This is a genomic window from Chloracidobacterium sp. (assembly GCA_016720705.1).
Taxonomy (GTDB): domain Bacteria; phylum Acidobacteriota; class Blastocatellia; order Pyrinomonadales; family Pyrinomonadaceae; genus OLB17.
The window spans coordinates 1,095,255-1,325,940 of record JADKKB010000007.1; the positions used below are offsets into that span (position 1 = coordinate 1,095,255).

General features: G+C 52.0%; 200 protein-coding genes, 3 tRNA genes and 1 riboswitch (2 of these 204 only partly in view). Of the genes, 79 read left to right on the plus strand and 124 right to left on the minus strand.

All coding sequences use genetic code 11. The annotated features are described in order from the left end of the window. On the plus strand, nt 1–71 hold the end of the coding sequence (locus IPQ00_12160; protein ID MBL0241312.1) for a hypothetical protein. It extends 2,023 nt beyond the left edge of the window; only the last 71 of its 2,094 coding nucleotides appear in the window; its start codon lies beyond the left edge, outside the window; the stop codon is at nt 69–71. Nucleotides 72–142: 71 nt separating this feature from the next. On the opposite strand, the gene IPQ00_12165 is transcribed toward IPQ00_12160, so the two are convergent. Continuing rightward, nucleotides 143–655, minus strand: coding sequence for a nuclear transport factor 2 family protein (locus IPQ00_12165; protein MBL0241313.1), 513 nt, complete (start codon nt 653–655; stop codon nt 143–145). A 93-nt stretch (nt 656–748) separates the two neighbouring features. Between IPQ00_12165 and IPQ00_12170 the strand changes: the two genes are divergently transcribed. Both IPQ00_12170 and IPQ00_12175 read left to right on the plus strand, forming a co-directional pair. Continuing rightward, nucleotides 749–2,029 carry a hypothetical protein gene (locus IPQ00_12170; GenBank protein ID MBL0241314.1) on the plus strand — a complete coding sequence of 427 codons (1,281 nt, stop codon included), beginning with the start codon at nt 749–751 and terminating at the stop codon, nt 2,027–2,029. 211 nt (nt 2,030–2,240) lie between these two features. Next, entirely contained in the window at nt 2,241–4,196 is a 1,956-nt protein-coding gene (locus tag IPQ00_12175) for a hypothetical protein (GenBank protein MBL0241315.1), read from the plus strand. A 61-nt stretch (nt 4,197–4,257) separates the two neighbouring features. Here the strand turns inward: IPQ00_12175 and IPQ00_12180 are convergent, their stop codons facing one another. After that, nucleotides 4,258–5,565, minus strand: a complete 1,308-nt coding sequence (locus IPQ00_12180; GenBank protein MBL0241316.1) for an insulinase family protein — start codon at nt 5,563–5,565, stop codon at nt 4,258–4,260. Nucleotides 5,566–5,588: 23 nt separating this feature from the next. Next, a complete protein-coding gene (locus IPQ00_12185; GenBank protein MBL0241317.1) occupies nt 5,589–7,085 on the minus strand; it encodes an insulinase family protein in 1,497 nt (498 codons plus the stop codon). A 77-nt stretch (nt 7,086–7,162) separates the two neighbouring features. Here IPQ00_12185 and IPQ00_12190 point away from each other — a divergent pair, with 77 nt between their 5' ends. Next, on the plus strand, nt 7,163–7,381 hold the full coding sequence (locus IPQ00_12190; protein MBL0241318.1) for a hypothetical protein: 219 nt from the start codon (nt 7,163–7,165) through the stop codon (nt 7,379–7,381). Between the two features lie 25 nt (nt 7,382–7,406). On the opposite strand, the gene IPQ00_12195 is transcribed toward IPQ00_12190, so the two are convergent. The 4 genes from IPQ00_12195 to IPQ00_12210 form a co-directional block, all read right to left on the minus strand. Next, the gene (locus IPQ00_12195; GenBank protein ID MBL0241319.1) at nt 7,407–7,712 is read right to left on the minus strand and encodes a type II toxin-antitoxin system RelE/ParE family toxin; all 306 of its coding nucleotides are present in this window, start codon (nt 7,710–7,712) and stop codon (nt 7,407–7,409) included. Beyond that, entirely contained in the window at nt 7,709–7,975 is a 267-nt protein-coding gene (locus IPQ00_12200; GenBank protein MBL0241320.1) for a type II toxin-antitoxin system ParD family antitoxin, read from the minus strand. The genes IPQ00_12195 and IPQ00_12200 overlap by 4 nt, the downstream gene beginning before the upstream one ends. A 235-nt stretch (nt 7,976–8,210) precedes the next feature. Beyond that, nucleotides 8,211–9,887 carry a peptide MFS transporter gene (locus tag IPQ00_12205; protein MBL0241321.1) on the minus strand — a complete coding sequence of 559 codons (1,677 nt, stop codon included), beginning with the start codon at nt 9,885–9,887 and terminating at the stop codon, nt 8,211–8,213. Nucleotides 9,888–10,130: 243 nt separating this feature from the next. Continuing rightward, nucleotides 10,131–11,705 (minus strand): peptide MFS transporter, encoded by a 1,575-nt coding sequence (locus IPQ00_12210; protein ID MBL0241322.1) that lies wholly within the window; start codon nt 11,703–11,705, stop codon nt 10,131–10,133. Between the two features lie 206 nt (nt 11,706–11,911). Between IPQ00_12210 and IPQ00_12215 the strand changes: the two genes are divergently transcribed. Together IPQ00_12215 and IPQ00_12220 are read left to right on the plus strand one after the other, a co-directional pair. Then, nucleotides 11,912–12,262: a hypothetical protein gene (locus tag IPQ00_12215; GenBank protein ID MBL0241323.1), complete on the plus strand. Its 351-nt coding sequence runs from the start codon at nt 11,912–11,914 to the stop codon at nt 12,260–12,262. A 157-nt stretch (nt 12,263–12,419) separates the two neighbouring features. Continuing rightward, nucleotides 12,420–12,492, plus strand: a tRNA-Ile gene (locus IPQ00_12220). Between the two features lie 165 nt (nt 12,493–12,657). On the opposite strand, the gene IPQ00_12225 is transcribed toward IPQ00_12220, so the two are convergent. From IPQ00_12225 to IPQ00_12240, 4 genes are all read right to left on the minus strand, one after another. Further along, nucleotides 12,658–13,158, minus strand: a complete 501-nt coding sequence (locus IPQ00_12225; protein MBL0241324.1) for a hypothetical protein — start codon at nt 13,156–13,158, stop codon at nt 12,658–12,660. Nucleotides 13,159–13,324: 166 nt separating this feature from the next. Continuing rightward, on the minus strand, nt 13,325–14,008 hold the full coding sequence (locus IPQ00_12230; protein ID MBL0241325.1) for a DsbA family protein: 684 nt from the start codon (nt 14,006–14,008) through the stop codon (nt 13,325–13,327). Between the two features lie 4 nt (nt 14,009–14,012). Further along, nucleotides 14,013–14,462: a disulfide bond formation protein B gene (locus tag IPQ00_12235; protein MBL0241326.1), complete on the minus strand. Its 450-nt coding sequence runs from the start codon at nt 14,460–14,462 to the stop codon at nt 14,013–14,015. Nucleotides 14,463–14,584: 122 nt separating this feature from the next. Beyond that, a complete protein-coding gene (locus tag IPQ00_12240) occupies nt 14,585–14,902 on the minus strand; it encodes a hypothetical protein (protein ID MBL0241327.1) in 318 nt (105 codons plus the stop codon). Between the two features lie 367 nt (nt 14,903–15,269). On the opposite strand from IPQ00_12240, the gene IPQ00_12245 reads away from it, so the two are divergent. Next, a complete protein-coding gene (locus tag IPQ00_12245; protein MBL0241328.1) occupies nt 15,270–15,959 on the plus strand; it encodes a hypothetical protein in 690 nt (229 codons plus the stop codon). 11 nt (nt 15,960–15,970) lie between these two features. Next, nucleotides 15,971–16,387: a hypothetical protein gene (locus IPQ00_12250; protein ID MBL0241329.1), complete on the plus strand. Its 417-nt coding sequence runs from the start codon at nt 15,971–15,973 to the stop codon at nt 16,385–16,387. 33 nt (nt 16,388–16,420) lie between these two features. Here IPQ00_12250 and ychF read toward each other — a convergent pair whose 3' ends face one another. Together ychF and IPQ00_12260 are read right to left on the minus strand one after the other, a co-directional pair. Beyond that, a complete protein-coding gene (gene ychF, locus IPQ00_12255) occupies nt 16,421–17,524 on the minus strand; it encodes a redox-regulated ATPase YchF (GenBank protein ID MBL0241330.1) in 1,104 nt (367 codons plus the stop codon). 237 nt (nt 17,525–17,761) lie between these two features. Next, the gene (locus tag IPQ00_12260) at nt 17,762–20,209 is read right to left on the minus strand and encodes a DUF1906 domain-containing protein (GenBank protein MBL0241331.1); all 2,448 of its coding nucleotides are present in this window, start codon (nt 20,207–20,209) and stop codon (nt 17,762–17,764) included. 182 nt (nt 20,210–20,391) lie between these two features. Between IPQ00_12260 and IPQ00_12265 the strand changes: the two genes are divergently transcribed. The 3 genes from IPQ00_12265 to rfbD are packed head-to-tail and all read left to right on the plus strand — an operon-like array spanning nt 20,392 to nt 22,899. Continuing rightward, nucleotides 20,392–20,964 (plus strand): PH domain-containing protein, encoded by a 573-nt coding sequence (locus IPQ00_12265; protein MBL0241332.1) that lies wholly within the window; start codon nt 20,392–20,394, stop codon nt 20,962–20,964. Between the two features lie 30 nt (nt 20,965–20,994). After that, entirely contained in the window at nt 20,995–22,008 is a 1,014-nt protein-coding gene (rfbB, locus tag IPQ00_12270; GenBank protein ID MBL0241333.1) for a dTDP-glucose 4,6-dehydratase, read from the plus strand. A gap of 36 nt (nt 22,009–22,044) precedes the next feature. Continuing rightward, entirely contained in the window at nt 22,045–22,899 is an 855-nt protein-coding gene (rfbD, locus tag IPQ00_12275; GenBank protein MBL0241334.1) for a dTDP-4-dehydrorhamnose reductase, read from the plus strand. Nucleotides 22,900–22,918: 19 nt separating this feature from the next. Here the strand turns inward: rfbD and IPQ00_12280 are convergent, their stop codons facing one another. Beyond that, complete coding sequence (locus IPQ00_12280) at nt 22,919–25,435, minus strand: polysaccharide biosynthesis tyrosine autokinase (GenBank protein ID MBL0241335.1); 2,517 nt, start codon at nt 25,433–25,435, stop codon at nt 22,919–22,921. Between the two features lie 205 nt (nt 25,436–25,640). Between IPQ00_12280 and IPQ00_12285 the strand changes: the two genes are divergently transcribed. After that, entirely contained in the window at nt 25,641–29,363 is a 3,723-nt protein-coding gene (locus tag IPQ00_12285; protein MBL0241336.1) for an FAD-dependent oxidoreductase, read from the plus strand. 10 nt (nt 29,364–29,373) lie between these two features. Here the strand turns inward: IPQ00_12285 and IPQ00_12290 are convergent, their stop codons facing one another. The 9 genes from IPQ00_12290 to IPQ00_12330 form a co-directional block, all read right to left on the minus strand. Then, on the minus strand, nt 29,374–30,057 hold the full coding sequence (locus IPQ00_12290; GenBank protein MBL0241337.1) for a class I SAM-dependent methyltransferase: 684 nt from the start codon (nt 30,055–30,057) through the stop codon (nt 29,374–29,376). Between the two features lie 32 nt (nt 30,058–30,089). Next, nucleotides 30,090–31,292, minus strand: a complete 1,203-nt coding sequence (locus IPQ00_12295; protein ID MBL0241338.1) for a hypothetical protein — start codon at nt 31,290–31,292, stop codon at nt 30,090–30,092. A 275-nt stretch (nt 31,293–31,567) separates the two neighbouring features. Beyond that, nucleotides 31,568–32,770, minus strand: a complete 1,203-nt coding sequence (locus IPQ00_12300; GenBank protein MBL0241339.1) for a hypothetical protein — start codon at nt 32,768–32,770, stop codon at nt 31,568–31,570. A 174-nt stretch (nt 32,771–32,944) separates the two neighbouring features. After that, nucleotides 32,945–33,964 (minus strand): asparaginase, encoded by a 1,020-nt coding sequence (locus IPQ00_12305; protein MBL0241340.1) that lies wholly within the window; start codon nt 33,962–33,964, stop codon nt 32,945–32,947. Nucleotides 33,965–33,972: 8 nt separating this feature from the next. After that, nucleotides 33,973–35,664 (minus strand): DNA repair protein RecN, encoded by a 1,692-nt coding sequence (gene recN / locus IPQ00_12310; GenBank protein MBL0241341.1) that lies wholly within the window; start codon nt 35,662–35,664, stop codon nt 33,973–33,975. Between the two features lie 8 nt (nt 35,665–35,672). After that, complete coding sequence (locus IPQ00_12315) at nt 35,673–36,917, minus strand: peptidase M14 (GenBank protein MBL0241342.1); 1,245 nt, start codon at nt 36,915–36,917, stop codon at nt 35,673–35,675. 134 nt (nt 36,918–37,051) lie between these two features. Beyond that, entirely contained in the window at nt 37,052–39,013 is a 1,962-nt protein-coding gene (locus IPQ00_12320; GenBank protein MBL0241343.1) for a glycogen debranching enzyme family protein, read from the minus strand. A 35-nt stretch (nt 39,014–39,048) separates the two neighbouring features. Continuing rightward, a complete protein-coding gene (locus tag IPQ00_12325) occupies nt 39,049–40,161 on the minus strand; it encodes a glycosyltransferase family 4 protein (GenBank protein MBL0241344.1) in 1,113 nt (370 codons plus the stop codon). 80 nt (nt 40,162–40,241) lie between these two features. Further along, the gene (locus IPQ00_12330) at nt 40,242–43,499 is read right to left on the minus strand and encodes a TonB-dependent receptor (GenBank protein MBL0241345.1); all 3,258 of its coding nucleotides are present in this window, start codon (nt 43,497–43,499) and stop codon (nt 40,242–40,244) included. Between the two features lie 661 nt (nt 43,500–44,160). Between IPQ00_12330 and IPQ00_12335 the strand changes: the two genes are divergently transcribed. Then, on the plus strand, nt 44,161–44,562 hold the full coding sequence (locus IPQ00_12335) for a hypothetical protein (GenBank protein MBL0241346.1): 402 nt from the start codon (nt 44,161–44,163) through the stop codon (nt 44,560–44,562). A 137-nt stretch (nt 44,563–44,699) separates the two neighbouring features. Continuing rightward, nucleotides 44,700–45,761, plus strand: coding sequence for a hypothetical protein (locus tag IPQ00_12340; protein MBL0241347.1), 1,062 nt, complete (start codon nt 44,700–44,702; stop codon nt 45,759–45,761). A gap of 16 nt (nt 45,762–45,777) precedes the next feature. On the opposite strand, the gene IPQ00_12345 is transcribed toward IPQ00_12340, so the two are convergent. Beyond that, complete coding sequence (locus IPQ00_12345; protein MBL0241348.1) at nt 45,778–45,921, minus strand: hypothetical protein; 144 nt, start codon at nt 45,919–45,921, stop codon at nt 45,778–45,780. A gap of 60 nt (nt 45,922–45,981) precedes the next feature. Between IPQ00_12345 and IPQ00_12350 the strand changes: the two genes are divergently transcribed. Next, a complete protein-coding gene (locus tag IPQ00_12350) occupies nt 45,982–46,659 on the plus strand; it encodes a M15 family metallopeptidase (GenBank protein ID MBL0241349.1) in 678 nt (225 codons plus the stop codon). 153 nt (nt 46,660–46,812) lie between these two features. Here the strand turns inward: IPQ00_12350 and IPQ00_12355 are convergent, their stop codons facing one another. The 4 genes from IPQ00_12355 to IPQ00_12370 form a co-directional block, all read right to left on the minus strand. After that, a complete protein-coding gene (locus IPQ00_12355; GenBank protein MBL0241350.1) occupies nt 46,813–47,010 on the minus strand; it encodes a hypothetical protein in 198 nt (65 codons plus the stop codon). A gap of 253 nt (nt 47,011–47,263) precedes the next feature. Further along, complete coding sequence (locus tag IPQ00_12360; GenBank protein ID MBL0241351.1) at nt 47,264–47,941, minus strand: YceI family protein; 678 nt, start codon at nt 47,939–47,941, stop codon at nt 47,264–47,266. Nucleotides 47,942–47,975: 34 nt separating this feature from the next. Continuing rightward, on the minus strand, nt 47,976–48,368 hold the full coding sequence (locus tag IPQ00_12365; GenBank protein MBL0241352.1) for a hypothetical protein: 393 nt from the start codon (nt 48,366–48,368) through the stop codon (nt 47,976–47,978). A gap of 70 nt (nt 48,369–48,438) precedes the next feature. Next, nucleotides 48,439–48,828, minus strand: coding sequence for a hypothetical protein (locus tag IPQ00_12370; protein ID MBL0241353.1), 390 nt, complete (start codon nt 48,826–48,828; stop codon nt 48,439–48,441). 49 nt (nt 48,829–48,877) lie between these two features. Here IPQ00_12370 and IPQ00_12375 point away from each other — a divergent pair, with 49 nt between their 5' ends. Both IPQ00_12375 and IPQ00_12380 read left to right on the plus strand, forming a co-directional pair. Next, on the plus strand, nt 48,878–49,390 hold the full coding sequence (locus tag IPQ00_12375; protein MBL0241354.1) for a DinB family protein: 513 nt from the start codon (nt 48,878–48,880) through the stop codon (nt 49,388–49,390). Next, the gene (locus tag IPQ00_12380) at nt 49,391–50,548 is read left to right on the plus strand and encodes an NAD(P)/FAD-dependent oxidoreductase (protein MBL0241355.1); all 1,158 of its coding nucleotides are present in this window, start codon (nt 49,391–49,393) and stop codon (nt 50,546–50,548) included. It begins immediately after the preceding gene. On the opposite strand, the gene IPQ00_12385 is transcribed toward IPQ00_12380, so the two are convergent. The 3 genes from IPQ00_12385 to IPQ00_12395 all read right to left on the minus strand — a co-directional run bounded on the left by IPQ00_12385 (nt 50,545) and on the right by IPQ00_12395 (nt 52,811). After that, a complete protein-coding gene (locus IPQ00_12385) occupies nt 50,545–51,366 on the minus strand; it encodes a hypothetical protein (GenBank protein ID MBL0241356.1) in 822 nt (273 codons plus the stop codon). The genes IPQ00_12380 and IPQ00_12385 overlap by 4 nt on opposite strands. Nucleotides 51,367–51,473: 107 nt before the next feature. After that, complete coding sequence (locus IPQ00_12390) at nt 51,474–52,208, minus strand: hypothetical protein (GenBank protein ID MBL0241357.1); 735 nt, start codon at nt 52,206–52,208, stop codon at nt 51,474–51,476. 81 nt (nt 52,209–52,289) lie between these two features. Beyond that, nucleotides 52,290–52,811: a hypothetical protein gene (locus IPQ00_12395; protein MBL0241358.1), complete on the minus strand. Its 522-nt coding sequence runs from the start codon at nt 52,809–52,811 to the stop codon at nt 52,290–52,292. 107 nt (nt 52,812–52,918) lie between these two features. Here IPQ00_12395 and IPQ00_12400 point away from each other — a divergent pair, with 107 nt between their 5' ends. Next, entirely contained in the window at nt 52,919–55,741 is a 2,823-nt protein-coding gene (locus tag IPQ00_12400) for a hypothetical protein (GenBank protein MBL0241359.1), read from the plus strand. Here IPQ00_12400 and IPQ00_12405 read toward each other — a convergent pair. The 20 genes from IPQ00_12405 to IPQ00_12500 form a co-directional block, all read right to left on the minus strand. Beyond that, entirely contained in the window at nt 55,728–57,128 is a 1,401-nt protein-coding gene (locus IPQ00_12405) for an O-antigen ligase family protein (protein ID MBL0241360.1), read from the minus strand. The two genes, IPQ00_12400 and IPQ00_12405, sit on opposite strands and share 14 nt — an antisense overlap. 4 nt (nt 57,129–57,132) lie before the next feature. Beyond that, nucleotides 57,133–58,392 (minus strand): hypothetical protein, encoded by a 1,260-nt coding sequence (locus tag IPQ00_12410; protein ID MBL0241361.1) that lies wholly within the window; start codon nt 58,390–58,392, stop codon nt 57,133–57,135. An 18-nt stretch (nt 58,393–58,410) separates the two neighbouring features. After that, a complete protein-coding gene (locus IPQ00_12415) occupies nt 58,411–60,213 on the minus strand; it encodes a glycosyl transferase (GenBank protein MBL0241362.1) in 1,803 nt (600 codons plus the stop codon). Nucleotides 60,214–60,249: 36 nt separating this feature from the next. Next, on the minus strand, nt 60,250–61,482 hold the full coding sequence (locus IPQ00_12420; GenBank protein ID MBL0241363.1) for a glycosyltransferase: 1,233 nt from the start codon (nt 61,480–61,482) through the stop codon (nt 60,250–60,252). Between the two features lie 136 nt (nt 61,483–61,618). After that, a complete protein-coding gene (locus IPQ00_12425; GenBank protein MBL0241364.1) occupies nt 61,619–62,119 on the minus strand; it encodes a dTDP-4-dehydrorhamnose 3,5-epimerase family protein in 501 nt (166 codons plus the stop codon). An 87-nt stretch (nt 62,120–62,206) separates the two neighbouring features. Then, the gene (locus IPQ00_12430; protein ID MBL0241365.1) at nt 62,207–62,584 is read right to left on the minus strand and encodes a GxxExxY protein; all 378 of its coding nucleotides are present in this window, start codon (nt 62,582–62,584) and stop codon (nt 62,207–62,209) included. Nucleotides 62,585–62,659: 75 nt separating this feature from the next. Continuing rightward, complete coding sequence (locus IPQ00_12435; protein ID MBL0241366.1) at nt 62,660–63,388, minus strand: NTP transferase domain-containing protein; 729 nt, start codon at nt 63,386–63,388, stop codon at nt 62,660–62,662. A 400-nt stretch (nt 63,389–63,788) separates the two neighbouring features. Continuing rightward, the gene (locus tag IPQ00_12440; protein MBL0241367.1) at nt 63,789–63,986 is read right to left on the minus strand and encodes a hypothetical protein; all 198 of its coding nucleotides are present in this window, start codon (nt 63,984–63,986) and stop codon (nt 63,789–63,791) included. Next, a complete protein-coding gene (gene asnB, locus IPQ00_12445) occupies nt 63,983–65,875 on the minus strand; it encodes an asparagine synthase (glutamine-hydrolyzing) (protein ID MBL0241368.1) in 1,893 nt (630 codons plus the stop codon). The genes IPQ00_12440 and asnB (IPQ00_12445) overlap by 4 nt, the downstream gene beginning before the upstream one ends. 6 nt (nt 65,876–65,881) lie before the next feature. After that, complete coding sequence (locus IPQ00_12450) at nt 65,882–66,895, minus strand: glycosyltransferase family 39 protein (protein ID MBL0241369.1); 1,014 nt, start codon at nt 66,893–66,895, stop codon at nt 65,882–65,884. 379 nt (nt 66,896–67,274) lie between these two features. Next, nucleotides 67,275–67,886 (minus strand): hypothetical protein, encoded by a 612-nt coding sequence (locus tag IPQ00_12455; GenBank protein MBL0241370.1) that lies wholly within the window; start codon nt 67,884–67,886, stop codon nt 67,275–67,277. A gap of 79 nt (nt 67,887–67,965) precedes the next feature. Next, nucleotides 67,966–69,078, minus strand: a complete 1,113-nt coding sequence (locus IPQ00_12460) for a glycosyltransferase family 4 protein (GenBank protein ID MBL0241371.1) — start codon at nt 69,076–69,078, stop codon at nt 67,966–67,968. A 96-nt stretch (nt 69,079–69,174) separates the two neighbouring features. Further along, complete coding sequence (locus tag IPQ00_12465; protein ID MBL0241372.1) at nt 69,175–70,296, minus strand: glycosyltransferase family 4 protein; 1,122 nt, start codon at nt 70,294–70,296, stop codon at nt 69,175–69,177. Then, nucleotides 70,293–71,009 carry a class I SAM-dependent methyltransferase gene (locus IPQ00_12470; protein ID MBL0241373.1) on the minus strand — a complete coding sequence of 239 codons (717 nt, stop codon included), beginning with the start codon at nt 71,007–71,009 and terminating at the stop codon, nt 70,293–70,295. The genes IPQ00_12465 and IPQ00_12470 overlap by 4 nt, the downstream gene beginning before the upstream one ends. 16 nt (nt 71,010–71,025) lie before the next feature. Further along, complete coding sequence (locus tag IPQ00_12475; GenBank protein ID MBL0241374.1) at nt 71,026–72,045, minus strand: glycosyltransferase family 2 protein; 1,020 nt, start codon at nt 72,043–72,045, stop codon at nt 71,026–71,028. Nucleotides 72,046–72,047: 2 nt separating this feature from the next. Next, nucleotides 72,048–72,845, minus strand: coding sequence for a hypothetical protein (locus IPQ00_12480; GenBank protein ID MBL0241375.1), 798 nt, complete (start codon nt 72,843–72,845; stop codon nt 72,048–72,050). Next, nucleotides 72,845–73,114: a glycosyltransferase gene (locus tag IPQ00_12485; protein ID MBL0241376.1), complete on the minus strand. Its 270-nt coding sequence runs from the start codon at nt 73,112–73,114 to the stop codon at nt 72,845–72,847. The genes IPQ00_12480 and IPQ00_12485 overlap by 1 nt, the downstream gene beginning before the upstream one ends. A gap of 70 nt (nt 73,115–73,184) precedes the next feature. Then, nucleotides 73,185–74,129: a class I SAM-dependent methyltransferase gene (locus tag IPQ00_12490; protein MBL0241377.1), complete on the minus strand. Its 945-nt coding sequence runs from the start codon at nt 74,127–74,129 to the stop codon at nt 73,185–73,187. A gap of 120 nt (nt 74,130–74,249) precedes the next feature. Next, nucleotides 74,250–74,921, minus strand: coding sequence for a CatB-related O-acetyltransferase (locus IPQ00_12495; GenBank protein MBL0241378.1), 672 nt, complete (start codon nt 74,919–74,921; stop codon nt 74,250–74,252). Between the two features lie 229 nt (nt 74,922–75,150). Further along, nucleotides 75,151–76,536 (minus strand): oligosaccharide flippase family protein, encoded by a 1,386-nt coding sequence (locus IPQ00_12500; GenBank protein MBL0241379.1) that lies wholly within the window; start codon nt 76,534–76,536, stop codon nt 75,151–75,153. A 938-nt stretch (nt 76,537–77,474) separates the two neighbouring features. Here IPQ00_12500 and IPQ00_12505 point away from each other — a divergent pair. Beyond that, a complete protein-coding gene (locus tag IPQ00_12505; GenBank protein MBL0241380.1) occupies nt 77,475–78,092 on the plus strand; it encodes a hypothetical protein in 618 nt (205 codons plus the stop codon). Nucleotides 78,093–78,298: 206 nt separating this feature from the next. Here the strand turns inward: IPQ00_12505 and IPQ00_12510 are convergent, their stop codons facing one another. From IPQ00_12510 to IPQ00_12565, 12 genes are all read right to left on the minus strand, one after another. Next, the gene (locus tag IPQ00_12510) at nt 78,299–79,453 is read right to left on the minus strand and encodes a hypothetical protein (protein MBL0241381.1); all 1,155 of its coding nucleotides are present in this window, start codon (nt 79,451–79,453) and stop codon (nt 78,299–78,301) included. Between the two features lie 3 nt (nt 79,454–79,456). Then, nucleotides 79,457–80,026, minus strand: coding sequence for a c-type cytochrome (locus tag IPQ00_12515; GenBank protein ID MBL0241382.1), 570 nt, complete (start codon nt 80,024–80,026; stop codon nt 79,457–79,459). After that, a complete protein-coding gene (locus IPQ00_12520; GenBank protein ID MBL0241383.1) occupies nt 80,023–80,559 on the minus strand; it encodes a DUF3341 domain-containing protein in 537 nt (178 codons plus the stop codon). Before IPQ00_12520 ends, IPQ00_12515 begins: the two co-directional genes overlap by 4 nt. After that, nucleotides 80,546–81,970 carry a polysulfide reductase NrfD gene (gene nrfD / locus IPQ00_12525; GenBank protein MBL0241384.1) on the minus strand — a complete coding sequence of 475 codons (1,425 nt, stop codon included), beginning with the start codon at nt 81,968–81,970 and terminating at the stop codon, nt 80,546–80,548. Before nrfD ends, IPQ00_12520 begins: the two co-directional genes overlap by 14 nt. Before the next feature lie 7 nt (nt 81,971–81,977). Then, nucleotides 81,978–84,914: a 4Fe-4S dicluster domain-containing protein gene (locus IPQ00_12530; GenBank protein ID MBL0241385.1), complete on the minus strand. Its 2,937-nt coding sequence runs from the start codon at nt 84,912–84,914 to the stop codon at nt 81,978–81,980. A gap of 68 nt (nt 84,915–84,982) precedes the next feature. Further along, on the minus strand, nt 84,983–85,570 hold the full coding sequence (locus IPQ00_12535) for a cytochrome c3 family protein (GenBank protein MBL0241386.1): 588 nt from the start codon (nt 85,568–85,570) through the stop codon (nt 84,983–84,985). 36 nt (nt 85,571–85,606) lie between these two features. Next, complete coding sequence (narI, locus tag IPQ00_12540; GenBank protein MBL0241387.1) at nt 85,607–86,332, minus strand: respiratory nitrate reductase subunit gamma; 726 nt, start codon at nt 86,330–86,332, stop codon at nt 85,607–85,609. Then, the gene (locus IPQ00_12545) at nt 86,325–86,975 is read right to left on the minus strand and encodes a hypothetical protein (GenBank protein ID MBL0241388.1); all 651 of its coding nucleotides are present in this window, start codon (nt 86,973–86,975) and stop codon (nt 86,325–86,327) included. Before IPQ00_12545 ends, narI begins: the two co-directional genes overlap by 8 nt. 16 nt (nt 86,976–86,991) lie before the next feature. Next, the gene (gene narH, locus IPQ00_12550) at nt 86,992–88,485 is read right to left on the minus strand and encodes a nitrate reductase subunit beta (protein MBL0241389.1); all 1,494 of its coding nucleotides are present in this window, start codon (nt 88,483–88,485) and stop codon (nt 86,992–86,994) included. 18 nt (nt 88,486–88,503) lie between these two features. After that, nucleotides 88,504–92,139, minus strand: a complete 3,636-nt coding sequence (locus IPQ00_12555; GenBank protein MBL0241390.1) for a nitrate reductase subunit alpha — start codon at nt 92,137–92,139, stop codon at nt 88,504–88,506. After that, a complete protein-coding gene (locus IPQ00_12560) occupies nt 92,136–93,020 on the minus strand; it encodes a c-type cytochrome (protein ID MBL0241391.1) in 885 nt (294 codons plus the stop codon). Before IPQ00_12560 ends, IPQ00_12555 begins: the two co-directional genes overlap by 4 nt. Before the next feature lie 86 nt (nt 93,021–93,106). Next, complete coding sequence (locus IPQ00_12565) at nt 93,107–93,505, minus strand: Rrf2 family transcriptional regulator (protein ID MBL0241392.1); 399 nt, start codon at nt 93,503–93,505, stop codon at nt 93,107–93,109. Nucleotides 93,506–93,616: 111 nt separating this feature from the next. Between IPQ00_12565 and IPQ00_12570 the strand changes: the two genes are divergently transcribed. Next, nucleotides 93,617–94,279, plus strand: coding sequence for a PAS domain-containing protein (locus IPQ00_12570; GenBank protein MBL0241393.1), 663 nt, complete (start codon nt 93,617–93,619; stop codon nt 94,277–94,279). Nucleotides 94,280–94,351: 72 nt separating this feature from the next. On the opposite strand, the gene IPQ00_12575 is transcribed toward IPQ00_12570, so the two are convergent. Continuing rightward, nucleotides 94,352–94,948, minus strand: coding sequence for a hemerythrin domain-containing protein (locus IPQ00_12575; GenBank protein ID MBL0241394.1), 597 nt, complete (start codon nt 94,946–94,948; stop codon nt 94,352–94,354). Nucleotides 94,949–95,224: 276 nt separating this feature from the next. On the opposite strand from IPQ00_12575, the gene IPQ00_12580 reads away from it, so the two are divergent. The 7 genes from IPQ00_12580 (at nt 95,225) to IPQ00_12610 (ending at nt 102,456) form a co-directional block, all read left to right on the plus strand. Then, nucleotides 95,225–95,692 (plus strand): hypothetical protein, encoded by a 468-nt coding sequence (locus IPQ00_12580; GenBank protein ID MBL0241395.1) that lies wholly within the window; start codon nt 95,225–95,227, stop codon nt 95,690–95,692. Nucleotides 95,693–95,716: 24 nt separating this feature from the next. Continuing rightward, the gene (locus IPQ00_12585) at nt 95,717–96,157 is read left to right on the plus strand and encodes a hypothetical protein (GenBank protein ID MBL0241396.1); all 441 of its coding nucleotides are present in this window, start codon (nt 95,717–95,719) and stop codon (nt 96,155–96,157) included. Nucleotides 96,158–96,191: 34 nt separating this feature from the next. Continuing rightward, entirely contained in the window at nt 96,192–96,593 is a 402-nt protein-coding gene (locus IPQ00_12590) for a DUF302 domain-containing protein (GenBank protein MBL0241397.1), read from the plus strand. Nucleotides 96,594–96,823: 230 nt separating this feature from the next. Further along, nucleotides 96,824–98,122, plus strand: coding sequence for an efflux RND transporter periplasmic adaptor subunit (locus tag IPQ00_12595; protein MBL0241398.1), 1,299 nt, complete (start codon nt 96,824–96,826; stop codon nt 98,120–98,122). Next, nucleotides 98,112–100,079 carry an ABC transporter ATP-binding protein gene (locus IPQ00_12600; protein ID MBL0241399.1) on the plus strand — a complete coding sequence of 656 codons (1,968 nt, stop codon included), beginning with the start codon at nt 98,112–98,114 and terminating at the stop codon, nt 100,077–100,079. Before IPQ00_12595 ends, IPQ00_12600 begins: the two co-directional genes overlap by 11 nt. Before the next feature lie 38 nt (nt 100,080–100,117). Further along, entirely contained in the window at nt 100,118–101,224 is a 1,107-nt protein-coding gene (locus tag IPQ00_12605; protein MBL0241400.1) for an ABC transporter permease, read from the plus strand. Between the two features lie 5 nt (nt 101,225–101,229). Further along, nucleotides 101,230–102,456, plus strand: a complete 1,227-nt coding sequence (locus IPQ00_12610) for an ABC transporter permease (GenBank protein ID MBL0241401.1) — start codon at nt 101,230–101,232, stop codon at nt 102,454–102,456. Nucleotides 102,457–102,512: 56 nt separating this feature from the next. Here IPQ00_12610 and IPQ00_12615 read toward each other — a convergent pair whose 3' ends face one another. Both IPQ00_12615 and IPQ00_12620 read right to left on the minus strand, forming a co-directional pair. Then, nucleotides 102,513–103,244 (minus strand): DUF542 domain-containing protein, encoded by a 732-nt coding sequence (locus tag IPQ00_12615; GenBank protein ID MBL0241402.1) that lies wholly within the window; start codon nt 103,242–103,244, stop codon nt 102,513–102,515. 48 nt (nt 103,245–103,292) lie between these two features. Beyond that, the gene (locus IPQ00_12620; GenBank protein MBL0241403.1) at nt 103,293–103,502 is read right to left on the minus strand and encodes a DUF3565 domain-containing protein; all 210 of its coding nucleotides are present in this window, start codon (nt 103,500–103,502) and stop codon (nt 103,293–103,295) included. A 700-nt stretch (nt 103,503–104,202) separates the two neighbouring features. Here IPQ00_12620 and IPQ00_12625 point away from each other — a divergent pair. The 3 genes from IPQ00_12625 to IPQ00_12635 all read left to right on the plus strand — a co-directional run bounded on the left by IPQ00_12625 (nt 104,203) and on the right by IPQ00_12635 (nt 108,243). Continuing rightward, nucleotides 104,203–105,690, plus strand: a complete 1,488-nt coding sequence (locus IPQ00_12625; GenBank protein MBL0241404.1) for a NarK/NasA family nitrate transporter — start codon at nt 104,203–104,205, stop codon at nt 105,688–105,690. A gap of 101 nt (nt 105,691–105,791) precedes the next feature. Then, nucleotides 105,792–107,135, plus strand: a complete 1,344-nt coding sequence (locus IPQ00_12630) for a NarK/NasA family nitrate transporter (GenBank protein MBL0241405.1) — start codon at nt 105,792–105,794, stop codon at nt 107,133–107,135. A gap of 409 nt (nt 107,136–107,544) precedes the next feature. Continuing rightward, nucleotides 107,545–108,243 carry a Crp/Fnr family transcriptional regulator gene (locus IPQ00_12635; GenBank protein ID MBL0241406.1) on the plus strand — a complete coding sequence of 233 codons (699 nt, stop codon included), beginning with the start codon at nt 107,545–107,547 and terminating at the stop codon, nt 108,241–108,243. 286 nt (nt 108,244–108,529) lie between these two features. On the opposite strand, the gene ric is transcribed toward IPQ00_12635, so the two are convergent. Beyond that, nucleotides 108,530–109,267, minus strand: coding sequence for an iron-sulfur cluster repair di-iron protein (gene ric, locus IPQ00_12640; GenBank protein MBL0241407.1), 738 nt, complete (start codon nt 109,265–109,267; stop codon nt 108,530–108,532). 438 nt (nt 109,268–109,705) lie between these two features. Further along, complete coding sequence (thiC, locus tag IPQ00_12645) at nt 109,706–111,667, minus strand: phosphomethylpyrimidine synthase ThiC (GenBank protein ID MBL0241408.1); 1,962 nt, start codon at nt 111,665–111,667, stop codon at nt 109,706–109,708. Beyond that, a riboswitch (TPP riboswitch) is annotated at nt 111,659–111,769 on the minus strand. Its footprint overlaps the gene before it by 9 nt. Nucleotides 111,770–112,022: 253 nt before the next feature. Here thiC and IPQ00_12650 point away from each other — a divergent pair. Next, a complete protein-coding gene (locus IPQ00_12650) occupies nt 112,023–113,219 on the plus strand; it encodes a GGDEF domain-containing protein (GenBank protein MBL0241409.1) in 1,197 nt (398 codons plus the stop codon). A gap of 62 nt (nt 113,220–113,281) precedes the next feature. Here IPQ00_12650 and IPQ00_12655 read toward each other — a convergent pair. After that, nucleotides 113,282–113,358 (minus strand) — tRNA-Met (locus IPQ00_12655). A 144-nt stretch (nt 113,359–113,502) separates the two neighbouring features. Between IPQ00_12655 and IPQ00_12660 the strand changes: the two genes are divergently transcribed. The 7 genes from IPQ00_12660 to IPQ00_12690 all read left to right on the plus strand — a co-directional run bounded on the left by IPQ00_12660 (nt 113,503) and on the right by IPQ00_12690 (nt 123,893). Further along, entirely contained in the window at nt 113,503–114,750 is a 1,248-nt protein-coding gene (locus IPQ00_12660) for a cation:proton antiporter (protein MBL0241410.1), read from the plus strand. A gap of 42 nt (nt 114,751–114,792) precedes the next feature. Next, nucleotides 114,793–115,746, plus strand: coding sequence for a tetratricopeptide repeat protein (locus IPQ00_12665; protein MBL0241411.1), 954 nt, complete (start codon nt 114,793–114,795; stop codon nt 115,744–115,746). Nucleotides 115,747–115,961: 215 nt separating this feature from the next. Continuing rightward, nucleotides 115,962–117,800, plus strand: coding sequence for a type IV-A pilus assembly ATPase PilB (gene pilB / locus IPQ00_12670; GenBank protein MBL0241412.1), 1,839 nt, complete (start codon nt 115,962–115,964; stop codon nt 117,798–117,800). A 17-nt stretch (nt 117,801–117,817) separates the two neighbouring features. After that, on the plus strand, nt 117,818–118,609 hold the full coding sequence (locus IPQ00_12675) for a hypothetical protein (protein MBL0241413.1): 792 nt from the start codon (nt 117,818–117,820) through the stop codon (nt 118,607–118,609). A 6-nt stretch (nt 118,610–118,615) separates the two neighbouring features. Further along, complete coding sequence (locus tag IPQ00_12680; protein ID MBL0241414.1) at nt 118,616–119,818, plus strand: type IV pilus twitching motility protein PilT; 1,203 nt, start codon at nt 118,616–118,618, stop codon at nt 119,816–119,818. Between the two features lie 33 nt (nt 119,819–119,851). Then, nucleotides 119,852–121,084 (plus strand): type II secretion system F family protein, encoded by a 1,233-nt coding sequence (locus IPQ00_12685; protein MBL0241415.1) that lies wholly within the window; start codon nt 119,852–119,854, stop codon nt 121,082–121,084. Between the two features lie 298 nt (nt 121,085–121,382). After that, the gene (locus IPQ00_12690) at nt 121,383–123,893 is read left to right on the plus strand and encodes a VCBS repeat-containing protein (GenBank protein ID MBL0241416.1); all 2,511 of its coding nucleotides are present in this window, start codon (nt 121,383–121,385) and stop codon (nt 123,891–123,893) included. Between the two features lie 139 nt (nt 123,894–124,032). Here the strand turns inward: IPQ00_12690 and IPQ00_12695 are convergent, their stop codons facing one another. Beyond that, on the minus strand, nt 124,033–124,890 hold the full coding sequence (locus tag IPQ00_12695) for a lytic transglycosylase domain-containing protein (protein MBL0241417.1): 858 nt from the start codon (nt 124,888–124,890) through the stop codon (nt 124,033–124,035). A gap of 222 nt (nt 124,891–125,112) precedes the next feature. Here IPQ00_12695 and IPQ00_12700 point away from each other — a divergent pair, with 222 nt between their 5' ends. The 7 genes from IPQ00_12700 to hemW all read left to right on the plus strand — a co-directional run bounded on the left by IPQ00_12700 (nt 125,113) and on the right by hemW (nt 135,326). Then, nucleotides 125,113–126,360, plus strand: coding sequence for a magnesium transporter (locus tag IPQ00_12700; protein MBL0241418.1), 1,248 nt, complete (start codon nt 125,113–125,115; stop codon nt 126,358–126,360). 29 nt (nt 126,361–126,389) lie between these two features. Continuing rightward, complete coding sequence (locus IPQ00_12705) at nt 126,390–129,779, plus strand: glycosyl hydrolase (protein ID MBL0241419.1); 3,390 nt, start codon at nt 126,390–126,392, stop codon at nt 129,777–129,779. A 185-nt stretch (nt 129,780–129,964) separates the two neighbouring features. Then, nucleotides 129,965–130,543, plus strand: coding sequence for a redoxin domain-containing protein (locus IPQ00_12710; protein ID MBL0241420.1), 579 nt, complete (start codon nt 129,965–129,967; stop codon nt 130,541–130,543). Between the two features lie 5 nt (nt 130,544–130,548). Further along, on the plus strand, nt 130,549–131,085 hold the full coding sequence (locus IPQ00_12715; protein MBL0241421.1) for a TlpA family protein disulfide reductase: 537 nt from the start codon (nt 130,549–130,551) through the stop codon (nt 131,083–131,085). 196 nt (nt 131,086–131,281) lie between these two features. Next, nucleotides 131,282–131,782, plus strand: a complete 501-nt coding sequence (locus tag IPQ00_12720) for a DinB family protein (protein ID MBL0241422.1) — start codon at nt 131,282–131,284, stop codon at nt 131,780–131,782. A 131-nt stretch (nt 131,783–131,913) separates the two neighbouring features. Further along, entirely contained in the window at nt 131,914–134,172 is a 2,259-nt protein-coding gene (gene purL / locus IPQ00_12725) for a phosphoribosylformylglycinamidine synthase subunit PurL (GenBank protein ID MBL0241423.1), read from the plus strand. Between the two features lie 32 nt (nt 134,173–134,204). Beyond that, entirely contained in the window at nt 134,205–135,326 is a 1,122-nt protein-coding gene (hemW, locus tag IPQ00_12730) for a radical SAM family heme chaperone HemW (protein MBL0241424.1), read from the plus strand. A gap of 158 nt (nt 135,327–135,484) precedes the next feature. Here the strand turns inward: hemW and IPQ00_12735 are convergent, their stop codons facing one another. After that, a complete protein-coding gene (locus IPQ00_12735; GenBank protein MBL0241425.1) occupies nt 135,485–136,993 on the minus strand; it encodes a 5'-nucleotidase C-terminal domain-containing protein in 1,509 nt (502 codons plus the stop codon). Nucleotides 136,994–136,999: 6 nt separating this feature from the next. Beyond that, the gene (locus IPQ00_12740; GenBank protein MBL0241426.1) at nt 137,000–137,794 is read right to left on the minus strand and encodes a tryptophan 2,3-dioxygenase; all 795 of its coding nucleotides are present in this window, start codon (nt 137,792–137,794) and stop codon (nt 137,000–137,002) included. Nucleotides 137,795–138,138: 344 nt separating this feature from the next. Between IPQ00_12740 and IPQ00_12745 the strand changes: the two genes are divergently transcribed. Beyond that, nucleotides 138,139–138,348, plus strand: a complete 210-nt coding sequence (locus IPQ00_12745; GenBank protein MBL0241427.1) for a cold-shock protein — start codon at nt 138,139–138,141, stop codon at nt 138,346–138,348. A 72-nt stretch (nt 138,349–138,420) separates the two neighbouring features. Here the strand turns inward: IPQ00_12745 and IPQ00_12750 are convergent, their stop codons facing one another. Further along, complete coding sequence (locus tag IPQ00_12750; GenBank protein MBL0241428.1) at nt 138,421–138,735, minus strand: hypothetical protein; 315 nt, start codon at nt 138,733–138,735, stop codon at nt 138,421–138,423. 111 nt (nt 138,736–138,846) lie between these two features. Between IPQ00_12750 and IPQ00_12755 the strand changes: the two genes are divergently transcribed. Then, a complete protein-coding gene (locus tag IPQ00_12755; protein MBL0241429.1) occupies nt 138,847–140,229 on the plus strand; it encodes an L-seryl-tRNA(Sec) selenium transferase in 1,383 nt (460 codons plus the stop codon). Here IPQ00_12755 and serC read toward each other — a convergent pair. Beyond that, nucleotides 140,226–141,314, minus strand: coding sequence for a 3-phosphoserine/phosphohydroxythreonine transaminase (gene serC, locus IPQ00_12760; GenBank protein ID MBL0241430.1), 1,089 nt, complete (start codon nt 141,312–141,314; stop codon nt 140,226–140,228). The genes IPQ00_12755 and serC overlap by 4 nt on opposite strands. Nucleotides 141,315–141,546: 232 nt before the next feature. Here serC and IPQ00_12765 point away from each other — a divergent pair, with 232 nt between their 5' ends. The 3 genes from IPQ00_12765 to IPQ00_12775 all read left to right on the plus strand — a co-directional run bounded on the left by IPQ00_12765 (nt 141,547) and on the right by IPQ00_12775 (nt 144,351). Next, nucleotides 141,547–142,863 (plus strand): hypothetical protein, encoded by a 1,317-nt coding sequence (locus IPQ00_12765; protein ID MBL0241431.1) that lies wholly within the window; start codon nt 141,547–141,549, stop codon nt 142,861–142,863. Nucleotides 142,864–143,205: 342 nt separating this feature from the next. Beyond that, nucleotides 143,206–143,679: a hypothetical protein gene (locus IPQ00_12770; GenBank protein ID MBL0241432.1), complete on the plus strand. Its 474-nt coding sequence runs from the start codon at nt 143,206–143,208 to the stop codon at nt 143,677–143,679. A gap of 192 nt (nt 143,680–143,871) precedes the next feature. Further along, nucleotides 143,872–144,351: a hemerythrin domain-containing protein gene (locus IPQ00_12775; protein MBL0241433.1), complete on the plus strand. Its 480-nt coding sequence runs from the start codon at nt 143,872–143,874 to the stop codon at nt 144,349–144,351. Here IPQ00_12775 and IPQ00_12780 read toward each other — a convergent pair whose 3' ends face one another. Next, on the minus strand, nt 144,352–144,732 hold the full coding sequence (locus tag IPQ00_12780) for a hypothetical protein (GenBank protein ID MBL0241434.1): 381 nt from the start codon (nt 144,730–144,732) through the stop codon (nt 144,352–144,354). Nucleotides 144,733–144,926: 194 nt separating this feature from the next. Then, complete coding sequence (locus tag IPQ00_12785) at nt 144,927–145,580, minus strand: YceH family protein (GenBank protein ID MBL0241435.1); 654 nt, start codon at nt 145,578–145,580, stop codon at nt 144,927–144,929. Nucleotides 145,581–145,642: 62 nt separating this feature from the next. Here IPQ00_12785 and IPQ00_12790 point away from each other — a divergent pair, with 62 nt between their 5' ends. After that, nucleotides 145,643–146,221, plus strand: coding sequence for a hypothetical protein (locus IPQ00_12790; protein MBL0241436.1), 579 nt, complete (start codon nt 145,643–145,645; stop codon nt 146,219–146,221). A gap of 27 nt (nt 146,222–146,248) precedes the next feature. Here IPQ00_12790 and IPQ00_12795 read toward each other — a convergent pair whose 3' ends face one another. The 10 genes from IPQ00_12795 to IPQ00_12840 form a co-directional block, all read right to left on the minus strand. Further along, the gene (locus tag IPQ00_12795; protein MBL0241437.1) at nt 146,249–146,716 is read right to left on the minus strand and encodes a PaaI family thioesterase; all 468 of its coding nucleotides are present in this window, start codon (nt 146,714–146,716) and stop codon (nt 146,249–146,251) included. 157 nt (nt 146,717–146,873) lie between these two features. Next, the gene (locus IPQ00_12800) at nt 146,874–147,335 is read right to left on the minus strand and encodes a hypothetical protein (GenBank protein MBL0241438.1); all 462 of its coding nucleotides are present in this window, start codon (nt 147,333–147,335) and stop codon (nt 146,874–146,876) included. Between the two features lie 9 nt (nt 147,336–147,344). Next, nucleotides 147,345–147,974 (minus strand): hypothetical protein, encoded by a 630-nt coding sequence (locus IPQ00_12805; GenBank protein MBL0241439.1) that lies wholly within the window; start codon nt 147,972–147,974, stop codon nt 147,345–147,347. A gap of 32 nt (nt 147,975–148,006) precedes the next feature. Further along, on the minus strand, nt 148,007–149,821 hold the full coding sequence (gene aspS, locus IPQ00_12810; protein ID MBL0241440.1) for an aspartate--tRNA ligase: 1,815 nt from the start codon (nt 149,819–149,821) through the stop codon (nt 148,007–148,009). A gap of 205 nt (nt 149,822–150,026) precedes the next feature. Continuing rightward, nucleotides 150,027–150,866 (minus strand): phosphatidate cytidylyltransferase, encoded by an 840-nt coding sequence (locus IPQ00_12815; protein ID MBL0241441.1) that lies wholly within the window; start codon nt 150,864–150,866, stop codon nt 150,027–150,029. 19 nt (nt 150,867–150,885) lie between these two features. Further along, nucleotides 150,886–151,659, minus strand: a complete 774-nt coding sequence (locus tag IPQ00_12820; protein MBL0241442.1) for an isoprenyl transferase — start codon at nt 151,657–151,659, stop codon at nt 150,886–150,888. Between the two features lie 63 nt (nt 151,660–151,722). Further along, complete coding sequence (locus IPQ00_12825) at nt 151,723–152,019, minus strand: DUF952 domain-containing protein (GenBank protein MBL0241443.1); 297 nt, start codon at nt 152,017–152,019, stop codon at nt 151,723–151,725. Beyond that, a complete protein-coding gene (gene truA, locus IPQ00_12830) occupies nt 152,020–152,772 on the minus strand; it encodes a tRNA pseudouridine(38-40) synthase TruA (protein MBL0241444.1) in 753 nt (250 codons plus the stop codon). It lies immediately after the preceding gene. A gap of 138 nt (nt 152,773–152,910) precedes the next feature. Continuing rightward, nucleotides 152,911–153,765: a hypothetical protein gene (locus IPQ00_12835; protein ID MBL0241445.1), complete on the minus strand. Its 855-nt coding sequence runs from the start codon at nt 153,763–153,765 to the stop codon at nt 152,911–152,913. Beyond that, on the minus strand, nt 153,762–154,337 hold the full coding sequence (locus IPQ00_12840; GenBank protein ID MBL0241446.1) for an orotate phosphoribosyltransferase: 576 nt from the start codon (nt 154,335–154,337) through the stop codon (nt 153,762–153,764). Before IPQ00_12840 ends, IPQ00_12835 begins: the two co-directional genes overlap by 4 nt. Before the next feature lie 47 nt (nt 154,338–154,384). On the opposite strand from IPQ00_12840, the gene IPQ00_12845 reads away from it, so the two are divergent. Continuing rightward, nucleotides 154,385–155,215, plus strand: a complete 831-nt coding sequence (locus IPQ00_12845; protein MBL0241447.1) for a hypothetical protein — start codon at nt 154,385–154,387, stop codon at nt 155,213–155,215. A 55-nt stretch (nt 155,216–155,270) separates the two neighbouring features. Then, nucleotides 155,271–155,621: an NADPH-dependent 7-cyano-7-deazaguanine reductase QueF gene (gene queF, locus IPQ00_12850; protein ID MBL0241448.1), complete on the plus strand. Its 351-nt coding sequence runs from the start codon at nt 155,271–155,273 to the stop codon at nt 155,619–155,621. Here queF and IPQ00_12855 read toward each other — a convergent pair. From IPQ00_12855 to IPQ00_12875, 5 genes are all read right to left on the minus strand, one after another. Then, the gene (locus IPQ00_12855) at nt 155,618–156,145 is read right to left on the minus strand and encodes a hypothetical protein (GenBank protein ID MBL0241449.1); all 528 of its coding nucleotides are present in this window, start codon (nt 156,143–156,145) and stop codon (nt 155,618–155,620) included. The genes queF and IPQ00_12855 overlap by 4 nt on opposite strands. Before the next feature lie 152 nt (nt 156,146–156,297). After that, on the minus strand, nt 156,298–157,359 hold the full coding sequence (locus IPQ00_12860; protein ID MBL0241450.1) for a PAS domain-containing protein: 1,062 nt from the start codon (nt 157,357–157,359) through the stop codon (nt 156,298–156,300). Further along, complete coding sequence (locus tag IPQ00_12865) at nt 157,356–158,039, minus strand: response regulator transcription factor (protein MBL0241451.1); 684 nt, start codon at nt 158,037–158,039, stop codon at nt 157,356–157,358. The genes IPQ00_12860 and IPQ00_12865 overlap by 4 nt, the downstream gene beginning before the upstream one ends. A 98-nt stretch (nt 158,040–158,137) precedes the next feature. Next, nucleotides 158,138–158,632, minus strand: coding sequence for a histidine phosphatase family protein (locus tag IPQ00_12870; GenBank protein MBL0241452.1), 495 nt, complete (start codon nt 158,630–158,632; stop codon nt 158,138–158,140). A 394-nt stretch (nt 158,633–159,026) separates the two neighbouring features. Beyond that, entirely contained in the window at nt 159,027–161,558 is a 2,532-nt protein-coding gene (locus IPQ00_12875; protein ID MBL0241453.1) for a S8 family serine peptidase, read from the minus strand. 340 nt (nt 161,559–161,898) lie between these two features. Between IPQ00_12875 and IPQ00_12880 the strand changes: the two genes are divergently transcribed. From IPQ00_12880 to IPQ00_12895, 4 genes are all read left to right on the plus strand, one after another. Further along, a complete protein-coding gene (locus IPQ00_12880; GenBank protein ID MBL0241454.1) occupies nt 161,899–163,785 on the plus strand; it encodes a histidine kinase in 1,887 nt (628 codons plus the stop codon). A gap of 98 nt (nt 163,786–163,883) precedes the next feature. Continuing rightward, nucleotides 163,884–164,663, plus strand: coding sequence for a response regulator transcription factor (locus IPQ00_12885; GenBank protein ID MBL0241455.1), 780 nt, complete (start codon nt 163,884–163,886; stop codon nt 164,661–164,663). A 105-nt stretch (nt 164,664–164,768) separates the two neighbouring features. Continuing rightward, nucleotides 164,769–166,946 (plus strand): TonB-dependent receptor, encoded by a 2,178-nt coding sequence (locus IPQ00_12890; GenBank protein ID MBL0241456.1) that lies wholly within the window; start codon nt 164,769–164,771, stop codon nt 166,944–166,946. 178 nt (nt 166,947–167,124) lie between these two features. Beyond that, nucleotides 167,125–167,790 (plus strand): dienelactone hydrolase family protein, encoded by a 666-nt coding sequence (locus IPQ00_12895; GenBank protein ID MBL0241457.1) that lies wholly within the window; start codon nt 167,125–167,127, stop codon nt 167,788–167,790. 82 nt (nt 167,791–167,872) lie between these two features. On the opposite strand, the gene IPQ00_12900 is transcribed toward IPQ00_12895, so the two are convergent. Together IPQ00_12900 and IPQ00_12905 are read right to left on the minus strand one after the other, a co-directional pair. After that, complete coding sequence (locus IPQ00_12900; protein ID MBL0241458.1) at nt 167,873–169,078, minus strand: GGDEF domain-containing protein; 1,206 nt, start codon at nt 169,076–169,078, stop codon at nt 167,873–167,875. Nucleotides 169,079–169,194: 116 nt separating this feature from the next. Then, nucleotides 169,195–170,136 (minus strand): ribokinase, encoded by a 942-nt coding sequence (locus IPQ00_12905; GenBank protein MBL0241459.1) that lies wholly within the window; start codon nt 170,134–170,136, stop codon nt 169,195–169,197. A 165-nt stretch (nt 170,137–170,301) separates the two neighbouring features. On the opposite strand from IPQ00_12905, the gene IPQ00_12910 reads away from it, so the two are divergent. Both IPQ00_12910 and IPQ00_12915 read left to right on the plus strand, forming a co-directional pair. Then, nucleotides 170,302–170,514 (plus strand): hypothetical protein, encoded by a 213-nt coding sequence (locus IPQ00_12910; GenBank protein MBL0241460.1) that lies wholly within the window; start codon nt 170,302–170,304, stop codon nt 170,512–170,514. A gap of 332 nt (nt 170,515–170,846) precedes the next feature. Continuing rightward, entirely contained in the window at nt 170,847–173,333 is a 2,487-nt protein-coding gene (locus tag IPQ00_12915; GenBank protein ID MBL0241461.1) for a diguanylate cyclase, read from the plus strand. 7 nt (nt 173,334–173,340) lie between these two features. Here IPQ00_12915 and IPQ00_12920 read toward each other — a convergent pair whose 3' ends face one another. The 3 genes from IPQ00_12920 to ribB are packed head-to-tail and all read right to left on the minus strand — an operon-like array spanning nt 173,341 to nt 182,953. Further along, complete coding sequence (locus IPQ00_12920; protein ID MBL0241462.1) at nt 173,341–176,661, minus strand: BamA/TamA family outer membrane protein; 3,321 nt, start codon at nt 176,659–176,661, stop codon at nt 173,341–173,343. 17 nt (nt 176,662–176,678) lie between these two features. Then, entirely contained in the window at nt 176,679–181,799 is a 5,121-nt protein-coding gene (locus tag IPQ00_12925; GenBank protein ID MBL0241463.1) for a translocation/assembly module TamB domain-containing protein, read from the minus strand. A 26-nt stretch (nt 181,800–181,825) separates the two neighbouring features. Beyond that, nucleotides 181,826–182,953 carry a 3,4-dihydroxy-2-butanone-4-phosphate synthase gene (gene ribB, locus IPQ00_12930; protein MBL0241464.1) on the minus strand — a complete coding sequence of 376 codons (1,128 nt, stop codon included), beginning with the start codon at nt 182,951–182,953 and terminating at the stop codon, nt 181,826–181,828. Between the two features lie 188 nt (nt 182,954–183,141). Here ribB and IPQ00_12935 point away from each other — a divergent pair, with 188 nt between their 5' ends. Beyond that, nucleotides 183,142–184,317: an MFS transporter gene (locus IPQ00_12935; protein ID MBL0241465.1), complete on the plus strand. Its 1,176-nt coding sequence runs from the start codon at nt 183,142–183,144 to the stop codon at nt 184,315–184,317. Here the strand turns inward: IPQ00_12935 and galU are convergent. Continuing rightward, a complete protein-coding gene (gene galU, locus IPQ00_12940) occupies nt 184,314–185,189 on the minus strand; it encodes a UTP--glucose-1-phosphate uridylyltransferase GalU (protein MBL0241466.1) in 876 nt (291 codons plus the stop codon). The two genes, IPQ00_12935 and galU, sit on opposite strands and share 4 nt — an antisense overlap. A gap of 147 nt (nt 185,190–185,336) precedes the next feature. Between galU and serS the strand changes: the two genes are divergently transcribed. The 3 genes from serS (at nt 185,337) to IPQ00_12955 (ending at nt 187,334) form a co-directional block, all read left to right on the plus strand. Then, nucleotides 185,337–186,626 (plus strand): serine--tRNA ligase, encoded by a 1,290-nt coding sequence (gene serS / locus IPQ00_12945; protein MBL0241467.1) that lies wholly within the window; start codon nt 185,337–185,339, stop codon nt 186,624–186,626. A 145-nt stretch (nt 186,627–186,771) separates the two neighbouring features. Beyond that, nucleotides 186,772–187,020, plus strand: a complete 249-nt coding sequence (locus tag IPQ00_12950; GenBank protein MBL0241468.1) for an AbrB/MazE/SpoVT family DNA-binding domain-containing protein — start codon at nt 186,772–186,774, stop codon at nt 187,018–187,020. Beyond that, nucleotides 187,014–187,334, plus strand: coding sequence for a type II toxin-antitoxin system PemK/MazF family toxin (locus IPQ00_12955; protein ID MBL0241469.1), 321 nt, complete (start codon nt 187,014–187,016; stop codon nt 187,332–187,334). Before IPQ00_12950 ends, IPQ00_12955 begins: the two co-directional genes overlap by 7 nt. 1 nt (nt 187,335) lies before the next feature. Here the strand turns inward: IPQ00_12955 and mazG are convergent, their stop codons facing one another. After that, on the minus strand, nt 187,336–188,139 hold the full coding sequence (mazG, locus tag IPQ00_12960) for a nucleoside triphosphate pyrophosphohydrolase (GenBank protein MBL0241470.1): 804 nt from the start codon (nt 188,137–188,139) through the stop codon (nt 187,336–187,338). 108 nt (nt 188,140–188,247) lie between these two features. On the opposite strand from mazG, the gene IPQ00_12965 reads away from it, so the two are divergent. The 5 genes from IPQ00_12965 (at nt 188,248) to IPQ00_12985 (ending at nt 193,932) form a co-directional block, all read left to right on the plus strand. After that, complete coding sequence (locus IPQ00_12965) at nt 188,248–188,802, plus strand: DUF1844 domain-containing protein (protein ID MBL0241471.1); 555 nt, start codon at nt 188,248–188,250, stop codon at nt 188,800–188,802. Nucleotides 188,803–188,920: 118 nt separating this feature from the next. Continuing rightward, entirely contained in the window at nt 188,921–189,688 is a 768-nt protein-coding gene (locus IPQ00_12970) for an MBL fold metallo-hydrolase (GenBank protein MBL0241472.1), read from the plus strand. A 471-nt stretch (nt 189,689–190,159) separates the two neighbouring features. Beyond that, a complete protein-coding gene (locus tag IPQ00_12975) occupies nt 190,160–192,502 on the plus strand; it encodes a ribonucleoside-diphosphate reductase subunit alpha (GenBank protein MBL0241473.1) in 2,343 nt (780 codons plus the stop codon). A gap of 31 nt (nt 192,503–192,533) precedes the next feature. After that, a complete protein-coding gene (locus IPQ00_12980; protein MBL0241474.1) occupies nt 192,534–192,887 on the plus strand; it encodes a four helix bundle protein in 354 nt (117 codons plus the stop codon). A 46-nt stretch (nt 192,888–192,933) separates the two neighbouring features. Then, nucleotides 192,934–193,932, plus strand: a complete 999-nt coding sequence (locus IPQ00_12985; protein ID MBL0241475.1) for a ribonucleotide-diphosphate reductase subunit beta — start codon at nt 192,934–192,936, stop codon at nt 193,930–193,932. Nucleotides 193,933–193,958: 26 nt separating this feature from the next. Here IPQ00_12985 and IPQ00_12990 read toward each other — a convergent pair whose 3' ends face one another. Continuing rightward, nucleotides 193,959–194,972, minus strand: a complete 1,014-nt coding sequence (locus IPQ00_12990) for a tellurite resistance/C4-dicarboxylate transporter family protein (GenBank protein MBL0241476.1) — start codon at nt 194,970–194,972, stop codon at nt 193,959–193,961. 435 nt (nt 194,973–195,407) lie between these two features. Here IPQ00_12990 and IPQ00_12995 point away from each other — a divergent pair, with 435 nt between their 5' ends. From IPQ00_12995 to IPQ00_13015, 5 genes are all read left to right on the plus strand, one after another. After that, nucleotides 195,408–196,913, plus strand: coding sequence for an NAD(P)/FAD-dependent oxidoreductase (locus IPQ00_12995; GenBank protein MBL0241477.1), 1,506 nt, complete (start codon nt 195,408–195,410; stop codon nt 196,911–196,913). 47 nt (nt 196,914–196,960) lie between these two features. Beyond that, nucleotides 196,961–197,920 (plus strand): bifunctional riboflavin kinase/FAD synthetase, encoded by a 960-nt coding sequence (locus tag IPQ00_13000; GenBank protein MBL0241478.1) that lies wholly within the window; start codon nt 196,961–196,963, stop codon nt 197,918–197,920. 139 nt (nt 197,921–198,059) lie between these two features. Beyond that, nucleotides 198,060–199,796: an AarF/ABC1/UbiB kinase family protein gene (locus IPQ00_13005; GenBank protein ID MBL0241479.1), complete on the plus strand. Its 1,737-nt coding sequence runs from the start codon at nt 198,060–198,062 to the stop codon at nt 199,794–199,796. Further along, nucleotides 199,796–200,959, plus strand: coding sequence for a DUF2156 domain-containing protein (locus IPQ00_13010; protein ID MBL0241480.1), 1,164 nt, complete (start codon nt 199,796–199,798; stop codon nt 200,957–200,959). The genes IPQ00_13005 and IPQ00_13010 overlap by 1 nt, the downstream gene beginning before the upstream one ends. Next, nucleotides 200,919–201,560 carry a carbohydrate-binding family 9-like protein gene (locus IPQ00_13015; protein ID MBL0241481.1) on the plus strand — a complete coding sequence of 214 codons (642 nt, stop codon included), beginning with the start codon at nt 200,919–200,921 and terminating at the stop codon, nt 201,558–201,560. The genes IPQ00_13010 and IPQ00_13015 overlap by 41 nt, the downstream gene beginning before the upstream one ends. A gap of 6 nt (nt 201,561–201,566) precedes the next feature. Here the strand turns inward: IPQ00_13015 and IPQ00_13020 are convergent, their stop codons facing one another. After that, nucleotides 201,567–202,271, minus strand: a complete 705-nt coding sequence (locus tag IPQ00_13020; protein MBL0241482.1) for an urease accessory protein UreH — start codon at nt 202,269–202,271, stop codon at nt 201,567–201,569. Between the two features lie 6 nt (nt 202,272–202,277). After that, nucleotides 202,278–203,051, minus strand: a complete 774-nt coding sequence (locus IPQ00_13025) for a glucose 1-dehydrogenase (protein ID MBL0241483.1) — start codon at nt 203,049–203,051, stop codon at nt 202,278–202,280. Between the two features lie 101 nt (nt 203,052–203,152). Here IPQ00_13025 and IPQ00_13030 point away from each other — a divergent pair, with 101 nt between their 5' ends. Continuing rightward, entirely contained in the window at nt 203,153–203,947 is a 795-nt protein-coding gene (locus IPQ00_13030; protein ID MBL0241484.1) for a class I SAM-dependent methyltransferase, read from the plus strand. Nucleotides 203,948–204,012: 65 nt separating this feature from the next. On the opposite strand, the gene IPQ00_13035 is transcribed toward IPQ00_13030, so the two are convergent. From IPQ00_13035 to IPQ00_13080, 10 genes are all read right to left on the minus strand, one after another. After that, complete coding sequence (locus tag IPQ00_13035; GenBank protein MBL0241485.1) at nt 204,013–204,270, minus strand: twin-arginine translocase TatA/TatE family subunit; 258 nt, start codon at nt 204,268–204,270, stop codon at nt 204,013–204,015. Between the two features lie 102 nt (nt 204,271–204,372). Beyond that, a complete protein-coding gene (pip, locus tag IPQ00_13040) occupies nt 204,373–205,323 on the minus strand; it encodes a prolyl aminopeptidase (GenBank protein ID MBL0241486.1) in 951 nt (316 codons plus the stop codon). A 51-nt stretch (nt 205,324–205,374) separates the two neighbouring features. Next, on the minus strand, nt 205,375–207,333 hold the full coding sequence (asnB, locus tag IPQ00_13045; GenBank protein MBL0241487.1) for an asparagine synthase (glutamine-hydrolyzing): 1,959 nt from the start codon (nt 207,331–207,333) through the stop codon (nt 205,375–205,377). 81 nt (nt 207,334–207,414) lie between these two features. Further along, on the minus strand, nt 207,415–208,398 hold the full coding sequence (locus IPQ00_13050) for a glycosyltransferase family 2 protein (protein ID MBL0241488.1): 984 nt from the start codon (nt 208,396–208,398) through the stop codon (nt 207,415–207,417). A gap of 22 nt (nt 208,399–208,420) precedes the next feature. Next, nucleotides 208,421–209,200 (minus strand): copper homeostasis protein CutC, encoded by a 780-nt coding sequence (locus IPQ00_13055; GenBank protein MBL0241489.1) that lies wholly within the window; start codon nt 209,198–209,200, stop codon nt 208,421–208,423. Next, nucleotides 209,197–209,961, minus strand: coding sequence for a class I SAM-dependent methyltransferase (locus IPQ00_13060; GenBank protein MBL0241490.1), 765 nt, complete (start codon nt 209,959–209,961; stop codon nt 209,197–209,199). The genes IPQ00_13055 and IPQ00_13060 overlap by 4 nt, the downstream gene beginning before the upstream one ends. Before the next feature lie 90 nt (nt 209,962–210,051). Next, nucleotides 210,052–210,690, minus strand: coding sequence for a hypothetical protein (locus IPQ00_13065; GenBank protein ID MBL0241491.1), 639 nt, complete (start codon nt 210,688–210,690; stop codon nt 210,052–210,054). A 46-nt stretch (nt 210,691–210,736) separates the two neighbouring features. After that, nucleotides 210,737–211,117 carry a four helix bundle protein gene (locus IPQ00_13070; GenBank protein ID MBL0241492.1) on the minus strand — a complete coding sequence of 127 codons (381 nt, stop codon included), beginning with the start codon at nt 211,115–211,117 and terminating at the stop codon, nt 210,737–210,739. A gap of 16 nt (nt 211,118–211,133) precedes the next feature. Continuing rightward, on the minus strand, nt 211,134–212,138 hold the full coding sequence (locus IPQ00_13075) for a methyltransferase domain-containing protein (protein ID MBL0241493.1): 1,005 nt from the start codon (nt 212,136–212,138) through the stop codon (nt 211,134–211,136). A gap of 69 nt (nt 212,139–212,207) precedes the next feature. After that, nucleotides 212,208–212,678 (minus strand): hypothetical protein, encoded by a 471-nt coding sequence (locus IPQ00_13080; protein ID MBL0241494.1) that lies wholly within the window; start codon nt 212,676–212,678, stop codon nt 212,208–212,210. 140 nt (nt 212,679–212,818) lie between these two features. Here IPQ00_13080 and thyA point away from each other — a divergent pair, with 140 nt between their 5' ends. Next, entirely contained in the window at nt 212,819–213,664 is an 846-nt protein-coding gene (thyA, locus tag IPQ00_13085; protein MBL0241495.1) for a thymidylate synthase, read from the plus strand. On the opposite strand, the gene IPQ00_13090 is transcribed toward thyA, so the two are convergent. From IPQ00_13090 to IPQ00_13100, 3 genes are all read right to left on the minus strand, one after another. Then, nucleotides 213,665–214,906, minus strand: a complete 1,242-nt coding sequence (locus IPQ00_13090) for an OmpA family protein (protein ID MBL0241496.1) — start codon at nt 214,904–214,906, stop codon at nt 213,665–213,667. 78 nt (nt 214,907–214,984) lie between these two features. Continuing rightward, nucleotides 214,985–215,890, minus strand: coding sequence for a VWA domain-containing protein (locus tag IPQ00_13095; protein MBL0241497.1), 906 nt, complete (start codon nt 215,888–215,890; stop codon nt 214,985–214,987). Then, nucleotides 215,887–216,201 carry a hypothetical protein gene (locus tag IPQ00_13100; protein MBL0241498.1) on the minus strand — a complete coding sequence of 105 codons (315 nt, stop codon included), beginning with the start codon at nt 216,199–216,201 and terminating at the stop codon, nt 215,887–215,889. Before IPQ00_13100 ends, IPQ00_13095 begins: the two co-directional genes overlap by 4 nt. A gap of 181 nt (nt 216,202–216,382) precedes the next feature. On the opposite strand from IPQ00_13100, the gene IPQ00_13105 reads away from it, so the two are divergent. After that, nucleotides 216,383–216,904: a lipocalin family protein gene (locus tag IPQ00_13105; protein ID MBL0241499.1), complete on the plus strand. Its 522-nt coding sequence runs from the start codon at nt 216,383–216,385 to the stop codon at nt 216,902–216,904. Nucleotides 216,905–216,915: 11 nt separating this feature from the next. Here the strand turns inward: IPQ00_13105 and trxB are convergent, their stop codons facing one another. After that, a complete protein-coding gene (gene trxB, locus IPQ00_13110; GenBank protein MBL0241500.1) occupies nt 216,916–217,896 on the minus strand; it encodes a thioredoxin-disulfide reductase in 981 nt (326 codons plus the stop codon). 217 nt (nt 217,897–218,113) lie between these two features. Here trxB and IPQ00_13115 point away from each other — a divergent pair, with 217 nt between their 5' ends. The 3 genes from IPQ00_13115 (at nt 218,114) to IPQ00_13125 (ending at nt 219,455) form a co-directional block, all read left to right on the plus strand. Beyond that, complete coding sequence (locus IPQ00_13115; GenBank protein MBL0241501.1) at nt 218,114–218,479, plus strand: PilZ domain-containing protein; 366 nt, start codon at nt 218,114–218,116, stop codon at nt 218,477–218,479. A 40-nt stretch (nt 218,480–218,519) separates the two neighbouring features. Further along, nucleotides 218,520–219,302, plus strand: a complete 783-nt coding sequence (locus tag IPQ00_13120) for an enoyl-CoA hydratase/isomerase family protein (GenBank protein MBL0241502.1) — start codon at nt 218,520–218,522, stop codon at nt 219,300–219,302. A 77-nt stretch (nt 219,303–219,379) separates the two neighbouring features. Continuing rightward, nucleotides 219,380–219,455 (plus strand) — tRNA-Ala (locus tag IPQ00_13125). 107 nt (nt 219,456–219,562) lie between these two features. On the opposite strand, the gene IPQ00_13130 is transcribed toward IPQ00_13125, so the two are convergent. The 9 genes from IPQ00_13130 to IPQ00_13170 all read right to left on the minus strand — a co-directional run. After that, nucleotides 219,563–219,973 (minus strand): DUF3293 domain-containing protein, encoded by a 411-nt coding sequence (locus IPQ00_13130; GenBank protein MBL0241503.1) that lies wholly within the window; start codon nt 219,971–219,973, stop codon nt 219,563–219,565. 103 nt (nt 219,974–220,076) lie between these two features. Next, on the minus strand, nt 220,077–220,310 hold the full coding sequence (locus IPQ00_13135; protein MBL0241504.1) for a hypothetical protein: 234 nt from the start codon (nt 220,308–220,310) through the stop codon (nt 220,077–220,079). Between the two features lie 122 nt (nt 220,311–220,432). After that, entirely contained in the window at nt 220,433–221,980 is a 1,548-nt protein-coding gene (gene malQ, locus IPQ00_13140; GenBank protein MBL0241505.1) for a 4-alpha-glucanotransferase, read from the minus strand. Between the two features lie 9 nt (nt 221,981–221,989). After that, nucleotides 221,990–222,808, minus strand: a complete 819-nt coding sequence (locus IPQ00_13145) for a phytanoyl-CoA dioxygenase family protein (protein MBL0241506.1) — start codon at nt 222,806–222,808, stop codon at nt 221,990–221,992. Between the two features lie 142 nt (nt 222,809–222,950). Then, the gene (locus IPQ00_13150) at nt 222,951–224,261 is read right to left on the minus strand and encodes a cellulase family glycosylhydrolase (GenBank protein ID MBL0241507.1); all 1,311 of its coding nucleotides are present in this window, start codon (nt 224,259–224,261) and stop codon (nt 222,951–222,953) included. After that, entirely contained in the window at nt 224,248–226,158 is a 1,911-nt protein-coding gene (locus IPQ00_13155) for a VCBS repeat-containing protein (GenBank protein MBL0241508.1), read from the minus strand. Before IPQ00_13155 ends, IPQ00_13150 begins: the two co-directional genes overlap by 14 nt. 677 nt (nt 226,159–226,835) lie before the next feature. Then, entirely contained in the window at nt 226,836–227,969 is a 1,134-nt protein-coding gene (gene menC / locus IPQ00_13160) for an o-succinylbenzoate synthase (protein ID MBL0241509.1), read from the minus strand. Nucleotides 227,970–228,294: 325 nt separating this feature from the next. Beyond that, nucleotides 228,295–230,268 carry a beta-lactamase family protein gene (locus tag IPQ00_13165; GenBank protein ID MBL0241510.1) on the minus strand — a complete coding sequence of 658 codons (1,974 nt, stop codon included), beginning with the start codon at nt 230,266–230,268 and terminating at the stop codon, nt 228,295–228,297. A 54-nt stretch (nt 230,269–230,322) separates the two neighbouring features. Continuing rightward, on the minus strand, nt 230,323–230,686 hold the end of the coding sequence (locus IPQ00_13170; GenBank protein MBL0241511.1) for a serine hydrolase. The gene runs 1,022 nt beyond the window's last position; the window shows 364 of its 1,386 coding nt (coding positions 1,023–1,386); the start codon falls outside the window, past its right edge; its stop codon occupies nt 230,323–230,325.

A 230,686-nucleotide genomic window follows, 5' to 3' on the forward strand; every position in this document is an offset into this window, starting at 1 on the left:
AATTGGTAAGTTCGCTAGCCGAGGGTGATATTGGGCGGCTCGGCGGCAGTTATCCGGGAGCTACAGTCTAACCACTACAAAAGGAAACAGAAAAAGCCGCGTGTTGAAAGATACACGCGGCTTTTTTGTTTGTTTCCGGCGACTATTGTTCAGTTCTTTCGGATGGAAATACCGGCCGCGTCGGGCCCGGATTATCCGGCGAAGTGTGGCGGTGCACGATCTTCCAATCCTTGCCGATCAACTTGTAAACAAGCGTCATTCGCCCGGATGCACTTTCAAGCTTTCCGTCGTTCTCCTGTGTTTGCTTCCACTTACACGAGACATAAGCTGCCGTCTTGCTGAGCATTTCGACTCGAACGCCGGTCACGTCGATAGTCACATTTGAGACTTTGGCGTACGAAGACTCGACGTTTGATTTGATGTTTTCCCAACCACCGGTAGCCGAGCCGTTATTATTAAAGACGAGCAGCCGATCGCTTTTCTCGTAGGAAGCCGACACTTTTTCGGCATCGACCTGCTTTATACCATCGATCAAACGATCAAATGCCTGACGTACGCCCTTAGTCGGGTCGGTAGTTGCCGCCGGTTTCTTCTGGGCCGCCACATTGATAGCTAACGCCGCAAGAATTACAATTACATATGCAAATTTATTCATAGTTGACCGTCCTTGACCGTATATACAGATCTGGTGTGAGTTTATAATTGTGCAACTCTTGCTTGCAACATCAGGCGATCAATCATCAAAGCTATGACCGAAAAATTTGATTGTGCATCGTGCGCAGCCCCGCTCGATTTCGAAGGCACACCGGTTCAAAAGTGCAAATTCTGCGGCAGTACCGTGATAGTACCTCAGGAATTGATCCGCGGGAATGATTTCCACCCAAACAATCCGGCGGGTATGGAACTCGATCTGGCAGAGGTCCTAAAGCTTATTGCCAATGGAAATAAGATCGCCGCCATCAAGCTTTTTCGGGAAACATTTGATGTGGGCCTGAAAGAGGCAAAGGTCGCCGTTGAATCGATCGAGGGCGGCCGCGGTGCGATTCTTTCCTCAACACGTACCGCAGATATAAAGGGTGCTTGGTCGACCAATGATTCGATTGCCAAGAGGCAATTGACGTCTCGCGTCGTAAAACCGATATTGGGCAGCATCTTACTGATCTTTCTGCTGACCGCCGGCTTTGTTGCCACGATCCTGTATGTCACATATCGGTCGGTCGACCGGGCTTTCAACAATGCGGTCAATCCGATCACTAAGCGGGGCACAACCCAATCGTTGCCGGCCAACGAATTGCTGAAGTTTGGCGGCAAAGGCAGCGGGCCCGGCCAATTTAGCGATAATCGATACATCGGTGTGGACAGTAGCGGCGGGATCTATTCTGCCGAATATCAGGGCGGCCGCGTCCAGACATTCGATCGCACAGGTATTTTCATTTCGCAGTGGTCGGCCGGAGCCACCATTATCGCAGATATGGCGGTTGGTCGTGACGGAGTGGTCTATGTACTAGATGCCCGAGGTATCGCTGCCTATGACGGGTCGAGCGGCAAGCTTCAGCGGCGGATCGAGCGTCCAAATCTTGCCGGCATCGCGGTAACGGCAGATGGCCGAGTGGTCGCCGCCGGACGTAAAGGGATCGCCATCCTCAGTGACTCACTCGCCACTATAAGCGACCGGAAAGACGCTTTGACACGGGCAAATGCCTTGAAGGGCTTTACGCACGTCGCCGTCGATGGCCTTGATAATGTCTACGCTGTCGACGCAAGCAACCGCGAGATCTGTAAATTTGCGGCGGACGGTCAATTTCTAAAGCGCATCAGCACCGATGTATCCTCACCAAACTCGATCGCCATTGACCCCAAGGGTCGACTTTTTATTTCGGACACGAGCAAGATGATCGCTATTGACGAGAATGGTTTGCCGCTCGGGTCATTCCCGGTTGATCAGGCATTCGGTTCCGCATTTAATGACGACGGTGAATTGCTGATCGCTTCGCGGCCGTTCGTCGTCAAATATTCCTTAGGCTTTTAAGCTGTATAAAATACACCATTTCGTCGCTGCGGCATTACAAATTGCACCGTTTCGGACTCTGAATTTTGGCCGGAACTGACCGTTAGTCGCATTTTACAGCGGCGCCCGGATTTTTACTGTGAGGTACGATAATTGCATCTACTTTGGATAGGTGAGGATGATTCACAGCAACATCCGTCTTTGAAAAAATTTTAATCTGGAGGGAAAGCATATGCGATCCATTAAATTTGCGACACTAGCCTTGGCCTTGGGTCTCGCTTCGGTGTCGATCGCCGGAGCAAATTCTCCGTTGACCGTTAATTTGCCGGACGGCAATACCGCAGTTCAGCAGGATGACACCGCTCCCGATGTTACCGCGAGGGTGGCTCGTATCAGCTATCTCAGTGGTGATATTCGGATCCGCCGACTCCAATCGGAGGAATGGGAAAAGGCCACACTAAATCTGCCGATCGTCGAAGGCGATGAGATCACCTCCGCCGGCGACTCACGTTTTGAGGTACAGTTTGATCGATCGACGCATTTGCGGGTCTCCGACAATTCGTACATCAAGATCAGCCGCCTTAATTACGATGGTGTAGCCCTCAGCTTACCTCAGGGATTAGCCAGCCTGCGAGTGAGGGATTTTGACAAGGACAAGTCTTACTTTGAGATCGACGCTCCGGGCACGACCGTCGCCGTGCAACGCGAAGGAATGTACCGCATCGACGCCGGCCAACCCGGCGACAACCAGATCAAACTGGCGGTAACAAAGGGCGGCGAGGCGAGGATCTATTCAGAAACATCAGGCTTTTTGTTAAAGAACGGCCGGAGCGCAAAAGTCTATATTGCCGGCGATACCGTCGGCGAATGGGAAACCGGTGATGCCTCCAGATACGCCGACGACTTTGACACTTGGGCAATGGATCGCGATTCCATTATTACAAGGTCACTCGCAAATGCCCATTACGACACGTACTACGATCAGGACATTTACGGCGCCGAGGACCTGGACGGCTACGGAGAGTGGATCCACACAAACAAATACGGTTACGTCTGGCGGCCGTATCGATCCTCGACAAGCAGTTATTCCAACTGGTCGCCGTACCGTTATGGCCAATGGCGTTGGATAGCACCGTATGGATGGACGTGGGTCAATGATGAGCCCTGGGGATGGGCGACCTACCATCACGGACGCTGGATATACGACAGTGGCGGTTGGGTCTGGACACCGTATGGAATGTACCGCTCGATGCGAAGCTGGTGGTCGCCGGGAATGGTCGTATTTTCGTCCTATGGTGGCAGCTACTATTGGTATCCGTTGCCGTATTCGTACGCCTATTACAATTACAACTACTATTACTACAATGGCGGCGGCTGGGGTGGCCACGGCGGAGGGCCGCATCCTACGCCGACTCCGCGGTCAACACCGAATCCGGTAGTCACCCCGACACCTGTATTGGCCGGGCCTCCTCCTAAGGGACCGAAACTGCCGCCGCTCGGCAGTGTACCACCCACGGGTGTTGTAACGGTCAAGGCGGACGAGTTCGGACGGATGCGTAAGGGTAATATGACGCCGCCGCTATCGGTAGCGACAACGATCCTTTCGACCGTGCCGGACGATGGCCGCACCGGCCCTAAACTGCCTTCGATCAAGGAGATCAAGGGCCCGCTTAGTAACGATATACGTTCAGAAAAGCCGCGGATCATTACCGGTAACGCTCCTGTGCAAACCGGCGCAACGGTCAGAACGACCGACAAGCCGCTCGACAATGAGCTGAGGACAACACGTGTATTTGGCGGACGGCCGCCCCTTAGCACACAAAAGGACACGCCGAAGGTCAACAACGATACCCCGATCGTCCGTACTCCGCGTGACACGGGCGCGGTCGATCGACAGCCTACGGTAAAGCCGAGTCCGCCGACGGTCTCGCAACCGACTGAGAGGGTAAAGCCGCCGCCGGTGTATAACCCGCCGACCAGGACGGAAACGCCGAAGCCTGTGCCGCCGACGTCGCGACCCGAAACACCGCGATACACGCCGGCACCGCGGCAAGATACGCCGCGTAATGCTCCGCCGCCGCGACAGGACACGCCCAAGCCGGCACCGCCGCCGGCAAAATCAGAGCCTAAATCTGAAAAGCCGGCACCGATCGAGAATAAAGGCAGCCGAAAGCCAGATAGCCAATAGCGGGCAAAAAAGAGCCGCCTCAAAACGAGGCGGCTCTTTTTTATATCTCGTCTGAGGTATTTTAGTTTCCTGTAAACAATTGCCTGTCTATCGCCTTTGGGTCGCCGACGACGACAAATCTGAGGTTTCTCATATACTTATTTGCGACGGCCTTGATCTGATCTCCCTTAACCCCGCGAATGCCGTCAAGAAATTTCGAAGCGTTTCGCCACCCTCCGCCGATCAACTCATAACGAGCGAGTTCCGCGGCCTGTGAGGCGTTAGTTTCCTGGTCAACATAGTATGTAGTCAAAAAGTATCCCGGAACGCCTGTAACGTCTTCTTCGGTCACTTTCTCTGTCTTTAGCCTTTCGATCTCAGCCAGCATTAACCGGACCGATTGATTCGCGTCTACCGCGGTGACATATATCTCAGCGGTGTTTGCCCCGAGATTTCCCATTTCGGCATTGGGAGCGTATGAGAGATTACGCTTTACGCGGACTTCCTGATACACCCTGCTCTGGAGCAGGGCGACGGCAACGCGCATTGCGTAATAATCAGGATCGCCTACCGAAGGCGCCTCAAACACGCCCTTAATATAATTGGTGCTAAGTGCTCGCGGCGTGACGTCAAGTGTCGATTTAGCAAATGTGAGCCGCGGCATTGGGGTGGACTTGTAGTCACCCTTTGGCAGGTCGGCGAATGATGCAGTCACAAGCTTTTTCATCTCGGCCAGATCGACATCTCCGACGACGACCAGAAGCATTCTCGACGTTTGCAGCAACCCTTTGTAGTAATTGCGCAGATCATCAGGTGTAAATTTTGTGACGTTTTCGATGGTGCCGAGCGGGCGATTTGCGTACGGGTGGCCCGCGTAAACCACGCTTTCTTCAACCAAGCCAAGTGAACTGTCGGGGCTGGCCGACTCGTTCCTTAGTCCCGCCAAAATGACGGACCGTATGCGGTCGACATCGGCGGCGGCAAAAGACGGATCTTTTACAAGGTCTGTAAATACGCCCCAAGAACGCGAAAAATTTTCGGCGGTCGAGGTCAGCGACATCACGCTGAAGTCAAAGGCCGATCCAGACCCGATCACCGAACCCGTTCGGGAGAGTTCCTTTCGAAGAACTTCACGTGGAAAACGCTTGCTCGATTCGGCCGCGACGGAGAGTGCCAGATTTTCGATACCGGCATTGCCGGGGCTCTGATTACGAACGCCGCCCCTTACAAAGAGTCCGACCGACACCGTCGGCGAACTCGTCCGACGCTTGAAAATGACCTTTAGGCCGTTAACATCAAATTCCGAAACCGTTGCTCCGGTAGCGGCAGTCTGTGCGTACGACGGGATGGCAAAAAATGAGATGATCAGTAAGAATTTAATTAACTTCATACAGTTATAGTGACCGCGACCGCTTATTTCCCTATCAGATCCGCTTCGGTGAGTTTTGACTCGTCCTTAGAGGCGGCCGACAACATCGCGACGCCGACGTGCGGCTTACCTAAAATATAGGTCGCTATGTACTTGCTGATGTCGGGCCGTTTGATCGCCCGAAGATTTTCGTAGTAGCCGCGATAATAATCCGTACCGGTCGACGACCACCAAAATCCGAGTGTATGGGAATATTCGCTGAGCTTTTCGCGCGAATAAAGGTCGCGAGACTCGACCAGTGTCTTAGCATTCGCAAGTTCTTCGTCGGTGAAATAACCGGGCGCATTGAATTTGGCGATCTCAGAGTAGATCTTGGCAACCGCCGCCTTTGCCTTATCGGGCGTTGTCACGAGCGTGATCCGGATGGGCCCGACGTTTCGCTGTGTGTAGTAATGCACATCGGCCGAAACCGCTAACCCGGAATCGATCATTTCACGCTGAAATCGCGAATCCGGCTGGCCGACGATGAAGGAAAATACGTCAGCCGCATAGGTCGAGGCATTGTCCTTGCCGATCGACGGCCCTTGCCAACCGATCTGGACGATCACATTCTCGACATCCTGCGTAACAAAAATGCCTTCGCTTTTGAGCAGTGGCGGATGCTCGACCAACGGAAACTTAATAAATGGATCATCGCCGCGTTTCCAATCGCCAAAGAGCTGTTCGGCGAGAGCGAAAATGCGGTTAGGCTCAACGTCGCCCGTCACCAGCAAGGCAGCGTTGTTCGGCACATAATACCGCGATTGTATCAAACGCATTTTTTCCGTCGTCGCACTTGCTACGGTCTCGCGCGTGCCGCCGGGGCTTTTTCGCGACGGATATTTATAAAAGAGCTTGTCCATTAAAGTCCGGTCAAGGTAATAACCGGGCTCGGACTGCTGCCGATCGAGTTCGCCGAGCACAACCTGGATCTCTTGTGAAAATTCGCGTTCGTCGAATGATGGAAACAACATCGCGTCGCGCATCGCTCGCATAAGTGTTTCGAGATTTGGGCTGGTCGCCGTGAAATAGTAGTTTACATACTCCTCCTGCGTCGTGCCGTTTCGGACATAGCCGCTCTGATCAAGTAGGTTGATATATGATGTATCGCCGATCTGCGACTTTAACTTGAGCTGCTCGCCGCAATTGGCACCGAGGAAATAATCCATCCGTCCAAGGCTCTTGGCATAATCGCAACGAAAAATACCCACCGCCTTATTCGTCTTAAAGAACATATGTTCGTAAAGATGCGAAAGGCCGTTGAGTTCGGGCGGTTCGGTAAATGAACCGTTGCGGACAGCCATCTCGACCGTAACGAGCGGGACGCCGGAGTCGGGATAGACGATCACCTCGAGACCGTTCGCCAGCACCTTGCTGACGTACGGGATCTTGGTAGTTGATCCGGCCACTGTCTGTGGTGTCGGCGCCGTAGCAACGGCCTGGCCGAACGAAATGCCCGCGGTGATAACCGACAAGCCAAGTATGATTAGAAACTTTTTCACTTATTTACCCCAAAAACGATGCCGACTTGTTGCGGCAAATATTATCTAATAATCTAACATAAGGAGTTAGATAATCTATGGAACGCGATAATTTGATGCACGGCGCCCGTTCAGCGTTGAATCACGATATGGATATTCGTACTTGGGCTGAAAATTTTCTTAAAGAAAAAGCCCGTGGCGAGAATACGTCAATGACTGACGAAGAGTTTGAAAAATACTGGAAATACCACAAACCCGAGATCATGCACGCCGGTGCAACCGAGGCGATGGCGGCTTATAAGCAGAAAGTTAAGTAAAGTAGGCGTCTAATTGACCAGTGGTTCAATCGTCCTTCAAGAACCGCTTATAGTCACGAGCGGAGTGGATAATGCGGAGAATCACGATCTCTTCGGTATTCTCCGTATAAAAGATCAAACTTTTTTTGAAGTCTCGAACAAACCACATTCGGATATCGATATGGTTCTTAAATTTTCTCACGATGCCGATCTTTGGTGATCTCCGCAGGTCTTCAAGAGTTAACTCAAACGCATCGAAAAAACGATCCGCCACCGAAATATCTTCCTCGGCTAGATAATCGGCCGTCTCGACCAAGTCAATGAAAGCCTGCGGAAGTTTAACGATCTTCATTTCGCAAGCTTTCTGGCTTCAATGCGTTCTTTAACGATCCTTCGGCCTTCGTTGATATCGTCTTTGGTCAAAAGAGTCGTTTCACCGCTGGCATATGCCTCGGCGATGAGAGTTTCGAAGCGCGAATTTTCGACGCGCTGGTCAGCCCGGATCAATTCGCGCACATACTCGCTGATAGTTCCGTACCCGTCAGTTTTTATCTTTTTCTCGACGAATTGCCGCATCGATTCAGGAAGGGAAATATTTAGTGTGGACGTCGACATAAGTACCAATATACCTCCAGATGATAGTAGCACAATGTCAATAAATGTTAATTATTAATATTTATTGACATTTTCACTCATTTTCTAGAGGACAACTGCCTGGCCGCACGAAATGCCCGCGGTGCAACCGAGTCGATGGCGGCATTTCGACAAAGCACGAAGTAACAAAATAAAAGGCAAGGCGAAGCACAGTTACTTCGCCTTGCCCTTTTACTTCGGCATTTTACTTTAGCGTTTACACGCCCGGCATCGCTTTCTTGAGAGGTTTCAAGATCGCAAATAGTACGATGGCCATAAATAGAGCCATGCAGGCGAGAACAAGGAAGAACGTCGACTGGAGCCAAATGTCCCAGTAGATGCCTATCATTGTCAGCTTGTTGCCGATCGCGGTGGCGACGAACCAGCCACCCATCATCAGGCCGCGAATGCTGATCGGAGCGACCTTAGATACCAGCGAGAGACCCATCGGCGAGAGCATAAGCTCGCCCAGTGTCACTACAAAATAAGCAAAGATCAACCAGAATGGCGAGACGCGGAATAGGTGCGCGTTTTGCAAAATGGCGTCGTGGTGGACATTGCCAGCTCCGGGCGACGCTGCGTTTATGGCAGCGATCAACTGATCCTGTCCCGAGGTTACGGCGGCGGTCGCCTCGTCCTTTTTGGGCGAGAATTTGACCCCAAAAATCGTTTTCTTGCCATCCGGACCTTCCGTTTTCTGGATCTTGTCGAGAGCGTCCTTCGATAAGCCGGCGGCGGCGAGATTGGTTAAAACACGTTCGTTGATGCGGAATTCGCCCGAGCTTAATTGTGCCGGGGATTTTACTGCCTTTTCGCCCATACTCGCGCCAAACCATAGAACGACGAATGAGAGACCGGTCAACGTCATTCCAAAAGCCATCTTAGTCGGCGTCGAAGGCTCTTTGCCTCGCCGGTCGAGGAAGCCCCAGAACCACACCAGCGGGAAGGTGAGCGTAATGATCCAGAATGCATTGATCGCGTTCGAGATCGTACCCGAAACCGTCCAATCCGTATTGTCGTCGGCGAAATACGTTAGGGTCGAACCGTTTTGATGAAAGACCATCCAAAACACGATGACGATGATAAATATCACGATCAGCGCCAACACCCGTTTCGAGTTGGGGATCGTATCCATCAGACGGCTTCGCGATGAGTCGCCCGATGCACCCTTGTGATCGTCTGTTCCCTGATCTGCATTAGCCGAAGTGTTGAAATCCTCGATAACGTGATCGTCCACTACGATGACGCCCTTAGCAAATTTCTTATCCGCATGAACCACAAGACTCTTGAAATACCAGAGGATCGCGACTGAGATGACCATTCCGAACGCGGCGACGGCAAAAGCCGCGTGGACGCCGACGTTCTGCTTTACGATCTCCATCACGATCGGAGCCAGGAAAGCTCCGACGTTGATACCGAGATAAAAGATGTTGTACGCCCGATCCTTAAGGTGACTGCCCTCGGGATAAAGGTTGCCGACCATCGTCGACACATTGGGCTTAAAGAATCCGTTACCGATGACAAGACAGGTCAGAGCCGCGTAGACGGCCCACATCGTCGGGATCGACAGCAGGCCGTGACCGGCCATAAAGAAGAAGCCGCCGATCATTACCGCTTTGCGATAGCCAAGAAACCTGTCGGCCAAGAAGCCGCCGACCAGCGGACTAAGGTAAACGAACATTAGATAGTTCGCGTAGAGCCCTGTCGCTTCGGCTGCGGTCCAGCCAAACCCATTAACCGGATCGCGGAGATACAAAACAAACAGGGACAGCATCGAATAAAAGCTGAAGCGTTCCCACATCTCCGTTCCAAATAGCACGTAAAGTCCCTTGGGGTGCTTGCCTGATTCGGCACTAATATTTCCGTTAGCGATCGTTGCTGCGTTTGCACTCATCGAATTTTTTCCTTTATTGTTTTAATTTTTGGAAGGGTTGAAAAAATATAGCAAATTTTACCGATTATCGGAAAGTAAAAACCGTGGTCGCCCGACATTGGCATGCATTTCTGACATATAATGTCGCCGGTAAGGCCTGAACGGCCGACGACACGGCGATAGTTAGCCAAAAAAACGGCGCGGGTGATCCCAACGGCGGCTTCTGCTCCTATTTTCCGTGAGCAAGGACGAGAAATTAAGTAGTCAGGCCCCCGCCGGTTCGACGTTTTCTTCATGAACGACGTCTTCGGTGTTTCGCATCATCTTGGAGATCGGGAAAGCGAGCAATCCCAAAATGACCGCCGAGACGATAAGTGCGATCGTCGTCCAGGTGAATAGCTGGGGCGTTTGCTCGAGTTTTTCGGGGTCAACGCTACCGCCGACGAGCCCGGCGATGAGGTTGCCGACAGACGCAGCAAGGAACCATATGCCCATCATCTGACCGACGAACCGGCGAGGTGAGAGCTTGGTCATCGATGAGAGTCCGACCGGGCTGAGGAGCAGCTCGCCAAACGTCTGGAAAAGATAGCTGGCAGCCAGCCACCAAGCCGCGACTTTGACCGCTCCGCCGCTCGCAACCAGCATATTGGCAGGGAATATCATTATGAAAAAGCCTATGCCGGCCAGAGCGAGACCGAGAGCAAACTTTGCCGGAGCAGAAATGGTGATATTCCGGGCACCAAAGTAAGTCCATATACCAGCGAATACCGGAGCAAAGATGATGATCAGGAACGAGTTGATCGACTGAAACCAAAGTGCCGGCACTTCAAAAGAACCGATATTACGCTCCGTAAAATCCTTGGCAAACAGATTTAGTGAAGTTGGAGCCTGTTCGAATGCCGCCCAAAAGATCGACGCGAAGATGAACAAGACACCGATAACGACCACGCGCTTCTTCTCGTCACTGTTCAGCTTGCCGGCAATGAACATATACAAAAAGAACAGGACTGCGACGCTAACCAATGCATAAAGCATATAGCCGCCGACGACTTGCGGATCTAAAACGATGACGCCGGTGGCGGTCAGTACCACCATTAAGGCAATAATTGCGAGACCGACGGCGACCACTATCTTTACTCGCGTTTCGTATCCGGCCTGAATCGTCGGATCGGGATCGCGGCTCCGCTCGATGCCGATATTCCCGAGGGTTGAGCGGGAACGCACGGCGAACCAGATCAAGCCAGCCAGCATACCGACGCCGGCAGCACCAAATCCCCAGTGGAAGCCGTATTTTTCTCCGAGCAATCCGGTCACGATCTGTCCGAACGTAGCACCGACGTTGATTCCCATGTAAAAGATCGAAAATCCGGCGTCACGCCGCTCGCCGCCCTCAGGATAAAGGTCTCCGACGATAGCCGAAATATTCGGCTTGAGCAAACCGGTGCCGAGAACAATGAGGATCAGGCCGACAAAGAACAGGACTTTTCCGCCAAACAATCCCGACAGGCCGATCGAGAGATGGCCGCTCGTGATCAACACTGCACCGTACATAATCGCCCGACGCAGCCCGAGAAGGCGGTCGGCGATCCAGCCGCCTGGTAGCGACGAAAGATATACACTAGCTGAATAGATGCCGACGATCGCCGCCGCTTGGGGCCGGTCAAACCCAAATCCGCCTGCCATCATCGTGGCGGTCATAAATAAGATCAGCAGCGGCCGGATGCCGTAGAACGAAAAGCGTTCCCACATCTCAGTCATGAACAGGGTCGGAAGTCCTTTTGGATGGCCAAAGAATTCGCGGCCGGTTCTTGGGTTTAGATCGTCGATCGATGAGCTCATCAATATTCCCCTTTTTAATGTTTAAATTCCCGGAAGAGTTAGGCAAAATATATCAGATAAACTATTTATCAAAAAGAGGACACATGCGTAAACAGTCAATTATGGTGATTTTCGCCCTAGCGTTTTTGATGATGGCATCATCGACCGCAGTTGCACAGAGCGAACGGATGAGCGTTTCGGCGGCTGAGGTGACGGGTACGTTTCGGATGAATTTTCAGGGAAAATTCAAACAGCAGACGAACGATCTCAAGATCATCGCTCTCGGCCGGGGCAAAATTCGCGTAGCATTTGACCTGGTGTATCCATATACACTCCAAAACGGCGAGATCTCGGTGAATATGGGCTCGCTGGACGGTGAGGCGGCGATCGAGGGCGATCGTGCAATTTATATGTCCGATGAGTTCGGCCCGTGCAAGATCACGATCAAATTCGTGAAACCTGGCACCGTAAAGGTCACACAGGACGGCTCAGATAGCGACTGCGGCTTTGGCCACAATGTGTGGGCAAGCGGCACATATCGAAAGATCAGCGGAAAAAAACCAACATTTGAAAACTAGATAATACTCGACGGCCGCCTTGATTAAATATTTTGGCCGCAAGGCGGGCACAAGTTCCCTCGAATCCGGTTTTTAGACCACTTTTGAGCCGAACTAAGTGTCACCGTACTAACAGGTTTGCGGGAAAAATCAGAATAATTTAGACTTATTGAGGTTTGCCCTTGTAGCTCAATGGTTAGAGCAGCGGACTCATAATCCGTTGGTTGTAGGTTCGAATCCTACCGAGGGCATACTTCTTTTTTCTGATCCTGTCCGTTTCACTTTGACGAAGGTGTACCCGCGGGGTCATCTAATGTGCGGCAATAAAACCCCCATTTAGGCACTGAAACTTTCGAACACATAGTAAAAGGCCCCAAACATAAGAGTTTGGAGCCTTTTTTTAATTTACCGTCCCGTTAGACCGCAGGTGTAGTTTTACTCTCCATTCCCTTGGTGCAGCACGGACAACCGTCTTTTCCGCCTGACGCCTTGGCGGCATCGCCGTGCATCGAATGGCCTTTCATCGCTCCGTCTTTCATCATCGGACAGGATTCCTTGCCTTCCATTAAAGGGTGGTCAGCAGACATTCCATCGGTCTTCATCGAATGGTCTTTCATCGCACCGTCTTTCATCATCGGGCACGATTCCTTACCGTCCATCTTCATTGCGTGATCCGCCATCGCACCGTCCTTCATCATCGGGCACGCCGCATCACCGTCTTTATGATCACAGTTTGAATGCATCGATGCCGGATCTGTCGATGCCGAATGCTTACCCTTCATCGGACAGGATTCGCCTTTGCCACAGCACGATTGGGTCGCCGTCTGCTCGATAACGGACGTATTTAGAGCATACACAGCGATCGCGAGGCCGAAAACCAAAATTGCGGATGCAAACAGAAGTATTTTCTTTTTCATAACATTGATCGATCCGGATAGATTCAGTGGAATTATAGACCCAATTCCAACTCAATTCAACAATATTTCTCGACGAGGCGACACAGTGCTCGTAAAGAGTGATCATATCGCAGCCAATGCTGTACGGAAGTGACCGGGATCACAAACCATCGACAGAGCCGATCATCTATCGGCTCAATTCGTCGTCGATCAATGCACGCAATTCGCCCTCGCCAAATCGCGCGAGCATCCTGCCATTTACAAAAAACTGTGGCGTTTTGCGCACGCCAAGTCCCTGTCCGTCCTTTTTGTCCAGTTCGATCTTGGCGGCGTAACGATTTTCTTTGATCGCCGCATTCATTTTATTTACGTCGATACCGAGTTCCATCGCGTAATTTTCGAACAGAGTACTGATGTCGGGCCTTGCGGCGGTCGCCGGAGCACCGTGTTTTTCGCCCCATTCGGGCTGTTTCTGAAACAGCAGTTCGCGGGCCTGCCAGAATTTACCTTGTTCGCCCGCGGCCTCCGTAAGGTTGGCGGCATTTAACGAATTAGGATGCAGCGGCATATATCGGGCGGCAAACCGGATCTTGCCGTCATAGTCTTTCAAAATTTTCTTGATGATCGGGCTAAAGGCCGCGCACGATTCGCATTCCGGATCATAAAATTCGACCAGCGTAACCTTGGCGTCCGCCGGACCGAGTATTGGTGTATCCGGCCGAAGAAGTTGCCCCGAGGGAGCACTCGGACCAGTGGTGTTGGTCGGCTTTCTTACCTCTTGGACCGATGAGCGATAGTAACTCGAGCCAATGTATGCCGCGGCGATCACCGCGAGTATTATCCCGCCTAAAATAACAAATTCCTTTCTCATAAATTTAATCTTCCTTGGACCTATAGGCCAATAAACACAGTGTCAAACTGATAAAGCCAACCAGACCCATCAGTGGTATCGTAATAAATCCGAGCCATTCCAGTTGGACCGCGTTACACGGCACGCCGACCGTACACGGCGTGATGCTCTCGGGGATAAATCCGTAATAGAGCAGATTGTGATAGATCGAGATCGCGAGGCCGACAAGGCTCAACGAGAGCGCGTATATCTTCCAACTCGGGTCGCGGCGAATAATGCCGATGCCGATGATCAGGATCATCGGATACATAGCGATCCTCTGATACCAACACAATACGCACGGCGGCAATTCCATCACCTCACTGAAAAAGAGGCTGCCCACCATTCCGGTCAGAACTATCGTCCAGGCGGCGTACGGCAGTACCGCATTGATGCCACTACCTTGCGTTGCGGAACCTACTTCACTGCTTTCCATAACTTCATAACGGCCGAATATTCCATCGGCTTGGAAAAAATATCTCTTATAGACTTTGTCTTAGTTAAAAAGGTGGTTCGCTGACCGCAGACGTGCGTCCGCCGAAACGTACCGGAATGGCGTTAGGCCTTTGGCGGCAACCAGATCCGTATGGGGTCGGCCGAATTGTATGGGCGGCGGTGATCAACTATATGGTTAGAGATGGCCGGATCGATGCCCCCATTTCCATCAAATGCGAATGGATAAACGGCTAACGTATCGTCGCAGCATACAAATGTGCAGCACGTCGGGCATTCTTCAGAATATACGTCGTCACCCGCGACCTGAATGGCGGCGGATCGGTCGCCATTTTGGTCGGAAACGAGCAGAGATGCCGCACGGCAAGGATGTGCCGAAAGCAACGAAAGGTAGACGATAAAACTTAAGATCAGTATCTTCAAATTATCAGGCCTTGGTCTATTTTCACTTGGTTGATGACTATCTGCAAGTAACCGTGGATGCTGCGATTGTTTCGCGACGACTTAACCGCTCTCGCGGTCGAAAAGAATCAGAGATCCGCGAATTTACACGCTCTATGTGTAAATTTTCGCCTTTCGGAGATTGCTAGCGCTACCCCCAGGACTATAACCCTTGCAAATGCGGGGATATATACGCCCGTGATCTGGCATAAATATTGCGCTTATACATTGTAAACAGTTCACGGCTTTTGACCGTTTCGTCCTGTATTTCGAGTAAGGGGTTCCTGATCCGCGATGCTCGATCGATCGGATATGGTTTTTGGCAGATCAAGCCGGTAGGAGAAAGATTATGAAAGCGAGATCGATAGTTATGTTATTGGTTGCGTGGTTGATGATGAGTTCTCCGGCTTTCGGGCAACAGCTTAAAAGCTGGTGGTTCTTTGCACCGCGGGAGATGGCCGAGCGAAAGATGATACCGATGTCCGAACTCTCGGCCTGTCTGCTTGGCGAAGATTCACCTCCGGGCATACGAGGCAAATTTAAGCGTATAGTGGACGGCGGCGTACAGACTCAACCCGGGCTGATCAGGCGAAAGCTATGTGATGTAGGCCTGATCTTAAACCTATTGCCCGAAGAGGATAAGAATCTCGCAAATGATTACCCGGGATATGCGATCTACAAGATCGCCGGCAATAACCTGGAACTCCATATCTTTCCAGCGGACATCAAGTATGTGGCAGTTGCAAATTTGAAATTCGCGGCATCCCAAACATTACTTAAAAAGGACCTGAAGGCCTGCGGCACAACGGCGCTCCAACGACTTTTCGCACCGACCAATTCTATCTGGAAGGAAAATTGGTCGACGTGGCAGGCACCTATCAAGGACCTAAAGGCCGAAAACAATCCCATTAATTTTGATGCTTATGATATTTGGATAATGAGCGTCGATGATCACAAGGTATTTGTAAAACGTGTCGGCATAAAACATCCTGTTTTCGATATTTTGCCCGATAGAGACGAACTCATACGAAGAAAGTAGGGAGGTTAGATATGTTTACCGAAAGATCCACAAAGAACTTACCGTTATTCGGATTTACGATCCTGGTTTTTCTCGTAATGATCCTTGGTTGCGGCGGCTCCGGAAAAACTTGTGTCGGAACATTGACCGTTGACGGCAAAACCTACGAGGGAAGAGATCGGGTCGAGGCCCAGGCCCGGGAAAACGCGTGCAGTATGTACTGTATCGAGGGCGACAGTGGATATGACCGGATGTATCAGGCTTTTATCAAAACTCCCGAGGCTAAGAAAGTAAATATTGACTTCAATGCAGAAAACGTCTCATTGAAGAGTAAGAAATGGGCAGCCTTGGAGAACGAAAGAATGAACAGGTACGTTGACCAGTGTCGAGAGGGTTGCCTACGACAACATAGCAACGGCACACGGATCATTGAGGTCAAATGCCAATGACGGACGGCGTCATTCCTCGGCACTTCGGAAATATCAGACGTTAAATCGAAAATCGACAACGTCGCCGTCCTGCATTATGTATTCTTTGCCTTCGACGCGGGCGAGGCCTTTCTCGAGCGCGACTTTGCGGCTACCGCACGCGACGAGGTCATCGTATGACACGATCTCAGCGCGGATGAAGCCGCGTTCGATGTCCGTGTGGATCTCGCCGGCGGCCTGCGGTGCTCTTGTGCCGATCGGGATCGTCCAGGCCCTGACCTCTTTTTCGCCGGCGGTCAAAAAGCTCATCAGGCCGAGCATATGATAGGCGGCCTTGATCAGTTTGTCGACGCCGCTAGAACTTAAGCCGAGATCTTTCAGATACTCATCACGCTCGGCGGGGTCGAGGGCGACGAGTTCGGCTTCGAGCTTGGCGCAGATGAAAACCACGTCCGCTTGTTCGCTCGCGGCGTGCTTGATCACAGCCTGAACGTGCGGATTGCTTTCGGGGTCGGCGAGCGTTGCTTCATCCACATTTGCAGCGTAGATCGTCGGTTTGGTGGATAAAAAGAACCAAGTTTTAATGGCCTCGCGTTCGTGGTCCAAGAGGTTCGCTGAGCGCGCCGGGCGACCTTCCTCAAGCACCGGTTGGATCTTGTCGAGTATCTCTAGTTCGAACTTTGCTACCTTATCACCCGACGCTTTGACGGCTCTAGCGGCTTTTTCGCGACGCTTGGCGGCGGAGGCGAGATCGGCGAGGGCGAGCTCGATCTGGATCGTCTCGATGTCGCGGATGGGATCGACCGACCCCTCAACGTGGATAATATTATCGTCGTCAAAACACCGAACAACCTGAATAACCGCGTGCGTTTCGCGGATGTTGGCAAGAAATTGATTGCCCAATCCTTCGCCCTTTGACGCTCCGCGGACGAGTCCGGCGATATCAAGAAACTCGACCATCGCGGGCACCGTTTTCTGGGCTTTATTAAGTTTTTCGAGGACCGCGAGACGTTCGTCGGGCACGGCGACCATACCGACGTTCGGCTCGATCGTCGCGAACGGATAGTTCGCCGCGAGAGCTGATTCCTGAGCGGTCAGTGCATTAAAAAGTGTCGATTTTCCAACGTTGGGCAGTCCAACTATTCCGGCTTGTAACATAAGGGCGTCTTCCAGTGACTATTCAAAAACTGTTATTTTACAATCGAAAGCCGTATTTGCGAAATCGCAGCACCATTTGCCAATTGTGGCGGATCAGGCAAAACCGGAATTTGCCAAAATGCCCTTTTGTAGGAAGCCCTTAAATTCGGACACAAATTGCGATCCCCAAGGACAATTTGTATCGTCCTCAAGAAATCATCGGTCATATTTTAGCTCATCGAGCCGCATCACAATGGCCTATTGAGGCAGATAAGCATTCTCGACCGGCCGGTCGCCGTTCAAACCGAACTGAACTGCGGTAAAGCCGGCTTGGCTCTGCATCAGATACCAAACTCCGTTTGACGGGCGGAAAACGGCTGCATCTGATTTGCCATCGCCGTCAAAATCTCCGGGAGCCGCAACATCTCCTGTCGTGCCGAACGGAAATGCGTAATATGTCAGATCATCGCTCCGGAGCACGAACCACTCCCCGGTAGATGGCCGCCAAAATGCCACATCGGCCTTTCCGTCACCGGTAAAATCTACCGGAACAGCTTGATCGGTGGACACGCCGAACTGCGTGGCAAAGACGCCGCCGCTGCTCTTTTGCACCCACCATTCCGTCCCTGTCGCACCCGCGGGCCGGAAAACGGCGATGTCCGTCTTGCCGTCACCGTCATAGTCAGCAGGTGCGGGTTTATCGCCCGCCTGGCCAAATTGAACGTATGTGTAAGTTCCCTGACTGTCGCTGTTGGCTATATACCACGTGCTGTTCGACGGGCGAAATACGGCCAGATCGGTCTTACCGTCATTGTTGTAGTCGGCCGCCACAGGTATGTCGCCCGGGCTGCCAAATGCTCTTGAGGTGTAGATGCCGGCCTTGGTAAGTAAGTGCCAGACGCCGTCGGTCGGGCGAAACACCGCCGTATCGGTCTTGCCGTCGCCGTCAAAATCTCCGGGTACCGGAATATCACCCGGCGAACCGAACGCTACACCGCCGGGAGAGCCATTTGAACTATTGAGGTAATACCAAAGCCCTGCATCCGGGCGAAAGATACTTACGTCTGACTTACCGTCACCGTCGAAATCGGCGTTTTTGTTCTTGGCGATCGTCAGTCCAGCCACCGGGCCATCGGCGATGTCGCCATCGATATTAAAGGTCACGCCGCCCCAGGTCTCGTTGTGAGGGTTTTGCCATTGCTTGATCCGCTGATGGTTATTCCATACATTCGTCGGCACAGGCGGGGTCGGCGAATTATACGTCCACACATTCATCACAAGGTCCCACCTTGCAAACCAAACGGCCTCCATTCGGCTAGGTTCGGGTATCGAGATCCAGTCATTTACCGCATTGGTCGGTGACCCGTAAACGCCCGATTTATAGTTGAGCTCCTTGATACGATCGGTCCAACCTTTTAGGAAAGCGGCCGTGGCTACACGACAACCCGGCGAACTGCCGGTTTCGGTGTAGCTCTCCATATCGTAGTAGAGTACCGAACCGGCGGTCAGACCCAGATTGACGGCGGCAGCGACGGCAATGTCGGCTTCGCCCCGGCCCTGCTGTTCGGCGATCGCGGTGTCGTAGCTGAATTTCGCTGTCGTCGCCGATGCTGTGCAGGGCGACTGGTAGCCGACGACCGTCGGGATCAGTCCCCAACCCATCGCGGTAACCTGATCGACCCAGGCGGCCGAGAGATTTGGCTGGGCTGCGCACGCTCGATTACGGCCGCTCATATAGATATTCATATCGAAGTAGGGCGAAGTGTTCCACCAGATCTGCATTTGGGAAACACTAGGCGAATCGCACTTATCAAACCCACGATTGAGGCTGATCCGAGTGTTGCCGCCCGGCGACAGTGCGAATGCAGGCGTTTGTTCCACGGCACGCTGTGCCTTTGCACGTTCACCTGCGGCCAACTCGCTTATCGGATCCGGCGTTATATCTGTACCGTCCGCGGTTCTTACGCGGGTTTCCTGTACACATCCTGCCTTTTGGCCGAAACAAAAACCGCTTTGCGTGAGCAGCCAGGGCGAATTTTCGCCCGCTGCCATCACCACTGTCTCATCAGCCGAAATGCCAGCGGACTTTCCTAAGCGTTCGAACCTCGCCGCCTGCCCATCAGCACCGCTGGAGTTTAGGTCAGAGCTCGACGCAACAAACGTCCACGGGCCGCCGTTATCTGATGAAATATAAGTCGATCCACTGATAAAATTGGAGCTGCTCGTGAGCCTGACCCGAAGGCTGATGATCTCGCCGGCCATTGTTAATTCAACCTTTGAATAATCTGCCTCGACGAGATCCGCATCTCTCATTTCGATTGGCAAATAAGACCAAGTATCAGCGTCCCGCGGTGAACTAGCGAGCCTGAAACCGCCAACCATTCGATTGGCGATCACCACGTGGATCGCTCCATCAGCGGCCATTACGGCACCGGCGATACCGTCGCTTAATCCGAGGTTCAGGTTGATCCTTCGCCACGCCTTGCCGTCGTTTTCACCAACAAAGAGTTCCCTTTCGGTAAAGATCAGTCCAACGCCGCCCGAGCGCACAATTCCTTTGATCACTGCCGACGTCCCGGCGTCCTCGCTATTCACCGCGACCCGACGAGCACTCGGTTCAACGAGGATGGACGGTGACGCCGCAAAGGTATAAGCCGCGAACAGCACAAATGTAATAGTTAGGATCGACACGTTATTAAATTTCATAATAGCCTCGGACCTATGAGCAATCGTTATGGATTTCGCGTAAAGTATAATCGAAAATGCGGTCGGGCAACAAGACCATTTTTGCAAGTTCTCCGCCACGCTCACATTGGCTGTGTGGGTTGAGAGTTAACGGTAAGTGGCTATAATATCTGTGACAGCGAACAAAGCCGGAGGTCAACTATATGTTTTGCATCAAATGCGGTACTGAAAACTCGGACGCGGCACAGTTCTGCCGAAAATGCGGCGAAAAATTCGAAGGTGAAACCGAAACGCAGGTTGCCGTACGGCCGAGTGAAATTACGGACAATAACGAGGGATCTGTCATATTTTCGATCGGCCCAACGCTCAAGTTCGTTAAGATCGGCTATGTCCTAGCAGCGGTCGGGGCATTGTTGTTGGTTGCCGTATTGAGCGTGTTTGGAGTCACGGTGCTGATCGCGATACCTGTCGGACTGATGATGTTTCTGATCCCGGCCTTTTACCACTTAAAGACAAAGCTCGTACGATACTCGCTGCTAGACACGCAGATAGAGGTGGACGAGGGCCTCATCTCGCGAACGACCCGCAATATCCCGCTGAGGCGGATCCAGGACGTCACGGTAACGACGACGGCAATGCAGCGACTGCTCGGCTTTGGAGATCTAATGATCGATAATGCGAGTGAGGACGGCGGTAAGGTGTCTCTCAAGAATATTGATTCACCCAAAGAATATGCGGACATTCTACTCAAGCATATTCGCCGCCTGGACAGTTAGACCGGACCATAAACGCTGACGAGATTTTTTATGAAGACCTTTTTTATTACGGGCGGCGCCGGATTTATCGGTTCAGCCTTTATTCGGCTCCTGATCGAGAGTTCCGACGATGTACGGATCGTTAACTACGACGCCCTCACCTACGCCGGCAACCTTGAGAATCTGGCCGGGATCGACGACGATCGGCACGTCTTTGTCCAAGGCGACATCTGCGACCGCGAGAATGTACTTGCGGCCTTGCCGGCGAATACGGATGCGATATTTAATTTTGCGGCTGAGTCACACGTCGACCGGAGCATTACGTCGGCAGATGAGTTTTTGCGAACGAACATCATCGGCACGCAGGTTTTGCTCGATGCGGCACGCGCCAAGGATGTACGAAGGTTTGTACAGATCTCGACCGACGAGGTGATGGGGAGTTTGCCGGACGAAAGTGACGATTATTTTACCGAAGGATCGCCGCTCCAGCCCAACTCGCCGTACGCCGCGTCAAAAGCGTCCGCTGAATTTGTAGTGCGGGCAGCTATCGAAACCTTTGGCGTTGATGCCGTTATAACACGTTGCGGCAATAACTACGGGCCGCGTCAGTTTCCGGAAAAGCTGATCCCGCTGATGATCGCAAATGCGATGAACGACGAACCCTTGCCCGTTTATGGTGACGGAAAGAACGTGCGCGACTGGATCCACGTCGACGATCATTGTCGGGCGATACTTTTGGCATTTGAAAAGGGGCGAAGCGGCGAGGCGTATAATATCGGCGCCCGGAATGAACGCTATAACATCGATGTCGTTAACGCGATCCTCGGTGCGCTTGGCAAACCGTCAGATCTGATCAGGTACGTAACCGACCGACTCGGACACGACCGCCGTTATGCCATCGACCCGACAAAAGCCGAAACCGAACTCGGTTGGAAGCCCTTGACCTCGTGGAAAACCGGGCTAACGGACACGATCGATTGGTATCAAAACAATCAGCAATGGGTCGATCACGTCCGGAGCGGCGAATACCGCGAATACTATCAACGGACGTACGGAGCTGTCTAGCACCACGTTGGCCGGCGGTTGGATTTATTAATAGATATGAGAATTCTGGTAACCGGTGCAAACGGGATGGTCGCCCGAGCGACCGATAAATATTGCCGTCAGATCGGCGATACGGTGACCGCACTTGGCCGCGACCGTCTCGATATCTCAGATCGGGATCAGGTCTTGGAGGTCGTATCGAGCGGCAGCTTTGATGCGATATTAAACTGCGCAGCGTATACAGACGTCGACGGAGCCGAAACAAATCGTGACAAATGTTATGGAGCAAATGCCGTCGGTGTTGAGAATCTCGCCCTTGCTGCTAAGGAGAGCGGCGCGGTTTTTGTCACAATTTCGACGGATTTCGTTTTTGACGGAACAAATTCCGGATTTTACACACAACGGGATACGCCAAATCCGCAGTCGGTATACGGACGCTCAAAACTGGATGGCGAAGATCGAGCGCGGACTGTTAATGCGGCCACGATCATCGTCAGATCGGGCTGGATATACGGTTCGGGCGGAACAAATTTTTTGAGTGTGATGCATCGACTGCTCGCGGATCGAAAGCCGATCAAGGCGATCGGAGATTCATTTGGCACGCCGACATTTGCGGACGATCTCGCCCGACGGCTTCGCGAACTGGCCGAACTAAACTTGCCCGGCGTATTTCACGTTGCCAACAGCGGTCCCGGAATGAGCTATCTTGAGTTTGCAGAAGCAGTAGTAAAGATCGGCGGATACGAGCCGTCGTTAGTGGTACCGGTTTCGAGAGAGAGTCTAAGCCGCCCCGCACCTCGTCCGATCAGTTCCAAGCTCGCCTGCCTGTACAGTGAGCGACTCGGCCTGAGCGAGATGCCGGATTGGCACGATTCACTTTCTGAGTTTCTAAGGCTCGAGGCCGCCGCCTAACCGCGTGATCGCTGATAGATCAATCGTCAGCGTTCTGCTTTGCGGTGTCTTCCATCAAGGGCGTTTCGTCGGTTTCGCTACGGCGATAATAGTCGTAGTAACCGTTGCCGTAATAATCGTATTCCATCGAGCCGGACTTGATGCCGTTAAGCACAACCCCATAGATCCTCGCTCCAATGTTACCGAGACGCTGCTTGAACTGACGCATCAGATGGATCGAACTTCGTCCCGCCATCGCAACCAAAACCACACCGTCTACCAGCGTCGAAAGGATCGCGGCATCGGTGAATGAGATCGCCGGCGGCGAATCGATAACAACGTGCTTGAATCTGCCCTTGAGAAACTGGATCAGATTCTTCATCTCATTAGAACTCAGCAATTCGGCCGGATTTGGCGGTATCGGACCGCTCGTAATTATTTTAAGCCTGGGCAAACCGGGAGCTGATTTGATCAGGTTTTCGGTTGATTTCTCACCGGAGAGATAGTTAGTCAGTCCCTGATTGTTATCCAGGCCGAAATGGCTGTGCAATCGCGGCCGACGGAGATCGCAGTCAATGATAATCACATCGACATCCGATTGTGCCAGCGTGATCGCGGTGTTGATCGCTGTTGTGGTCTTACCCTCAGACGGTTGCGAAGACGTCACAAGGATCGTCTGCGGCGGTTTGCCGGCCGATGAAAACAGTAACGATGTTCGCAAATGCCGATATGCTTCGGCAGTCGGCGAATTGCGCTCTTCGAGCGTAATGAGCGCGGCCTGAGGCGAAATTGATTCGTCATTGCGCGCTCCCAATCCAGGCAGTGGGATCCTTCGCTTTTCGCCCTGCGAGTGATGCGGGATCAACGCCAATGTCGGCAATCCAAGGCTTCGGCTGACGTCATCAGATGTTTTGACCGAATCGTCGAGGTAGTCGAGCAAGAATGCCAGTCCAATGCCCGCGGCAAGTGAGACAAGCAACGCAACCAGAATGTTTCTGGTACGATTGGGCCCGACCAGGCCGCCCGGCGAAACAGCACGGTTTGATATCTTGATATTGTTCGGCTTGCCGCCGGCAATCGCCAGTTCTTGTTCTTTCTGCCTCTGAGTATAGGTATCGAGTAAGCTTCGGTTTGTTTCGATCTCGCGCTTTTTCGTTATAAGTCGTGTCTCGGCCTGGCCCTCGAAATTAGCATCTTCGGCGGCCTTCATATAGGCTCCGCGTGCCCGATCCTCGCGTTGGCGTGCCGCGTCAAACTGAGCCTTGAGCGTTGCCAGCACCTCACGCTCGGCATCTTTGACCAGTTTCGTTCCCTCGTTCTTGATCTTATCGGTTACTTCCTTTTGAACTCGTTCTCGCTGCAGTTTCAACTCTCCGATCTCAGCGTCGACCGCCTTGACCGAGCTAAATTCTTCAGTATATTTGGCAAGCAATTCCTTACGTCGCTGCGCTTTTTCGTCGATCTTCTTGTCGATATCTTCGATCCGCTTTTCGAGATCAGCCTGTCGCTTCAGATTTTGGCTTCGGGCATCTTGGAGAGCCTTGTTATCGCCAACGACCGATAAAATATCTCCCTTTTGGCCAGCCGTTACGGCAGCCGAATACAATGCCTGGATCTTGCCGGTCTCGGATAGAGCATCATTGTACTGAGCCTGAAGGGTTTGAAGATTCCCGGCACGAAGCTCGCCGCCCTTTTCCTGTAGCGGGAGGTCGCTCGAGCGCATTTCGTCAATATACTCACTTTCTTGCCGGGCGATCGTGTTTTTTAGATCTTCGATGGACTTAGTCAGCTCATCATAGGCAGTTTGAGCACCTTCGAGTTCGCGCTTTGCGTCTTCCTCAATAAAGATCTCGGCCAGCTTATCAGCGACCTTTGCAACAAGTACGGGGTTTTCATTCTGTACCGAGACGGTCACCAGATTGGTATCCGTCAATCGGTCGACCTTTAGTCGAGCACCTGTAAGATTAGCGACATAACGGGCCGCAAGGGCGTCCTCTTCAGGCGTTAGTATGATCTTGCCGGATGCCGGCTGAGTGGTCGAATCAGAAATTATCGGTAATGCAGCTTCAGCATCCGCCTTTTTAGGATCGCCGGAAAATATTGACCGAATGCCGGCCAAGAATCCGCGATTTTCGTCGCCAAGTAATTTGGCATCACGCTGCAGCCCTAGCGCGATTACCACCTTCTTCATCAGGTCCGGATTTTGGAGTAATTGAAGCTGGGTGTTGTAGTAATTTGAATCGTTGCCAAAATTGATATTGATGGCTTCTTTCTGTGTCACCTGAGGCTTTCGCGGCTCGATGATCATCTCAGTATTTGCCTGATAGATCGATGGCTGGCGAAATGAGTAGAACGACACCGCCGCCGTCACGATAATGGCTATCGCCACGATTATGGGCAGACGTTTTTTGACAATATTGAAGTATTGCCGGATCGATCGCTTATTCGCAAAAGATTCATCGTCATAATATGACGAGTAACTTGGCGGATAATCTTGATTACCTGCCTGCATCTCGACCGATTTTGGTAAAGGCGTCAGCCTTTGATCTTGCTCCATACAGCCGTCAAAACTAGTTCGCCTAACGGGACCGACCTGATCACTTAGCGAACTAGTTTTATACCATATTTACCGTTAATTATCATTAATATCAGCCGATCTTTGGTCTTGCCGCCGTCGGCAGTAGTGGAAGCGGTCAAGGCCAAGTGGTATATTATTCATTTAGCTTTACCTGCTCGATGCGAGCTGTGTGGACATAACTATGATGGAACTTAAATCGATCGAGTCGCGTGACTTCGTACTTGGCATTCCCGGTTTTAACTACTCAGATCTTTTTGACGCGGCGAGATTAAAGGACCTGGCGGATGCGTTCTACGCAGAGGTCGCTGACAAGGAACCGATACTTCACGACGCACTTTCGAAATATATCGCCACACACGGCCGAGGGATCGAGCGGCGCGTCGAATCAAAGATCTTGACCGATGCGGCACCGTACCTATCGAATTTTGTCGCGCGGCTATTTGGCATCAAGGAGGCGATGGCCGAGGTCGAATCTGCGGTTCTTGTCCAAAATCCCGTTTGGCAGTACAAGTTTTTTGTCCAAAGGCGTGCTACCAAGGCGTTCAAGGCCGATGCTGTCGGCCAATTCAACGAAGCCGAACTCTGGGAAGCGGTGCTCGAACTAAGGAATAACGCCTTTGACCAAACGATGGTGCGCGACGAGGAGCTGTCGATAGCGACGATGACCGCACTTTTGGTAAAGGCCGAAGAGGCCCTGACGAAAGAGACTGAGCTCGACCCGGAAACAAAACGAACGATAGAAAACGTCCATTCTGCCTTTAATAAACTCGGCGACAAGGCATTCGGCAAACTATTTTCCGCATTTATACTCGAGATCGACAGCACCGGCGATCTGCTGACGATTAAGGCCGCCCTCCGACTGATCGAGGCGTGGTCGGCATCTGCATTCTTCAACAAATCAAAGAAATGGCACAGTTTCAAGACGCCGCATCCACTCGACTACCAGAGCCTCGTCCATCTGATCCACCCGGATCCAGAGCTGCACAATATTATGCGGGGCGAGGAATCCCAGATGCGGCGACGTGATGGATTTAAGCTGACCGATGACCGCGGGGAGATGCGGGACGCTCTGTATGAGATCGATTACTGTATGATCTGCCACGAGCGTGGGAAAGATGCGTGCTCGACCGGCCTTCGCGAAGCGGACGGCACCGCAAAGCGCAATCCGCTCGGCATCAAGACCGAAGGCTGCCCGCTCGAGGAGCGCATCTCCGAGATGCATATGCTCAAAAAGCAGGGTGACCCTATCGGTTCGCTTGCGATTATTGCGATCGATAATCCGATGTGCGCCGGCACGGGGCACCGAATCTGCAATGACTGTATGAAGGGCTGCATTTTTCAAAAGCAGGACCCTGTAAATATACCGCTTGCCGAAACTGCGTCGTTGACCGATGTTCTAAAGTTGCCTTACGGATTTGAGATTTACAGTCTGTTGACCCGTTGGAATCCGTTGAATGCAAAACGGCCTTACGCTCTTCCCTACAATGGCAAAAACGTGATGGTCGTCGGTCTCGGGCCGGCAGGTTACACGCTCTCGCACTACCTACTTAATGAAGGGTTTGGCGTCATCGGATTGGACGGACTGAAGATCGAACCGCTCCCGACCGATTGGACCGGCGACTGCGGACGCTCCGTCCCTAAGGCAATAAAAGACATCGGCGAAGTGACCGAAGAACTCGATGAGCGTATCCTTTCGGGGTTTGGCGGAGTTTCTGAATACGGCATAACGGTACGCTGGGACAAGAACTTTTTGACGATGATCCAGCTAATGTTGACTCGCCGCAAGCGTTTTCGCGCTTATGGCGGGGTTCGATTTGGCGGAACTCTGACCATCGAGGACGCGTGGGATTTCGGATTTGACCATATCGCGATCGCGACCGGTGCAGGACGCCCGACGATCGTACCGATGAAGAATAACCTCATTCGCGGGATCCGGCAGGCCTCGGATTTCCTGATGTCCCTGCAACTTACCGGCGCGTTCAAGAAAGACACGCTTTCGAATCTGCAGGTCAGGTTGCCGGCCGTCGTTATCGGCGGCGGACTCACCGGCGTCGACACGGCAACGGAAATATTTGCCTATTATCCGGTGCAAGTCGAAAAAATGCTCGGTAAATTTGAACAGGTTGTCGAGGAATTTGGCGAGGAACGTGCTCTGGCGGTTTTCGACAACGAGGAACTCGCGACGTTTAAGGAGTTTTTGGCGCACGGTGCCGCGATCCGGGCCGAACGGGCCAGAGCGGCGGCGGCGGGCGAAGCCCCCAATTTCGTACCGCTTGTTCAGTCCTGGGGCGGCGTTTCGCTTGTGTATCGCAAACGCCTACAGGATTCGCCGGCGTATCGGCTTAATCACGAAGAGGTGCAGAAGGCTCTCGAAGAGGGTATAAACATTGTCGAATGTATGAGCCCGACCGAGGCCGTGCCGGATGAGTTCGGTGCCGTAAAGGCGATCGTTTTTGAAAGCCTTAACTACATCCCGGAAACCGGTAAATTCGAAAACAGCGGTGAGATGCACGAGTTTCCGGCCAGAACCGTATGCGTCGCCGCAGGAACCTCGCCGAACGTGATCTACGAAAAGGAAAAGCCGGGCACCTTTAAGATGGATGAATGGCGGCAATTCTTTCAGCCGTTTAAGATCGAGCGCGGCGCCGACGGCAAATTGCACCCGGTCGAGGCCGCAAAGGGCGAAACCGGATTTTTCACTTCATACGAGCACGAAGGCAAGTTTATAAGCTATTACGGAGATAACCATCCAAAATATGCCGGCAACGTCGTCAAAGCGATGGCATCGGCAAAACACGGCTATGAAAGGGTCGCCGAGATCTTCGCTGATGAGTTTGCGACAGACACCGTACTGCAACAGAGTGAACGTGACCGCATCTTTGACGATCTGACCGCCAAACTCGACGAGCAACTTCGAGCATATGTGGTCAAGGTCGAGCGCCTGACCCCGACCATCGTCGACGTCGTTGTAAAGGCACCGCTCCAGGCACGCAAATTCGAGCCAGGCCAGTTTTATCGCCTGCAGAATTTTGAAACAACCGCGCCCGTCATTGACGGCAAACGCCTGATGATGGAGGGCCTTGCTCTTACAGGCGCGTGGGTAGATGAAGAGAAAGGCTTGTTGTCGATGATCGTCCTCGAAATGGGAACATCGTCGCGGATGTGCCAATTGCTCAAAGAAGGCGAGGAAGTCCTCGTAATGGGCCCCACCGGTACGCCGACCGAGATCACCGAAAACGAAACCGTTCTACTGGCAGGCGGCGGATTGGGAAATGCAGTTCTCTTTTCGATCGCCCGTGCCCTACGCGAAAAGAACAATCGCGTCATCTATTTTGCGGGCTATAAGAACGGCGCGGACCTTTTCAAGCGCGAAGAGATCGAAAACGCTACCGATCAGATCATTTGGGCAACCGACTCGGGTAACGAGATCACTGCTAATCGTCCCCAGGACGCACATTACCGCGGAAATATCGTTGAGGCAATGATCGCCTACTCTGAAGGAAAACTGGGGCATCAAAGTGTCGACCTAAAGAAAGTAGATCGCATCATCGCTATCGGTTCGGATCGAATGATGAACGGCGTGCGAGAGGCTCGGCACACGACACTCAAACCGTATCTCAACGAACACCACACGGCCATCGGATCGATCAACTCACCGATGCAATGTATGATGAAAGAGGTCTGTGCCCAATGTTTGCAGCGTCACGTAAATCCGCATACGGGCGAAGAATTCTTTGTATTCTCGTGCTTTAATCAGGATCAGCACCTTGATTTTGTTGACTTTAAGAATCTAAACGATCGGCTTAGGGCGAACAGCATACAGGAAAAACTAACCAATATGTGGCTCGATCGGACGTTTGGCAGAGATGATTTTAAGGCTCGCTTCGGTGTCGCCCAAGCTAAATAGGCCGGCTCTATCAGATCTTTCTAATAACGAATGCCGGCGTGCCGGCATTTGTTCGTTTCTGCGGACGCTCAATGGTGAGGCCGTGCCTCGGCAGTTCACGGCGAAGCATCCATTCGGTCTGATACGATTCGTGCAGAGGCTTAAATCGCGGTTGACGTCCACAAATATGGTACGCAGTCCCCGCGATCAGCACTCGTATACCGTGTATCACCGGAGCCAAACCGTCACCCTTTAACCCTCGTGCGATCTCACCAAGATAAAAGCGCGGATGATGTATCTTGAGTAGCAATATACCGTCCGGCCGCATCACCCGCGACATTTCCGAGATTGCCCGCGCATTGTCCATATAGGGCAATGCAAGTCCACAATTTACCAGGTCGAAACTCTCGTCCTCGAACGGCAGCGATTCGGCCATTGACCGTACGAATGAGATACGTGCTTCGGGAAACTTCTCGAGGTAGATCTCCCGGCCGATCCGCAAACTTTCTTCGCTGACGTCGACACCAACCCCCATTATCCCATCGGCAACCGCAAGCGGATAAAGAGCTTGCCCGATACCGCAACCGATGTCTAGCACTCTCGACACCTTGAGATCGCCGACCTCGCTCCGAATATCATCGGTGTCCCCGGCCGCGGCGAGCGTGCGCAAAAAATTGGTTTTGGTCGCAGCGTAATACTGTTCGTCTTCGATCATAGAACAATAGTAAGGTTATCATGGCCGCGATATCATTTTTTTTCCATCGGTCCCACGAGGCGCAATTTCCACTCGATCTTGGTATTACCGTCAGCCAACGTCTGCTGACCGGACAGGGAAGTCCGATTTTTCGCTTCGATCTTGCCGGTTGCTTCAAAGCCGGTTGCCGAAAGTTCACCTTCGTCCAAATTCTTTGCTTCCGATGTCGGAGGCGGCGGAGCCTCGCCGCAGTTGGCAAGTTGGCTCTTGAATTCCACTTTGCCCAACATTGTGCCCTTCGGAGCGTTGACCCTGATGGTGTAGGCTTCGTCACGATCAAACACGATGAAGACCGGCATAATGCCCCTGCCTTCTCCGATCTTCGTCGTGATCTCCTCTTCCGCCTCGCTGAAATCCTTCCAGAACGTGCTCTTTCCGGGGAGGCGGCACCTTTGCTGCCCGCTGGATTTCGAGATCCTGGTGTAGAAGTATCGGACCCGGTGTGAGACGTTCGCGGTCGGCGAAGTGACCGATTTGCCTTCGATCGGAGGACGCAGCGTCGCCTTGATGATCGTCGTCATCTTCGTCGTTGCCGTTAATTCCCTTGTGACATTTCGCCTGCCTTCATAAGCCCGCCCATCGTCCGTCTTCTGCTTGGTCTCTTCTTTTGAATAGTAATAGACGATCGTTCCGACCCAATGCGGCTTGCACGTTTTCGTAGTGTACGGGGCGATCGAACGTGCGAGTTTGTCAGCGATCTCTTGTTCGGACCCGCTGCCGCCCGATTCGCGAGCGATGCTCGTTGCGGTTTTCATATTGATCGCGAACGCAGAATAGATGACCGAACCGTTTGGACCGGGAAGTGCTTTTACCGACATCGCCAGATCTGAGTCGATCTGATCGGCGATAGCTTTCAAAGCCTCACTCGAATCGCCGCCTTCCCACCCTACGCGGTCGCGTTCGTCCTGAAGAGCATCCTCTATAACCTGGTCATTGGTCGTTTCAAGGCACGGATTTTCCCGAATCAACGCGGATTCGATCGCGTTCCTGAGGCTGGACGTAGCGTTCGCTCCACCGTTAACTGCGCTGGTTGAGTCGCGTATGACGATCGATGACGCCTTCTGTGAGAGTCCTTCCGCCGCAAAAGGCACGGCGATAAATAGCATCGCGAGGATGAGCGACGCGGTTGTTTTCCAAATGCCGTTCTTGCCGTTTTGCATTTCACGCCTGCAAATACTAAGAGTCGTGATCTTCATTGCTTTGGTACTCCTTGGCGAAGGCGAAACCGGCGATTAATGAAGTCGGCACACCGTTTGGGTGAATAAGCCTTGCCAGAACATTATGAACCCATTTATTCCAAATTTCAGCAATAGAAATGCCAGGAATCCAATAATCCTCTGGGTGGAAAGATGCAGATCTGTCGGCGGTCGTTTAGAAAGATCGCGCGATATCAGCGTCAATCTGACCAATGTGGCCTCCGCGGCGGTTCTTGACCGGCATAGGTGACAAGTCGGACAGATCACAGCGTCTGTCACTTCCCCTTCGGCTTTACAAGTCTCAGGTTCCAGCTGATCTTTGTACGTCCGTCCGCCGAAGTTTGGCTACCGGAAAGCGAATCGGGTTTTGCCGACTTTGATATTCCCTCCGCATCAAAGCTGGTAGCCTGCAATTTCCCCTCGGGCATACCTTGAGCATCCGTCACAGGCGGCGGAGCGTCGGAGGTGCAGGTCGAGCTGCTGCGTGAAGTCTCGATCTTGCCATACAGGGTGCCGCCCGGGGCCGTCACCTTGATGCTATAACTCCCGTCGCCATCGATCGAGATAGAGACCGGCATCACATCCGTGCCCTGGCCAAGTTGGGTGACAGTCTCGGAATATTCGTCGCTGAATCCCTTAAAGAAAGGGTTCCTTCCGGGCAGTCGACAGCGTTCCTCGCCGTTGGAGCTTGATCTCTTTTCAAATATTGATTGAACCCTATGCATTACGCGGGCGTTCGGCGAGTTGACCGATCTGCTGCCGCCCGAAGGAGGTTTTTGCAGAGTTGCCTTGATGGTCGTGGTCATCATCGAAGTTTGGTTAATTGTGCGTTTCACATTTCTTCTGGTCGCGTGGGTCGCACCACCGTCGGTAGTCTGCTTGGACTCATTAAATGTGTATGAATATATGACCGTTCCGACCCAATGGGGCTTACAATCATCCGCCAGTTGCGGGCCGAGCGATCGCACAAGTTTCTCAGCCATCTGTTTGGCTGATCCGTCACCCCCTGTTTCGCGAGCGACTGTCCGCGCGGTCTTCGTGTCCATTACCGAAGCCGAGTAGACCTTGCCGCCACCTACCGACATTGCCCCGACGGTCATCACCATACTCGCACCCATCCTGTCGCCGAGATTCTTAAGGGCTTCGTTCGAATCGCCGCCCTCCAGGAGTTCGCGTTCCCTCTCATCCTGGATCGTATCCCGAATGTCCTGGTCGTCCATCGTTTCGACGCACGGTTTTTCTCTCGCTAAGGCCGACGCGAATTCGCTCCGAAACGATGATGTTGAGCTTTCGCCGCCATTCGCCGCCGTGGTGGTATCGTGAATAACTATGGATGACGCCCCCTGTGAGACAGCTTCTGCGGCAAATGGGGCGGCGATAAGCGATAACGCGAGGACGAGCGGCGCGGTTGATTTCCAAAAGCAGTCTTGGCCGTTTTGCCATGCGAGCCTGCAAATATTACGAGTCGTGATCTTCATTGCTCTGGTACTCCTTGGAGAAGGCGAAACCGGCAATTAGCGAAGTCGGCACACCTTTGGGTGAATCAACCTTCCCAGAACATTATGAACCCATTTAATGCAATTTTCAGCACTGGATAAGCCATTGAGCAGATAAATATGACGCGCGAAAGACAGGGGATTTCCGTCGACCGTCTAGAAAAATCTCGCGATATCTGCGTTTATTTGACCAACATCGTCTCCGCGGCGGTTTTTGACGGGCATCGGTGAGAGATCCGGCAGGCCATCAGATGGTAAGAAACCTAATTGCCGAAGTATCTCGACCACCACAACGGGGCGGGAAAGGTAATCGTCCCCATCCTCTATCTTGAGAGCGACCGCAAGACCGGCGGGCCATCTGTCTGACGGCAAAACGCCGGAGAGCCAGACGCCGTCGGCACCGACCTTACAGATGAGGCGTCCGTCAGTAGCCTTCATAATTATTGTGTCGAGACGACCGGTGCCGCCGATGAGCTCTGGGAATCTGAGCATTGCAGAGACGATACGTTTGCAAGCCCCGGCAGTCTTTTCGCCGAGTGACGCTGGCGGCGATAGCAGATTGATGAAGCTTTTCGCCATTGCAGCGATCGGCACGGCAAAATTTGGTACCGCGCATCCGTCAATACCGACCGCTATTTGATCGGCGGGCATCTCGGTAAATTGGGCAACGCAATTGAGGATAGCGACTTGGACCAGATTTTCAGGTGACTCATAGGTCGCGGCGTCAGCACCGATATGTTTGGCAAAGGCGAGCATCGATGCGTGTTTGCCCGAGCAGTTGTTGTGAAGTTGGGTCGGCCGCTCGCCGACGGCGATCATCCGGTGGGCCTCGGCTTCGTTAAACGGCAGATGGGCACCGCAGCGGAGGTCAGATTCGGTGAATCCCGCCTTCGAGAGCATACGCTCCGCGGTTGCAACGTGGATCCGCTCGCCCGAGTGTGACGCGACCGCGAGAGCGATCTCATCCTCGGTAAAACCAAACCGATCCGCCGCACCGCTTGCGATAAACGGTATTGCCTGCAATGACTTGCACGACGAACGAAAATACGTCACCGCCGACGCGTCGCCGGCAGATGCGATCGTACGGCCGTCGCCATCGAGAACAATAAAGTGGCCCCGATGGATAGACTCGACGGTTTCGCCGCGGATCACATTTGCCAAAATTACAGGATCCATAGTTATTACTAGGCCGACCCGGCGAGCATCGTTCGGGCATTTTCGCGGGCGGCATCGGTGATGTGTTCGCCGGCTAGCATTCGGGCGATCTCCTCGATTTTTTCTTCGCGGCTAAGTTCGCGTACGGTGACAGAGGTGCTCCTGCCCGAGACGTCCTTTTCAACTACGAAATGGCGGTCAGCCATCGACGCGATCTGGGGCTGATGTGTGACACATAAGACCTGCGATGTACTCGACAGATCCTTTAGCTTTCGCCCGACCGCCTCGGCCACGCGCCCTCCTATGCCGACGTCTATCTCATCAAATACGGCGGCTTTTTTCTGACCTCCGGATCGGACGGTCGTTTTGAGCACCAGCATCAATCGCGAAGCCTCGCCGCCGGAGGCAACCTTTGCGAGCGGCTTTGTCGGTTCTCCGGGATTGGCAGAAAAGTAAAATTCGACGGTGTCGTAACCATTAACTGAGAACCGTTGTTCGGCATCCGCTTGATCAGTTGCGGGAGCATCGATACGCACCTCAAATCGAGCTTTCTCGAGTGCTACTCCGGCCAAACTCGCCTCGACCGCTTTTTCGAAGGCCTTAGCAGCGACAACGCGCTTGTCGTGAAGCTTTTTGGCCGCGGTAATATAGTCACTTCGTCGATCGGCGAGTTCGCGTTCAAGTTCCTGTTCACGCAGTTCCGCTGTCTCGATATTACCCAACCGCCGCTCTGATTCGGCCAAATGTTCCAGGATGACCTCGATCGCATCGCCATACTTGCGCTTTATGCGGAATATCTCAGCCAAACGGCCCTCGATCTCGTTCAGGCGTTCCGGTGAAAAATCGAGCCGGTGACGAAAGTCTCGAGCAGCGATGGCGAGTTCCTCAACCACAGCCTGAGCCGACCTGAGACCTTCGTCAAACTCGCGGAAACTCGCATCATACTCTCCGAGTTCGGCTATCTTTCGGGCGGCCCTTTCCAGCGTGGAAACGGTCGAATGGTCGTTTTCATACAGTAGAGCATATGCCTCATCACTGAGATTCGACAGTTTTTCCGCATTCCCAACCCGGCGCTTTTCGTCCTCGAGTTCGGCATCCTCGCCCGGCTTCAGATCCGCCCGCTTGATCTCGTCCACCTGAAATCGAAGAACGTCAACAAGCTGCAGCTTTTCGGACTCATCCTTATGCAAACTCACGAGCTGAGCCCGAACATTTGCCCAAGAGCGAAATGCCGCCGCCGCCGTCTTGATCAAACCATCTGCGCCGGCAAACGTATCGAGCAGTCTGATGTGAGTTTCGACGTGGTAGAGTTCGGCTTGCTCGCCCTGGCCGTGAATGTCCACGAGGTAGCTGCCGATCCGCTTAAGGAAATTTTGCGTGACACTCTGATCGTTAACAAATATCCGGTTTTTGCCCGCGATCGAAAGGTCGCGGCGGACGATGATCTCTGCGTCCGGTTCGATATCGACGCCCGATTCTTCAAAGATCGTGGAAAGCTCCAGGTCTTGCTCAACCGTAAAATATCCCTCTATCTGTGCCGAGGTTTCACCCTGCTTGATGAGTTCGCTAGAAAGCCTGTCTCCGGTCAGAGCCCCCAGGCTGTCGACGATGATCGATTTTCCCGATCCGGTCTCGCCGGTAAGCAGATTGAGTCCCGGGCCGAACTCGATCTCGAGCCGGTCAATCAGGGCAATATTCTTGATCTTGAACAGTGTTAACACGTCAATCGCTACTTTTTAGGTATAAGCTCCGCGCCTTTGATAAATCTGCCGGCTGAAAAGATAGCATCGGGCGGAAATTTGAAAACCAGATCACTACTATTCCAATCAACAACTCGATCTGTCTTATAAAAATAAAATTCGCCAAGTTCACCGGGACGGACCTTTCCAAATCGCTGGTAAACATTAAAACCCGAAGCGTCGTATTCGTCGAGCCCGTGCAGAGTCCCGAGCGCTCCGACGGCCGATATTTTGGCCGACACCACAAAGCTCGCTCGCCGACGCTCCGCTATCACAGCTATGTCACCCACCGTTCGATCGCCGTGGTCGATGATGTTGGCCCTGCGAAACAGATAATTTACAATACCGCCGGAGCCGTTGCTCGGTAGCGATATGTACGCCGCCGGATCCTGCGTCTTCTCGCTACCCGTAACTATCGATTGGATCGCAGTTACAAAAGCGACGAAATTCATCTTAACCAGAAACATCTCGTCCCGGCCGTGGAGCGCTCCCGTTTCGATCAATATCACCGGCGTCCCCCACGCCGAAAAATTATCGCCAAAGGCGGTAGGTGCCCATTCATCGTCGTAACGCCCGATATGGCCCGGTATCAGTTGTTGTAGAGCTGTGGCCATCGCCGCCGCGACGCGTTGATTTCGTGCCTGGCCCTCATTTACGGTCTTTGCCTCATCACCAAACACCACCAAAAGTGAGATCGCCGCTTGCTTTGGCGTCCGGCCGACAGTCGTCAATGCCTGCTGATTATGTAGATTGAAGCCGATCGCCGGCGACCAATCATCACGAAGTTTCTTAAGCAACCGAGCCTCCGGTGTCCGCAAGTCGGCGGCATCGCGATTGACATCGATTCCCTGAAGATTACGCCGTTGGTAGGCCTCCGCACCGTCCGGATTAAGCATCGGCACGGCTCGTATCGTAACTGTTTCCTCGATCTTCTTGACCCAATCCTCTTGGCGATGCTTTTGGAAATACGACAGCATATCGACCAAGGCTGAGGTCGCCGTCGGTTCGTCGCCGTGCATCTGCGACCACATAAAGATCTTCAGAGGCCCGCGGCCAAACTCGACTTGGTATATCGACCTTTCCGCGTTGCTACGGCCTACCTCATCGACCTTGAGCCCGAGTTTTCGTAGATCGTCGAGATATATGAGGAGGTCCTTATGCCGAACATCGGAGGGGAAATACTTCGAAATATGCTCTTTCTCCCACATTTCGGCGAGTTCTTTCGGCGTCTGCAAAAGACATAGATGAACACAAGAGTACCATCAGCAGGACAAGAACATATTTACTCATAGCTTAGAAGATAAACCGCAATTGGACGTAACATCAAACATTACCGACAATTTGTTGCCCAACGGGATTAACCTGTTGCTTACGAATCAACATCGGCACCTCTATCCTTGTGACTCAGGATACGAAGGAGTTCGCCAACACTCCACGCCTGAGCAAAACAACCGCGAGGTGTGTATGGCCGCTCGGCGTCAAATATCTCTGATATCTGACCGATGCCTGCTGATGAAAGATGCTCTCTCAGCCCACTTGTGAACTCTTCTACACGATTCTCGCGTTCCGGATAAGCACGGCGATATGCATCGACAAACCCGCCTATCAGCCACGCCCAAACGGTTCCTTGATGATAGGCCGAGTCGCGCTTAACCGGGCTACCGCTATATTCCGGACAATAACGCGAGTCTTTGGGTGACAGCGACCTCAAGCCGAACGGCGTCAGGAGCTCAGATTCGACTTGGTCTACAACCAACCTGGCCCGCTCCCGGCTTAACATCGAATGGGTGAGTCCGGCGGCAAATATCTGATTAGGCCTGACCGATCCATCGCGCTCACTACGATCGACAACGTCGTATAAGCATTGTTCGCCGCGATTCCAAAAAACCGCATTGAAACTCTGTTCACACAACTCAGCCATCGAGGTGAAATGTCGATATTCGGCATCACGCTCAAAATCGAGAGCAAAGTCTGACATTATCCGTAGAGCGTTGTACCAGAGTGCCTGTATCTCGACCGGTTTGCCGATCCGCGGTGTGATTACGAGATCGCCGACCTTAGCATCCATCCACGTAAGCTGCGTTCCCGCCTCACCCGCGATCAGCAATCCGTCGGTATCTACACGAATGCCGTACCGAGTGCCGCGAAGGTGCCATTCGATGATATCGACGAGCTTGTCAAACAGTAGCTCGCGTACAAACTCACTATCGCCTGTCGACTCGACGTATGCTCGGATCGCCTCGAAATACCAGAGCGTTGCGTCAACCGTGTTGTAATCGGCAGTCTCACCCTCGTCCGGAAACCTGTTCGGGATCATTCCCTCGGAGATATGATTTGAGAATTCGAGCAATATCGCACGTCCGATCTCGGGCCGCCCCGTCGATAGCGTGAGGCCGGGCAGAGCTATCATCGTGTCGCGGCCCCAATCAGAAAACCAAGGGTAACCGGCGATGATCGAATGGCCGTTGCCTCGTTCTACAATAAACTGATCCGCTGCGAGCACCAGAGTTTTTTGAACTTCGCCCACCTTTCCGGCTGCCGCAATGATCTCGGTCTGCCGCGATAATTCTGCCTCTCGCAATGTCCGCGGATCTGCAGGAATTGCGTCGTCTGTCGAGGCGACCGCAAATGCCGTTGTACTGAGGTCAAATCGGAGCACGAACGGTTGAAACAGATCCTCGTGAAAATCGAACCCGCGTTCTTGTTCGACCGAATACTCAAAATTGCGATACCAGTAACTGCTTTCGTCCACCGCATTAGCGTTGTGGGCGATCGTGAGCGTCGGCTTGTCGGAATAGGGGCGAATGGCAACGCGGCCGTCTTCAATCAGATACTCGGCGTTAAAACTTGGGTCTTCGTGCTGAAGATGGTGGTAATCGACGAAAGAAAGTAGCGGCCGGACTTCGAGTTCGACCGTCGTAGATGCACCACCCGCGATCGCCCATTCGCAAACGGCCGTGTTGCTGCCGTGGACCATAAATAGCGTCTTTACGAGTTCAAGTCCGCCGACGGAATACGTCCAGGTTGGGAATGGTTCGATGCTAAACGAGCTTAGATTGAGATATCCCTGCGGCTCGATCACATTCGGATAGCGGTTGGCCGACAGTTCGTACCGTTGGCCGTCTATGACAAGTGTCTCTTCATATTTTGAAAGGACCGTGATCCGCCCCAATGGCGGATCGACCGCCGAGGTAAGAATGCTGTGATATCGACGGGTCGCGGCGCCCGATATAGTGCCGCAGGCAAAACCTCCGATTCCATTGGTCAGAAGCCATTCACGGCCGGTTGCCAGATCGTAGTCGCAACAGATATTTTTACCGAATGAGATCATCTATGCTCACCGACAATGCTTATAACCGTGAAACTCTACTTTGCTTTACGAGACTCAGCAGTCAGATCAAAATACAGCTTTTCTGTCAGATCCACCATTCTTTTTAGTGAGAATCTGTCTGCTGCAATTTCACGCAACTTTTCACCGCTGCTTTTCGCAAGCTCATCGTCATCTAGCATCGACCTGATCGCTACCGAAAGTGCGAGCGGATCGGCGATCGGTGTGAGACGGCCGACATTGCCGAGCAATTCTTTGGCTCCGTCCGTCGCTGTGGCGACGACGGCCTTTCCGCGAGTCATCGCCTCGAGCAATGCCAACCCAAAACTCTCAGAATGCGACGGCGAAACAAACAGATCGATCGCCGCGAAGAACGGTGAGGTGTCGTCCAGCCAATCCAACCACAAGAATCGGCTTTCGAGCCCAAAAACTTTGACCAACCGTCTTAATTCTCGCCTAAATCGCCTGTCCGCAGTATTGTCCTTTCCTGCGATCACAAAGTACGCCCGCTCGTCCGTCTTGGCGATCTCATTGGCCGCCAGCACCAGATCTCGCTGTCCCTTTAGCGGTTTAAGTTCGCCCATCGTACCAATGAGCTTGGCATCCGCCGGTATCTTATGAAAAGCACGAAATTCTCTGCCAAGACGTTCACTGTCTGCGAGGTCGGGGATGCGGAGTCCATTATTGATAACAGCCACCTTTTCGGACGGAAATATCTTTTCCAGTTGGCCCCGGACCGCCGGCGACACCGCGATCGCCTTATCGACATTATTGAGGGCAAATCGATGAAACGGCTTGAGCGAAAACATTACGTGACGGGTCAATACAAACCGGGTTTCCTTTGAGATGCGGCACGCCACGCCGGCCGCCAGATAGTCGCGGGCAACGTGAGCGTGGATGATATCGATCTTCTTTTCATTGAGAAACCGGCCGATCCGCTTGGCACTGAACATCCCGAATGAATTGCGGATCGACACGTGTAAAAAATTATCCTGCGGCACAAAGTCGAGACTGCTCTCCCATTCATTGGTCGGCCGAAGTGCAACAAAGACATCGTGTCCTCGGTCCTGAAGGCCGCGGCACAGATCTACCATATGCCGCTCACCGCCGCCGAATGTTTTTGCCGATGATATTTGCAGGATACGCATCATCAAAAGAGTACACGGATAAAATGATAAAAAAAAGGCACGCTTGCGAACAAGCGTGCCTAAACTTCCGTCTGACCGGAAAATTAGAATTGGAATCTAGCACCGAGCTGCATCTGGAATACCTGCTGGCCCGGATTTAATCCTGAGAGATTCAGCTTACCGTTGTTGGTAGCCGAAGGACTCTGTTGGATCAAATTCAAGAAGTTGATATTCGTGATGCCGCTAAGGCCACAAACGTTATTTGACGTAGCGCAATAGTTCGTTGTGGACGATCCTGAGAACTGACTGTCCGAACGATTCATTACGTTAAAGAACTCTGCACTAAGCAAAAGTTTGCGGGTCTCGCCAAACTTGATGCCCTTTTGAACGCGAAGGTCGACGTTGTAGATCGGACGATTCGTAAAGTAATTACGTCTCAATTCCAATCCCGGTGCCGTCATCGGTCGCTCGTTGCTATTTCCGTCGCCGTTAAGGTCGGATCCGACGCGTGAATCGACGGGTGAACCCGATCGAAGGCGGATCGCACTTGACAGTTCGAAGCCCCACGGCAGGAAGAAGATAGGATTAGCAACAAACTGGTGACGACGGTCGAGTCGGGAATTATACATTTCCGAGCTCAGATCGTACGGATTGTCGTACAACACACCGCCGGCATCGCGTTCGTTATCGTCATCCGACATCGAACGTGAAAGCGTGTAGAACGCATTGATGCGGCCCCACTTACGATTCATATTCATTCGGAGCGTCAACGCACGGTATACCGATCTCGCCGACGAATCGCGGATCTGAAGAGTTCCGATATTGGTCAGCGGACGAAGCGATCTGTTAACCAGAACGCGACCGGAAACAGGATCGAGACCGGTCGGTGCCGGCAGATTGATGTCGCGGTTACGCTGCAAATAGATCGTGTTTACTTCTGAGTAGTCAGCACCGATCGTGATGCCGCTCGACACCTGATGCTCAACTCCGCCGCCCCACTGGAACGACTGCGGATTTTTGAAATCAGGATTGATTCCTACAAAGTTAGCTCCCTGGAAAGCACCGAGGTTAGCCGGCGGATTCGTGGTCGCATTCAGGATCGAGGTCTGGATCGTCGCGACCTGAGCCGAAGTCAAGATCGGGAGCGATGCGAGCGAGATCGTGTTGAGATTGATACCCAGGATCGCAAATTGGCGATAAACCGTATTAGGTGTAAATCCGGTGCCGCCCATAATTGCGACGTACTGCGGATTCTGAGTTTCAAACGTTGCCAGATTAAATCCGGCAGACGTAAATGCCGGCGAACCGAGTGTAACCGAAAGGTCACCTGCCGGATTCCGGAAATTGTTGAACGGTGCCGCAAGCACGATCAGCGGCGTACGTGCATAGTACTCACCAGCAAATCCGCGGATGACCGTCTTGCCATTGCCCATCGGGTCATATGCAAATCCAATGCGCGGTCCCCATTCATTCTGGCTGTCCGGGATGATCGACGGGTCGAGTTTGCGGTTGCCAAAGAGGGGCCAAGCTGTGTTGCGGACAAGGTTAAGTACCGGCGTATTGTTTGCCTCGGCACTCGGGTTGTACTGCTTTTCAAAGCGAAGACCAAAGTTGACCGTCAACTTTTGGTTAATACGCCACGAATCCTGAGCAAAGAACGAAAGTTCTTTGATTCCGTAAGCACCCGACAAATTACCGATCTGCAAGTTGTAACGGGCCGTGGTCGTATCAAAGCGGCCGCGGACGGTCGCCGTACGATTCGTGCTCATTGCCTCAAGAATACCGGTCGTAGCACTCAGGCCGGAGAATGTGTAAACGCCGGTCTGGTTAAATCCAAAGGTCTGGTCGGCAAAAATATCACTGTACTCGCCGCCGAATTTGATCGTGTGAGCACCGGAGATAAAGGTCATTGCATCTCCGATCTGGATACGACGATCGTACTGGGTCGTGGGCAGGAAGTTACGTGTTCCGTAAACGCCGATGGCGGTGTTGATATTAGCTAACAACTCATTCGGCGTACGCGGACGCGTCTCACGAGCATATTGCCCACGAATTTCGTTAATAAGATTTGACGAGAATGTCGTGATCATCTGACCAACAAAGATGTGGTTGCGATCTTCTTCCGTACCATTCGTCGAGATCGAACTCGTTGTGGTCGGGTCAAGAGCGGTTTCACCGGTCGAGACGCCGTTGAGTGCCTTGTTGGCGGCAAAGTTGTAGCGGACATTGAAACGATTCGCATCATTCACGTTCCAGTCGATCTTGCCAAGTACGGCATAGGCATCGTTGGATGATTGATACTGAGCTTCATTTCCACGGTAGAAATTGTAAACAGCTGCCTGTCCGGCATCGACGGGTGTCGCAACACCGACTAGATTCTGGAACAGAACCTGACGCGGAGCACGAAAACGCTGCTGCTCGTATGACGCGAAGTAAAAGAGTTTGTCCTTTACGATCGGGCCGCCGATCGAACCGCCGAACTGATGCTGGGTCGGTGCGAGGGTAGCCTGGACACCGAGAGCGTTCAGACGCTGATCGGCAAGTGCCTTGGCAAAATTGTTGCCGGCCGCGAGCTGCTCAGGGCGAAGAAGGTAAAACAGCGAACCGCGAACTTCGTTCGAACCCGACTTGGTAACCGCATTGACGATACCGCCCGAGCTACGGCCGAATTCAGCCGAATAACCTGCTGCAACTACCTGAAATTCGCGAACTGATTCCTGCGGGATCGTAAACGCCGAGTTTGAACGCTCGCCGCCGCGGACACCGCCGAAGAACGGCTGATTGTAGTCGACGCCGTCAACGTTGATGTTGCTGTTGATACCACGCTGTCCGGAAAGCGAGATCTGTCCGCGTGACGGATCGACCTGTGCGGTCGGCGTCAACGTGACAAAGTCCTGAAAGCGGCGGCCGTTGATCGGCAGATTCTGGATCGCCGTTTCATTCTGCACCGCGTCAAAGTTGTTCGACGTCGTTTGCACGCCCTCAGCAGTAACCTCGACAACGGCAGATACGCCGCCGGCTCCGAGTGTTACGTTTGCATCGGTAATACGTCCAACCTGGACCTCGACCTCGAGTACGACCTCGGCAAAGTTAGCTGCGGTCGTCTTGACCGTGTACTTGCCCGGCTGCAAAAGCACGAAACGGTAAGTACCGTCTCCGCCCGTTGTCGAAGTTTTGGTTTCGTTTGTCGATTTGCTGATCAGTGTCAATGAAGCACTCGGGACAACAGCACCGTTTGAGTCGGTAACTACGCCCGTGATCTGTCCGGAACCCGCCTGTGCCTGACCAAATGATTGGCCGACCGCGACGAGCACCAACAGGATCATTGCTGATAATGTTTTGCTTGAAAAAATTTTAGTCATCTTGTTTTTATTGACCTCTTTAGGTGAAATCTTCCGGAGCATTATTGCTATAAATGAATTAGGAAGTTCCCTCTTTCTTTTGATTTTTGGATTTTTATATTACTTTTCGGATTTTATACCGTATTTCCTACAGTTCGCCGTCGCGAAAAGCAATCATAATGTCGCCGAACCTGCCATCTAAACCTATAATTGACAATCCTTTAGCTTGTAGGTGATTCCTATAATTAACGCATTGTCCGAAGGCCAATAACCCGGCGTTTTTAATACGTCCTCGATAATGCAATTTAAGTACCGCAACGACTGTAAATAAGAGTGGCACCCGAGTAAGAAATCCCGGTTAACACATTGTTAAGTCTTTGTTACGCGTTTGACCCTTGCCTGAGCCCTTAAATTTTTGTCGGCGGCGGGCAACCTTTTGCCTCTCAAATGCATTTTACGAGTGGTCGCTGCGATACCGTTGTCGGTATTTACGCCCATATTTGTAATTTTTATCGTTACAAATTAGAATGATCGCGACATCTTGGAAAACCCTTTTAGATAAAAGGGTTTCGGGAACAGTTTGAAAACTTGACTTTTTTGTAATTATGAATTATGTTTGTCTCGAAATTTGCTGAATCCGATTTTTCAGGGTCAGCGAACTACAATCCTTAAAGGAGGGAATATGTCACAGGTAGAACACGCTACGTCATCATACAAAACGCCTATGCATCATCGGATCTTGGCTAATATGCCCGTTCAGGCCAGTTGGATAGACTCGGTCAGCGGTGAAACCATTACTATTGAGGGAATGACTGAAAACGTTGGTGAAACCAGCACGCTAGTCAATCTCGAAACCTTGCCGCCGGTAGGCAGCGAGGTCCGTCTTCGACTTATGGAAGAAGATAAGGCGATCATCGAGGTTTCGACTCAGGTCATCCGTGTCGAACGGGATCCGAGCAAACCGCTTGCCGCACTTAATGTTTCAGATAACTTTAAAAAATGGAAGAACATTGCCGTGACCGCAGCCCAAGCTTGGGTTACACGGCACTGGCAGCTTAACTACGAAGAAGAATGGGTTAACTAATTAATTATTACCATTATTCGTCATCATACTAGGGCGGGGATCCTCAATTATCAGGGGTTCCCCGCTTTACTCTTTGCCGGCGGTTTTAAGATATCGTCAGGCGAACTCCAAACGCCCGTCGGGCATCAATGTTAGAGATGAAAGGTTTACTTGCGATCACTATTTTTCTAGCCCTTTCGATCGGCGCGATCGGACAGGTTACTCCGTTGACACAGGCGGAATACGTCAAGCTTTTATATTCACTGCAGAAAGATCCGCAGGTAAGGCAGGAAATCGTCGATGCCCTCAGGAAACGCGGGATCAGCTTTGCGCTGACTGATGGCGTCAGGGGATTGACGCGGTCCAAGAGCAGCGGTGATGAGGAGTTGCAGCGTTCGCTTGAGGAAGCAGAGCGTCGGCGGCAAAACCCGCAAGGTGCCCAGATGCCTGCGCCAAAGGATGCCGGAGCGATACTCGAGCGCACTCGCGCAAATACGCTTGAGGCCGTCGGCGAGATGCCAGACTTTGTCGTAAAGCAGCAGATACAGCGATCGTGGGCATTCGGCGGAACCAACAATTTTAAAAATCTCGACCGATTGGTCGTAGCCGTCAGCTATCGCTCGACCGGCGAAGAGGACTATCGGGTACTTTCGACCAACGGCATCCTAAACAATGACCCGAAATCGAAAGGCAGTTACGAGGACACCGGCGGTACGAGTTCGACCGGGGAGTTTGTGACGATGCTCGCTACGGTCTTCAAACCGGAGAGCGAGACAAAATTTGAGATCGTGGACACCGACGTCATTCGAACCAGAAAGGTTTTGGTATTCGATTTTGTCGTGCTGAAAGATAAGGCTAAGCAGATGATCACCTCGGCGGGCCGGGTCACGACCGACTCGACAATATCGGGGATGAAAGGCCGCGTATGGATCGACCGCGAGATCGGGCGTGTTTTACGTATAGAGAGCGAGGCGACCGAGATCCCGGACAACTTCCCTGTGCGTTCGGCCAAACGCATCATCGACTACGATTGGGTGACAATCACTGACGGCAAATACCTTTTGCCGCTGCTGTCTGACGTCAGGCTTACAAGCCGCGAGAGCTCTAAACTGATCGAGACCAGAAACGTGATCAGATTTAAGGATTATCAGAAATACGGAACGGATGTTGTGATCCGGGACGATGATGTCGAGCCGGAGCCTGCGACAAAGAAACCTTGATCGTAAAAGAGGTCGCTTAGTTGAACGAGTAATAAGCACCGGCGGCGATGATGCCTAGCCAGACTAACCCTTTACCGAGAAAAAACAGAAACGCAATGATGCCTGCGCGTTTCGTCCACTTTCGGGCGGGACATACGTTTTTGTTAGCGTTTTCGGACATCTCTGTCCAACATAACTCTTCCGTATATTTTTTTCAATACCTGAGGTATAAGTTTTGATAATGTCACGAAATCCGAGTTCTCGATTTACGATTGTCATTTTTTGGCTTATCCTTTCCATAGGCGTACTTGGCCAGAGCGGTCCGCCAAAGGAAGACAACAAGCGAGAAGCCGACTTGATCGAACTTACCAAACTCAGCAGATCGATAAAACTCGACATCAAGTACGCCACGACTGACAATTTTGTCGGCAAGGTGGTTTATCCCGAAGCAAGGGCTTTCTTGCAAAGACCGGCGGCCGAGGCCGTGGTTCGTGTGCACAAATTACTCAAAAAAGAAGGTCTCGGTCTCGTCATTTACGACGGTTATCGGCCGTGGGCGATTACAAAGCTGTTTTGGGAGGTCACACCGGAGGACAAACGGATGTTTGTTGCCAATCCCGAAAAGGGCTCAAAACACAATCGTGGATGTGCTGTCGACCTCGGCATCTACGACCGAAAAACCGGAAAAGCAATACCTATGCCCTCCGCCTTCGATGAGTTTTCGGATCGTGCATCGCCCGACTACAAAGGCGGCACCGACGAAGAGCGTGCCAATCGCGACAAACTGCGGCGACTGATGGAAGCCGCCGGTTTCACCGTCAACGCCAACGAATGGTGGCACTTCGATTTCAAAGCCTGGCAACAATACGCGATCTACAACATTGCGTTTTCCGACATCGAAAAACACACCGGACAATAGAACAAAAGCCCGTGAATTGACGCCCGAAAGAACTCCGGCTCGCTCACACGATCGAGCGGTATGAATCTGAATCGAGAATTGTAATATTGCACGTCTGCCTCCGGCCTTAGACAACAGGCTCGGCCAGCAACTAACGCGGCGTTTTGCGCACCTCTAAATTTGCGGGGTGGAGCCTTTTTTGCCAACCTTTCTTCCTGCTTCCGAGCCGAACGCCGTTGCACCGTCGAAGTCTCCGGGCTGGCCGATGACTTGAAAGGTCGGAGCATCGATTGCAGAAGCCCGCACGGAGTAAGGGCGTCCGTCGTCGCGGAGAATGCCCTTACTCCGTGCGGGCTTCTGCACCGGGACCATTCCGAAAGTTTCGATTTGGCGAGAAACGGCCATGCTATTTTTGCGAGCGGTGTTACTTGCACATCGTAAAAATGGCACGATTTGTGGCTGCAACATATTTGTTGACAATGGCTTACAGGCGGCCCGCGTGTTCAAAAATGGCACGATTTATGGCACGAATTTTGGCACGGTGAGGGTCGGGGTCTTGCACCGGAAAATAGAAAAAAGGCCGGGATCGGCGTCCGGCCTTTTTCATCTGCACATTGCGGATCGACTATTGTTTTGTTGCTACCGCGGCGGGCTTGGTGCCGTTTGCTTCGATCTGCAAAACGATCTTGACGTCGTCGGAGAGCGTAGCGATGCCATTCGGCATATTGCCTCCATAATTGACGCCAAAGTCACGTCGATTTATGGACGTTTCAGCCACGATACCCATCTTGGCACCGGCCTTTTCATTTGCCGGCACCCAACCGGCGATCTGAAACGGAAACGTGATCGATTTGGTCACGCCTTTCATCGTGAAATCGCCGGTGAGCATCAGGGCCTTACCCTTTTTCTCGACCTTTGTGCTTTTGAAGGTAATGTCGGCAAATTTCTCGACTTCAAAAAAGTCCTTTGAGCGAAGGTGATTGTCGCGTGCGGCGACGCCGGTATCGACGCTCGTAGCCTTTGCGGTAAATTCGACCGTGGATCTCGTCACGTCTTTGGCGTCAAAATTTACCGTGCCGGTAAAATCCCTGAAAAATCCGGGAACCTCGATCAGGCCCATATGCTTGACCTTAAAGTTGATAAAGCTGTGTGCCTTATCAAAACTGTACGCACCGCTGTCGCCTGCGGGCGTATCGGCGGCAAAACGCTGAGCGAACGAACGATTAACGGCCTGGGCACCTGTCTGAGAAAAAATGACAAATGCTATGACGGCAATGCCGAGGAACAAAGAAACTCTTTTCATATTTTTAAATATCTCCTGAGATCAGATCAAAAGCTTATTGTATGGCCAGCGTTATCGAAAACTTAGCCGACCGCGGATATGTATTCGAGCGGCGAACAAACACCATATAGTCACCGGTCTCGGGCACGACAAACTCCATTGTAGGTTCGGCCAGATCGGTGCTGTCGTTGCTCACTTCGTCGTTAAAGAGACGATAAGCGAAACGGAGCGAATCGGGGTTGGTGATATAGACGGTCTGGCCCTTTTTTGCACCAAAGACAAATTCCTGTTCCTGATCGCCGGAAAGCGTACCGGTCAAAACAGTCTGGGATTTGCCCTTAGCAAATTTGACCCTGCCGGGCTCGGCCTTACCGCCGCCCTGGGCAAATGACGAAGCCGAAACAAGTGCAATAAAGGCAATGACTAAAAGAAACGAAGTTTTGTTCATTAATATCAACTCCCGAAATTTACTATTAATGTTTACGACCCGAGTTAGATGCAGTTAAGCGACGCAGGGTTTATTTGATCGAAATTCTTAAAGAGAACCTAGCCGATCGTGTGCCGGTCGCCTTTTTACGAATGGTAAATAGATAATCGCCGGCTTCCGGCACTTCGAACGAGTATGATGCGGAACTGTCAAAGTCACCTTCTGAAAAATGCTCTTCGTTGAACACTCGAAAATCGAACTGACTTTTTGTCGCGTTGCTGATAGTCACTATCTGGCCTTTCGCGGCGGCGAACACGTATTCCATTTCCTGGCCGTTTCGCAAGGTACCGGAAACCCCCGAACTCGAAGTGCCGGCCGCAAACTTGATCCTGTTGGGTTCCGCTTTGCCGCCGCCTTGCGCAAATGATGCTTGGCCGACTCCGGCTAAAATGAACAAAATACCAAGGAGTAGAAGTCTCATATACGTTTCAACCCGAATTTCACCTATGACTTTGATACTATACCGCATTATGAAGCGACCCGAAACAAACGAATATGCCCCCTACTACGGCGGGTACATTTCACAGATCAGCGGTGAGAATGTGCTCGAAGCACTTGAAACTCAGATCGAACAACTCCAACAAATGCTCGCCGGAGTCCCGGAGGAAAAGGGCAGGTTTGCCTATGCACCTGGTAAGTGGACCCTCAAGGAGGCTCTGAGTCACCTCATAGACTGCGAACGTGTCTTTGCCTATCGCATTTTTAGGATCTCACGTGGTGACCGGACGCCAATTGAGAGTTTCGACCAGGATGAATACATTGCGACATCAAATGCGAATGAGCGCACCTTTGCGAATCTGATCGACGAACTGTCTCTTGAGCGCAAGGCAAATCTCATAATGTTGGAAAATATTAGCGACGCTGACTCGGCACTGATGGGAACCGCTAGCGGAAAGCCGGTATCGGTACGCGCTCTGACATATATAATGGCCGGACACATTACCCATCATTCCAAGATACTTGCCGAACGATATCTGAGTTAAATGGAGTACGACGCCATTATCATCGGCGGCGGCGCAGCGGGCTTATTCTGCGCTTTGCAGGCCGGCAAACGCGGGAAACGCGTGCTGGTTATCGAGCATAACGCCGATGTCGGACGAAAGATCCTGATCTCGGGCGGCGGACGATGTAATTTTACCAATCGCGATTTGAGAGCCGAACATTTTGTCTCATCCAACCCACATTTTGCAAAATCTGCACTTGCGGGTTACACGTCGTCGGACTTTATCGAAATGGTAAAAAGGCACCGGATCGAGTTTTATGAAAAAAAGCTTGGCCAGCTTTTTTGTCGTCACAGTTCGCGACAGATCGTCGAGATGCTTTTGGCAGAATGCCGAACTGCACGGGTCACTATCAAGACTGCTTGTACGGTAAAGAGCGTATCGATGGATGAGAAATATGTCGTCGAAACATCCGAGGGTAATGCGGCGGCAAAGTGTCTCGTTGTCGCTTGTGGCGGATTGTCATTTGCGAAGGTCGGCGCGACGGATCTGGGGCATAGACTGGCCAGGCAATTTGGCCACAAGATCGTGGAGACCCGTCCGTCGCTTGTCGCGCTTGTCGGCAAAGGCCGAGATTGGCCGCAACTCGCCGGAGTTTCGGCGGATGCGGTAGTATCGGCAGGCAAAATGTCGTTTCGTGAAAATATACTGTTTACGCACCGCGGCCTTTCAGGCCCGGCGATCTTACAGATCTCGAATTACTGGAAAAAAGGCGTACCGGTCGCGATCGATCTGCTGCCGGACACCGACGTTATCGCCGCGATCGAATCAGCACGGACTAGCCGTCAGACGCTCGGCAACTACCTCAGCCAACTTCTGCCGCATCGTCTGGCGCAATTTGTCGCCGAGCGTCGTGGGGTAAATAAGCCGCTCGACCAACTCAGCAATAACGAACTGCAACAGGTATCTGAGGAGCTAAATCACTGGCAAGTACAATTTACCGCAACGGAGGGATATGACCGAGCCGAAGTGACGCTTGGCGGCGTGTCGACCGCGGAGCTTTCGTCAAAGACTATGGAGAGCAAGTTGTCACCCGGGCTCTATTTCATTGGGGAAGTCGTCGATGTCACCGGCTGGCTCGGCGGATACAATTTCCAGTGGGCTTGGTCATCGGGGCACGCCGCTGCGTCAGCCCTCTAATTTTTGCGAAAATCTTCGATGTCCAATCCAAATCTCTCTTTCACATATTCCTCTTGAGCTGCATTGACGCTCTGCAGATTTAGCAATCGCCGTTTGCTCTTAGTAATATGCACTTGGGCCCTGCCCGACATTTGTTTCAACATATCACGTCCCTCTTCCGCCTCGGCATTGACCCGCAAGTGCAAGTCAAACAGCTCCGAAGAGAGCAGCTTTGCCTTTTCGGCGACGAGTTCGATCAGTCGTCGTCGGATCTGAAAGATCTGCCTGATCGCCCGGACCAGTTCGTCGCCGACCGAGTCGCCCTTGACCAGATCCGGACTATTGCGAAAATCGTGGACAAGCTTATTCAACCGCTGTTGGTCACGGGACGAGTACGCGTCGTTGAGTTCGGCCATTAGTCCGTGACGACGGTCCTTTTCATCGGCATCCAGAGCAAGGTCCGGATGGATAATGCGGGCAAGATCGTGATATGCCTTTTTCGCCTCAGCCGTAGGAACCCATTCCCCGGCCGCGTGTTCTTCGGCCGCCAAAGCTCTGGCAGCGGAGTCGTCGGCTCGCCGGCGGAGTTCCTCGACCTTTTTTTTGATCTCCTCATCATCCGGTACGAGCTTCAATTCTTCTTCGGCGATCAGGGCATCTACTTCGTCCTGTTCGGCATAGAGGCGACCGACCTGCATCGTGTACTGCGCCTCAAATTGTTCAAGCTCGGAACTCAGGTCTACGATCTCTTCCTCACGGTCGGCAAGCCGATCCTTGAGTCGGTCGAGTACTCGTAACTTTTTTTCAAGCTCGATCTGCTCGGGAAGAATATTGTTCATATTCGAACCGCAACGTGCGGACGGACGGGACGACGCCAAGTCGTTGAATGTTAAGAAAGGCGCTGAAACGAATCTCAACGCCATTCAAAGTATTGGGTCTGCCAATTTTAGCTAGCTGAGGCTTCGCTCTGGATTGGCAAATTGATGTAAAGGATGCGGGTGCAACTCTCGCACGTAATTATTTCGTCACCCTTTTTGACGTTGACCTGCATCTGCGGCCGCAATGACATAAAGCAGGCACTGCAAGAACCATTTACTACCTCTGCTACTGCAATACCGTCGCGGCTGCGTTGTGCCAGTCGATCGTAAACGGAAGCCAGTCTCGTCGGCAACGTCGAAAACGCCTTTTGACGATGCTTCGACTCGCTATCAAACTCCGACTTATCCTTGGCAACCTGCTTGTCAAATTCGGCAAGAGCCGCGTCACGCTTCGCGTCCAGGCTGTTGATCTCTTCGGCACGCTCAGCAAGTTCCTTTTCAACCGACTCGGCGGCTTCTACTGCCTCGATCACCTGTGCCTCAAATGTCGCTATCTGTTTCTGAAGGGCATCCGTCTCACGCATTGCAGTTTCATATTCTTTTTGATTTTGAGCGTGTTTGAGGTTACGGTCGGCCCTTTCAAGGTAGGTCTTATTTTCGGCTATCTGTTTTTCAAGCCCGGCTCGATCGGCGTGGAGCTTGTCGCGCCGGGCCTGGATCTCTCGAATTGAAAAAGCGTGCTGTTCAAACTCATGTTCGATCTCAGCACGCTTGGCAACTGCGGTTTCTATTATTTGTTTCAGTCTACGAAGATTGGTATCTGTCTTCTGTAATTCGACCAACTTATCAAGATCTGCTTTCACTTAAAAATCTCCCTAATACGATTCGACTAATAATTTTTTATTCTAACGCAGATTTCGTCTAATAAAAAGTGCCGAAATCCATCACGAGTCGCCCAGAAATATTCGAAGGTGTTGATTTATGTCCGCGATCCGAAATGGCACTCGCAGACCCTCGTCATCCTCGACGTGCCAAATGGGCAGTTCGCCTGCATACGCAAGCGAGAGTTCGGCATTTGCTCGCGGTATCCCGAAATGGGTCAGTCGGGCCGCCGCCAAGGCACCATTGCGCATAATGCCGTCCGACGGCGTTCGCGTCCAACCCGCTTCGAGTGACAAACATCTTACCCCTGATCGAACACGAAACAGCGATCCGACCATTCTCGACGCACCGCGTTCAAAGCGATGAGGATGTTCACGCTCAACGACGATCGTCGGGCAATTGCGTGCTACATCGGCAACGAGTTCGGCAAATACGTCTATGATCCAGCCGACGGCTTCGCCGCGTATTGCGTCATTTGCGGCTTTTAACCGAAGGTATTCGACAACATCGTTGCGGCCGGCATCGGCAGCTTTTGCTTCCGCCGCCGATAACATTTGCGACCAAATATGGTCGAGTTCGTTCATATAGCGAGAATAAGTCGCTACGGGCTAAAATACAATTTCGTGATATCATTCTCAGGCTTGGGCCGTCGATATTTTTCGCCGTCGCGGCAGTTTATGTCGCTCATAATATGAAATATCTTTCAGTTGTTTTTGTTTTGTGTATATTGATCCTGCCTGCCTATATGCAGTCCGGCAAAGCGAAATCAGCATCGTCTACAAAGCCTTCAGCAACACCGAAAAAATCCGGGCCTGTAAAATCGCCGAGCCCAAAGACGAAGGCCAAGCCCACACCAAAAAAAGCTCCGAATGAGAATGAGGCCTTTGAAAAAGCGTCCTCGGTAACGGAGCCAACGGAACGGATCAAGTCTCTAAAGAAATTTCTGCGGGACTTTCCAAAGACCGAAAAGAAGCAAGCTGTATTGCAGATGTTGGTGGTCACCCAGACTACTGAGGGCGTCACTTTACTCGAAAGCGGGAAGTCGCCGGAGGCCGCCCGTTCATTTGCCGCGGCGGCTAACGATGCTCCGACGCCGATCCCCGATACGCTCTTTAACGACAATTTACTTAAGTCCCTGCCGACATTATTTTGGGGTGGTGAGCGGATCGCGGCCTTTGAGATCGCAAAGATCCTCGAATCAAAGTGCGACTCGAATGTCGGGCAATTGTTGTCGATCGCGAACTTCTATCTGAGCGTGGAAAACGGCTCCCAAGCACGCCGAGTAACCGAACTGGCGATAAAGGCCGATCCGGCCTCGACCGCCGCGTTTCTCACCCTCGGACTCGCCAACAGGATGGATTTCCAGTTGGAAGAATCAGTTTCCGCATATTCAAAAGCACTTGAACTGGCCCCGGACTCGCTCATCGCACGGCGCGGATTGGCTGAGATGAAGCGAGCGGTCGGAAAGTCGGACGAGGCGGTGACGCTGTATAACGAGATATTGGCAAAGGACGAATCGAATTTACCTGCCCGAACCGGGTTGATACTTTCGCTATTTGAAGCCAGTAAACGCGGCGAGGCTGAGGCCGAGCTAAAACGCTCGATAGATACGAATCCCGGCAACGTTATGTTGCTTGCCGGTGTAGCATACTGGTACGCCGCAAATCAGAAAGGAGCCGAGGCAATAAACTATGCTCAACAGGCGATAAACGCCGATCCGAGGTTTGTCTGGTCGCATATCGCACTGGCACGCGGATATATGGCTGAGCAACGGTATCTGGATGCCGAACGCACCCTGCTTGCCGCCCGTCGGTATGGTAATTTTCCGACACTTGATTACGAGATCGCTTCAGCTCGCCTCGCCGCGGGGTTTTACCGCGAGGCCGCCGAGGAATTGGCGGGAACATTTGCAGTTAAGGACGGACGTGTGACGACCCGGTTGGGCGGCCGGATCGAACGTGATGCGGACAGCTTGTCCGAACTCATCGCGGCGGAACGCCAAGCTAGCATTTTCACCCCGGTTGCAGCCGATAGTGCCGAAAATTCGAAACTACTCAAAGCTCTGCTCGAATTTTCGAACGAGATCGCCAGCAAAACAACGGACGATACCGCACTTATTAAAGCTGCGTCCACCTTCACAAGCGGCGATGACAAAATGCGGGTGCATCGGCTACTTTTTGCTGCCAAAGAACTCCTATCCGCTCGTAGAGCGGTAGAAACGTCGATAGAACTCACAGCGGCGGCCGTCGGAAAGGACGAGGTCGGACTCGAACCGCCAACTGCAGCCGCCGCGATCCTCGCGGACGAATTATATGAAAGCCGTCGACTTGCCGCGTCGCGCAGCGAGTACATAAAATTGCCGGATGTCCCGAGGATAACTCTCTCGACCATACTCCGCGGCAGGATCGAAGAACTTAACGGCTGGGCGAGTTTGCAGAACGGTAACCCGAAGGATGCCACTATTCACCTAAAACGAGCAATAAGCGTGTTGCCCGGCGATACGCCCTGGTGGCGTTCGAGTATGTGGCGACTCGGCGATGCGTTAGAGTCTGATGACAAAGCGGCCGAGGCTCTCGAAGTTTATATAAAGGCCTACAAAGCCGCGCCGCCGGATATGATCCGTTACTCTATCGTCGAAACGCTTTACAAGAAGGTAAATGGAACTACTGAAGGGCTGAACGGCAAGGTCGGGGCCAATCCAACTCCCCCCGCGCCCGTTGCTGTCGTACAACCGACACCGACTCCGGAAGCCTCGGTTGTTGAACCTGCGGCAACTCCACAGCCAGCGAATGACACTGAGGCCACTATCGCTTCGCCCAGTCTAACGCCGACGCCGATGCCTGAACCAACGCCCGCGGGCGAACCTGTCAAGCCTGAACCCATCGCTTCGCCGGCAGCCGTTGATAAAACGCCGATCGATAACAGTGCAAAACCAGCGGAACCAGTGGCGGAAAACATTCAGGCCGTCAGTACGCCGAAAATTGCTACTCCGGTCACTGAAAAGTCCGCAACGGAAACTTCGGCAGAAGCGAAACCGAACGCCAAAGCTGCTCGATCGGAGAGCAGCCTGTTTCCAGCAGTGGTCATCACTATTCCGTCGGCGACTGCAACCAAACCGGCCTCGACCGACACAACATCTGCCGAGCCGACACCTATCGACGAATCAAAACCAACCGTTGACAAAGCTTCGGCCGAGGCCCGCCCTCGTGTGATCGAACCTATCGCGGAATTGCCAAAGGAATGTTCCATAAGCCTCAGCGACGAGTCGATCTCGCTCGAGGCCAATGGCAGTGAACTGGCAGTCGTCGTCGGGATCGACGAGGATATCGAGCTTTCAGATATAAAGAGCGTGTCCGAAAGTGGGGAGGACGTGACGGTTAGGCGCGAAATGATCGGCGGTATCAAGGGACGAGCACTATACGTGATCAGGTCGGTCAGCAGCCGAAAGGGAACATTCAAAATTATGTTCACTTTGCCGTGTGGGCGAAAGCAATTGACGGTCAACGTTCGCTAGAACGGCGAAAATTCACATCGACGATGGCGACCGTTGCCAACATCAAAAATACGAACGCATTTGACGGCGTCCTTAGCGGAAAGTCAAAAAAGCTGTGAATCAGAATCCCGAAGCAGCCGGCCAATGCTCCGATCGATAGGGCTCGCCTATACGACGATCGAGTCTCGCGGATAACCTTTACCCCCTTGGCAAACAAGAAATAGATGAATGCCGCCACACATATAAAACCTAAAATACCCGTATCCGTTAGGGTCTGCAGGTAATCGTTGTGAACTTGTTCGACCCTAAAAACTCCGGGCCACGAGTCGTATTTGGTAAAGGCAACGCCGAACGCGTCAAAGCCAACTCCAATGAATGGGTGGTCAAGAAATATCCGGATCGCGGCGGACCAGAAATGTGATCGTCCGTTGCTGAAATCATCACGGCCGGCAAGCCCGATCCCGCGGATCACCGCGTTGTCCTCGCCGAGAAACAAAACCGCACCAAATATAAGGATCAGGAAACCTGTACCGTAAGCCACCATCAGAGTTCGGCGGTCGCGGCCCGTGCCCGCCGTCTCGACAGGCAATTCTTCGCGGCGTGCAAAAAGAGTCGCAATTAACACAAACCCGAGTGTCGCAACCAGTCCGATAAGCCCGCCGCGTGAACTTGTCATCAACGTTGCCATCCCCATCAGAACCGCCGCTACGAGTAGCAACAGCCGTTTTTCGCGGCTTGTGTCACGGGCAAAGAGAAATCCGAGCGTCACACCGGCACACATAACCATAAACGCGGCAAAATGGTGCTGGTTTACAAACGGCCCGAACGGGATCGCCTGCGGCGTACCGCGGATACCATAAATTCCTTCGGGGTTTGCCAGCCGCTGTAGAATGCCGAAAAATGCCATTAGCGAACCGAAGAGCGTGATAAGTGCGGCGATCGTTCGCAGACGCTTTTCACTGTTAACAAATGTCAGGGCAGCGGCAAAAAAGATCGTGTATTCGACAAGTCGTACCAGGAGTAACCGTGTTGAATAAGGATCGAGCGATATGGACGATCTGTGTGGAGAGGCCAAGATCCCGGTCGAAGTTTCGGGGGCGAAAAGAGGGAGTACTTGGATCAGCCCGACAAGTATGAGCCCGATCAGAGGCAAGACTATAACGTCGCGATTAAACAGAAATGCCTTACCAAACCAGGCGTCCGCGACCCACAGAATACCGACCGAACCAATGCACACGGTAATGACAACCCAAGTTCCCTGATCGACACCGCCAAACAAAATGGTAGTAGATACAACGAGGATACATAAAAGGGCAAAGATCGCCCGACTGGTCTGCGATGGGGCCAAGCCGACAATTGCCGGCTCAAACAAATTCGGCCGCCGCCCACTTTGTTCTAGATCTTTCATTAAGTTATCTTGCGGACATTGAAATATCGTCGATCCATAATTTTCCCGAAATAGGACAAACCGACGAAATGCAACCATCGCGGACAAGCCTTATGATCACTCCGTCGATCGATCCCGGAGCCTGAAACTCGACGCGGAATTTACTCCATTCAGCCTGTGGACCAAATGGGATCGAGCGGCCCAAAGATTTTCCGGTTGATGCGTCGGCGATCTCCAATGCTACCGACCCCTTGAGTTCAGATCGATAAAATCCCTCGACAGCGTACAATGACGACGGTTCGACCGCGACAGTTTGGGTGATCGGCCTCATCTCGGCAGCTTGCATCGTGTTAAAGATGAGCAATAAACAATACCGCCCGCCGTGAGGTTGCCCCTCGCTCAGACCGATCTGAGGGTCCGTCCCCGCACCTATCTGCCACTCAAACAACTTGGCGTCGCGGAGTTTGATCTGAGATTCAAAATCACCATTCGTGATCCTGCCGACGCCCGGAAACGTGTTTGCATCTGCGGCGATCGACGACATAGTCTTGCCGGCAAGCCTAAACCGATATCCCGCCGCAAGTTGGGCCACCAAACTATCGCTTAACGCTCGATATTTGATATCGACGGCGGCGGAACCCATCCGCTCCCACGCACTGACGGCTTCGTCCAAACGCTTTTGGCCTATGAAATAGCCCGTAAGGGCGGCGTTGACGTCGGGTGTATTACCTAGAATCGTCCTGACCTGTTCGCTATCACCGTCAAGCAATTGCATCACCATCGACGTTGCCGCCGGCAACAGCTCCGGCTTGCCGCCGACCGCCAAACGGATCATCGCAAAACCCTCGGTCGAGCGGCCCGAACGGATCAGCCAATTGCCGTATGCCCACTGCACATCGGCATAATTTGGAGCTAACTCCAGTGAACGCTTAAACGCCAGCTCCGCTGCGTTGGCATCACCCGCGCGTTCGAGTGCCTTGCCCAGTGCGAGCCAAGACAGATAGTTGTTGGGTGTCAGGGCCGTCGAGGCATCATACTCCGCGAGTGAGATCTCTGCATCGCTCGGGTCAAACGTGCGTTCCCGCAGTACCGCAGCCGCAAAATGGGTTTGCGGGTCAGATGGTGCGAGGGCGATCATCAATTCAGCTATCTCGGGCAGATCGGCTCGGACAGAAACCGCATTGGCAAAACTCCATTTGCCAAAAAACCAAATGAGGCACAGACAAGCGAGCACCGCCGCACCCAATATTATCCGTGACAGCGGGCTATCCGTTTTGATGATCACAAGCGCCATATCGTGCGGTTATTCAAAATCGACTGGCTCGATCGACATCCGAACCCGCTTGAGCGAAATGTTGTTTTCGCGGCATAGTTCCCGTAGTTCCCGGAGTTTGGCCGGTTCCAGCTTTCCGGTGGAGATCAGCATTTCCGAGGACTTTGTTTCCTCAAATGTCTCGACGATATGGTCGGCCGAAAATACCTTTAGGCCGTGGATCAACTTGTCAGACTTGCGCGGATCGTCATCGATAAACCCGACCGGCACATAATTGAGCTCAGGATTGTTACGCAATTCCCTAAGCACCATTTCACCGCCATCGCCCGCCCCGTATATCAGAGCTCGACGCCCCTCGGCACCGACCGGCAACGGGATCGCCTGGCGGATCAGGCGAAACATCATTCGGCTGCCGACCAGAGCCCCAAGGACAAGCATCCCGTCGATCACGAGCACCGTTCGCGAAAAATACTCAAAGCGGTACAGTAGCAGAAGTGCCAACACGCTTAGTACGGAGCCAAGAGCCGACCCCTTGGCAAATGTGATCATGTCGCCGATGCTCGTGTATCGCCATAGCCCTCGATAAACGCCGACGATCAGAAAAGCCGACAGTTTGAGCAATACGAGGATCGGTAGGCTCTTGAGAAAAAGGTCCCAGTTTGCCGTCTCCTCGAACGGCCCGAAAACGATAACAAACGCCGTATAGTAAGCCAGCGTTATCAGAAAAGCATCGAGAAATACCTCAAATATGCGACGCTTGTAAGAGAAGTTGACCAGAAAGGCAAACGCCGCGTTATTGCCACCGGCCAAAGCCTCCTGCTCACTCTCATAGACCTTTACCTTTGAAAGGTAGACACCGATGATCACCAGTACGATCGAAAACACGCTGATCAGTGCGAGGCTCTGGGTGACCTCCAATTGGGCAACAAGCAGCGACAACGCTCCCGCACCGATCGCAAATGAATAAAGCATCAGGACCGCGGCACGCTCCGAGAGTCCGAGGGCGACGAGCCTGTGTGAGGTATGGTCGCGTCCGCCCTGAGATGCCTTGCGGCCCCACATCTTTCTAAGAATGGTGACAAATGTGGTGTCAAAGATCGGCACAAAGAGGATCAAGACCGGCACCGCAAGTATCGGCAGCAGTCCGCGTGACTTGCCGCCTGTTTGATTAAGCAACACCGTCGATCCCAGCAAAAATCCGACAAACATTGATCCGCAATCGCCCATAAAGATCGATGCCGGATTAAAGTTGAAAACTAAAAAGCCAAGCAATGCTCCGACAAATACCGCGATCAGCAGTAGATCCTCGGTCTGACCGTTAGCCGCAAAGTTGAGCCCGAGCGACACCGCCCCGATCGTAGCAATGCCCGCGGCCAGGCCATCCATATTGTCGAGCAGATTGATCGCGTTGGTAATACCGATCAGCCAAAATACCGTGATCCAGATATCGACGATCTCATAACCGGTTATCGGCAGTTTCAACCCGAAAGCAATGACGACACCCGCACCGATCAATTGTCCGATCAATTTTTGATATGGCCGGATATTGAGAATGTCGTCGACCAAACCTACCAGGAACAACAGCGCACTGGCTCCAAAGATGATCAGCGACAACCTTGTCATCGGCACAAAGAGAAAAAATGCACCTACCGTAGCGAGGAATATTGCCGCACCGCCGAGCATTGCCGTCGGCCGATTGTGCCATCGGTCAGATTTAGGCTTGGCGACAAAATCGTATTTCCACGCAAATCGCCGGACCGCAATCGTCATTAACAGCCCCAATATGAAACTAATAGCGACGACAACGTAAGGATCTTGTGTAAATGAAAGCATCACCTGAATTAAAAAAAGGTTCGGGGTCGGTGCGATCTAGGAGTCACCGCCGGCGAGTCCTCGGTAAAGCTCGCGGATGTCGCACACGAGGCGATCTTTTGAATATTGTTCCGACACAAATACCCGGCCCGCGATCGATATGCTCTGACGTAATTTTTCACTTTTCGCGAGATAAAGCAAGCCCGCCGAAAAGGACTCGTCCGAATCATCCTCGGCAAGCACACCGCGTTTGCAGATAGTAAAATTATCACGCTCTTCGACAACAGAGCCCGCGAGATCGACGACGCCCCCGACAGCGGTCGAAATAAAAGGCACGCCCGCCGCCATTGCCTCGATCAGCGACAGCGGTGTTCCCTCATTTCGCGATGTCAGAGCGATTATGTCGAGACCCGGCAACAAACCGGCGACATCGGGCCGATTGCCTAGAAAAGTAAACGCGGCCGCAACCCCATCCTCCTGCGCCAGCTTCTCGATCGTCGCGCGCACATTGCCGTCGCCGATCACAACAAATCGTATTTTTGGCTCCCCGGCGGACTTGTCGCGAGCGAGCCTCGCCGACCTGATCAGCAGCGGCAGATTTTTGATCTCGGTCAGACGTCCTACAAAACCGACAACGATCTCGTCATTGGCGGCACCGATCTCGTCACGCAAAACCTTTCGGTCCGACTCGCTGAACGAAAATGCTTCGAGGTCGATGCCGAGCGGTATGACGGCAAACTGCCCCGGTCGGCCGACACCGAATCGGCCGTGGATCTCATCCAACTGCTGAGCCGAGATCGTGACGATCCGGTCAGTTGCCACGCGGGCTAGCACCTTTTCGATCATCAGGAACAAGCGCGTCTTCAATACGCCGTAGTAGCTGTGAAAGACGTGTCCGTGAAATGTGTGGATGACCGCAACGCGTCGTGGACGCCCGACAATTGTTCCCGGGGTAAGCCAGCGGTATAGAAACGCAGCGGCACGCCCGACCGTGCCTGCCTTAGCAGTATGTGTGTGGATAATGTCGGGAGAAAACAGGCTCATCTCGCGGTAGATCTTGAACAGCGAAATGCCATCCTTGATCGAAAGTTCTCGGCTAAGTTCGGGAATAAAGATCGGTTCGACACCATTCTCAGACGCGAAATATCCCATATCCTCTTCGCCAACAGGAACTGTGCCGGCTATGAGTTTGCTCTGAAACTCATCGTCCTCAAGCCCCCGCGTCAGCCAAACGACGTGACGGGCGGGGCCGCCGACATTTAGCCTGGCAATAATTCGTAGGACCTTCATCAGCAATAGGAAAAAAAGCGGCGGACAACGGCCGTGGGCGGAAACCGGTCAATGCCGGTGACGGCCTACGCGGCCACGCGGGCTGTGCGGGGTGCCCGTGCTGTCCGCCGAACTTAACAAAAATAGCATTGCCGAATCAATCCATCCGGTAGATCGTATCGGGGTCGTCCTCGTGACGGATCTCGTCGATCGGCTCGCGTTTGCCCTCTCCCATATAGAGCCGGTTGGGACAATTGATAACCATCCCGTCCGTCTCGCCGACATTCTTATATCCGTGTACGACGCCCTTGGGCACAACGACGGCCATCGGGTTCTCGACGCCGACCAGCATCGTCATCATACAATTGAACGTTGGCGAATCAGGACGGTTATCCCACAGCATCATCTTAAATGTCGACGGGCCGATAAAGCAAAACAGATCGGCCTGATCAACGTGCTCGTGCGGCCCACGCTGAACGCCGGGATTGGTAAACGAAATATACGACATCGCCGGATAAAACTCAGCATCCAGTTCGTCGTGGCGAAACAACTCCGCCAACCAGCCACGGTCGTCGTAAAACTTCTTTAACGGATAAACGACGACATCGTTGATATCATACGGGGTAAATATTGACTCATCTTGCTGGGCGATCGACATAATGTACAAATGGTATAAATGAAAAAATGCTAAAAGATAATTTTACCGCAAAGTCCGCAAAGTTTGTCGCAAAGTCCGCCGAGAGGATCAAAGCCCGTTCACAACTCTCTTTACTCCGTTCTTCATAAGCGTCACGTTGAAATTTAATATTAGCCCAAGCTTACAGTCTGACAGTTTAAGGTAAGTCAGCACTTGAGCCATATGTAGATCGTGGATCGCATCTACAGCCTTCACCTCGATCACCAGTTTTCTTTCGACAAAAAGGTCGATCCGGTAACCGCATTCGAGTTTAACATCCTGATAAACCAGCGGCAGGGCTTTTTCCTTTTCGACAAAGAGGCCTGCCTGCGAAAGTTCGAAAAACAAACACTCCTGATACGATGATTCCAGAAGTCCGGGCCCGAGTGCGCTATGAACCTTGATCGCCCGATCGATCACAATATTGGAAAGTGAATTCTCGTCCATTCCTTTTCGTTACTTTGCGTCCTTTGCGGGTTTCACTTTGCGAACTTTGCGGTTAATTCCACTTTACCGCCGAGACTATATTTTATTCGCACCCGATTTCGCGACGAGGTTCGACGCCAGCAGCAGGCTCTCGAAGGTCCCGGCGTCGGTCCACCAGCCTTCGAGTTCGTTCCAGCTCATAAGCCCATTGCGAATATAATGATTGTTAACATCGGTTATCTCGAGTTCGCCGCGGCCCGACGGGACGAGCGTCTTGATCACGTCAAAGACCGTCGCGTCGTAAAAATAGATCCCGATCACGGCCATATCCGATTTGGGCTCGGACGGCTTTTCCTCGATATTCAGTACGCGCTCGCCATCCAGCTCCGGCACGCCGAAGCGTTGCGGGTCAGGCACGCGCTTGAGCAATATCTTGGCTCCCTTGCCCTGTCGCCGATAATCGTCCGCCGCCGCACCAATATTGCCCTCGATGATATTGTCGCCGAGGATCACGCAGATAGGTTCGTCGTCCGCAAAATGCTCGACCAGAGCAAGTGCGTCGGCGATGCCGCCCTCACCCTCCTGATACGTATAGTTGAGATGCTTGAGCCCAAAATCCTTGCCGTTCCTGAGCAGTTTCAGAAAGTCGCCGGCCGAGTTGCCGCCCGTCACGATCATTATGTCGTCGATGCCCGCGTTTACCAGAGCCTCGATCGGATAATAGATCATCGGCTTGTTATAAACCGGCAGCAAATGCTTATTTGTGATCCGCGTCAGCGGGCTCAAACGCGAGCCCAGTCCACCGGCGAGTACTACACCTTTCATATATTTATTGTTTGTTTCCGACAGCGGTCCAAAATGATCGGTCGCTGAAGATATGAGCCCGGGGTTCGGCCTTAGTAAAGGTTGAGCCCGTCCCAAACGGCCCGTCCGCTGTAAAACTTTGTTCCGATATTGAGACAAGGGATTTTGTCGACGCTTAACCCGAGCCTTTCCCCGTCTTTCCCAGACGCGATTACCATCGGCCGTGAGGCAGGATCCCGCGAAATAATCGGTTAATTTCCAAACGAACCAAGCGGACGGTTATCAAAACGATAATATAATACAGTGGGCTCCGGGCTTTAGCTTACCCCCGCCATTGTGGACACCGCTGCCGAAATACCGAGCCACCTCAGGGGATATTTTGACGCTGCAGTTGAACCGCAATTTTTCACGCCAGATTTCTTTAGCAACCCGGGTCGATCAAATGGAGTTGCCCACTACCGGCCCCCAGGTCACCACAGGGCACGCCATCCCACGGAAATATGCTGAAATAGTTGTCAAACATTTGATGCAGTTCGTCATCCGACAATGTTGACTGGTCAAACCTCGACCATTCATCGCCAAATCCCGCCACTACATTCTTGTCCAGATTCTCGGTCATTTTTGATCTATAAATCTTCGGTACCACAATTCGAGCATCAACAGCGTCCATATCGGGGTAGCATGGTCCACCTCGCCCCTGATGTGTTGGTCGATGTACATCTCGATAGTTTTTGGCCTAAAGACACCGCGGCTCAGAGATGCCGGTGACAGGAGCACATCCCTGACAAAATCCTTCATCTCGCCGCGAAACCAGTGGGCGATCGGCACGCCAAAGCCCATCTTGCGCCGATAGACGACCTCGGGCGGCACGAGCCGTGCGGCAACCTTTTTCAACAAATACTTCGGCCGAAAACGGTTCATCTTTAGGCTCTCGGGTAGGCTGGCGGCAAACTCGATGACCTTATGGTCTAGGAACGGAGAGCGAGCCTCGAGCGAATTCGCCATCGACGCAATATCTACCTTGACCAGCAGATCGTTTGGCAAGTAGGTCATCTGATCCGCCAGTAGCGTGGCATCGAGCAAACCAAGATCGCCTGCCCGGTCAAACCACTCGTCCAGGACGGCCGCTGCATTATGCTCGCCTACGCGAGCATTCATTTCATCGGAATACAACAGTGCGAGTTTGGCAGTCGGCTTGATAGCGGACATCCAGCGGGCATAGCGCTCCTTTCGCGATTCATTGGCGGAGATCAAAAACCTCTGAACGTCGCGAACACGTGTTTTTTTGATCTCGGACGTCGGCAACATTCTGATCGGCCCCTCTATCAGAGTTCGCCGCAATATGCGCGGTATCCGCCGATAAAGCTCGGCGACCTCCATCGCCATATAACGTTCATAACCCGCAAAGCTCTCATCGCCGCCATCGCCATTGAGTGCGACGGTCACGTGCTGACGCGTCTCCTTAGCCACATAGTAGGTCGGCACCGCGCTCGAGTCGGCGTACGGTTCGCCGTAATGCTCGACCAGAGTCGGCAGTACCTCCAATGCATCAGGACGAACGATAAACTCGCTATACTCGGCGCCTACGTGCTCGGCGACGCGGCGGGCATATTTGAGCTCGCTGAAATCCTGCTCCTCAAACCCGATCGAAAACGTTTTGACCGGTGCCGCACTCTCCTGGGCCATTAGTGCAACGACTATCGACGAATCGACGCCGCCCGACAGAAACGCCCCTAACGGCACCTCGGATATCATTCGGAGCTTTGTCGATTCGCGTAAGATCCGCGTTGTCTCCTGGATAGCTTCGTCTTCCGAGATCTTTATTTTTTTTGAAAAATCGGGCAGCCAGTATCGCCGAGTCTCGACGTTGCCGTCTTTCCACTTGAGCCAGTGGCCGGGTTCCAATTTACGTATCTGCTTAAACGCGGTCTCCGGCGCCGGGACGCACAAGTACGAGAGATAGCTGTCGATCGCACCATAGTCGACCTCGCGCGTTACCGAAGGATGTTTGAGTATGGCCTGAAACTCGGAGCCGAATATCAGATCGCCGTTTGGCTGGTGCGAATAGAGTATCGGCTTTTTGCCCACGCGATCGCGTGCCAAAAACAGTGAACGATCAGACTTGTCCCAGATGGCTATCGCAAACATCCCGCGTAGGTATTGCAGACAGTCCGCTCCGTATTCGTCGTAGAGGTGAATTATCGCCTCGGTGTCCGAATTGGTATAAAAACTATGGCCGCGTTTCTCAAGATCAGCTCTCAGCTCACGGTAATTATAGATCTCGCCGTTAAAAACGATCCATTTTGTCCGGTCGGCATTGTGCATCGGCTGTTTGCCGCCCGCCAGATCGATGATCGCCAAACGCCGCATCGCCAACCCGACATTGTCGTGCACATAAAATCCGTCATCGTCCGGCCCGCGATGCACGATCGCGCCGTTCATCGCCTCGAGCACCGCTCGATCGGCCGCTCGCGCACTATTATTTACAAATCCGACGATGCCGCACATTTATCTCTAGTTTCGTCCCCCCGACAACTGCTGCCCGACCCTTCCCTTCAGCGACGCCTCAAACAATTCGCGGCGGCGGCGGCGTTCGAGCTGTACATTTTCCCGCTTTTCCTTCATCAAAACCCATCCGACCGCAATAAACATAAACAAAAACACCTGTATCTGCGTCCGCTGCCGATACGCCGTCCCGACATTGCCCTGAAAGATCGAGTAGGCGAGGGTCAATGTAATTGTAAAGATCAGAATTGGGAAAGCCGTTCGTAATTTGTTCTTGACGGTGTACCACAGACCGTATAGTGACAGCGGAATAAGCATCCACCATATCAATACCTCGGGCAGAGTGATCGCCTGGCGAAGATTTGCCATCTGCCACGGAAAGGGTGCCAGCATCAGATATGTCAGTCCGACCGGCAATGCCGTGATAGCACCATCGGTTGTCGAAACGTCCGACTCTGCTCCAAAGCCTGATTTAGCGGATCGTGCGAGGTCACCGCGGCTTCGCTGAACTGCCTCAAGATTGCCAAAACGGTCGAGATCGACCGTCGCCGTCCTAATTACGCCAAAGTAGGTGAGCCCCACACCAATTATTACAAGCACGACCGACCGTCCGCAATGGAGGGCATCGTAGTCGCCGTACCGATCAAAACTGCCCACCACCGCGGCCACAACCATATAGAAGATATAAAAACGCAACGACATAATGCCGAACATCGAGAGGACCAAAACAATGATCGCCGCGTAACCAAATTTTTCCTGTAGTTGCAGGACCATTGTCATTGCCAGCACCAATAGAAAGATGATCAGCCCGTCCTTCATCAGTTGCGACGACCAGATAATAAATGATGGGAATAGGGCGATCGCGATGGCGGAAAATTTAGCGACCCGTATGTTGTTAAATACCTTCTTGGCACAGACATAGACCATCGGTGCCGTCGCCGCGCCCACGACGGCACAGATCGACTGGGCCGCCAGTATATTTCGCCCCAATACATAGTAGATAGCACCGACAAAATAGTTCATCCCCCAACCCGGACCCCGACGTTGCCATTGCCCTCCGCGATTCAAAGTCATCCATCACGGCATTTCCGGCCCAGATCTCATTCAGCCTATTTCCATAATTGTCATACGTCAGAGCATCGCCGCCAAAAAAATCGCGAAGGTCAAAATAGTGAACCAGTATTCCAAATGCTAGCCGAGCCAGCAACGCGATCAAAAATACTTTAGTGACAAAGTCCTTGTCATCGGAAAAATGCCGGAACGATGCGATGGCTAACCCAGAAAAAAGAACAACGACTAACGCGGCGGCGGCGGCCTCCGGCAGACTTATAGCCAAAACCCCGAGCGCCGCTAAAATTAGGGCACCGATCAGTGTCAAAGTAGAATTTGATGATTTGATCACTTAGATATTGTCGGGCAGATCGAGACGCGTCTTGTTCTCGATCAAGAATATCCCATCTGCGTCGAGGTCCTTTACCTCGGTCGCCGGCACGCCTGCGATCAGTTTGAATTCGCTCTCAAACTTCTTGGTTATTACCGCACCGATCCCGACTATGCATCGGGCAGGGATACAGCCACCCGGGGCAATACGTATCTCGGAACCAATATAGCTGAGATCGCCGATAATTATCGGCCGCGTCATTTGCCGGTTATGTGTCCACAGCGACGAGTTTCGCCCGCCGAGGATTACCCGCTTTCCAAACTCGACTCGGTCCGTAAAATCGATCTTATGCGACGCACCGATCATACTGCCGTCGCCGAGTATAAATGTCGGGTCGACCTCGTTGACGACATCCGGCTCGGGTATCGAGTTGATCTCGTTCAAACGCAATATCTCGCAATATCGGCCAAGGCGTATCTCGTCGCCTCCTCGAAAAATATTTAGGTGCCCGATCCGCGTGTGCTCTCCGATCGAAAGACGCTTAGTCCCAATAAAAACATTGAAATGTCCGATCGTTACGTCGTCACCAATCGTACAACTGGTCGCGTCAATGATCGATAGACCGATTCGCACACGCTTTCCTATCTTGTAGCCAAACAATACCCGGTAACAGAGACGTTTGGCTACAGAAGGCAATAAACCGATCAGGCATTTAACGATTAGTCGGAGTTTCATCGGCGACAACGAAGCGAAAAGTCTCAGCCAAAGTATCCACAAACTTTTCTATGCAGTAGTCCTGCTCAAAAAGACACCGTCCGGCATTTCCCATACGAATTCGCAGTTCACGACCGGACAACAGTTTGCTTAGCGGATTATACCAATCTTCTTGGTTCACCGCATTAAAGTGGGTCTTTCCCGGCATTCCGATCTCGGCACACACGCCAACCGGACTCATTACAAACGGTACGCCCACGGCCATATACTGGATAGCCTTAAAGCCCGATTTGCCCTTTATCCATTCCTCATTCGCCGATTTGCTGATCACGATCGGATAAACACCGATATCCATGGACTGAAAATCCGCTATCTCGCGATCCGCGTCCCACGGCAGATTGATGACATCGACGCCATCGATATTCACGTTGTCGATGCCGGCTCCAACGACCTTTAGGACGAATTTATGACTAGCCGCGAGTCGGGTAAGGACGGGAAATAGCGACTCGAGAAATGGAAATGTTGAGTGAGTCCCGATCCACCCTATCACCGGAATGCTATTCTCCTTTTCAACCGGCACGAATACGTTCGGGTCAACGATAGTCGGGATAACGACGGCTTTACTGCCTTTCCCTTCCACATACTCAGCAATAAAACGATTGCCGCAGACGACCACCGAAGCCGCACGGATCAACTGGTCGGTCTTGCCAAAAAATTTCAGATAGCTTCCGAGACGGCCATAACTTGGGCTGACGTACGGGACATATGTGGCATCGTCAAGGTCTAGAATCATCGGTGTGTTTCCGATCCACCTATAAAGCCGTTCAAAGATCGCCGGCCCAAAAAACATCGCTTCGCGTTGAACGACCATCACGTCAAATTTCCGCATCGAAAAAAGCAAACCGACCCTCTTAACGACCGAGCGGACGACCGAGATCGCCCTTCCGGTTGATCCACCCGCCGAGTACATCGCCCCAAACTGTTTGCTGTCAAAAAAAGGCGCGATCGTCAGTTTGATCCCTCGCTCACCTAACGGTTCTACAAATTGGACAAGTCGAAACCGCGTCGCCGCAGACTCCGTGGGATATGAACAAATAGCGATAACCTGCATGAGCAAACTAAAAATACAGTAAGAGGGTACATTACATAACAAACGGCGCCCTATTTCGCCGCCCAACACAAACCATGCGAGGGACCGTTTCCGCAACTAGCCGTTCAGGACCTTTTGGTACAACGCATCAAGTTGAACGCAATTATTCGCAACATCAAACGTCGCACGCGCGCTTTCCTGACCACGTTTACTAAATCTTAAACGGATCTCATTACTATTTGCGAGTGTTCTGATAGCTACTGCGGCAGCAACAAAGTCCTTATTTGGCACTAACCAACCCGACTCCATATGCTTGAACAGCTCAGCAGGTCCGCCGCAGTCAGAAGCAATCAGCGGAACGCCGGCCTTAAGTGCTTCGAGACAGACCATCGAAAACGATTCTGATTCGGAAAGGTTTAGCACGATATCAGCCCTCCTTAATTCGTCGTCCACGTTCGCCTTAAACCCCTCGAATATAACCTTGCCTTCTAAGCCTAATTCATCTATCAAGCTATCAACTGTCTTCTTAAAGTTTGTCGAAACGCCATTGTGATCGTATTTACCGATAAAATACAGCTTAGTTTCCGGGAAATCCTCTTGGACGAGAGCAAAGGCTTTTATCGCCCAGTCCTGGCCTTTCCCGGGAAGAATGTTTCCGACATAAACGATTCTTTTCGGCTGAAGATGAACGTGCAGAGCATCGTCGGCCGCTTCATCAAAAAATTCGCTATCATAAATGACGATCTTGTTCGGCAGATTGCCGACATCGTTTGACACCGCATTGCTGCAGCAAACAACAGCGTCCGCATATCGCTTTATCACGCGGATAAAACTTGAGTAAAGCGGGCCGATGTACGAATTACGCAAAAGCCTAACGTGATACACGACCTTTATCTTCCGGTTCAATATCTTTAACAGGATGCCGCACATGTTGTAACAGTCGTTTACGTGAACGATCGCAATATCGTGCTCCTTGACCATTCGCAACAACCCAAAACTGTTTTGAATCAAGCGTGGAAAATAAAGCACGCCCGCAGACAGTTTTGTCGAAATCTCAGTAAACCTAAATCGACGCACAATATCGTTTTCCACAATTTCGGCAAGGTCGTCTTGCGAAATAGCTTTTGTCACTGCCCAATGAAATTTGCAGCTACCGCCCAGTGCCTTTGCAAACTTCGCGATCGATTTATTGGCTCCGGTCAGATATTCCGAATTGTCGATAATTAGAATGTTCTTCATTTAACCGGCAGATCATCGATTCGCCACAAACACAGCGATTTATCGGAATATTCGCCATCATTCTCAGTGCATTCTTCGCTAATCGCCTTTACCGGCGGTGGCAGGTCAAACGGCGAAGTATTCAGATTCAACGGTCTCCATTGCCCCGTCAGAATATCCTCATTCTCAGCGTGTCCGACAAAATTGGTGGTCAATAAATAGGTTGACCCGCTAGTTTTAATATTCTTCAAAGCCACTTTCACATCCGCAGAACTAAAATGAACCAGACAATCGCGGCAAAACACAAGATCCACCTTTGGAAGACTATCGGAGAGCAAATCAAGCTTTTCAAACGAGACACTATCGGTTTCATATAGCTTTTTATTTTGGGCGACCAGATCGTCGACGATGTCTGCCCCGGTATATTTGACGTCACGTAGTTCCACGCTCTTCAGCCAATTAAAGTCGCCGCACGGGATATCAAGCATCGTCCGGATGCCCAATTCGCTCAAGACCGCCGGGAGACTTGCGACAACCGCCGCGGTCTGCTGTTTGGCAGAGCCCGGCCCTGATAGCGATTCGTTGCTCGCCCAGCGGTTTTCCTTGTAGATCTGCGTAAAAATATTCTCCGCGTTTTTGCCCTTTAGTTCCTGCCGATGGCGAAAATTAATTATTTCAATATATAGCCGCCTTATGCCGGGAATCCGTCTTGCAACTGAATAAAAAAGGTTCATAGAATATCGAAGCCTTCTAAGTAACGGTTCTCCCGACCTCAGTAAATACAGGCGGGTACGTTGGCTTCTTTCCGTTGTTGAAGAATATTTCCGCTGTCGTATTTGCTCTTGCGATATATTCTTCTTTACCCGTAATCAATGGTATGAAGGAAGTTATCAGAGATTCGCATTGAGTCAGCATACGACTCTCTTTTAAGTTCAATTCCTTGCCAAGGGCGGCACTAGATTGCAACAGCGCCCACTTCACAATGTTCTCGAAGAAGATGATAGAACCGCTGACAAATCCAAGTAATTTACCCCAGTGATCGCGACGAATACTCCAACCCAACGCCGAACCCAGTCTACTAGCATTTATTAGTCGATCTGAGTCATCCCTAAAGGTAACGCTTGTATAATGTTGCAGTTTGGCCTGTGGGACAACGCTTATCTTCAAGCCCTTTGCTGCAATCTCGCGGCAAAGGAAATACTCTTCTCCAAAGAGAAAGTTGTCTTCGACGAACATACGCCCTCTAGCTAATGCTGAGACACGACAAATATAACCAGTCCCGGTGATAAAGTCGACGTCAAATGACCCAGACATTTCCGTTTCTCGACGCCTCGTGAGGCCACGTAATTTTCTGGCGACGAGCGAATTAAAAAATAAGGATGAAAAGAAATATTGCGACCGATAAACTTTAGCCCCTTTCAGAACAGGCACACATACTCCAATCTGATCATCCGTTTCTAAAGTTTCGATAAGTGCGTCGATCATCCCAGACTCTAAAACCGTATCCGGGTTAAGGGTCATTGCGTATTTGCCGGAAGTCAGCGAAAAACCCACGTTTGTCGCCACTCCGAAGCCGTAATTATAAGCGTTCTTTATCAAACGGACGTCGGGAAACATTGTCGTGACGGAGATAATATCTTCATCAGAGTCGTTGTCAACGACAATGATCTCTAGCTCGACCTTAGTTGGGTGACGGAGAATGCTATCTAAACATTTCACCAAGAATTCGGATGTGTTCCAATTAACTATTATTATTGAGAGTAATATCATCGTCAACGGCCTGCATCTCTCGTCTTGGCTCTGAGAAAATCATAAATGACACTTTTCAAGCCGCTAGAATAGCGAGCGTATCGCCGGCTTTTACATTCGCTCAGTAATATTGGCAGGCGCCCAAGCCTAGAAACAGGGAGATGGTAACGAATCTCGTAGTGAACTGATTTGTCACTTAAGTCTAGCACTTTTTTTGCAAGCAACTTCCTCGCCTTTTCGTCACCTATAGCATCAATATCGGCCTTAGCTCTGCACGTCTCGGCGGTATCAAGTATACGAACAAGAGACCTAAGAGCGTCAGCGTACGCAACTGCATCTCTCGCAATTCGGATAAACCGTTTATCCGCCGGTGCAAGTGCGATCCGAAATGGTGTTTCTGATGTGCCTGCACCCAGTAATTGACTTTGATGCTGTCTGTATTGGATGCCTTCGTAATCAAATACTACAACCGCACTAGTAAGCGAGGCAATCAGACCTAGCCAATGATCGTGCGCTGAATTAGATGGTATGGGGTATGTCCGTAAAAATCGTATGAGATCTGAGCGTACCGCAATCGTATTGCCTGATACAAAATTCTGGCCAAATAGCAGTATTTGAAGTACGTTTTGGTTCATAAAATCTAATTGTGAATGATGAAATCCAAAAGACTCCCATAGATTTCTATTCAGCGGTACGAGATGCCGATCAACCAACTCCGCGTTCGTTACGACGATACCTGCTGTAAGATTGTCCCTAAATACATTAAGGATGGTTTCGATCTTTTCACTTTTCCATACATCATCCTGATCGGCCGGAAACACTATACTCCCCTCACATAGAAGAAGCGCTGCTCGAAATTTTTAACGTACCCTAAATTAGTGCCATTCAAATGTATTCGAACTTTGAATGGAACTTGTACCTTAAATTCCTCGAGGATGGCGAGTGTTCGGTCTGTCGAACCGTCGTCGCAGACTACTAATTCGTCCGGTAGTCTCGTTTGTCCAAGAAAACTCTGGAGTTGTTCTGAGAGATACTCCTCACCGTTATAGGTGCACAACGCGATGGAGATGGTATCTGCGGGCGGAGTCATAATGGTGCAGTTCAGAAAAATGGAGTCTGGAGTTGGCGTTAAAAGATGCCCTGATCGACCTCAAATAAGTTTATTTGCGGGCAAAACACGAAATGTAATCACCACTCTGCTTGTAAATTAAAAAATACAAATCGGTCAGAATTTTGAGAAAATGAGCATGAACACGATCCGACATCGGAAGGTCACTATCGCTCGCAAAATGAAAACCCAAGTCCTCTTCGCGTCTATAGCGAAGATCAGAAAGATAGAAGTCTGCACGGAAAGTTTCAATTTTCAAGTCTTGAAATCCAGTCTTCCTCATCAGGCTTTTGAGAGTTTTCGGCGTAAATGAGTACAAGTGCCGAGGAACATCCCAGTGAAGCCAATATTTGCCGCTTATCCTCTGACTTAAACTATTCGCATTTGGAACCTCAACATAAAGGAGACCGTCGGGCTTAAGTAGCTTTTTCACTTGGCCTAGGACTTCAATAATATTAGGTAAATGTTCGAGCGAGTGATTAAAGCTAATATAGTCAAATGATTCTTCTTCGAAGTTAGCATCGGCTAAATCACCGACAGATACATCAATTCCAAATTTTTCTTTCGCTGCGTCGGCTGCGGCATGCTTTAGCTCAAGCCCGCGTACGTTCCAACCGTATTGCTTCAAAATCGAGAGAAACACTCCGCTCCCACAACCGATGTCCAATGCTCTGCCGTTCGGAACATACTTAGGAAAACGTTTTCCAAATCCATATGCTGCCCTTCTTAGAAAAAAACGGTTAATTATGGGGCGGACGAGCGTAACCAACTTCGAATTTATTCGAAGCGGGTAGCCAAAAGAGGCAATGACCGAACGGCGAATATCTTGCTTTATCGGAAAGTCTGTTTCTTGCGATACGGAATTTTGTCCATAACTGTAGTATGTATCATTCGGGTAGAAACTTCCCAACTTTTCTGACGTCGGCCGTGGCGACAGCCGTATCAAACCACACTGGCAACAACGAACATTCGCAAACTGCCCAGGCAGATCGTTCATCCGATCTCGTCCCCAAAAAAGTAGTTCGGATCCATCCGAAAGGCAAACGGGACATCGAGATACATGCTCTGTAAATACATTTTCATTCGAAATAGAGATATTGGAACTCATAAATTTGAGTTAGCGAAACAGTTTCGTAATGCTTTCGAAGGCTGATTCAAGTGGTTGGTTCAGGAGTTGCAAATTCATCTCCACGTCATGGTCGTCCAGTTTGGAGTAATCGATAACGGCTAAGAGAGAGCGAATTGTTTGTTCGTCAAATCGATACTTTATGACCTTCGCAGGTGTTCCCGCAACAATTGAGTATGGCGGAACGTCCTTCACCACTACGCTTCCAGCGGCGACGATCGCTCCCTGCCCAATAGTCAGACCTGACATGATTGTTGCCCGCGTGCCAATCCAAACGTCGTCTTTAATAAGAATCGGCCCTTTACTAAGTTCAGGTGGCTCCAAATCGGAGTTGTTAAGTACAAACTCTGCGAAAGGAAAAGTTGAGAGCGTTTGATGCTGATGGTTTCCTCCAAGAATAAAGAGAACTTCCGGGGCAATTGAGACGAAGTCGCCGATTACAAGTCTTTGATTCGGATTCTTCAACATTTGAACATTCAAGGGGCCGTACGAGTGACGACCTACATTTATTTTGTCCAGATCAAAGATTGAGGATGGAAATAGCCGTCTGCCGGGAAATCGTGCTCTAAACGCATGTTTGAACCGAAAAAACGCAAAGTCGTTACGAATGCGATAATAAACGTCAAGTAAATATTTGCAAACAAGTCTGAAGTCTTCAATCATCACAAACTAGGCAGCTCCTCTTTTCATTGTCGTAGAAAGACAGGGACACGGCAACATCTCGACTGGGTTTCGCGTGGAACTTCGTCGCCGCAACCGCCCTCCATATAAACTTCTGCGAGAATCACTTACATATGGTGCCATTTATATTTTCACCCTTCAGCCCTCAATTTCAACTGTTGATTTCCCGATTTATCCAGTCCGGATACTTATCCGATCCATCTAGATGTGCTCATTTGCGACCTTGACGAGCTTTTCGCCAGTAAGCCTCTACGAAATTCCGGGTCGCCGTAGTGGCTAGGACTGTTACAACAAGCGTAATTGTTGATACGGCAAACAACTCGATGAGAACTTCTAGCCTTGTTTCAGCCATCGGGAGGAATAATCGCATAGTGCCCGCTACGCCTCCAGCGACAATTAATGGCGCAAAAAAGTCCTTGAGATACCAACGAGTTTTCTCACCCCGTAGTATTCGTCTATGCATCATATGAACCATAATAGGAATAAAGATAGCAGTTAGAATAGCCCATCCCGCCGCCCCGCCAATTGCTCCGTAAGTATAGACCCCGAAAACAATCGCTGGAGTCACAAACACAACCAAAGCAATGCCAACCTTAAAGACCAACGACGTCCAGCCATGTGCGAGTTGGAGGAAATGAAGGGGCCACATCGAAGCGTTAAGCCCTGACCCCAGAGCTATGAGAGTCAAAATCAAGAATGTGTTCGTTGCAATCTCCCGATTCCCGGTCCATACAAACAATATCTCGTACGAAAAGAAAACGATTACGGCTGTTACCGGAAATACGATAGCCGAAACCGTTTCACAACTACGGTGATAAAACTCGGTAAGGGCATTTTCATTTTTCGCAGAAATTAGCCGAGCAAACTCCGGATATACTGCGTGAGATAATGGCCCAACGAACATTACAATAGACGTTGACGCAATAGTTACCGCAAGCATGTAATAGCCGAAATGCTCAAGATCGACCATCCGGCTAAGTATTAACTTATCCGTTTGATTTAGGATCAAACTCAAAACCGAAATACCGGACACTCCAGCAGCGAATCGCCAAATCTTACTGAAAATATCCCATTTGAATTGACCTGGCATGCCGTCTGGAAGGCTTCGTCCCATTGTGGACATCAAGAGCAAAAGCTGCAAAACGATTACAAAGGTTTGCCATAACAAAAACGCCTGAATTGTTTGCGATATAAATATAAGAACTATCAACGCCCCAACTGATCGTAGCGTAGCGCAAATCCCATTGATGACGCTTAAGAGTACCTGCTTTTGTAAGCCCATCAGCCCGCCGGCGTAGAAATTGATCGAAAACTGGATTGCAATATTTACGCCGATGATATGGAGAGCCTGTGTTACGGTTTCAAGGCTCAGTTCCTTCGGATGAATCCAATATTGAGCAATGACCGGTGCCAGGATGGATAGGACTGTCGCGATTGCAAATGCTGATATCCAGTTCGGAATTGAAAGCGTTCGGGAAACATTGTGCATTTCCTGAGTCGAGTTGGGTAGCCCTGAGAGCCGTGCGAGTTCGCGGTTTATCGTCGACGAAATTCCTAAATCGAGCAGAGCAACAAACGATTGTAGCGTTGTGAACACGCCAACGAGGCCGTAACTCTCAATTCCGATAAAATGGAGATAAAATGGAACCGCAATTATATTTAATAATGCCGCCCAGACATTCCCAGGGAGGTTTGGGGGGGAGACACAAAGAGGCCAAAGCTTGATTATAGCAGAATAAGTTCGCCCAAAATAATATTAACCCCGGCCGAAAATCCACGCAAGAACGCCCCAATCTGGGTTCGGGGGGGGGGGGGAGGAGATGGGCCGGCAGGTCTCGCCCATCTGCTCGAGCTCCGGTTGAAGTGTATTTTTAGCAACGGTTAGAGTCAAGGCGCATTCGGGAATGGTGGATCGGGAATGGTGAATCGTTATTCGTGAATCGTGAATGGTGAATCGGGAATGGTGAATCGGGGATCGGGAATGGTGAATCGTTATTCGTGAATCGTGAATGGTGAATGGAGAATGGGGGGGCAGTGAATCGTGAATCGTGAATCGTGAATGGTGAATCGTGACTCGTGACGAGTGTCAGACGGAAGGGACAATGGGAGTGTGGGAGTAGAGGGAGTGGGCGAGAAAGGGAGATGAGGAGAGAATGGGGAAAGTGCGCGGGTTTTGGGGCGAAATGCGATGAAATAGCGGGAGTTTGGCGCAGTATCGCGGCGAAACGTGCCCGTTTAGGTCAGAAACTCGGGCAATCTCGGGCAAAATGCGCGCGTTTTGGCCGGAATTGGCGTTAAAACGGGGGTGGATCGTGTAGTTTTTGGCGGTTTTTGTCGCACGGTCGGGCGTCGATGCGCTAAAAGCAAGCCCGGCGAATGAGCGGTCAAGCAAAACTGTCACATATTTTTTTGTTGCACAGATGAAATAATGCTTGACACGTGCAATTTAGTAATGCTACATTTGTTATAGATTACGTTATAGACGTTTCTTACATAAACAAATACACAATAGACAACAAGGAGAATAAATAAGATATGGACTACAGAAAATTGGGCGATCTCGATCTGGCGGGTTTCGCCGGCAACGTACTTACACAATTGGGCGGCACGACGCTCGCGGCAGTGGACAGCCACTTGACAGCCTCGCTAGCGACCTCGTTCGGCAGCCTGCCTACCGACCTCGAGACCGAGGCGGCCGCTGCTGCGGTCGCCCGCGACGCAAGCCTTGCGGCCGTCGCACAAAAAAATCTGACCCGGCGTGCGGTGATGGCACTGCTCAAGCAGGTTCGCGATACGCTGATCGCCAGCAACGCGCCAAAGGATCAGTATGCTATCGCCGGATTTGACTACCCCGATCTGGTGCCGACGGCCTACACGGCCCAGGACCCGACGAACCTGTCGGCATTTGGCTATTCGAATGGGGTGATCACTATGCGATTTACGGGCAATAACAAGCCGGGCCGCGTGGTGTATGAGATATGGCGGCGCCACGGCGATACGGTCGACTGGGGCATCCACGCCCTTACACGCCGCCAGCGGCACGTCGATACGCCCGTCACGCCCGGCCAGTACTATGAGTACAAGGTCCGCGCCGTCGGAGCCAAATCGGTCTCAAATTTTTCGAACTCAGCGGTCGTTTACGGATCGGTGTAGGTGGGGTCGGGGATCGTGAATGGTGGATCGGGAATCGGGAATCGGGAATCGTGAATGGTGAGTCGGGAATGGAGAATGGAGAATGGGGCGACGGGCTTTTTAGGCCCTTCGCCCCATTTTGATAAATACCGTGGTTGATTCGATCTGGGCGAGACGCTCATAGACCGTTCGAGATCGGCGTTGGCGTCCGGGGCCGGATCAGGCGACTATTTCTCTTGCCACATACTCTCGGTAATGTACGGGTCACCGGTCGGGATCATATTATCTGCCTTTAGATTTTTGACAAACGTCAGCAGGAATATAGCGGCAAAGCCGATCGGCAGGGCAATGTCGACAAATCCGATCGACGGGGTCTGTGTAAATGGCGGAAAGATCAATACGTACAGATCCACCCAACGCCCGACCAGAATAATGCCACAGGCCGCGAGCATCCAATTCTCATTAGATTTGACGCTACGCCTGATCAGCATCAGAAACGGTATCACCCAATTTAGAAAGAGGCTTAGGAAAAACACGTTTGACCAGCCCTCGGTGGAGGTGCGTGTGACGTAATAGATCGTTTCCTCGGGAATATTTGCGTAATAGATAAGCAGGTATTGGCAAACCCAAATATATGCCCAGAATGTCGTAAAGCCGAAAACGAGTATGCCGAGCGCGTGCATCTGCCGGTCACCGACTTCCTTTAGAAATCCGCGGCGGCGTAGCAATATCACCAGTATAGTTATCGTCGCACTGCCGCCGAGCAGCACACCCGCCATATGATAAAAGGCGTAGATGGTGCTGAAAAACATCGGCTCGATCGACATTATCCAGTCAAATACGGCAAAGGTAAACGTAATGGCAAAGGTAGCGATGAAGATCGAGGAATAGGTCTTATTCTTATTGGTATGGCTGATGTTGCCGTCGGCGTCCTGCCGCAGCGACTCGCGCCGCATCAGATAGGTCAGGATTATCCACACTGCCAGAAATACGACCATTCTGGTAAAAAAGAAACCCTGGCTCAAGTATGCATTCTTAAACGTCAACTCGTGGCCGTTGTGCGAATAGGTTTTGCTTGTCCATTCGTAGATCGCTGACCGGCCAAAAAATATGAGCAGCATCGATATGGCACCGATCGGCAAGTAGCCCATCATCGCCTCGGGCACGCGGCGGACCACGGTGGCCCAACCCGCGTTGGCGACATAGTTGATGGCCACAAAAACGGCCCCGCCTAGTGCAAGCGTCAGAAAGTAGAATGAGTTTTGCAAAAATGACTGCCAAAACCTTTCGCCGTACAACAGGCCGAAGATAACACCCGCGATGCCTATGGCGATACAAGCGTATAGGATATTTCTCTCTTTGGATGTGATGAAGGTATTCATAGGCTAGTTCTTAACCTCCGCTTGCAATTGGCGAATATATAGAACCAATTTCCAACGGTCGTCGGCCGAGACCTGCGATTCGTGCGGCGGCATATTCAGACGTCCGCGCGTGATGATGTAAAACAATTCGCCGTCGCGTAACGCCCGCGATGTATCGGTCTTATATGATGGAGGATTGGGGTATTTGGGGATCACGGGGCCGTCGCCCATACCGGTAGCACCGTGGCAAACGACACAGTTGTTGTCAAAGACGTATTTTCCGCGTGCGATATTTTCCGGCGACGCCTCAAATGGATTGGTCAGTTCCTTGCCGGCACGGATCGATTCCTCGGGTGACGTGGCGTAATGGAACGGCATAGATCCACGCGGGATAGTTCCGGCGACCGGCGGCTGATCCGTCCCGCCCTTGGGCAGTATCGGATTAGCGGTCTGCGAGCGGTACGCGGGCGAATCGCCCATCTGGGTCGGATATTCGCGATTGCGTTGTGTCACATCGCGGCTTAGAGCCCACATCCCGCCGACAACGACGATCGGCAGCAGAATATACGCGAGCGTTGTAAGAGTTCGATTCATTCGAGGTCTCCTTGGATGACTTTCTCCGCGTTGTACTTTTCAAATATTTGGGCTGCCTTTTCCGGATCAAAGCTCGCGGCGGTTTGCTGTAGCACCAGAACAAAGCGGTCATCATTGACACCCTCAAAACTAATGCGTTTGCTAAAGGGCCATAGTCCGCACACGATAAACAAGGTCAGGACCGATGTCAGGCCCGCAAACAATACCGTTAGCTCAAACGTGACCGGAACAAATAACAGCGGCGTCGAGAACGGCTTGCCGCCGATATTGAGTGCCCAGTCATAGGCCGATGTCCAGATCTGGGTAATGATGGCCGTCAGCAGTCCGACGACGCCGCCGGCAAATGCCGCCCACGTGATCCGCGATGGCTTTTGCCCGACCGCCTTATCCATTCCGTGGATCGGAAAGGGCGAATACACATCGTAGATATCCAAGCCCCGCAACCGAGCCTCGGCCGCACTCGCTTTTAGATCATCTTCGTTCGTAAAATAGCCGGCGGTATAGCGAACGCGTTTGTTTTTAGTGTTTCGCATATCTTAAAACCCCCTTTATTTCGCTGGTGGCAATTATCGGGAATATCCTTAGGAACAACAGAAACGCCGTAAAGAATAGTCCAAAACTACCGATCAGCAACCCGATCTCGACCGGACTCGGGATGTAGTAGGTCCAACTCGACGGCAGATAGTCGCGATGCAGGCTGACCATAATGATCACGAACCGCTCAAACCACATACCGAGATTTACAAATAGCGTGAGCACAAAAATCATCGGGATCGAGCGTCGCAGACGCTTGAACCACAGGAGTTGCGGTATCAGTGCGTTGCAGGTAAACATTATCCAGTAGCCCCAGGCGTACGGGCCGAACAAGCGGTTTATGATCATAAATAGCTCGCTCGGGCTACCGCTGTAAAAGCCTATAAAGAGCTCGGTCAAATATGACAGTCCGACGATCGAACCGGTGAGGAGCGTCACCTTGCACATCTTTTCAAAGTGATCGATGGTCAGGTAATTTTCCAGATGCATTATCTTGCGCACCAGGATCATCAGGGTCATCACCATTGCAAAACCCGAAAATATGGCACCGGCTACAAAGTAGGGCGGAAAGATGGTTGAGTGCCAACCCGGGATCACCGAGGTCGCAAAGTCAAAGCTAACGATGCTGTGAACCGAAAGTACGAGCGGCGTTGCCAGTGCGGCGAGGATGCCGTAAACGGTCTCGTAGCGCCACCAGGTCCGATTTGAACCGTTCCAGCCGAGGCTCAGGATCGTGTAAAATTTCTTTCGCCACTTTATTTTTGATCGATCTCGGGCCGTCGCAATGTCAGGTAGTAATCCGAGGTACCAAAACACCAGCGAGATAGTGAAATACGTTGAAATTGCAAAAAAGTCCCAGAGCAGCGGCGACCGAAAATTGACCCAGAGCGACCCGCGTGTGTTGGGATACGGCAGAAACCAATAGAAGAGCCACGGCCGCCCCATATGTATGATCGGGAAAAGGCCCGCGCACATCACGGCGATCAGTGTCATCGCCTCGGCCGAACGATTGATCGAGGTTCGCCATTTCTGATTAAAAAGATAGAGGATCGCTGAGATAAACGTTCCGGCGTGGCCGATACCGATCCAGAAAACAAAATTGGTAATATCGAAAGCCCAACCGACGGTCCGGTTCAGGCCCCAGGTGCCGATTCCGATCGTGACCGTCAGATAACCCGCAATGACCCCAACGGTCAATAGCGTCACGGCGATGCCAAATGCGATCCACCACCCGGTCCCGGCCTTGCGTTCGTGTATCAGATTGATGTCGTTAGAGACATCAGCATAGGTTCTGTCGCCTGTGACGAGCGGATCACGGATCGGCGCAACGACCGCGTGCTCCGTTATTCGCGCCACCTCGTCGCGCAACCTGATCTCATCTCTCGATAGATCGATTTGTTCGAGCGTCATTGCCATCTTAATGCTCCTCCTTGGTTTCTTCGCGGTTGCTAACTTTTGCGAGATAGCTGACGGCCGGTTTTGTATTTAGCTCTTCGAGTAAGAGGTAATCTCTACCGTTCTTTTTATTCTCATTGACCATACTTGCCAGATCCGTCATATCGCCGAAGATAATTGCGTTTGCCGGACAACTCTGTTGGCACGCTGTCTGGATCTCGCCGTCCTTGATCGGCCGACCCTCGTTGCGGGCGTGAATCTTCTTTTCCTCGATCCGCTGAACGCAAAACGTGCATTTTTCCATCACGCCGCGGGTGCGGACCGTGACGTCCGGATTGAGCGCAAGATTTGCGATCGGATCCTCGTGCTCATAGTTGAACCAGTTAAAGTGGCGAACCTTGTAGGCACAGTTATTGGCACAGTATCTGGTGCCGACACAGCGGTTATAGACCTGCATATTGAGGCCCTCGCTGCTGTGTGCAGTTGCCAGCACCGGGCAAACCATTTCACACGTCGCATTTTCGCACTGCATACAGGGCAGCGGCTGAAAATCGACCTGGACGCCATCGGGCGTATCTTTGTAATACCGATCGATCCTGAGCCATTGCATATCGCGGGTCTTTGCCACCTCGGCCTTGCCCACAACAGGCGAGTTGTTTTCGGCCTGGCAACTCAGGACGCACGCGTTACAACCCGTGCAGGCGGAGAGGTCGATCGCCATCCCCCATTTGTGTACCGGATAATCGTGTGCGGCAAACAGCTTCTCAAATTCAGGATGCTTGATATCGTGCTTTCCGCTGACGTATTGCGAGATCGTAATATTCTCAACAAGCGGTCGGCCGAGAGCAGACTCTGCTTGCTGAGTTTTTGCCAGAGTGGTGGATCTGCCGGTCGGCTCTATGGTTACGTTTGCCGCCTGATAGCGAAAGGTTCCGTTAACAAATTCGACAAATGGGAAGGCGTTGGCTCCAATGTTGTTTCCGGCCTTGCCGGCCTTGGCACGGCCGTACCCGAGGGCGACTGCGATACAGTCGTCACTCTGTCCTTGCTGGATCAAAACCGGCAATTCGATCGCCTTGTTTTCCTTTTTGATCGAGACTATCTGTCCCTCGGATAGATTCAATTTCGCAGCAGTTTCGGGGGAAACGCAAGCATAATTATCCCAGGTTGTTTTACTTATCGGGTCGGGCAATTCCTGCAGCCAGGGGCTGTTGGCGTATCGGCCATCCCGAATGCTTATCTTTTGATAAAGTGCGAGCGAATACCCCGAAATTTGTCTGGACTTTACGCGGCCGATCGCGTCGTCTAATCCAACAGCGTTAAATCCGGCCTGGGAGGCTACACCGGCGGCCGCGTCAGCAACAAAAACGCCGTCTTGAAGAGTTTTGTCCCAGAAATCATCAAATTTTGGCTGCTTCGTTTGTTTTGTAAAGAGCGTTCCCTGCCAATTCGCACGCAGAGCCTCATAGTAGCTGCGGTTGTCGCCGCTCCAGAGCATCAGACTCTCCTGGTAAGCCCTTGTGGCAAAAAGTGGTGCGATCGTAGGCTGATTGAAGCTGTACGTACCGCGGACGGTCTCGGCGTCGTCCCAAGCCTCAAGCGAATGATGATTTGGGCAATTAAAATCAGCCAGGGAGGCCGTCTCATCCAGGGTTGGGCTAAATGACACCTTGAGCGGCACCTTTTTCAGATTTTCGCTGAAATCTGCTGATGCAAAGTAATCGTAGGCCGGGTTGGCATTGAGGACAAAGAGTGCGGCGACCTCGCCTTTCTTCATCTCGTCGAGCAAGCTGACAAATTCCTGATCACCGGATTGGGGCGTACGCGTGGAGATCTCAATATCGATCGTCTTGCCGTAGTTACCGAGTGACTGATTTATCACATTAACGATCTGTTGTATGTCAGCATCGTTTGACCCGGAGACGACCAATGATTCGCCCTTGTGAGCGAGGAGTTCGTCCGCGGTCGTTTCGATATTTTTCCTCATCTGCGGAGAAAGTGCAGGAGTTTCGAGCGTTGTCAGTTTTACAGTTGCAGGGTTAGGTTGGTTTCCCTTCTCAACGAGTGTCTTTGAAAGGAAAAGTAACGCTTCTGCTTCCTCCGCAGATGAAAGTTTTATACGCTTATCGGCATTTGCTCCGGTCAGAGACATTCGCGACTCAAATTGTATGTGCCGTGACATCTCCTTCTGACCCTTCTTCAGGTCGCGTGCGGTTGAATAGTCTTTGGTGAACTGAACCGGCGAGATCCAAGTCCCCAGAAAATCTGCGTCGAATCCGACCACCACCTTTGCCCGGTCAAAATGAAAGACGGGTGTCGCACCGGCGCCGTGTGTCCGCGTGTGTGCAAGGGCGACGGCAGATGTAGACGCTGATTCGTATACGATATGCTTGCCATCCTTAAAACCGGTCAAAAATTTATCTATCGTTGCTTTAGAGGTCGGGCTGATTACAGTTTGTGACAGAAATCTAACTTTGCCACCGGTTTGTTTGACGGCGGACAGTTTCTCCGTCATTTGGACATCAATGTCTTTCCACGCTACTTCCTTGCCGGCCGCCAGAGGCTTTTGTATGCGTTCGGAATCGTACAAGCTAAACACGAGCGAGTGTGCCACGGAACATAATCCACCCTTCGAGATCGGATGCTCAGGATTGCCCTCGACCTTGATCGGGCGTCCGTCGCGGACCTTTACGAGCGTGCCGCAACCGGCACTACAGCCCGAACAGGTTGACGCGTACCAATTTGCGATCCCGGGCTTTTCCTCCGGAGCTTGCTTGAGATTCGGAATGATCTTTTGCTCCGGAACGCGGCAGCTCAGCAGTGTTACTCCGGCCGCCGTATAACCGAGTGCCGCCAAAAAAGAACGTCGTGAGATACCCGCGATCGAGCTTTTTTCCGAAACCGGCTTTCCGTTTTCGTCCAATTCTAAAAATTGTTCCCAGAGTTTTTCGCCTTTCATAGAATTTAACCCGTTGTTATTTCCAACACTGTCCATCGTGTGCGACAGCGATCACAAATCAATATCCTCTAGTGATGACACGCGGAACAGTCCGTCGGTGCCATACGCGTCTGTTGGAGCCGTTCCGGTACATTTTGGAATGGGCCGTTAGGATCCAAAGCTACACCCTGATTTTGACGATGACAGGTGACACACGATCCCATCGAGAAATTGCTGAATTGTGAAACCTTCTCCATAGTTTCAACCGGCCCGTGGCACGTATTGCAATCTACTCCGGCGGTGACGTGCCGGCTGTGATTGAACGTGACAAAGTCCGCCAGATCATTTACCTTCACCCACTCGATCGGCTGATCATTTTGTAAGGCGGCGACTATCTTTTGCACCTCGGGCGAATCCGGCAGGACCTTGGTATGACAATTCATACAGCTTGTCGCGGTCGGAATACCCGCGGCTTTGGACTTGTCAGCAGTTGAGTGACAGTAGGTGCAGTTGATCTTGTTGTCGCCCGCGTGGATCTTGTGCGAAAAGTTGATCGGCTGGATCGGCTGATATCCACTCTGATCGCTGTATTGCCTAAAGGTTCCGTTTGCCCAAACAACAAACACACCGATAAGCGTTATCAGGATCGAGAGGATCTTTAATGTTCTCAGACTCATATTTACCTCAAACATCAAGCGGCATTTCGGACTATATTATTTTGTCTGTCCGGCGGCTTTCGGATCGTGTCGCGTGTATTGTCCGCGGATCGTTTTACGGTCCCAATTCCAACGTACGAGCTGATATGGCCGCCACAGGTATGTGATAGGCAGCGAGACCATATGGACGAGCCTTGAAAACGGAAATACCAAAAGGATCAGGAACGCCCCGATAATATGGAGCTTGAACATCAGGGGCATTGGCCGGACCATCGCCAGATCCGGCTGAAACATGAAAAGTGAATACAGATAGGGTACCGCCGTAGCGGCAAACCAAGACGAGCCCCAGCGATAAAACAGAGCGATGTAAACCCCCAGAAACACCTGTGACAGCAGCAGGACGAGGACGACGATATCCATCACGGTCGTGACCGCCCTTATCTTGGGCGTACTCACTCGACGCCAAAATAGGCTGACGATCCCGATCAGCGACATCAACCCGAATACAAGCCCTGTGACCTCCAGAATATAGAGGCGGATCGGGTCGCTGTTAAACGATAAGATCTGTTGCGGGATCAGAAAGCCTATCAAGTGGCCGGTCAGCGCCACGATTATCCCTATATGCCACGGAACAGAACCGTAGAACAACTCGTCGCTTTCGAGAAATTGTGAGGAGAGGCTTGAATACGAAAATTTATTAGTTACAAAGCGGTAGATCGACACGACGACCAACACCGCCACTGCTGTATATGGCAACCAAACATAAAGAATATACTCAAGCATATTGATACCTCACTTCCTTTGTCTCATCCGTCGTCTTAATCGAGTTTTCGGCAATTTGTTTCAGTGTTTCAAGCACAAACCGAATAAGGTGTCCGTATGGATTTGTCTTTTTCGCAAACGCTTCGGTCATCTTATTTAGAGCCGGGATCAGGCAATAGCCGATCATCCCTGCCCTCTCCTCAGCGTCGTCCAACTTGCACATTAACCGCAGCACGACCGGCAGGAAATCCGGCAATTGCATTGCCTGGCCAAGCTCGTATGGATTTTCACTTTCGCGCAAGCGGGCGAGAAATTCGCCGCGTTTGTAATCTTCGCCGAATAGGTGATATCCGACCTCTAACGCACAGACCGGATTGAGATCGAAGTTACGCGTGTAAAGCTCCTGCAACTCCACAAGCGGAAGCTCGTGGATCTCCCGGCAAAACTCCGAAAAATGTTCGTTTCCGGCACGGTCTGCTAATAGGCTCAGTGCTTTGCATCGCTCCAACGTTCCATACCAATCCTCGGTCGGATATTCCAGGACACTTGCCAGAGAATAGAGCAATTCAGTTTCTTCGCCTGTCAAAATAATCGTTTCACCCGTTTCGAATGGCTCGATCTTTGACGTTGAATTTCTAGTAATTTGAACCTGATTTTTTGACATAAGCCCTCTCCGGAATTTATGCTCCGCGTACCGGAAGCTGCCGACGTCCGAGTCCGGCACTGCCCTTTTCTTCCCACATATTGTCATTGAGCATCGCCAACGCTTCTTCGCGATGTGACGGTGGGATCACCACTCGTTCGTCCATCGTGGGCAATGAGGTCAGACGATAGATTGCTTCGGCCTCTTCGGGGGTCATATTGCACTCATCCAGAGCGTATTGAACGACCTCTTTGGATACATCGCCGACCGTCTCGAGCCTTTTGAATAAGCGTACGGCATACTGCTTCTTCAACGCATAGGAGACGTGATCGACGTTTCCGGCTGAAAAGAGGCTCGCCATATACTCGATAGGCAGACGGGCTTTTTCGATCGGGCTAAAGAGTTCATCATTGGCCGTGTCATAGACGCCGTCAGTCGTTTCTGCCATCACGGGTAACATCGGCGGGACGTAGAACAGCATCGGCAATGTCCGGAATTCCGGGTGGAGCGGCAGTGCCAATTTCCATTCCTTCACATATTTATAGACCGGTGAGCGTTCGATCGCTTCGAGCGTTCGGTCATCGATACCGTTCTTTCTGGCAGCTTCCCTAACCTTCGGATCTTTCGGGTCAAGAATGATGTCGCGGTGTGAGTCAACCAATTGTCCGTCTGGTACGTTTACCGAATCAGTGAGTCTGTCCGCATCATAGAGCAAACCGCCCAGGTAACGAATGCGGCCGACGCAGGAATGGAAGCAAGCCGGAGCCTGTCCCGTTTCGAGACGCGGGAAGCAAAGTATACATTTCTCGCTCTTGCCGGTTGACCAGTTATAAAAGGTCTTTTTGTAAGGACACGCGGTTACGCACATACGCCACGCACGGCATTTGTCCTGATTGATCAAAACAACGCCGTCTTCGCCGCGTTTGTAGATCGCGCCCGATGGACACGCCGCGACACAAGCCGGATTCAGGCAGTGGTTACAAATTCTCGGCAAATAAAAGAAGACAAGCTTTTCGATATCAAATAGCTCCTCTCTCTGCTGCTCGGTCAGGCTGGACAAATTCGGGTCATTTGCCGCATAGATCGGGGAACCGCTCAGATCGTCGTCCCAGTTCGGCCCGGCCTCGATGTTCATGTACTCGCCCGTGATCAGAGAGATAGGGCGGGCTGTCGGCTGGTCTGCTCCCTCGGGTGCGTCAAATAGCTCTTCGTACTCGTAAGTCCACGGCTCGTAATAATCATCGAGCTTGGGCAAGTCCGGATTATGAAATATGTTTAAGAGCCGCGAGCTCTTTCCGCCCATTTTCAGATCCGGTGCACCGTCCTTTTTCTTCCAACCGCCGTTATATTTTTCCTGATCTTCCCACGCGGTCGGATAGCCGGTACCGGGCTTGGTTTCGACATTATTCCACCACATATACTCGGCACCTTTACGGTCGGTCCAGACATTCTTACAGGCAACTGAACAAGTGTGGCAGCCAATGCACTTATCTAAGTGAAAGACCATCGAAGTTTGTAATCTGACGTCCATAACAATTTCCCCCTTTCTCTAGTAAGTGACCTTGTCCAATTTTCTGACCATAATAAAAGTGTCGCGATTCACGCCGGTCGGCCCCCAATAATTAAAGTGGAAAGTGTATTGACCGTAGCCGCCCATCATCAGGACGGGCTTTAGACGAATGCGGGTCAAGCTGTTGTGTCCACCAGCTCTCTTGTTTCCACGAAGCGGCGATTTCGGGATGTCCAGAGTTCGTTCAGGTGCGTGATATTGAATGCAAACACCTTTAGGAATTCGGTGAGAGACGATCGCACGTGTACAAACCACGCCGTTGTCGTTATATGCCTCGACCCAATCGTTGTCATTGATCCCGAGATCAACGGCATCCTCGTTGTTCAACCAGAGCGGTTCGCAACCTCTCGAGAGTGTCATCATCCGGTGATTGTCCGAATAGGTCGAGTGGATGTGCCACTTGCCGTGCGGCGTCAGATAATTCAAAGCCTTGACCCTGCCGTCGGTCGGGCTATTCTTGAGATCGCCAAAAACTGCCGGAAGCGGCGAAGGTTTGTACGTCGGTAGATTCTCACCAAACGCTATGTAGCCTTCCTGATCTTGGTAGAAATGCTGTCGGCCCGTCAGTGTTCTCCACGGTACGAGTTTTTCGTAGTTATAGGTAAACGGGGCGTACGCCCGGCCATCGGTGACCAACCCTGACCAGACAGGGCTGTTAATAACGCGGCGGGGTTGAGCCTGCAGGTCTTTGTACGTGGCTCGCGAACTGCGGCTCTTTTCCGCTAGATCTGCGAGAGGACGGCCGACCTTTGTCTCAATGTATTTGTAGCCGCGATACGCCAATTCACCATTCGTTTCGGGTGCAAATTGGAGAATTATATTTGCCGCATCTTCGGCACGTTTCAATGACGGGTATGTGTTGCCGCCCCATTCTTCGACCGGTGTCCGGCTTGATGTCACTGCATCGTCGTAGATGTCTTCGACGTCATACTTGACACCGTGTGCGCCCAACCCCTTTCGTGCAAGCGGTCCGAAAGAGATGAACCGATTATAAAGATTCACATAATCGCGCTCGACGAATTTGATGTGTGGCATCGTTTTACCGGGAATCGCCTCGCATTCGCCCTTCGCCCAGTCCTTGATATGCGGCTGTGCAATTTCATCCGGACAATCGTGCTGCAGCGGCACCATCACCATATCTGCTACCGGATTCGGGAGGTGCTCTTGCGACAATTCGCTGACCTTTTTGGCCAAACCGCGAAAGATCTCCCAGTCGCTTCGTGATTCCCAAGCTGGCGGGACCGCCTCCGAAAGCGGATGGATAAACGAGTGCATATCCGTCGAGTTCATATCCGCTTTTTCGTACCACGTCGCAGCCGGCAAAACGATGTCCGAATAGAGAGCGGATGTGTCCATCCGGAAATTTAGGTCAATGACCAGATCCATCTTGCCTTCGGCTGCAGGAACTGAAACATTTATGTCCTTTACCGAGCCCTCAGCACACTGGTCAGCAACGTCGTTGTGATGTGTTCCGAGATAGTACTTAAGGAAATACTCGTGTCCCTTGGCACTGGCCATAAGTGCGTTGCCGCGCCAGATGAACCACACTCTCGGGAAATTTTCGGGCTTGCTCGGATTTTCAACAGAAAATTGCAGTTTCCTGTCTTTCAGTTGATCGACCACATATTTTGAGATCTGCTCATCAGATGTGGCACCGGCCGCCTTTGCCTCGTCCAGAATTTGATGATTTGGTTTCTCAAATTGTGGATAGAACGGTAGCCAGCCGTTTCGCACGGCCTGCACTTGCGTATCCGCGGTATGCCCCTTGGCAATGTCCGCCGTAGCCCCAACTGCAGTATTTTCCGGGATCGGAGCATAGACTGAGCTCTCTCGCTCATATCGCCATTGCTCACTGTTTATGTAATGCCAGGATGGCGCATTTTGCAGGCGCGAAGCCGAGATCCAGTCTTTGGCAAAAGCCAGATTTGACCACGGGGCGACCGGAGCTAGTTTCTCCTGGCCGACATAGTGATTCAATCCGCCGCCATTTTTGCCAACACAACCCGTCAACATCAGGGCGGTGATCGCGGAGCGGTACATTAAATTGTTGTGATACCAGTGGTTGATGCCCGCACCGATGATCACCATACATTTACCCTCGGTCTTTTCGGCGGTGACACACCACTCGCGGGCAAATTTAATAACCGTCTTACGGTCAATACCGGTAAACTTCTCCTGCCAAGCCGGAGTGTATGCGCGGCTTTCATCGTCGTAATCCGCCGGATATTCGCCGCTAAGGCCGCGATCGACGCCGAATTGGGCCATCATCAGGTCATAGACGGTGGCAACAATGACCGGGCCATCTTCTGTTTCGATCGTCCGGGTCGGAACGCCGCGCTTTGCAACGGTCCCTTCGCCAAACTCTCTAGTTACGACCTCAACATTGTTTTTGTCGCCATCGATCAGCGTCAATTTCGGCAAGATGTCCGAATCGTCAGACGGGTCTTTGAATTCAAGATTCCACTTGCCCTGCTGTTCCCCCCAACGATGTCCGACGGTGCCGCTCGGCATTTTCGGCGAATCCGAAAGTTCATCCCAGATCAGGAATTTCCATTCGCCGTTCTCTTCGTCTTTGTAATTGGATAATTTGTTTGCCCTGAGCAACCGGCCGGCTTCGTAGCCGCCTTCAGTTTTTACTAACTCGACGAGGAACGGTGAATCTGTATATTGCTTTCCATAATCGATGAAGTATGGCGTCTGCTTGTCGTGGTGAAATTCTTTCAGGATAACGTGATTGACCGCCTGCCAAAACGCTCCGTCTTGTCCGGCGAGAACCGGAACCCATTGGTCAGCGTACTTAGCAACCTGATTAAAGTCTGGTGCAAAGACAACCATTTTGGTCCCGTTATGTCTGGACTCAGCGGCAAAATGGCAATCGGGCGTGCGGGTCATATTGAGGTTGGAACCCATCACTGCCAGAAACTTTGAGTTATACCAGTCGGCACTTTCGCAAACGTCCGTTTGCTCACCCCAAACTTCGGGCGATGCGGGCGGCAGATCCGAGTACCAATCGTAAAAGCTCAGATTGACGGCGCCCATTAGCTGCAGAAAACGTGAGCCGGCGGCGTAGGACAAAAACGACATTGCCGGAATCGGCGAAAATCCTGTGATGCGATCGGGACCGAATTTTTTGATCGTATATATACACGATGCAGCGATGATCTCCTGAACCTCGTCCCAACTTGCTCGGCGGAAACCACCTTTGCCCCTCGCCCGCTGGAATCGTGCCCGTGATTCGGGGTTCTCCATTATCGATTCCCAGGCTTTTATCGGGTCAGCGTGCTTTTCACGTGCCGCTCTCCAGAGGTCTTGCAAAGCTCCGCGCAGATATGGATATTTCACCCGGATCGGGCTGTACAGATACCACGAATATGAGATACCGCGTTGGCAACCACGTGGCTCATAGGGCGGAAGACCTTCCTCTAAGAGCGGATAATCCAGAGCCTGCATTTCCCAGGTAACGATGCCCTGTTTAACGTAGATATTCCAACTGCATCCGCCCGTACAGTTCACGCCGTGGGTGCTGCGGACTACCTTGTCGTGCTGCCAGCGATTACGGTAAAATTCTTCCCAGCCACGTGTCTTGGGGCTGATCATATCCTTTATCCAACTCATATTTTTGACCTCCGCACAATTTCTTCTCGGACAGCTCGATGGCGTTTGCGCCAGTAGAAATTCAAACCGACTAGCGACAGTATTGAGAACCCAAAACCTAAGGCCAGGAATTTAGCATCGATGGTTTCTGACGGGGCCGTTGCCACGACAGGGGCATTTGGATTTTCTAGTTTTGAATTCTGTAGGTAAGCAAAAAGCTGAACGATCTCTTCGTCCGTCAACTTGTGATCGCGAAACATTTCCGTCATCGTCGGAAAATTTGGATTCTGCAAAATTAGGATCAGTTCCGGATCACGGTATTTTATATTCGCGGCCGTTAAATTTGGCCCCAGCGTTCCGCCGCCAAGCCAACCAACATTCGTCACCGTGTGGCACGAATCGCACGAAACACCGCCGTTCTCAAATCTCTTTCGGCCGGTAAAATACTCCCAGCCGCCTTCCACATCACCTGGCTGTATCGCTCTTGCGAGTTTTGCTCCGGCCGGGACGAACATCTCGTTTTTTGCTGTAAGACTTCTAATTAGCTCGATCAACGAGGTAAATTCATCCGCCGAAAGCGTCTGGTCAGGCATGATCGTCGGTGCGAACTTTTTGAACAGATCCGCCGCGGCAGGATCTTTCTTGGCCATCGCCGTCGGCGATTTAATATATTCTTCAAGCCACTCCTTGGTCCGGAGTTCCGTTACACCCTTCAGGTCAGGGCCTTGCTTGTCGCCGCCGCCGATGCTGTGGCAGCTGTAACATTTTGATTCAAACAATTTTGCGCCGGCATCCTGAGCCATAACATCCAGGCTTGGGATCAAAAGCAACAGCAACAATGCTATGAAAGCTTGTGCGACCGAAACCCCCGCTATTGATATTGTCTGCCTTATTCTTGACATTTTTCTCACCTTCTTTTTTTCGTTCTCGGGCCAACCGTCAAGCCCTCGGTCGAGTGGCACGTTAGTAACTGGTTAATCTCACAACTTCAGTCAACAATGTCCGCAATCGTTTTAGTTCTAAGCAAATTGACAAAATTTTCTCTCAGCGGCATCCACGAATTGTGAAGGGTACAAGGACATTTGTTGTCACAATGGTTTAGGCCGAGAATGCACTGGTCAAAATCTATCAACGGATCCAAGATCTGATAAACATCCCAAAGTGTGATCGAATCGGCCGGTATTGCTAGTTCATAACCGCCGTGAATCCCTTTCACAGAGCGTAAAAGTTGATGCTTTCGTAAATCGCCAAGGAGTTTTCCGAGATACGCCGACGGAATTCCTTCTTTTTCTGCGATCTCCTGTAAACCACACAAGTCATTTGGGGAGTTCTTGGCTAAATACGCCAAGGCTCTGATCCCGTAACCGGTAGTTTTTGAGAAAAGCATATTCTGTCAACCGATAAAATTACCTTCTTATCTACTTATTTATAATTACGATTTGTGCTAGGCTGAACAATGATTAGAACGCATCATTTCTTTGATTGAATTGTTTATAAAATGCGGAAGCGTGAGATAAAAGCAATTGTCGAAAGCACTGCAGATCCTGCATTTGCGGTCAACGGGATGCACAACATCGAATTCTGGAATTCGGCGGCGGAAAGTTTTTTTGGTCTTCAATCAGACAAGGCTGTTGGGCGGAGTTGTAGTTCGATCATCGCCGGATATGATGAGTGCGGCAAGTTTTGTTCGCACGACTGTCCGATCCTAGAGGCCACGGCCGATCAACGAACAGTTCGTAACTTTGATCTGCGTTTGAACACAGATCAAGGTAAGCGATGGTGCAATATTTCGATATTGGCTGTTTACGAGGAGAATGCGGTTTCGCCGTACACCATACACATAGTTCGCCCTGTCGATCTAAGAAAACGTATGGAAGTACTGCTCCGAGATTTTGTGGTAAATGAAACGAGTTTGCCGGCAGAACAGGCCAAGCAGTTAACTTCCACCAAACGGGCCCCCACAAGTGAAACTCGTCTGAGTGAACGCGAATGTGAGGTTCTGCGCCACCTCGCAAGAGGAACAACGACGATAGATATTGCAAAGCAGTTATTCATCAGCCGAACCACTGTAAATAATCACGTCCAGCATGTCCTGAAAAAGCTTAACGCCCGCACCCGCCTCGAGGCCATTCGACGCGCTGAAAACGCCGGACTGATCTGAGCAACTACCGGAGTATCAGTCATATACACTGATGTATTAGGGGCGAAACCAAATAAAGCGTAAAGATTCAATTCAGTTTGTCGAACACACTTCGTCCGGCGTGATTGACGTTGGCGTCACTTGTCGTCGCTGATACATTTCCCTGCCGACTGCCAACAATTCCTCACGAGACAATATTTGTGCCGCCGATGGGAATACAAATTCGTTTTCCATCTGGATATGCGGGCGATAGATATCGTAGAGACTCTCGCTAAGGTCACAAAAGAGTTCAAGTTTGTTCATTCCCAGATTTTCGTCCGTCGCGAAACCTAAGAGCATCTTGGCTAAGGAATTTTCAATGTTTGCTGCTCTTTTGTGCTGCATCTCTAACTGACCGATGACCTCGAAAACATCTGAAACAACGGTATCGCTGTATTCACGCATCCTCGGAAAAAGCGATTGATCCTCGTCCATCGCGTGTGTAACGCCGACAGTGGCAAACTCCGTGAGTGCCGCATCGATCGTCGCAAAAACGTCTTTCAGGTCACTTTCGTCGATCGTGCGTAAACTTTCACTGGCTCTGCGAAGCGTCTCTAGATTTGTTGCAATGCTTGAATGACATATAAACAAAACGTCGAGCGGTTTGGCGAAATCAACTTTAAGCGGAACAGGCATTAGCGGCTTTGACATAATGATCCTTAATTCTATTTTATTAATTTTCTACTCCATTTCTCGTTATTCTGCCATTATTAGTGCAACAAGCGAAAGGTTTCCGGTCAGAACAAGAAGAAAAACTTTTCGATCTGAGGCAAAACGATAAATGGGTCATTTTGAACTTCCCAAGGAACGATCGCCGCATTCGATCATAAATGAGAATTAATTAACGAAATATGATTCAAATCATAGTTATTGCGACTCAGTAGTTATATAGTTATATAGCAAGTCCACTTTTAAGGAGAAAAAGGTATGAAAACAATTAAATTGATTTCACTAATTGCAGGCCTCTTGGTATGTGTGGTCTTTCTGGCAACAAATAACGCCGCCGCTCAAGATGGATCTAAAGTCGTAAATTCGGTTCCGGCTAAGAACGAGAGCAAGTCGGCAGTTAAGGCCAATGGGGCCAACGAAGCTGAGAAAGTGTTAAACATAAAGAGCGGGCTGAAATTCAACAGCGAAAAGCCCGCGATCCTATCCGTCATCAGTTCGGAAAAGCTGAACTTAAAAGCCGTCGGACTCAAACAAGGACAGGTTATGTCAAAACATAAAGCCGGCTTGAGAACCACCCTCATCGTTCTGGAAGGAAAAATTGAGTTTTCAATTGGCAACGAAAAGTTCGTCTTAAACAAACTGGCCGCCTACGAGATCCCTGTAAATGTTGAACACGAGATCCGGGCTATTGAACAAAGTATTTTTTCTTTAACGCAAGAGAAGTAAGATAGAGCAGTAGGAGATCGAGCGATGCAAAAGCACACAACGGGCAAAATCAATATCGGCGTTGGTTTGATCGTGATGGCTGGCTTTATGCTTTACGGTTTTTATCTGATCTACGCCCGGGATCTCGCTCCGGACAAGGAAGGGTGGATTGCAATCTACGCGGTTCATCCACATTTCGAAGCACGCCTCGCCCACGTTCACGGAAATCTTTTCGCATTTCTGAACGTCCTTTTCGGTTATCTGATAATGACTCTGCCCATCGGAAAGACTGCAGCAAAATGGGTTTCTTACCTTGCTCTAGCGGGTTTGCTGATGCCGATCGGAATCCTATCTGAAATATATTTAGGACTGCCGCCGATTTTGGTTGTTCTTGGAGCGAGCTCAATTGTTGCGGCAACGCTCATCTTAGGCATTGCTGTAATTCGTTTGCAAACTGATACTGCACGGATATCTGAGATCGAATAGTCAATTTTGGGATTACCAGGAGATTGTATACCGTATGAAATCGCAAAAAGCACAAAACTATGGTTATTGTCGTGAAGTAGAAACTCCGTTTGAAGAAACCTTAACGCGAATCCGCGAAACCCTTCAAAAAGAGGGCTTTGGTGTGTTGACCGAGATCGATATGAAGGAGAAGCTTAAGGATAAGCTCGATATTGAATTCCGGAAATATGTAATTTTAGGGGCGTGCAATCCGCGACTGGCTCATACGGCCTTGCAGGAGGATCTACAGATCGGCTTGCTCCTCCCGTGTAACATCATTGTTTATGAGTCAGGAAATGGCTCAGTGGTCGCGGCGATCGATGCCAAGAAAATGCTTGCGGTCGCCGAGAATCCGCAACTTGCCAGCACCGCCGAAACCGTTAATGAGAAGTTGCGCTCGGCAATAGACGACCTTTGAAGTAGTTTTGAATCTTAAGAATAGTAAGGAAGTAAACTATTGGACACGATTGACCACTTCCATTTTGGCTTTCTTGAGTTCTAAATTGCCGGACGATATTTCGATAAGCAATTTTGATCAGAACTCCTCAATATGCAGAGTGTAATGGTGGAAAGGGTAAGAAATAAATAGGCACGATCAACTAATCAACCGGTCAAGAGGATAACCGGATCGAGCACAAAAATAATGTTATGAGTGACCCCGAAAGTAAACTCGATAAGACTGAATCGAATGAAGATCTGAAAAATCAACTGCCTAGATCAAGAAAAAAGGGGTTCCGGATCGTTGCGGTATTGTTGCTGCTCGGACTGGTCGGTGTTTCGATCTGGTATTTCATCCTGCGTCACCCCCCGATCCCGTCAAATCTGATTGAAGTCAGTGGACGTATCGAAACCGACGATGCGAGGGTCTCGTCAAAAACATCCGGAAGAATTCGAGAAATAAATGTTAGCGAAGGTAGTTCGGTTAAGGCTGGACAGGTCATTGCCGTTCTTGATGATGCGCAACTCGTAGCGCGCGAAGAACAGGCTCAAGCGATCGTCGATCAATCCGAAACGCGGATAACCAGAGCTAGACAACAAATAGCGATTCTTGAAGAACAACTCAGACAATCGCAAATCGGTGTAGATCAAGCGAAACTCGATTCGCAAGGGCGCGTTAATCAGGCCGAAGCCCAGATCTCACAAGCCAATTCACAAATTGCGCAGGCGGAGGCCCAACTCGCTCAAGCCGAAGTAAACTTAAAGCAAGCGAAATATGACGAAGAAAAATCACTGAGGCTCTACAAAACCGGTGACGTGCCGGAAAAACAAGCCATACAAGCTCAGACTAACGCGGAAGCTCACGCGAAAGTAGTTCAGGCACAACGCAAACAGGTTGAGTCAGCCCGCGCAGGCTTGAAAGCCGCACAGGGAACGTTGACAGTCGCACGCGCCAATCTTGCAAATCCAAGCCTTCGGGCATCGCAGTCAGCTGCCATACTCAAGCAGATAAATCAGGCGCAGAGTGATATTGATGCTGCACAGGCGGATTCGGAAAGAGCCCGTGCTCAACTGCGAGAGGCTCAGGCAAACCGAGCTGATCTAAATATAATCGCCCCGTTTGATGGCACGGTCGCAACACGCTCGGCAGAACCGGGCGAGGTCGTTGCTCCCGGGGCAGCGATCGTAACCTTGATCAACCCCAATTTGATCTATTTAAGGGCATTCGTACCCGAAGGTAAGATCGGACTAGTTAAAATTGGGCAAGCCGTTCGCGTCTATCTCGATTCGAATCCAAATCAGCCGCTCGAAGCGGAGGTTACGATGATCGATATGGAGGCCGCCTTCACGCCGGAAAACACGTATTTTCGTGATGAACGAGTTAAGCAAGTCGTGGGTGTCAAATTGTCCTTGAAAAACCCAGGTGGCTTTGCGAAACCCGGGATGCCCGCCGACGGAGTAATTTTGATCCAAGGTGAATGGTCAGACAATATTCGATATGGGCAATAAGGATCTAGAAAATACCAATTTAGACCATCAAGACCTAAATAGAAATAACGCTAAGGCACTCGAAAAGGTGATTGTCGTTAAAGGTTTACAGAAAACTTACGGAAAGTTACAAGCTGTTAGAGGCATCGATCTAGAAATAGCGCAGGGGGAAATATTTGGACTTATCGGGCCGGACGGAGCAGGCAAAACTTCCGTCTTTCAGGTCTTAGGCGGCGTGATGCCGGAGACCGGCGGTGACGTCTCGATTTTCGGTAAAACGGCGCGTGACGCGCGTTCGTTCGTTGGCTATCTGACCCAGGTTTTCAGTCTTTATCAGGATCTGACCGTTGCCGAAAATCTGCGCTATATCGGTGAATTGCGATTGCTTTCTAAAACAGAAATCGAAGAGCGCGGAATGCGGTACTTAAAACTTTTCGACATGGAGCGTTTTACGGATCGCCTCGCGGGACGTTTGAGCGGAGGAATGAAGCAAAAGCTCGCACTGGCGTGTGCTTTGATCGCGGAGCCAAAAGTACTTCTCCTTGACGAACCGACAACCGGTGTCGATCCGGTCTCACGCCGGGAGTTTTGGGATACTTTGGCAGATCTATCGAGCAAGGGAATGACCATCGTTGTCGCTACGCCATACTTAGACGAGGCCGAACGATGTTCGCGCGTCGCGCTGATGTTCGACGGCAAGATCGTTGAGACGGGGGCACCAAAGCAACTTAGAGAAAGTTTGGGTATGAGCCGACTGGAACTAAGAACGGCTGACTTGAACGAAACCGAAAGGCTTCTAAGTGAGGCAAACGAAATCGAGGATATTCAGCGCTTTGGCGATCGTCTCGATCTGATGGTTGCAGATCCGGACAAAGGTAAAAATGCCGTTCAAGTGATCTTAGAAAACGCCGGGATGAAAATTAGCGACATACGTACGCGAGAACCAACTTTAGAAAACACTTTTGTTGCGATATTGCGGGACTTGGAAGGCGATCTCAAGGTGCCGCCATTTCCCTTGCGGCGCGAGTTTCGAAAACATCCGCCGGATGCGGTTGCCATCGGGGCGGAAAATGTAAGTAAGGTGTTTGGTGACTTCGTCGCCGTCAAAGATGTCAATTTGAATATCAAATACGGCGAAATTTACGGACTGTTGGGAGCGAACGGCGCGGGCAAAACAACGACGATAAAAATGCTCTGCGGACTGCTCGAGCCGACAGGCGGTATAGTCGAACTCGCCGGGAAACGCGAGCAAGCCCGCTCGCCCGAGGTACGTAAACGAGTCGGCTATATGTCGCAAAAGTTTTCGCTTTATGACGATCTCACGATTGCCGAAAATCTGGAATTTTTTGCCGGAGTCTATGGCGTGCCGCGCGAAGAACGAGAAGAAAAGAAACGATGGGTGTTGGAATTTTCCGGATTAGAAGGTCGTGCCAAAATGATGACCGGAGATCTGCCGGGCGGTTGGAAACAACGTGTTGCCTTTGGCTCGGCGATAATGCACGAGCCTTCAGTTTTGTTTCTGGACGAGCCGACTTCCGGTGTTGACCCGTTGGCTAGACGGTCGTTTTGGAAAATGATCAACGAACTTGCAGATAGAAAAGTGGCGATTCTGGTAACAACGCATTATCTCGAAGAAGCCGAGCAATGCAACAATCTGGGTTTTATGGTTGCCGGCGAAGTTGTTGCGGAAGGAACGCCTACGGGTATCAAGGCAGAGCAAAGCGGACATCTGATCGAACTGATTACCGACAAACCGCAACACGCATCAAATTTTCTAAAGGGGAAAATGGATCGTTGGCGCGTTTCACTATTTGGTGACCGTCTGCACGTCATTACCGAAGAAGATGTACAAACCGGTATCAAAAATTTGAAAGAGAGCCTGGAAGATGTAGGAATTATGGTGCTTAGAGCTGCAGAAGAAACATTTTCGCTCGAAGACGTATTTATTTCAATTGTCGAAAAACAGCGTCAAAATTAGTCAGAGAGTAGAACGCATTTTAGACCGAGTATTGAGTTGTGAAACGGATATTTGCCCAAGCCAGAAAAGAATTAACACAGGTTTTGCGGGACCGCTTGACGCTCGCATTGGCACTCGTACTGCCTCTAGCGTTACTGGCGTTAATGGGGTACGCAATTTCGCTGTCGGTTACGGATCTGCCGATCGTGGTTCAGGATTTCGATAACTCGCCTTCATCGCGCCGTTACATTGCCGCTTTTCGCTCCTCATTGACGTTTCGGATCGTCGAATTGCCGATTGGTGAGAAACCCGAACGAGCGTTGCTAGACAATAGCGCCCGAGCAGCGATCATTATTCCGGAACATTTCGAGAGCGATCTGGAACGGGGATTAGCAACTGAAGTGCAGATCTTGATCGACGCGAGCGATGCCAATACCGCAAACGTGATGCGGGGTAGTGCAACCGCGGTTACTCAAGTGTTTTCAAGCAAGTTAACAACTGCGTCCGTGCCGATGCCGATCAAAGCCGAAGTGCGCTTATGGTTTAATCCCGGGAGAGAATCAGATAAATATATCGCACCGAGTATGCTGGTCGTCGGCCTCGCACTTTTTCCGCCGCTACTTGCGGCCTTAGCGATGTCGCGCGAGGGCGAACAGAAAACCATTTTGCAGGTCTATGTCTCAAGTATAACTGCGCGGGAATATATCCTCGGGAAAATTTTAGCGTATATGGCGATCGCGCTCGTGGAATGGTTTCTGTGCATACTGTTGGTCTACTTCTTGTTTGATCTGACGATAAAGGGTGATCCGACACCACTTTTGGTATGTACAATTATCTATCTTTTTACTAATGTTTGCTTCGGCACTCTGATCGGTGTGGCGATTCCTAATCAAGCCGCCGCTATTCAGGCCGTACAGATCGTTGGTTTTTTGCTTTCGTATCTTTTGTCCGGGGCAATTTTCCCAATTGCCAGTATCCCACCCGCAATTCGCTGGTTTTCATATTTAATTCCGGCAAGCTACTACAACATCGTCGTTCGTGATGCACTTGTCCGCGGCGGAAATTGGTCTAGTGCGTGGTTTGCGCCTTTTGCACTTGCGGCAATTGGAACAGTTTTCTTTACGTTGGCTTGGGTACGAATGAGAAAAATGCAGATCGAGGCGTAGCAGATATGGAAAGACTTTCGCGATGGCTAGCACTTTTCTCCAAAGAATTACGGCAAATTGGACGTAATCGTCGCTTGATCGTGATGTTGATCATTCCGCCGACGCTACAAATTGTTCTTTTCGGTTTCGCTCTTAATCCTACGGTTTCTGATTTGAAGTTAGGCGTTCTCGACGAAAGCCATTCGGCCGAAAGTCGAGAACTCGTTTCGGCAATGACCGAAAGTGGTTCGTTTGTAGTTTATAAATATTACTTGTCGGATACCGAGATCGACGCGGCAATTGGCTCGGGTAAGCTCAATACGGCCTTGATCATTCCGGCGGACTTTGCCAAAAAGCGAACTGCGGGCCAAACCGCGACGGTTCAATTACTAATCGACGCCGTTGACTCTAATACGGCAACGATCGCGGGAGGTTATGCTGCACGAATTATAAACACGTTGAATCAACGCATTTTGAAAAATAGTTCGATGCAAAGCGGTAGTGTTGCTCAGCCCCAAATCCCTATTACAGGAGTATCCGGCAGTGACTCTGCGGATAAATTGCCGGTCGTTATTCAGTCGAACGATATCCGGACCCGGTTGAAACAGCCATCGGTCATTCCGCGGGTCGCTCTTCTCTACAATCCCGGTTTGGACAACTCGTGGTTTATTGTTACCGGATTGATCGGGGCGTTACTCGTTTTGCAGGGCTCTATCGTCGCCGCGGCATCAATGGTCCGCGAGAAGGAAGTCGGCACGGTCGAACAGTTGCTTATGACACCTGCCAGTGCCGGTGAGATCATTACCGCCAAAATCGCACCGGTTTTTCTACTTCTAACGGCTGATATTGCGCTCGCTCTTGGGGTTGCACGGCTTGTTTTCGGCGTCCCGATGCTCGGAAGCCTGCCACTATTTTTTGTTTCCGGAGCAATGTGCGTACTTTCCGGCATCGGAATCGGAACTTTGATCTCCACCTTTGTCGGTTCGCAGCAGCAGGCTCAACTGATGGGCTTTTTCGTTAATCCGCCGCTACTGCTTTTGTCGGGAACGACCACGCCGATCGAAGCAATGCCGCAATGGTTGCAACCGTTCACTTTGCTAAATCCAGTTCGGCATTTTGCAATTATTTCTCGCGGAATTATGTTAAAAGGTAGCGGAATAGAGATACTCTATCCCAATCTTCTGACGCTGTTAGGATTCTGCATCTTACTGGTTGGCATCAGTGCGTGGCGCTTTCATCGGCAGTTAAAATAGCGAATAATACCAAATGGAAATGAAGCCACAAATACCTCATCCACGATCTTTTACGATCATAGATCTGCGTTTCCGGCTTCCTCAATTTTGGCGGCGAGCGGAAACAGCAAGTTGTTTTCCAAGTGAATGTGATAATGAAGGTCTCGTTCGAGTCCTAATATCCCAGAATAAAGTTCACACATTTCTGAAGTCGCTGCTTCTGGCAATTGGTAATCTGCCGAGACCTTACGCATCTTTCGTAAAATATTTACAGACTCCTCGTGTTCCAAGCGCAGCATCCGCGACTGATTTTTGACTGATTCAAATCGGATCGGCAGTGCGCTAACGCCATCCAATAGACCGGCTTCAAGATCCTTTATATACGGAAACAAAACAGTTTCTTCGTTTTGCATATGTGTCAACAGATCGTTGCAGAGCGTCTTAAAGACGTTCTGCAGGTCCAAGAGTTCCGGATGATCTGAACTGTGGGTGCGGCAAACTTCCACGAACAAAGTTGAAATACGTTTCGATTCCTCTTTGGTAAATGTATGGTGTCTTTCGACAATATATTCAACTAGGCCGGAAGCAGTCTTTTGCTCTGCAAAATCGCCAATCATATTGGTGTTTGCTCGCTCTTCTTCGATCCTTCGGGAAACAACGCCCGAATCGACTCCGGCGATCCGACACGCATCGTCAAATGATCTATTTCCGGCACAATAATAGTCGATATTGAATTCTTCAAAAGCAATAGTTGCGGTCGGAGTCGACTGAACAATTTCACGGACGGTCCGGTCATTAAGTTTGGTCATTAGCACGAGTGCCTCCAACGCTATTTGACTTATCGTACGGGGCTTCGCTCATAGGCGGGCGTCCGCCGGGTGCTGCGGATCGCACTTCTTACATTCTAGTTCGACACCTAATTTTTCTTGGCGTCCTTCTTCCGACAAAACCCATTCGCGGATGATCATCGGAGGTCGATGCCGAACGTGCTGATAGTGCCCGCACTCGAGTTCCGCTCTCCAGTCGCCATCTTCGTCTTTATCAAAACCAACTATTTTTTGCTTCATAGCCAATAGCTCCGCTTTTGGTACTAGTCTGGCAAGTTTTCGTCTGTTTTCGGAATGAACGCCGTGGCTGGATTTGGGCATTCACACCAAGCGAGCTTGAAATCTACTTGCTGTGCCTCTATTCCCTTCGTTTACCTGCCATCCGAAACGGAGGCCAGCTTATTTACCTCAGATCATACACCTGCGAATGACGAACTCGGTGAATGACTTGATGAAAATCCCACAGCAGCCACTCGATTTGCAAGCACTTTTCTCTAGTTTAACAAATTAGCGCCACAACATTTAAGGCACCTCGTATGTTACGTAAATATCTGGATTGTCGCAATAATGCTACTTTTCGCTGTCGATTTCGTCTGATTGCGCGATCTGCTCGGCTCAATCCACTCAAGTAGGCTGAGTTCATTAATAACGACTGATAGTGGATGAATCACACGGGCTCACCACAACCGAATCGCCAGAGTTGTCACGGAACACTACCGAAAGCCTGATCCCCACGCTTGCTTGTACACACCACTGCGGAAAATCCCGCACCCGAGGTGGGATAAATTAGCACTTTCCCTCGATACCGCCTGTACTTGCGAATCTTTGTAGCCGGAATCAAAGTATTTTTTGCAGTCGATCAGGCTACAACAACGATAGAACACAAAGGCACAGGGATTGCAGTATCGCCAAATTTGATCTTCTGCGGACTCACGATTATATGGAACTTTCTACACCAAAAGGCGCGAACAGGATGCTTATAATGAACACCCTGGCATTCACCGTGTGTTTCGGGGCGTGGATGCTGAATGGCGTTCTAGTGACGTTTCTGACGGTCAACCGCATTTTTGACTGGAGTGCCGCCGAGGTCGGTTGGCTCTTGGGAATTCCGGTTTTGACCGGGTCGATCTTTCGACTTCCGGCCGGAATGATGACTGACAAATTTGGTGGGAAACCAATCTTTGCGGGTCTGCTCGTGCTGTGTGCGATTCCGATGTTTCTGCTATCGACAGTTGAGTCTTATTTCGGCTTTGCTATTTGCAGTTTTGGATTCGGCCTCGCCGGCGTGAGTTTTTCGATCGGCATAGCTTACACATCGGTCTGGTTTCCGAAAAATCGGCAGGGTATTGCTCTCGGTATTTTTGGAGCGGGTAATGCCGGAGCGGCGCTGACGACACTGATCGCCCCGACGCTACTTAATCGATTTACGGATAATGGCGCGAATCTCGACGGATGGCGTACATTGCCTATCGTTTACGCCGCTGTGCTGGTCGCAATGGGAGTCATTTTCTTTATCGCAACCACGAATAAGAAACCGGCCTACCAAGCAAAGAGCCTTGTTAAGCAGTTGGAGCCTTTGAAGAATGTGCGTGTTTGGCGATTTGGGCTTTACTACTTTCTTGTTTTCGGTTGCTTTGTGGCTTTCTCACAATGGCTCGTTCCGTATTTTGTCAACGTCTATTATTTGCCACTCGTAACGGCCGGATTTCTGGCTGCATTGTTCAGTTTTCCATCCGGGGTCATTCGAGCTTTGGGTGGATGGATAAGCGATGTCTTTGGCGGTAGAAAGGTGATGTATTGGGTGCTTGGGGCGTCGGTTCTGATCTCATTTTTACTAATTGTCCCCAAAATGGAAATCACCTCCCCCGGCAAGGGGATCACTGCCGAAAAGGACGGCACTGTAACGGCCATTTCAGAAAATTCTATAACGATCGGTGACAAGACATATCAGTTTGCCGCCAAAAAGGGCGAGACGAAGAATATCGACGAAGGCATTGCAGTTTTCCCGACCAAAGAGCTTTGGCAGGAATCGGTTGTGGAGGTCGGTCAAACCGTCAAGCGAAAAGAACTAATCGCCAAGGGCGTTACAAAGATCTATTTTCAGGCAAACGTCTGGATCTTTGCCGTCCTCGTGATCCTGCTCGGAAGCATTTGGGGAATCGGTAAAGCAGCAGTGTACAAACACATTCCCGAATATTTTCCGGAACAGGTCGGTGTCGTCGGCGGTATGGTCGGTGTCCTTGGCGGACTCGGCGGGTTCGTGTGCCCGATCATATTCGGCTATCTACTCGATGGCACAGGCCTATGGACGAGTTCTTGGATGTTTATGCTATTCCTCTCAGCTCTTTGCTTGCTTTGGATGCACGCCGTCGTGCAAAAAATGATGCGCGAAAAGCATTCAAATTTAATGAAAAAGATCGAAGATTAGATCTGCGAAACGTATTCGAAGGGTGTTAACTGCCACCAGCGGAGATCGTTGGTAGTTCGAAAATGTAAAAAGCGAATTTTAAGTAAAAGGTAATTATTACTATGGCTACTTGGTTAAAAAAATGGACGCCCGAGGACGAAAAGTTCTGGGATGAGACGGGCAGTAAGATCGCCTGGCGGACGCTCGTCGTAACGACGATATGCCTTATTATGTCGTTCGCGACTTGGTTTATGATGAGTGCCATCGTCGTCGAACTGCCAAAGATCGGATTTAATTTTTCAACAAAGCACCTTTTTTGGCTGGCGGCTATGCCGGGACTGGCCGGTGGAACGTTAAGGATATTCCATACTTTCCTTGTTCCGATCGTCGGTACTCGGCACATCGTAACATTCGCAACATTTATTAAAATACTGCCGTGTATTAGCATCGGCTTGGCAGTGATGAATCCGGAAACGCCGTTCTGGTTCTTTATGGTACTCGCCTTTACTGGTGGTTTCGGAGCGGGCGATTTCTCGTCCTATATGCCATCGACAAGCGTCTTTTTTCCGAAACGCCTACAAGGCACTGCCCTGGGGATCCAGGCGGGAATCGGCAATTTCGGCGTCAGCGTTGCTCAATTTATTACGCCGTTTGTCATTACTTTCGCGATAGTTGGTGCATCCCAAACCGCCAATAAGATCGATCCGGCCACGAAAGCAGTTATTTCCAGTTCGACGATGTGGCTACAGAACGCCTCGTTCATTTACGTGCCGATCTTGTTCGTGCTTGGCTTTACAGCTTGGTTCACATTAAGAAGCGTTCCGCTTCACGCTTCATTCAGAGAGCAACTGGATATATTCCGTAACAAGCATACGTATTTTTGCACGATCATTTACGTGATGACATTTGGTGCGTTTTCGGGTTTGGCCGCCGCATTTCCTCTATTGATAAAGACCCTTTACGGAAGCTTTCCAGATGCTCCTAACGCTTTGTCCTATGCCTTCCTCGGCCCACTTGTAGGGTCGGCCAGCCGCGTGTTATTCGGGTTTGTCGCGGACAAAACAGGCGGCGCGATCCTGACACTCGTCACCGGAGTGGCTTTGATAATAGGCTGTGTCCTTTTGGTTGGGCTCGGCTTGCTTACGCCGACTTCGGTTGAACAGTTTCCGATGTTTGTAGGGATCATGTTGGGTATGTTCTTTTTTACAGGCGTCGGTAATGCCGCAACATTTCGCCAGTTTCCCATCATTTTCGGAGACAATCCGCGGCAAGCTGCGGGCGTCATCGGATTTACCGCTGCGATCGCCGCATACGGTCCATTTATCTTTGCAATATCGATCGGAACCACCCTCGAAATGACCGGCGTCGTCACGCCCTTCTTTTGGGCACTCTCAGTCTTCTTTGTGATCGCAACGGGTCTTAATTGGTGGTACTACACCCGCAGGGGTTGCGAAAAGCCGTCCTAATTGCAGCGATTGGCCGCATTATGGGCCGATCATATGTTCCTGAATCCGACCCTATTTGTCACCGCAACGGTTGCGGTGACAAATAGGGTCGGATTCGGAAGTCACGCTAGTTCACTGTAATTAAGTCGCATGGCACAATGCCCTAGTTGCGAAACGCGTGTACGGCTTAAGAAAGCTTGCTGTTGGCGGTGGACAAATTCCAATGCCAACCAAGTCGACCTAATGAACTCATTCTCCACATCGAAATCACGATATTCTTCGATTTCAAATCACGGGTCGATCCCGTTTTTGCATTAAATTTCCAAAACTATACTTGATCCTTTGATGCCATCGCCCTCGATGTATGGCAAGGTTCATCAGGACGTCGCGGCTTTGGAGTTTCTGATCCGGCACGCTAACATTCTTGTTAATGCACGACGAAAAGATCGCAATTTTTAAGCAAACGGAACTGTTTAGCAACTTGGACGATAACGTCTTGACGGTAATAGCAAAGAAATCGCTTAAGAAACGTCTGGAACGCAACGAGATCCTGTTTTTAGCCGGAGAACCGTCGAAAGGGCTTTATGTGATCGCATCGGGATCGGTGCGGGCCTTTCGAACCAGTGCAGACGGACGCGAACAGGTGATGCATATCGAACACGCTGTTACAACGATCGCGGAGGTGCCGGTTTTTGACGATGGAAACTATCCGTCGACAGCGGCAGCCGAGGAGCCGACGACTGTTTATTTTCTTGATAAGCAGGCGATCCTAAAAGCTGCTATCGAATATCCGCAACTCGCATTGGCTGCAGCTAAATTGATGGCGTCACGCCTACGGCGATGCGCATCATTAGTTGAAACGCTTTCGCTGCGCGAGGTCGGGCAAAGGCTTGCCGGCGTTTTGCTCAAAGAAGTGCGAAATTCTCATAGCAGTTCCAAAGCTGGGTTAACCGTTAAATTGCCTTTTACACACAATCAACTCGCCGCCAGGATCGGCACGGTTCGAGAAGTGGTGACACGCAGTCTACTGCGGCTTGAAGATCAAGGATTGATCGTCCACGTAGGTCGGAGCATACGGATACCTGATCTCGATGCTCTCGCTGCATTTGCTGAGGTGGGGCGTGACTAGTATCTAACTTCGAATGACCATAATTTTCTGCGTGATGTAGTATCAGCACCTCTGGGGAGTATTTCTCCGGGTCCGATTCGGAGTGAAAAACTCTATGGTTCTCCCGGACAAGCGGACGAATGTTTAGTTTATCTTCCGTCAAATGAAAACGGTGCCAAAAAACCGAAAGCCGTAAGGTTCTCGGTTTTTTGGCACCATATGCTTTCTAAAGAGAGCAAACCATTTGCCGCAACACAAAAGCCTTGGAGCAATCAGCCGTTGTGCTGCGAAAACCGTTAGTCGCTCTTTAGTTCACTGCAAGAGCGTTGCGTTCCAGATCGACCGCGAGCGGGAAGAGCACGTTGCTTTCCAGATGGATGTGCCTGTGCAAGTCCTTTTCCAGATCTTCCAATCCCGCGTACAGTGCTGTGTAGCTCGGGCAGGCACCTTCCGGCAATGTATAGTCATCTGAGATCGCCCGCATTTTTCTCAATCGGGCTCCATCGGCCTCGTGGTCCGCCATCATCATTCTGATCGGATTTTCGACGGTGCCAAAATGTGGAGGATTGGCAATGCCGTCACCCGTGTTTAGTGACCCGATCGACTGGATGTATGGGAAGAGAACCATCTCTTCCTTCTGCATATGCGGAATAATACTGTCGGATAGGGCCACAAAAACATTTTGGAGTTCGAAAAGCTCCTGGTGCTGATCCCCGTGCCGTGTGCATACCTTTGCCATCAAGGGCGTTAGACGTTCGACTTCCTCCACCGTAAAAATATGGTGCTTGGCAAGAATATGATCGATCAGTTCCGGTGCTGATTTTTTCGTTATATCATCAGGATTGTCACGGCCGGCGTGATCCACGATCGCGGATTCGATCCGGGCGGTCACGACCACAGGGTCGACGCCTGCTTCGGCACACGCCTGTTCGATACTCTTTCTGCCTCCGCAACAGTAATCGATCTTAAATTCCTCAAAAACGCGAGTGGTTTCCGGTGCTTCGAGAGCTATCTCCCGAATTGTTTTAGTAGCTGTAGAATTCATAAATAATAGAGTCCTCCTAGATTTGATTATCCGATACTAAAGCGATTTAGAGGGAATTTTGGTGACTTTTGTCACGAATGGGAGAATTCTAGAAGATATTTTTGAATTGAAATGAATTTGGGGAGAAAGGGATACACACCGATGTGGTAGGTATTTGGGCTGTTCAACAGTTCGAAAATCACGGATCGCCGGGTATTTTGCTTAAGAAGGATTATGCCGGTCTTTGGCCCCAACAAAATTAACTCGTCGCCGGCGCGTTTCGAAAACTATTTAGCACAAGCAAATGTTGAGTGAGGCCAATAGATTGTTAGGAGATCACTAATTGCGTTGGGCAAAGCATTCGCGACGCGATAGAGAACAAGCCGATCGCTCCTTGTTCTCTATCGCCGTCACTAAGTGTCCATACCCAACGTCAAACTAACGTACGGGTCTGCATCCCTAATCTCCTTTTCCTTCATTTTCGCCCACGCCCTGATAGATCTCGCTTCCCTTTGCGACAAATTCTGCGGCCTTCTCAGTCATACCGACAGCCAGAGCTTTTTCTGCCTCGAGCCCTTGGGCATTGGCGTAATCGCGTACGTCCTGCGTGATCTTCATAGAGCAGAAATGCGGGCCGCACATTGAACAAAAATGCGCGAGTTTTGCACCTTCTGCGGGTAAGGTCTCGTCGTGAAACTCTTTCGCCTTTTCAGGGTCGAGCCCGAGGTTAAACTGATCTTCCCAGCGAAATTCGAAACGAGCTTTGCTCAACGCATTATCTCGGTATTGAGCACCGGGATGGCCCTTAGCGAGGTCGGCAGCGTGGGCGGCGAGCTTGTAGGTTATGACCCCCTCTTTTACATCTTGTTTGTTGGGCAGGCCTAAGTGCTCCTTAGGTGTGACGTAGCAGAGCATCGCACACCCAAACCAGCCGATCATCGCGGCACCGATTCCCGATGTGATGTGGTCATAGCCCGGGGCTATGTCGGTCGTCAGTGGCCCGAGTGTGTAAAATGGCGCCTCGCCGCAGACCTCAAGCTGCTTGTCCATATTTTCTTTAATAAGGTGCATCGGCACGTGGCCCGGGCCCTCGATCATCGTTTGGCAATCCATCTCCCACGCGATCTTGGTAAGTTCACCAAGTGTGTCGAGCTCGGCAAATTGGGCTTCGTCATTGGCATCGGCGATCGAGCCCGGTCGCAGTCCGTCGCCCAAGCTAAAGGCAACGTCGTAGGTTTGCATAATCTCGCAGATCTCGCGAAACCGCGTATAGAGAAAACTCTCTTCGTGATGGGCGAGGCACCATTTAGCCATTATCGAACCGCCTCGGCTGACAATCCCGGTCGTTCGTTTCGCCGTCATAGGGATATACGGCAGACGCACCCCGGCGTGGATCGTAAAGTAATCGACGCCCTGCTCGGCTTGCTCGATCAACGTGTCGCGGTAGATTTCCCACGTTAGGTCCTCGGCCTTGCCATTTACTTTTTCCAGAGCTTGATATATCGGCACGGTACCGATCGGCACCGGCGAATTGCGCAGGATCCATTCACGGGTCGCGTGGATATTCTTGCCCGTTGAGAGGTCCATAACCGTATCCGCTCCCCAGAGAGTTGACCAGCGCATCTTTTCCACTTCTTCCTCGATCGAGGATGCGACAGCGCTATTTCCTATATTTGCGTTTATTTTGACGAGGAAATTGCGACCGATGATCATCGGCTCGCTCTCGGGGTGATTGATGTTGTTGGGTATGATGGCACGGCCGCGGGCGACCTCGTCGCGGACAAACTCGGGCGTGACGTATTCCGGTATCGCTGCTCCAAATGAATCGCCTTTGTGCTGGTGATTCAGTGAGCTTCGGTCGCTTCGCTCCGATCTGCGAACCAGCGTTTCCGCGTCCTGCTCGCGGCCGAGATTTTCGCGAATGGCAACGTACTCCATCTCAGGCGTTATGATCCCCTTTCGTGCATAATGCATCTGCGTGACGCAATGGCCGGTCTTGGCTCGCAGCGGTGCACGGCGTAGCCCGGGAAATTCTTCGAGCGTGCCGCGATCATTTACTCTTGCGACCTCTTCGGCGCCTTTTGTGAGATAGCCGTTGTCCTGCGGTAGAATCTCGCGGCCCACATATTCCTCAATGTCGCCCCGTGACTCGATCCAGTCGCGCCGAAGTGCCGGCAGGCCTTCACGGACATCGCATTTCGCGTCGGGATTGGTCCAGACGCCGCTGGTGTCATAGACACGTACCGGTAGATTGGCCTCGACCGTGCCGTCCATTGCTTTTGTCGGCGAGAGGGCTATCTCTCGAAATGGAACGCGCAATTCTCCCGTCTCAACATAGACCTTTTGCGAGGCTGGTAATCGCACTTGATCGCTCGTCTGTTCTGCTGAGATCTGACTATTTACTATTGATTGTTCACTCATTGTTTTTCTCCCTTCGTCGGTATTATCCGCATCAGGTTCCAGGGATAACACCCGCTACAGGCGAATCTCAGCCGGTGCGATCCGGCTCTCCCGAAAACTTACGGTTGCCCCGTGATTGTATTATTTGTCGTAAGCCAATGACAAATCGGCCAACATTATGCCGTCGCTCATCGAGTCGTTTCTACCATCAATCCGGTGGATCCGGCGAGTTCGTTTATGCAATGAACAAACTCTTTTAACATACACACCTTTTGTGCTATACTTGCGTCAGGCATCGCTACCGAGTGCCGCTTTCCCGACTCCATCCCCTATCGAAATAGGGGCGGGATAGCAACAACAGTAAACACCATATTTGATGGAAACGACGCTCGATCTTCGGACCATGGTAGTCGTGCTGATGCTCATATCATTTGCGCTCAGTGCGGTGATGATATATGTCTTACGATCGAGCAAGTCTTATGATGGCTTTGGTTGGTGGACGGCCGGAACGACTGCTGCAACATTGACCTTCGTCGTCATAGGCCTGATCGGGAGTTCAGCACCGATTTTGACAGCTACACTTTCTAGTGCTGCGGGTACAGGCAGTCTGATAACCGCATATCTCGGCATCCGTCGATTCTTTGGCCGATCGATGCCGTATCGCACGACGGCAATAATATGGTCAGCCTCAATTTTTGTTCCTTTGTTATTCCTGTTCGTGTACCCAAACGCGATATTGCGGATCACGATCATCTCGATGCTCGTTGCGGTCATTGCGGGTGCATCAGCTTACGAATTTAGAGCTGAGGGCGACAGTGAATCCCGGCGTGTCTACCGTGTGGCCCGTTGGTCTTATGGCCTATTTACAACGTGGATGGTAGCTCGCTCCTTGATAAATATTGTTATGCCCGACGCATTCGGGTCGAACGCGGGTCAAGGTTGGACGATGGCCGTCTACATCGTCTATAACGTTTTCTGGACGTTCAATTATCTCATTCTCAACAACCAACGGCTTCGCCAAGACCTCGAAAGAGCCAAGTCAGATCTCGAGCGACAGGCTACGACAGACTTTCTGACAGGCGTGCCGAATGACCGCAGTTTCTTTGAAACCGGCGAAAAGGAGTTCAGCCGCGCCGTTCGATTTCGTTACCCGTTGTCAGTTGTGATGATGGATCTCGACGGATTTAAGGAGATCAATGACCGATTCGGCCACGCTAAGGGGGACGAGGTGCTCAAAAGCGTCGTCAACGATTGCAGAGCCAAGCTACGTTCGAGCGACACATTTGCTCGCCTCGGCGGAGACGAGTTTGCACTGTTACTTGCGTTTACGACCAGCGACAATGCTCGCATCGTAGCCGAGGTGCTTCGCGAGACGATCGCTGGCACAAAAGCCGGCCCGGCGGCCGGCGTCACTTGTAGCTTCGGCATTGCCGAGATCGTAGATACCGACACGGATATCAAGTGCACTCTCGATCGGGCCGACAAGAATCTTTACGAGGCAAAACGTCTCGGACGCAATCGCGTGGTAGGCGGGCTTTCTGATGTACGCATCGAAGTATTGATGGAAGCATAGCTTTGGAACAATGACAAAAATAGGACGGCCGTCGTGATCGACTGCCGTCCTATTACATTAAGTGGTGGCTGGAGAGTGACTTGAACACTCGACCTCGGGGTTATGAATCCCGCGCTCTAACCAGCTGAGCTACCCAGCCACAAACATATGATTATAGATCGGCAATAGAAAAAATCAAGTTATGGGGGTTCCTCGTCCTTAACGGGCAATGGTTATCGGTCGGGCGGAGTTCACAAACCGGCATCGAGGATTTAATATTTATAGGTTAAAGCATAAATAGACTATGAATATTCCGATCTTCTTTGCGGCAAATATTGAACACACTGCCATTCTGCTAGACCTTTTTATAATGCTGGCGGCTGCAAAGTTAATGGCCGAGATCTTTGAGCGCGTCAAGCAACCTGCAGTAGTCGGCGAGATACTGGCCGGTGTCGTTATCGGCCCAAGTCTGCTGGGGTGGGTCGAGCCTTCGGATATGATCAGCGTGCTGGCTGAGTTTGGCGTCATATTTCTGCTATTCAACGTCGGGCTTGAAACCAAGCCCCAATCGATTTTTCAGGTCGGTCGGCGAGCTCTTACGGTCGGCGTACTTGGTGTCATTCTACCGTTCGTGGCGGGTTATTTTATTGCTCACGCGTGGGGTGGTTCATTCGTCGAATCGATGTTTATCGCTGCCGCACTCGTCGCGACTTCGGTCGGGATCACGGCTCGAGTCCTTGGTTCGATGGGGCTGTTGGACAGCGATACCTCGCGTATAATACTAGGTGCTGCGGTCATAGACGACATTTTGGGCTTGATCATACTCTCGCTCGTCTCGTCAGTGAGCCAGGGTAGCGTTAGCTATCTCGGCCTCGCGAAGACCGCCGGAGCCGCTATTCTCTTTACGGTTTTTGTGGCGCTTGTCGGTTCGAGGCTAATGAACCGAATGGCACCGATGTTTGCTCGCCTACGGCTCGAACGTCCATTCTTTGCTCTCGGACTTATACTCTGCCTCGGGCTTTCGGTGGCCTCCGCTTATGTCGGTGTTGCAGCCATCATCGGCGCCTTTTTGGCGGGTATGACTCTAGCCGAGGCCACAGAGAATGATAGAAAGATGCACCAACTCACCACGGGCGTCACTGAGTTTTTGGTGCCATTCTTCCTTGTAAATATCGGAATGCAGCTCGACCTTTCAGTCTTTCGCGAGGGGTCGGTGATAATATTTGCCGTCGTACTTACATTGATCGCGGTCGCAACCAAATTTGTCGGTTGCGGATTGGGTGCTTGGGGATTGCAACGACGGGAGATGGCTCAGATCGGTATCGGAATGGTGCCCCGCGGCGAGGTCGGTATTGTAGTTGCTCAGATCGGGCTCGGTTTGGGCGTGATCGGTAAAAACTTTTTTGCAGCAGTGCTTTTTATGGCAGTCGCAACCACGCTGATCGCCCCTCCGTTCATCAAGATGCTCTTTGCCGTTGATTCTGACGGCGACGGTATTCCGGACCCCTTCGAAGAAGTGGATGTATCGGATGAATTCGGCCGTATCGGCTAGTTACAAACAACCCGCGTGGCGTCCGCGACGTCGAAACCACAGATGAAACGTTACCTAGTACAAATTGCTCCGATCGTCGTATTAATTGGCATTTTGGCAACGACGTCGGCAACGGCACAGGTTCGCACGAGTACCGACTCGGGTCAGTTTCGCGTGATCACAATTGCGACGGAACCTGGTGCAACAGTCTGGGTTGATGGCGTGCGCTTCGGCAAAGCCGACAGCGACGGCAAACTCGAAGTACGTACGCTTTCGACCGGTGGACATTCGCTTCGGGTGCGTGCGGACAGCTTTAAGGAACGTATTGTTTCGATCACAGCGGCCCAAAAGGGTGCGATACGGGTGGCACTTACCAAAACGACCGATTCGGCGGAGCTTGCCTTTCAGGAAGCAGAACGACTATCGCTAATCGATCGCGAGAAAGCGATCGATGCCTATAAAAAAGCTATCAAGCTGCGGCCTGCGTATCCTGATGCCTTCGTAGCTCTTGCCCGCGTACAATCTGAGACAGGCGATCTCGAGGAGGCAGAGCGAGCCATCGCGTCTGCCCGAAAGCTACGGCCTGCGTTCGCCGAGGCCTCGGCCGTTCTGGGCCGGATATATAAGGACCTCGGCCAAGAGGAAAAGGCGATAGCCGCGTTTGATCGAGCGATAAGCGAAGGCAAGGGGTTTCAACCTGAGGCATTGGCCGGACTCGGATTGCTCTATAAGGAAAAGGCCGAGGGATTTGGCGGTGCCGGCGAATTTGACGCCGAGCAGGTAAATTATGCTGAGGCCGCCAAGTACCTTCGCCGTTCCGTAAAACAGATCTCAGGGGCGCCGGATGCCGTTGTAATATACCAGTTGCTCGGACTCGTCTACGAGCGTATACAGAATTACCAGGAAGCAATCGATATATACGAGGAATTTCTGCGTATCTTTCCAGATAGCTCCGATGCGACCGCGATTCGATCCTTCATAGTCCAACTCAAGAAACAATCTACCAACGACCAGTGATGACCGGAATTTGATCACTGCGCATCAGAATGACCGATTTCCCATCAATTTAGCAAAAAGATTTGTTGACACTCGTGAATTAAACAATGTAGTATTAGGTATCAACGATGTTAATCATCGTTTGTCTGTTTGAATCCCAGCAAATTGATCGAACAATTCTCTTTAGCAGTTTCCGGTCATTTAGACTCACTCGACGAGAGAACACCTACACTTAAATGTCAGCAAAACTTGGGGAAATACTTGTCCGCGAAAACCTCATAACGCCGCCGCAGTTGCGTGAGGCTCTCGACTTTCAACGCGCTAACGGAGGACGATTGGGCTCCAATCTAGTGAAGCTCAACATCGTCTCTGACGACGTTATCACCGCCGTTTTATCCCGCCAGTACGGAGTCCCTTCCATCAACCTTGAGCTATTTTCGATCGAGCCTGACGTGATCAAGCTCATATCGCACGAAGTGGCGCTAAAATACTCGGTCCTTCCGATTTCGAAAGTCGGCGCCACGCTAACCCTAGCTATGGCCGATCCGACCAACGTTTTCGCGATGGACGATATCAAGTTTATGACCGGATTCAACGTTGAACCGGTGATCGCCTCGGAATCTTCGATACAGTTTGCTGTCGGCAAATATTATATCGGCTCTAACGAGATCGATATATTTGATGCCGCGTTTGCAGTAGAGAGCGAAAAGAAGGCTTCCAAAAGCGCGTCGAATGGCCACCTTACAAATGGTGCCGGCGTTGCAGTCGGTGAACGGTTGAATGAGTCCGATCTCGACGTTTCGCTGGACCGCTTTGAGTTTGGGAATCACGAGGCCGAGCAATTTGAGGTTGTCGAGGACAATGACGAGATCGACCTCGCGGCGTTGGCCAAAGCAAGTGAGGACGCCCCTGTCGTTCGCCTTGTTAACGTATTGCTGGTCGATTCGCTACGCCGTGGTGCATCAGATATTCACGTCGAACCGTACGAGAAGGACTTCCGGATCCGCTTTCGTATTGATGGCATACTCTACGACGTAATGCACCCGCCGATGAAAATCCGCGATCCGCTAATTTCGCGTCTGAAGATCATGGCGAAACTCGATATTTCTGAGAAACGCCTCCCGCAAGATGGCCGTATCAAGATCAAGGTCAGGATCGACAACCGTTCGCGCGAACTCGATTTCCGAGTTTCGACCCTCCCGACGCTGTTTGGCGAAAAAGTCGTGCTCCGATTACTCGACAAAGACAAACTGATGCTCGATATGACCAAACTGGGATTTGAGCAGGAGAGTCTTGATAAGTTTAAGCGTGCCATATCGAACCCATATGGAATGGTGTTGGTTACTGGGCCGACCGGTTCCGGTAAGACGAATACTCTGTATTCAGCACTTCAGGCTCTAAACACTCCTGAAACCAACATTATGACGGCCGAGGATCCGGTCGAATTTAATCTTCAGGGCATCAATCAGGTGCAGATGAAGGAGCAGATCGGTCTAAACTTCGCGGCCGCACTCCGTTCTTTCCTGCGACAGGATCCAAACATCGTCCTCGTTGGCGAGATCCGAGACTTTGAAACTGCCGAGATCGCGATCAAGGCAGCATTGACCGGCCACCTCGTTCTATCAACGCTCCATACAAATGACGCCCCATCGACCGTCTCTCGATTGGTGAATATGGGCATCGAACCGTTTCTGGTAGCTACATCGGTCAATATCATACAGGCCCAGCGACTGATCAGACGCATCTGCGTGGACTGTAAGGAAGAGGTGAGTTTGCCGCCCGAAGGCTTGCCGGGTGTTGGATTCTCGGTAGAAGAGGCCAGCACATTAAAGATCTATAAAGGCCGCGGCTGTAAGACTTGTAATAACACCGGCTTTAAGGGCCGCGTTGGACTCTATGAGGTTATGGAGATCAATGACGACCTCCGCGAATTAATAATTATCGGCGCTAGCGCTATGGAACTTCGGAGAAAGGCAATCGAGATGGGCATGATCACATTGCGTGAGTCAGGCCTATGCAAAATACGTGAAGGCATAACGACCATCGAGGAGGTCGTGAAGGAAACGGTCTTGTAGGACCGCTTGGAGGAAAAATGTTACTAAGGGCAATCGCACTATCATTGGCACTATTGTTCGGTATCGGGGTCATTATCCCGCTTTCGACCGACAACACTGAGGCCGGGCCTCGCAAACAGCGAAAACAGCGAAAACACTATAAAAAATATTCGAAAAAGTGGTGGCGCCAGTACCGTGCTCGCCAGGCACGCCGCAAATCGATGCAGGCTCGGACGCGGGCACTGCGGCTTCGTCAGATCAGGCTGGCCAAAATTCGCCGCAACGCAAACACCGAAAACGCGGTTGCTACCGCTCCGAAACGATCGGATAAAACGGGATCGGTTCAACCAAAACAAGCGAATTCTCCCGCAATGATGAATGTGGCCCAGAGCCCTAACGGCGATGTCCGTTTTCGCGTCGATGATTCGGCGGGTTCACAGGTCGGTTCAGCATCGATCTCGGTCGTCGGTCCGGCGGTCGGGGAGACTACTATCGACGGGCGAAACAAGGCCGTTGGGGGTGTTTCGACCACGACGCTTCGACGCGAGATCATCAATCGAATGATCCAAGAAAATGGTTGGGTGGTAAACGATTACCAGAAGCAGATCGGCGGCCGCGACGTTTATGTCGTTGTCGCTCAATCGCAGGCCAAGAACGGCAAGGTCCAGTCCAGAATGTTCTATTTTACCGAGGTAGACGGCCGCATTTACAACGTAGCTACCAATTCACCGGTTGAGGAGGCAGAGCGCCTCGCCGAGGAATCAGAAAAGGTCATCAATTCCCTCCAGAGCCGCATTCGGCCGGCTCAAAGAGCTTCCGTAAAGGAATAAATCACTATGAACTTCGATCAACAGGCTAGTGTCGAATCTCAACTGACACTCCCTGACCTCCTTAAAAAACTCACAGACCTCGGCGGATCGGACCTCCACCTGTCCACCAACTCAGCCCCGCAGGTCCGAGTCCACGGTCATCTTTCACCGCTGCCGGGCATTCCTGCAATGTCCGCAGGAGAAACAAAACGGCTTGCATATTCGGTTTTGACCGACGCACAAAAGCATCGTTTTGAAGAGAATCTTGAACTGGACTTTTCCTTCGGTCTCAAAGGTATGTCACGGTTTCGTGCCAATCTTTTCAACCAAAAGGGTGCGGTTGGTGCGGTGTTTCGTGCGATCCCGTATGAGATCAAGACATTCGAGGCCCTAGGTCTGCCACAGGTCATCTCGGACCTATGCAAAAAGCCGCGTGGTCTGATCTTGGTCACGGGGCCCACAGGCTCCGGTAAATCGACTACGCTTGCGTCAATGGTCGACAAGATCAATATCGAGCGTCACGATCACATCTTGACGATCGAGGATCCGATCGAATTTCTACACAACCACAAGAACTGTGTCGTGAATCAACGCGAAGTCGCGGCGGACACGCATTCGTTTGGTGCTGCCCTCCGGACCGCCCTTCGTCAGGACCCGGATGTGGTGCTTGTCGGCGAAATGCGAGACCTCGAAACGATCGAGATGGCTCTCAGAATCGCCGAAACCGGCCATCTGACGTTTGCCACATTGCATACGAACTCGGCCTACTCGACCATTAACCGTATTATCGACGTCTTTCCCGCCGGCCAACAGTCCCAGGTACGGACCCAGTTATCGCTCGTACTCGAAGGCATAATGTGTCAGACGCTCTTGCCCAAAGCGTCAGGTGACGGCCGGGCGATGGCTCTGGAAATTCTCGTGCCCAATGCAGCCATTCGAAACCTCATCCGCGAGGACAAGATCCACCAGATCTACTCAATGATGCAGACCGGTCAGGATAAGTTCGGAATGCAGACGTTCAACCAAGCGCTCGCAACGCTCTTCCATAAGAAGCAGATCACTCTCGAAGTTGCGATGCAGCGGTCGTCGAACGCGGACGAACTGAGAGAACTGATCGAACGCGGATCGGGTCTGAACGACTCTTATGGCGGCAGCGGCCGCCCGTTAACTCGGCCCGCGGGCGGCAGTCCGTACGCACAAGCAAGAAATATCGGCGAGCGACCCCGCTAGTCGCATAACGATCAATAGGAGCTAATTAAAGCCATGCCAACATTTGCATTTAAGGGCAGAAATCGCCTCAACGAACTAGTCACCGGCGAACGCGAGGCCGCTACACAGGATGAACTGCGGGCGCTATTGCGACGTGAGCAGATCGTGATGACGCAAGCCTCAGAAAAGGGGCGCGAAATATCGATCCCCAAGCTCGGCACAAGGAAAAAGGTCAAGGCTAAGGAACTCGCGGTATTCACCCGACAGTTCTCAGTAATGATCGACGCCGGATTGCCGCTTGTGCAGTGTTTGGACATTTTGGCCGAACAGCAGCTCAACGCATTTTTCAAGGATGTGCTTCGGCAGGTGAGACAGAGCGTCGAAGAAGGTTCGACACTCTTTGCCGCTTTGCAAAAGCATCCGAAAGTCTTTGATAGCCTGTTCACCCATATGGTCGAGGCCGGTGAAACCGGTGGTGTGCTGGATCTGATCCTGCAGCGTCTGGCAACACTGATCGAAAAGGTGGTCAAACTTAAACGCAGTATCGTTTCAGCGTCAATTTACCCCGCCGCCGTCATAACGGTCGCAATCGGAGCCATCGCGATCATTATGATCGTCGTCATTCCGCAGTTCGAGCAGATCTTCCTCGGCCTCTTGGGGCCCGGCGAAGCACTTCCGTTACCGACCAGGATCGTTATGTCGATCTCAGGATTCATCGCCGGATGGGGCGGACTGACAACGCTGGTCGTTTTGATCGCATCGGGAATCGGGATCAGCACCTATTACAAGACGCCAAAGGGACGCTGGCAGATCGATGCTTTATTGCTCAAAACACCTATCTTCGGTAGCATCCTTCGCAAGGTCGGGGTTGCTCGCTTTTCCCGTATCCTTTCAACACTGCTTTCGTCAGGTGTGCCGATCCTGCAATCACTCGACATTACGGCTAAAACCGCCGGCAACGTCATTATCGAGGACGCTATCCTTAAGGTTCGGGCCGGTGTCGAGCGCGGAGAGAACTTTGTCGATCCACTTAAGGCAACTAATGTATTCCCTCATATGGTCGGGCAGATGATCGGTGTTGGTGAACAGACCGGTGCCCTCGACGCGATGCTAGGTAAGATCGCCGACTTTTATGAAGAAGAGGTCGATACCGCTATCGCCGATCTACTCGGCTTGATGGAACCCGTCCTGATCGCATTTCTTGGCGTGACCATCGGCGGAATCGTTATCTCGATGTACTTACCGCTGTTTTCGCTTATTGGCAAACTTGCCGGAGGCGCAAAATAACGGCATCGATCCACAGGGTCGAATAAGTCAATTGGTCGCAGCAGGCTCATCCTTAAATTCAAAAGGATGGCGCGTCAATAGACTTCCTGCCAAAAATATAGGAACAGCGTTTGAATTTCCGCAACTATAAGTTGCCTTTCATAGTCCATTCAATGCCGCCCGATAGCAAGACTATCGGACGGCTTATTTTGTCTTACCGACCAACTATGTAGTGTCGAAACTGTTGCACAAGCCTACGATTTTGAACTGATCCGTGTTATCGTGACCAAAATAACTTGGTTACGGAGAGTTCGATTTGATGTATAAATGTTTCGGCCGCCTGGGGCAGAGCGGGAGTGATTTGGTGTTGTGGGTTTTGCTCACCGCGTTTGGGTTATTTCTGCTGGCAAGCCCACCGGATATTGCTGCGCAGGATGGGGCGGTAAATGAGGGTATCACGATCAATACCGCCGCGAAATTTGATGTCTCACCGCCGCTAAGGTCGATCAAACCGGATGTTTCGACCAAGGTCAAAAAGGCTGATGACGATAAAGGTGCCGATGGCCCGGTCAACGACACTCGACACACTCCTGATCGGGCTTTGCAGTCGGCACTTGGAGTGGGTGTATTTAGTTCACCCGAACTCATCCCGCCGCCCCTCGCGAACTTTGCCGGTATGGGCGGTAATGGCAGTACGCCGCCGGATCCTAACGGTGATATAGGCCCCAATCACTATATTCAGACGGTTAACGCCCGTTTTCAGATATTTAACCGAGCGGGCGTATCTATGTTTGGACCTTCGAATATCAATACGCTATTTGCGGGATTTGGCGGCCCTTGCCAGACCGAAAATGCGGGCGATCCCGTCGTCTTGTACGACCAACTCGCTGACCGTTGGCTGATCAGTCAGTTTTCTGATTCTAACGGGCCGTTCTTCAATTGTGTGGCGATCTCGACCACCGCTGACCCGCTTGGTACGTACTATCGTTACGCATTTGAAACACCGACCTTTCCCGACTATCCCAAGTACGGCGTGTGGCCTAACGCCTATTTGCTCAACACGCGTGAGAGCGGTTTACTCGGCGTTATGGCTCTCGAGCGATCTGAGATGATCGCGGGAAATCCGCTTGCCAGATTCGCACGAAGCACGGTGAATCAGGGCGCCTCGGGCCCGAACGGACTTTTGCCGGTCGATATGGACGGCTTTGCATTGCCGCCGGCCGGCAGCCCGGCGTATTTTGTCGGCAGTTCTGACGATGGTGCCGGTGCAGCATCGGACGCTCTCTTGCTTTATAAATTTGATGTTAACTGGGCAAGCCCCGTAAAATCCGTGTTGACTGGGCCGATCATTTTGAATTCGGCGCCATTTGACACGATCTTTCCGTGTTCGCCGACCTCGCGAACCTGTATCCCTCAACCGGACACCACGGTCCGGTTGGACATTCTCTCGTACCGTCAACGGCCTACATTTCGTTTGGCGTACCGTAATTTCGGCACCCACGAATCGCTGGTAACATTGCAATCCGTTGAAGCAAGTACCGGTATGTCCGGATTGCGTTGGTGGGAAATACGAAGTCCGAATGAAAACCCCATTATCTTTCAAGAAGGCACGTTTGGCCCGGGCACGACGGATGGGATCCATCGATGGATGGGGAGCATTGCGATGGATCGCAAGGGCAATATGGGAATGGGGTACAGCGTTTCGAACGGTAATATTGTCGGACAAGGCGAGGTCTACCCCGGCATTCGCTATACCGGGCGTCTTGTAACGGATCCGCTTGGAATGATGCCGCAGGGAGAGGGCGTAATCGTTAACGGTGGCGGTTCTCAAACGAGTTCGGGAAATCGTTGGGGTGACTACACGTCGATGAATGTCGACCCTAAAGATGACTGCACGTTTTGGTACACAAATGAGTATTACGCGGCGACCTCGTCAACGGGCTACGCGACGAGGGTCGGCACATTTGTGTTTCCGGGGTGCAGGGCAACCCGAAACCCGATAGCTGATTTTGATGGAGACAGCAAGACCGATCTTTCGATCTTTCGGCCAGGCCCGGGTGAATGGTGGTATCAACGAAGCGGCGATCAGAGCACCGGTGCGGCGCAGTTTGGAGCATCGACCGATAAGATCGTCCCGTTTGACTATACCGGCGATGGTAAGGCTGACCTCGCATTCTTCCGGCCATCGACGGGTTATTGGTTTATCCTTAGAAGCGAAGATTTCTCGTTTTTTGCGTTTCCCTTCGGCGTTGGGACAGACATACCGGTTCCCGGCGATTATGACGGCGACAGCAAGGCGGACGCAGCGGTCTTTCGACCTTCGACCGCAACCTGGTATATCAATAGGTCTTCGGGCGGTACGACGATCCAGCAATTTGGTGTAGATACCGATTTACCGGTTCCGGCGGATTACGATGGTGACTCGCTCACTGATATCGGAGTGTATCGACCAACCGGTGCAAATGGAGCCGAATGGTGGATCCTGCGCAGTGCGGGCGGCACCTATGTCACCCAGTTCGGTGCGTCAACTGATAAAGCTGTTCCCGGTGATTACACGGGCGACGGTAAGGCCGATGTTGCCTATTGGCGCCCGTCAAACGGCACTTGGTATGTGCTACGTAGCGAAGATCAAACCTTTTTTGCGTTTCCATTCGGCGGCAGTTCGGATATTCCCGCTCCCGGCGACTACGACGGTGACGGCAAGATCGATGGGGCGGTATTCCGGCCGTCCAACTCGACCTGGTATGTAGATCGATCGTCTGCCGGTACGCTGATCCAGCAATTTGGCCAAGCCGGCGACCAACCGGTGCCTAATGCATACGTGCGGTAGGCCTGGTGCAAAAAAACGCGGCCGGTTTACGAACCGGCCGCACGCCTCGATGGACTAATGGAGAAGAGACTAGCTCGGTGGGAAGCGTTTTTGAGGCCGACTCGCGGGGCTGACGGGTACGGCCTCAAATCTTAAAATCCTATTGATTCACCAACCTCATACGACCATCTGCTAATCGAATGGTTATCGCATTTGGCTCATATACTGCGAGCGGGCGAGCATCTTTCTTTTCAAGCTTTACAGCAGTCTCGTTATTTACGCGTTTTGCGGATCTTACATACGAGGGATTGGTGATCGAGCTGTATCGTGCTGAAATTCGCCGCACATATTCACGCGTTTCAGTATATGGAGGAATGGAGTTGCCATACTTCATAACAGCTCCCTCGCCTGCGTTGTAGCCCGCAAGAGCAAGATTTACATCTTGGCCGAACATATTTAGCAACATTCGCATATACTTCACGCCGCCTTCGATGTTTTGTTTCGGATCGTAGATATTTGTGACACCAAGTCGGCGTGCCGTTGCCGGCATAAGCTGCATTAGGCCGCTTGCGCCTTTATACGATGTAGCCTTTAACTTAAACGATGATTCCTGATGCATTTGTGCGTAGATCAAGAGCGGGTCGATGTTATATCGCCGGCTCGAATCGACAATAAACGCATCGATCACGGCGTCGCCCGTAGTGAATCCTTTCATACTTGAACCCGCCGCCATCATTAGCCGCGTTACCTCTGCCGAGTAGACCGATTCACGCTGTGCGAGGCCGTCGCCGGCGTTCATCTTTGATTTGCCGGTCACCACGACCTGAGCAGTCTTCTGTACGAGCTTTTTTCCTTTCGCTGATTGTCTAGCAAGCGGTACGATAACCGGAGGTGTCGGCCGATAAACCTCAACGCCTTTTGCTGTATCAAAATTGTCGAAAAAGCGGGGACGCTGTTGAGCAACTGCCGAGACGCTGAGGAGGAGGATTGTGGTTAGGATCAGGTGAGACTTTTTCATTTTGGTTGGTTTGTAAGGGGTAGAGAGATTGAGCAAACCTGAACGGTCTTTCGCCTCTCCATTTATTAAAAAGAATTAAGCCCGATTGGTTTCCACATTTTTGTGTAAGTTTTAACTATGTTTTGCAATTAAATTTCCGAGTAACTCCGATTTTTGTGTTTCTCGGTACTCACAAGTAGATTTCGGTTTCAGCCTGTGGCAAATCTGGGCTATCTTTTACTTATGCTTTACGTATCGCAGATCATCAATCGACCTATCTTCGATGCCCGCAATGAAAAGATCGCGGTCATTAAGGACGTGATCGTGCAATACGGACGTGAAGATTATCCTCCGGTGATCGGTTTTGTCGCCAGGTATCGACGTCGCAATTTCTTTATGCCGCGGCGTGATGTTTCTGAACTTGGAATTGGCGGAGCCAAAATGCGTTCGTCGATCCTCGACCTTAATCCGTTTGTCCGGCGTGACGGCGAGGTGCTGCTGCGTAAAGACGTGCTCGACAACCAACTCATAGATGTCGATGGAAAACGGGTGGTGAGAGTGAATGACGTGCAGATAATCCAGGCCGGTACGATGTGGCGGGTGTCCGGTGCTGACGTCAGCCTGCAGGGGTTTCTTCGCCGATTGATGCCAAAGGGGTTTTACGGAAGCGATCGAGCGGTCGAAGTCATCGACTGGGCCGACGTTGGCTATCTCGCGACCGATACCGCCACAGTGACGGTCCAGCTAAAGTCATCGAAAGATAAACTCTCCCGACTGCATCCGGTCGAGATCGCCCAGCTTGCTGAGACGCTCTCCCCGATCCACCGCACGGAGGTTGTCGAAAGCCTCGATGATGAGATCGCGGCCGACACACTGGAAGAAATGTCGACTGAGACTCAAGCGCAAATTCTCGAGGATATGGACGAGGAACGTGCTGCCGATATTCTCGAAGAGATGTCCCCGGATGACGCTGTCGACGTCCTCGATGAAATGGATGATGAAAAGGCCCAAGAACTCTTCGACCTGATGGAAGATGATGAAAAGGCGGATGTGGCCGAACTTATGCATTTTGATCACGACACGGCCGGCGGCCTTATGACCACTGAGTTTGTGGTATTTCCGAAGAAATTCACCGTCGGCGAGACGATCCGCTCACTCCGTGAGATGGCCGAAACGCCCAATATGATCTACTACCTCTATGTTGTCGAGGAGGTCGGGTCGTGGAAATTGTCCGGGCTCATATCGCTCAGGTCGCTGATACTGGCCGAGCCGACATTTACCCTCCGCGAGGTTATGCGGAGTGAATTTCGTTTTGCGCATCCCTCGGATTCAGCGACTGATGTCGCACAAATAATTTCCGAATATAATTTGCTGGCACTACCTGTAGTTGATGATGAAGGTGATATTGCCGGGATCGTCACGGTCGACGATGCGATGGAGATATTATTGCCTAAGAATTTTCAACGGCGGCTTCCACGGTTGTTTGGTTAAGCTGACCGATAAATTATGACTTTTTAAGGATGCGACTAAATAAATTAGTTTTCGAAAACATAAGTCGTGCGACACCCTGTCTGTTCACTTATCTACGAGGAGTTCTAACCGTGCTAAATCTGCGTTTTCTATTATCACCACTTGTTCTAGTTCCTTTGATCGCGTCGTCGTCACAGGCGCAGATCCCGGTTGCATCAGCAACGCCGACAGCGGTCGCGACCCAGACGCCCACTCCTGATCCGATGGCCGCGTCGGTCTTTTCCGGTTTGAAATTTCGACCGATCGGTCCGGCCGTCACTTCCGGTCGAGTAATTGCCTTTGCCGTTGATCCGGGCGACCGCTCGAAATACTATGTGGCCGTCGCGTCCGGCGGTGTGTGGAAGACTGTTAATAGTGGAACGACGTGGTCTCCGGTCTTCGAGAACGAAGGTGCATTTTCGATCGGTGCTATAACACTTGACCCGAAAAATCCGTCTACCGTCTGGGTCGGGACCGGCGAGCGCAATAGTCAACGAAGCGTTGCGTACGGTGACGGGGTATATCGCTCAGATGATGGCGGCAAGAATTGGAAAAATGTTGGCCTAAAAACTTCGGAACACATTGGGCGAATAGCCATCGATCCTCGCGATAGCAATATCGTATTTGTCGCGGCCCAAGGACCGCTCTGGTCGGCAGGCGGCGAGCGCGGCCTTTACAAGACGATCGATGGTGGCAAGAGTTGGAAACCGGTGATCGCGATCAGCGAGAATACGGGCGTCACGGACGTGGTGATCGATCCATCGAACCCGGACACAATGTACGCAGCGTCGTGGCAGCGGAGGCGGCATTTTTACACCCTGATAAACGGTGGCCCGGAGAGTGCAGTATATAAGTCGACCGATGGCGGCAACACCTGGACAAAACAGCGTTCCGGCCTCCCGCCGGGCGATCTAGGCCGCATTGGCCTTGCGATTTCGCCGGCAAATAACAGTGTGGTTTACGCGACCGTCGAGGCTGGCGGCAATCTCAGCGGTGTTTTTAGATCAAATGACCGCGGAGCGACGTGGGATCGAACCAGTTCGTCTATTGCTCAAGGGATGTACTATGGACAGATAGTTGCGGACCCGAAGAATGTCGACCGCATTTACATACCAAATGTCATTTTGCAGGTCTCGGATGACGCCGGGCGCACACAGCGCCCGCTTGGTGAGAGACTGAAGCACGTCGACAACCACGCCATTTGGATTGATCCGAATAATACTGATTTCATCCTGGTCGGATGTGACGGCGGAGTTTACGAGAGCTTTGATAAAGGCTCAAACTGGAATTTCAAGGCGAATTTGCCGGTCGCTCAATTTTACGACATCACAACAGATAACGACCTGCCCTTTTACAATGTATACGGCGGCACGCAGGACAATAATTCGCTCGGTGGCCCCGCCAAGACCCGAAATACTGCCGGTATCGTAAATTCGGATTGGATCGCCACCAATGGCGGCGACGGTTTTCAATCGCGAGTAGACCCTCTCGACCCGAATATTATCTACGCCGAAAGTCAAAATGGCGGCCTCGTGCGCTTTGACAAGCGAACCGGCGAACGCGTAGGTATCGCGCCGATCGAGGGTAAAGATATCGAATCTCAGAGGTACAACTGGGATTCACCTATTATGATCAGTCCGCATCTGAACACTCGGCTTTATTTCGCGGGCCATAAACTCTATAAGTCAGACAATCGAGGCGACGATTGGAAGGCGATCAGTGGCGATCTTTCACGCGGCCTCGACCGCAACACACTTCCCGTGATGGGAAAGGTCTGGGGGCCGGACGCGATCGCAAAAAATCAATCCACCGCGCTTTACGGCAATGCCTCGGCACTTTCCGAATCACCTAAGAAACAAGGATTGATCTATGTCGGGACGGACGATGGCCTGATTCGGATCACCGAAAATGACGGTCAATCCTGGCGTAAGGTCGACAAGATCGCCGGCGTTCCCGAGAATAGCTATGTGGCCCGCGTTCTAGCGTCGCAGCACGCTGCCGAAACGGTTTACGCCTTGTACAACAATCATCAGAATGGTGATTTCAGGCCCTATGTTGTCAAGAGTATCGATGCCGGTAAGACGTGGACAGCGATCAACGGTAATCTGCCGGAGCGCGGATCGGTATATTCGATCGCCGAGGATCATATCAACTCAAACCTTCTCTTTGTCGGAACCGAATTTGGTGTATTTTTTACAACTGATGGAGGCGCAAAATGGATCCAGATGAAGGGCGGATTGCCAACGATCGCGGTGCGCGATATTGCGATCCAGCGGACCGAAAACGACCTCGTGTTGGCTACATTTGGCCGCGGGATCTATATTCTGGACAATTATTCCGCATTGCGTTCGATCGATAGAAAGACCGTAGATCAAGCGTCGGTATTATTTCCGGTAAAGGACGCTCTGATGTTCGTCAGGTCGAGTGCCTCGCTATCAAGTTCGCTGGGTGCGTCATATTACACCGCTCCCAATCCGGCATACGGAGCCACATTTGTCTATTACCTAAGGGACGCTCCGAAAACATTCAAACAAAAGCGGCAAGAAGCTGAGCGTAACGCCGAGAAGAAAAAAGAGCCGATCAAATACCCATCGATCGCTGAGTTGCGTGCCGAAGCCGAAGAAGAATCGCCGACGATGATATTTACGATCACCAACGCCGAGGGTGAGATAGTCCGCCGTATCACGTCGCCGGCATCGCAAGGCGTGCAGAGAGCCGTCTGGGATATGCGATACACAGCACCGTCGATCTCCGCGGCACCGCCGCAACTACCGGCGGGAGTAACGCTGCCCGAGGGGTTCACTCCAGGGCCGCAGGGCCCACTCGTGATGCCGGGAAGGTTCACTGTTTCGATGGCGATGCGAGTAAATGGGGTCGTAACCTCGTTACCCGGCAGTCAATCCTTCAACGTGACGGTCGAGGGTAAAGAAAAGATCACGGATGCGGAGCGAGTACTCTTGGCTGAATTTCAACGCAAAGTTGTTAAGCTACAGCGTGCGGTAAGCGGTGCTGCTGATGCCGCAAGTTCCGCGAAAACAAGGATAGCACTGCTCCGAAGAGCAGCCTTAGACGCTCCGACCGACAATCGAAAACTAGTCGAGCAGGCAAATGCGTTCAGCAAGGAAATTGATCTGCTCATTAATGAATTACGCGGCGGACGAGAAGATTCCGATATCCCTCCGCCGTCGATCAGCTCTCGTATCGGAAACGTCGCCGGTTCGATTCGACTTTCAACGCTCCGACCGACAGCTACACAATTGGAGCAGTACGAACTTTCGAATGCCGAATTCGCACCGATATTAGCTCGCCTGCGTGAGCTGATCGAAACATCTCTGCCTCGATTTGAGAAGGAACTTGAGGCAGTCGGTGCCCCGCTGACGCCCGGGCGTTTACCTCAGTAGGGCGCGATAGCTGCGCCAAATTGCGTTGTTGGATCTTATGAGGCGGTTTACCTGTAGCTATCTATATATGCCGCGCTGTCGTGTCGGTCGGCTTGTGAATTGGTCTGCGAAATACTTGTGTATCATACGCTCCGATTGATAAACTCGTAAGACAAAGACTTTATTCAAGTGGAAATGCTCAATTTATGAAACACGCAGTATTTTTGGTTTTGGTATTGCTCGCGCTCGCTATCGTCTCAAACGCCCAGGGACTATCGATCGGGGCTAAGATGGTAAATTTCTCGATGCCTGGCATTGACGGTAAGGTTCGGACGCTCAATGAACTGCAGGGTAAAAATGGTGCAGTCATTGTTTTTCTGTCTGCTCAATGCCCTGTCGTAAAGAGCTATAACGCGAGGATCAATGAGATCGTCGCCGACTATCGATCAAAGGGCATCAACTTTATCGGGATCAATTCAAATTCCACGGAATCGCTAGAATGGGTCAAGTCAGACGTGGCAGAGGTCGGTTACAAATTTCCTGTTCTTATCGACAAGGGTAACAAATTCGCTGATCTGTGGGGCGCGACCGTGACGCCCGAGATATATTTTGTTGATGCAAATAGCATACTTCTATATCACGGAGCGATAGACAACGACCGTTCCGGAAAGGCCGTTAGCGAACAATATCTGCGGTCCGCCTTTGATCAGACGCTTGCCGGCAAAATGGTAGTACGGACGACGGCCAATGCGTTTGGCTGCAGCATTAAGCGCGTTTCTGAATAATTTATATGGCTCTTTTTTCTCAATTTTTGATGAAGACGGCGATGTTGACCATTGCACTTTGTGCTCTTGCGTCCGTACACGCCGCACAAACAGTGACGACCAAGGTTAAAAAGATCGATCGGGCCGAACTGGAAAAATTGATCAAACCCAGCGGCAAACCTTTGCTAATAAATTTTTGGGCGACCTGGTGTGACCCGTGCCGTGATGAGTTTCCGGATCTCGTCAAGATAGACGCTGATTATCGCGGTAAGATCGATTTCATTACAATTTCACTCGATGACCTTGCCGACATCGACACCTTTGTGCCTAAGTTTCTCGCTGAGGTCAAGGCGACGATGCCCGCCTACTTACTCAAAACCGACGATGAGACTGCCGCGATCAAAATGGTTTCCAGCGACTGGGCCGGCAACCTACCAATGACGATACTTTTTGACGCGAGTGGCAAGACCGCGTATCAGCGGAACGGCAAGATCCGTCACGCCAATCTTGTCGCCGAGATCGACAAGGTGCTTGCTCCAAAGCCGGTCGGCGATGACCGGTAGATGCATTTTGACTAGTTTGAGATCAAGTCTGGCAAGCGTGATGAGGCGATCTGTTCATACGAAAACAGCGGGAAACCAGACTGTGACTTAGCTATAAAACGCGGGTTATCCCATTCGTCCCAAGAGATTCCATTCTGACCACTTGGTAAAAAGGCGAATAGCAATATCGGATTCAATTAAGTAAAGCAAATAAATTATGTTCAGAAAAATTGATGATTTCGTAAAGGCGTGGGACTACGAGACTGAGGCCACCATCAAGGTACTTAACGCACTGACGGACGAGTCACTGACTCACAAGGTCAGCGACGACGGGCGAACTCTTGGCTTTCTGGCCTGGCATATGACGCAGACACTTGGCGAAATGCCGGGGTTGGTCGGCCTCGTAGTGGATGCCCCAGAGTTTTCGGATGATTGCCCGACAACTGCCGCGGAAATCGTGGCCGCGTTCGAAACCGCGGCACACTCCGTCACGCGCGAGGTTGCAGACAACTGGACAGACGAGACACTTCTTCTCGAAGATGAGATGTACGGCGAAACCTGGTCGCGCGGGATGACACTCTTTTATCTTATTGCCCACCAGGGCCATCACCGCGGCCAGATGACCGTTCTAATGCGGCAGGCCGGTTTAGTCGTTCCGGGCATCTATGGCCCTTCGAGAGAAGAGTGGGCCGCATTTGGTGCTCCCGCGATGCCTTAGGGCTTACCGATCGATCGAAAACTGAGGCTGCGCCATCAGGGCGCAGCCTTTCTTTTTGTATCGAAATCGACATCAAACCCCAAAAGTTCTAAAATGTCAGTTTCGTTTTCCATTGGCGAAGTAAACATAAGATGAACGAAACTCAGATCACAGCAGACGAAGTCGCACAACACGGCCTCACACCGACCGAATACCAGAAGATCATTGAACTAATGGGCCGTGAGCCTAATATCACCGAACTCGGTGTCTTCAGTGTGATGTGGTCCGAGCATTGCTCCTATAAATCCTCGCGCGTTCACTTAAAGCGCCTGCCGGTCACCGGACCGCGTGTGATCGTGCCGCCCGGCGAAAATGCCGGAGTGGTTGATATTGGTGATGACTGGTGCGTTGCGTTTAAGGTCGAATCCCACAATCACCCGAGTTTTATCGAGCCGTTTCAGGGTGCCGCAACCGGCGTTGGTGGTATATTGCGTGACGTATTCACGATGGGTGCCCGGCCGATCGCGGCGATGAATTCGCTTCGATTTGGCCCACTTAATGATCCGAAACACGGCGCCCGCAATCGCTCGATCCTTAAAGGCTGTGTCGAGGGTATCAGTCATTATGGCAACTGTTTCGGCGTTCCGACGGTCGGTGGCGAGGTAGTTTTTGACGAGTCCTACAGTCTCAATCCGCTGGTCAACGCATTCGCTCTAGGCATCGTTCGAAAGGATCAGATCTTTTTTGGCAAAGCCGACGGGATCGGCAATCCGGTGCTGTATGCCGGAGCCAAGACCGGCCGTGACGGTATTCACGGTGCGACGATGGCGTCTGCGGAGTTTGACGACGAGGCACTCGAAAAGCGCCCGACGGTCCAGGTTGGTGATCCATTTCTCGAAAAGCTTCTGCTCGAAGCCTGCCTCGAAGCGATGCGCTCCGGCGCCATTAAGGGCATTCAGGATATGGGCGCCGCCGGGCTTACATCTTCGTCAGTCGAAATGGCCGCCCGGGCCGGAACCGGCATTGAACTCGATCTGACACTTGTCCCACAGCGTGAGACCGGAATGACCGCTTACGAGATGCTGCTATCCGAATCTCAGGAACGTATGCTGATCGTCGCTCGCGAGGGCCGCGAGAAAGAAGTCGTCGAGATATTCAATAAATGGGATCTCGATGCAGTCGTCATCGGCAAAGTGGTCGAAGGCGACCGTCTAAAGATCTATCATCACGGCGAACTCAAGGCTGATCTGCCAGTTCTGGGCCTGACCGATGAGGCACCTAAGTATCAGCGCCCGATGACGCCTCCGATCCGCCCGGACTCAGAGGTCGAAGCGGCGAAGATCATTCGTGAGCCTATCACGACCGATCTGACCGAAGCGTTGAAGGCTCTTCTCAGCTCCGACAATATTTGCTCAAAGCGTTGGGTGTACGAGCAGTATGATTCGATGGTGCGGACCAATACGGCGATCTTACCGGGAGCAGACGCGGCCGTAATTCGAGTCAAAGAAACTCGTCGGGCTATCGCAATGTGTCTGGACGGCAACGGTAAATTTACGGCCATCGATCCGCGTATGGGAGCGAAACTATCAGTTGCGGAAGCGGCGCGAAACGTTGTTTGCGTTGGAGCCACGCCAATCGCGGTCACCAATTGTTTGAATTTTGCTTCGCCTGAACGTCCCGAAGTAATGTGGAGTTTCTCTGAGGTCATCGATGGCATCACGGAGGCATGTAACGCATTTGATTCCCCGGTCGTTTCGGGCAACGTCTCGTTTTACAATGAGACCGACGGCAGCGGTATCTTGCCCACGCCGACGATCGGAATGGTCGGGATCATAGATGACACCCGAAATCTGATCACACACGGCTTCAAGTCTGAGGGCGATATAATCGCCGTCATCGGTACGGCGAGTGACGATCTGGACGCAAGCGAATACGCACAGACGATACTTGGAATGACGACTGCCGATTTGATCGCGATCGGTTCGGTTCCGCAGATCGACCTCAAACTTGAGCGTAAAGTTCAGAGTACTGTATTGAAACTCGCGGATGAGATGATCGTGCGTTCGGCTCACGACTGTGCAGATGGCGGCCTGGCCGTAGCGATCGCCGAATGTTGTTTCTCATCACTCGGACGTGACGCGGTCGGGGCAAATATCAACTTGGAAGCCAACGGCCTCTCAGACGAATCACTTTTGTTTGGCGAATCTCCGTCGCGTATTGTCGTCAGCTTTGCCCCGGAAGATCTATATCGAGTCGAGGCCATTGCCGGCACCTGCCCATTCGAGGTAATTGGCAAGGCCGGCGGCAACACGTTGTCGATCACGATCGAGTCGAAAGACGCAGTATCGGCACCGGTCGCCGATCTTGAATCCGCCTGGAACGGATCGCTACGCGGACACCTCGAAGCCTAGTCACACGTACTGCGTCAAGTGAGATTTACCCGATGAGCGCCGGCGTCTATATACATATCCCGTTCTGTAGATCACGATGCTCCTATTGTGATTTTGCAACCGACGTTTGGCTCAATAACGATGCCGTCGATCGATATGTTGACGCTCTTTGCAAGGAGATCAAGACCGCATCCATTAGCCGTAGCCTGGACGTCGACACCATATATCTCGGCGGCGGTACGCCGTCTCTCCTATCTCCACATCAATTGGAACAAGTCATCCGCTCCGTGTATGAAAAATTAAACGTAGAGCCCGGAGCTGAGGTCACGATGGAGATGAATCCGGCGACCGTTACGCCCACGACACTGTCGGCTTTTCGTTCGCTGGGAGTAAATCGAGCGAGTTTTGGCGTCCAAACATTCAATGACCGTGACCTCAAACTCCTTGCTCGCGGACACGATGCCAATGACGCTCGCCGGACACTCACGATGCTGCGTGACGCAGGTTTTGATAACGTCAGCTTTGACCTGATCGCGGGCTTGCCCGGACAGTCATTAGCAGACTGGAATGCGAATCTGAACGAAGCGATTAGGCTATCGCCGGAGCACATCTCTCTTTATCTCCTAGAGATACATCAGGGCACACCATTAGCTAGACAGATACGTGATGAGCGTCGGCCCGACCCCGACCCGGATCTCGCCGCCGAGATGTACGAGTGTATGCTCGACCGCCTTTTAGGCGAAGGATATGAGCAATACGAGATCTCTAATTTTTCTCGGCCGGGATATGCATCACGACACAATTCCAAATACTGGATGCTAGATCCCGTTTACGGATTCGGCGTGTCGGCACATTCGTTCGACGGCCGACAGCGTTACGCAAACGAACGTGACACTGCAAAGTATGTGCAACTAGTATCAAATACGGGTTCGGCTGAGATCCTTCGCGAAGACATCGATATTTCATCGGAGTTCGTCTTTTTAGGACTTAGGATGGAAAATGGTATAACTTTGTCCGCCTACCGTGAGCGATTTGGCAGCGATCTTACGACAACCCACGGCCAATCCATCAAAATGCTGACCGAGGCGGAACTGATCGCTCTAGATGGTGATAATTTACGATTGACACGAAAGGGAAAGTTATACTCGAATGAAGTATTTGCTGAATTCGTCTGAGATCACAGACAGTTCTAGATAAAGCCCTTCTCTGTTCAGTGAATGCAAATTTTGCCGAGACATTGCCTCGATCGACCGCGATGACCACTAGCGGCCGTCAAGAGATCAAAAAGATCGTCGTCAATGGCGTTGGAGGCCTTCGATATGAGAGGCAATGGTCAATTAACCCGCTTTATTCGGCCATCGAGTACTGGAGCGATGGTTGAATTCGGCGAATTCTTAATGGCCGCTTCAAACACGTCCGAATCCTTTGGCGCCGTCGCGGCCGCACCAACCACCTTGCCATCCTTGAACATCGTGTAACCATCGCCTGAGCGGGAAACCAGGAAATCCGAGGTTGCTACGGAATAGGTTTTCGCATCATCGAGCGGTTGATCACCGATCATCACCGATGTAACGCGGCTTCCGGCCGGTTTCCTAACGTCGTATTCAAATCTGACACCAGAGATCTGTGGGAACCGTCCCGGTTCACTGTCTTCGCCAACGGCACTGCGGGCAACGCCGTGCTCGAGCAATTGCCGGATAATCTTACCGCTGACCTCGACCTTTACGATCGGATTGTTGAACGGCAACATTGAAAGCACATCCCGTTTGGTCAGTACACCCGGTTCGTACGTTAGATCCGCCCGGATCGAACCGCCGTTGACGAATCCGATATCGGCTCCGACGGAGCTTCGGTACGCATCGGCGATAAAGTTCCCGATGTTTGTTTCCTTGGTTCTGCACGAAACTGACAGGGCATCCAGCGTCACGGAGGTTGCACCGACGTACACCGCAAGGCGCTCGATCAGGCCACGGTATTTTTCGAAGACAGGAGCAAATTCGGGCGCGTCAGCGATCTTGTCCGTTACTGGGATGATCTCCCAGTCAAAACTCTCAAGCTGCTTCGCCGAATTAAAGTTCAAGCTGAATTTACCGAGTTCGCGAGCGTCAGCCGTCATCTTAAAGATCGGCGTACCGTTTGATGATGACTGCAAAAGGCTATGCTCGTGGCCGCCAAGTATCAGGTCAAATGGTGCACATTTTGCCAGTTCCTTGTCCTGCGCCATTGAAAGATGCGTCAGGCCGATAACGGCATTCACCTTGCCTTTCTCGCGCATTTCCTGAACTAGCGTCTTCGCTACCGAGCAATAGTCCGTGACTGTCAGACTATCTTCCATTGACGACGTTTGTTTCGTTTCAGGCAGCAGTAAGCCGATAATACCGAGTTTGATCCCGCCGATCTCACGGATCACATATGGCGGCGTATCGGCAAAGATCTTCCCGGTTTTTGAATCGATCACATTCGCGCCGAGCCACTTGAATTTCGATTCCTTCATCCGCGTTAGCAGATCCGGCGTTTTAATATCAAATTCGTGATTACCAAATACTGCGTAATCGATCCCGACCGCATTCCAAGCATCGATCATCTGAGCGCCTTTATAGGTCAGGGTCTCGACCGATGGCGAAACCGTATCACCTCCGAGCGTGAATATCGTGTTCGGATTTTCGGCAAGTGCAGCCTTTTTAAGCGTCAGAAGCCGGGCCAGTCCACCTCGCTTACCACCGTCGACCGGAGCAAACTGGTAGACATCGTTTACGTGGAGGATCGTGATCCGCACGTTCTGCCCGCATATCGTGAGCGTAAACGCCGAAACAAATACAATTGAAACTATAAATCTCAGCATATCGGTCTAATCGTGATCTTTGATCTTAAGTTGAGTCCTGGCCTCCCATATTTCAGGGAAGAATCTCTTGGTAAGCGTTGAAGTCAAATAGCCCACGCCCTCCGAACCTCCGGTTCCGCGCTTCATACCGAGCATCCGTTCCACCATCATTACGTGATGATATCGCCAGAGCGATATATTTTCGTCGTGGTCGATCAACAGATCTTGCATCATAAACAGATCCGGGTACTTCTCCGGAGTGGCCAATATTTCAACGATAGACGCGACCTTTTCTTCGTGTGTGTCGGCCGCAAAACCTGAGCGGGCAAGCAACGACCAAAATGCGTCTAAAAGGCTGGGTTCGTCAAATCGCTTTTTGAGTCGGGCATACGAATACTCGTCTGACTTAAAGCTGTTTAGAATGCTCTCGTCCTTTTGGCCTGAGGCAAACTCGAGTTCGCGAAACTGCATCGACTGGAATCCGCTCGCCGGGTTGAGTTTGTCGCGAAACTCAAGGAATCCGATCTGAGCCATCGATTCAAGCACGTGGATCTGCCCTACCATAACTTTCTCAATGGCCGTCACTGCCCGCAGGCTGTGATTAACCCGAAAGGTTCGGCCCTCACCGAGCCATTTGACCGTTGCGTCCACCTCGTGAAGAACCTGCTTGAACCACAGTTCATAGGTTTGATGGATGACAATAAACAAAAGTTCGTCGTGACTCGTCGGTTCAGACAGCGTTTCCTGAAGTTCGAGAAGTTCGCGTACTTTCAAATACTTGTTGTACGAGAGCGGTGGGTTGATTCCGTATTCAGATGACATATAAGGGTTAAAAGTCTACCGCTTATCATCGTTTATGGCGTAATTTATGTCAATTTTAGCGGTTTTTCTGCAAAACGGCTGAAAACCTCTTGACACGCCAATGCGATTTCGTTAAATTTGCGTCGTCAAACTAAAAACTCGCTCAAAATATTCCCAAGGATCTTGCAGTTAAAGATTACTTTGTCCCGAGATGACGGTTCCATTTTTGGATATTGTCGTGGTCGCTTTAATGCCGACGCGGTATCGGAAATAGTGAGTTTTTGTAGAATTTGTGTTCGCGGCGATTCGAAACAAAGCGCGGCATTGAAATTTGTTTTTTAATTTTTCGGAGGATTTAAGAAGTGATGTCAAAAGCAATCGGCAAGGTCAAATGGTTTAATAACGCCAAAGGATATGGGTTCATCGAGCAGCCCGGTGAACAGGATATTTTCGTGCACTACAGCGCGATATCTGGTGATGGTTACAAGACCTTGATCCAGGGCCAAGAGGTCGAGTTCGAAGTGACCAACGGGCCGAAGGGGCCGCAGGCAGAGAACGTGGCGACTGTCATATAGTTTCATCTCGTCAAATTTACGAAAAAGGCGAGCCACAATTTGGCTCGCCTTTTCACATCTCTGATCGTGGATCTACACGAGTTCCTCGCCCTTTGCCTTAAGTGATCGCCGCCACAATTCGCGATACGACGTAAATCGCGCGACAAGGGTATTGAAATAATACCGTTGCACAAATGTCAGATTGCGATCGTCCGCCACTCGCTTTATCTGCGATTCGAGACGAGCCCGCGACTCGAATGGCGGCCGTTTGGTGGCTCCGTTAAAGTAAATATCGAAATCGATCTTGAGCTTGCGAATGTCGTCTTCAAGCCGCTTTAACGACATATCGATCTCGATCGCGTCATCTTTTTTTGACTGTGCCCCGCGGTACAATTTATTGCCGATCATCGCCATAAGATTTGGTAAGCGCCGTGGTTGGAAGGAATGGCCCTTGTTTATTATAAATTGCTAAGGCCGTTTCTATTCCGCAAACTTCGATAGGTGGGTTAAAATGCCGCTATGGAAACCGAACGAAAAGCTGTTCCTCACCAATTGCGCAGTTTGCCGTCGATCGATGAGCTGCTGCGTTTGCTCTCGACGCACTCGACCGCGTTGGAGGCCGGTCCGGTTCGCATCGCCGAATTTGCCCGGCAAGCGGTAGATTCGATCCGTCGTGAGATCCTCGCAGGAACCTTCACAAATGACGATGTAGCCGGCGAGGCCGTTTCCCGTGTCCACGATCAATGGCATCGCAGTCAGTTGGCGCGAATAAAGCGGGTGATCAACGCAACCGGTGTTATAGTCCACACCAATCTCGGTCGGGCGCCGCTATCAGAAGCGGCCCGAACCGCGATCAGCGAGGCATCCGGATATTGTACGGTCGAGTACGACCTCGAAGCAGGTGGCCGCGGACACCGTGGAGAATATGTCGAGGAACTCGTTACAAGAGTAACCGGGGCCGAAGCCGCGATCGTGGTCAACAATTGTGCAGCGGCCGCTTTTTTGGTGCTTACCGTCTTTGCGGCGAGCGGCGAGGTCATCATTTCACGTGGCGAACTCGTCGAGATCGGAGGTGACTTTCGCGTTCCGGATGTTCTCAAAGCTTCCGGTGCCGTTCTTTGTGAAGTCGGGACCACCAATCGAACAAAGATCACGGACTATGAAAAAGCCTGTAGTGAAAACACACGTATGATCCTCCGCGTGCATCCGTCGAACTACCGGATCGTCGGCTTTACTGCGTCACCGTCGATCGCGTCACTCGCTGAACTGGCCGAGAAAAAGGCATTGGTACTATTCGAGGACATCGGTTCCGGAGCGTTGCTCGGCCTCGGCGACGAACCGGTTCCGGCAAAGTCCTTGGCTGATGGGGCACATATCGTCGCATTTAGCGGCGACAAACTTCTCGGCGGCCCTCAATCAGGGATCATTGCCGGTCGCCGCGATCTGATCGAAGCGATCCGAATGCATCCGCTTTATCGTGTTTTACGTGTCGGCAAGCTCATCTATGCGGGTCTCGGTGCGACTTTGGAATCATTTGCACGCGGAACCGCTGAAAGCGAGATCCCGGTCTTGAAAATGATAGGTCAGAGTTCGGATCAAATTGAGCTGAGAGCTTCGAAATTTGTGGACACGGTCAGGTCAACCGGTTGCAAAATTCAGCTTAAAATAATTGGAGGTAATTCGGTGATCGGAGGCGGTTCGGCACCTGATATTCATCCGGTTACAGCACTTATTACTCTCGACCACCCTGAGATGTCGGCGGACGCTATTGAGAGAGCACTTAGGCGATCATCGACGCCTATCATCACCCGCATCGAGGACGATAAGGTGCTCATCGACTTGCGTACGGTCACGGTCGGCGATGAGGAATTACTGCTCAGAGCTATCGCCGACATCGGTTAGCCGTTTCGGCGAGCAAAATCCTGCATAAACCCAACGAGTGCCTCGACGCCCTCGAGCGGAAACGCGTTATATATTGACGCCCTTATTCCACCAAGCGAACGGTGTCCGCGAAGTCCGTCAAAGCCGGCATCGGTCGCCTCACTGCAAAATTTTTCCTCTAGTTCTTCGTTTAGCAAGCGAAATGTAACATTCATCAGCGATCGTACCGACCGTTCTGCGTGGCCGCAATAAAAGCCATCGCTTGCGTCGATCGCGGAATATAGATTTGTAGCCTTTGCAAGATTTCGCCGCTCGATCTCCGAAATGCCACCCTCGCTTTTAAGCCATTCGCAAACGAGTCCGATCAGGTAGATGCCCCAAGTGTTGGGAGTGTTGGGCATCGAATTATTTTCCGCATACTTTCGATAATCCAATTGTGAAGGCAATCCGTTCGGCACACGGTCTAGCATATCGTCACGAATAATTACGACCGTCACGCCGCTTGGGCCGATATTCTTTTGCGCTCCGGCGTAGAGCAGCGCGTAGCTCTCAATATCAATTGGCTTCGATAGAATATTTGACGAAGCGTCGCAGACGATGGGCGTACCGCCGGCGTTGATCTCATACTTAAATTCCACGCCCTCTATAGTTTCGTTCGAGGTGTAATGGATGTATGCTGCATTTTGCGTAAACGCCAGTTCGGCCGGATCCGGAATCGTGCGATATCCATTTTCAGCCGACGTATAAATTACGTTGATATTACCGGCTTTTCGAGCTTCAGCCAGAGCCTTTTCGCCCCATGCTCCAGTTATTACATAATCAGCTGATCCGCCTGACGGCAGTAAATTGATCGGCACCATCGAGAATTGCATTGAGGCCCCGCCCTGCAAGAATAAGATGCGATAATTCTCAGGTACCGCAAGCAATTTACGCATCCCGCTTTCAGCATTGCTAAGGATCGTCTCAAAGCGTGTCGAACGATGGCTGATCTCCATCACGCTCATCCCGCATCCGCCGACCGAGAGTAGCTCACGTTGGGCTCGTTCAAGCACCGGCGGCGGCATCATGGCCGGACCCGCACTAAGGTTGTAGATCTTCTCGGTCATACTTCCGGGACATCGGCCAAAAAGGATCGACATCCGAAGGTAAACGATATCATACGGCCGCCCGATTTACATCTGACTTTGTCACGGCCACAATTACCCGCCATAATCTTGTTTTACTTCGATTATTGGCTAAAAGTGGGTTAGAATATTTAATAACAACGAACTCTTAATTTGAGTCCGGCATCAAAGGAGCGCGCCCGTGAGGCGGCCCTTATTAACTCGGAGGAATTCAATGAATCGCAAGACATATTCGTTACTATTTTTAACCGTCGCCCTTATAATCACAGGAACGGTCTCGACTGCCGCACAGACCTTTATCACGTCCGGCTCGGTTGAACTTCTCAAGGCAGACGGTTCTCGGACGCCTGTCAGTGGTGCATTGATTGAGGTTTTTCGCACGGATGTGAAGGCAGGCTTTCCCTCCAGCAAGACCGGCAAAAACGGGTTTTTTAGTTTTGCGGGATTCCAGCCGGGCAGCATCTATGTGCTGTCGGTAAGTGCAGCCGGCTGTACGCCCGGTTTTTTGACAAACGTCAAGGCCGGTCAAGAAAAGCTACTAATTACTCTAAAGCCGGGCGACGGCAAACGTTGGACTGAAGAAGAGGTCAGAAAGGCAGTCACCGCAGGCGCTGCGGACCCTGGAACCGAGACGGTTAGCGAACAGACTCCGGAACAAAAAAAGGCACAAGCCGAGTACGAGGCTAAGCGTAAAGAGGTTGAATCAAAAAACGCCAAGGCCGAAAAGACCAACGAGGTAGTTAATCGTGTCGTCAAAGAAGGAGCGGCGGCATTTGAGGCGAAGGACTACGACACGGCTATCGCCAAATATACCGAAGGCTATGAAATCGACCCTGACTTTGTCGGAACCGCTCCGGTAATGTTGCTCAACCGCGGATCGGCACTACGCAATCGAGGCGTAGACAATTACAACAAGAATGTTAAGAACTCTGACATTACGGCGAAACTCGAAGCTTACGGAAAGGTCAAGTCAGATCTGGCCGATGCACTGGGAGTTTTCAAGAAAGCGTTTACGATGATCAAGAATGCTAATCCTGCCGATGTGCCTGATCAGAACAATTCTAATCGCACCCGTGATGAAGCCATTCGTGAATCCAAAGAAACGATCAGATTAATCGTCCTCACTGAGCAGATCGGCGAGGGAGTTATCGAAAATGCTCAGGTTATGTTGCCGGAGTACGTGGCTCTTGAGACCGATGTCGCCAAAAAAGCAGAAGGGCGGTTGTTAGTGGCTGACCTTTATCGTGTCTCCGGCGATTCTGACAAGGCGATCGAGGCCTACAAAGCCATCCTCGAAGCGACACCTGATAATATTGACGCTTTGGCGGGGGCGGGCCTGAGTCTCGTCAATCTCGGTTACATCAATGGAGATAAGACCAAACTGCAAGAAGGCGCCAACCTTTTGCAGAAGTATGCCGGCATTGCTCCGGACGGTCATAAGTTCAAGGCAGACGCGATCAGCCTAATCGATACGCTCAAGAAAGAACAAAACGTGACCCCGCAGAAGGTCACAACCAAGAAAAAGAACTAGCGTTTGTCGAACCTGAACCAATTAAGGCCGCCTGAAAAGGTGGCCTTGATTTTTTTAGTAATACGATTTTCGGCTCCTAAACACGATCTTTTGAAGGCTTTTTAACTGCGCGGATGGCAAGGTTGGAGATCGGTCTAGATACGTGCTCGGATCTGTGGTGTACCATTGGTACAAGCACACGATCGCGGAAAAGTTCCAAGAACGATGTACAATCTGAAAAGGGCGGCGGCGGGATAGATAGCAAAGGCGATCCGGAGCACTCGGCATAGTGTTACACGCGTCGTTTTGTTATGTAGCAAAATATCTTGTCGGCAAATGCAACGACAAAAAGCGAGGTTAGTTATGGAAACCGCAGAAATTCATTTGATGCTCAATTACTATCCCTTGATCGGAATGGTGATCGGTGTCCTATTGCTGCTGATCGGCCTGGGTCTTAAGAGCGAACTCGTCAAAAGGATTAGCCTTGCGATATTTATCGCAACGGCACTGATCACTTTGCCGGCGTTTGTGACCGGTGAGATCGCCGGAAAGGCCGCTTCGTTTGCGGAACCACGGGCGACCGCCCTCACGATACATAAGGCAAGCGGGCGAGCGACTATGATGGTCGTCGAGGTGACCGGAATCTTAGCGTTGATCGGACTGATCCTCTACCGCCGTAAGTTAGATTTGGCTAGGTGGTTTGTGCTCGCCGTGCTGCTCTTGACGCTCACTTCACTGGGGATGCTCGGATATACGACGCTTTTGGGACGGCATATAAAGTGGGCAATTGCTGGGCCATCAACCGTTACAACGAGTGATACCAAGCAATTGGAGTAGGTGCGGGTTAGAGAACAAGTTTACGCATCAGATGTACCATTACAGGTGCAAATAACTTCCGATCGGGCATTGGGATGAACAGGTGTTTCTAATAAGAAATGTATCAACAACCACCGCATAAATGCGGATCTGTTCCATACTGCGTAGAGTGAAAATGTCTGTCGGTATGCTGTATTGGGCAAGGTGTCTATAGTGAAAAACATAATCGAACTTCTCGATCTGCATAGTGATCTCGAATCAATGTTTCTTACACATCAGCGAGCATTGCTGCGTTTTGAATTTCCTAAAGCTCTGGAACTTCTAAACGACTATGAGCGATGCCTGCTGGTCCATATGCAGGACGAGGAAAACATCCTGATACCGATCTACGAACAGCAGGCGGTCGTCGAACGCGGCGGCAACGCCCGTCTATTGCTCGACGATCATAAACGGATGTGCAACATTTTAGAGCTATTCAAAGAGCAGATAGAGTTACTCACAACTGACGACGAACCGGACACGCGTTTATTGATGCTGCTAGACCGCGAGGCTTTTTACAAACGACTGTGTACGCATCACGATATGAGAGAGCAACAGTATCTCTATCCGAAACTCGACGCTATTTTGTCCGACGAAGAAAAGGCAGCACTGCTCGGACGAATCACGACCGACTTTGAAATTGAAGCGACTTGATCAGGATTCAGATCGAGGATTAGGAAATTTGTCCACGACGTCATCCGATCTGCGCGGCTTTAACCGAGCAAAATCTTTCTCGATCAAAATGTTGAGCGTACGCCCGTTGCCGATGTCCTTTTGAGCTTCGATCGCGACTTTTTTAGTCCCGGTCCATTCGGTCGCCTCAGCGGCAGGAATGCGAATATCTATTTGATTATTCAAAAGATCTGCACTTAGGGTCGTCGCCCCCTCGTCCCGACGGATCCGATAGACCAATCCTTCGTCGTCCGTTGGCCCGAACCCAACGGCATCTTCCAGCACGCCGGCGGCGGCAAACCGATCAACCTCCGTTTGCGTCAATCGTAGCCGAAGTGAGTCGTTTCGCATTAGTAATTTCATACCGTTCTCCGATCAAATCCTGTTTCATTTACGTTGACACGTAACACAACGAAGGTCAATCGCTCCTGTCGAGTCGGCAACCAGCTCCTTTTGAACTCAAACACTAGCGTCTGCGGAGTTTATATTCTGTAATGCAGATCTACGGCTCGCAACCGGACACTTTGATAATTGACCCAACCAAGAGTCTTGCGCCTTTATTCGAACTGTTTGCGAAATTCTTCGAATGTTTCCTTTATCGTTTCGATCTCGGTTCTGAGTCTAGCGATATCTGCTTCTAATTTTTCAAGTCTTTCGCCGCTGCCGACCCGAGAGTGCGACGTAGCCTGAGCGACGGCAAGTGCTTCGACGTCGATATCGCCGGACAAAAGGTGAGCGAACCGAGCTTCCTTTTGACCCGGCAGGCGCTCAAGTTTTAAGACGAGCGGATCATCACGCCTGATCAGGCCATCGAGCGTTTCCTGAACCTCTCCCAACCCCGAAAATTCATAAAGCCGCTCAGTCCTGGTTCGCAGTTCACCGAGCGTTTGCGGCCCTCTGAGCAACATTACGCACATCACCGCGACCTCGCCAGGCTCAAGCTCGTATATGCTTGGCAGCATATGCTTATATTTTGGTACGCGACTTGTGCTGCCGTAGTAGACATAGACAATATTTCGGTCCCGCAGACGCTCAAGCGTCTCGGTCACAATACGGTCATCGTACGACACTACAGGATCACGATTATTCTTTTGATTACAGGCGTTAACAAGTGCGTTGAGGGTCAACGGGTAATACTCGGGCGTCGTGAGCTGTTTTTCTACCAGAGCCCCAAGTATCCGCGCTTCGGTTTCATTAAGTATTTCGGGCATATTGATTATTTCAATACTACGGCTTTTCCGAAGTTTTAGTTTTGTAACTTACAATTTACATTGTGAATGTTTTAGTTGCACGAACAGAACGTGAAATTGATGAATCGTACGAACGGTTTGCCTCCGCTGCCCGCCTCGGTTGCGACACCGAGACGTCCGGCCTGAGTGCCCGTCACGGACGATTATATTCTGTACAATTCTCCGATGGCGAGGTCAACGTGCTTGTTCCCATTAGCGAGGGTGTAGGACTTGGGAGGCTAGGTTCGATCTTAGAAAATGACAAGATCATAAAGATCTTTCACAACGCTAAATTCGATCTCGATTTTCTGGTAGAGAACGGATACCGTGTGGAGAATGTGTTTGACACAATGATCGCAGAGAAAGTACTAACACGAGGTGCAGGGCAATCTGCCTCGCTTGCTGAAACGCTCTATCGCTACTTTGCAGTCGACTTGGATAAATCGCAGCGGGCCAAATTCAGCGGTAAATGGGACGGCATCTGGACCGAAGAACTTGTCGATTACGCACTTTCCGATGTGATCTACTTGCCGCATCTGATGGACGAACAAAACGCCTGGCTCAACCGTCTAGGCCTACAGGCAAAATACTCGGAGCAACTGGCCAAGATATTCGGTCGCTGATCATTTTTATACTCTGGTAATGAGCCTTTACCAGCGATGATATGCAGGATGGCCTTCTTTTACGGCGACGAAGGTTCCGAGACAGGTTGCACAAACCTTTTCATTCGCTATCAATTGAGCTTCGACGGTCGCCCGGTCTTCACGGGACTCGACCACCTTTGCCCGTAGATAGATCGTCGCATCGCTCGGCGTCGGCCTAAATAGTTTGACGTGAAAGTCCGCAGTGACGGTACAGTCGGGTTCGTCCTTGCCGTCGCGTTTCATCAGGAAATACGTTGCGGTCCAATTGGAATGGCAATCGAGCAACGCACCGATTATTCCGCCGTTAAGCATACCCGGAAATGCCTGATGATGATCTTCAGAGTGCCACTCCGCGACGACCTCATCGCCCTCCGGAAAGCTATTGATATGGAGCCCTTTCGGGTTTGCCGGTCCGCAACCGAAACAGATACTGTCCGGCGAATATCGCTCTTGCAAAGATTTTGTATTTTCCATAGTGTTATTTCCTAGATTATCACAGTCACCCTAACACTTTGGCATCGGCAAATAGAGCTAAAATAGATGGTGTCGCGAAGATCGCACTGCAGTCAATGGCGGGTAACATCAAGCTAACTTTCAGCGGTGTTTATGGTTTCGCTATCTGGAAATGAAATCATTCGCCAGCTTTTGACGGCACTTTATCGAAGATCCGCGTTGTGTGGTCGGTAACGCTCATTACCGGTTCGCGATAGTCCTCGAGCTGGGCTGTGGTTCGGGGATAAAGCTGTACATTTTGCGGAGGCGAGTATTTAGCTTGATGGGATTTAAGCCGAGCGTCGATCAGCTTTGGCACCTGACGCAAGAGCATTAAGCAAACTCCGAACAATCCCGCGAGATAAACCAGAGCGATCGTCGTAACGGCATCTTGATTAACAGCGTTATTTAGTAGCACCGCAATCAATCCGACAAGGATCCCGAGCCCGACCACAACGATCAGGAACAACGCGAGCAGGACGTAGTTGAGCATCTTGCCGGGTTTGACGTCTGCGTCGTCGTCGGCAAACAACCGTTCGCCGCAATTTTTACAAAAGCGTAGATCCGCGGGTACCGATGTGCCGCAATGCGAACAGTACATTAGTGAAAACTATTTGACCTTGATCTTTTCTTCCAGCCAGTTCGTCATACCATCGACCGATTCGATATGGATCGGCTTGCCCTGCCACGCCTTTATGGCAAAAACGACCAGCATAACCGTCGTCACGGCGGTAAAAATAAATGTGCCAATATCTGCTAAATTGGTAACACCCCCAACGATACCGAGAATTGTCGTAATGATCAGAATACCTAAATGAGCCGCCAAGCCCTGAGCCGCGTGAAACCGAACCTTTGTTTCGGATTGCGGGACGGTCAGCAGTTCGATGATCCCTGCGATCAAACCAATTGAAAACGGAAGGTAGGGCAGCGTCACTAACCAGTTTTCGGGCAAGCCGATCTTATCGAGCTTGCGCGTGCGGGACTGATCCGTTGCGGCAAATGCCGCCGGAGCGTATTGCGTTGGCACATATTGGCCATTGTACGGTGCCGAATAAGACGAAACGTCCGATCCCGCAAACCTCCGGGTTTGTTCCTCAGTAGGATTTACATACGGTAAAGTCTGTGTTTCGGCGCCGCCGTAACTTAAATCCTGAGTCTGCTGCCCCTCGGCCACCGACATCGTCTTAGCCTTTTCCGGAAATGCCGGATCGAGCGGATTGGTATCGTATTTTATCGCCATCGCTATTGAGATTTTACGACAACTTTTCTCGTTTAGTTCGATAAATCTGACACATTGATCCCGAGTTCCTTCAATTGTGACGTATCAACTTCACCTGGCGAGTCCATCATCAGGTCCTGTGCCGACGCGGTCTTTGGAAAGGCCATCACGTCGCGGATATTCTCCGTGCCGCATAGGATCATACACGTTCGCTCGACTCCGGCGGCAAATCCTCCGTGCGGCGGCGTACCATACTCGAGAGCGTCCAGGAAAAATCCGAAACGTTCGCGAGCTTTTTCGGCAGTCAATCCTAGTGCTTTGAAGTTCAAAGCCTGTATGTCCTTTTGATGTATGCGGATCGATCCGCCCGCACATTCGTATCCATTGATCACGGCGTCGTATGCCTTTGCTCTTACCTGCCCTAGTAAATGATGCTGGTTATCGTCATTTACAGCAGTCTTAAAGAGTTCGAGGTCCTCATCCATCGGAGACGTGAACGGATGATGCGCCGCGGCGTAGGAATCGCTGTCCTCTTCGTGTTCGAACATCGGAAACTCCGTCACGATCAGTGGTTTGAACAATGCACGGTCGATCAACCCCTCGCGTTTGGCAACCTCGACCCGTAATGCTCCTAGCGAGGCCGCGACCACTGATTTGCGCCCGGCGATGATCAGGACGAGATCGCCTTTTTCGGCACCGGAGGCCGCCGCGAGTTCTGCGATCTTTGCGTCTCCGAGGACCTTGAGCAGCGACGAGGTCACTTCGTCGCCGATCTTGATCCAAGCCAAAGCTCCGGCGCCGTAACGCTTTGCAAAATCCTGCAATTCGTCGAGTTGTTTCCGTGAATACTCGGCCTTACCCTTCGCGACTAAGCACTTAACCTCGCCGCCCGATGACAGAGTCGTTGCAAACGGCACAAAATCCGTTTCGCGCAAGTGAGAGCTGAGATCGATGAGTTCCATATCAAACCGAAGGTCCGGTTTGTCCGAGCCAAATCGACGCATAGCTTCGGCGTGCGTCATTCGCGGCCATTGTGCCGGCAGATCAACGCCGATCAGCTTGAAGACGTGGCCAAACATCCCTTCTATCTCGCGGTATGCCATCTCCTGGTTGGCAAATGACATTTCCATATCAAGCTGAGTAAACTCTGGTTGTCGATCCGCCCGGAGGTCTTCGTCGCGAAAACAACGGGCGATCTGGTAATACTTATCAAATCCCGAGATCATCGTAAGCTGTTTCAATATCTGCGGCGACTGTGGCAGGGCGAAGAACTTGCCCGTATGGATCCGCGATGGAACAATAAAATCCCTCGCGCCTTCCGGCGTGGATTTTAACAAAATCGGAGTTTCGATCTCGATAAATCCCCGATCGTCAAAATATTCTCGGATCGCCGAGACCGCCTTGGCACGCATTCGGATGTTGTGTTGGAGTTGCGGCCGGCGAAGGTCGAGATAGCGATATTTGAGCCGCGTCGATTCATCAGCGAGATTTTCGCTGCCGGCGACCTCGAGCTGAAAAGGTGGAACCTTGGCATCATTCAGGATCAGGATCTCACTCGCGTGAACTTCGATATCGCCTGTCGCAAGCTTTGCGTTATGCGTACCCTCACGCATCACGACCTCGCCCTTAACCGCAATGACGAATTCGCCGCGCAGATACTTTGCCTTTTGGTGGGCCTCACCGGCATCATCTTCGTTCATTACGACTTGGGTCACACCCTCGCGATCGCGCAGATCTATAAATGTAAGTACGCCGAAATCACGTTTTTTGGCTACCCATCCCATAAGCACAACTTGTTTACCAACATCGTCCTCACGAAGTTCACCACAAGAATGTGTTCGTTCCAAATTTCCAAGTACATCCAACATAAAATTAATTAAACTGATCGATCCTCGATCAGACCCAAGGCCAATTCTGGTGTTCGGTCGCTGACGGCAGTGGTTGCGTCAGTTCTGGATCTTTCGTCAGTATCGCTGATAAAAACACAGACCGCTTAGCCATCGCCTATTTTTCTGATTCCTCACCCATTAGTCAATCTGCTCGAATAAAGTCATCCATTCAGCATACTAGGGTCTAAAAATAGAATCTAGAAAAATAATAAAGTATCGGCGCCCCAAAAAGGAGACTATCAAGCCGGTCGAGCAAGCCCCCGTGGCCGGGCAGGATCGACGCCGCATCTTTTGTTTTCGAGCCGCGTTTCATCGCGCTTTCGCAAAGGTCGCCAAGCACCCCGACGGCCGCCAGTACGATCGCAAGCGGTATCGACCATTTGAACGGCAGTTCCGGGAAGAACCAAAATGTTGAAAGTACCGCGAACGCCGCCGCCGCTACGAGGCCGCCGATAAGTCCCTCGACCGTCTTTCCGGGCGAAATGTTCGGAGCTAATTTATGCTTACCAAAAGAGCGTCCGGCAAAATATGCTCCGGCATCCGAACCAAAGATCACCAAAAAGAAATAAGCCAGCAAATGCGTCGACAAGTTCGAACCGTTTTCAAACCCGACCCGCGTTGCAACGAGAAATCCGCCTAGAAACGCCACATACAGTACACCAACGATAGTGACTCCGATGCCGGTGAGCATCTTAGAAAAATCAGCCTGAAACCGAAACGTCTGTGAGATGAGCACCGCCACGATCAGCAGAGCGAGCGTCAGCAGCAATATTTCAGGCATTTTTGCCGGAGCGTCAAATATAAATCCGACAAACAGCACCGCCGCCCCGGCATAACCGATCGCTGCATCGGCCTTGAGTTCGAGCTTTTTCGTAAGCGAGTAAAATTCGAATAAACCGGCGGCCAGAGCGCTTGCGGCTATCACCACGAATAGCCATATCGCTTGGGGATAATAGATCGGAAGTATTATCGAGGCAATGATGATCGGCAAAGCGATCGCGGCCGTTAGCAATCGAGTTTTCATAAAATACTATTGACCATATTTACTTCACCCCGCCGAAGCGGCGGTCGCGCTTCTGATAGTCAATGATGGCTTCAAATATCTGAGGCCGCCTGAAATCCGGAAACAGAACGGGCGTCACATATATCTCGCTATATGCGATCTGCCACAACAAAAAATTTGAGATTCGAAATTCACCGCTAGTCCGGATCAAAAGGTCTATCTCCGGCAAACCGTTCGTAAATAAATGGCGATCAATGTCTGCCTCGGTCAGACTGCTGATCTCGCGGCCTTCTTTCAACAACTGCACCATCGCGAGTTGCGCGGCACGGGTGATCTCCGCACGTCCGCCATAATTGAGTGCGACGTTCATTATGAGTCCGTTGTTATTTCGGGTCTTTTCGGTTGCCGCCGCTAGCTCTCGCTGTACGTCGGGTGACAATCCGTCAATATCGCCGATCGTCTGAAAACGGATATTGTTGTTGTGAACCTGATCGAGTTCTCGTCGAAGTACGCGCTTGAGCATTGACATTAGGCCCGAGACCTCGGATCTGGGCCGCTTCCAGTTTTCGGTCGAAAACGCGTAAAGAGTGACTGCTTTGACCTCTAACCGGGCACAGGTGTCGATTATGGCCTTGACCGACTCCGATCCGGCGCGATGGCCATATATTCGCGGTTTTCCCTGCCGCTTCGCCCATCGTCCATTTCCATCCATTATGATGGCGACATGTGCAGGCACACGCTCGGGATCGATCGCATCCAATAACTCGCTCTCGGCCGTATTCGCTTTGACAATGTCGGCAAAATTCTCTTTCATTAACAAACGATCGATGACTTTCCCGCCGAGATCATCGTAGTCGAATACAAATATTCTCTTAGTCTAAATTTCTCTTGTCTCTACACCGACTATCTCGCTGCGCCGGATTGTTCCATATATGTGAGGATAAACTTCGCCGCCGGTCGATGGCTCCTCGACCAACCTGGCGCCCATCTGACCCGTATCGACTGTCAGGAGTACCAGGCTTTCTGCACCATCGTAATAACGCTCGATCACGGCATCGAGTTGATGGGCGTAGCTACAGTGAATAAAGCCCTCCGCAGCCAAACTCGCTGATGAGTATTCATCACCCTCGAACGCATCCCAATCCCTAGGCAAAACGATGTGAAATATTAGCATTTAATCGTAATCCACCCTGACGAGTGTCAATCCCTGAGCAGGCGCCGTCTTTCCCGCAAGATCTCTGTTTCCGGTAATTATTGCTGTCTGAATTGTATCAGAATCCTTAACGTCGTGCCCCACCTCGAGCATCGTCCCGACAATCGAACGGACCATATAACGCAGGAAACCCGGGGCCGTTATGCGAAATGTAATTAGTGATGCCTGGGCTCGGTCATCCCAGGCCGACTCGACCGTAAAATCAACTATGGTTCTGACGCGATTCTCTCCATCCGCTTGAGCAGAGGAGAATGCGGTCCAGTCGTGTTCACCCAAAAACAATCTTGCTACATCGTTCATTCGGCCTACGTCGAGCGGACGAACCTCGTGATGGGCGTACCGCCGCCAAAACGGCGAGATGACCGGAGCATTCACGACTCGATAGACATACGTCTTCATCTTTGCTGAAAAGCGTGCGTGAAACTCTTCGGGCGCAGTTTCGGCTTTCATTATACGAATATCCCGCCATAGATTACCGTTGATCGCGTTCTTTAGTTTCTCGGGCGTAAAGCCGCGATTCATTCTCAAGTTGGCGACCTGCCCTTCGGCGTGAACGCCGGCATCCGTGCGCCCTGAACCGACCACCTTGACCTCAGCGTCCTCCAGCATACTCGTCACGCGTTCGAGTTCGCCTTGGATCGAGCGGGCATTTTCCTGCACTTGCCAACCGTGAAAGTCAGTGCCGTCATATTGAATTAGGAGTTTGTAGTTCATCTTGTGTACAACACGTCAGATCGCTCGCGGCATATCAATGACAGTTGGCCGCACTAGATTCGGATGTCGGCCGCCTCACGCAAAAAGTAATTACAATGTATCTCCTGCCTGTCTAGTGAAGCGCCGGCGCCGTTCACCCTAAGGCATCCAGTCATCGATCGCCGCCGCAAATCTGGCAGGTGCTCCGGCGTCCATCCGCAGATACAACGCGGGTTCGATCAGTTCGATCTCCATTAGAATAAATTTCCCGTTCGCATCCTGAACGAGATCGACGCGAGCGTACAACAATTTGCAATCGATAGCCGAAATTGCTTTTTTGGCGGAACTTATCAGATCCGCGCCCGGATCAACGGCCGTTATAATGCCGCCGTGTTCTTCCTGAACTCGGAAATCATCCGCCTTGGGAGCTTTCAGGATCGCGTGGCTATATTCGCCGCCGAAATAGAAGACGGAATATTCGCCTCTCTCTACTATGGAAGTGACAAATGGTTGAACCATAAAAGGTCGCCCCACAAATACCTCCGTAAGTTCCGGATCATACTCAGTCAAGCGGTATGTGTGCATTGCCGTCGCACTGACGGTCGGCTTAATGATCAGTTCCTCGGAGCCGAGATCGGCCATCCATCTGTATAATGATCGTTGATCGTAAATGCCATCCCAGATCGTCGGTACGATAGCGACACCACGCTCTTCCATTTCGCGCAGATACCGCTTATCAAGATTCCATTTAACGATGTCGAGCGGATTCTGGAGTTGTGCAGATGAGCGGTCGATCGCGTCCAGCACTTGCAGAAACTCTCCAGGACGCTGCTGATAGTCCCAAGTCGTTCGAATGATCGCGATCTCAAACTCATCCCAGTTTACGGCCCGATCGCTCCAGGATAATGTCGAGACTTCCCATCCGCGATCGCTTAGGGGCTCGATCGCAAGTTCGTCATCTGCCACATAGTGTGCAATATCGTCCATCGTCAGGAAACACAGTTTTCGCTTCATTTTGCCAGTACCGTCCTGCTTCCCGGTTTTACGGCCTCAAGGCCTTGTGCGCACATTGGACATACATCCGGCGAATAGCTAGGCACATCGAGCCGAACGAGTTCGGTTCGAGGCACTCCAACGTCCGCTACTCCATTGGAGCGGTCAACGATCGAAGCCGCGGCGACCACTTTGCCGCCGTTGGACTCGACTGCGGCGATACATTCGCGTGTCGAACCTCCCGTCGTGATCACATCTTCGACAACCAGTATCCGCTCGCCGGGCTTGACCGTAAAACCACGGCGCACGGTCATTTCGCCATTTTGCCTCTCGGTCCAAATAAATCGCACATTCATTGCGGCAGCGACTGCGAATCCTATCACGAGGCCGCCTATTGCCGGCGATGCAACCGTATCGATCTCAATATTTCGGTTCTGTTCTGCGATCTGCCGTGCGAACTTTGCCGCGTCTGTTGGGAATTGCAGAGCCAATGCACACTGGAGGTACTTCGGGCTATGTAGCCCGCTGGACAAAATAAAATGCCCTTCGAGTAGAGCATTTGTGCCGGAAAAGTGTTCGAGAATGTCGGTCATTATTTGTTTGGTTTTACGCTTGGCTGATTAACCGTTAAAATCAAGTATTGATGACACCGTATCCTAACTTAATTTCTGACTCATTGCTAATTAGCGAAACCGTCTCGTTGCTGCGTTCCTTTGGCGGCAAGGCGTCTGCCGTCAGCGTAGTCGATTTCGTAATGCGGATCAGGAAGCCCGACCCAAATCTTGCAAAAATGCTGGTCGGTGATCTGATCGAACGTGACCCGCGGCTCTCTCTGAACGGCGATATGGTCGAACTCGAACTAGACGGGTTTGAAAATCGCGAGATCGCCACGACCGATTTTGTTGTATTTGACCTCGAGACAACGGGAGCAAAAGCTCCGCCGTGCCGCATAACTGAGATAGGAGCCTATCGCGTCCGCGACGGTAAGGTAACAGAGGAATTTCAGACGTTAGTCAATCCTGAAACTCCGATCCCGCCGTTTATCACAGGGCTGACCGGAATTAGCGATGATATGGTCAAGGACGCCCCGCTTTTTGCCGATGTCGTCCACGACTTTTTGAATTTTATCGGCGATTCAGTCTTGGTCGCTCACAATTCCGGATTCGATATGCGATTTTTGAATCACGAGATCGGACGGATCTTCGAAGACTATCGAATGGCTAATCCGTGCCTCTGTACGGTTCAGCTTTCGCGTAGATTGCTGCCGGACATCACTAATCACAAACTCAAAACGGTGGCGGAACACTATTCAATAGATCTCGTAAATCATCATCGGGCAAGTGCCGATGCTTTTGCGACGGCTCATATTTTTGTAAATCTTCTGACCCAGCTCAGTGATGATGGTGTCATAGACCTCGCGGCCGTTCGCGACCTCAGTAACAGAAAAATTAAATATGCTAGACCAACATAACCCAGAAGGGATAAATAATCAGGGCCTCGATATCCGGCCGACGCCTCGGACGGAGATGAATCTCTATCCGCTTGATAGTTTTCCATACGAATTTCCCGGAAATGAGATCTGGGTCGAATTTGATATGCCGGAATTTACCGCGATCTGTCCCTTCTCGGATTTTCCGGATTTTGGCGTTATCAGGCTCAAATACGTTCCGAACAAACTTTGTGTGGAGCTTAAAAGCCTGAAGCTGTATATCAACTCATTCCGAAACGTCAAGATATTTCACGAACACGTCGTCAACGTGATATTGCAGGATTTCGTCGCTGCCTGCGATCCGCTACGGGTGGAGATCGAGGGTGATTATCACGTTCGCGGCAATATAAAAACCGTCGTACGCTCAAGTTACACAAGGCAGGACTAATGATCCGACGCTGATTTTTGGAGTGGAACGTGACGAGTGCAAGCGGTTTCGACACGGCTTACCACGTCCGTGCGAACAGTTTCCTCGTCGGTCAGATTTGCGTTTGTGATCTCAGAAACGATCAGGAATTTGGCCTTTTCGAGTAGCGTTTGTTCACGAAATGACAAACGCTTTTCGTGGCTCAGATACGTCAATTGCTTGAGCACGTCAGCCGTTGCAAAGATGTCGCCTGACTGGAGTTTATCCATAAACGCCCGTGAGCGCGTTTTCCAGTTGCAGGTCACCTCTTCGAAATCCTCGGACAAACGTCGGATCAATCGGCGGCATTCATTCGAAGTAATGATCGGTCTGATTCCAACACTTCCGGCATTTGCGGTCGGCACACAGATGGTCGAATTGTCACCGATCACCCGTAAGAGATATACGCTTACCGACCCGTTTCCGATCACACGCGTGTTGATCGACTCAACGAGGCAGACGCCTTGCCCGGGGTAAGCCACTTTCTGGCCGATTTCGAGTTCCATGGCCATATTCTCCCTGGATTGAAAGGTGAGATGCCGTCGCGAATGCGAGGCCTGAGCAAAGCCGTGCCTTCTGCGATAATTATCATTCAATATATCGCTAGTATAGCACGTTTGGAGCGGTTTTGAACAAACTTTTTTGAGGAGCCCCAAACTCAGTTTGACGGCAGTTCAATACTGAAGGTGGTGCCCTCGCTGAGCGTGGAGGTCACCGAAACTTCGCCACCCTGGAGGCGTCCGAGATGCTTGACGATCGCCAATCCGAGGCCTGTACCGCCGATCTCACGCGAACGCGCCCGATCGACACGATAAAAGCGTTCGAATATTCGGATCAGGTGTTCCGGCATTATGCCTTCCCCCGTGTCCTTAACGTTGATCACATCGACGCCGTCCGCAGACTCAAAGGTTAACGTTACCGAACCGCCGCGACGGTTAAATTTGATCGCGTTGTCGATAAGATTGATCAGCATCTGCTCGAGGCGCTTGCGGTCCGCCAGTACCAGCGTATCAACCGGTAGCAGATCGATGAGTTCAACCCCGAATTTGGCCGCGTTACCCGCCAAGTTGGTGCATATTTCGGACGTCATTTCAGCAACTCGGATCGGCCGTTTCTCGATCATCACTTTGCCGGATTCGATCATTGATAGCTCTAAAATGTCCGCGATCAAGTTGTTCATACGCTCGGCATTGCGGCGGATGATACTTAAGAAACGACGACTATTTTCGACATCGGCTAGAGCGCCATCCTCGAGGGTCTCGACAAATGCCAGGATCGAAGTCAGCGGCGTACGCAACTCGTGTGAGATATTGGACAAAAATTCTTGGCGAACCGACTCGAGCCATTCGATCTGCGTTTTGTCGTAGAAAAAACCGACCGCCTGCCGCCGTCCGTCGATCTCGAGCGGGGCGATGTGTACGTCAAATATTCGTCGTTCGGCTCCGATCAGTTCGAGGTGAACGTCCGAAGAATGCTGTTTGGCGATCGCTCGTCGATACGCCTCGTGGATGTCAAAATCGCGTATGACCTCACTTAATCGGCGTTGTTTGAGCCCGATGTTTTGCCGGCCGAAGACCAACAGGGCAGAGTCGTTGCAGTTCGTGATCCGCAATTCGCCGTCAACGATCAGGACGCATTCGCGCGTAGTGTCGATCAATTTTTGAAGAATTTCTGACGAATCCGACTGAGAGATCGCAGCCTCTATTTTGCCTTCGTTCATTTGCATCCGATGAATCGGTAACCTGTGCCGACGACAGTTTCAACGCATCCGCCGCAATCGCCTAACTTCTGCCGCAGTCGCCTAATATGGACGTCCAGTGTTCGCGTATCGCCAAAATAGCTGTAGCCCCAGACAGTGTCGAGCAACTGTTGGCGCGAAGCGACGCGGCCGGTGTTTTTGATCAGATGCTCAAACACGCCAAACTCCTTACGCGTAAGTTTGACCTCCGCTTTGTCACAAGTAACCCGCATATCCGCAAAATCGACCGTCAGACGATCATCCGAATACTTTGGCGTTGATTCTTTTTCGGCACGACGCAGCACGGCGCGGATACGGGCGATGACCTCTTTGATCGAAAACGGTTTGACGATGTAATCGTCGGCTCCAATATCGAGCCCCGCGATCTTGTCGCCCTCGGAGGCTTTGGCTGTAAGCATTATGATCGGCGTTTTTTCGGTTATCGGCTCACGCCGCAGACGGCGGCAGAGCTCCATTCCGGTCATTCCCGGCAACATCAGATCGAGTATGATCAACGACGGAGCCTGGCTTTGGTCGATTGCAAGCCGCAGACCTTTTTCACCCGACTCTGCCACCGTCGGCCGAAAGCCCTCACGCTTTAAGTTATATTGCAGACTCTCGGCAATATCAGCATCATCTTCGACGATCAGAATGGTTTGCATCTTACTTGTAGATCCTATTCGATTTGCGGACTATCGGCTTTATCGTATGCTGCCGCCGTGAATAAAGTATGAACAGAATGTTATCAAGATGTTAAATGTTATCGTCCCATCAATTCCTTTGGCCGTATGACCCGGATCAGATGACCGCAACCGTCAGTCATCTGAGCCCAATCTTGGATATCCAGCTCGATCGCGGCAAGGGCGGCGGTCGGCATCGGTTCAAGGCCGCCGGTCAGGTGATAGATCAGGCCTTCGATGCCTGGATTATGTCCGATGATCATCGCTGACTTGAAACCGATATCTATCGCCGAGATGATCTCAGCAAGTTGCCCGGTGCCAGCCTCATAAATCCCGCTTTCGTATACGATCCGATCACCGAAATGAGCGGCGTCGCAAACCAGATCAGCGGTCGATCTTGCCCTCACGGCGGTCGAAGAAATGATCGTATCCGGCAAGAGACCCCATTCAGCGAGGTGGCCGCCCACAAACGCCGCGGCCGCCCGACCGCGGTCATTCAGCGGACGATCAAAGTCCGCGAGGCGGGCATCAACCCAACTCGATTTGGCGTGACGCAGTAGATACAGATTTTTCATCGTAGATCGCAACCAATTTTAGACCAAACCGAGAATTATCGCCACAACTGCTCGATGAGTTTCAGAAACTCACCGAATCGCCGTGGCCATCGCCGGCTACCGATCATTGTCCGCAATCTGCGCTTTCGTGCAAAGTCCCAACCCGAACGACATAGATAGTCGTTCAAGACACAGATCAAGCGGAGCGTAGAATACTGCTATTCACAGGCTATTTTATAGATTCAACGACCTCGCTGTAAGAATGCTTTCGGTTACCCTTATTTATGGATTTCCGGCAAAAAAAGGGAGAACCAACAGCTCTGATCGTGGTTGATCAAATTGGAGTTGGTTCCCCGTTAGATGGGATGCTCGGAGGCCCGAAAGTGACGGGCCGCCGATCTAGTTGCACGCTGACTTACCTGACAAACGCGTTAGGTATCGGAGCATCGCCGGCGATGCCGAATGACTGTATCAGCGTGCCGCCAGTCGATTTGCTGACGAACCATTGAGCTCCCGGTTGACGAAAAACGCCGGCATCCGTTTTGCCGTCGCCGTCGTAGTCTCCCGGAACAGCGGTATCGCCATTTGCCCCGAACGGAAACGCGTAGTAAGTCGAATCTTCACTCCTCAGTACATTCCAGAACCCGGTTGAGGGCCGCCAGAATGCGACGTCTGCCTTACCGTCGCCGGTGAAATCGCCCGGGACAGCTTTGTCGGTCGAAGATCCGAATTGCGTCGCAAAGACGCTCGCATCCGAACTTCGCCGTATCCACCACTCGGCTCCATTCGCTCCGTTTGGCCTGAAGATCGCGATATCTGCTTTTCCATCGCCGTCATAATCGGCATTCACAGGTTTGTCGCCTGCGGCACCAAAACCGACGATGTCCGTCCCGCCCGATGATTTACTGATATACCACGTCAACGAGCTTTCCCTATACACGGCGGCGTCCGCATTTCCGTCGCCATCGTAATCCGCCGGTACAGGCACATCGCCGGTGGTCCCGAACGGAAACGCATAGAACGAAAAATCCTCGCTCCGCAAAATGAACCATTGGCCGGTCGAAGGCCGCCAAAACGCCACATCGGTCTTGCCGTCGCCCGTATAATCCGTCGGCACAAGTGTGTCTGTATTCGCCCCGAACTGCAGTGCAGCATTTCCGCCGGTCGAAGACTTCAACCACCACCACTCCGAAACCGCACCGTTCGGTCGGAAAATACCGATATCGGTCTTGCCGTCACCGTCGAAGTCAAACGGTGTCCGGCGGGCCGCCATTGCGACCGCGTTATATGAGTCCATCTTGCCGTAGCCCCACGTTGTATTCGGCACGGTCCCGGTAAACGCGTCCTGGCGGGCGGACCGCTGCAGGATGCTTTTGACCTGTGCAGCGTCGAGCCGCGGATTCTTTTCGAGCATCAGAGCGATCAAACCGGTCACTTGCGGCGCAGCGGCGCTGACCGCGTTGGCACGTCCGTAAAATGCGCCCCCGTCTTGGATCATATTGAACCTGAACGTCGCGAAGTACGAGGTCGGATTATAAACCGTAAAGACCGAGTCGCCGGGAGCCACCATATCGACGCCCAACCGCCCGTCAAAGGTCGGCCCGGTGCTACTCCCGCTCCAGATCTGGCCGATCGACCCTTGGCCGGTCAAGGATCTCGGGATAGCGTCGATGTCTGTCCAGTTCGTGCGGATCACATAGTCGCCGGGACAGATATTGTATTGTGCCGTCGCAGCATCCCAGATACTGCCCGGAAGCCCGTAGGTCAGAAAACTGTTGTCAGTATGAAAATCCGAAGGATTAAGCGTCGCGTCGAACCGTCCGGTCGAGGCAGTCGCTCCGATTAGGTTGATTGTGTACGTTCCCACCGGGCCGGTCAGCTGCACAAAGATCTCACGCTTGCCGTTATTCGATCCATAAAATACCTGGTTAGAACCTTGATGGTAGTAATTGAATGCTGCCGTCGTCTTAAAGTCGGACGCCGAATTTGTAGCGGGCGAACTATATGGCCCGAAATTGCCCGACGGCGTCTGAAATGAAACATCGAAGCGGTCAGCACCCGGATACCATAGATCAAAGAGCATCGTGCCTGCAACGTTTTTTTGTATCTGGATCGAAGATGTGCCGCCCTGCGTGACATTTCCGCCGGCACGGTTCACCTTGCCACCCTGGTCGCCCGGGCCCGTCACAAAAACTAGACCGGGTTTGCCCGGCCCAACAGTTGCGTCGATCTTGCGCGAAAGCGAGCTGCTGCCGTCGGTCGGCCCGCCGGTCGAACCGAGATTGAGCAGCATTACCGCGGGCTTATTGAGTTCGACAGATTTGTCCTTAACGAAATCTATGGCTACCGGATACGCAGTAGAGTCGTTAAATACAGGCTCAGCGGGCTCGCCACCGTGCGCCGGAGCCCCGTCGGATGTGACTTTTACGACGATGATCGTTGCGTTCGGTGCGATGCCTCGGTACTTGCCGAGTAGGCTGTTGCGCCCGTTTCCGGTCGCAATGCCCGCCGTTGTCGAACCGTGTCCCACCGCGTCGCGGGTCGCGAGCGTAGGCCCGCCATTCAGCGCCGCGTTGATCTGGGTTTCAGTATAGATCGTTCCCCGCCCGTAGGTATTGCCGGGTGCATTGGCACCGGTATTGTCCGAAAGGTCGAAAATGTATTTGATCCGGGTCGAACCATCCGGATTTCGAAAATCATTGTTTTTCCAGTCGATGCCGCGGTCGAGGATTGCCACAATGACGCCTTGCCCAGATACGCCGAACGTCGATGCCGCCAGATCGGTCCGTGATTCGGCCCGAGCGAGATCCATTGCCAACGAGGGCGATGTCCCGACCAAACACATCGCGACTATCGCGGCAAGCGCCGCCGCCCCGTTGAATCGTAGTGCCCCAAAAATAATATCGGCGATTCCGACGGATTCTCGATCGCTATTGCGTATTGTCATAAACTTTCTCCTGATATGTATTTTCCTAAGATATAATGACTCTGATCAATAATGCGATTTTTTTGGCTAAAATGTGACATATATTAAAAAGCCATTTAACCGGATCGATTTTTACGAGGGTCCGCAGTATCTGAATTATCCGTGTTACGACCAGTCAGGTAGGAATCGATCGGCCAATCGGAAGTGCTTTGCTAAATTGGCTTTGCATTGAGGATTATTAATATCCCTGACGGCTTAACGATCCTGAACTCCCACAATTCGCCCATTGATCGTGCGGTATCCACCATTCATTGAGTTAAGATTGTGCGTAACCTCACGCTCGGATTAGCATCAGATGGAGATGACGGCCCTTAACGCTGCTTTGCTGGTCAACCTGATCGGATTTACGGTCGGCGTGGCTCTGTATGCATTGATCGCGGCAATGGTCGTCATGCACCGGCCAAAAACGAGTTTGGCAAACGTCGATCTGCTTCTGCTGACGACGGCTGTACTGGGGCTTTTGTGGAATCTCGGCGAACTATATTCATTCATACAAAAGGATTTTGCCGCAGGCGGCATCTCGCCCTGGCTCGCCGCAGTCTCATTTTCGGCGCTTGGGTTTTTGCCGTCGGTGGTCGTCCATTCGGCGCAGGCCGACGACGAGGGCACACATTGGCTGACCTACGCTGCATACGGCCTGAGCACGGTCGCTGCAGCCCTGCATTTCTACTCGGCGGCGACGGCCAACGCGGTGCCGTCGGATCTAGCCCTACAGGCGCAAACCGTCGGAGCGGTGGCTCTGGCGATCGGGCTCTTGCTCTTCAATCTCAAGCAGACGCTCGAGAAAAAGACCATTTGGGCGAGTGCTCTGCTCGTTTTCGCAGTCTCGGCACTGCACCTGAGTGGCGAACGCGAGGGCAAGTCTTGGATGGTCGAACTCATTGCCCACCAGGCGTCACTGCCGCTTGCTCTGACGATACTTTATCAAAATTACCGCTTTGCCTTTGCCGACCTTTTCTTAAAACGGGCGATCTCGCTGATCCTTCTGGCCCTTACGGCATTCGGATTGTATGTGGCGGTCGCGGCACCTTTGCTGCGTTATCACGAGACACACGACCGCGACGATGCCTCCGCGATCAGCCTGATCCTAACGCTATGGATCGCGACGGCGCTCATTTATCCGCTACTTTATCGTCTGGCGACGTGGCTCGTTGATTCTGTCATTCTGCATCGCGCCGACTATGCCGAACTGCGTACCGGTATTGCCTCCGAGATCGAGACGATAGAATCGCCCGAGGCGATCCTTACTCACGTTTGCAACCGTATCGCCGGGGTTTTGACAGCTGGCACGTCGCGTTGGACACCATCGCTGGTCAAGGAATCTGACCTTGCCTTTGTCGATGTCGGTTTTTCGCCAAATGAAGCCCGCATCTTTGTTCCGACCGCGGAATCGCCGTTTTTCGAGGTCCGGCTGGGCGAATTTTATGGCGGCCGCCGCTTGCTCTCAGATGAGATCGCCACGCTCGAGGCCATCGCACTGATCACTGCCCGCCGCATCGATGCCCTGCGCGTGACCCACGAGCGTTACGAACAGCACTTTCGCCAGCAGGAGTTTGCCAAGCTCGCGGCCGAGGCTCAACTTACCGCACTCCGTGCGCAGGTCAATCCGCACTTCCTATTTAACTCGCTGACCACTATCGGCTATCTGATTAATGCCGATCCGGATCGGGCCTATGACACGCTGCTTCGGCTGACGCAGTTGTTGCGAGGCGTACTGAGTTCGAATAGCGAATTTTGCTCACTCGATGACGAAATGCGGCTGATCGAGAGCTATCTCGATATCGAGCGAGCCCGTTTTGAAGAAAAATTGACCGTTGACGTCGATGTTCCTGACGATCTGCGTCAGTTGGAGGTTCCGGCACTGATCCTGCAACCTCTGGTTGAAAACGCCGTGAAGCACGGGATCTCCGAAAACAAAAAGGGCGGTACGGTACGTATATCAGCACGACGCTTGGATAGAAACGGACATTTGGCATTCAAACTTACGGTTTGGGACTCGGGCGCCGGTAGTTGGAAACTAGATAGCCTTGATGCGGACGGAGTCGGCCTGCGTAACGTACGCGAGCGCCTCGCGTCCTATTACGGTAGTGACGCCAAGCTAGTATTTACTCGCAACGACGGTGCCGGCACGACGGTCGAGATCGAGCTGCCCTTGAAAGGAAGAAGCAGTAAGGAACAGGAGAATTAACCGCGGATAAACGCAATTGGACACAGATATCGAGCGAACCGGGCGAAATTTATCTGCGGTTTGTGCGTTCATCTGCAGTTTAATTTCCTCATACGATAATGAACAAGCTACGAGTAATAATTGCCGACGACGAACGGCCGGCACGGGAGTTTCTCAAATCGATCCTTCGCAAATTTGAGAATGTCGAGATCGTCGGCGAAGCCGAGAATGGCGCCGATGCGGTCGAATTGATCAAGTCCCTTAAGCCCGACCTCGCTCTCCTAGATCTCAAAATGCCCGAGATGTCCGGTATCGATGCCGTTCGGTTGCTTCGCAGATCACAGTTGCCACAGGTCGCCTTTGTTACTGCTCACGACGAATTTGCGGTACAGGCGTTTGAGCTGAACGCCGTCGATTATCTGCTCAAGCCGGTCGAGCATTTACGGCTCGCTGAGACCATCAAACGTGCTGTAGAGCGGCTCGAACGCGACGACTGGCGCTCAGTCGAGTCGGAAAAGCTAAGGCGTGTGGCAGACGTTTACGACGATGCCGGACGCCGCGAACTGATCGACCGGATCCCTGTCAGGCAGCGTGACGAGATATTGCTGGTACCGGTCCGTGAGGTCGCGGCGATCGTAGCGGACGGCGAACTGCTCCACATTACGACCGTCGCCCGTAAAAAGTACGTCATTAATTATCGTCTCAAGGATCTCGAACTTCGCCTCGACCCGAGCGATTTCGTTCGCCTTTCACGCGGAACGATCGTCAACCTCTCGATGATCACCACCATTCATCCGATGCCCGGCGGCACCTATCTTGTCACACTCAAAAACGGTGAACAACATTCGTCGAGCCGCCTGCAGTCAAGGATACTGCGCGACCGTCTACTCCATATTTGACCGCTCGTTGGCCGCATTCGCCCATTCATTGAAAACATATCGAAACGCCCTGTTTATCTGCCGTAAACTTAAAGTGTATTAATTTGTTTACGTATCGATATCGCAATGAATAAATATCTCTTCTCGATAATATTATTGGCTACCCTCGCTGTTGTGGGTTTTGCACAAACACCCGGTAAGATCACGGGCACGGTCAGTTTTGGCGATGACAAGGCGGTGATCCATCAGGTGGCCGTTAAGGTCGTCGAACTTAACAAAACCGCCTTGACCGACGATCTGGGGGGTTACACGTTTGCAAACGTACCGCCAGGAACCTATCGCGTTACCACGCATCTCGAAGGCTTTGCAGACGCCACGCGCTCGGTAACTGTAACCGGCGGAGCGACTGCGTCGGCTGATTTTGAGCTTAAACTTTCCGGCATTAACGCGGAGGTCACGGTGACCGCAAGCGGCACGGCGCAGAGTACATTTGAGGCGATCGAGACGGTCAGCACGATCGACACGACCCAGCTCATATCGCGTGCGGCAGTCAGTTTGGGTGACGCACTAGGAGGCGAGTCGGGCGTTGCCAAACGATCGTCAGGGCCGGGATCTTCGCGTCCGGTCATTCGCGGCTTTGACGGCGATCGGGTTCTCGTTTCAAATGACGGCGTCCGCAACGGTTCGCTCGCGTCGCAGTCGGGCGACCACGCTGAACCGGTCGATACACTCTCAGTCGACCGAATTGAGGTGGTCAAGGGCCCGGCGACGCTACTCTACGGCAGTAACGCCATCGGCGGCGTCGTAAACGCGATCAGCGGCCACGACGAAGGCTCACATCCCGGGTTGCGAATTGTATTGTCGTCGACTGGAGGCTCCAATAGCGGTCAGGCATCTGTCGCCGGCGGTGTCGAGTACGGCATCAACAACTGGATGTTTTGGGGAAATACGAGTGCCCAGCGAACCGGCGACTACACCGCCGGCGGAAATTTTGGCAAGGTGCTCAACACCTCGACGCGAAATGTGACGGCAAGCACCGGATTTGGATACTTTGGTCAGAAGGCATTTTTTAATACCAACTACAGCTATTTTCAGAGCAAGTACGGCGTGCCGCTCGATCCTGACGATCCGGTCCGAAGGTCGATCGATATGCACCGTAATGATCTGAGATTCAATTTCGGTTACAAAGATCCGGCCTGGATCGTGACCGGCATAAAGTTTACGTTCGACGTCAGCCGATATCAGCATCAGGAACTCGAGGAAGACGTCGTCGGCACGACATTCACGAATGATGTTTACTCATATCGCGGTATGTTCGAGCAAAGAGCCGTGGGCAAGTGGAGCGGACGCTTTGGTGTTGACGGCTATAGCCGCGACTTTTCGACCGTCGGCGTTGAGACGCTGATCGACGGGCCGGTCAAGCAAAATGCGTTCTCGGTGTTCTCGCTACAGGAGTTTAAGTTTGAACGGGTTAATTTTCAGGTCGGAGCACGCGTTGAGAATAACCGCTATGATCCGGTCAACGCCGCTCTGCCCAACCGCAGTTTCACGGGATTTTCCGGTGCCGCGGGAATGCGGATCGATCTTTGGAAAGGTGGTGCTTTTGTCGCCAACTACACTCACGCTACACGCGCTCCAGCGCTTGAGGAACTCTACAACGACGGCCCGCACGATGGTACGCTGACGTATGAGGTCGGCAACCCCGACTTGCGTGTTGAGACGAATGACGGAGTCGATTTTGCCCTTCGCCATCAGAGCGAACGGATCCGATCAGAGTTTAATTTCTATTATTACGATCTTAAAAACTTCGTATTTCTCGCGCCGACCGGAACCGTCGACCCCGACAGCGGATTGTCGATCGCTCGTTATCTACAGGGTAATAGCCGATTTATGGGCACTGAGTTTAGTCTCGATGCCACGGTCAACAAGTACGTCAATGTCTTTACCGGCCTTGATTACGTAAACGCTCAATTAAAAGATGGTCGACCCTTGCCGCGTATCGCTCCGCTTCGCGGACGCGTCGGGCTTGAACTAAGAATCAAGAACTTTAGCTTCCGGCCTGAGTTTGTGGCGGTAAGCAAGCAGGACCGTGTATTCGTCAACGAAACGCCGACCGCCGGTTACGGCACCGCTAATTTCACAGCAAATTATGTTGTTTCTAAAAAACACTTTGCCCATATTTTTTCGGTAAATGCCTTCAATCTCAACAATAAGCTCTACTTTAACCACATTTCCTTTATCAAGGACATCTCACCTGAGATCGGTCGAGGTGTACGAGTGAGTTACACGCTGCGGTACTTCTGATCCGTATTGTTCGATAAGACGAAGTGGCTCGGCATTACTAAGTGCCGGGCCATTCTTTTACTTTCAACCGACCAAGTGATCGGTCGATTCTGCCGGCCAAACGCCGCCGTCTGGTCTCGGAGTCACGAATCTACTAAAATCGTGTTTTCAGTACGACCAAGTAAGGAGATCTCGAATTATGCTAACTGAGACTTTAACATTTGAAACAGCGGGCGGGCCGACTACGGCATTTGTGGCGATGCCCGACGGCGAAACGGGACAGGCGGTATTACTCATTCACGAGTGGTGGGGACTAAACCAACATATTAAGGACATTGCCGGGCGGTACGCGGCCGAGGGCTTTATAGCCATAGCACCTGACCTGTATCGAGGCTCGGTAGCGACAAATCCCGAGGACGCTTCGAAAATGATGCACGCTCTCGCGATCGAGGATGGACTCGACACCATTCAAAATACGATCGGTGCGGCAAGCATCCGCTACGGCATATCGCATTTTGGGATCTCCGGCTATTGCATGGGCGGGACGTTCGCCCTACGGGCCGCCTGCGAGGTCGAGGGCATCAGTGCCGCTGCTCCGTTTTACGGCGATGTTCCGGAAGACGACGTTTTGCAGAGACTGACGACGCCGACCATATTCGTCTCCGGCACCCGCGACGCGTGGATCAATACCGAAAAGGTCGCAGCACTCGAGGATGCCGTCGAGCGTTTCGAACTGCCGTTGACGTCCGTCAAATACGATGCTGACCACGCGTTTTTTAACGACACTCGGCCCGATGTCTATGACGAAACGTCGGCCCGGGACGCCTGGGCACTGGTCACTGGTTTTTTTCGCGACAAACTCTAAAAACGACTAACCGCACAAATTACACAGAAAGGCCGGCGGCTTGATACAGCACGTGCCGGCCTTTACATTTGATTTTTCGGCACTATAAACGCCGCGACGACTCCGCCTGCAACGACGGCATAAATTGCGGTGCTGCACCGGTCTTGCGTGATTGTTTTTGCCGGTACATCTTGGCATCCGCCGCCTCGATCGTCGCCTCGAGCCGCGATACATCGTCAAAGTTTTCGAACGCGTGTGATACGGCTATCGTCAGCGGATGATTGACGCCGTCAATACGTAAATTTGTCAGCATCGCCTCCATCCGCGAAACCCTCTTGTAGGCAGACTCAGCATCGAGGCCGACCATAATTATGAAAAACTCATCGCCGCCCCAGCGAAATATCAGGTCGTCGGCGCGTATGATCTCGCGGATCGCCCGCACCACGGCCCTGATCGCGATGTCGCCGACGGCGTGGCCGTACATATCGTTTATGACCTTAAGATCGTCGATGTCAAAAAAGCCGACGCTACCTGATGCACTGGCTCCATTTGTCCCGTGACGCTTTAAGTAGCCGTGAAAGGCGTGACGATTGAGCGCGGTGGTCAATGGGTCGATGTGAGCTAATTCCTCTAGTTTTTCGTGGGCTTTTCGCAGTTTTTCGTTGGCGATCTTGGCGTCGGAAAGCACGAGTTCAAGCAGAATTATCACCATTCCGAAACCAAGCAGGATCTGTAGGACGAGATCGATGATCGAATTGAACATCAGATACTCTGCCGGAAAATCGTAAAACTGCCTGACCATAAAGACCGCAAAATATTGGACAAAATCGACGATCAGCAACGCCAGTGCAAGCATCATCACTCGCCATCCAAAGGTACGTATCTTGGCACGCCACAGTTCGACGATCGCAACGGTAAAGAACGCCGCGATTATCAGGGAATGCAGATTATAGACAAGATTAAAATCTGTCGCGACAAATGGCAGGCTAAAGGCGATGATGATGAACGGCAGCAACAGGATCTCCTGACGGATCGGCATTTCGCCGTTGTCGCCAAGGCTGCGGCAACCCGCTACAAGCAGAAACCCGAATATGTACTCAGTCAGGAAATAGAAGCTAAATAATTGAGTTGAATACTCATCGTAACTAAACGCGAGGCGCAGACAAAACAATGCAAATGACAGGAAAAGCCAGGCGTGGGTCCAATGCTTGAGCGCGACCACCTTGAGCGACCGGCGCAGGAAAAGCGTCAGTAGCGTGATTAGCGAAACGCCGGCTATTTGGATAATTAGACCTATTTTAGAGTCCATACGAATCAGGCAATAGCGAGACGATTGTGGAAAGGAGGGTAGAATGTTCTAGCAAAGAGACAGTACGGGATAAAGGATTCCCGTACTACGAGTTTAGTATAAACATTGTTTAATGTCTATACATTTTTTTGTAGGAATTCGGCAAGTTCAGTGGCCGTAGGCAGTGCCGTCCGGGCTCCGAGCGACCGACATTTAAGGGCCGCGACGGCATTTGCCATAAGGGCAGATCCTTCGACGTCGGCTCCCGAGAGCAGTCCATAGAGCAAACCGACTCGAAATGCGTCGCCGGCACCGGTCGTGTCCTGACACCCGCCTGGTACGCAAAAGCCTTCGGTTTCAACAAAGCGGTCACCGCACCGTATCAGCGAACCGCTTGCGCCAAGTGTAACGCCCGCAACCCGGCAACCAAATCGTGACTGCATCTCGATGATCGCAGCCCGCGGATCGCTAATGCCGAGAAACCGCGCCGGAAACTCCGCCGAAGAAATAAGGATATCGACATTGGACAAAACGTCCTCGACACCGTCAAAAATATTATCGATGTCTATCGAAACTACCGTACCCTCGGCACGTGCGGCCTTTGCCATACGAAGGCACGCCGCCGTATCGTGCGGAGTAAAGTGCAGCACTCTGGCCATTGCGGCGGTTTCCATCGGTGCATCGGCGGCGGAATATGCGAGGCGGGCGTCACGCTGCCAAATGACGGTGCGTTCGCCGGTTCGCTCATCGATGATGATGAAGGCGATCTGAGTTTTCGCTTCGGCGATACGTTCGGCAAATCGCATATCCACGCCATCGTCGGTCAACGACGACCAACCGAGGGTACCGGCATCATCTGCGCCGAAGCGGCCCACGTAAACGGTCGAGAGTCCGAGACGGGACAGTCCGGCCATCGTCGTCGCGACTTCGCCGCCGGCGGCACGGACGTATTCGGTCAGTTCGACCTTAGAATCGTATGCCGGATATTCGGGAACCCTTATTAGAAAATCAACGGCATTTGTTCCAAATCCGACGCAGTCGAGTTCGGTATCGGTTCGCAGTTCGAATGGAAAATTCATAATTGTGGCTGACCCCAAAGGCAGGAAATAAAGATCTACTTATTTTTCCCTTTCGATTCTTGCCAAGTTTACACCTGACAGGATAGATTTATTAAAGGATATCAACTTAGTTTGATATTCGACCACTATTCCACAAAGACTATTTATTTTTCGGAGATACTCAAGATGCCTACCTCGAACTGTCCAGAATGTAGCGAAGACGTTTACGTTGACGCAGAATGCGAACAGGGTGACGTTGTTTCGTGTGACGAATGCGGCGCCAAACTGATCGTGGTCGGCCTGGATCCCATCGAACTTGACCTCCAGACCGATGAGGACGGCGACTCTAAGCGGTCCGATGATTTTTCGGAATACGGGTACGACGACGATCATTATTGATCCTGCGGCCATCGATCCGCACGATTTCCGCCTCGGTCAAGATGACCGATTTCCCGCTCAAATTGCGGTCAGATAGAACGACCGTTTGACCTGCCCACACCCTAACAGTTTTCACAAAACCCAATAATACCGGTGTTTACGCTTGAGTTCCGCGATTGGCACGGTACTTGAATATAAGTTAGCCGAGGTGTGTCGACCGCTTACCTCATTTGCGGAAGATATGTTGATCTGCTTGAACCTCCCCCCTTTCAAGCGGCCCGCAGCGAAACGTCATGAGATTTTCTGATCTAAAAAAGCTAAACCCAATCTAGAGAGTAATGTGGCTCGTGACTATGTCACTCGCAATTGCTGCCGTCGGTGCGTCAGTGTGTTACATTTCACAGTTTTCGGGTCAGAAGATCGTCGTTTTGCTGTCCGCCATCTTTGTAACATTGATCGCTTCAAAGTATGAGTTGCGGCTGCCAAAAACGTCCATCGAGATCGCATTGGGTGACATCATTGTGATCTGGGGCGTATTTTGGCTTGGGGTAAGCGGCGGCGTCCTGCTCGGCGCCGCCGCTTCGATCGCCAGAGCCATGCGCGACGGTAAATTCACGCTTCGTGGCAAACTTGCTGCGGCGTCCGGAACGCTTGCGGCGGTCGCCGCCGGAACGTCATATTATTATGTCTACGGTATCGACCTTTATCGCGAAGAGCATCTGTACACGGTCGGGAATCAGGACACGATCATAGTGGGTGCGATACTGATGACCCTGGTTATCGCGATCGCACGATATGCTTTTGGGCCGATCACTGCAATGTCTGACCTCGACAGCTCTCTTCGTCACCCCGCCGAAAACGACATACGGCGGCGGGCTATCGAGGTAATTCCGGTATTTGTGCTTTCCGTCACGCTTGTCGAATTGTTTTCATATTTTGGGCTGGCATTTGGCTTTGTGGCACTGCCGTGTTCGATACTGGCGGTACTTTCATACCGCGTGCATCTCAATAGCCTCGCCCAAAAGACCTCGCAGATATTGGAAGCAAGCCGCATCCAACTCGCAACGGTCGAGGCTCTGGCCACCGCGATCGACGCTCGAGACCGGATAGGTAGCGGACATGTCCGCCGGACCCAGATATATGCCGTCGGGCTTGGCAAAGCATTGGGACTCGGCGAAAACGCGATCGATGCACTTCGATCGGGTGCCCTGCTGCACGATATTGGAAAGTTAGCCGTGCCGGACCATATCTTGAGTAAACCCGGACCATTGACCGCCGCCGAACTCGAAAAAACCAAGGTCCATTCGCTCGTCGGTGCGTCTATTTTGGAAAACGTCGGCTTTAATTATCCCGTCGTGCCGACCGTACGCCATCACCACGAACGCTGGGACGGGTCGGGCTATCCGGATGGCCTGATCGGCGAGAGCATTCCAAAAACTGCCCGCATACTGGCCGTTGCCGATACATATGACTCGCTCCGCAGTGATCAATCATTCCGCGATGCGAAGTCGGCTGACGAGGCCCGGGAAATATTACAGCAAGGTGCCGGAATAAAGTTTGACCCGAATATTGTAAGCGTTTTTTTGAAACGGCTCGCTGGCTTTGAGGCCGAACTTGATGCTCTGGGACTGGCGTACAAGTCTGAATCGAAACGATCGGAAGATGCGGTTGCGCACGAATCGAAAGGCTATCTCGAACAGATCAAGTTGGCCAACAAGGAGGTTTTCACGCTTTACGAGATGGCTCGCGAATTCAGTTCCTCGGCCAATCTGGGTGAAATGCTCACCCTATTTTCGGATCGTATTCGACAACTCGTCCCGTTCGACACGTGCGTTGTATATCTGCTCGACACAACAAAGCGCTCCGCAACCGCGGCGCACGTCGCGGGCGAGAATGCAGAATTTCTTTCGGACAAGCATATCAAGGTGGGCAAAGGCGCGACCGGTATGGCACTTAAACGCCGTCAAATGGTCAAAAACGTAAATCCGGACCTTGATTTTTCGATCTCACATCTCGAATTGATCCAACAGTATTCGACGATGGCCGCTCTGCCGCTGATCGCTGATGGTGAGCTCGTCGGTGCCGTGTCGATCTATTCGAACGATCTGGAGGAGTATGATGACGAACACCTACGAGTGCTCGAGACCGTGTCGCGGATCGCAGCCGAGGCGATAGGAAAATCACAGGACCACGCCGAGGCAAAGGCCAACGCGCTGACCGACCCGATGACCGGCTTGCCCAATGCGCGCAGCCTGCAGCTTCAATTTGAAAAAGAAGTCGGCCGTTCGAGCCGTTCGGGGAATACCTTTCAGGTCTTGGTTATGGACCTCGACGGCTTTAAGGCGGTCAATGACAATTTCGGACACATCACCGGTGACGAGATGCTCCGTGAGGTGGGTGCGGTCATTCAGGCTCAGCTTCGCGACTACGATTTTTTAGCCAGATACGGCGGTGATGAGTTTGTCGCCCTTATACCTGATGCCGAATACTGCGATGTCAACGACCTGTGCCACAGGATCGAGGCGGCCGTCAATTCGTTCAAGCTACCGGTCAGCGAGGGCCTGTTTGCAACGGTCGGCATCAGTCTTGGATCGGCCGGTTATCCGACAAATGGCGGTGCATTTGACGCAGTGATCATCGCGGCAGACAAGGCGATGTACCGTCAAAAAGCGGCGCGTAAGAATAGTAAGTTCGGCCTTGATCGACACAGTCAGTTCGCCCTGTCAGATGCTCTTGACACTGAACCAAACACCCGCAACCCGCTGTTAGATGGTCCGTCCGGCGAAAGCTTCATCGTCGAACTCGACGAATCTCACGTCATTTCGACTGCGATAAATTAAAAATAGTTTAGAAAGCTTGCGAAAAGCGAAAGTGTATCTGGTCCTGACGCAGTTGGTATATTGCGTTGGGACCGACGGTTTGCGGTATCAGAAATCGCGGTGGATTGAGCAACCGACCGTAATCGACGCCAAACTCGCCGCCGATCGGGGTCTTTAGCCGTAGCCCGATCCCGGCGGTATGCGTCCATAAGGCTCGCAGATTTTGCCGGAAGACATCGTTTGCCGGCACATCCGGCGGATTAAAAATATCGCCGATACGCCTAAATACGTTGCCGCCGTCATAAAAAGGCACGACCCTGATCGACTTAGAGATCGGCACTCGCGCCTCGAGGTTTATTACCGCCATCGCATTGCCGCCAAAGGGAACCGTGAAAGGCGCCAGATAGACGCTGTTTCCGGCCGAATTTAAGAATGTTCCCTGCGGTTCGATCACGATCCGGGGCCCGGCCTCTTCAAAATCAAAACCTCTTAAGGTATTTGATCCGCCCGCAAAAAAACGTTCGCTGACCGGCAGAATATTGTTAAGATCGGGGAACTGCACATTGTTAAAGCGGTTCGCGGCGGAGAATACAGTTGCTAGGCCGAGGATCGCACGGCCGGCAATAGTCATGTTTTTGAATTTCGGAAATGTGTAATAAAAGTTATAGCTCGCCTGAAATTTATGAAAACCGATATTTGCGCCGAGTTGCGGGATCGAGACATTATACTCAGCCGTGATATAGCTTCCGCGGGTCGGATCGCTGGCATTGTATCGGCACTTGTCGCCGGGCTCGCCCTTCGCGATCAACTCGAGCAGACCGAACCTGACCGAGCAATTCTCGCGTGTATCGCGGACATATGTAAATCCAAAGCCCGATATTCGCACACGTGCATCCGGCGTCAGCAAGTCTTTGATCAGAAGGCTTTCGATATTAGATAGACGAACATTCTCAAACCGGTATCTGCCGAAAATAATGCTTCGATTTTTACGGCTCAGCGTCCGACTCGTTTCTGCCGAGACCGACAGGCGGTTGATGGTTGGGCTACCGGTCGGATTGCCAAATGTGTCGATCGGGTTACCGGTGGCATCGATACGCTGGACGACGCCAAATGTGCCCTTATCGAAGGCTGACCGGAAGAATCGCGTGACGGTCGAGTCGCGTTGGTATTGGGCTGAAAAGGTCAGCGGTGAAAATCGGTTCTCACCGTCTTTCATAAAGCGTGGATCGATGAAATCGAACTGTACCAATTGCTGCCGCTGACTCCAACGCATCCGTGCGCCGCCCTGCCACAGGTTGCCAAATAGATTAACGTGGCGAAGATCAAAAAAGCCGTTGGCCCCGAGGTCGGTCGAGAAACCGCCGCCGTACGTCAGCAATCGCGGTTTCTGCTCGTTGACATTTATGATCACGTCGGCCGCCCGTTCGCCGGCGGTGGTGTCGCCGGCAGGCTGAGTCTTGACCTCGACACGGTCAAATGCGTCGGTGCCGTAGAGATTTTGTTCGGTGCCGTATATGTCCTGAGCCCTGAGAAATTCGCCCGGCTTGAGGTTTGAGGCTCGGCGGATCGCCTTGGGCTTGGTGGCGTCATTGCCGGTGATCAGCACGCGGTTGATGACCACCCGCCGGCCTTCTCCCTCGACCTTGAATTCGACCTTTAGTGTTCGCTTGTCGCTCCCGTCGACAAGTTCGCCTTCGATGACAGATGAACTCACGCGGGCGTCGAAATATCCCTCTTTCGAGTAAAATTCGGCAAGCGTTCTGACCGCGTTTCTGATCCTCGCACGCGAGTACTCGCGACCCTTCAACTGGGAGACTTTTGCCATCAGCAGATCGTCGGCAAATGCCTTGTTGCCCGTAACGGTTACGTCCTCGACTATCGACGGCGGCCCGTCCTCGACCTGAAAGGTGATAATGAGGTCTTCGCCGTTCGGCGAAACACCCTGAACCACGCGAACCTGTGCGTCACGGTATCCGAGTTCATTTAGGAGAGAACGGATCGTAGCGGCATCGCGCTCGAGGATGCTTAGGCTCGTAAAGCCGCGGCCATAGCCAAAAAGTGGGATGATACCCAACAGATTTGCTTCCTGTGACTCGAGCACCGTCCGGATCTCTTCGATTGGCAAGCGGTCCGTACCCTTGATCCGCAAACTCTGAAGCCGCAATTTACGACTGGCCTTGACCTGATATCTGATCGTCACGGTTCGGTCTTTCAGATCCGACGTGCCGAGATTTGAGCACAGCAACTCAGTATCGTTGGGCATCGCGTCAACGCCGTCTCCAGGGAGTTGGGGTTCGACGCTACAGATTGGCCGGACGTTCGCAAAAAAATAGCCCTTTTCCTGAAAGTAGTTTTCGAGCCTGCGTTCGCCCTCGACGATCGCGGCGTAGTCCAGTGTCCCCTCGCGCTTTAGCGGCAAGATGCGGTCCAATGTCGAGTCGCTGACCTTGCCGGCGTCCGATTCGACGACGATCTTGACGATCGGTCCGACCTTTCCTTGAATACTGATCGCGATCGTGTTGCTGTCACTGTCATAGCTGACCCGCGGATCATCGAGTTCCGGTGCGGTCAGGTCTTGTTTTCTCAAAAACGCACGCAGACCGTCAATATCACGAGCGAGTGCCTCGCGGGAAAAGGGCGTTCCCTTTACCAATTTGACCGTTTTTGGTGGGATCAGACGGTCAAGTCCGGCTATGTCGATCTTCAGTTCCCCGACCTTTGCCTGTTCGCCCGGCACGACCGTAAAGACGACGGCGACCGAATTATCACTCTGCAGAGGCGTCTGAACGTAGGTTACTTCGGATCGGTAATAACCGCGTTCGCGAAGATAGTCCAGTATCTGGTCGGCATTGTTGCGAAGCGTCTGCTCAGTGATCGTCGAACCCGGAGCCAGCAAGTCGAGTTTGAACAGCAATTCCTGCTCAGTGATAGCCTTGTCCGAAAAATCTCCCAAAATGATCGACACCTTGTCAGCCTGCCGCTTGCGCCTGATCGCAAATCTCAGGTCGACGCCGTTGAGCCCATTCAACGATGCCGTGACCTTGACCTCGGCGATCTTGTCAGTCCGATACAGCGCCTCGATCGTATCGTGGATGTGGGTCGCCGAGTACAATGCACCGATGCGGTCTTTTACTATCACCCGAAACGGTTCAGCGGCGGGCAGATTCGGTTCGCCGCCATCGACGATGACATCGACCTTTTCGATAAGACGCTTTTCATATTTTGACTGAGCGGATGTCGCTTGCGTTAGCAAGGCGAACACGATCATCAAAAATACAAACAGTCCTAGCGTGCGGCCGCACCCGCGGCTATTGTTCCTTTTGTTGATGACTATGGCGATATCAGTCAAATTTCGCTTATCGAACTTTAAAATCTCTTTCTAAACCGTATTTCAAAACTAAAGTTGTCGCGCGTGCGAGTAACATTACTGAGCGAACGCTGTTCATACTGCGCGACGAACGAGAGCTTATTAGAGACGCGGTACTCAAGCGCCAAAACCTGATTTTGATCCTGCGATAAGTTGGTCGAGTACGTGACCCGCAAGTTGTTATTGATCTGCCTTCCGACGGTCAGGCGAGCCGAAGGATCTAGTTGCTGCCCCGAGATGATCGGGTCGATCTCAAAAACGTTGAGCCCAAATAGCTTGTCGGTCGCTCGGCGGGCTGGATTATTTATGATCGAATCCGTTAGTATCTCCGCCGCGGTATTGATACCGGTCTGAGCTAGAGTCGGAATGCCGCCGGCCGTATTGCTCAGAGCACCGGTCGTGATCAGCGACACCACATCCGCCTGCGGGAGCGCCGGACTCGACCTCAGCGTCGCCGTCAGCAACTCGGTATCGTTCAGCGGTCCTGCCAGATTGACAAATATCTGATAGCCGCCGATCTCGGTCTCAGCCTGTAGATTTATTATCGGATCGATCTCTGTATTTGGCGGAAACTCCAAAACTCCCCGTTGGACGTCGTACCGATCTTTGCGGTAAAACAGGGTCCCGCTATTGGCGGTGATCCGGCCCGACAACTGTGGATTGTTGGCATCGCCCGTTAATGCAAGCGAGACCGAAGCCGTAAGATCGGCGATGTTGTTGCGGACGATGAGTGCGTCGCGGCCCTCAATTATGAGGTCAAACCGCGGCGCCGAAACGGTCGACGGCCCGGTCGACAGAGATGTATCGCGGCGTGCCCCGACGACATTGGCGAGATCGATATCCTGTGAGTAAAGGCTGCGCTTAGCGAAAACACGGCCACCGATCGTGATCTGAAGGTTTTCCTTGTCCGTTCGCCGAATACCGGTGATCTCAAGCCTAGCGTCGCCGGTCGTTAAAAAGTCATTGGGGATCGGAACGGTGACACTGTCGCCGTTTACGTTGACGCGAAATGCCTTGACCGACAATCCACTAAGAACCGCTCCGCCCGTACCGGAAAATTTGCCGCCGCCCAGATAACCTGATGCGGATTCGATCTCAGCCTGATTTGAAGTAAATATAACCCGCGTTTTTACGCGGTCAAATGTCAGCCGGTCCGAACCGATAAAGGTCGCGATCGCCGCATTCTCGGTCTGTGCTGTTCCGGACAGTCGGGCAGTTTGATTTGGGCCCGAGTACCTGACGGCAACATCCGCAAATCCGGCAAAAAAGATATCGGTGGTAGCGAGATTCAGCAACGTCAGATTGATCCGGCCATCCACCGATAGATCGTTTACGCCCGTGTCGATCAGAGCCTTGTGGCCGCTGATCGTCATATTTGAACCGCCGCCGGCAAACTTTGCGTTCTCGAAGACGACCTCGCGGGTGTTGAACCGGATCATTATCGGTTCTACGGCGGCCAGCGGATTTTCTTGCACCGTCATTGCGAGTTGCGTAAATGCAGCAGTTCCGCTCAGACGAGAACCGGTATAGACAAACTCGCCCTTGTCATTTTGCTCGCGCAGATTGCCGCCAAACTCGATCCGTCCAGTCCCGGTCCCGGTGATCGGAACGCCCTTCAATTGCGGTACAAACGCCAGATATGGAGCCAGCGGACTCTGATCGAAGACTGTCGATACGCTGAATGGCAACTCGTCCCGATCAAACCTCACCGACGCGTCTATGACCTGCTGGCGACCTTCGAGATTTGCCATCAGGGAGGCGGTCAGCACTGCGTTCTCCGTCTTTGCGTTGATCAAAACATCGCCAAATGGACTGTCGCCAATATTGACCCCGCGAGCGCCGCCGGTCAGTTCGATCTTGTAACTCGACGGCGTATCACTCTTGCCCAATGCTTTGCCGGCTAGGTCAACAGCACCTGTGATGGACGGTATATTGTCATTTTTGGGTAATGCTGCGAGCAGCAGTTGTAGCGGTATCTCGCGGCCGACCAGATCGAGATCAAAATCCTTCGACTGGCGGTCATACATTCCCTTTGCCGTAAGCGAACCGTTTCCGACGCGTATCTCGCCGGTCTCAAGATCGATCTGCGTCCCGCGAAAGACCGCCTTTGCCTTGAGGTCGTCAAAATTCTGGCCGGCAACCACGCCGTTCTTAGACGCCAGGTCGATGCTGCCCTCGGCCTTATCCGGAAGTCCCTTGATATCGACCATTCCGGAGGTTGTGCCATTTAGATCCCGGAATCGTTCCGGCAGCGTGATGGGAAGTGCGGCAAGCAGATTACCGGTATTGATGCCGTTTAGTTTAGCCAATATCTCGACGCTGTTGGCCGTGCCAAACGGAACGATCAGCGAAAAATCCGCCGTACCGCCGCCCGACTCAGCCAGCTTTCCATTGTTCAACCTGAAAACATCTTCACTGACAGCAATATCGGCCGACAGGCGGCCCAGTTGCCGTCCGCGCATCGACACAAGCTCGATCGATGCCTTGCCGTCAACGTCAGGCGAGTATAGATTGCCCGTCAATCTACCCTCAAAACTCATACGTCCGGCGACGTCCACCTCGAGATCATTCAATTCCTGTTCGACATCCGGCGCCGCACCCGTGACTTCGAAAAGCCGTTTGATCTCGGCGGCATCGCTTGAGTTGACCTGCAGAGCAAGGTTGGACTCTTCTGCTCTCAGGTCAAATCGGCCGGTCGCAGTCAGTTCGCTCTTGTCCGTAAACAAACGCGCCTTTGAAATATCGAAAAGTCCTCTGAGTGCCGTAAGTTCGACGACGCCATTGACCGGCACCATACCGCGTTCGGCAGTGCCGGCGTTGGCGGTGATCGATGCGTCAACCTTACCCGATGCGGTACTGATATCGGTGCCGTCAAATGTCAGAGCGACCGAGCCGTTCGTACTGCCCTCGATCGGGATGACACGACCGCTCTGCAGTGCCGCGAGCTTTGATAGATCGAGTGAGCTAAAGACTGCGTCTACCCGAGATTGCGTTCGCGAATTTAGAGCGACAGTCACATTTCCGACGACATCACCGTTCATCACTCGGGCATTTAGTTGGTCGAGCAGTGCTCGGTCGTTGTTGATATCGACCTTTGCCGTCGCCGACCCGAGAGCAACCGAACCGACCATACCGCCGCCGATGCTCATATCGGCCGTGGCTCGATATCGTCCTGATCTCTCGAGTATGAATACGGGGCGGTTGATCTTTACAGCATTAAGCTCGCCGCCATCGGACAGGCTTTTTGTCTTCTTCAAGCTGATATTGCCGGCATCGACATCGCCCGATCGGCCCTCGAGCGTACCGTTACGGATCGTCAGACGGACACCCGCGATATTGAGGCTGCCGAGCACGGCGGAGTCGGTCTCGAGCCGAGCGACTCTCAGTTTGTCGGAGTAGATGACGGTGCCCGCGGCAGTGTCCTCAAGCGTGGCGAGCGGCGTTTCGATGCCTTCGACGATCGTGCCACTTGCGTCGATCCGTGAGGCTTTCAGATCAGTCGCCGTGAGGCCGACATTGCCCTTTCGAACGTCGATACTAAGCCGGTCGGCGGAGACGTTCTTGAGTTTCGCTGCTTTGGTTTCGGCCGTCTCGGATCTGACGCCGTTGACCTCGACCTGGGTGCGTCCGGTAACGCTTTTGACTTCAACGCCGCTGGAGGTTACTCCATTAAGGCGATAATCCTCGGTCACGTAGGACTTGGCAGCGACGTTGGGCGAAGAGATATCGACGCCACCATCGATGAGCTTAAGTTTGAGCTGTCTCGCTCTCAGATCCAATAGTTCGGTGTCGCCGATCGAAAATCTCTGCGCCCGGCCATTTCCGACCTCTGCCCTAAACTGACGGTCTTTGTACTCGGCCATTGCGTCCGATAGAAAGAGTCCGCCGAGCGATAATGTCGGCGATTTGGCGGCGATCGCCTGCAGTTCGCCAACCCAACGAAAATCAGTGCCGGTGCCCCGCACATTCCCCGTCAGTTTTGGAAAATCGACCTGAAAGTCCTCAAACGTGAGCATTTCTGCGACGGCTGTGCCGTTTGCGGTATAGTTTGCGTTAGTGCCCTCGACCGTTGCGGCTACATTGGCTGCCCGGAGATATACGCCGCCGGCACGTATCGCCTGCGAATCGGCGTTGCCCTCGACGCGATATGCCTCGCCGTGGCCGGTAACCTTACCCTTAAAATTACCGACACCGCGAAGAGCTGATCCGGGCGAAACAAAATTTGAGATCTGCGTTATGTCCAGTGTCGATTCGATCTGCAGTTCATAATTAGGGTCTGCCCAGTCGCGGATAATCCCAGTCAAGCTCGCTTGTCCGACCGGCGTATTTACACGAAGGTCGTTGATCTCGGCTCCGTGCCGATCGGCAATACCGATCGCCCGCAGATCGATATTCTGGATCCTCCGATCTTCGTAAGCAAAGTTAGAGTCCTTTGCAAAAATATCGAAATTGTAGCGTTTGCTCTCGGCATCAGCACCGGCCGAGGCCGCATCCGGGGCGAATGACACGGTCAGATCCTTGGCGTCGCCGGCGATCCGCCGCGAGGCGTCACCAAAGTGGATAACGCTGTCCGTTATGTTGACCTTGACCGAATCGTATCGAAAGTTTACGGACGAGCCGCGCTCATCCTCGATAAACTTCAGATTCGAAAAATTTGAGCGGCCGTTTTCGTCAAATTTGACCCACACCTCGGCACCGCTTACGTCTGATGACTCGAGACTGATGTCGCGAGTCAAACGCCATGCCAAAAGATCCAGCACCGTCATTCCGAGCCGCAGATCGCGGACAAAGAATAGCTTTTCACCGCTGACCTTGTCCTTGAATGTCGCATTTCGCATCTCAAGCGTCATCGGTGACGCGGTGACGCGAAATGATTCCGGCTCAAAATCGATGCCGATCTGATCGAGTTTTGACGTAAGTTGTCCCTTGATATAACCGTCAAAAACTCCAACTCGATAAAGTACAAAGATCGTGATCCCAACGACAACCAAAGCGAGAGCTGCGGCGCCGAATATCGCAAGCACCCGTCGGCGGCCAAACAACGAGCGGCGAACGGGCGCGACATTGCCGTCGTCGCCAGTATTTTCGCTTGGTTGGTTTTCGATCTTATCGTCTGCCATTCGATCGTATCTTCGGAAGCGTCTCGTTAGAGGCCGACGGTCTCAATTATTTCGAGGTCAAATGCCTCGATCGCCGAAAAACGCGGCGGATGATTGGTCAATAGTTTGATCCGCTTGAGCCCGAGGTCGCTCAATATCTGCGCGCCGATGCCGTAATCGTGTGTTTTGCCATATCCGGTCTGTTGCTTTGCGGTCGTAAAATCGAGGCCTTGCTCCTGCATCAATTTATATGTCCGCAGCTGATTGACGAGATCGAGATTATTTTCACGCTGCCGGAGATATAGAATAACGCCACGGCCCGCCGCCGATATCTTGCTCAGCGAAGATCGGATCGCGGTCGATGCCTCGCCGATGTTCGCACCGAACATCGCGAACGTAATATTCTCTGTTTGGACGCGAACAAGAGTCTCAGCCGTTGTATCGGAAACATCCCCGAGGACAAATGCCACGTGCATTTCACCGTTTATCTGATTTTGGTAAACTATTGCCCGCCAAGCTCCGCTTTCACTTGGCAGATCCGATTCGACAACGCGTTTGACTAACCGCTCTTTCCGGACGCGGTAGCGGACGAGGTCGGCGACGGAAATGATCTTTAGCTCGTGCCTGGCCGCAAATACTTCGAGTTCCGGCATTCGTGCCATCGTCCCGTCTTCATTCATTATCTCGCAGATGACCGCCGCCGGCGTCAATCCCGCGATCTTAGCGACATCGACACTTGCCTCCGTCTGGCCGACACGCACGAGGACGCCGCCGCGTTTTGCCCTCAGCGGAAATACGTGTCCGGGCCGGGCGAGGTCCGTGGCTTTCGACGCGGGATCGACAGCCTTGAGGATCGTCGTCGCACGATCAGCGGCCGAGATGCCCGTCGTTACGCCCTCGCGGGCCTCGATCGAGATCGTAAATGCCGTGCCCATACTCGAGGTGTTATCTGATGTTTGAGGTATCAATTGCAGCTCATCGCAACGCTCCTCGGTCAGCGGCAGACAGATGAGGCCGCGGCCGTGAGTCGCCATAAAATTGATGATCTCAGGCGTCACTTTTTCGGCGGCACAGACCAGATCGCCTTCGTTCTCGCGGTCTTCGTCGTCGACGATGATGATCATCTTGCCGTCGCGAATGTCGTCGACGGCTTGTTCGATTGATGAAAGGGACATTATTTTCTGATCTGACCGTGCTTTCCGGTTGTGCCGATCATCCTTGATTAGTACCTAAATATTAACGAATGGCGACGTTTTTTGCTAACAATATCGGCATTTTGGAGTTGTCCGCTCGAGCCGCACTCTACCCACGAAACTGCTTTGGTTACTTGTATTTGCTGATTATGCTGACAAAATAACAGTTTATGGCGCCGCCTCTGCCGGACAATTCAGCCAGGCTCAAACTCATTCTCCACGGACTTTTCCTAATTTCGGGAACAGTTACCGTGCTGATCGGGCAAGTTTTGCCGATCCTCGCCCGCCATTATTCGCTCAGCGATCTGCAATTGAGCTTTTATTTTCCGGCTCAGTTTGCGGGGTCGCTCGCGGGCACCTTTCTGACCAGTCGCTACGCTCGAAAGAATCAGTTTCTATTAGCGTCGATAATCGGAGCGGTTTTGATGGCGGCCGGACTGCTCTTGATGAACGTCGATTCCTTTGGCGTATCGCTCTTCGCATTCGGTTTGAACGGTGTCGGGATCGGACTCACACTGCCGGCGATCAATATGACGGTGCTCGAACTCAGTCCGCTGAACACCGCATCGGCATTGAGCTTCTTAAACTTTTTCTGGGGCGTCGGAGCAATCATCTGCAAGCCGTTTGTCGATCTATCGAGTGGTGGAAACGACATACTGCCAACAACGTTGATCCTTTGCGTTCCTATGCTGATTGCGGCGTCAATGCTTTATTTTCAGCCGACACGCATCATTGAAACCGGCACCGATAATAGCGGCGCCGAGGATAGCGGCACGCCGATCTGGTCTTTGCCGTTGGCGTGGGTGATCGCACTTTTCAATTTTATCCACGTCGGCTTTGAGAGTGGAATGGGCGGATGGTTGACGACCTACACCGAAAGGGTCGATAGCACGCAGATCGGCCAATGGGTATCACCGACGCTCGTATATTTTTTGCTTTTTGTCATCGGCCGCGGCGTCGCTCCACTGATGTTTCGTTTTCTGAATGAAAACAAGATGCTATTACTCGGTCTTTTTGTCGTGCTGGCCGGAATGATGACGACCGTTACGGCCGTATCTGTTCTGACGCTTGGCATCGGGGCGGCGATCGCCGGATTTGGAACTTCCTGGATCTTTCCCACCAACGTCGCCAGATTTTCAAAAACGTTCGGGCCGGAAGCTTCACGGCGGGCAACGCCGCTTTTTATTTGCGGAACTCTGGGTGCAGCATCCTCGACTTGGTTGATCGGTTTTGTGTCTGATCGTACAGGCGATCTGCGTTCGGGAATGTATGTGCTCGTCGGATGTATTGTGTTGCTGATCGGTGTCCAGGCAGTGATCGGTATGCGTCGCCGGGTAGAGGCTTAATCGTCCAGTTTCAAACCTTTAAGATACTCGCGAAACTCGCCGCCGAGATCCTCGCGCTTGAGTGCATACTCGACTGTCGCTATCAGAAATCCGAGTTTGTCGCCCGCATCGTGACGCGTACCGTCGAGTTTGACGGCGTAGAACGGCCTTGACCTGAGCAATAGACGCATCGCATCGGTGATTTGTATCTCGCCGCCGGCACCCGGAGCGGTTTGCTCGATCGCTTCAAAAATATCCGGCGTAAAGATATATCGGCCGATGATCGCAAGATCTGACGGAGCGTCGGCAAAGGCCGGTTTTTCGACCATATCCTTGATCTTATATACGCCGGGCTCAACCTCATCCGCATCGATCACGCCAAAACGAGAGATAGCCTCGCCCTTGACCTGCATAGTCGCAATAACCGGCGCCTGATATTTTTCAAAGACGTCCATCATCTGTCTCAGAGCGGGTCGTTCGGCATCGACGATGTCGTCCGCTAAGAGTGCGGCGAACGGTTCGTGACCGACAAAATCCTTTGCCTGATAGATCGCGTGCCCGAGGCCCAGGGCTTGCTTTTGCCGCGTGTAGCTTATCTTAGCGATGTCCGAAATAGCCCGCACCTGCTCAAACATTTCGCTCTTGCCCTTGTCCTGCAGCAGCTTTTCGAGTTCGAACGAAATATCAAAATGATTTTCGATCGCACTCTTGTCGCGGCCCGTGATGATCAGTATCGATTCGATACCGCTGGCGACAGCCTCCTCGACCGAGTATTGGATCAACGGTTTGTCGACGAGCGGCAGCATCTCCTTAGGCGACGATTTGGTCGCCGGCAGAAATCTTGTACCCAATCCGGCTGCGGGAAAAACGGCTTTGCGAACTTTGTTTGTCATAGCGCTTTTGCTAAATTCGTGTTGTCTTTCAGATAAAGACAAACTTTAGATTTTAGGTTAAAAACGCCCGATAAACAAACATCCAGAGTTGTGTCCGGCGAATAAAAATGCGGTCAAAATTACCGCCAATTCGAGAGTAGATCAAAAATGCTGGACCTTAACTTTGTTAGAGAAAATTTTGACGTCGTCCAGGCCGCACTTGCTAACCGCAATTTCCCGCTTGACACCTTAAACGAGTTTGCCGCACTCGACATCGAGCGCCGCCGCGTGATCGGTGAATCAGACGGCATAAACCAATTGCGCAACGCCGCGAGTAAAGAGATCGGTGCATTGATGCAGTCCGGCGACCGCGATGCTGCCGAGGTGAAAAAGGCAGAGGTCGCGGGCCTCAAGGACAAGCAGTCGGCGCTCGAATCGCAACGCGATGCGGCCGAAGCCGCGATGAGGAATATCCTCATCAACCTCCCCAACATCCCGGCATCGGATGTCCCGGTCGGCGCGGACGAAACCGCTAACATAGAGGCCCGCAAATGGGGTGAACCGCGTAATTTTGAGTTTGAACCGAAGGATCACGTGGATCTCGGCGAGGCTCTCGGCATCCTCGATTTTGAACGCGCTACTAAGATCGCAGGCTCACGATTTGCGATCCTGAACGGCGCGGGAGCGAGGCTTGAGCGGGCACTCATCAATTTTATGCTCGACGTCCACACGACCGAACACGGCTATACCGAGACGTTGCCGCCATATCTGGTCAATCGGACATCGCTATTCGGTACCGGACAACTACCTAAATTTGACGCGGACCTTTTTAGCATCAACGACGAACGAGGTTTTTCGCTGATCCCTACGGCCGAGGTTCCGGTAACGAATTACTATTCGGGCGAGATCCTCGACGCTTCGGACCTGCCGAAATACTTCACGGCATACTCGATGTGCTTTCGCAGCGAAGCAGGTAGCTATGGCCGCGACACCCGTGGACTGATCCGTCAGCACCAGTTCGAAAAGGTCGAACTCGTGAAGATCTGCCTGCCCGAAAGTTCGGCCGACGAACACGAGAAACTCACCGCCGATGCCGAACGCATACTGCAGATGCTCGGATTGCCCTACCGAACGGTCATACTCTCGACCGGCGATATGGGATTTGGTGCGCAGAAGACCTATGATCTTGAGGTGTGGCTGCCGGGCCAAAATACCTACCGCGAGATCTCAAGCTGCTCGAACTGCGGTGATTTTCAATCACGCCGGATGAATCTGCGCTTTCGCCGCAGCGGCGGAGCAAAGCCCGAGTTTGCCCATACACTCAACGGCAGTGGCCTCGCCGTCGGACGAACCTGGCTCGCCGTTGTCGAAAACTATCAGCAGGAAGATGGCTCGATCCTGATCCCCGAAGTGCTTCGCCCGTATATGAACGGGCTGAGCGAGATCAAGAATATTTAGCCGTGACTAACGTGGATAGACTTTGGTAGAAAATACGTGAGTTAGCAAATTCTGCTCCGCGTCGTCCGCGATCGACGGTGGCAAAAACCTTCTTTGGGCATCTCCCGAGGTTGACCAATATCAGTCGTGTAATTACGATGTAATTATGAAAACCCAGATCATCCAGATCGGTAATTCGCAGGGCATTCGCATTCCGAAAGTTTTGCTTGAAGAAAGCCGGATCATTGGTGAGGTCGACCTCGAACTCCATCCCGACGGCATCCTGATCCGAAATGCGCAGAAGCCGCGTTCGAATTGGGACGCTCGGTTCAAGGCAATGTCGGAGAACGAGGATGACGAACTTATCGGCGGCAGATCGACCACCGAGTTCGATAAAAAGGAGTGGCAATGGTAGAACGCTTTGACGTTTTTTTGGTCAATCTGGATGACGAGATCTGCGGGGACGCAAAAAATACCCGGCCGTGCGTTGTCGTGTCGCCGAATGAGCTGAACAGCAACATTGCAAACGTGATCGTCGCCCCGCTGTCCTCGAATACCGCGCCGTACCCGACGCGGATCCCGGTCACATTTCTAAACAGCGAACGCTCGGTCGTACTCGACCAACTGCGGGCGGTCGACAACGCCCGTCTTGTGAAAAAGGTCGGCGTCCTCGAATCTGCGGCTCGAAAGCCGATCCTCGATTGTCTTACAGAAATGTTCGCCGAATAGATCAGACGGCGGTCTTCGAACGGTTCCAGTGTCCATCCATTTCGCCGAGGCTAGCGTCCTCGAGCGAGCGCCCCTCTTTACCAAGTTCGTCTTCGATATACTTAAATCGGGAACGGAATTTCCGATTGGTCTTTTTTAGCGCCGTCTCTGGCTCAACGCCTAAGTGTCGTGCAAGATTTTGTATTACGAAGAGCAGGTCGCCGACCTCTTCTTCGACATTTGCGGTGTCGCCGCTCTCGATCGCGGCCTTTAGCTCGGCGGTCTCTTCGTTAAGTTTGTCGAAGATCTGTCCCGCGTTTTCCCAGTCAAATCCGACCTTGGCTGCCTTTTTTGTAAGCTTGAGCCCCTCGAGCAATGCGGGAAAATGCACCGGAACCTCGTCCAGGATCGAGTCTCTCACTTTCTCGACCTTGCCGGATGCTTTCCTTTCGTCAGCCTTGAGCTGATCCCAATTGTCTAGAACGTCCTCGGCCCTTGCGAAATTGGCGTCTCCGAAAACGTGTGGATGGCGCAGGATCAGTTTCTGCGTAACGCCCTCGGCAACGTCGTCGATCGTAAAATCACCGCGTTCGGCCCCGATCGTGCCGTGAAATACCACCTGGAGCAACAGATCGCCTAGTTCCTCTGTCAGATTTGCGGTGTCGCCCGTCTGGTCGGCCTCCTGGATCGCGTCAAATGTCTCATACGCTTCTTCGAGCAGATATTGAGCGAGCGAAGCATATGTTTGCTCGTGATCCCAAGGGCAACCATCCGGTGCACGGAGTCGAGCCATCACACCGACGAGTTCATCAAATGATTTGGACATAGGACAATTAGAGTCAAGCGAGGCGTTTGAGTCAAGCGACCCGACTGCCCCGAACCGCTTCCAACACTCAAACGCAAAATGCTAATATTAAATAAGGATTTCAAACATATGATCGGCAAGGAAGATAACAACGAAGAAGTAAGTTTTAAGGTAGCTGACCGGCGAAAGTTTAACTCCGACGGTTCACTCAGAGACGGCGTCACGCTCGACCCGCCAAAGCCTGTTGTCGAAACACCGGCACCGCCGGCTGAGCAGGAAACTTCGGCTGACCCTGCGTTAGGCCAATACGAGGACGCGTATCTCGATGACGAACCGGCATTGGATGACGATGGCGAGATACCGGGGGCGAAAGACCCGGCGAGCTTTGTTAATTTTCTCTCGACGCTCGCAACCAACGCCGCCGCCGCGCTTGGGGCGATGCCGCATCCGGTAACCGGCCAACGAAGCCTGGATCTCGATTCGGGCAAATATTGGCTCGACGTATTGTCTATGCTCAGAGACAAGACTAAGGGAAACCTACACCCCAAAGAAGACCGTCTGCTCGAGGGTCTTTTGGCGGATCTCAGAATGCAATATGTCCAGATCGTTCGCGCGACCGAAGAGAAGCTGAAAGCTCAGGCGGCGCAGAAATTCTCCGGCGCCGATATTCTTGGCAAGAAATAGGATTCACCGCGGTAGGCAAATAGGACGCAGGGGCATTCACGATAATTTGGTTTTAGTGATCGTTTCCACTCCCAATAATTGTATTGGTATCTCTGTGCCTTTGTGGTGAAAATTACAAATGAAACTCACCTTCCTCGGTACAGGTACATCGACCGGCGTTCCCTCGATCGGGTGCGATTGTGCTACGTGTATTTCTAGTGACCCGCGTGACCAGCGACTGCGAGTATCGATCCTGATCGAACACGCGGGGCGGTCGATCCTCGTCGATACGTCGATCGATTTTCGCCAACAGGCATTGCGCGCCGGGATCCGGCATCTGGACGCCGTGCTGATCACACATTGTCACGTCGATCACGTGTTTGGCCTTGATGATATTCGCCCGCTTAACTTTCGCTACGGTGCGATGGGCGTTTATGCCAATGAGATCGCCTGGACCGATATGAGGCGGATCTTTCAATACATTTTCAAGCCGTCCCACTTCGGCGGCGGACTGCCGCAGTTGATCCCGCACACGGTCGTACACAATGCACCGTTTATGATCGGTGACGAGATCGAGATCACACCGCTCGAGGTGATACACGGCAGGCTGCCGGTGATCGCGTATCGGTTCAATGATTTTGCTTACGCGACCGACCTTAAGACGATCCCGCCGGACTCTCTGGACGGCCTCCGCGGACTGGATGTTCTCGTTCTGGACTGCGTCCGATTTAAGCCCCACGAAACTCATTTATGCTTGGAGGAGGCACTCGGCTATATCGATGAACTCAAACCGAAGCGAGCCTATCTGACACATCTCAATCACGACGTACTTCACGCTCGGGACGAGCATATGCTGCCCGACAATGTCTGGTTTGCCCACGACCAGTTAGTGGTCGAAAGTAATTGAGGTTTTAGTTTTCCACAAGTGGATTTCCGCTTAAATGCTTGCGCCACAATGCGTTATCAAAATCTCACCGATTATCTAACGCTCCACTTGAGGCGAGGCGCGCTAATTGTTGTAAAAACGCGACTTATCGTAATCTTTTAAAACCACTATATTTTGTGTTGACAAAGCCTAGTCACTACCATATAGTCTATATCCACGCGGCAAGAACTGCTGATAGCTCGGGCAGATTCCCGCGTGAAAATACTTAAAAATGCGGTGTATAAGTTGGCCTCGATCATCTGCCAAATCGGTAGAACGCGATGTGGGCTAGTAGGACTTTCACTCTTTTTTATGCCTCAAAACCCCGAATGCAGCGGTTTGTCGTGCTTGCGTCAGGGAGCTTTGACGACTGAACTTTGAATTATGGATAACAATTTCGCACCGGCCGGTACGGCAACTTCGAGACAGACAGACAACGCGGCTCAGACCTCGATGCAGGTACTCAAGCGAAACGGTTCGCTCGAGCCTGTCGACATTAATAAGATCGTCCGAGCGATCACCCGCTGCTGCGTTAATCTGCCGTCGGTCGACAGCCTCCGCATCGCGACCAAGACGATCAGCGGATTGTACGACGGTGCGACGACCAAGGAACTCGACAAACTCTCGATCCAGACGGCTGCGAGCCTTATCTTTGAGGAACCGGAATATTCACGACTCGGTGCACGCCTGCTCAACCAGTACGTCGAAAAGGAAGTCCGCAATCAGGAGATCCATTCGTTTTCACAGTCGATCGCTTTCGGCGTTAAAGAAGGCCTGATCGGCGAACGCGTCGCCAAGTTTGTCATCGACAATAGCCGCAAGCTCAACGATGCCATCGACCAGAGCCGCAATGACCTTTTTGAATTTTTTGGGCTGCGGACACTGTACGATCGCTATCTTCTCAAAAATCCGGAAACGCGTGACGTCATCGAAACTCCGCAGTTTTTCTGGATGCGGGTCGCGTGCGGCCTGGCGGAGAGTCCGTATGAGGCGATCGATCTTTACCATCTGTTTTCGTCGCTAGAATACGTACCGTCGACCCCGACGCTGTTTAACTCAGGCACGCGTCACGAGCAGCTTTCGTCGTGCTTTCTGCTTGATTCGCCGCTCGACAGCCTCGACAGCATCTATAAGAAGTACGCCGACGTGGCGATGCTATCTAAATTCTCAGGCGGCATCGGCATTGCCTATCACCGCGTTCGTTCTCAGGGCTCGCTCATCCGCGGCACCAACGGCCATTCGAACGGTATCGTGCCGTGGCTGAAGACTCTTGATTCTTCGGTTTCGGCCGTTAATCAGGGCGGTAAGCGCAAAGGTGCGTGCTGTGTATATCTCGAGACCTGGCACGCGGACATCGACGATTTTCTCGAACTGCGCGACAACACGGGCGACGAAGCCCGCCGCACGCACAACCTAAATCTGGCCAACTGGATCCCGGACCTGTTTATGAAACGCGTCCAGGCCGATGGCCAGTGGTCGCTGTTTGACCCGAAGGTCGTACCGCATTTCCCCGACCTATACGGCGATGATTTTGAGGCCGCGTACGTCAAAGCCGAAGAAGATGGCCTGTTTATGCGGCAGATCAATGCCCGTGACCTGTACGCCAAGATGATGCGGACGATGGCCCAGACGGGCAATGGCTGGATGACGTTTAAGGACGCCTGCAACCGCAAATCAAACCAGACCGCACTGCCGGAAAATGTCGTTCATCTCTCGAACCTTTGCACCGAGATCATCGAGGTCACATCTGATAGCGAAACCGCTGTGTGCAATCTCGGTTCGATCAATGCATCCCGGTATGTCAGAGACGGCCAGTTTGACTTCGACAAACTCCGCAGCAACGTCCGCCTCGCGGTTCGTCAATTGGATAAGGTCATCGACCTTAATTATTACGCGATCCAGTCGACGGCCGACTCAAACAATCGTTGGCGCAACATCGGACTCGGTGTGATGGGATTGCAGGACGTTTTCTTTCAGATGCGTCTGCCATTCGACTCGGACGAAGCTCGTAAAATTTCGGCCAAGATCCAAGAAGAGATCTATTTTGCCGCCCTTGACGCATCGGCAGACCTCGCCGTCGAACGCGGAATGCATCCGGCATTTGCCGACACACGCGCGGCACACGGTGACCTACAGTTCGATTTTTGGGGCGTCACGCCGGACGACCTCGGCCGTTGGGATGCACTTCGTGAAAAGATCATTTCGACCGGACTACGTAACAGCCTGATGATCGCCATCGCACCGACTGCGACGATCGCCTCGATCGCCGGTTGCTACGAGTGCATCGAACCGCAGGTATCTAATCTCTTTAAGCGCGAGACGCTCTCGGGCGATTTTGTCCAGATCAATAAATACTTGGTCAGAGAACTTAAGACGGCGGGGCTTTGGACCGATGAGATCAGAAACAAGATCAAACTCAGCGAAGGCTCCGTGCAGGACATCGACGCATTTAATGACGAGTTAAAAGCGATTTACCGAACGGCGTGGGAAATCCCTATGCGATCCTTGATCGATATGGCCGCAGATCGCGGAGCCTTTATCGACCAATCGGCCTCGCTTAACCTCTTCATGGAAAGCCCGAATATCGGCAAACTCTCGTCAATGTATATGTACGCTTGGCAAAAAGGCCTTAAGACGACCTACTACCTGCGTTCACGTCCCGCAACGCGGATCGCACAAGTCGCCGCCGCCGATAATATCGCCGCCGTTATCGAAGAACCGAAAAAGGTTTACACGGACGAGGAAGCGTTGGTGTGTTCGCTGGAAAATCCAGAGGCCTGCGAAGCGTGCCAATAGCAAATGATGAATTTCGAATGACGAATATCGAATGAAGGAATTTGATCTCAAATCGCGGACGAAGCAGTTTGCATTGCGAATCATCAAGCTTTTTAGATCACTTCCAATATCATCAGATGCACAAGTAATTGGCAAACAAGTTTTACGAAGTGGCACGAGTGTCGGAGCACAATATCGAGAAGCTTGTAGATCGCGATCCGATTCGGAATTCATCAGCAAAATGTCCAGCAGTCTTCAAGAATTGGACGAGACGGCCTATTGGTTAGAAATCTTAGTCGAGGGTGACTTTGTAATCGCTGAAAAATTAAAAGGATTACAAGACGAGACAGAACAATTGATTGCGATATTTGTGACTTCGATCAAGACCGCAAAATCAAAGAAATAGCTTTTCTGCTCCGACATTCGATATTCGTTACTCGAAATTCAATATTATGCTTTTAGATCCTGGATTTAATTTAACGCTTCGCCCGATGCTGTATCCGGAGTTTTACGAGATGTACCGGAACTCCATCAAGAATACTTGGACAGTCGAGGAAGTAGATTTTTCGACCGATGTGATGGACCTCAAAAACAAGATGACGTCGGCCGAGCGGCATATGATCAATCGCTTGGTCGCGTTTTTTGCGACGGGTGACTCGATCGTGTCGAACAATCTCGTGCTGAATCTGTACAAGCACATTAACGCGCCCGAGGCTCGGATGTATCTGTCGAGACAGCTTTTTGAGGAAGCGGTCCACGTGCAATTTTACCTGACACTGCTCGACACCTACATCCCCGACCATCACGAACGCGAACAGGCCTTTGCGGCAGTGGACAATATTCCATCGATCCACACGAAGGCTCAGTTTTGTATGAAGTGGATCGACACCATCAACGATCTCGATTCGCTTCAGACGCCGGAGCACCGTCGGCAGTTTTTGCTCAATCTGATCTGTTTTGCAACCTGTATCGAGGGGCTTTTCTTCTTTGCGGCATTCGCCTACGTCTATTTTCTGCGTTCTAAGGGCTTGCTCCACGGCCTTGCTGCCGGCACCAACTGGGTTTTCCGCGACGAATCCGCCCATATGGCGTTTGCCCTCGAGGTCGTCAACAAGGTGCGGATCGAGCAACCGGAGCTTTTCGACGATAGCCTGCATCGCCAGATCGTCGAGATGATCGACGAGGCCGTCACCTGCGAAATGCATTTTGCCGAAGACATCCTATCCGGCGGTATTTCGGGGCTCTCAACCGGCGATATGCGGCAGTATCTCGAGTACATCGCTGACCAGCGTCTGGCAATGCTCGGCCTGCAAAAGGTCTACGGTGCGAAAAATCCATTTTCGTTTATGGATCTGCAGGATGTACAGGAACTCGCTAATTTCTTCGAACGCCGCGTCTCGGCGTATCAAGTAGCGGTCGCTGGTGACGTGAGTTTTAACGAATCTTTCTGAGCAATTTTTGGCGAGACGATATCAAGCTAGATATCGGAGGCGGACGCTGAGTCATCTGGCGTTCCGCGTCTGCTCACCTGTCGCCAAAGACTGAAGAGAAGGCCGAGAAATGCCGTCGCCCACGCGGCAAACGCAACATAAAAGAACGTTGTCGGCAGAAACCCAAGGAAATCAAATCCCATAGCGTGGCTCATACGCTCGGTACTCACCGCGTACATACCGAGTGGAAAAACCGCGCCCCAGTAGAGCGGGTCGTATCGCATAGGGAATCTTTTGTAAACGTACCGCCAAAGACCAAGTATCACAAGCATTGGGATCCACCACGTGCCGGTCGCCCAATAAAAGACCGTAAATCCCTTGATAAAGGGCAACAAAGACGTTAGGTACGGCGCATCGGGCGCATTTATTATGAGCAGCGATCCGGCCAGTGTCGAGATGGCCATTGCTCCCATATTGATCCAGTACGGTGGTGACAGATCATTGGGCGAAAACGGAAAAAAAGTGTAGCGGTAAAAGATAAGCGACATCATCCAGATGTACAGCATACCGCCCCACAGCCACATCGAGAGCGCAAGAAAGTTCATCTCCAGCTTTCCGGGCTGGGTTACGTGAGCGGCGAGCAGGGCGCTGAGTACTGAGATCGATTGTGTCGCCACAACGGCGAGCAGCCAGGCTCCGCTGATTCCCTTATCCAGCGTTGGTTTGTTTTCGCGGATGGTGAATCCCGCAAATATTGTGTATGTAAGTCCGATCCAGAGCGAGAGAGCCGCCACACCAAGTACCGTGGCCGTGCGATAGTCTTCCGTAAGCAATACGAACTGCGCTCCCAGAATGCCGGTCGCGGCAACGGCGGTGAAAAACCCCGGGCCGCGCAGATGATCGGTCATATCGCTCACAAAATTGCGCGGATATCGGATCAATCTGAGTATAGTCAGGGACCAGACCGCTGCGTATATAAATATATTGAGTAGAAACAGCGATTTGGCAATGAATGGGATCTCTAAACGGTGAGCAGCAAGCGAGACTATACCAGTCGCCATTACTATGCCGAAATACGCGGGCGACAGGTCCGCAACCGGGGCGAGAATTCCGGGGCTTTCACTCCTCTGTGGTGTTTCGGACACTGCTGGAAAAGTCCTCCTCAAACGATCAAAGATGCTACTAAGACCAAGTCGCACCTAGCCGCTAATTTACCGTCAAATGCATAGGACCATCGCTAGACCTCTAAAATGTACCACGAAATCGCGAAAGCCATAACACCCTCCCACGGGCACTATACCTGAACGGCATACAGCCGTTAGGTTTTGTGCGAGTTCGGATGATCCTCGACGCAAAGTTGTCGGCGGCATCGGACATACCTATCAGACGATCGCGAGGGCTGTTTTATCGGTAGATCAGTTGTTCGCTTCGTGTTCGGACCAACTGCAATCTGATATATTGGATTGACTGAATAACTGTGTGGAGTCCGAGTTGATATGCAGCATTTCGACGTTCTAATAATCGGTGCGGGGCTATCCGGGATCGGTGCCGGAGCACGACTTCGGATGGATTGCCCGGAAAAGAGTTTCGCGATCCTTGAGGGGCGTGAGGCGTCCGGCGGAACTTGGGATCTGTTTCGATATCCGGGCATACGGTCGGACTCGGATATGTTCACGCTCGGTTATAGGTTTAGGCCGTGGAGCGAACCGAAGGCGATCGCTGACGGGCCGTCGATACTCAACTATATTCGCGAAACCGCTACGGAGTACAACCTCGACAAAGAGATCCGGTACGGACATCGAGTACGTCGGGCGGCATGGTCATCAGAAGATTCGCAATGGACCGTAGAGGCGGAAACGCGACCGGTAGGGAGTGTGTCTACGCCCGGCAAAAACGGGACGCTCGCGGACGCGGGCGATCCTGACACAGTGCATTTCACTTGCAAATTCCTTTATCTGTGCACAGGTTATTACGATTATACATCGGGCTACACACCCGAATGGCCCGGCTTTGACGACTATACAGGAACCGTCGTTCATCCGCAGAAATGGCCTGAGGATCTCGACTACGAGGGCAAAAACGTGGTCGTTATCGGCAGCGGAGCGACTGCCGTCACGCTGGTTCCGGCAATGGCCAAAACCGCCGCTCACGTGACGATGCTCCAGCGTTCGCCGACCTACGTTGTGACGATGCCGGCACAGGACAAGATCGCAAATTTTCTGCGTTCGATCTTACCGGCAAGGGCCGCGTATATGCTTTCGCGATGGAAAAACGTCTTTCGGCAGATGTTCTTTTACCAACTGTCGCGCAAGCGTCCGTCGTTTATGAAACGCCTTATCGCCAAGGGCGTCCGGAGTGAACTCGGGGCGGATTATCCTGAGGAGCATTTTACGCCGGACTATAACCCTTGGGATCAACGCTTGTGTATCGTGCCGGACTCTGACCTTTTTAAGGCGATCCGCGACGGCAGGGCTTCAGTGGTGACCAGCGAGATCGACACATTTACCGCGACCGGTGTGCGGCTGAAAAGCGGCGATCAGCTCGACGCTGACATCATCGTCACGGCAACGGGCCTGGTTCTAAAAATAATGGCCGGACTCGAACTCGTCGTTGACGGCGCTCCGGTCGAGCTTTCAAAGCTATTTGCCTACAAAGGGATGATGTATAGCGACGTGCCAAACCTCGCTCAAGCTTTTGGATATACCAACGCCTCTTGGACGCTGAAATGCGACCTCACATCCGAATACGTCTGTCGGCTGATCAAGTATATGGACGATAATCGTATGGCCTCGTGCGTGCCGCGCCTCTCTGATCCGGCCGTAAAACCCGAACCCGTGCTCGATTTTAATTCCGGCTACGTTATCCGCGCCCTCGGCGAGTTGCCCAGCCAGGGCTCAAAACATCCCTGGCGACTGCATCAAAACTACGTCAAAGACCTCTCGATGCTCCGCTACGGACGCGTCGATGACGGGACGATGGAGTTTCGCCCCGCCGAGCGATAACGGCCCTTGTACCACCTGACGTGTTAAAATAGCTTTTTCTTTGTCGTATGAAGATCTTTCACGGAACCGAAAACGCAAATATTGCCCGGCCGACCGTCTTGACACTCGGTGTTTTTGACGGGCTACACCTCGGGCATCAGCGAATAATGCGCAAGGTGGTCGAACGCGCTCGGGCGATCAATGCGGTACCTACGGCGATCACTTTTGATCCGCATCCACGGGCGGTACTCCATCCGGAATCAGCCCCGCCGCTGCTGCAGACGCTCGATCAGCGGCTGGCAACGCTTGATATGCTTGGGATCAGACAGGCGATCCTTATCCCCTTTACCCGTGAGTTTGCAGGCCAACCGGCCGAAGATTTCCTCTCAGACATCATTCACGATCGCCTGCAGGCTCGCGAGGTTTATTTAGGCAAAGGCTTTGCTTTCGGCAAGAATCGCGGCGGCAATATCGACCTTTTGCGTAAGATGAGCCGCGATCTTGGGTTTGTTGCCGAAGAGGTCGAGGAGGTGCAACTCCGCGGTCAGCGTATCAGCTCATCGCGGATCCGTGAGCTCCTCGACGATGGTCGCGTCAATCTTGTCCGCCGAATGCTCGGGCGGCCATACGGCGTCGAGGGCCTCGTCGTTCACGGCAATCACCGCGGGCGTACGATCGGTTTTCCGACGGCCAATTTGAAGCCGCATAATCGAGTGATCCCACGATATGGCGTTTACGCGACTGCCACCCTGCTCGGCGGCGAGTGGCGACGCAGCATCACTAATATCGGCATCCGGCCCACGTTTGAATCCGATTACGAACCATCGATCGAAACACATATATTCGACTTTGACGGAGATCTCTACGGAGATGTCCTGCGGGTGCGGTTCCTAAGGCGCATCAGGGACGAGAAGAAGTTCGGCGGCGTTGACGAACTCAAGGCTCAGATCGAGATCGATTCACAGAGCGCGAGGAACTATTTTGACCACGAGGGCGTAAGGAATATGCTCGTGGACCTGAGGAGATAACGGAGACGCGGGCGAAATTAAACAGCAAAGTAGCTGTCCGCCCTGGCATCTAAGATCTCGATCGTAGCATTTGAGCATTTGCCCGATGTGAACGAATTAGATATTTACCGCAGTCACGGGCGGCGGTTAACAGACTAAAATGAGTAATTTAGGCTTTGAGGCCACTACATTGGTAAAAGAGCGTTCGGTCCGTGCCAATGGCAACGGCGGTCAGCATTTTGTTTCCACCGACGATCTGGCGATCGCTAAGCTTGTGACTAATAAGCAGCTCATCGCCGAAGAGAAGTTTCTACAGAAAAAAGAAGCTGAGGTTGAGAGTGTCTATCACGGCTGGCGCGGTTATTGGCGTTTGTTTCAGATCTCGCGCGTCATCGTGATGCTCGCGGCGTATCTGTACCTCGATCAGTTCGATATGCACCGCCAGGGGCAACTGAGGCACAAAAAGCACCGTATGCAGACCGCTATGCGTCTGACACGTATGGCCGTTTATGGCGAAAAGCTCTATTCCGTAAGGCTCTGGTTCGCCCAACGGTCAACCGCCCTGGCGAGACGCTTCGTGCTCGGTAGCAACTCAAATCGCGAACACAATCAAGAAAGGCAGGCGATCTGGCTTAAGGAAAAGCTGATCGAACTCGGGCCGACATTTATCAAGATCGGCCAGTCGATGGGTACGCGCGCAGACCTTTTGCCGTTGCCGTTCGTCAAGGAACTCGGCACGCTGGTCGACAGTGTTCCGCCCTTTCCTAACGAGATCGCATTTGCCCGCATCGAGCACGAACTCGGATGCAAGATCAACGAGATGTACGCCGAATTTGAGCTTGAGCCAGTGGCTGCGGCATCGCTAGGGCAGGTTTATCGTGCACGCCTGCACACCGGCGAAGAGGTCGCTGTCAAGGTTCAGCGTCCTAATCTCGATGCGACCATCAAGGGCGACCTTGTAATTCTGCAAAAGGTGGCAAAGTTCGCCGAGCGATTTCCAAAGCTCAACGAGAATGCCGACTGGGCCGGAATGTTGCGAGAGTTTGACGTAACCGTCCACGAGGAAATGGACTATATGGCGGAGGGGCAAAATGCCGAACGCTTTAGAATAAATTTTAAGAACTGGAACGACGTCCACGTCCCGACGATCTATTGGAACGCGACTACATCTAAAGTGATGACAATGGAGTTCATCCACGGTGCCAAAGTCACTGATGTGGACGAACTCAAGCGGAGAGACGTATCGCCGGAAAAGGTAAATCGGCTTTTGATCAAGACGTATCTCAAGCAGTTACTCGAGGACGGATTTTTTCACGCTGATCCGCATCCGGGCAATCTGTTAGTGATGCCGGACGGACGCGTCGCTTTTTTTGATTTTGGAATGGTGGGACGCATTACGCCGGACCTGCAGTCCAAAATGATCGACGCATTTTTTCACGTCGTCAGCAAAGATGCGGCGGGTATCGCGGACGATCTGATCGCACTTGATTTTCTCAAGCCCGGGACCAATCCGATCGTGGTCAAACCGGTCGTCGAAAAGATGTTTGAGTTTCACCTCAACCGCAAGCTAAAGGACGTCAACTTTAAGGAATTGACCTACGACCTTGCTGACGTGATGTACGACTATCCATTTCGTCTGCCGTCAAATTTCACGTATATTATGCGTGCACTGATGACGCTCGAGGGCATCGGCATCATTACCGATCCGGAATTTAATTTCTTTGAGACTGCCAAGCCGTACGCCAAGGAGTTTATGCTCCGGCGTGAGGGCAATGATTTTCGAAAGGCATTCGTCGACAAAATAATGGGCCGCGACGAGGGCGGAAAGATCGACTGGGATCGCACTTGGAAACTTGCGAAAATGGCCTTTAAGTCCGTATTGAACACAGGAATCTAATGACACTCGCGGAGCGGGCATTTCCGGAGAAGACCGCCGGGGCGGCCGATGACGTCGTCGCCCGCACACGCGAATTGGTGCTGTCACACGGATGGAATTCGACCTCGTTCCAAATTGTAAATCCGGGAATTCTGCGTTGGTTCTCAGCAGACGGTGACGCGGTCGTCGGGTATATTTCGTCTAAACGAGTTCGCGTCGTCGTGGGTGCGCCGGTATGTGAAAAGTCGCGACTCGATGCGGTTGTCGCCGAATTTGAGGCTGACGCCGAGCGGGCGGGCGAGACGGTATGCTATTTCGGCGCTGAGTCCAGGCTCGAGGCCGTCCTGTCATCATCGCGAGGTCACGCAAAATTCCTGATCGGGGCCCAGCCATCCTGGCGACCCGCAAATTGGGCCGGATTCGTCGCATCTCACCGATCATTTAGAGCTCAATTGAACCGCGCGCGCAACAAGTCAGTTACTGTCTTGGAGTGGCCGGAGGAAAAGGCCAACAGCCACCCGCAACTGCAGGAATGCCTCAGCAACTGGCTTGATTCAAAAGGGTTGCCGCCGCTACATTTTATGGTGGAATCGGATACCCTTTCGCGTCTCCAAAATCGCAGAATATTTGTTGCGGAACGTGATGAAAAGGCAATTGGATTCGTCGTATTATCACCCGTCGCAACTAGAAACGGATGGCTTTTCGAACAGTTTCCCCACAACCCCTTGGCCCCGAACGGAACCGTCGAATTAATGATCGATACAGCAATGCGTGCGATGTCCGATGACGGTTTCGACTATGCTACGCTCGGCATATCTCCGTTGTCGTCACGCGCTGATGTCGAGCCATTCGACAATCCGGTTTGGCTTCGCATATTGCTTGCGTGGCTCCGGCGACACGGACAGCGTTTCTATAATTTTGACGGCCTCGACGCCTTTAAGGCCAAGCTCAAGCCTGAACAGTGGGAACCCGTATTTGCTGTTTCAAATGAACCTCGCGTATCATTCAAAACGCTCCACGCGATCGCGGGAGCATTTAGCGCCAACGCCCCGGTCAGAATGGTGGTCGGCGGACTCGGGCGGGCGGTCACTAGCGAGATCAGCCGGCTCAAAGCTCCCGGGCTGCAAGCCTTAAAGAAAAAGAATGAACGCAAAGCGACTAACGATCAAGCGGATCGAAACTGATGATCTCGTCGATCTGGCTGGGTGTCCGATCTGGGACACGGCCTCGGACATTTCGATCGGCCGATATTGGTCCGGCATCGATGCACCCGTCGAACGCCATTTTGCCGCGCGAATGTTGTGGTCTGCCCACGCTTTATACGTTCGTTTCGATGCCCGCCAGGCCGAACCGCTCGTGGTCGCATCCGAGCCGATCGTGACCGAAAAGACGATGGGACTTTGGGATCGGGATGTTTGCGAGATCTTCATCGCACCAAATATCGAGCGGCGAAACGAGTATTTCGAGTTTGAGGTCGCCCCGACCGGCGAGTGGCTGGATCTTGGGATCATTACAACATCGGACGATAGAGCGACGAACGTCAATTACGTCTCAGGAATGACCGCCGCAGCATCTGTCGCTCCCGACCGCGTCGTGATGACGATAAAGCTGCCTTGGGCCGCCTTTGGCAAGGTTCCCAGCTCCGGCGATGTTTGGCACGGCAATATTTTTCGTTGTGTCGGCAAAGGCGAGAACCGCGGTTATCTGGCGTGGCAGCCTACCGAAACGCCGGCACCGAACTTCCACGTTCCCGAAAAGTTTGGCGAGTTTGAGTTTGTCGGGTAGCGGGCGTCAGGCCATTAGAAGCTTTTCGTAAACGATAAACATACCGAGTCCGATGCTAAATATGCCTGAGCACCAGCGTATCCCCGTGTTTAGAGCGCCAAAACGCCCTGCTGTTAAGTGAAATGGCAGACCGAGCAAAAAGCTCATCAACATCATTCCGCCGATCGACCCGATGCCGAATACGACAATGTATGCGAGTGCGACTACCGGCGACTCGATCAGCGGCAATATGATGAACATCAATGCCCCACTGCCCGCGAGGCCGTGGATCATACCGACAACGACCGATCGCGGACTGAAACGATGGTGTGACGCCTCGGCAGTCTCATCGGCGTGTGTGTGAAGGTGTTTGTGCTCGTGACCGCTATGATCGTGGGTATGAGCGTGGATCGTCTTGCTCGAAAGTATCTTACGAACGGCGTTAACGCCGAGAATGACCAGCATTAGACCGACGACGGACTCGAGCTTTGCCTCGACCGATTCGGATATCTGCAGTTTTAGCAGGATCACGATGAGGCCGACGACAAACAGTGCGATCGTGTGCCCGACACCCCAGAGGCCGCCGACGAGAGCCGCTGAAAACAGGCTCTTACGTTCGCTGACAATGGTCGAAACAGCCGCCAGATGGTCAGCCTCGGTCGCGTGGCGCAATCCGAGAACGAAGCCAAAAAACAGCAGTGAATATGTCGTAAGGTCGGGTGTAATTTCCATCTTGTCCTAAACCGTCATTCCGCCGTCAACGGCGATAGTTTGTCCCGTCACATAGCTTGACGCGTCGGAGGCGAGAAATACGGTCACGCCCTTGAGTTCACCCTCATTACCGACACGCGGAATGACGTTATTTTCCTGGATCGAGCGCTCGTAGATATCGATGACGGCGTCAGCAAGCCGCGAATGAAAGAATCCGGGTGCGATCGCATTCACTCGTATTCCCTGTCGGCCCCAGCTTGCGGCCAGTTCGCGTGTGAGGCCGATCAGTCCGGCCTTGCTGGCAACGTAACCCGCATAGAATGGGCCGTTTGCCGATGACGTGAGTCCGGCGATCGAGGCGATATTTATGATCGAACCGCTCTTTTGCTTGAGCATCTGGCGGCCTGCGGCCTGCGCGAACAGAAAGCAGCCGGTGAGGTTCACATCGATCACCTTTTGCCACTGATCGAGCGGCATATCCTCGGGCATCGCTCCCCACGAGATACCCGCGTTATTTACGAGGATATCCACGGTGCCGAACCGCGTGACGGTCTCGTCGACGACCATCTGGACCTCATCCGGTTTGGCCACGTCGCAGGTGCGGCCGTCAACCGAAAATCCCTTTGCCGTAAATTCGGCCACGGTCTCATTGAGCCACTCGGCCCGCCGGGCACACAGCATCAAGTTAGCTCCGGCTTCGGCGAGAGCCTCGGCCATTTCCTTTCCGATACCGCGCGAGCCACCGGTCACGATCGCGGTCTTGCCGGTCAAGTCGAATAGTTCTCTTACATTTTTACTCATCACTTTTTTCGAACAACTAGAATATCACGCCGGGCGCTCTATGCGATGGTGTAAGCCGCTCGGTTTGCGGTCTTGCGAGCAGATGCGGTTTAATTAAGCTTATGACGAAGACACCGAAAGAGCTCGCATTTCTGCGAGATCTGTACATCCACGACGAATGGACAAAGCGATTTACAGATCTGGTAGATAAGCATTTGGACCTGCGTGATTCCGACAATATGCTTTATATCAATGCCGGTACCGGTTTTCACGCTATGGCGGTCGAGGAAAGGTTTGGCGAAAAGACGGACGTTTTCGCAACGTGTGAGAACGAAGACATCCTGACGATCGCCCGAGACAAGGCGGCGGCGATCAGCTCCAAGGTTGATTTTTCGACGATCAGGTTTGAGGATGATGCGTTTGACGCGGTTCTCGCAGACGCCACATTTGCCGACCCTGCCGAGATCGAAAGCGTGATCGAAAATACTGCCCGTGTTGCCCGCACCGGCGGCGACGTTGCCTTTTTCCTGCCGTCATCGGGGAGCTTCGGCGAAATATTTTCGCTTTTGTGGGAAGCGATGTATAACGAGGACCTGCTTGAGTACAGCCCGACAATTGAGCAACTTATCGGTGATCTCCCGACCATTTCGCATCTAGAGTCACTTGCCGCGGCCGCAGGTATGGTCAATGTTAATACCGAATCAGCTCTCGAGGCTTTCGAATTTGAGGATGGAGCAGAGTTTGTCGCTTCGCCGCTGGTGAGTGATTTCCTGATGCCGGCGTGGCTCAGTGCGATGGAAGAAAATGAAAGAGAGCGAGTCGTGGCAAGACTCGCTCAAAATATCGATTCCGAAGAAGGCAAACTGACTTTCCGATTTACGATCAAGGCAACACTGCTGACCGGTGAGAAAGGCTAAATGGTATGAACGAGTCCGATCCGTTAGAACGCCTCGTCCACATCAACCCTGATCCGATCGCCGCTTTACGCCTGCTTGGCCTCAGCACGCTTACGCATTTCTTCCATCAGAGCTTCGTCGCTGATCTGGTTGATCTGTGGCGGGGCGGCGCTCGATAGCTTTTGCTGTTCGGCCTGTTCCTCTTCCTCAGCCTCGCGCATTCCTTCCTTAAAGGCCTTACGCGACTGGCCGAGTGATTTAGCCAACTGCGGCAAACGCGTTGCTCCAAAAAGCAGGAAGAGCACCGCAACGATCAGTAAAATTTCTGTTGTTCCGAAGTTCATACTATTGTTTCCGATAAACTATCCGTCGAGATCGAATCTCTGCCTAACGGTTGACGTAAATCACATAATACAGTTATTTGCGCCAACATTCACATAAATTTCTCAGTGTTTCACCTTAAATCGGTCGGTTGCGTCAACGAGTGCGGAAATAATGCCCTTTTCGGATACGGAATGACCCGCGTCCGGCACAACGACCAATTCGGCCTCAGGAAACGCTAAATGCAGATCCCACGCGGACGTGATCGGGCAAACGACATCGTATCGGCCCTGGACGATCACGGTCGGGATGTGCCGGATCTTTTCGATATTTTCGATCAAAAAGTTTTCGGTCGGAAAGAACGAGTTATTGACGAAATAGTGACACTCGATACGGGCGAGGCTCAGTGCCTCGTGGGCGCCTTCCCAGTGGTCCATCAGATCTTTGTCCGGATACAACTTTGAGGTCGAGCCTTCCCAAACGCTCCAGGCACGCGCTGCTGAGAGTTGGGTCTCTTCGTCGTCGCTGGTCAGGCGTTTGTGGTAGGCCGCGATAAAATCGCCGCGTTCGGCCTCCGGGATCTCGTCGCGATAGCGTGACCAGAAATCGGGAAATATCTCAGATGCACCGTATTGATAAAACCAATTGAGCTCTTTGCGGCGGGTGAGAAAGATGCCGCGTAGAAACAGTCCAAGGCATCGGTCCGGATGCGTCACAGCGTATGCGAGGCTCAGCGTGCTACCCCACGAACCGCCAAAGACATACCACTTGTCGATGCCGAACTTTGCACGCAATTTCTCCATATCGGCGATTAGGTCCCAGGTGGTGTTTTCACGCAGATCCGCGTGCGGCGTCGACTGTCCGGAGCCGCGTTGGTCAAAGAGGATGACGTGATAGACCGCCGGGTCAAAAAATTGCCGATACATCGGTATCAGTCCGCCGCCCGGCCCGCCGTGCAAAAACACGACGGGAATGCCATTCGGATTTCCAACGCGTTCGTAGTAGATCGTATGAATATCGGAAACGATATACATACCTGAATCAAAAGGTTCGATCTCGGGATATAGGTTTGCCATAGACTGATGATACGCCTAAGCACATTGGTTGCTCAAATGTATCGGCACATACTACGCAAGGAAATTGTCGTACCAAAGCTGAAAAACGAGTAGCGTCCAGAGTTGTTTGTGATGCGATGCCCGGCCCGTCTCGTGTTCGCGGATCAATCGTGCGACATACTCAGGCTCGAAAAGTCCCTGGAGCTTTAATCTTTCGGGTGCCAGCAGATCGTGCATTAACGGATTGAGACGGCCCTTCAGCCACTCGGCTACGGGGATGCCAAAACCCTTCTTGGGGCGGTCGAGTATCTCACGCGGCAAAAGGCTTTCGACAGACTGCTTCAATATAAATTTTCCGTTTTTACCATTCAATTTGTAATCTAACGGCAGCGTTGCCGCAAACTGTGCGACACGCGGGTCGAGGAATGGCGCTCGCGTCTCAAGACTGACCGCCATCGCGGCACGATCGACCTTGGTCAGGATGTCCTCGGCCATATAGTAGTTGATGTCGAGAAACTGCATCTGCTCGATCTCGTCGGCAGCGTCGCATAGTGCGAGCATTTCCCTCGGGCCGCGATAAATGTCGCCGTCGCTCGAGCCAAGTATTTCGGCGGTCAGAAGATGCTGCTGCTCGTCGAGCGAAAACGAACCGAACCAAGAATGATGGCGCTCGACGGAGCCAAGATTTGCCGCGCGGACAAAACGCTTTGCTTTGTAGTCGAACGACATATTCTTAGTCGATACCGGCAAACGCCGCACGACCGGTTCGATCAGGCCGGCGCGCAGAAACCGCGGGATCGACGTGTATGTCTTTGCAACTTTGTGCGCGTAATACATCGGATACCCCGCAAATATCTCGTCGCCGCCGTCGCCGCCGAGAGCCACCGTGACGTGCTTGCGGACAAATTGGGCTAGCAGTAAGGTCGGTATCAGCGAACCGTCAGAGAGCGGTTCGTCGAGCCACGTACCGATGTCGCCGATGAGATCACCGGCGGTCGTCGCACTCAGTTTTTCCTCGTAATGCTCGGTATTGAGGTGCCGGGCCACCATTCGGGCATATTTCGATTCGTCGAACGAATCTTCTTCGAATCCGATCGAAAACGTCTTGACTCGCTCGGTGGCGTGCTCTACCGCAAATGCCGCAACGGCGGACGAATCGATACCGCCCGAGAGCAAAATGCCGAGCGGAACGTCCGCGACGAGGCGCATTCGGACCGCATCAGAGAGGAGGTCTTTGAGTTCGCGAGCCTTGTCCGACAAACTTAAGTTTGTCGATCCGGCCTCAAGCGTCCCTTTGACGCTATCTGAACCCAAGCTCGCGGTCGACAAACTGAAGTTTGTCGGACTCTTGTCCCAGGTCATATTCCAATATCTACGCGTTTTGATCTCGCCGTTTTCGACCACCATAATATGGGCGGCGGGCAGTTTCGAGATACCCTTATAGATCGAGTTTGGCGCGGGGACGTAGTCGTAAGATAGATACTGGCGAAGAGCGTCGAGGTTGAGTTCGGGTTTGACTGCCGGGTGGGCAAGCAAGGCTTTCGGCTCGGATCCGTAGATCAGCTTGCCGTCGAAAACGCCGTAATAAAGCGGCTTTTCGCCAAAGCGGTCACGGGCAATGATGAGTTTTCGCTTTCGCGTGTCCCAAAGCGAAAACGCGTACATTCCGTTGAGATGATCGACGAGGTCTTCGCCGTATTCCTCGTAAAGGTGCGGCAGGATCTCGGTATCGGACTGCGTCGTGAAAGTGTGGCCCTTTTTCTCAAGCTCTGCCCGAACTTCTCGATAGTTATAAAGCTCGCCATTCATCATCACGACGACCGATCGGTCCTCGCTAAAAACCGGTTGATCGCCCGTTTGCAGGTCGATGATCGACAATCGGCGCATACCCAGAGCGACCGTATCGTCCATCCAGATCCCCTCGGAATTAGGTCCGCGATGCACGATCCGCTCGCACATCTGATGCAGAACCGATTCATTGTGGTTTTTTTCAGATCGTTGGAGGTTTATCCAACCGGTGATGCCGCACATAAAGATTAACCGCAGATATCCGCAGATAGAAACGGATAAAGGCTAAAAAAATATCTGCTCTTATCGGTATTCATCTGTGGTTCAATTCTTAAATCCTATTTTCTCCCGCACCGCGTAGATCGCCTTGTCCTGCGACTCGTGATAGGTACGAACGAGCAGTTCGGCCAGCAGTCCCATAAGGAAAAACTGAACCGAGATCGCGAGCATCACGACTGCGATTATCGGCAGCGGCGTAAGTATGAATGATGTACTGTAACCGAATTTCAGCACCACGGCCCAAATTCCCGCCAGCATCGAGATAAAAAATGCGAGCATTCCAAACGTGCCGAAAACATAGATCGGCTTCGTGTGGTACTCGGCCATAAACTTGATGGTGATCAGGTCGAAAACAACCTTTATCGTCCGCGAGATGCCGTACTTCGATTTGCCCATCGTACGCGCGTGATGATCGACCGGAATTTCGGTAACGCGGGCACCTGCCCACGCGGCGTAGATCGGGATAAAGCGATGCATCTCGCCGTAGAGTTTGACGTCCTGGATGACGTCGCGGCGATATGCCTTGAGCGAACAGCCATAGTCGTGGAGCGGAACGTCGCCGATCCACGAAATGATCTTGTTGGCGATCTTCGACGGTATCTTGCGTGAGATCAACTTATCCTGACGGTCTTTGCGCCAGCCCGATACGACATCGTAGCCCTCATCGAGCTTGTCGAGAAGGCGTTTGATATCGGCCGGGTCGTTTTGGAGATCGGCATCCATCGGGATCAAAATTTCGCCCAGTGCAGCGTCGATACCGGCAGACATAGCGGCCGTCTGGCCATAATTGCGGCGAAGCGATATTACGCGGACGCGGTCGTCCGACGCGGCGATCTCGCGCAAAACCTTTAAGGAATTATCGGTCGAACCATCATCTACGTAGATGACCTCGGCCGTTTTGCCGAGTGCGTCGAGAGCCGCTCGGATCTTTTCGTGCATCGGCCGCAAATTGTCCTGTTCATCGAGAACCGGCAAAAAGAGCGACAGCTCCGGAGCTTGCGTTGTGGTTTGTTTATCGTTGCGTTCCATCGATTCAATACCTGCGAACCTTTTAATTTACACTTTTCGGGCGAAAAGTGCAGTCAGTGAGAATCGAGCTTATTGCCCCGCGGACCTTGTCGGTATCGGTAACGGCTCGTGAATATTCCGGCGAACGAAGAGCTCCGCCCATAACGACGCGTTCGTTACGGTGTATCATTTCGCTCACGACCTCGCCAAAGGCGGTGAAATGCACCTCGCTGACACCGCTCGCGGTGATGACCTTGGCGATATTTCGCTCGTTGAGATTGCCGCAAGCCATTATCGTGATCCTATCGCCGGCGTGTTGCACGATATCGGCAAGCAGATCGATCCCCTCAAGTGCGGTTGCCTCCTGGCCGGAGGTGAGTATGCGGTCGATGCCGATCTCGACAAGCTGATCGATGGCCGCAAGCGGATCACGGCAAACGTCGAAAGCACGGTGAAACGTAACGGTCATCGGGCGGGCGAGAGCGATAAGTTCACGGGTGCGGACCGTGTCGATATCGCCGTTGACGTCGAGGATGCCGACCACAACTCCGTCAACTCCTAGTCTTTTCGCCGTAGCGATATCACGCCGCATTACTTCAAACTCATTTTCAGAATATAGAAAATCGCCGCCGCGTGGGCGGATAATTACGTGGAGCTTAATGGCGAGCAAACGTCGTGCGACCTCGATCGCACCCGCACTCGGCGTCGTTCCGCCGTCCAAAAGGTTGCTGCAGAGTTCGACGCGGTCAGCACCGCCCGCCTGAGCGGCAACCGCCGACTCGACCGAATCGACACAGATCTCAACTTTTATGGATGGAGTCATTCCGGTTTTTTTGCAACGATGACGATCGAAACACCGAACGGAAAGTTGAAATTCTTTAGCCAAAAGCGTTCGGCTCCGAATAATTTGCCGAAAACGCCGTTCAGGGCAGAGATCGTAATATTGTTTTCGGATTCGGGCTTGATGCCGGTGACCTTCATTATCGTTCGCCCGGCGAGGATCGGCGTGAAAAACGTCCAGTTTGCATATGTCGCACGTTCAACCTCATAGCCTGCGGTTCTCAAACGCTCGACGATCTGCGATCTGGTGTAGCGGATACGGTGATTAGAGATATCGTCCTGCACGCCCCACAGCCACATAAATGCCGGCACAAATATTAGCGAATAACCGCCGCCACGAGTCACCCGAAACATCTCTTTGAGGCCGGCAATATCGTCATCAAGGTGCTCGACCACGTCGAGTGCAGTCGTCAGATCGAACGCATCGTCGTCGTAAGGCAGCGTCTCAGCCAGGCCTTTTTGCACCTTCAGCCCCTTTTTACGGCAAAATTCGAGAGCATCGTCAGACACATCTACGCCCTCGGATTCGCCGTAAGCAGACAGCATTTCAATGTTTGCACCCGTCCCGCAACCAACGTCTAAGATCTTTAGTGTCGCATCAGGCTTGCGGATCTTAGCTACGATGCCTTTTAGAAAACTATCGAGGATCGAGCGCCGACCCACAAACCACCAATGCGAGCCCTCGACCTCGTCCATTATGGCGTATGTATGCTGCTGCATTTCTTGTGGCAAAGTCGCGTTCATATGACTATTTTGCCACGAATGACACTAATGGCACGAATCGGGAACAACTTCACCTCATTCGTGCCATTCGTAAAATTCGTGGCCAACTTCCTAAACTTTTATCCCCAACATCTCGCTTGCGAGTGAACCTTGCTCACCATTTAGAGCAAGGCCGTAACTTTCTTGCAGTCGTTTTGCGATGCCATCATCGCTGACCTCGCAAATGCCGCCTTCCTGGCAGAGGATCATTAGCTGCAGGCCCTCGTCAAGGTATTCCTTTTTGTCGATGCACAGCATATAGTCGCCGGCGGTTTTGTGAGCCGCCAATTCGAGCTCGTAGAGCGTCGGGTTAAACACGCTCAGCGGATTGACGTCGGCATTTGAAAGGCTCTCTATCGTCTGTGCAAAATCGTATGCGTGACGGCCCTCGTGGACGAACGTGCCCTCGCATCCGCGTTGTCCGCCGGTATCGATAGTCTCTTCGGCGATCGCGATATAGATCTCGCCCAGAGCTTCACGCAGATTCAACCGCTCATCCGACATTCTGTCATTTGTCCGGCCCTCATCGATGATACCTGTAATACCGGAGGCGTTGATCTCCTTGACGGGTTTCACACGTATCAATAGATCTGATCGCAAGATCGCATTCATCACGAGGCGATGCTCGTCATTGCCGTTCGCTATGATCGACGCAAACGCGTCCTCGACTGACTTTCGATATTTTTTGTCGATACCTTTATCAAATTTCATGACTAGTTAATAGTAAACAGTGAATAGTGAATAGTTCAAGAAATTCTCATATTGCTAGGTTCGATAATTTGGTTTTTGACTTCAAATGGTTGCGAAGCCCGCTAATCATTCGTCCTATCTCGTCGAGTCGTGCTGTGAGCGTTCGGTGCAAATCCTCTGTAACATATCCGAGTCGAAACGCGATCAATATTTCCGTCGAAACCTCACTCGCCGAGCCTTGAGCTATTGAAAGAAAATATAAGAATTCCTTTTCCGACGTTCTAGCTGCACCTTCCGCAATATTAGCAGGTATTGAAACCGCCGCCCGCCGAATTTGTGAAGTTAAACCAAACCTTTCATCGGAAGGAAATGTAGCCGTCGACCGGTAAATCTCGATAACAAAATCAACTGATTTTTTCCAAACCTCCAGATTCTCATGCGTCCTCATTACTATTCACTAATTTCTATTTACTACTCCCTATTTTCCCAAAACCACACCAACTATTTTCGTTGTGCCAGGTGATCTCGACATCCTCGGTGGCGATCTCTTTCCACCATCCGGCAAAATCGTCTTTTGAGATGTAGAACGCGGTCGGAGCGACCAGATGGTCAAAGACGATGTTGTGCTGCTCGCGCCAGCCGAAACTGCCGAGGTGATTGAGATACTCGTTGTAAAAGAGTTTGTTGGCGACCGGTTTGGATGCCGCGTTTATCGGACGATATACGAGTTTGGTCGTCAGAAAGACGCCGAGTGTCGGCAGCTTTGATAATTGATAGAGCAATGGCTGGCTGATCTGCGAAGTAAAACCCGTGCGGATCGGGTCCACATAGTTCGTGATCCACTCGTTATTTTCCGCGCCGTAGATCCAGGCCGAGATATTGCCGCCCTTTTTGACCTTTCCGGCAAGCGAGATAAACGCCCGTTTCGGGTCCGGCGTATGATGCAGAACACCCACGCTGAACGCGTAATCAAATGTCTTTTTTAGCGGCAGTTTGAAAATGTCACACTGCACGATGTGTGCGTTGGGCAGATCGCGGGTCAGAGCAAAGGCCGATTCGACGCCATCGCCCAGGTCGATCCCGACAACCTCAGTCGCTCCCCACTCGGCAGCGAGTTTGGTATGCCGGCCCTTGCCGCAACCGCCTTCCAGAACTACCTTGTCTTTGAAAAATTCCTTTTTGACCGGCTGCAGCCAGCCGAGGAACTGGTCGTTGTATTTCGGGTCTTCTTGCGTAAAATTGGTCCACTGCCAGCCAAAGTTTTCGGCTGTCGCGGCCTTGTCGTCTTCGATCTTAGAAAGGTCGACAAAACGCGGGACGCCGCGAACGACCTTGTATTCGCGGTCACATTTTTTGCACGTCAGTACCGCGTCGATGATCTCTTTACCATCATACTTACTTGCGTAAGCGAGCAGAATGTCTCCGCCGCAGGTCGGACACGCTAACAGTTCTAGTAACTTTTCTTTCATTAACAGTTAACAGGGATAGAGCAGACGTAAGTGAGCATTTGCTTGAATTTAACCATCCCGTAATCCTCTTTATCCCTGTTGCAATTTACTCTGAAATTTCTCGTACTCGGCAAACGGAAACGGCTGCCGCCAGTTAAATTCGAATTCGTCGGTTTCGCGGTCGGCGTGGAGTTGGTCAAAGGTCACGGCGAATGAGCGGCAAACGTCGGCGACCTTGCCTTGATGCGAAAATACCAACTCCCGCTCGCTCGAATCGCGGGTCTCGGTCGGGTATTGATAGATCTCGAGCGTTAAGACATCACCGGCCCGGACAAACCGAAAGTCAAACTCCTCCGGGTCGCGGTTCCATTTCAAGATACGCTCACAGTTCGAATTTGAATCATCCGAAACCTCGGTCAATATCATCATCAGTTCCGCAAGCGCCGACGCATGCGGAGCGTGCGCGGTCGTGCTGTGAAACTCACCGTTGGCGTCCTCAAACCCGACCGACATCCAGCCGCATTGAGGCGAATTAAAACTGACTTCGAGTGCTTGTGTCATAATTCCTTCGATCTGCTAATTGTAAATTGTTAATTGCCAATTGTTAATTGGGTTTCAGGGAAAAGCATGTTTTTTGACTCGTAGCGATCTCGTGACGCTCAATTAACAATCTTCGATTTACAATTTACAATCAATTATCAATGAAACAATACCACGACTTGCTAAAGCATATTCTCGACAACGGCATTCGGCACGAAGACCGCACCGGCATCGGCACGATCTCGACGTTTGGTTACCAGACACGGTTTGACTTACGCTCGGGGTTTCCGATCGTGACGACCAAACGTGTGCCGTTTCGCTGGATCGCCGAGGAACTATTTTGGTTTCTAAGCGGTTCGACCGACGAGAGAGGCCTCAAAGCACGCGGCGTGGACATTTGGGCTGAGTGGGCGACAGCAGAGCAAACTGCAAGATTTGGCCGACAGACAGGCGATCTCGGCCCGGTCTATGGTTATTTGTGGCGTTCATTTGGCGGAGAGTATCCGCAGTTCAATGGCGTCGACCAGATCGCACGATTGATAAAGGAAATAGAGAAAAATCCGAATTCGCGGCGGCTGCTGGTCAGCGGTTGGGACCCGCGCGTATGTGACGACGTAGCCCTGCCGCCGTGCCATACGCTGTTTCAATTCAAGGTCGAAAATGGCACAACGCTTCATTGCCAACTCTACCAACGCAGTGCTGACGCCTTTCTCGGCGTACCGTTCAACATTAGCAGTTACGCTCTGCTTACTCACCTCGTAGCTCACGTGTGCGGACTTGAAGTCGGCGATTTCGTTCACACCTTCGGCGACCTGCACATTTACTCAAATCACTTTGAACAAGTGGACCAACTGCTCGCTCGCGAGCCTCTCGAATTGCCTCGATTGGAGATATTTGATGCTGACGGACTGAGGGGTTTGGAGGGATTGCTCAATTTCACATATGAGCATCTGAAACTAGACAACTACCGCTCGCACGGCAAGATCGCGGCCCCGGTAGCTGTCTAATCACTTCTTGACGATCGAATATTCAATTCGTCGATTCCTGAATTTGCCGTCCACGGTGTCGTTGGTAGTGATCGGTTTGGTCGCTCCATAACCACGGGTTTGGAGCGTTGCGTCAGCCACGCCAAATTTCACAAGAGCCGTCTTGACCGCATTGGCACGAGCCTCAGATAGCGTCTGATTAGGCCCTTGCTGGCCGACGTTATCCGTATGGCCGCCGACCTCGAGTACGATGCCCGGCGGCAGTTTCTTGATAAAAGTGGCACCCTTTTGCAGTGCCGCCAGACGGACCGGTGGGATATCGTACTTGCCGCTCTCAAAGTTAATGATGAGTATATTCAGTGCCTTTATCAGATCCTCAGCACTGAACGGATCGGACAAAGCGTCGAGAGCCGAGTTGTAGCATCGCTCGGCCTTATCATCCTCACCGAAGCGGATATTGCCGCAATCGTCGGTGGACTTTGCGGCGATCGCCGTGCATCCCGCATCGAGGGCGGGCTTTTTCTCGCCGTCGGTCCCGGTCACGCGGCGGACCGGACAGTCAAAGTTTGGATGAACGATCTTGATCTCGCGGTCACCGGCACGCAGGTTTTGTAGCCGCCGCGAACCCGTCTCGTCAGTAACACCGATCGGCACGCCGTCGACCTGAATGATACTTCCGATCGGAGCATTGTTGATCGTCACCTCAAAACTGGCATCGCGCGAGATCAGAAAAAAGACCACCCCGAGGACCACGATCATAAAGAAAAATATCGCGCCGAGGCCACCGGCGATCCAAGCCCAGATCGGGACACCGCCCTTTGCGTTTTCCTCTTCCTGCTGTTTGGCTGCCTGCTCGGCGGGCGTCGGTGGCAAATTCTGATATTTTGCCCGCTCGGCATCCGGCAGTTGAAAGTACGGCGTCGTCTTGTCGTAACTCTGCCCGCCGCCAAAATCATCCGGACTTGTCCCAAGGTCGGCGGCGTTGATGTTGATATTGGCGTCCGTCATTCCCCATTCGGGCGTCGACGGTGCCTTGCTGCCGGGATAAAAGGTCTTATCAAACTCTGAGCCGCTCGTATCGATCGGCCTGATATTTGTAACGGTCTTGCCCCATTCGTCGGCGGCCGGTTGATTTGGAAAATTATTGTTAGGCTGATCCCACTCGGACTTGGGTCCCGGATCATCGGGCAGACGGATATTAGGCGTCGTCTTCGAAAAGTCGTCCGGCGGAGGTGGCGGCGGAAATTTGTTATCTTCGCTCACAGAATGATAATTACCGGCCTATGGCCAAGTTTGTCTAAACAATGTGAGTTTAGCACAACCTAAATTTTAGTTGCGAATTTACTTTATGTTGGGCGGTTGGGCTTTTTTGGTACGGATCGTGACGCCCTCGTCGCCAATGAGCAATAGTGTCCGGGCATCATAGGTCGACGTATTGGCCGGAACGTATGAGAGCAGGTATCTATTGCGGCGAAGTTCGTCGCATATCGTCTTTGCCGCCGTTTGCGCATCTTCGAATGGAAACGCGCGGCCGCCGGTCGCCTCGGTCAGTTGTTGGATGATCGCGGTCGGCTTAGGTTGGTCCCGGCGATACGCTCCGCCGGTCCGATCCGGTATCTGGAGTGAATAGACGGTGATATTTTGGTTCTGAAGCTCGCCGAGTATCTTATCAAAGTCAATCTTGCTGCCGCGGTCGACGCCATCGCCGATAACCACGATGGCAGTCTTTCGCGTGCCGGGCATCAGCGGCAGCAATACCTCGTTGACCGATGCGCTCAATGCGTCAAATAGATACGGATTGCCCTTTTTGCGAAAGGTCGCAAATGACGCCTCCATCTTTTTCGAGTCGTCGGTCCACTCCTGGATGATCTCTGCCTTTTCGTCAAAGGCGATCGTAAATAGCTGGTCGCCCTCAAATATTTCGTATGCAAACTCCATTGCCGCCTTTTTGAGCGACTCGATCGATGTCGGCAGTGTTTGCGAATTATCGACAAGCAGAACGATCTTGGCAGGTGACGGGTCGTAACTAAAATTTTTGATCTTTTGTTCGATCCCGTTCTCGTATAGATAGAGATCCTCGACCTTGATCGGGTCGGATTTGCCGTCGGCTCTGACAGCGGTCACGGATAGTATCGAACCTTCGAGATCCGCTCCCTTCACATTTCGGCGTGACTGCGCCCCGGCAAACGCTATGGATAGCAGCATCAAACAAGCCATTGCGGCCAGATGTCGGAGCGGTCTTGTCATTCAGTGCCGGACTTGGCCGGCGTTTCCTTTGCGGTCGTAGTGCTTTCGGTCGTAGACTTGGATGCCGAATCTCCGGCTGAGGTTGATTCGCCCGCCGAACTTTTTGAGGACGTGTCGTTACCGATCACTTTTTTGCCGGCGTAATCAGTTACGTACCATCCCGCACCCTTAAATTGAAAACCCGAGAGCGACCATTGTTTTTCGAGCCGGCCGTGACATTTCTCACAGGTAGTTAGCGGTTCGTCCGATACATTCTGGCGCGTTTCGAAGTGTACACCGCACTGCTGGCATTTATATTCGTAAATAGGCATAGTAACCAACGATCCGTATATTATTTTCGAATCGAAATATTATTATAACCAAAATCTAAAAGCTTTCGAGCATCGAATAGTACTTGGAGGCTGAGATAACTCATTTATGAAGCACTTTTTAATAAACATTTTCGTACTCTTTGCTGTCGTATCGTTTCTGACAGTGGCGACATTTGCCCAAATGGACAAAAAGCCGGCCTTGCAGACGGTCTCGAGCGTCGATCTTAATCGATACCTAGGTAAATGGTACGAGATCGGCAAATATCCGAACCGTTTTCAAAAACAATGCGTTGCCAATACAACGGCAACTTACGCGATGAAGCCTACCGGCAAGATCGAGGTGATAAACGAGTGTCTCAAAAAAGACGTTACCGAAGACCGCGCAGTCGGTGAAGCCAAGATCGCCGATAAAAAGACCAACGCAAAGCTCAAGGTCAGATTTGCCCCGGGGGCTTTGTCATTCCTGCCCTTCGTGTGGGGAAATTATTGGATCATTGACCTCGACAAAGATTACGGTTACGTCGCGATCGGCGAGCCTAAACGCGAATACTTCTGGATCCTTGCGCGCAAGCCGATTCTAGAGGATGCCGTTTATCAAGATATTGTCCGCCGGGCGGAGTCGATGGGCTTTAACCCTGCCAAGATCGAAAAAACCCCTCAGAACGCAGAGGTCCTGAAGGGTTCGGTATTGATCAAGCAATAGGTCGGACTCGGCTACTCACTGTGTTCGGCGAGAAAACGCTCGGCGTCGATCGCGGCCATACAACCTGTTCCGGCGGCGGTTATCGCCTGTCGGTAATACGCGTCCTGGGCATCGCCGCAAGCGAATACGCCCGGGACGTTCGTTTTCATCGTCTTGCCCTCGGTGATCAGATATCCAACGTCATCCATATCGAGGACCCCAGTAAACAATTCGGTATTCGGTTTGTGGCCGATCGCTATAAAAACGCCCTCGGTCGGCAGCACGCTCTCTTCGTCCGTTTGTGAGTTATAAATCCGGACGCTCTGGACACCGGCCTCCTTTGTGCCGTTGATCTCGCGCATCTCGGTATTCCATAAGATCTCGATCTTTTCGTGGTTGAGGACGCGGTTCTGCATTATCTGCGAAGCGCGAAATTCGTGGCGGCGATGGATCAGCGTGACGCTCGACGCAAATTTTGTCAGGAAAAGAGCCTCTTCCATTGCGGTATCGCCGCCGCCGACAACGACGATCGGCTTATCTCTAAAAAAGAAACCGTCGCACGTCGCACACGCCGAAACGCCATTTCCGCCAAGGCCCTCGGGCACCGGTGCTTCGCCGGGAATGCCGAGCCATTTGGCGGATGCTCCCGTTGACACGATCAGCGTTTCGGCCTCGATGACCGAAAGGATCTCCTCACTGTCGCTGCTTTCTTTGGCGTAAAGCTTAAAAGGACGCTGGGACAGATCGACGCGATCGATCCATACGTTCTCGATCTTGGTGCCGAATCTCAGGGCCTGTTCGCGAAATTCATCCATCAGGATCGGGCCCATTATGCCTGTCGAAAAACCCGGATAATTTTCAACTTCGGTCGTTATCGTCAATTGACCGCCCGGCTGCGGGCCATCGATCACGATCGGTTCAAGCTGAGCCCTGGATGCATATATCGCCGCGGTCAGTCCGGCCGGGCCGGATCCTAGAATGACTACCTTGTGTTTTTGATGCGTTGCCGCCATATGTTTGTTCGGTTATTCGTAGTTTGTTTTTATCAGGAATTAAAACGTAGTTTGATTATACCGACCGAAGTATAACTTAGTCCAAAATCCACGCGTATACTACATAGTCTGCCGCTGTCGCGGTATTAAGATTTTGGCTAGGGGATTTTGGTTTTCGTGTTAAACTATCCACACTTTGGGTTTTGACCACAATAGAATAAGGTAATTTTCTGTCGCTATGCCGTCCCAGTATGCGGAAAAACGATTTGCACTAAGGTTGGCTCTGCGTCTGCCGATCGTCGTGTCGGGTCGCGCCGAAGATGGTGCAACGTGGAGCGAACCGACCGAAACCGACGACATTTCGACGCTCGGGGCTTTGTTTCAGCTCAATCAAACGATCCGCCAGGGCGACAGCCTCTACATCCGTTCACATCGACCCGACGGCGTTCCGGTTGAGGTCAAGGCAACTGCGGCACGCGTGCTGCCGGCTAATTATGGCACGTTGCGCATCGGCGTCGCGATCGACGAGCCCAAGGATAGTTGGCTTCGGCTCTTTGTAGCCTGGATCGCGGATGATAACGTGGTCGAGGGCATTGACGAATAATTGCCTGCTTTATAGCTCAGATCTACCATTTTTTTCAAATATGTCTAATTACGAGACCATCACCGTCGAAAAACGCGGCCCGATCGCCGTGCTTACAATTAACCGTCCGGACAAGCTCAATGCCCTTAACCGCAACGTACACAGTGAGGGCGTGGCCGCTCTCGACGACCTGCGGGCGGATGCGAGCGTGCGCGTGCTGGTGATCACCGGTTCCGGGCCAAAATCATTTATCGCCGGGGCCGACATCTCCGAATTTGAGGGACAAACGCCCGTTACTCAGCGAGACCTTTTTCACGAGCGCACGTTTTTTAACACCATCGACTCCTTTCCCAAACCGGTGATCGCGATGATCAATGGATTTTGTCTCGGCGGCGGAAACGAACTCGCACTTGCGTGTGATATCCGCATCTGTAGCGAGAATGCTCGCTTTTCGCAACCGGAGATCAATCTCGGCATTATGCCCGGCGGTGGCGGCACGCAACGCCTGACGCGACTCATCGGCGAAGGCCGGGCGATGGAACTGATCCTTTCAGGCGATATGATCGACGCCGCCACAGCCCATCGGTTCGGCCTGGTCAATCACGTATTTTCCTCCGAAGAGCTCGAGGCAAAAACAATGGAATTTGCCGGCAAGATCGCCGAAAAGGCGCCGATCGCACTGCAATTGTGCAAGGAAGCCGTAAAGTTCGCTTCGCATTCGAATCTGGACGAAGGCTTGCGACGTGAGGTCGACCTTTTTGCCATTGTATTCTCGACCGAGGATAAGCAGGAAGGCGTGTCGGCATTTCTCGAAAAGCGAAAGCCGGTTTTCAAGGGCAAGTAACACCCGAAAACTTGACGCTGTTGGTGAATTTCGGTACATTCATAGTTCGCCGAAAATTAGCTCGGCATTGAAATATCGGGGACGTAGCTCAGCTGGGAGAGCGCTGCAATGGCATTGCAGAGGTCAGGGGTTCGATCCCCCTCGTCTCCACCATCACATTTTAACGCAAAAAATACTGCCCGATTACTAACGTTTTCGGGCAGTATTTTTTTATCTATTCGCAATGAATATTGGCCGTCCGAGATGTCGAGGCAGGCAGTTCAGTCGCACCAAACTAGCTCGGCATCACCGCCGGATCGGCCGTAAAGGATCGCGGTTTGCCCGAAGTCGCGGGCTATTGCCATTGCCTCGTTTCGCTCAATATCGGCCACAAACAGCGACGCCTCGGGCGGCCAATCGCCGGATTCACTCGTGCCGTAACCGTTAAGATAGCGGTACTTTGCGGCGTTGAGCCGATCGATCAATTGGGATTGCCGTTTGAGATTTTTGCTGTCAGGTATCGGCGTGGAGTTAGGATTGTACGCCGTTAGAAATGCCCAGTTGCCGATCTGTTGTACCGCAAGATAATGGTTCAACTCGTGATTTTTACGCCCCAGACGGATCCTAAAAGAAATATCGCCGTCTTCGACAACATACACGGCCTGACGGTACAGTTCAGCGAGATCGGTCATTGTTTCACCTCTAGATTATTTCCGACGCGACCTCACGGCACGTCGGGCGTCTGGTTGGCCAAAGAAGCTCATTTCACTTACGCCACTTCCCGCCCAAATCTATTCACCGCCTCATAAACTTGCCGTTCTTCAACTCGAGATCATAGAGTTTTTTGCCGCGTTCGCTGATCTCGTATTCCCGCCCACGTTCAGTGACCTTCTGAGCATAGACCTTAACGGTTGTGCCGACTCGAGGCAGTTCGTACCAGTTATTTTTGCTAAAACCAGGGACGATCGTTGTCGATACATTGGTCCATTTGCCGGCACTGTAATTTAGGAAATAGAAATCGTTGATCATCTTGCCCGAGGTCGCAAGGCAGAAAAGATATGTGCCGTTCTAAAAAGTTATCAAACCGATCTCGAAAGGTCGTCGTTGCGGATCGGTCCGGGCCGCGGTCCCGAGCACCGCCTCCCTTTGTATTAGGTTTCCGTTTTGATCCCGACGCTTCTGCCATATATCTCCGACAGTTCTTTCAGTCGTTCTATGATCTCGCCTGATGCATAACTCCGAGCGCACCGCCATTGCCAGTTGCCCGACTCAGAAGCCGGCAAATTCATACGTGCCTCGGTGCCGAGCCCCAGTAGATCTTGCATAGGAACAATAGCGGTATCGGCCACCGATGCCCAGACAGCACGGATGAGATCCCAATGGATCTCAGTGCCGTCGCTATTGAGGTATTTGAGACAATGATCGTGCTCGTGGCTGATCTCACCCGCTTCGCGCGTCGAGCCGGAGCCAGCCTGCGAATTAAACCATCCGACCACCGTATCGTTGTCGTGTGTGCCGGTGTATGCGACGCAATTTTGGATATAGTTGTGCGGCAGATCGTGATTTTTGGCGTCGCCGCTAAATGCATACTGCAGTATCCGCATGCCGGGAAAGCCAAATCCGTCCCGCAGTTCGGTGACATCCGGCGTAATCACGCCGAGGTCTTCGGCGATCACCGGCAGATCGCCCAGTGCTTTCTGCAACGCTGCAAAAAATTCGCGGCCCGGCACATCGACCCATTGTCCATTTTCGGCCGTCTCGTCATCGCCGGGAACTTCCCACGCGGCCGCAAATCCGCGAAAATGATCGATGCGAACGATATCTACCGATCGTAGCGTCGAATATACCCTAGCGATCCACCAGCTAAATCCGTCAGCCCGCATCGCATCCCAATCGTAGATCGGATTGCCCCACAACTGACCTGTTTTTGAAAAATAATCCGGCGGTACCCCGGCGACCACCTTAGCCGTACCATCGCTGTTTAATTTGAACTTACTCCGATTGCACCAAACATCTGCCGAATCGGCGGCGACAAAGATCGGTATGTCGCCGATGATTTTAATACCGTTGTGGTTGGCGTAAGCCTTGAGGGCAAACCACTGGCGAAAGAATATAAATTGATAGAACTTTTCGGATTGGATGTGTTCAGAGAGCTTTGCAGCCGCTTCAGCCGTCGCCTGATGGTCGCGTAGCTTGAGGTCGGCCGGCCATTCGTACCAGGGTTTTTGATCCTGTGCCGCCTTGATCGAACGGTACAGTGTGTAGTCGTCGAGCCAGAATCCGGTTTCGCGGCAAAAAGTCTCAAATTCACCGAGCAACTCGGCACTCGCTACGCGACCGAATCCTTCAAACGCCTTTCGTAGCAGTAGCGTCTTCCATTCATAAACCGCACCAAAATCGACCTTGTCGACAGGGAACTCCGGCATTCCCTTAAGGTCTGCGGCCGAGATCAAGCCGTCGTCGATCAGCATTTCGGGTGAGATGATCAGCGGATTGCCGGCAAACGCCGAAAAGCTCTGGTAAGGCGAATCTCCGAAACCCGTTGGCCCAAGCGGCAAAGTCTGCCAATATAGCTGGCCGGCAGTCGCTAAAAAATCGACGAATCTATACGCCTCGGGCCCGAGGTCGCCGATGCCGTAACCACCCGGCAGCGATGTCGGATGAAGTAGTACGCCTGACGCACGCGCGAATTTGGACATATATATCTCTTACTGACTCAATATGGGGTTGATCGCCGAGATGGCCACATCACCGGGCCGCCGCCCGCCCAACCACGCCGTAAGATCGGCGGCCTGTTCATCGTTTTGCGGCTCTGTGATCGATGTGCCGTCCGCAAAATAGATGATCGTCATCACTTCGCGAGTCGTCGCGACCGATGCGTTGCGGCCCGCTGAGTGCATCGTCCAGCCAAGATGAAACGTAGCGTCACCCGCGCTCATTCGATTGGCCGTTACGATCGGAAATCCTTGCTCCGCAATGTATTTAACGGAGGCGGCATCGCTATCGTCCGAGATCGGGATGCTCCCAACCGGACCGCTTTTGTGCGAACCGGAGGCGAACGCAAGCATTCCCATCTGTGTATCTATATCGACAAGCGGCATCCACATCGTGATGGTCCGATCGGTGTTGAGCGGCCAGTAATATTGGTCCTGATGCCAGGGTGTGTGGCCGCCGAGCGGTTCCTTGAACAATGCCTGATCGTGATAAAGCCTAACCTTTTCGACACCCAAAAGCTCCGCTGCGATCCGTGCAAATCTTTTTGCAAAAACAAATCGTTTGACGGTGTCGTCCCGCTGCCAAAGATTTGTGATCTGCAGGAAAGCCTTGCCGTAAGTCCCGCGTTCATTGAGCGGACGAGTCTCCGACGAGTATTTGGCGACTGCCGCTTTGATCGCGGGCTGAAATTGTTCGATCTCGGCAACGGTCGCAACTCCGGACAGCGAAATGTGGCCGTTTGCGGCAAAAACTCGGATCTGCTCTGCATCCAAGATGTATGAGCGATGATCTGTTAGTTTCCGAGTGGTCATTTCCAATAAATTCTAATTCGCCCGCAAAATGCTTTGGTCAGCAAGCCTTATAGCCCCAGCTGCCCTCCGACCCGAGTAGAATTGGATGCTGTTGCCCTTTACGTTTTATTTGTAAAGGTTGGCTTCCAATATAATAGACAAATTATCTTGAACCAACCGAATATTTTCTGATCACCTGCCAGGTCGATCTGTCGCGATCAAACACGGTATTTAGCCCTTGTTCTTCCATTGGCGGGTCACCCATATATTCATCGCCATTACGCCAAAACGTCTGTCCGAGCCTTGGCCTTGCGGTCCCGCCAAACGCCCAGAAGTTTGCTCCGGCGATCCGGCCGTGGCCGACTTTTGCCAAAACGCGATCGAAATACGCGTCGCGGATCGTGGTTTTGGACGCCGGGTCAAAGGATTGTCCGTCGCGCGGCAACCCAAACTCTTCGATCACCAACGGTTTCGTTAAGCGTTCAGCGACCGCTGAGTTTTCGGCGATGTACTTTTCGGTTTCGCTGACTACGCCGGAATAGCCTGCTTCCATCTCGCCCGCTGTGAACCACTGCCAATTTTTTGGCCAGATGTGTATCGTCACATAATCCACGTTTTTATCCGCGTGGATAGACTCAAAAAGCTTGATGTCCTGTGTCCCGATCCAACCCTCGTGCCCGATGGTAACGAGGTGATTCGGGTCAAGTGCCTTGATCATAGCCGAGGTTTGGCTCAACCACAGCTTGTAATCTTCCTTTGCAAACGCGCGCATTGGCCGCGGTTCGTTGGCGATCTCCCACGCCATTATTGTGGGGTCGTCGATGTACGGCTTACCATTGAGTTTGTTTTTTCGCTTTATTATCAGTTCGGCCTGTTTTCGATATCCCGACTTGCACGGCTCGCAGGTGTAAAATTTTGCAACGACATCGCAAAGTTCGTCCCAGTCCGGCTTTCGCGTCAGCAGGCTTTCGGGGACGACTTTGTTCCAGATCAGATATTGCTGAAAACCGCCGCTCCATTCCCAGTTATTGCTTAGGAAGATGACCGCTTTCATTTTCCGCTTTCCCATCTCGAACAGAATCAAGTCGAGGCCGTCGAGAACAGATTCGTCAAATTTACCCTGTGTTGGCTGCAGGGACGGACCGATGCGAGCCACATCGTTGATGGGCCCCGTACCCTCGACGCCGCCCGGCAGACGCAGGTTGGTGACGCCATTCTTTTTGAGTAGATCTAGCTCCTTACGAAGCCTTTCGACACCGCGCTTTCGATCCTTTTCCAGTCCGAGCAGTCCGCCGTACCAATAGTTGGCGCCGACGAAAGTGTACTGTGATCCATCCCTGTAAAAGGCTCCACCGCGCGCACTTACAAAGCCTTGTCCCGCGATTGCCGAAGCAACCGAGGCGATCAGCGGTAAGACGGCCAAAAGGGCCAAAATGCGCTTTCTGAACATTCGGCGATTGTTAACGATCCACAAAGATCGAAGATGTCGGTATAACTCCATCGGCACCATATGTTTGGGCGGCACCGAATGGGAACGCCGAGGTCCACCAAGTTCGGTTTGATGGGCGATATACGCCGAGATCGGCGACATAATCTCCGTCATAATCGCCGACCTGGATCACATCGCCCGCCACGCCGAACCCGAAATAGGTGGGCGTTTGATCTGTGCTTTTCAGTATGTAAGCAAAATTATTGGATTCTCGAAAGACTGCAATATCCGCTTTTCCGTCACCGTCATAGTCAGCGGGAATTGGCTTATCGGTCGCGACACCCCAGACCGTCACTCCAAACTCGTTATTCGAACTTTTTAGGTAATACCAGACTCCGGTGGACGGCCGAAATACCGCTACATCGGTCTTTAGATCTCCGTCATAATCGGCGGGCGTCGGTTTGTCTCCGTCAGAGCCGAAGTGCACTGCCCAAAACTGTTGTGGACCCATCCGCCAGACGTACCAATTACCATCGGACGGACGCCAGACCGCGATGTCCGTTATCGAGTCACCGTCATAGTCGGCAGCGACGGGTTTGTCGCCGGTCAGCCCAAAGCGGAATACGAACCACACGAGGTCACTGCTGCGCCGAATATACCAATAGCCGGTACTGTTGCGGTAAACCGCACGGTCAGTGATCCCATCACCGTCAAAATCTCCCGGCGTCGGAATATCTCCGAAACTTTCTAAACCCCAATTGACCGTTTCCTCGGCGGTAGGAGGGCCTTCTTGCGTCGCGAGCGTGCGTCGCGACCAGTCGCCATTAGCCGGATTCCAGAAACTCCAGTCGGTCGAGTTCGACCGGTCATAATCGACGATCCGCGACTCGCCCGGTTGATCGCAAACCTGCTTGATAAACGAGAAACTAGTTACGTCACGAAGCATTATCCTCGAGTTAGATATGTAGCTCGTAGCCAGCATCTTATCGACCTTTCCATCGTTATCAAAGTCCGCATAGACCATCCGTTGTCCAGTGGTGATGTCGATGCGGCCGTCGTATATCTGTTGTGTAAAATTGCCCGAGCCGTCATTTATCAGAATAATTTTCTTGCTGACATATCTCGGTTGAAAGACTAGGTCGGGGGCACTGTTGCCGCCCCAATTCCCTATCGACGGATAACCGATCCACGACGGATCGGCCGTAATAATATGGTCAGCACGCGTGAACGTCGTTCCGTTGCTTGTCAGAATCCCAAATCCGAGAGCGCCAGACGTATTTGACGTCAAAATGTCTTGCTTCTCATCGACATTAAAGTCCGAAATGCCCCAGATCGCACTGCCCGCCATGAGAGCACTGATATCGGTCGTCCCCCAGGTCATATCTCCGTTATTAAGATGAAGGTGGTTGCTGTCGATGAAATCCGGTTTGCCGTCACCGTTAAATTCCCCGACTGTAGGGACGCCGCCGTGGTTCAAGACGACCACCGTGGGACCAAAAGTGCCGTCACCGTTGCCGAGATTGTATCGAAACTGTGTCCCGCCGCTATTCTGAGATAGGTAATCGCCAAAACCATCACCGTTGATGTCCGGCAGAAGCCTTGTGGTTCCCAGTGAATTTGTCGGCCCTTCGGTAAATGTTCCGTTGCCATTGTTAATATACGTCCTGAAAGATCCGGAAATACCCGAACTTCCGAGCATTATCAGCAGATCTGGCTTGCCGTCATTGTTAACATTGACGACCGAATAGTAATCGTTGAAGATCGTCGTGCCCTGAGGTTCGATCGTCGCCCACGGCGGACCAAAATTCCCGTTGCCAAGATTTGGGAGTATGAAAAATCTTGCCCGGGTAAATAAGCCGGCGGTGCCTTGCTCTGAAACGAGCAGGTCCGGAAGTCCGTCGCCTGTCATATCCGCGGCATAGTCGAGATACACCTTTGACACAGGGAACGACCACGTTGCAGCCCGTTTAAAATAAACACCGCACTGACCGAAAACTTGTACGTTGACGGCGCAAAAGAAAGTGATCAACGACAAGACCCGCAAATATCCGACCAACCCTAACTCCTTGAACATAACGCCCCCAAGAATTTATTTATCCGAAAATATATCTAATGATTCTAATATAGTTTTGGCAAAAAATGAACGGAAAGGCCCAAGCGGAGTATTCCTCCTGCATGGCTCGCGTCCTAAAACCTGCCAGCCGAATGCGACCGCAAGACGCGACGAATTACCACATTCGACTTGGATCCATCGCGGCCCAAAAGATAAAGACCGCCAGATAAAAAAGTTATCCGAAGGTCTCTACCGATTAATAAAATTGGCTCCGCAGGTAAGACTCGTGCCTTACAACCCTTCGGTTGACAGCCTAGTTCGCACTGCAACATACGATAACATCGAGTCCTAGATAATTATTTAGATAACCAGTTCGTATTGTCTAATAGGCCCACCCGCATTCAGGTGTCGTGTCGTTATGTATTTTCAACAAACCGATCTTTGTTGCGGAAAGATCGTCCTTTTCCCAATGCCGGCATAACGCGACTCGTCACCAATCGGATCCGCGAATGGATTATCTGTTTCTTTGAGAACGATAAAGCAAACGCTGCGTTATCAGGAGCTACCTAGGTAGCTCGCATGTCAACGACTTCACTTCTTGTCGTAATTTTTTCAATCAAGCTCTCGTTTATTGCGTAGCCGATGCCGGGGGCTGTCGGGGCGGTTATCGTTCCTCTACTGCTGACCTCGACCGGTGGTACGATAATATCTTCGTTCCAATATCTAGCAGACGCGGAAACGTCACCGGGCAGTGTGAAGCCGGCCAGTGTTGACATGGCAATGTTGTGTGCCCGTCCTATACCGCTTTCCAGCATTCCTCCGCACCAAACGGGGATGTTTCGTTCCGAAGCATAAGCCTGGATGGCTCGTGCCTCTGAATGACCGCCAACGCGGCCAAGCTTGATATTGATTATCCGGCACGACCCGAGTTCAAGAGCGTGTCTAGCGTCGGCCAAGCAAGTGATCGACTCGTCCAGGCAGATGCTCGTTTTTAGCTGCTGCTGAAGTTTTGCATGGTCAACAATGTCACCTGCGGCAAGCGGCTGTTCGATCATCAACAGATCGAAGTCGTCTAATTGCTTTAGGATGTCTAGATCGCGTTCGAGCCGATATGCCGAGTTTGCATCGACCGAAAGCAGGATGTCGGGAAATGCGTTTCGGATCGTCTTGACCAGCTCGATGTCTTGTCCTGGCTTGATCTTCAACTTGATCCGCTGATAACCGCTATCGACCTCCCGCGTCACTTTTTCGAGCAGAATATCGGTGGATTTTTGCAGCCCGATCGAAACGCCGCTGTTAATTTCCGTCTGCGTGCCGCCGAGATGCTTCCAGAGAGGTTGATCGGCGATCCTGGATTCCAACTCCCAAATCGCGGTTTCAACCCCCCCGATCGCCATACGATTCCCCCGAATCGGAGCTAGGGCTTTCGACACGTCCTCGGCACTATGGATATTGGCCTTCGTGAGTAGCGGTGCGATATACTTTGTAATTATCGTCCAGGCGGAATCAGTCGTTTCGTGATTGAAGAACGGCTCTTCCGGGGCGGTACATTCGCTGTAGCCGACCGCACCGTCCCGATTAAAAACGCGAAGGATCAAAATACGACGCTTAAACGCAGTTCCAAAGCTCGTCTCAAACGGAGCTTTCAGGGGTAGCTCGATCTCACGCAATTCCAGCTTCTCTAAACCTAAATTATTCATAAGTTTGATATTAGGCTTGCCAAACCTTCATTAATACGGGCAGCCTCTCTTTAAGTATTCAGACAGAATCAAATGGTCCTCAGTTTTGCCTGCTTCATTTCATCTCGTACAGTTTTGACCGTTATTTTCACTTAACTTTCGTGCCCGGACTATTGGCTCCGCCCTGATGCAGGATGAGTCCGGTCACCTTTCCCTCTTTGTCGGATGTAAAACTGATCTGCTCATCCACTTCCTTCACGATCTTGGGCGACTGCAAACCCCGACAGGATGAGCAGAAGCCCTAACGAAAATAGATTCTTCATAAATTTTTACATCTCGTCCAACTCTAAAACGTCGACGTGAAATACAATGAGTGACTGGCGAAAACAAACCAGAGAAATCCAACACAAGCCAACGCGAAAACTGTTGCCTGGAGCTTGCCCCAGATGCGGTATCGCTTGCTTATCCAGGCGTAGATCGCGTGGAAAAAGACAACCAGTGTACCGATGGTAGCGATGACGCCTATCGCCTGTGCCATCTGGAACCAAATGACCCCTGCGTCACTCAAAAAGTCTAGATTCGAGATGGCGTACATCAGAAGACTGACCATCGAGGTCAAAAAGACCAGTGCAAGTGCAAATGCAGCGCGAACTCCGACCCGTAGCCACCATTCGGTGCGTGTCAGCTCGAATGTGCCGCCGTAGTGTCGCCTAACGATCCAACCAACAAACCAAAAGACTAGAGTAAGTAGCATCACGATGAGCGAGAGCACCAGAACCGGCAGCAACACTTTGCTGTTCTGCCATAATCCCACCCTTTGAAACGTCATAAACGGATACGGGATGATCATCTGCATCCGGCCATTTTCATCTGGCTTGAATACTAGAAGGTCCTGGCCGCCGACCTCACGGAATTGCATCGGAGCTATTGCCTGCCAGCGTTTTGGTTTGCCGTTCGGTGCGAGCAAGGCATCGACTTCGATCATTCCGTCCTCGGTTGGGGCGACGGTCGATTCACTAAGGAGCGAGAATGCTTTGAAAAATGACCCTTCTGGGCGGCGGCTTGATTCGTATGTTCCGCTAACTGCCGCTATATCTTGTTTGGAGCTCTCAGAGACGGTCGCTGTTGGCGGCGAAAACGGAAAATAACGGTCGAGAAACGCTTCCCAAAGTATCGTTCGCGGCGAAACCTGTCCTCGTCCGGCGCTGTTGTAAGAGACAAAGAATCCCACGCCCGCGTCCAATACCAGATGCAGGTCGCTATGAAAGGCTCCCGTATCGCCGGCGTGTCCGACGATGCGGCGTCCATTTCGGTTCTCTTCGTAAAACCCATAGGCCATTGCGTTAGCCGCCGGATCAAGGCCAAACAGGCGGCTGTGCATAAGTTTCGCCGTTTCGGGCTTCAGGATCTGGATATCACCCAGTCGCCCTTCCTGAAGATGAGCGAGCATAAATCTCGACATATCGTCTGCCGAACTGCTTAGACTTCCCGCTGGAAATGGCGTGACGACCTCGAACGCCTCCAATGGTTTTTCGGATGCGATCGTGTAACCCAGTGACATTTTGCTAGCAAGCTCAGGCGACAGCGGTTGGGCGAACGTCGAATGGCTCATATTGAGCGGCTTAAAAATATGTTCGGTCACATACGTATTGAACGGCTCGCTGGAAACGCGTTCGACAATATAACCGGCGAGTGAAGCACCGTAATTCGAATACGCCGGAACTGTTCCGGGAGGAAAAATTCGCCGCGGAATATGGGTCTTTAGGTACTGGCCAAGATCGGGGCTGTCCTGCTTGAACGTAATGAGGTCTTTTATCGACTCTTCGAAGCCCGGCGTATGCGTCAAGAGATTCTTTAACGTGATCGGTTTTCCAAAGGCTTCCGGGATCTTATAGTCGATATATTCATTTACATCGCGATCGAGATCAAGTTTTCCTTGCTCGACTAACTGCATAACCGCAGTCCACGTAAACAGCTTTGAGATAGAACCGGGCCGAAAAAGCGTTTCGTTGGCAACGACAGGTTTTTTATTGGCGACATCGGCGTAACCATAGCCTTTTGCAAACAGAACTTTTCCATCTTTGACGATGGCGACCGTCGCTCCGGCAACGTCGTCGCGGGTAAGCTGCTGCGGCACGATGCCGTCGAGAAACGCCTCGACGTCTGCCGCCGTCAATTCAGCACGGCCCGTTTGCCACGTGTCGGCGACCGGTTGGGCGGTTTCCGGCTTTGTCGATAGATTCGGTGCGTTCGGAGACTGCCCCAGCGCGAACGGGGGAAAGGTCATCCACAATATCAACAAAGCCGCTATGATTCTCATTATTTTTCTCCAATGTTTTGCGGAGTGTGGTTTACCGCCCATTCGACTAACTTCTTATTTGATCTTCTTGGCCGGCGTACTTCCCCCACCCTGTTTTAGGGTGAATCCATCGATCTGCCCTTTATCGTTCTTAGTGAAGACGAACTGGGCATTTACATCTTTGGAATAAAGCACGGTCTCAGATTCCGGTAAAAGTGCAAATTTTGACTGGCCGCCGAGTTGGCCCATCAGCTTGCCGTCGTCGAGCGTGATCGAGACCACCATATTTGGACCTATCTGATACTCTCCGACGTAGCTTTCCAGCTTCTTCGCATCGAGAGAGATGAATTTCCGCTCTTTCGGTATCTCATAAGGAGCTCCGAAGACGATCGCGGCCAGATTGCTGCTGATCTGCCCCGAGGGTGAAGACTGAATATTG

Bases quoted from the DNA above. Each gene is read 5' to 3' on its own strand.
- IPQ00_12165 (MBL0241313.1), bottom strand. From the start codon at position 655: ATGAATAAATTTGCATATGTAATTGTAATTCTTGCGGCGTTAGCTATC.
- IPQ00_12170 (MBL0241314.1), top strand. From the start codon at position 749: ATGACCGAAAAATTTGATTGTGCATCGTGCGCAGCCCCGCTCGATTTC.
- IPQ00_12175 (MBL0241315.1), top strand. From the start codon at position 2,241: ATGCGATCCATTAAATTTGCGACACTAGCCTTGGCCTTGGGTCTCGCT.
- IPQ00_12180 (MBL0241316.1), bottom strand. From the start codon at position 5,565: ATGAAGTTAATTAAATTCTTACTGATCATCTCATTTTTTGCCATCCCG.
- IPQ00_12190 (MBL0241318.1), top strand. From the start codon at position 7,163: ATGGAACGCGATAATTTGATGCACGGCGCCCGTTCAGCGTTGAATCAC.
- IPQ00_12195 (MBL0241319.1), bottom strand. From the start codon at position 7,712: ATGAAGATCGTTAAACTTCCGCAGGCTTTCATTGACTTGGTCGAGACG.
- IPQ00_12200 (MBL0241320.1), bottom strand. From the start codon at position 7,975: ATGTCGACGTCCACACTAAATATTTCCCTTCCTGAATCGATGCGGCAA.
- IPQ00_12205 (MBL0241321.1), bottom strand. From the start codon at position 9,887: ATGAGTGCAAACGCAGCAACGATCGCTAACGGAAATATTAGTGCCGAA.
- IPQ00_12210 (MBL0241322.1), bottom strand. From the start codon at position 11,705: ATGAGCTCATCGATCGACGATCTAAACCCAAGAACCGGCCGCGAATTC.
- IPQ00_12215 (MBL0241323.1), top strand. From the start codon at position 11,912: ATGAATTTTCAGGGAAAATTCAAACAGCAGACGAACGATCTCAAGATC.
- IPQ00_12225 (MBL0241324.1), bottom strand. From the start codon at position 13,158: ATGAAAAAGAAAATACTTCTGTTTGCATCCGCAATTTTGGTTTTCGGC.
- IPQ00_12230 (MBL0241325.1), bottom strand. From the start codon at position 14,008: ATGAGAAAGGAATTTGTTATTTTAGGCGGGATAATACTCGCGGTGATC.
- IPQ00_12235 (MBL0241326.1), bottom strand. From the start codon at position 14,462: ATGGAAAGCAGTGAAGTAGGTTCCGCAACGCAAGGTAGTGGCATCAAT.
- IPQ00_12245 (MBL0241328.1), top strand. From the start codon at position 15,270: ATGAAAGCGAGATCGATAGTTATGTTATTGGTTGCGTGGTTGATGATG.
- IPQ00_12250 (MBL0241329.1), top strand. From the start codon at position 15,971: ATGTTTACCGAAAGATCCACAAAGAACTTACCGTTATTCGGATTTACG.
- ychF (MBL0241330.1), bottom strand. From the start codon at position 17,524: ATGTTACAAGCCGGAATAGTTGGACTGCCCAACGTTGGAAAATCGACA.
- IPQ00_12260 (MBL0241331.1), bottom strand. From the start codon at position 20,209: ATGAAATTTAATAACGTGTCGATCCTAACTATTACATTTGTGCTGTTC.
- IPQ00_12265 (MBL0241332.1), top strand. From the start codon at position 20,392: ATGTTTTGCATCAAATGCGGTACTGAAAACTCGGACGCGGCACAGTTC.
- rfbB (MBL0241333.1), top strand. From the start codon at position 20,995: ATGAAGACCTTTTTTATTACGGGCGGCGCCGGATTTATCGGTTCAGCC.
- rfbD (MBL0241334.1), top strand. From the start codon at position 22,045: ATGAGAATTCTGGTAACCGGTGCAAACGGGATGGTCGCCCGAGCGACC.
- IPQ00_12280 (MBL0241335.1), bottom strand. From the start codon at position 25,435: ATGGAGCAAGATCAAAGGCTGACGCCTTTACCAAAATCGGTCGAGATG.
- IPQ00_12285 (MBL0241336.1), top strand. From the start codon at position 25,641: ATGGAACTTAAATCGATCGAGTCGCGTGACTTCGTACTTGGCATTCCC.
- IPQ00_12290 (MBL0241337.1), bottom strand. From the start codon at position 30,057: ATGATCGAAGACGAACAGTATTACGCTGCGACCAAAACCAATTTTTTG.
- IPQ00_12295 (MBL0241338.1), bottom strand. From the start codon at position 31,292: ATGAAGATCACGACTCTTAGTATTTGCAGGCGTGAAATGCAAAACGGC.
- IPQ00_12300 (MBL0241339.1), bottom strand. From the start codon at position 32,770: ATGAAGATCACGACTCGTAATATTTGCAGGCTCGCATGGCAAAACGGC.
- IPQ00_12305 (MBL0241340.1), bottom strand. From the start codon at position 33,964: ATGGATCCTGTAATTTTGGCAAATGTGATCCGCGGCGAAACCGTCGAG.
- IPQ00_12320 (MBL0241343.1), bottom strand. From the start codon at position 39,013: ATGATCTCATTCGGTAAAAATATCTGTTGCGACTACGATCTGGCAACC.
- IPQ00_12325 (MBL0241344.1), bottom strand. From the start codon at position 40,161: ATGATGCGTATCCTGCAAATATCATCGGCAAAAACATTCGGCGGCGGT.
- IPQ00_12330 (MBL0241345.1), bottom strand. From the start codon at position 43,499: ATGACTAAAATTTTTTCAAGCAAAACATTATCAGCAATGATCCTGTTG.
- IPQ00_12335 (MBL0241346.1), top strand. From the start codon at position 44,161: ATGTCACAGGTAGAACACGCTACGTCATCATACAAAACGCCTATGCAT.
- IPQ00_12340 (MBL0241347.1), top strand. From the start codon at position 44,700: ATGAAAGGTTTACTTGCGATCACTATTTTTCTAGCCCTTTCGATCGGC.
- IPQ00_12345 (MBL0241348.1), bottom strand. From the start codon at position 45,921: ATGTCCGAAAACGCTAACAAAAACGTATGTCCCGCCCGAAAGTGGACG.
- IPQ00_12350 (MBL0241349.1), top strand. From the start codon at position 45,982: ATGTCACGAAATCCGAGTTCTCGATTTACGATTGTCATTTTTTGGCTT.
- IPQ00_12355 (MBL0241350.1), bottom strand. From the start codon at position 47,010: ATGGTCCCGGTGCAGAAGCCCGCACGGAGTAAGGGCATTCTCCGCGAC.
- IPQ00_12360 (MBL0241351.1), bottom strand. From the start codon at position 47,941: ATGAAAAGAGTTTCTTTGTTCCTCGGCATTGCCGTCATAGCATTTGTC.
- IPQ00_12365 (MBL0241352.1), bottom strand. From the start codon at position 48,368: ATGAACAAAACTTCGTTTCTTTTAGTCATTGCCTTTATTGCACTTGTT.
- IPQ00_12370 (MBL0241353.1), bottom strand. From the start codon at position 48,828: ATGAGACTTCTACTCCTTGGTATTTTGTTCATTTTAGCCGGAGTCGGC.
- IPQ00_12375 (MBL0241354.1), top strand. From the start codon at position 48,878: ATGAAGCGACCCGAAACAAACGAATATGCCCCCTACTACGGCGGGTAC.
- IPQ00_12380 (MBL0241355.1), top strand. From the start codon at position 49,391: ATGGAGTACGACGCCATTATCATCGGCGGCGGCGCAGCGGGCTTATTC.
- IPQ00_12385 (MBL0241356.1), bottom strand. From the start codon at position 51,366: ATGAACAATATTCTTCCCGAGCAGATCGAGCTTGAAAAAAAGTTACGA.
- IPQ00_12395 (MBL0241358.1), bottom strand. From the start codon at position 52,811: ATGAACGAACTCGACCATATTTGGTCGCAAATGTTATCGGCGGCGGAA.
- IPQ00_12400 (MBL0241359.1), top strand. From the start codon at position 52,919: ATGAAATATCTTTCAGTTGTTTTTGTTTTGTGTATATTGATCCTGCCT.
- IPQ00_12405 (MBL0241360.1), bottom strand. From the start codon at position 57,128: ATGAAAGATCTAGAACAAAGTGGGCGGCGGCCGAATTTGTTTGAGCCG.
- IPQ00_12415 (MBL0241362.1), bottom strand. From the start codon at position 60,213: ATGCTTTCATTTACACAAGATCCTTACGTTGTCGTCGCTATTAGTTTC.
- IPQ00_12420 (MBL0241363.1), bottom strand. From the start codon at position 61,482: ATGAAGGTCCTACGAATTATTGCCAGGCTAAATGTCGGCGGCCCCGCC.
- IPQ00_12425 (MBL0241364.1), bottom strand. From the start codon at position 62,119: ATGTCGATCGCCCAGCAAGATGAGTCAATATTTACCCCGTATGATATC.
- IPQ00_12430 (MBL0241365.1), bottom strand. From the start codon at position 62,584: ATGGACGAGAATTCACTTTCCAATATTGTGATCGATCGGGCGATCAAG.
- IPQ00_12435 (MBL0241366.1), bottom strand. From the start codon at position 63,388: ATGAAAGGTGTAGTACTCGCCGGTGGACTGGGCTCGCGTTTGAGCCCG.
- IPQ00_12440 (MBL0241367.1), bottom strand. From the start codon at position 63,986: ATGACCGAGAATCTGGACAAGAATGTAGTGGCGGGATTTGGCGATGAA.
- asnB (MBL0241368.1), bottom strand. From the start codon at position 65,875: ATGTGCGGCATCGTCGGATTTGTAAATAATAGTGCGCGAGCGGCCGAT.
- IPQ00_12450 (MBL0241369.1), bottom strand. From the start codon at position 66,895: ATGAACTATTTTGTCGGTGCTATCTACTATGTATTGGGGCGAAATATA.
- IPQ00_12460 (MBL0241371.1), bottom strand. From the start codon at position 69,078: ATGCAGGTTATCGCTATTTGTTCATATCCCACGGAGTCTGCGGCGACG.
- IPQ00_12465 (MBL0241372.1), bottom strand. From the start codon at position 70,296: ATGAAGAACATTCTAATTATCGACAATTCGGAATATCTGACCGGAGCC.
- IPQ00_12470 (MBL0241373.1), bottom strand. From the start codon at position 71,009: ATGAACCTTTTTTATTCAGTTGCAAGACGGATTCCCGGCATAAGGCGG.
- IPQ00_12475 (MBL0241374.1), bottom strand. From the start codon at position 72,045: ATGATATTACTCTCAATAATAATAGTTAATTGGAACACATCCGAATTC.
- IPQ00_12485 (MBL0241376.1), bottom strand. From the start codon at position 73,114: ATGACTCCGCCCGCAGATACCATCTCCATCGCGTTGTGCACCTATAAC.
- IPQ00_12490 (MBL0241377.1), bottom strand. From the start codon at position 74,129: ATGAACGATCTGCCTGGGCAGTTTGCGAATGTTCGTTGTTGCCAGTGT.
- IPQ00_12495 (MBL0241378.1), bottom strand. From the start codon at position 74,921: ATGATTGAAGACTTCAGACTTGTTTGCAAATATTTACTTGACGTTTAT.
- IPQ00_12505 (MBL0241380.1), top strand. From the start codon at position 77,475: ATGGACTACAGAAAATTGGGCGATCTCGATCTGGCGGGTTTCGCCGGC.
- IPQ00_12510 (MBL0241381.1), bottom strand. From the start codon at position 79,453: ATGAATACCTTCATCACATCCAAAGAGAGAAATATCCTATACGCTTGT.
- IPQ00_12515 (MBL0241382.1), bottom strand. From the start codon at position 80,026: ATGAATCGAACTCTTACAACGCTCGCGTATATTCTGCTGCCGATCGTC.
- IPQ00_12520 (MBL0241383.1), bottom strand. From the start codon at position 80,559: ATGCGAAACACTAAAAACAAACGCGTTCGCTATACCGCCGGCTATTTT.
- nrfD (MBL0241384.1), bottom strand. From the start codon at position 81,970: ATGACGCTCGAACAAATCGATCTATCGAGAGATGAGATCAGGTTGCGC.
- IPQ00_12530 (MBL0241385.1), bottom strand. From the start codon at position 84,914: ATGAAAGGCGAAAAACTCTGGGAACAATTTTTAGAATTGGACGAAAAC.
- IPQ00_12535 (MBL0241386.1), bottom strand. From the start codon at position 85,570: ATGAGTCTGAGAACATTAAAGATCCTCTCGATCCTGATAACGCTTATC.
- narI (MBL0241387.1), bottom strand. From the start codon at position 86,332: ATGCTTGAGTATATTCTTTATGTTTGGTTGCCATATACAGCAGTGGCG.
- IPQ00_12545 (MBL0241388.1), bottom strand. From the start codon at position 86,975: ATGTCAAAAAATCAGGTTCAAATTACTAGAAATTCAACGTCAAAGATC.
- narH (MBL0241389.1), bottom strand. From the start codon at position 88,485: ATGGACGTCAGATTACAAACTTCGATGGTCTTTCACTTAGATAAGTGC.
- IPQ00_12555 (MBL0241390.1), bottom strand. From the start codon at position 92,139: ATGAGTTGGATAAAGGATATGATCAGCCCCAAGACACGTGGCTGGGAA.
- IPQ00_12560 (MBL0241391.1), bottom strand. From the start codon at position 93,020: ATGTCAAGAATAAGGCAGACAATATCAATAGCGGGGGTTTCGGTCGCA.
- IPQ00_12565 (MBL0241392.1), bottom strand. From the start codon at position 93,505: ATGCTTTTCTCAAAAACTACCGGTTACGGGATCAGAGCCTTGGCGTAT.
- IPQ00_12570 (MBL0241393.1), top strand. From the start codon at position 93,617: ATGCGGAAGCGTGAGATAAAAGCAATTGTCGAAAGCACTGCAGATCCT.
- IPQ00_12575 (MBL0241394.1), bottom strand. From the start codon at position 94,948: ATGTCAAAGCCGCTAATGCCTGTTCCGCTTAAAGTTGATTTCGCCAAA.
- IPQ00_12580 (MBL0241395.1), top strand. From the start codon at position 95,225: ATGAAAACAATTAAATTGATTTCACTAATTGCAGGCCTCTTGGTATGT.
- IPQ00_12585 (MBL0241396.1), top strand. From the start codon at position 95,717: ATGCAAAAGCACACAACGGGCAAAATCAATATCGGCGTTGGTTTGATC.
- IPQ00_12590 (MBL0241397.1), top strand. From the start codon at position 96,192: ATGAAATCGCAAAAAGCACAAAACTATGGTTATTGTCGTGAAGTAGAA.
- IPQ00_12595 (MBL0241398.1), top strand. From the start codon at position 96,824: ATGAGTGACCCCGAAAGTAAACTCGATAAGACTGAATCGAATGAAGAT.
- IPQ00_12600 (MBL0241399.1), top strand. From the start codon at position 98,112: ATGGGCAATAAGGATCTAGAAAATACCAATTTAGACCATCAAGACCTA.
- IPQ00_12610 (MBL0241401.1), top strand. From the start codon at position 101,230: ATGGAAAGACTTTCGCGATGGCTAGCACTTTTCTCCAAAGAATTACGG.
- IPQ00_12615 (MBL0241402.1), bottom strand. From the start codon at position 103,244: ATGACCAAACTTAATGACCGGACCGTCCGTGAAATTGTTCAGTCGACT.
- IPQ00_12620 (MBL0241403.1), bottom strand. From the start codon at position 103,502: ATGAAGCAAAAAATAGTTGGTTTTGATAAAGACGAAGATGGCGACTGG.
- IPQ00_12625 (MBL0241404.1), top strand. From the start codon at position 104,203: ATGGAACTTTCTACACCAAAAGGCGCGAACAGGATGCTTATAATGAAC.
- IPQ00_12630 (MBL0241405.1), top strand. From the start codon at position 105,792: ATGGCTACTTGGTTAAAAAAATGGACGCCCGAGGACGAAAAGTTCTGG.
- IPQ00_12635 (MBL0241406.1), top strand. From the start codon at position 107,545: ATGCACGACGAAAAGATCGCAATTTTTAAGCAAACGGAACTGTTTAGC.
- ric (MBL0241407.1), bottom strand. From the start codon at position 109,267: ATGAATTCTACAGCTACTAAAACAATTCGGGAGATAGCTCTCGAAGCA.
- thiC (MBL0241408.1), bottom strand. From the start codon at position 111,667: ATGAGTGAACAATCAATAGTAAATAGTCAGATCTCAGCAGAACAGACG.
- IPQ00_12650 (MBL0241409.1), top strand. From the start codon at position 112,023: ATGGAAACGACGCTCGATCTTCGGACCATGGTAGTCGTGCTGATGCTC.
- IPQ00_12660 (MBL0241410.1), top strand. From the start codon at position 113,503: ATGAATATTCCGATCTTCTTTGCGGCAAATATTGAACACACTGCCATT.
- IPQ00_12665 (MBL0241411.1), top strand. From the start codon at position 114,793: ATGAAACGTTACCTAGTACAAATTGCTCCGATCGTCGTATTAATTGGC.
- pilB (MBL0241412.1), top strand. From the start codon at position 115,962: ATGTCAGCAAAACTTGGGGAAATACTTGTCCGCGAAAACCTCATAACG.
- IPQ00_12675 (MBL0241413.1), top strand. From the start codon at position 117,818: ATGTTACTAAGGGCAATCGCACTATCATTGGCACTATTGTTCGGTATC.
- IPQ00_12680 (MBL0241414.1), top strand. From the start codon at position 118,616: ATGAACTTCGATCAACAGGCTAGTGTCGAATCTCAACTGACACTCCCT.
- IPQ00_12685 (MBL0241415.1), top strand. From the start codon at position 119,852: ATGCCAACATTTGCATTTAAGGGCAGAAATCGCCTCAACGAACTAGTC.
- IPQ00_12690 (MBL0241416.1), top strand. From the start codon at position 121,383: ATGTATAAATGTTTCGGCCGCCTGGGGCAGAGCGGGAGTGATTTGGTG.
- IPQ00_12695 (MBL0241417.1), bottom strand. From the start codon at position 124,890: ATGAAAAAGTCTCACCTGATCCTAACCACAATCCTCCTCCTCAGCGTC.
- IPQ00_12700 (MBL0241418.1), top strand. From the start codon at position 125,113: ATGCTTTACGTATCGCAGATCATCAATCGACCTATCTTCGATGCCCGC.
- IPQ00_12705 (MBL0241419.1), top strand. From the start codon at position 126,390: ATGCGACTAAATAAATTAGTTTTCGAAAACATAAGTCGTGCGACACCC.
- IPQ00_12710 (MBL0241420.1), top strand. From the start codon at position 129,965: ATGAAACACGCAGTATTTTTGGTTTTGGTATTGCTCGCGCTCGCTATC.
- IPQ00_12715 (MBL0241421.1), top strand. From the start codon at position 130,549: ATGGCTCTTTTTTCTCAATTTTTGATGAAGACGGCGATGTTGACCATT.
- IPQ00_12720 (MBL0241422.1), top strand. From the start codon at position 131,282: ATGTTCAGAAAAATTGATGATTTCGTAAAGGCGTGGGACTACGAGACT.
- purL (MBL0241423.1), top strand. From the start codon at position 131,914: ATGAACGAAACTCAGATCACAGCAGACGAAGTCGCACAACACGGCCTC.
- hemW (MBL0241424.1), top strand. From the start codon at position 134,205: ATGAGCGCCGGCGTCTATATACATATCCCGTTCTGTAGATCACGATGC.
- IPQ00_12735 (MBL0241425.1), bottom strand. From the start codon at position 136,993: ATGCTGAGATTTATAGTTTCAATTGTATTTGTTTCGGCGTTTACGCTC.
- IPQ00_12740 (MBL0241426.1), bottom strand. From the start codon at position 137,794: ATGTCATCTGAATACGGAATCAACCCACCGCTCTCGTACAACAAGTAT.
- IPQ00_12745 (MBL0241427.1), top strand. From the start codon at position 138,139: ATGTCAAAAGCAATCGGCAAGGTCAAATGGTTTAATAACGCCAAAGGA.
- IPQ00_12750 (MBL0241428.1), bottom strand. From the start codon at position 138,735: ATGATCGGCAATAAATTGTACCGCGGGGCACAGTCAAAAAAAGATGAC.
- IPQ00_12755 (MBL0241429.1), top strand. From the start codon at position 138,847: ATGGAAACCGAACGAAAAGCTGTTCCTCACCAATTGCGCAGTTTGCCG.
- serC (MBL0241430.1), bottom strand. From the start codon at position 141,314: ATGACCGAGAAGATCTACAACCTTAGTGCGGGTCCGGCCATGATGCCG.
- IPQ00_12765 (MBL0241431.1), top strand. From the start codon at position 141,547: ATGAATCGCAAGACATATTCGTTACTATTTTTAACCGTCGCCCTTATA.
- IPQ00_12770 (MBL0241432.1), top strand. From the start codon at position 143,206: ATGGAAACCGCAGAAATTCATTTGATGCTCAATTACTATCCCTTGATC.
- IPQ00_12780 (MBL0241434.1), bottom strand. From the start codon at position 144,732: ATGAAATTACTAATGCGAAACGACTCACTTCGGCTACGATTGACGCAA.
- IPQ00_12785 (MBL0241435.1), bottom strand. From the start codon at position 145,580: ATGCCCGAAATACTTAATGAAACCGAAGCGCGGATACTTGGGGCTCTG.
- IPQ00_12795 (MBL0241437.1), bottom strand. From the start codon at position 146,716: ATGGAAAATACAAAATCTTTGCAAGAGCGATATTCGCCGGACAGTATC.
- IPQ00_12800 (MBL0241438.1), bottom strand. From the start codon at position 147,335: ATGTACTGTTCGCATTGCGGCACATCGGTACCCGCGGATCTACGCTTT.
- IPQ00_12805 (MBL0241439.1), bottom strand. From the start codon at position 147,974: ATGGCGATAAAATACGATACCAATCCGCTCGATCCGGCATTTCCGGAA.
- aspS (MBL0241440.1), bottom strand. From the start codon at position 149,821: ATGTTGGATGTACTTGGAAATTTGGAACGAACACATTCTTGTGGTGAA.
- IPQ00_12815 (MBL0241441.1), bottom strand. From the start codon at position 150,866: ATGAAAACTCGATTGCTAACGGCCGCGATCGCTTTGCCGATCATCATT.
- IPQ00_12820 (MBL0241442.1), bottom strand. From the start codon at position 151,659: ATGAAAGAGAATTTTGCCGACATTGTCAAAGCGAATACGGCCGAGAGC.
- IPQ00_12825 (MBL0241443.1), bottom strand. From the start codon at position 152,019: ATGCTAATATTTCACATCGTTTTGCCTAGGGATTGGGATGCGTTCGAG.
- truA (MBL0241444.1), bottom strand. From the start codon at position 152,772: ATGAACTACAAACTCCTAATTCAATATGACGGCACTGACTTTCACGGT.
- IPQ00_12835 (MBL0241445.1), bottom strand. From the start codon at position 153,765: ATGAAGCGAAAACTGTGTTTCCTGACGATGGACGATATTGCACACTAT.
- IPQ00_12840 (MBL0241446.1), bottom strand. From the start codon at position 154,337: ATGACCGACATTCTCGAACACTTTTCCGGCACAAATGCTCTACTCGAA.
- queF (MBL0241448.1), top strand. From the start codon at position 155,271: ATGAATCTCTATCCGCTTGATAGTTTTCCATACGAATTTCCCGGAAAT.
- IPQ00_12855 (MBL0241449.1), bottom strand. From the start codon at position 156,145: ATGGAACTCGAAATCGGCCAGAAAGTGGCTTACCCCGGGCAAGGCGTC.
- IPQ00_12860 (MBL0241450.1), bottom strand. From the start codon at position 157,359: ATGAACGAAGGCAAAATAGAGGCTGCGATCTCTCAGTCGGATTCGTCA.
- IPQ00_12865 (MBL0241451.1), bottom strand. From the start codon at position 158,039: ATGCAAACCATTCTGATCGTCGAAGATGATGCTGATATTGCCGAGAGT.
- IPQ00_12870 (MBL0241452.1), bottom strand. From the start codon at position 158,632: ATGAAAAATCTGTATCTACTGCGTCACGCCAAATCGAGTTGGGTTGAT.
- IPQ00_12875 (MBL0241453.1), bottom strand. From the start codon at position 161,558: ATGACAATACGCAATAGCGATCGAGAATCCGTCGGAATCGCCGATATT.
- IPQ00_12880 (MBL0241454.1), top strand. From the start codon at position 161,899: ATGACGGCCCTTAACGCTGCTTTGCTGGTCAACCTGATCGGATTTACG.
- IPQ00_12885 (MBL0241455.1), top strand. From the start codon at position 163,884: ATGAACAAGCTACGAGTAATAATTGCCGACGACGAACGGCCGGCACGG.
- IPQ00_12890 (MBL0241456.1), top strand. From the start codon at position 164,769: ATGAATAAATATCTCTTCTCGATAATATTATTGGCTACCCTCGCTGTT.
- IPQ00_12895 (MBL0241457.1), top strand. From the start codon at position 167,125: ATGCTAACTGAGACTTTAACATTTGAAACAGCGGGCGGGCCGACTACG.
- IPQ00_12900 (MBL0241458.1), bottom strand. From the start codon at position 169,078: ATGGACTCTAAAATAGGTCTAATTATCCAAATAGCCGGCGTTTCGCTA.
- IPQ00_12905 (MBL0241459.1), bottom strand. From the start codon at position 170,136: ATGAATTTTCCATTCGAACTGCGAACCGATACCGAACTCGACTGCGTC.
- IPQ00_12910 (MBL0241460.1), top strand. From the start codon at position 170,302: ATGCCTACCTCGAACTGTCCAGAATGTAGCGAAGACGTTTACGTTGAC.
- IPQ00_12915 (MBL0241461.1), top strand. From the start codon at position 170,847: ATGTCACTCGCAATTGCTGCCGTCGGTGCGTCAGTGTGTTACATTTCA.
- IPQ00_12925 (MBL0241463.1), bottom strand. From the start codon at position 181,799: ATGGCAGACGATAAGATCGAAAACCAACCAAGCGAAAATACTGGCGAC.
- ribB (MBL0241464.1), bottom strand. From the start codon at position 182,953: ATGTCCCTTTCATCAATCGAACAAGCCGTCGACGACATTCGCGACGGC.
- IPQ00_12935 (MBL0241465.1), top strand. From the start codon at position 183,142: ATGGCGCCGCCTCTGCCGGACAATTCAGCCAGGCTCAAACTCATTCTC.
- galU (MBL0241466.1), bottom strand. From the start codon at position 185,189: ATGACAAACAAAGTTCGCAAAGCCGTTTTTCCCGCAGCCGGATTGGGT.
- serS (MBL0241467.1), top strand. From the start codon at position 185,337: ATGCTGGACCTTAACTTTGTTAGAGAAAATTTTGACGTCGTCCAGGCC.
- IPQ00_12950 (MBL0241468.1), top strand. From the start codon at position 186,772: ATGAAAACCCAGATCATCCAGATCGGTAATTCGCAGGGCATTCGCATT.
- IPQ00_12955 (MBL0241469.1), top strand. From the start codon at position 187,014: ATGGTAGAACGCTTTGACGTTTTTTTGGTCAATCTGGATGACGAGATC.
- mazG (MBL0241470.1), bottom strand. From the start codon at position 188,139: ATGTCCAAATCATTTGATGAACTCGTCGGTGTGATGGCTCGACTCCGT.
- IPQ00_12965 (MBL0241471.1), top strand. From the start codon at position 188,248: ATGATCGGCAAGGAAGATAACAACGAAGAAGTAAGTTTTAAGGTAGCT.
- IPQ00_12970 (MBL0241472.1), top strand. From the start codon at position 188,921: ATGAAACTCACCTTCCTCGGTACAGGTACATCGACCGGCGTTCCCTCG.
- IPQ00_12975 (MBL0241473.1), top strand. From the start codon at position 190,160: ATGCAGGTACTCAAGCGAAACGGTTCGCTCGAGCCTGTCGACATTAAT.
- IPQ00_12980 (MBL0241474.1), top strand. From the start codon at position 192,534: ATGAAGGAATTTGATCTCAAATCGCGGACGAAGCAGTTTGCATTGCGA.
- IPQ00_12985 (MBL0241475.1), top strand. From the start codon at position 192,934: ATGCTTTTAGATCCTGGATTTAATTTAACGCTTCGCCCGATGCTGTAT.
- IPQ00_12990 (MBL0241476.1), bottom strand. From the start codon at position 194,972: ATGGCGACTGGTATAGTCTCGCTTGCTGCTCACCGTTTAGAGATCCCA.
- IPQ00_12995 (MBL0241477.1), top strand. From the start codon at position 195,408: ATGCAGCATTTCGACGTTCTAATAATCGGTGCGGGGCTATCCGGGATC.
- IPQ00_13000 (MBL0241478.1), top strand. From the start codon at position 196,961: ATGAAGATCTTTCACGGAACCGAAAACGCAAATATTGCCCGGCCGACC.
- IPQ00_13005 (MBL0241479.1), top strand. From the start codon at position 198,060: ATGAGTAATTTAGGCTTTGAGGCCACTACATTGGTAAAAGAGCGTTCG.
- IPQ00_13010 (MBL0241480.1), top strand. From the start codon at position 199,796: ATGACACTCGCGGAGCGGGCATTTCCGGAGAAGACCGCCGGGGCGGCC.
- IPQ00_13015 (MBL0241481.1), top strand. From the start codon at position 200,919: ATGAACGCAAAGCGACTAACGATCAAGCGGATCGAAACTGATGATCTC.
- IPQ00_13020 (MBL0241482.1), bottom strand. From the start codon at position 202,271: ATGGAAATTACACCCGACCTTACGACATATTCACTGCTGTTTTTTGGC.
- IPQ00_13025 (MBL0241483.1), bottom strand. From the start codon at position 203,051: ATGAGTAAAAATGTAAGAGAACTATTCGACTTGACCGGCAAGACCGCG.
- IPQ00_13030 (MBL0241484.1), top strand. From the start codon at position 203,153: ATGACGAAGACACCGAAAGAGCTCGCATTTCTGCGAGATCTGTACATC.
- IPQ00_13035 (MBL0241485.1), bottom strand. From the start codon at position 204,270: ATGAACTTCGGAACAACAGAAATTTTACTGATCGTTGCGGTGCTCTTC.
- pip (MBL0241486.1), bottom strand. From the start codon at position 205,323: ATGGCAAACCTATATCCCGAGATCGAACCTTTTGATTCAGGTATGTAT.
- asnB (MBL0241487.1), bottom strand. From the start codon at position 207,333: ATGTGCGGCATCACCGGTTGGATAAACCTCCAACGATCTGAAAAAAAC.
- IPQ00_13050 (MBL0241488.1), bottom strand. From the start codon at position 208,398: ATGGAACGCAACGATAAACAAACCACAACGCAAGCTCCGGAGCTGTCG.
- IPQ00_13055 (MBL0241489.1), bottom strand. From the start codon at position 209,200: ATGACTCCATCCATAAAAGTTGAGATCTGTGTCGATTCGGTCGAGTCG.
- IPQ00_13060 (MBL0241490.1), bottom strand. From the start codon at position 209,961: ATGAACGCGACTTTGCCACAAGAAATGCAGCAGCATACATACGCCATA.
- IPQ00_13065 (MBL0241491.1), bottom strand. From the start codon at position 210,690: ATGAAATTTGATAAAGGTATCGACAAAAAATATCGAAAGTCAGTCGAG.
- IPQ00_13070 (MBL0241492.1), bottom strand. From the start codon at position 211,117: ATGAGGACGCATGAGAATCTGGAGGTTTGGAAAAAATCAGTTGATTTT.
- IPQ00_13075 (MBL0241493.1), bottom strand. From the start codon at position 212,138: ATGAAAGAAAAGTTACTAGAACTGTTAGCGTGTCCGACCTGCGGCGGA.
- IPQ00_13080 (MBL0241494.1), bottom strand. From the start codon at position 212,678: ATGACACAAGCACTCGAAGTCAGTTTTAATTCGCCTCAATGCGGCTGG.
- thyA (MBL0241495.1), top strand. From the start codon at position 212,819: ATGAAACAATACCACGACTTGCTAAAGCATATTCTCGACAACGGCATT.
- IPQ00_13095 (MBL0241497.1), bottom strand. From the start codon at position 215,890: ATGACAAGACCGCTCCGACATCTGGCCGCAATGGCTTGTTTGATGCTG.
- IPQ00_13100 (MBL0241498.1), bottom strand. From the start codon at position 216,201: ATGCCTATTTACGAATATAAATGCCAGCAGTGCGGTGTACACTTCGAA.
- IPQ00_13105 (MBL0241499.1), top strand. From the start codon at position 216,383: ATGGACAAAAAGCCGGCCTTGCAGACGGTCTCGAGCGTCGATCTTAAT.
- trxB (MBL0241500.1), bottom strand. From the start codon at position 217,896: ATGGCGGCAACGCATCAAAAACACAAGGTAGTCATTCTAGGATCCGGC.
- IPQ00_13115 (MBL0241501.1), top strand. From the start codon at position 218,114: ATGCCGTCCCAGTATGCGGAAAAACGATTTGCACTAAGGTTGGCTCTG.
- IPQ00_13120 (MBL0241502.1), top strand. From the start codon at position 218,520: ATGTCTAATTACGAGACCATCACCGTCGAAAAACGCGGCCCGATCGCC.
- IPQ00_13130 (MBL0241503.1), bottom strand. From the start codon at position 219,973: ATGACCGATCTCGCTGAACTGTACCGTCAGGCCGTGTATGTTGTCGAA.
- IPQ00_13135 (MBL0241504.1), bottom strand. From the start codon at position 220,310: ATGATCAACGATTTCTATTTCCTAAATTACAGTGCCGGCAAATGGACC.
- malQ (MBL0241505.1), bottom strand. From the start codon at position 221,980: ATGTCCAAATTCGCGCGTGCGTCAGGCGTACTACTTCATCCGACATCG.
- IPQ00_13145 (MBL0241506.1), bottom strand. From the start codon at position 222,808: ATGACCACTCGGAAACTAACAGATCATCGCTCATACATCTTGGATGCA.
- menC (MBL0241509.1), bottom strand. From the start codon at position 227,969: ATGAATAATTTAGGTTTAGAGAAGCTGGAATTGCGTGAGATCGAGCTA.
- IPQ00_13165 (MBL0241510.1), bottom strand. From the start codon at position 230,268: ATGAGAATCATAGCGGCTTTGTTGATATTGTGGATGACCTTTCCCCCG.